The following is a 230,686-nucleotide window of genomic DNA, read 5'->3' as shown; positions in this document are numbered from 1 at the left end:
TGGTGAATGAGCGGCGGTAAGGTCGAGCCCCGTATAGGGGTTGCATTGCGGCATGTGTTTGGCTCCTTAAACAACAAACTCGGCAGTGAAGGTGGTGGCTATGGGTTTTGCAGTAGGCCGCGCTGGGCCATCGACACAATGCTTTCGGCGCTGACCACCAAGTGATCCAAGATCTGAACATCCACCAGCATCAGCGCGTTGCTCAAGCTGTGGGTCAGTTGTCGGTCGGCTTGACTGGGTTCGGCAATGCCACTGGGGTGGTTATGTACCAAGATCACCGCACCGGCATTAAAGTGCAGCGCACGTTTAACGACTTCCCGTGGGTAGACTGCCGCACAGCTTAATGAACCGAAGAACAGCTCCTCATACGCCAAAATCCGGTGTTGGCAATCCAAGAACAAAACAGCAAAAATCTCTCGTTCACGGTGTTGTAATAGGTTTTGTAAGGCATCGAATACGTGTTGTGGCTGACATACTGGCGTGCCGGTAGCGAGACGTTGCAGTGCCAGATGATTTGCCATGGCCAGTAACTCTTCGCTGGTCACCGTACCGCGAATACGATAGGTCCCAGCGATCTCCGCAGCTTTGAGTTTGGGGTGAGACATGGTGTTACTCCTTCAAGAGTTAAGCTGAAATGAAAGAGAACAGGGAGGCGATGGCCTCCCTGTTTTTTTGCCGCAAGAGAGCGGCGGGGATTACGGGGTTAAATCAGCATCAGTGGCGCAGCCAGCGGTATACACGGCAGAGCGTATCCACCACGACTGAGGCGGTCGTGAGCGGTGACGGAACCCATTGCCGTGTCGCCAGTTGAGTCAGTTGCGTGCTGGTGTTTAGCAGTGAATGCGGCAGCTCGCTACGCGGGTTTTCCCGCGCTACTTCTTGAGCCACCCAATACAGGGCGCTGGCTTGTGCAGAGAGGTCTGCCAGCTCGGTGATTTGCGGTGAGGTGTGTTCATCTTCAATACACCACATCACAAAATGCTCGCAGTTGTTAAACAGCACACTGTACTCTTGCTCACCAAGACGCGACATGGCGCGGTTGACGCTTTCCTCAGGCGTGATGCAGCGATGAGGATGTGGTGCGGCTCGGATCGGATAGCCTTGGCTGAATGTACTCAGTGAGCACACTTCAATCTGCGCCGGCAATGACTCGGGCTGGTGGTTGGCGTAATGAATCACGTCACCGTGCCCGATATACAGGCCATGGTGTTCATAACCGAACCGCTGTGTAACCAGATGATCTCCAAGATGGTACGGATGCATAGAGCCTCCAAGGGTGGCTAGGTCGAGAAAACCTCAGTGTTAGGCTGAGGCGCTCTCTGAGCCCGATGGGCCCAGTTTGGGTGTCAAACGGCATGTCCGGCGCACCACGCGAGTGGGGGCGTCGGCGGGCGTCTGAGGCGATGTGGATGGGGTTGATGGGGTAACCGATGCGGGCTCTTCCGTAAGCGGATTGAACTCGTCCAGCAGGGGCGGAATATCGTCATCAGCCTCTTCAAACTGACCATTACGCAGCAGCTCATGGGCAGCGCTTTCTAACTCGGTAATTGCTAATCCTGCCTCTTTATCTTGTTGTGCCATGACATGGGCTTGGCGCACGGCATCGAGTAGCGTAATGTCATCGCGCAAGGTCAAGTCAACGTAATACACCGGCGTGCGGTAAGACTGGGTCGTGCTCTTGGCGCGAAGGCGCAAAGTAAGGGGTAAGTAACGAGTTTGCCCACCGCTGACTGATTCAAAATAGCGTAGCCGAGCGGCTAACGTGCGCACGGAGTTATAGCCGGTGGTGCGGAAAATAAAACTGCCAAGCTCATCGCCTTGTCCTTCGACAAACACGTTGAGACGACCATACAGCTTACAGCCATGCTGCTGGGCAAACTCACAGCGATCTGGACCTCGGCATTCTGTTTCTTCAATAGCGTTGGGATGACTGCGCCTGGCGAATTCACCATTGCCCATGCACACCAAGCGCCCACTTTGACGATCAAAGGCACTGTACTCGGCACGTAAGTTGAGCTCACTGTCGTTAAATAACAGGCGTACGGGTAATGCCCTAATCTTGCTGGACTCATGACTACTGGCGTAATGCTGATGCAGTGGATGCAGTAACCAACCGGATTTTTGTTGGATCTGCGTTGTTAGGGTAAAGCTGTCATCTTTTTCCGGTAACCACTTATTCTCTTTTTGCACCAGCTTCCCGATGCAAATCCGTCCGATAACCGGCGGAGTGATAGCCAGACCTTTGATCATGATGCGCTCCTTTGTGGTTGTACGGTAAAGCGGCGAGTACCCGGCACGGTTTTTTGGTAACGGGCCAACAAGGTGGGGTGCTCTTGTTCGAGCTGCTGTAGATCGGGAACGAGACGATCTTTGCTGCATGTCCACATGATCTTGCCATGGGCAAAAATCCCCGCACTGGCGGAGCCGAGAGCGGCTTGCAGGCGTTGTTTGATGAGACTTTCTTGCTGTTCGAGACGCTCTTTATCCTGACGCAGTTGCAACAGTTCACTGAACAACGGGTTGAACTCGGCAGAATCAGACAAGTCCACCGTATCGCCATCATCACGTGGAAATAGCCACTGTAACGCCTGACCAGCATCCTCCGAGCCATCTGGGCTAGGTTGACGCTGGTGGATGACGTGTTGCCAGAACTGGGTTTCCCGTGCGATCAAATCGGCGATTTTGGCGTCATCAGGGAAAATGCGGTAAATACGAAAGTCTTGTCCGCCAATCAAGACCGCAACATCTGCCCACGCATGTCCGGTGACTGCCAGTTGATGCAGTACCTGACATTGGTAAGCAACCGGTACACCGTCTTCCCACTGCGGCGCACTGTGGTAGCTGGCGGTTTTGATTTCTAACGTGCCGGTCCCTAATGGATCGCCAATTACCTCACGGTCGAGATTAGCCAGCATAAAAGGATGACGAGGGTGTTGCAGTACCGCGTTTACCCGGCGCACCTTGTGTCCAGTTCGTTTGGCATAAACCTGTGCTAACAGCGGCTCTAGCGCGATCCCCCACTGCACGGCTGCATTCTGGCTTAAATCATCACAGGCTTTACGTCCGGTCTTTTCTAACCACAGCGTAAGCGGGCTTTTATAACGGGAAAGCCCAATGGCCGCCGCGGCGTCCGATGAACCGATCCCTTGCTGGCGGATCGCGAGCCACTGTGCGTGTGTCAGTTGTGTTGTCGATGCTAAGCGAATCGCATGACCATAATGTGTTTTCATGATGCCTCCTACAGAGCGACATAAAGAAAAACCCCACTACGGCACGAAGCCGTAGCGGGGCGATGGGCAGTAAGCAGTGTTGATAGTCATCACTGCAGCTGAACGGAGGGATTGCGGTATGAATCAGATAAAAAACAGCAGACCTTAGCGATCCGTTATCGGTGAAACAGAACGTCATTATCCGCGTGAGCCGAGGCGCGATGGGCTGTGTGCGGTATCGAGGGGGGATAGCGGGTTAGCGAGGGAATGAGTGGCCGTCGAGGATGAGTTGCAGCTGCGAGGTTAGTCCAGTAAGGCCAAGGCGTGCTGCATCGCGCGGGTTTTCATTTGTGCGCCTAAACCAAACCAGGCAGAGTCCAAGCGATTGTCCTGGCTGCGCGCGCGACGGTGATGATCAACAAACTCGGTGACCGCGTTCACTAATCCCCATGCCGTGTTCTGTGAACTGGCTAAATCAGCCCCCATGCCCTGACCTTGATACAAGGCTTGTAACCGTTGCAATGTCGTGGTCATGATGATGTTGTTATCCGCATCTAAGGGCTGGTCTAACACCATACTGAAAAAACGTTGGCTTTCTTGGCTATCTACCGGACGTGCGCTTAATGCTTTGAGCTGGCGTTTAAATTCATCCCAGCGTGATAGCCCCAATCCTAACGCTTGTTTCACCGCCGCCGGATCAAACTGTGTCGAATGTGGCACCTTAATGGCACCACTGCTCTGGTTAACGGCCATTTGCAGAGTGTTATTACAAACGACCCGTACGGAGGTGAACTGCGCCGTGGTACAGAGTGTGCCATCACAGCTGGTGGCCAGCAGCAGATACGAGTTCACATGATCACCTCCTTTCAACCGCAGACTCTGGCCTGTTTTGGCTAATGCCCATAGCTTACGGCCTCCTTTGAGTGAACCGGCAGTCTCTAACGTGAACCCTCCCACACTGACTAAATCGCGATAGAAATGCAGAACGTCTTCAGGTTGCACGACATGGTAACGCTGAGAAACCACAGATAATGGCTCTAGGGTGTCGGAGCGATACAGTACCTTACTGTCAGAAAAGGGGCGCAGGTGTAACGCAGGCGCATCGACATTAAACAACACATCGCTTTCCTCAATACGCCACGCCATACCCGCCGCCTCAATCCAGCGGTCGACAGACTGCTGTGGCGGAAGCATCGCACCCAGTCCATGCCAAGGGGTTTGGCCGGTATACGCCATTGTATCGATAAGATGAGACATAAAATTTCTCCATGAAAAAGGCTGCGAAAAGGCAGACCAGGTTGTATTCGCGTAGGTAATATCTATCTGAAAAAAAATGTATAACGCGGGTGGAGGGTAGCTAATCAGAGAAGAGCTGAGGTATTAGATGAATCACTCACTTATTACGCTATGGTGTTAGTAACGCCGTGGTCGCCCGCCATAACCTGATGGCTTGGGCAGTCCCATCTTCCCAATACTTCGATGGAGCATACCAATAACAGCGAGAAGGTTCTCATCGGGTTTAAGTTGATAATTAACAACGTAATCAATCAAATTATTTCGTTTTTCGATATCCATATAGTGAATAGCGCCAATCCCATATGTTCCCCAGTCTAAATATTTTTGTCTGTCGGCGTTGCAGTTGTAGTAAGTTCTTTGGTTTTTGCCTAGTGATACCCACAAGTCGCCCAGTTGCTTACCCAGCGATATGTCATTTTGAAGCTTTGAACCGTTGAATATGAACATGATGTGGTGATGGAATCCGCGTTCGACGCCATACTCTACTTTCCAAAAGTAGCTGATTAGGTGATTAAATCGTTTTTTTACTTCACGCAAAAATACCTCACGATCATTTTTTGCCTCTTCGATATCAATAAATTGGCTAGTTTGTTTCGTGTAGTGCGTATCAATGCGGACGAACAACAGCTTGGTATGAATATTGAACAGTGAATCAATGTGATGGCGTAGGCTTGCGGTGTTTCTTCGGTAATTCCTTTCTATGGCATTAGCTATTCTTTTTTGATGCCAATCTGATTGTACTGTTGCGATGAACTTTTCTATTGCTGCGTTGAAATCATCTGCAATCTGAGCAGTAACATGGGCATCTGTGTAACAGTTACACAGTTGAATATGCTTGAGTTGGAAAAAACACTCGATAAAAAGAGCAACTGTAGGATGACATGATCTTTGGCGATAATAAAAAACGTGATAATCATTGATGGTGAACATGGCCTTTGCTAAGTCATCAAGTAATGATGGTGGTTTAGTATAAAAGGTATAACCAGTAGTGAATACGCGTTGGTGAGGTTTCTTGGTCAGTTTTGATGTGAGATTAAGAATGTCAATAAGTCGCTGATGTATAGCCATGAATAATCCTTGATGTGATTATTGCTGTTTGGTCTGTGAATGGTGTTGGCGAGTCATCCGTGACAGATTACAGATGTAAATAAATCTTTCCTTCTGTTTAGTCATGCCAGCCATTAACAGGATGGAAGGGGGTAATATTCTGTTGCGTCAGGAGAACTTTAACTCAATAAAATAAATACCGAATCATCTCCTTTGTTTATTATTTGTGGTTTATTTACCAAAGCCTTGTGATTACGCACTCTCTTGATGAGGATGGTGAAAAATTGCGGGCTTTTGGTTGAGAAAAGTTAAGGAGTTTATTAACCACAATTATCGGCCTTGGCTTTTAACCAAGCATCAATATCTTGCTCTAACCATCCAATTGCAGATAGGCCAAGTTTAAATGGTTTTGGAAATGTAGCGTCATAGCGTTTGGATGCTGGATTAATACGCTCATAGATAGTTGAACGGCTCATGCCAAGTTTGCCGATGACATCGTTCATACGCAGTACTTGCATTCTCTTCATGTGTTATCTCCGATGATTGAATAAATGGTTCATCGGATATGTCAGTGGCGTAAAAAATGTTATTTAGGCCGCGATCCACTCATGGCAAGAGTGGGCCGCGGCTTTCTGTTTGCGTATGAATATGCACCTAACGTGACCTCGTAACGAGGTGCGTTGTGAGCTCTTACTGTGCGTGGTGGGCGTTGGACACCACTGTTTAGCCCAGTATTGAGAGGCTTGATGTGGCTAATCCACTACCTACCCCCGCACTAGAATCAGGCATTTAGTTGTGGATATAGTAAAATAGCACTGAAAAAATACTCAAAAAATTGTCGTTAAATCATCGATAAATCTCGCAAAAATACGCAATAAATCATGTTGAAATCAACCGTAAATCGACATTAAATCTACATGAAGCATTATTTTTACGGTTAAATAGTGTCGGCTAAAACGGATTTAAAAAAAGGAAGTTATTACTGTGAGAAACTATAATGAACGTGAGTTGTTAATCATTAATGCATTTATTTGTCGCGATGATACATTTAATGCTTTAGCTAATTTTATTAAATGCGGTAATAGCCAATTGAGAGCCAATGCAAATGATTATTCAAGACGACTTCTTAATGATGTCGAGCTTTACAATAGCGTTAGGTTCTGTGTATTAGGTTATGGAAATCAGGAACGGTGTCAATATGACGAAGGCGATGTTCACTTGTTATTGAAGCAGTTGTGTAAGGACAATGAATTTAAATTTAGTGATAATGTTAAAGCTCGTAAGGCTAACTTTTTATTTTCTTGCTTATCATTAGTGTCACACGTTAATCACAATATAAGGGGGATGCTTAAGATAAATGTTGGTAATGATAAGAATTTTAATCGAGATGGATTCTATTCTTTTGGTTGCGAACTGGATAAAAACAGTAAGATAATGGTTGCTAATGTATTTTTATTGTGGCTGAGTTTTCGTGGTGCTGATTTGGTTGAAATTTTATCATGTCTAGAATATACATGGGGTGAGGCTTGTCGTGATAATAGGATGCTAAATTGGCTGGATAAAAATGATGTGTTATATGGTTGGGCTTATAATTACATGGTTGAAAGATTCCTTACTAATAGATTACCTAGTTGGCTATGTGTTAGTGATATGGATGAAAATATATTACATATTAAGAAGAAAGAGGCGCTTGTTAACTTCTTTGATGTGTTATCTCCAGAGCATAAAGAAATTGTTTTGCTGAAAATGAAAAGGTCTGGAGCACAACAAAAAAATAGAATGAAGTCTAAGTTAGCTAACTCAGAAAGAAAAAAAATCCAACTTCCGATAAGTGATGAGGTAAAGGCGAAGCTTAATTATCTTTCATCTCGTGATGAAAAATGCCTTTATGAAGTTATTGAGGTGTTGATTGAGGATGCTTATGAAAAACGATTTGGTAGTCGGTAATGCATCAGCAGTAAATGAATGTTTGCTTTGATTGAATTGGATATGATTTGATTTCAATGTGACTTGTTTATTGCTTTGCATTTTGTTTTTAGGCAGTGAGGTATAGGTGGTGAGGCTCCATCTTGTATTGAATTTCGTTATTTTACCACGCTTGAATTTACTCTTATTTTTTATAGGCTTTTATCTAAATTGGCGTAGCGCTGTAAATGTTCAATAAACATCGGGATCTTTTTTGCCAAGTGTTTTCTGGAAGAGTAAAATACATATAAAACCAAATCTTCAGGCTCGTACTCCATTTTTATTATTTCCAGAGAACCTACCTCAATTTCATTACGACAAGATTCGGTTGGCAGTATAGCGAACCCCAAACCAGCTAACGCGCCTAATTTAGCTAAATGTCCACTATTGACTTTAAATGAAGACTTTACCTTTTGGGTTTTCAGCTCACCTTTAGCGTTTTTGAAGACCCACGGTGTCCCATTTAACGCGGTAAAGCTACTGATACAAGGAACATGTTTCAAATCGGTAATGTGGAAAGGTCTTCGCGTAGTCTGAAGGAGTGTCGGAGATGCCACCACCGCACTTGGCCAACATTTAACCTTCTTCGCGACCCAATTAGTGTCTTCGAGACTTCCTCGATGAAAGCTTAAAATGATGTCAAACCGATCAAACAAATCCTCTTTAGGGCTAAGACTCGTATCGCAACATAATGAAATTGATGGATGTTGAGTACAAAACGAAACCACGGCTTGGGCTAAAGCTGGTGCATCAGGCATCAAAACTCTCAGTTGACCCATGACTTCATGGGAGTGCAGTGTCACTTCCTCAAGAGCATCATTCAGTTTGTCTAGCAACGGCTGTGTGCGTAAGTAAAGATGTTCTCCTGCGTCTGTTGGACTGATTCGGCGTGTGGTTCTGTCAAATAGTCTTATATCTAGCCGCTCTTCGAGTAAAGCGATATGGCGACTGACATTTGAAGTCGGCAAAGATAGAAATTCCGCGGCTCGTTTAAAGCTTTTGTTCTCATAAACGCAGTGAAAACTTTTTAGCCACTGCTGATCAATCTTATCAAGCATCTCATTTCATCCCATTAAGTTGGATTATCAAACCCATTTAAACCACTTTATTACCAGAAGTTGGCTTATACAATGTTCCTCACCAAGTTATCTAGTGAGGCATCCCATGAGTTGGTTAGAAAGGTTAATCGATAAGAAGAAGATCATCAGTACACATAAAGCCCTGATTCCTGAGGGAATATGGATTAAATGTCCGTCCTGTGACCAGATTTTGTACCATATAGCCCTCGAGGAAAATTTAGAGGTGTGCCCAAAATGCGATCACCACATGAGGATGTCAGCTCGCCGCCGATTAGATAGCTTTTTGGATAAAGCAGAGCGAATTGAGATTGCTAGTGAATATGAGCCGAAAGATTTGCTGAATTTTAAGGATCTAAAGCGCTACAAGGAACGTCTTGTTCTAGCTCAGAAAAGTACAGGAGAAAAAGATGCGTTAATTGCAATGAAAGGAAAACTTATGGGCTTACCTATTGTGGCCTGTGCATTCGAATTCTCTTTTATGGCTGGTTCGATGGGTGCCGTGGTAGGCGCACGCTTCGTTCAGGCTGTTAATGCAGCTATTGATGCAAATTGTGGATTGGTATGTTTTTCTGCTTGTGGGGGGGCTCGAATGCAAGAATCACTCATTGCATTGATGCAGATGGCTAAAACAAGTGCTGCGTTGAATCAGTTATCAATGGCTAAGTTACCCTACATATCTGTGCTGACCGATCAAACTTATGGGGGGGTATCTGCAAGTGTCGCCATGTTGGGTGATATTAACATTGGTGAACCGAAAGCAAGGATCGGATTTGCAGGACGCCGAGTTATTGAACAAACCGTTCGAGAGAAACTACCAGAGGGCTTTCAGCAAAGTGAATTCCTCTTAGAACATGGTGCTCTAGATATGATTGTGGATAGACGTGAGATGCGCAAACGAATTGGTAGACTGGTCGCTAAAATGACCAATACTACTATTTCACTGGAGATATAGTTTATAGGTCAAGTTATGTGCAAACCTGTTACCAAAAGGAATGGTGACTGATATCATTTTCCATGCGTTTTCTCCCATGTTATTGCTGTCCTCATATTCATAAGCCAAGCGTATGTAGTCCATACAGTGGCACTGCATGCTCTTCCGGTTTGGCCTCGACGGCTCGCCTTGTAATTCGACCTTACTATTCACAATCAATGTGGATGTCCTGGGCTGTACGAAATCCGCGTTCATTAGATCGGTGTTAAAGAGTACATGTTGGCCACGATGCCGTACCCATTCGTGGTGCAATTCACTCTTAACGTTACATGGTGTTATCTGTGCTCCGAATGGTGATAAAAGATCTATCGGACACACTGTTCTGAATCTTTAGCAACCTGAGAGACACATCACTAGGATGTTTACGTTTATCTCTCTTAATTAACTGATTTAAAACTATAAAAATGACCGTCTATTCATGACAGCTTATTTTTCGGTATGTATTTATGATGATTTTGGCGTGTATTGCAGTTGACGGTGGGGAGGAGAACGCTTCTTTTTTGCCGTGTTACCGTGGTTTTGAGCGAGTTTCATTGAGATGAAATTTGGGGAGAGGTCACAATTTTTTTGCATTCCAAAATAGGAAAAAAACGCACCAAATTTGAAAGTGACTATTTTTTGTTCTGATTGACTATCGCCTTATAAAAGCGATAAAAAAATGATGACAGTTACAGGTGAGCTATACTTGGCTAAATAAGTACGCCGACAAGTACGCCAGATGAGAATTTTCGTTTCTCACCAGATAAAGGTGATTATAACTTGTTGATTTAATGGTGCTCCCGACTGGATTCGAACCAGTGGCCTTCCCCTTAGGAGAAGCGCGATATGCTGTTTTATTGAAAATCATCACGTCTCACCATGTCTCACATACCTATTTAAAAACAATTGGTTACGCGATTTCCTTGTCATATTCTGTCTCATCATATATCGTTCTATACCATGTTTTCTGTTGGGCCCCATGTTGGGCCCGAAAATGGTATCGGATTGTCAAAATGACAGAAAAAAAACCAATAAGTACAGATAGACAAATCTCTGCCTTGCGTCTCAAGGAAGGGCAAAAACGTGCTCGTTTCACTGTTACGAGTAAGCATGGAGGCGGACTGCTTGTTGAGCTTCGTGAAGGACGAGAGACGCGCGGTATTTATCGTTATCGTATTGCAGGCAAGCAACATGATTATGTTCTGGGAACCTATCCCGCATGTTCACTCGCGAAATTAAGAAAACTGCACGCGTTTGCTGTTGATCTAGTAAAAAAAGGAATTGACCCAAGGCAATATTTTGCGCAAGAGAAAAAACTCAATGAGATGGCGCTAACTATGGGTGAGTTATTGACGCGATGGCTAGATGCAAAAGCAAGCGAAAACACAGTAAAGCCTCAAACACTCGCTAGGCATTTACAGCGTTGGAATTGTTATTTGAAGAAACATCTCGATAAAGTTCGCTTGTTGGATTTAACGCGATCTCATTTATCTCAAGCATTAGAGATCTCGCGGCGTCAGGCTAAAGATGAGACTCGTAAGGCACTGGGAACGTTAAACCAGATGTTAGATTACGCCATGGTTCATGGCTTTATTGATACTAATCCCGCTCGTTTATTGCGGCCAAAAGATTTTGGTGCAAGTGCAAGTGCGCCAAGAGAGCGCTGGTTGCCTGTTTCTGAGTTGCGTGCACTTTGGAAGGCCTTAGATGATGATTTGGCTAGTGCTGGTGGAGTTAAATCGGGCGGGAAGGGTGTTTCATCAGCGGGAGTTATCTCTTTACCTGCGGCAAATGTTATCAAAATTCTTATTCTGACAGGATGTCGTCGGAGTGAAGTTACACAGATGCGTTTTAGCCAGATTTTAGGTAATCGTTGGGTGATACCTGAAACCAAAAATGGCAAATCACATACGGTCTATCTGTCTACTTTGGCCTTGTCAATTATTGGACTGCAGCGTACTTATTCTACGGGTGATGTTGTATTTCAAACTGACCGTTCCTGCATGCTAGGTGAGAATGTTGCGATACGAAGCGATAGCATAACTAAAGCATTAAACCATTTACGTGTTCGCCGGTTGCCAGAGCTAGAATCATTTACTGTGCACGATCTGCGCCGCAGTGCGGCCAGTAACTGGGCTGAACGATTGGGGACTGAAGAGCGGATCATTGAACGTTGCCTCAACCACCAGCCACAAAACAAACTGGTACGCACATATCATCGTGCTAAGCATGATGATGAAATGAAAGATACGTGGATGCGCTGGGGCGATCTTGTTGCATCAGAAATTGCCAGTGAACCTCGGCCTGACGGTGAGCTGGTGTCAGATAATGTCATCAGCGTGCAATTTGGTCGGCGCTAATGTCTTTAATGTAAAAGATCCCTCATCTGAGCTACGAACTAAGGCCTGCAATTAATCATTGTAGGAGGGGGAATCAATAAAAATACTCTGTTTTCAAACAGAATATCACTCTTTTTCTTGAGAAATAAGACGGTATGTACAAATGGGAGTGAGATTAATTCCGTTTAAGTACAGTGGGGAGTCAGAGAATTATATTTCTGATTCATTCCATTTTTCGAAGTATACACCCCGATGAGTTGTGAGGTGTATCAAGTTTTCTTGATTTTTTCACACGGTGAATTGCATCAATTCTTAGATATGGTTATCTTTCAAATCGTTGCTTTAGTATCAATGTTTATTAAGTTGGTTTCGTGAGTGGCAATGTAAGGGATTTCTGATTTTGATTTTTTATCATGGGCATGCATTTTGTGTGACTATTTTAAATCCGTAGATTTATCTTACGAACCCACGATGTATCATTCTTGCTAAAGTAATTTCATGCCTGTTTAAAATCACGCTGCGCGGCGGTATTTTTAGAGGCTGAACAATATGAATACAATTGCAAAAGCGCCCCGCATTATTCGCATTAAAGAGATGTTGTCTCTTCTGCGCTGCTCACGTGCAACGCTGCATCGTTGGGTCAAGAACGGTTTGTTCCCACAACCAAAAATGGTTGCTGGAAAAACCGTGGGGTGGTTGGAAAGTGATTATCTTACTTGGTTGCAAGATAAAGATAATTCAATGATGTTGTCATTGAAGTAAGAAAATATGGGGCAGATATGATTATCTGCCCTGTTTTTTTGCCTTCGACGTACGTGAGACAAGATGCAGCAAAAGCTTATCTTTTGTTTGCGTGTGACTCATGAGTGTAAATGATTTAACTCATTGATTTATTTTGATATGGCACTAGAAGTAGCGCAATGCAATACCTCGGATATTAATAATATACCGCAAGGCAGAACTACCCGAAAACCAGCGCTCAAGTATTCCAGAAAAGACGAAAAAGGTTTTTCGTATAGAGATATATGGTTTCCTGTATTGTCTGAGGATGGCGAGCTTGATCTGTCCATCATGAAGAAAATTTGCCAACTGATCATTGATGATGCGTTGGTTAAAAGCTCACGTGTATTTGCCGTGCGCTATGATTTCTTCACCCCAGAGTACAGCCGCAATAATCAAGTGATGAGTGACTTCTTGCGGGTATTCAAACGTGAGTTCGGCAAGTTGTACCCTGAGTCTTTTTTTGGCTATTGCTGGGTACGTGAAAAAACTGATACGTCAAGTACTCAGCATTATCATGCGATTTTCTTGTTTAACGGCCACAAGATAAAAAGTGCTTATAAGCTCAATTTGCTAGCGGGAAGTTGCTGGAAAAATGTGAGCCAAGGTCGCTACTGGTGTCCTGAAAATCAGACATATCTTGTCAAACGCGATGATTTTGAGTCTCTGAGAAAGCTAATTCGTCGCTGCAGTTATTTTGCGAAAAAAGAAACCAAAGAGGTTGATTCATCGGTACGACGTATTAATCGAGGTATGGTTAAAGCGGCTGGTCAACGTAAATCACGAGGCCGAGTGCGAAGTGCTAACAAGTCTCCGAGCCCTGCTATGTCAGAAGCCGATGTGCGTAATGCTCACCGTGAACCATTGGTATCGGAAACAAGTCCAGCTTTGCTCGACAGCGTCTTTACGCAGGGTGTGTGGCCTTCATCCATCTGTGCGGTATCTGAGCAGCAGTTACACGAGCCTGTTGCCAGTGCTGATTTGCAAGATTCTATGCCACCGATTGCTGACGCTATTTTGCAGGCAGTCACGCAAGTTCAAGTAAATGACTCTCTGAAAGAGAGCGCAAAACAGAATGCGAAACAGAACTCAGTTAAGTCAGCATCCAAAAGTAAAACTAAGCGGTCTGTCGTGGCGGAGTTGGTGAGTTCAGCAAGCCACCCAGCTTCAGCTCATGCAAAAGCGCATAGACATAATTTCCTGTTTGAAGCGTTCACCGAGGGCGTATCACCGGCAGAGTATCGCGAACGCTACGGATTAACAGCGCAACAATTTAGGGATTACACCCGCGATCTACAGGTGTCGAGCATCAGGAAACTTTTCTGGGCTAAACATCGTATGCAGTGGGCACAATCGTCATTGAGCCTTGATGAGTACATGGCTATCCACCAGCTCAAGACCACCGATGCCAAACGACAGTTGCGCCGTAAACCGATGAGTGCCGAATGGCAAACACATGCCGAGCGTTATTACAGTGACTATTGGCCGCAAGGTGTATCTGTCGCTGCTTATGCCAAGCTGCATAACGTACCGATAACCAGCTTACGTCGTTACGTGGTGAATTTTTCTCAGGGGCTGATTACCCCAAGCATCCTGTTACATTGGATGTGATCTTCATTGATACCTACAGCTGCGCGGCGGTTGGTATGCAATAGGAGATACACTGATGCATTTAAGAAAACGTAAGCGTAAACCACTGCCATCACCGCTACTGTTTTTGTGCGTGGATTACGAACCAAAGACCAAGTACGAATACTGGGTATGGTGGCGTGAACGGTATCGTTATGAGCTCATGAATACCGGAATCAGCATTACCGAGTTTGCTAGGAAGTATCAGCTCTCGCGTAATGCGCTTTATTACCAGCTCAAATGTGCGGGTGGCTATTCAGGGCTTATCCGTGAGTTTTGGGATCTGCACCGTCGCCGTTTTCAACGTTTAAACGAATCGCATGGGGTAACGGTTGATGAATACATTGCGCGTTGTCAGCTGACCCATAAAACAGCTAAACGGCAATTGCAGCAAAAGCCGATGGATGAATACTGGCAGCAGCACCATGACAATTACCATCGCAATTACAAACCCTATGGCTACAGCGTAGCGGCCTATGCCGAAGAGCAGGGGATAGCATCGAGCACAGCACGCCATTACCTGTGTCGGTTTGTAGACCGTAAAGGCAAAGCTCACCGTACTTATGACTATGTGATGAATGAGCTTGCAGAATTGCAGGGCTGGAAACCTATTCAGCAGCAAATCACCGAGAGACTTAAAAAACGCTATCCACTTACGCCATCTGCATAAGTTAAGCGTCAAAAATCATAGCGTCAGCACTGGCTAATCAAGGTGATCACAAGGCGTAAGTGATCACCTTTAAGAACATGATCACATGCAGTAAAATTTAAAAACGCTGACATATTTACGCGTAGATGATCACTTAGCTTGATGGTGGCTAAATTACGCAGTGCATAACGTAGTAATACGCTGCATTGAGCATCAAGTTTAGCGGGTTTCTCACGCAACTGAACGGGCGGTTATAAAGCATGATTGGCTGTGGTGAAATCACTAAATGCTGTAATGAGTTAGAACCGATACTATGACTGTAAATGACCAGAAGGATGGGGAAATGGTTAAGCCCGTAGAGCATAAAGAGGTAAGAGCGAAAGCCCTCGAGTCACTCGAAGCGCGTGCCGCTTATGAGGAGGCCTTGCGCGAATATGATGCCCACATGGAGCAGGAAAAGACAGAAACAAACACCATTCAGCCACCAGCTAAAACTCACACTCACATAAAAAAAACGCCTGAATAGATGGCTACTTGTTAGGCGGAACGGATCTTATTGCTTACCACATCTTTTCCACACCTTCGGCTACAAAACCCTCTGCTCCAAAACACGACATGTAAATCTGTTCAGTATCGGATGACGATACAGGTAACCGTATACTGGGTTTGTGATTTTTGTATCAGCTCTCGAGTGTGATCACTACAGTTGTGCATTCAAGTAGGATGTAGCGCAGGTGTTCAAAGTGTCATCTTTGTTAGAATGATTGTCTAATGCGCTTACTATGGATGCTTATCGTTCACATTCACTCGTTAAGGTCATTGGCCTTCGTTGCACATGATGACTTTGGAAGGTACAGCGAGGTACTTGGCGGAAGGCAAGGTGGCTTGTTTCGCGTATTATAATGGTGTTTGAGAGCCAATTGTCGATTAAAGAGAGTAGTTATGACGGCCAAAGCGTATCTGGGCGACATCATCGGTGGCAGTATCATGTTGCGTGAGAGCAGAGTGGTTGCAGCGCTGCTGTTACAGCATCCAGATGACGACCGTTGGAATGACGCCATTGTTAACGAGAATGCATTGCAAAAAACATCAGTGCATAGTGCCAAGCGAATGTCATCAACCCTGCGCAAAAGACTTGAGCCAATGGGTGAGGATTTTTGGGCAGCATTACTGCAAGTTTCTGATGTGCTAGCGAATCAGATGTTACTGTTGGCCGCAATATGTCAATCGCCTGTTCTAGGGGATTTTATGACGACCGTAGTTGCTGATGCTCGGCGTATGTATCGTGAATCACTGTGTGGTGATGATTGGCATGATTTTATTTTGTCACGGCAACGTGTCATTGATGGTCTCGAACAGTATTCAGAGAGTTCCATTCAAAAAATGGGAAATAACGTATTTAAGATTTTGGCGGATGTAGGTTACCTAGAGTCAGGGCGGTCAAGAAAGCTGAAAAATGTATACCTATTGCCGGAAATGAGAGAGTGGTCTACGCGCCTAGGGTGCTTCAAGGCTTATGACGCTATGGAGTTAGCGCGATGAGTGTACGGTGGGATAGTGAGGCTCAGCTTAAAACACGTTTGGAGCAGGTTGCTGCACGTTTGCAACGCGATAGCTTTTTGAATAACCAAGAGTTGGGTGGTGAGATTGGATTCTATATTTTTGATTATCCACCCCAGTTTGAGTTGGTTGTGCGTGAATATCTAGAATCAAGTCTTTTGCAGGTACGTAAACAAGGATTACGTTTTCTACACCTGAACTTGTTCGAAGAATTACTCGATTTGTTACAGGAGCGAAAGCTGCTGGATAAAGCCTTTGAGCTGGAGCGAAAAAAAGGTACAGAGGAGCTAGCCAAGGCGCTGAAAGGGCCGCTAGAGCAAGGACGGGTGGCGAAACATCTGATGTCTAAAATTCATCCGGCTAATCCGCAATTCGTGCTTTTGTCTGGTCTTGGCCAGTGTTGGCCACTACTTCGAGGCCATAGTTTGCTCAATGCCCTTCACGCGCATATGGGCGCAATTCCTCTGGTTCTGTTTTATCCAGGTCGCTACAACGGTCTTGAGCTGTATCCTTTTGATCTAGACCGCGCTGAAGTGGCAACTGCAAATTATTACAGAGCTTTTCAATTGGTACCTCATGGTTCGAAATACTAAGGGGCAGAATTTACCAAGCCCAAGATAAGCGAATCAGCCAGAGTAAGGTGAGGGCTGCCTACGCCCTATTTTTGTCTCTCAGTGCTGGGTGCCTTACGGCGCTATAACGCAAATTACTAAGCAGCCACGAGAAACGGTAACAGTTATCAATAAACACGGGATCATCGATGCAAATCAAAGAGCTATTTACCAAAAAACTGGATCGTCCAATCAATGGTGTGGTGAAAGCAGAACAATTGGATGAACAAATTATCTGGACTGAGCTGGATGAGTATGTGGTGACCCGTGAGCTTGACCGTCACCTGCGCCACTTTTTCGAAACTTATCTACCAGGCGTAACTCACCCCGATGATCCGAGTGTAGCAGGGAAGATTGGCATCTGGGTTTCCGGCTATTTTGGTTCAGGTAAATCACATTTTATTAAAATTCTTTCTTATCTGCTTAGTAACCAAAAAGCGGTTCATGGTGAGCAGATCAAAACAGCTATCGACTTCTTCAAAGAAAAGATCAGTGACCGCCTACTTTATAGCGATATTCACGCGGCGGTGAATCGCCAAACTGAAGTGATCCTTTTTAACATCGATAGCCGTGCCGATACTGAGGATAAAGAAGATGCCATCCTCAAAGTATTTTTGCGCGTATTTAACGAACGCCTCGGTTTTTGCTCCGATCATCCTCATATTGCTCACCTTGAGCGGGAGCTTGATGCACGCAATCAATACCAAACCTTCAAGACCAAATTTGCAGAGTTAACGAATTCTACGTGGGAAGATGAGCGAGATGCGTATGGCTTTTGCCGAGATGAAATGGCACAAGCGTGGGCTCATGCCACCGGCCAATCCGCTGACTCCTCCGTACAAAGCATGGAAAACCTCGAATCCATGTTTACTCTCGATATTAGTAACTTCTGCAAGTGGGTGCGTGAGTACTTAGATCGCACGGCTCAAGAAAATGGAGGAGAAGGTAAACACATCGTCTTTTTAGTGGATGAAGTGGGTCAGTTCATCGGCAATAACACTCAAATGATGTTAAAGCTGCAGACTATCACTGAAAACCTAGGAACTGCATGCGGTGGGCGCGCTTGGGTTATTGTGACCTCTCAAGAGGACATCGATGCGGTGCTTGGCGATCTTAGCGCGAAAAAAGGGCAAGATTTTTCCAAAATACAAGGGCGCTTTCATACCCGTATCTCTCTCTCTTCATCTAATACCAATGAAGTAATTCAAAAGCGTTTGCTTCAGAAAACAGAGCGCGCGAAAGACGAGTTAGACGAGTTATTTATTCAAAAGGGCGATATTTTACGTAACCAGTTAGCCTTTGATGCAACAACGACCGCCGAGCTAGCTAATTACCGTGATAACGTTGAGTTCGTCGATCACTATCCATTTATTCCTTACCAGTATTTGCTGGTGCAGAAAGTGTTTGAGGCAATCCGTAAAGTTGGGGCAACTGGTAAGAGCCTTTCTCGTGGTGAACGATCTTTGCTAGATGCATTCCAGAATGCAGCGCGCCAGCAAATGAATAAAGGGGTTGGTGTATTAGTACCGTTCTATGCTTTTTATCCAGCCATTGAGTCATTTTTGGATACTAACGTAAAACGTATTTTTGAGCAGGCCGCAGAGAAGCAGAGCCTTGATCCTTACGATATCAATATTCTCAAATCACTGTTTTTAATTCGTTATGTCGATTTAGTTAAATCAACGCTGGATAACCTAGTAACCCTATCAATTGATGAGATTGATACCGATAAGGTTGCCCTTAAAAAGCGGATTGAAGCTAGCTTACATCGCCTAGAAAACCAACTTCTTATTGCCAGAAATGGTGATGAATATGTCTTCTTAACCAATGAAGAGAAAGAAGTTGAGCAAGAGATTAAGCACACTCAGGTTGAGAGTACAGAGACTACGCGTGTACTGTCGAAAATCCTCTTTGACGAGGTAATGGGCGGACGCCGTCAGTATCGCTATTCGGTTAACAAGCAAGACTACCCAGTCACTCGTTTTTGTAACGGTCATCCTTATGATGGCAGCGTACAAACGGATCTGGTGCTCAAAGTGATATCGCCTCTGGATGCTAATTTTGACGGCTATAACGATCAGGGTTGCAAAGCCTTGAGCTTGGAAGGTCAAGGTAGTGTCGTGATCCGTTTACCGGATGAAAAACGGCTGTGGGATGAGTTTGATACGTGGCTTAAAACCGATAAATTCCTCGCTAACAATCGTAGCCAACGGCCAGAGCAAGAGAAGTTATTGGCTGAGAAAGCAATGGAAAATACTCAGCGCCGCAACCGCCTAAAATCACTGTTTGAGGAGTTGGTTAAGCAAGCGCAGATTTTCGCTATTGGTAATGAGCTACAAATCAAGTCAGCTAGCGTCATAAACATGCTGGATGATGCCTATAGCTATGTTATTGAGAACTCATTCCAGAAGCTCAGTTTACTCAAGAGCTGTGGTGCGAATCCGAAGCAAGAGTTGCATGCTGTGATCACGACGGATGATGTTGCACAGTTCAATATGCATCTTGGTGAAGAAGATCCGAATAGCAAAGCTAAAAAAGAAATTGAGTTTTATCTCAACATATCAGAAGAAGCTAACAAGCCGGTTTACCTTAAAGAATTACTTGAGCGCTTCAGTTCGCGTCCGTATGGCTGGAACCGTGATGAAGTGATGTTGCAAGTGGCGCATTTGGTTTTGTTGGGTAAGGCAGCTTTGTCTACGCCGAACGGTGATTTGCCGCTTAATCGTAGCTATGAGCAATTCAACTCAGTGCGAAGCCATACCAGTTTGCGTATTCGCCGAGTTCGCCAGCATAGCGAGCAGCAAATAGTGAAGGCTGCGCGTCTGGCTAAAGATATTTTTCAAAAACCGTTTGATAGCAGCGAAAAAGAGTTAGCAAACAAACTGCAAAGTGAACTCAAAGAATGGCAGCGCTTGCTCAATGAATTTGCCTTCAAAGCAAAGCAGAGTCATTGCCCAGGGCAAGCGGTGGTGGAAAATGGCAAACGGCTGGTGGCGGGTTTATTAGAGCTTGGCAATAACAGCTATGCCTTAATTGAGACACTTTGCGTACAAAGTAATGAGTGGCTTGATTTTGCAGAAGATTTTGAAGAGGTTGAAGAGTTTTATACTCGCCAGTTTGATACGTGGATGCAACTACAACGAGCGCTGAATGAGCAGTTTCGTGCTAACCGCCGTGCGCTTGAGCAAGAGCAGGATGCCGCAGCACTATTTACGCAGTTACAAGCCATCCATGATGATAAAAAGCCATATGCCAAATTGCGTAATGTTGGCTCGTTAGTAGAACAACTGAGCGCTATTAACCAACGCTTAGTCGAGCAGCAGCGTGTATCAAGCTTGCAGGCGATTGAGCAAATTCAGTTGGCAATACAGCCAACAATCAGTGATTTACCGGCTAATCTGCAAAACCAAGCTATGCGGCCTTTTGTATTGCTTAAAGAGCGGATTGCGTCCAGCGTCTCGTTGCATGAGTTGGTCAGCTTAGTTAAAGAAGCGGATGACGAAGAAGACAAAGTGATTGAGCTTATCAACCGTTTTAGTGCTGAACAGCGTGCGGAGGCTGAGCGTATAGAAGCTGAACGAGTAAAAGCGGCTAAAAATTCCGCAGCAACAACGGCAACAGCAGCGACAGAGGTTCAGGAGCCATCAGCGGGTTTGAATAGCGGTACTGCTGCGTACACGGTAGAGAAACCTCCTGTTAGCGTAAAACCCGTGCTCAAGCCGATTGAGCTGGTTTCACCGACAGAACTGCTTGGTGATAGCCATCTGTTTATTGAAACAGATCAGGATATTGAGGCCTACTTGAGCAAGCTACGTAATCGTCTGCAGCAGGCCATTAATAACGGTAAGCGAGTGCGGATTAAGTAATAACGAACATTCTCTCCTCCTGTTTATGTCGGTGACGTGGACGTGAGGAGAGGTGGTTGAACAATCAAAAAAAGGAGCAGCAGATGCTGAGCCGTTTTGAAATAGACAACTTTAAATCCCTAGTCGGTTTTAGCCTGCCGCTTGCTCGCTTTAACTGCCTAATTGGACTCAACGGGGCCGGTAAAACCACCGTTCTACAAGCGCTCGATTTTGCTGCTCATGTGATGAGTGGTGAAGTGCAACAGTGGCTCGATGCTAGAGGCTGGTCGGCCACCGATCTCACCAGCCGGTTGGCAAATGGCAAATCCAATATTGAACTGGCGCTGGAGCTGAATATTGATGGCGTGCCGCTTCGCTGGGAAGCGACCTTCAACCGCTCACGGCTGGCTTGTACTCGCGAGTCAATTGAGGCACTTGGTTACCCCGTTGAGCATTTGTTAACAAAAGAGTTGACGCTGCAGCAACCCCTGTTTGTGTTGCGGGGGGGGAAGTATCGGTTAGCCACCATTCAGCAAAACCAGCCACAGGAAAATCAATGGCAAGATATTCCCTTTACCTATCAGGGGTCACTGCTCTCTCAGCTAAAAGACAATCAGCTCTCCCCCTTGCTACGTAAACTGCGCGAACGCATTAAGGCTATTCGTTCTCTCGATTTGCTTTCGCCGGAGCAGTTGCGGCGTAAAACACGCCTTGCAGATTTAGCCGATGATATCGGTAGCGGTGGTCAGCAGCTAGGTGCTTTTATTCACAAATTGAAAGCGGATGAACGTGATCAGTTGCTTCAAAACTTGCAACGTTATTATCCACAAGTGACCAAAATTCATACCAGCATATTGCGCGGTGGCGCGGTAAAGCTAGAGCTACATGAGCGTTATAACGCTCATGCGAGTGGAACTGATGACATGATCACCGAGGCGCGCCATCTCAATGATGGTATGTTGCGCCTGCTGGCTATTTTAGCCCAGCAATTTAGCCCTTATCAGTTTGTGTTATTTGATGAAGTTGAGAATGGCGTTAATCCAGAGATCACCGAAGCATTGGTAGATGCGCTGGTTCACTCACCCAAACAATTGTTGGTCACGACTCACAGCCCGCTAGTGCTTAATTACTTGGAAGATGACATTGCACGTCAAAGTGTATTGCTGATTTACAAACGGCCAGATGGTGTCAGTCGTGCTATTCGCTTGTTTGATGTGCCAATGGCGGCAGAGCGGTTAGAGTGTCTTTCCCCTGGGGAGTCGATGCTGGATCTGTCTCTGGCTAGAGTCGCAGAGGCTGCCGAGTTGATGGCGATATCTTCCCTCGAGGAGGAATAACCATTGTTACATACATTACTCGTCTTCGGTGAAGGTCCAACAGATATGGGTTGTAGCCGGAATGCTCAAGCCTATGCGCATGGCGATAATCTTGAAGTTGGTCCTATCTTGCGCCTGGCTCATCGGCTTTTGGTGCGCCATTTACCTGAGTGGAATGCAGACCTATTCGATTTGCAGCAGGAGCATGCTATTCCATCGGTATTAGTTGCCCCTGCAGAAATGAGGCTCTTGGTAAAAAGATCCGCCATCAAATTGCCCAGTAAAAAGACCAAGCAAGGTTATCTCATTCATAGCAAGCGAGCAGCAGTATTAGGTGAGCTAGCGCAACAAACGGGTGCTGCCACAGAGGCCCAACTGGCGATCTATTTTCATGACACAGACGGCACTAATAGTGATCCTCATGATCCGTTCGACCTAGTGCAGGCTATAAACGAAGGCTTTCGAGCTGCAGGCTTTGCTGAACGCGGTATCGCGATGGTGCCGCAGCCTACATCTGAGGCTTGGTTTATTTGCTCGTGTAAACCCGATGCCTATCAGCATTGTGCTCAGCTTGAAACCCAGCTATCAGGTAATGATCGCTCACCTATGCGAGCTCCGAAAGCGGTGTTGGGGCAACATTTGGGAAATCCTGATTATCATCGCGGCGATCTCTTACCGGTTGTTAATACCATCGAACTAGACAGGTTGGATATGCCGACCTTTAACCAGTTTCGCGATGATGTAAAACAGCGGATCAGCAATTTATGCGGGGCAGTTAGCGATTAAGCTCTACTCCTGCTAGCACACGCTGCTCGAATAAAAATGATGAGAACAAGATGAACACTAACAATCTCAAAAAAGTTGCACCTCGGGCGCGTAGCGCCTTTATCAAAGCCATGGTTGCCCGTGCCGGAGAATTCGGTATCACCGCAAAGGGAGTCAGTGCCCCTAGCGTGAGTGGTGATGTACTGCAAGTCGCGGGTTTTACGCATCCGGCGCGTTTTGCTCCAGCCATTAACCGCCTGCAAGAGCGGGTAACAAGTCTGGGGTTTGCTCAGCTGATTGAGCAAATGGCTTACACGTGGTTTAACCGTTTTTGTGCTATTCGCTTTATGGAGCTTAAAAGCGAAGAGGGCTACCTTGAGCATGGTGTGCGTTTGCTTTCACATCCAACGCAGCCACTGGGTTTTGAAGTGCTCGATCGCGCCCCTGAAGTGATTGAATCATTGATCAGTGAAGGGATTAATCTGAATAAACCGGCTCTGCTTGATCTCATGCTGGCGGGTAACGAGCAAGAAGCGCTCTTCCGTGAGCTGTTGCTGGGTCAGTGCCACCGACTGCATCAGGCGATGCCTTTTCTGTTTGAAGCCATTGATGATGAAACCGAGTTATTACTGCCTACTGGCCTCACCCGTACCGATGCGTTTTGGCGTGAGCTGGTGGATGAGATTCCTGAGCAGGATTGGGCGCAGGTCGAAGTCATTGGCTGGCTATATCAGTTTTATATCAGTGAAAGGAAAGATGAGGTTATCGGCAAGGTTGTAAAATCTGAGGATATTCCGGCAGCAACTCAGCTTTTTACCCCGAACTGGATTGTGCAGTATCTGGTACAAAACTCATTGGGCCGCTATTGGCTGCAAACGTATCCTGAATCAAGCCTTGCCGCAGAGATGCCTTACTACGTGGCCACCGGTGAACAACCGGCAGAGGTATTGGCGCAGTTAGCCCAGTTAACACCAAATAGCATTGAGCCTGAGTCTATCAAGGTGCTTGATCCCGCTTGTGGCTCAGGCCACATTCTGGTAGAAGCCTATAACATTCTCTATCGTATTTACGAAGAGCGTGGCTACCGTAGCCGTGAGATTCCGCAGCTGATCCTCACCCACAACCTTTATGGCCTCGATATTGATGATCGCGCTGCTCAACTGGCAGGTTTTGCGTTGCTGATGCGCGCGCGCCAAGATGACCGTCGTCTTTTCTCTCGCGAACTAAGCCTCAACATCTATGCCCTGCAAGAGAGCCGTTCGCTCAATATACCCAAGCTGTGGCAGGCACTGAACTTGAATGCCGATTGGAATAGAGGCCAAGTGCAAGACTTATTTGCTAGCGAAGAGGTTGCCAGTTCGCCGAATACGATAGCGGCTAATGATTCGCGCTTAGGCCTGCTGAATGATTTGCATCAGCGCTTTCTATCGGCCAAAACGTTGGGCTCGTTGATTGAGGTACCTGCTGAGCAAGCAACCGCAATTGATGAGTTGGCGGCTACTTTGCACAGCTTAAGCCTTAACGGTGATACCCAACAAAAACCGGCAGCCCGAACACTGCTGCCGCTGCTCAAGCAAGCCAGCGTACTCGCCAAACGTTATGATGCCGTTATTGCCAACCCGCCTTATATGGGTAGCAAGGGGATGAATGCGGAGCTTAAAGAGTTTGCCAAAAAGCAGTTCCCCAACAGTAAATCAGACCTGTTTTCCATCTTTATCGAACGCAATCTGGATCTCACCACCGCTGCAGGTACGGTTGCCATGATCACCATGCAAAGCTGGATGTTCCTCTCCTCGTTTGAGGCATTACGCGCCCGTATTCTGGGGCAGCACACTATTCTGGGAATGGCCCACTTGGGTGCTCGCGGCTTTGACAGTATCGGTGGCGAGGTAGTATCTACTACAGCCTTTGTATTGGCGCAAACCCATTTACCAACCTATCAAGGTGCTTATTTCAGGCTGGTGGATGGGGGCTCTGAAGCGGAAAAGGCGGCGATGTTTAAGGCTGCATTGAGGTAGTTTATGAGTAAGCAACCAGTGAAATTTTTTGTCTCTTACGCCCACGCGAATCACCGTGCGAAAGAGCAATTGATGGCGCTGCTTACCGAGCAAACGGCAGTTGCCAAGCGGTTTGACTATCAATATTGGAGTGATAGCAAGTTAACCCTTGGCGACCATTGGGGCGACGAGATTGCCCGCGCTCAGGTGCAAACCGATTTTGGCATGCTGCTTATTTCCCCAGCGTTTTTAGCATCTAAGTTTATTGTGGAGCAGGAGCTGCCGACTTACCTTGCGCATGGCGGCAAGCGTTGTTTTCCGCTGATGTTGGCACCAGTGGATTTTGATCGCCACGACTTAAAAGGGCTACAAGACCAGCAAATCTATCGTCTGCATTCGACAGATTTTAACTCGCCCCGCGCCTTTACCGAATTAAAGGGCAAGCGTAAAGCTGAATTTGCCCATGGAGTGTTTGCTCAGATTGATGATTGGCTCGCGGCAAACCTGAAATAACCGAACTGAACAAATTGAATTAAGAGGTGGCTTTATGAGCCAACAACAAAATAACGACATGCAACAACACTTTTACCGCGCCTCGACAGCGGATTTTGGTAAGATCCCGGGGCGAGCGATTGCGTACTGGGCGTCTGACAAAGTTCTTATGACTTTTGCAGACAACCAACCAATATCAGACAAAATCGAAACACGAGAAGGACTTACAACAGGTAGTAACGACCTATTTCTGAGATTATGGCATGAGGTCTCTTTCGAAAAAATAGGTTTTGGAATAAAAGATTCCGAGCATGCAAAAAAAAGCGGAAATAGATATTTCCCCTATGTAAAAGGAGGTGACTTTAGACGGTGGGCAGGGAACTATGAGTATGTCGTTAATTGGTATGACGACGGTGCGGAGCTTCGAATCTTTAAAGACCCTGTGAGTGGTCGGGTTAGATCGCATAATTACAACGGCGACTATGGTTTTCGAGCAGGTTTTACTTGGTCAGGTATTTCAAGTGGGACGTTTGCTGTACGGACAGTCACAACTGGGTTCATGTTTGATGCAAAAGGCCCCATGGGATTTTCTAACGAAATTGAAAATCAGGGACTCTATGAAGCTTTTTTTAATAGCAAAGTTACGAATCATTTATTGAAAATGTTGGCCCCTACGCTCGATTTCAAGTTGGGCCATATACTTAATTTGCCCGCGCCGAATGTAAGTAATAATAAACTTGGTTTAAACAGAAATAAGTGCGTTGATCTGGCGTTGCAAGACTGGAATGCTTTGGAAACTTCTTGGAGCTTTTCTAAAGCAGATTTACTCCAATTTGATAACAGTCCATGCATTAAGGATTGCATTCAAGAGCTTCGGAGCAATATGCACGAAACCACCCTCGAAATGCAGCGGCTCGAAGAGGAAAACAACAAGATCTTTATCGACGCCTACGGCCTACAGGATGAATTGACCCCCGAAGTCCCCTTAAGTGAAATCACCCTCACCTGTAATCCGCACTATCGTTATGGCGGCAATCTGACCGACGAAGAGCGCGAGGCACACTTGCAATCGGACACCATCTGCGAGCTGATTTCCTACGCCATCGGCTGCATGATGGGCCGCTATTCACTCGACCGCGAAGGGCTAGTGTACGCCCATGCCGGTAATGAGGGCTTTAAAGCGCTGGTGGAGGAAGGGGCGTATGCCACCTTTGCCGCCGATGAAGATGGCATCTTGCCACTGAGCGCAGAGAGCTGGTTTGCTGATGATGTGGCGGCACGCTTTGAAGCCTTTGTGCGCACAGTGTGGGGTGCGGAGCAGTTTGAAGAAAACCTGCAATTTATCGCCGATAGCCTGTGCTTGAGTGCCATTAAGCCGGTGAAAAAGGGCGGTGAAACCTCCCGTGAAACTTTGCGCCGTTACCTCACTACGCAATTCTACAAAGATCACCTAAAAACCTATAAAAAACGCCCAATTTACTGGCTGTTTAGCTCTGGTAAAGAAAAGGCCTTTGAGTGTTTGGTTTACCTGCACCGCTATAACGAAGCCACCTTACCACGGATGCGTACTGAATACGTGACGCCACTGCTTGGCCAAATAGCCAGCCGTATTGAGCGCAAACGCATGGAGCAAGCAGAAGCGAGCACCAGTGATGCTAAGCGCATTAGCAAAGAGATAGATAGCCTCACCAAGCAGCTCGCCGAGCTGCGTGCGTTTGATGATCAGCTGAAACACCACGCTGATATGCGTATCAGCCTCGATTTGGATGATGGCGTTAAGGTTAACTACGGCAAATTCGGCACGTTACTGAGTGATGTAAAAGCCATCAGCGGTGATAAAGGCGAGTGATGTATTGAGGTTCAGGTGTCAGTAAATTGTCGCCTGAACACATGATGTAGTTAGAATAGTGCTTCGGATTTTGGAGAAAATAGCCTATGCATATCACTCATCTTTACCTGAATGGCGTTGGCCCTTTGGTGCAATCCCCCATCGAACTAAAAGATCACTGGCGAGGTGGGGCACATTCACAGGTGTTGTTTACCGGTCCGAATGGTTGTGGCAAATCAACGGTATTACGCGCGATCGCCATGCTGTGGGAGGCCGCAGGCTGGTGGATTGATCAGCAAAAAGCGTTACCACAAAATCATGTTGCGAGGGCTTGGTTACAGCGGTGGGAAGGCATCATCATCATTTTTGATCAACTCGCGCCTTTTACCCATCAGCCAGTGGGTTTGTTGTTTGGTAATGCAGAGTGGATAGGCAGTGTGAAAGCGGAACACCCGAATGTGGCATGGATAGGGGAAACGGTTGCCAAAACTGGAAAGCCGGGTAAACCGAAGCGAGAGTTGCAGCTTCCTGCTGACGATTGGATGCATGAGCTGACAGCAGAGCGTCGCCGAATGTTGCTGAGTTACGATAAAGTGGATGTTCCGAACATCATCTATCTTGATGCGGAAGAGCGGCGTTGGGTAAATCCAAAACGCAATGTAGGCTCACCGGAGCCAGACCTGTTGAGTCAGCGTTGGCTGACTCGTTATCTTGTCAATGATGATTGGAAAGGGCAGTTAGAGCCCTCACTGATTGCTCTTAAAACCACCCAGTTGCATAAATTTCATGAGGTGCTGCGTAATCTGAACCTGTTTTTGCAAGGCAAAGAGATTGAGTCGGATATCGCTCCCGGTGAAAATCGTCTGAGTGTCAAGATTAAGGGGCAGCGCGGCGTGCGCCACTCACTCGACGAACTGAGTGCCGGTGAGCATCAGGTATTGATTCTTGTTTATCTCATTAGCCGCTGGTTACAACCCGGTGGGATTGTGTTGATTGATGAGCCTGATCTCTATCTACATCCTTCATTGGTCAGTGGCCTGCTCGCCAATCTCGAACGACTGGTGGCTGGTAAGCAAGGCCAATTGATCCTAACTTCCCATAGTATTGATATTTGGCAGCGTTATGAACAGCAAGGGCTGCGTATTGAATTGCAGGGAGCGTGGGCATGAGCTGGCTGGATAACAAACAGAAAGATATCAAACAGCAATATGTTGGCGCTACGGGCAAGAGAGTTTTGCTGGTTGAAGGGCCTGATGATGTTCATGCTTTCAGTGCCTGGTTGGGGAAAATAGATGCAAGCTGGGAAAACCGCTGGGCCGTAGCAGAGGCAGGAAAGAAAGCAAGTGTATTGGGACTGCTGACGCGTGAGCCTAATTGGGTTGGCGTTGTAGATCGTGATGAATGGTCTGCCGAGGTGATTGCTGATAAGCAACAAGCTCTGCCAAATCTATGGGTTCTACCTCGTTTTTGTTTGGAAAATTATCTGTGTGATCCGGCGGAGCTCTGGGCCATGTTGCCAGAGGTGCAGAAGCTGAAGATTCAGGGGGGAGAGCAGGCATTACATGCCGCCATCACTGAGAATTTGCCTATGTGGCGCCAGCACGGTGCATTATGGCATGTGATCAACCCATTGTGGGAAGGGTTGCGTGCGCTGGGGTTTAAGGAGCGGCTTCTCGATATTCAGCTGGCGGACGATGAGAACGCTATCCGGCAAACGCTGAATGAATGGCATCAGTATTTATCGCCTGAACAGATCTGGACGAACTATCAAACCTGTTTAGCCGAGATGGCCGTTTGGCCAGAACCAATGCAATTGCAATGTGCTGTTCATGGCAAGCATTTCTTTCCAAATGTTGTGCATAGTGAGTTAAGTCGATTGCTCGGTGAGCACGCTAAGGCGAGTCAGCGACAAAATCTGTTATTACAGAGTGCTCCGCCTCCGGCAGATCTTGCCCCTCTTTGGCAAAAAATGGGTTTGCAGCATTAAATTCTTGAGATGTATTGATGGATATCACTCAACTACAAAACGGTCTAAATAAGAAGTTTCAGCAAAGCCGGATTGTCTTTTGGCATGATCCCGAGCAGAGCTTTATGACCCAAGTGGCAGAGCTGGCTGCGTTGCCTGCTGATGTAAATACCGGATTAAACCGAGACGGCCAGCCCGTAACAGTGCTTAACATGGCTGAACACTCTCAGTTGCAAGTAAGGCGGCGAATTGAGATTGAAGAGCCCGCTCAGCCTTTTTTGTTGTACTGGCCAACCCCTGAGCCTGCAGCAGCGAAAGATTGGCTGCTTGATATGCGCCGTTACAGCACAACGTTTTATGCCGATGCCGCTTCGATTCTGCTCAATGAGTTGGGGCTCGCCAATATGGCGTTACGGGATTACATCGCCTCGCGCAGCACTTTCTTTGCTAACAAAGAGCGTACCGCAGCGTTGAAACGTCGCTTAGATGGGCGTAGTGGCGTTGAAGATGCACTTTCGCTCGATTTGAAAATGATTAGCGTGTTGCTGGGGTGTCATGCCCAGCTGGCGGATGTGGTCAGAGAATTAGGTGCTTGCGTCGTTGATGATGATAACCAACTCGAAGAGGCATTAGCACCGTTAGCGCAATATGGGTTACTGCCAAGCCTTTGGTTACTGTTAGATAGGGATTATGGCTATCAGGTAGCAGAAGAGAATACGCCATCGTTGCGGGAGTTTATCCGTAAGCTCTTTGCCAGTGAAAGTTATGAATTGCTTGACGTGACCAAACCAGATCAGCGCCCAAACTGGCTGCAATCACAGCTATTGGTGACGCCAACCGGCCGCGCCAATGCCATGGCATTGCTGGCTGGGTGGCGTGATTCACTGCAACACCGAGGTGCATTTGCCAAGTTATCACAGGCGGTGGCAGCGCAGCTCGAATTGCCAAATCGGCTTAATGGGCTCTCTACTGAAGAGATCTTACATTGGGCGGAAGTGACCAGTTTTGAAGCTATTGAACAGGCGTTGATTCGTGAGCTGGTGGCAGGATTGGTAGACGGCGATCTTAGTTTGAGCCGCAGCGAATTTAGCTTACTGGTTTCGCGCCGTCGCCAAGCGTTTTGGTCTGGGTTTGAACCTAAATATATGCACCTCTATCAAGCGTTGATGCATGCTGAGAACTTATTAGAGCTGCGTAGAAACTATCCCGATGGTTTTCATTTTGCATCGGCACAAAGTATGTACCAAGCCTATGAGACTGAACTGTACCAGTTTGATGCGGCCTATCGCCTTTTCAATGAGGCGTTACTGCACTTACAAGGGCAGGCTGTTGAGGTATTGGCGGTGTTGGCTGATAAGATCGAAGATCTCTATGTTAACTGGTATCTCTATCAGCTGGGCTTGGCCTGGGATGGTCTGCTGGCAAAAGAGCAGGTGCTAACGCATTGGAATTTAGGCGTTCCAGCGCAAGCCAACTTTTATAACGATGTTGTACGCAAGCGATTTGTGCAAGCTGGAGTCAAACGCCAGTTTGTGATTATCAGTGATGCACTACGCTATGAAGTGGCTCATGAACTGCAGGGGCAAATTAACGAGGCTAAACGCTTTGCTGCCAAACTCGGCAGTCAGCTTGGCGTGTTACCAAGCTACACTCAATTAGGTATGGCTGCTTTATTACCCCACCAGCACATTGATTATGCACAAGGGAGTGCAACAGTATTGGTTGATGGCCAGAGCAGTGCTGGATTGGATAATCGCAGTGCTATTCTGGCTAAAGTGGGTGGTATTGCTATTTCAGCCAAATCACTACAAGGCTGGACTCGCGCTCAGGCTAATGAGGCGATTGGCGATGCTCGGGTGGTCTATGTCTATCATGATGTTATTGATGCTATCGGCGACAAACAAGCTACCGAGCTACAAACCTTCTCGGCGGTGCGTCAGGCAATTGATGAGCTCAATAATCTGGTAACTAAGATTATCAATGGATTTGGTGTTACTCAGGTGGTGGTAACGGCAGATCATGGATTCTTATTCCAGCGAGTGGCCCCTGAAAATGGGGTTAAAGCTCAGTTGCAGGTAGAGCCTTCGGGCACCCTAGAGGCAAAAAAACGCTATCTGGTTGGGCGACAATTACCTGCAAATGAAGATGTTTGGCAGGGGGATATTAGCAATACTGTAGGTGGCTCTTCTGATGTGGGCTTCTGGTTGCCAAAAGGGGTAAGCCGTTTCCACTTTGTTGGCGGTGCGCGTTTTGTACATGGCGGCGCTATGTTGCAAGAGATTTGTGTGCCGGTGCTGGAAGTTCAGGTGTTACGCGGCAAAAAACAGGCGTTAAACGAGAAGACCAAGGTTAATATCGTTCCAACTTACCAACCGATCAAACTGGTTAACGCTATCGACAAAATTCGCTTCTTACAAACGGATGTTGTGGATGAGCGCCATAAACCACGAACGGTTCGTTTTGTCGTTATGGATGCTAATGGACAAGCGGTATCCGCGATTGAAAAACTCTGTTTTGATGCCACGTCGAGTGTTCTTGAGCAGCGCCAACAGGATGTTCGTTTGAAACTGACCGGTTCTGATTTTGATCGCAAGGCACAATATCAATTGCTGCTACAAGATGATGACGATGGTATCGAACTGGCTCGATATCCGATAACCATTGATCTGGCTATTCAGAATGACTTTGGTTTTTAACGTTGCTAGATAGAATTGCTGCTTTGTCAGAGGTCTGTTTTAGTGACGTTGTTTAGTTTGCAAAACTTGATAAATGAAATAAGGCATAGTACTGAGCTATGCCTTGGAGTGACTCCTGATGCCATACGATGAAATGAGTGCTACTGAAGGTGAATATGTGGGAAAAGATAGGCCAGATGAGCCGCTAGCACCCGTGACTCATATCACCAATAACGTGCTGATACAGCAGATGGATGTGTACCCAGGTTTTAGTCAAAATGATGAAGAAAACAGTACCGAGTCCCCCCAGATTTCAGACCATTCGATGACGGCAGGACAAGATGAGTTGGCCCAGTGTGCCAGCTTAGATCTGGATGCGCGCCTCAACCGCTATTTCAAAGGCAAGGTAGTACGTAAAGACCTGACTAAACAGCTCAAGGAAGGCGCGAATGTGCCTGTTTATGTGCTGGAGTATTTGCTTGGCATGTATTGCGCTTCGGATGATGACGAGGTTGTACGTGAAGGGCTCGAAAACGTTAAGAAAATCTTGGCTGAAAACTATGTGCGCCCAGATGAAGCTGAGAAAGTTAAGTCACTGATACGTGAGCGAGGTAGCTTTAAGGTCATTGACAAGGTTGGGGTAAAGCTCAATCAGAAAAAAGATGTTTACGAGGCACAATTATCTAATCTTGGCATCAAAGATGCGGTGATCCCTGCCAATATCGTTAAGCAAAACGAGAAACTGCTCACGGGTGGGATCTGGTGCATTATTACGCTTAATTACTTCTATGAGGAAGGACAGAAGATCTCGCCTTTCTCAGTTTTTACCTTAAAACCTATCCAGATGCCCTCAATGGATATGGATGAGCTATTTGCTGCCCGTGCGAATTTCAATACAGATCAGTGGCTGGATGTGATTATTCGCTCCATCGGTATGGAGCCGACCAACCTGAAGCAGCGAGTTAAGTGGCATTTGTTGACACGGATGATCCCGTTTGTTGAAAACAACTATAACGTCTGTGAATTAGGGCCGCGAGGCACGGGTAAGAGTCATGTTTACAAGGAGTGTTCTCCGAACTCTTTGTTGGTCTCGGGTGGACAAACAACAGTAGCGAATCTGTTTTACAACATGAGCTCTCGCCAAGTAGGTTTGGTCGGCATGTGGGATGTTGTAGCCTTTGATGAGGTTGCAGGTATTACCTTTAAAGACAAAGACGGCGTGCAGATCATGAAGGATTACATGGCGTCAGGGTCTTTTTCCCGAGGCCGTGATTCAATAGAGGCGAAAGCTTCTATGGTCTTTGTCGGTAATATTAACCAGAGCGTTGAAACTTTGGTAAAAACGAGCCATTTGTTGGCACCGTTTCCTGAAGCGATGATTGATACTGCTTTCTTTGACCGCTTCCATGCTTATATCCCAGGCTGGGATATTCCTAAGATGCGGCCTGAGTTTTTTACCAACAGCTATGGCTTGATCACGGATTATTTGGCCGAGTATATGCGTGAGATGCGTAAGCGCAGTTTCTCCGATGCCATAGATCGCTACTTCAAACTGGGTAATAACTTAAACCAGCGAGATGTGATAGCTGTACGCCGTACGGTATCTGGATTACTGAAATTACTTCATCCCCATGGTGTGTTTGATAAAGAAGATGTTCGCCGTTGTCTAACTTATGCGTTGGAACTGCGTCGGCGTATCAAAGAGCAGCTCAAGAAACTTGGTGGTATGGAGTTTTTTGATGTGCACTTTAGTTATCTCGATAACCAAACGTTGGAAGAGTTCTTTGTTAATGTTCCTGAGCAAGGTGGGAGTCAGTTAATCCCTGAAGGGTTAGGTAAACCAGGCGTTGTTCATATGGTGACTAAAGGTGGTACTGGTCAGTTAGGGTTGTACCGCTTCGAAACCCAAATGACGCCAGGTAATGGCAAGCATTCAACATCAGGGCTTGGCTCTAATACGCCAGCGAAAGAGGCTATTCGGGTTGGTTTTGATTATTTCAAAGGTAATCTTAATCGGATCAGTGCGACGGCTAAGTTCTCTGAACATGAATATCATCTACATGTGGTTGAACTACACAATTCAGGGCCGAGTACTAAAACTAGCTTGGCCGCTTTAATTGCGTTTTGCTCAATCTTGATGGGAAAACCAGTTCAGGAGCAGATGGTAGTGTTGGGTGATATGACCCTAGGCGGCGTAGTCAACCCAGTTGAAGATTTAGCCGGTAGTTTGCAATTGGCGATGGACAGTGGTGGTAAACGCGTATTGTTACCGATGGCATCAGCATCAGATATACCAACAGTACCGGCAGAGATTTTTTCAAAATTTCAAATCAGCTTCTATGCTGATCCTGTTGATGCTGTATATAAAGCGCTTGGGGTGAACTAATATACCACTACATCTACAGTAACAGAGTTCGCAGGTTATTTTCCCGTATACTCGAAAGAGTGTTAGATGGCGGTGGCTTTTTGGGCTCACAATTACTGTTGTATGGTTAATGCGCGAATATTGTCTTTACCTCACCACCAAAATATCCGCCAACGACGTGGTATAGCGCGGGCTCAGATGTTCGCGCTTCATCATCCATTCCGAGGTATCGGTGCCTCTCGAAGCAAAATGAATCTTTCCTCGATGGCTGTGGTTAATGCGGTCGATGACCTGCATTAATGCTTCGCTGCGCTGGTGGCATTGTGGACTGGTAAACAGATCGCCTTGCTGGCAGTTGAGGGGGGTGAAATCCGCCAGCATGACGCCGCCTTTTACATAGCGATAGCCCTCTCGCCACATACGTTCAAGCAGGGGCGGGATAAGCGCTAGCAGCTGACGCGTATCTGTCGTGGCGGCAGACAGCTGGGTGCTGACTTTATTGCCATAGTAAGGCTCTTTACCACTAAACGGGCTGGTGCGGATAAAAAGGGTGACATGGCGACAGCACATACCTTCTTGACGCAGCTTTTCTGCGGCCCGCTCCATATAAGCCGCGAGCGCCTGATGCATGATGGCTCGCTCGGTAATGTGTTCGCCAAAGGAGCGTGAGCACACAATGTGTTGTTTGGCTGCTGGAGTTACATCTAGCTCAGTACACGGGCAGCCTTGCAGCTCTAACAGCGTTCGCTCAAGGGTTACGCTATAGGCTTGGCGTAATGATTGACGGTCTACGCGCAGCAAATCTGCTGCAGTGTGAATGTCTTTCGCGTTAAGGCTGGTACGCAATTGCCGACCAATGCCCCAGATCTCTTCCACCGGAGTGATGGCGAGCAGTTTTTGACGGCGCACCGGATCGCGCAGGTCAACAACACCACCGGTTGCAGGCCAACGCTTGGCGGCATAGTTAGCGAGCTTGGCTAAAGTTTTGGTGGGGCCAATGCCGACACCGACTTGTAGCCCAGTCCACTGAGAGACACGGTTTTTCATCTGCTTGGCGTATTCACTGAGATCGCCAGCCCACGTTTCACTGAGTTCAATGAAGGCCTCGTCAATGCTGTAGATCTCGATAGACGGCACCATGCTTTCCAGTGTACTCATCACCCGCTGCGACATATCGGCATACAAGGCATAATTGGAGCTAAACCAGACCCCGCCTTGTGCTTCGTAGGCTTTTCGTATCTTGAAAAATGGCTCCGCCATACGCACGCCCAACGCTTTAGCTTCAGGGCTACGCGCCACCACACAACCATCATTGTTGGACAGCACCACAATAGGGCGACCTTTTAAATCCGGTCGGAACAAGCGCTCGCACGAGGCATAAAAGTTGTTCACATCCACGAGGGCGATGGTACGGCTCATTGCTTACCCCAGCTTGGTTTTATGCAAAACGTAGGTCACGACACCAAACACCTCTAACTCTTGCCCTTGGTTGAGATAGATAACCGGAAAGTCAGGATTGGCAGGAACTAACGCGGGGTGAGGGTGGGCCTGTAGATATTTAACAGTGAACTCACCATCAAGGCAGGCCAGAACGATGGCACCTTGTGTCGCGGTAACGGCGCGGTCAACCACCAGCAAATCACCGGAGTGGATCCCCGCTTGCAGCATGCTATCGCCACTGGCTCGCACATAGAACGTTGCCGCAGGGTGTTCAATGCAGAGTTGGTTAAGATCGATAGTCTGTTCGACATAGTCTTGCGCGGGGCTAGGAAAACCACATGCGGCTGGCGATAAGAACAGCGGAAGCGCGAGCTCATCGGGCGTTGATTGAGGAATAGCAAACATAGCGGTACATCAATAGCTGTAAATATATACAGTATAGCTGTGTGGAGTATTTCTGGTACAGATGGAATCTGAACTTTCTGAGTGAGCAATTTATCAATGTTTGAGCTGGGGCGATTTTTGCTCAATGAGCACAATTCTCTAATGGCACATGTGTGTGAAGAGAGAGTGGTATCAAACTTTGAGCAAAATGTTGATATGAGGTCTATAGCGTGTCAGCTGTTGGGCCCTGTGTTGGGCCCCAAGCTAAAAATAGGCTTTTAGCACGATGAGGTATTGTTGTAACTTATTGATTTTAATGGTGCTCCCGACTGGATTCGAACCAGTGGCCTTCCCCTTAGGAGGGGGACGCTCTATCCATCTGAGCTACGGGAGCACGCCGGCCTGTCATTATACTGATAAATCCGGCGTTTTTAAGTTCTGTCGCGGTAATCCCGGCTGACTGCTCAGGATTTAGTCACTAGATCGCCGACCTGAATCGTCGAAGCGGTATTTAGGCTGCCGATATTGATGATCGCGTAGGTGGCGTAGACTTGCGACACCGTCAGCGACATACCGCTCGGCGTGAACATCTCGGCGACATTCCCACTTTGATCGACAAACTCGGTGGTATGCAACAGCTTAACCCGATCGCCTTTACGTACCCCGTTGCGGCTCCCGATGTTGATTTTCAGACGGTTGCCGTTGATTTCAGTGATACGCGCTTGGGTAGCCGAGCAGCCTAAGGCGGTATCCAGATCTTGGGCTATCTGATCGGTTTGCAGACGAATCGCGTAACCGTAGGCGGATTGCCAGAAGTTGGCGCTGCTGGTATCTACACGCTCGGTGCGCTCAAACGGCCATTCGGCTTCCGTGCGATACAGGCGCTCGAAAACTTGCTCACCGCTGTAGCTATCAAAGACGCTGATATTAACTGCAAAGTGGCGCTTCATCGGGCTGACGCGGAAAAACGAGTTCAGACCGGTGACAGGGGCAGGGCTTAAATCAATCAGTTGTCCGGTCAGCAGATATTGCGCTTGCTGCTGCTCACCGGCGGCGGCCAGCCAGTTGGCTGAAGCATCCGCAGGTAAGTGCTCGTTCTGATAGCTGCGTACTTGCAGACCTTGCAGGTCTTGGCGCAGTTGACGCTCTAACACCCGTGGGTAATCCGAATCGATATTGAAAATCGCGCCCAGTGAGGCTTGCGTCAAGTCATTGAGCGCAAAGCGGTAGACCGCCAGCGGCTTGCGATAACCTTGTCGGCGGCACAGGCTGCGATCAGGGATGATATCGGCACGTAACGTTAGGGTAAAGCGGCCATTCTGGGTAGCGCTACTGACCACCGTTGCTGCATGTACGGGGCTGCCGGCGGCGTAACGAATGGTCTGGCCGTCTTTATCGCCGGAGAGTAGCGATGCGACCAGCGGTTGCTGATAGTTCATCGACACCCCGGCATAACCGAGCAGCTGACCGCTGGCATCACTGAGCGCGAGCGAGCGCAATTGGCTCTCGCTACCCGCCTGCGTCGGAATACTGACGGTGGTCTGATACCAAGCGGCATAAAGGTTGCTTGTATATAAGCTGCTGGCCAGCATAAGCACGGTGGCCAGACAGGTGGCACGCGGCCGGAGTGTCAATGTCATTACGTGAACCTGAATCGTGATTGCCCGCGGCAGTGGCTGCTGCCGGTGATAACTGTACCGGTTGGCGATGTTATGAGTAATGCAATTAATGTTCCGTTTCATCCGGTTCAAGTTTTTACCGTAACGGGCGATAAGATAACAGAGAATGTGACTGGGACGCAGAACGTGAAGCACATGAAGACATTACTGCCGCTGGCGGCACTCTCCGGGCTGTTATTGACCGGCTGTGCCGGTAATCAACCCTCGGCAGATCAGCCGTATGTTATGGACAAGAATCAGGTTCAGGTGTTGCCACGCCACAGTCTGGACTTTTTTGTCGACGCGATGGCGCGTCAGTTGGTGGACTCCAATAAAACGCTGGCGGCCAGTGGGCCGATTGCAGTGGCCTCATTCGTCGATTTACAGCAGATGGATCAAACCAACTGGCTGGGCAATCTGATGGCCGACTCCTTTATCTATCAGCTGCAACAGCGTGGCATGACAGTGCTGGACTATAAAACCACCGGCCAGATCCGAGTCACGCCGCAAGGGGATTTTGCCCTGAGCCGTAACTGGCGCGATCTGCAAAAAGCCTATCAGGTGAACAGTGTGCTGACCGGTACCATGTTGCGCCAAGGCTCCGGTATTCAGATCAACGCGCGCATTATCCGCTTTAGCGATCGCGTGGTGATCGCCACGGCGCAAGGCTTCTTGCCGGCAGATCGACTGGGGCGCAGTATCGGCAACCCGAATCTGGTGCAGATGCGTAATGGGATGATCGTGCGTGGTGATAACCGCTTTACGTCGCCAAGTATTGTGGCGCCGTGAGGGTAGGGAAACCGAGCTAACGGTTAACCTGCGTCATCATGAACCTATTTGATTTATTAGTGACGTCAGCGGCGGTGACTGCGCTGGCGCAGAGGACAAACAATGCGTAAGTGGTTAGGCGTAATCGGACTGTGTGGGCTGTTATTGGGTTGCGCCTCGTCGGGTAGCCGGCAGACACTGACCGCGGTCGGTTATGCCCCCATTGCCACTCAAAGCGGCAAAACTTTGCAGGAGCGGCAAATTCAGGCCATGCGTGCCTCGCGTTTAGATGCGTATCGCGATATGGCGGAGCAGGTGTATGGTCTGCGCATCAATACCGATTCGCAAGTCGCCGCCGATGGTGCACTGCGTGATGCGGGGATCCGCTCACAGGCGGCGGGCGTGATCCGCGGGGCGGAAGTGGTACGTAGCTATCCGGTTGGCGATAACTATGTGACTGAGCTGCGTTTAGACATGAGTCAGGTCAAACAATTACCGCCACTGCCGGCACCGGCTAAACCCGCAGCGCCAGCACCGCAGCCAGTGATTTTGGTGCCAGCGCGCGGAGCGACTTACTAAACGTAAACTCAACTCAAATTAAGACAATAAAAAAGACAGATGCGCAGGACGACATCTGTCTTTTTTTGTATCTCTAGTATTCACATCAACCGGCTCTGAGCAGCAGTCTGCGCGGTTAAGTGGCAATCTCTATTGCTGGAAAGCGCAAGTTAGTGAGGGGTTACACCCGAACATTATTCCCCAACGTAGAGGTATTACGGGTACGCCCTTCGGCATCGTAGGTCATCATCTCTTTACCGCGAATTGCCATCAGCTGACTTTCCAAACGGCTGAGGCTAATCCGCGCTTCTTTCATCACTTCGCCCAGCAATGCATTGCGGGTCTGACAAGAGCTCAGACTTTGGCGAATCGCGACCAAACGCGGATCATCGGCCAATAACTGGCTGCGCTCGGGATGCGCCGCAATCGCCTGATCGCCTTGTTGCAGGGTTTGCAGCAACTGATTTTTTTGCTCGCTCAATGCCTGAATTTGTTCGGCATCGTGGGCAATCAGAGCTTGCAGCTCCTGCTCAATCAGAGGATCCAGCGCCAGCAGTGTTTGCTGCTGCTGTTCAAGTAAGTCGTTGATGCTCAGCGTCATGATGATTCCGTTTCGGGGTCAGCGCCGCGCCGGTCTTCTGATGGCCGGTCTGACGTTAGTGAGAGCCTGACTCTAACTTAAGCAAATTCGCGGCCAGCTTTTCCGGGTTAACCTGATATTCACCACTTTCAACGGCGGCTTTCAGACGCGCCACTTTAGCGCTGTCAAAGCTCATGTCACTGCTGACTTGTTTCGGGATCTGGCTCAATTCTTGTGCCTGTGAGGTTAAGGTAACACCGTCACGGGCAACGGCCGGCTGCTGTGGCGCGGCAGTCGCGTCGGCATTGACGGCTGCATTGGCGTTGGTGGATTTTTTACCCACCGGCGCAGAATTCATCTTCAGGGCGTAATTTAATTTATCGATGCTGCTCATGTTTATAGTCCTGCGGCGAATTGAATTTTAGTCATTCACTGTCTGTCGCTCTTGTTATAGCGTATCGGCGTAGCAAATGATTACTTGAATAATTATTTTCGCCTTTTTTGCTGTGCTTACCGGCAGTTAATAAGTGACAACCGCTTCACCAACACGGCTGACGACCGCATTAATCACGCGCTGCGAACGGCTATTGCGGATCTGAATAGTGTCGCCGACGGTGCCATTGCCGAGCGCGGTGCCGGAGGCCACCACACTCAAGCCCGGCTTACCGGCTTTGAGTACCACGCGATCGCCTTTGCACACCTGACAAATTTGCGCGGTGCTGATAGGGGCATTGGCATTGAGAGGTTTGATGGTTTTGGCGCCAACCAGCTCGTCAACATTGTCAAAAATCCGTGCTTGCGCTTGGCGCACATCTTTATACACCACGTTCAGATCATCGGCCTGCAACACCGTATCGCTACGCATCGCGCGGGCGCTCACCACGACTGGGCTGACCGACAAAATTTTGACCGGTACATACACTTGCCAGTTTTGGGTCGGGCAACGCACCAATACGGTGGCCCGTGAGGTAATAGTTTGCCGCCCCGGTAAGGTAGTTTCTAAATCGGTAGCACAGCGTTCAAATTTGAGACGCGGATCGAGCGGCGTAACCCGAACTTGATGCTGGAGCGTGTTTTCTGACGGTAACTGGCTGATCACAAAGGATTCTGCGGCTTGCGTAATGCTCGACGGCTCCTGATAGGCGGGTTCAGCATTGGCGGCCATGCCATTTTCGTTTAAGAAAAGGCAGAATATGCCGATAAACAAACCAATAGGGCGAGTCGCCTTGGACACTGGCGTTGAGAAAAACACAAAACGTCTCCTGTTATGCAAAATACCTCTGATATCCTAAGGGGTATACGAGTTATAAGAAACACTTTAAATACCCCTGGGAGTAGCACGTTATGGCGGGAATTCTGGATTCGGTCAATCAGCGCACACAATTAGTCGGACAGAACCGACTGGAGCTGCTGACATTTAAACTCAACGGGTCACAGCGTTACGGCATTAACGTGTTTAAAGTACGCGAAGTGCTGCAGTGCCCGCGCCTGACCATGCTACCGAATCTTAATCCGATCGTAAAAGGCATCGCGCATATCCGGGGTCAGACCATTTCGGTGATCGACATGAGCTTGGCGATTGGTGGTAAGCCGGTCGATGATCCGTCTAAGTGCTTTATCATCATCTCTGAGTATAACCGCTCGGTGCAGGGCTTTTTGGTACAGTCTGTTGAGCGCATTATCAACATGAACTGGGAGTCCATTCTGCCACCACCAAAAGGCGCGGGTAAAATTAACTACCTGACTGCGGTGACCGAGGTGGATAAAGAGCTGGTTGAGATTTTGGATGTGGAGCGCATCCTGGATGAGATTTCACCGGTGCGCACTCACATCAGCCAAGACGTGCTGGATGAGACGGTGGCGCAGGCGCAAGAAGTGGTGAATGCCGGTAAGAAAATTCTGGTTGCCGATGACTCCAGTGTGGCACGTAAGCAGATTGAACGCGCGCTGACCTCCGTGGGGCTGGAATGCGAGATGGCCAAAGATGGCCGCGAAGCGCTGAATCGCCTGCGTCAGGTGGCATCGGAAGGCCGCGTAACGGATTACTATGCGCTGGTGATTTCCGATATCGAAATGCCGGAGATGGACGGCTATACCCTGACCGCCGAGATCCGCAGTAATGAACAGCTTAAAGGTCTGCATGTGATTTTGCACACTTCGCTTAGCGGTGTGTTTAACCAAGCGATGGTAAGCAAAGTGGGCGCGAATAACTTTATCGCCAAATTTAATCCCGACGAGCTGGCCGGTGCGGTTAAGCAGGCACTTCAGCAATTAGCAACAGAGTAATCAATGAATTCAGTAAGCATCAGTGATCAGGAATATAAAGAGTTCAGCCGTTTTCTGGAGTCTCAGTGCGGGATTGTACTGGGGGATAATAAACAATATTTGGTGCGCAGCCGCCTGACTCCGCTGCTGTCGCGCTATGGTTATGCTCATCTGTCTGAACTGCTCAAGCATACCCTGACCGGCATGAACCGTGATCTGCGGATGTCGGTTGTTGATGCGATGACCACCAACGAAACCCTGTGGTTTCGCGATAACTACCCGTTCGACATTCTGGCCGAGCGTTTGTTGCCTGAGCTGGCACAGAGCAAGCGGCCACTGAAGATTTGGTCGGCAGCTTGTTCTTCTGGCCAAGAGCCGTACTCGATTGCGATGACAGTGCTGGAGATGCAAGCGCGTCGCCCGGGCATGCTGGCCGGTCCACAGCCGGTGCAGATCGTCGGTACCGATATCTCTCCGCAGATGTTGGATTTATGCCGCGAGGCGGCTTACGACAATCTGGCGCTGGGTCGCGGCCTGTCACCGGAGCGTAAGCGCATGTTCTTTGAAGCGTTGCCGGATGGCCGGATGCGCCTCAACAGCAAAGTGCGCAGCATGGTGTCATTCAAGCCGCTGAACTTGAAAGAGAGCTATGCGCTGATGGGCAAGTTCGACATCATTTTCTGTCGTAACGTGCTGATTTACTTCTCCGCCGAGATGAAGTCTAAGGTGATTAACCAGCTGGCTACGTGCCTGAATCCGGGTGGTTACCTGCTGCTGGGCGCGTCGGAATCAATGAGCGGCTTGAGTGAGCGCTTTGAGATGGTGCGTTGCAATCCGGGCATTATTTATCGCTTGAAGTAAGCGCGTAGGCCGCTGTGCCTATGCCGCATCGGTTTATTGTGTAGGGCCGGACACCACGATCAGCGCGGTTCCGCAGGCTGCGTTGATCAGCTTTCCGGTTTTCCCGGCCGTCCCCCGACCTCTGTCGGGGTTTTTTGTTTCGGTCGCGGGTGATTATCGCTACTTGCCGCGCGGCGTTGTTTTTATCCTTCTCTTATCTCTTATCTCTTATCTCTTATCTCTTATCTCTTATCTCTTATTTCTTATTTCTTATCTCTGGTCCCTTTGTTAATCGGCTTTGGGCGCTTTGGTGCCGTTCTCTTTTCTGCATGATGAATTCACGGGTATTTGCCGGCGGCAGGGCTTTGCCGTTTTTGCCGTTGGGTGGTGGGGAGATTGCCGCTAAAGATTGATACGTGGTGTTGAGCTAAGCGCGGTGTAGGCAGGCAGAGCTATGCCTAGCGTGCGGCGCGTGGGCAAATGGTCTGCAGGGAAATGACAACCGGCGGTGTCTTGGCATTAAGTTTGCTTTACCGCCAGACAGATGTATTCGGAGAATGATGATGGCAATCAGTTTCGATAAGGCGCTGGGGATCCACCAGTACACCCCGGGCCTGCGTAACCAGCGTACCGAAATGCTGGCCAGTAATATCGCCAATGCCGATACCCCAGGCTACAAAGCGCGGGATATGGACTTTTCTCAGGCGCTGGATCAAGCCATTGCGCAGGGCAGTGACCAGTTAACCGGTGGCAGTTTGGCGATGACCGATTCTCGCCACATTGCGGCGTCGGCCGATTTTTCTGGCGTGAAGGGATACCGCATTCCCAATCAGCCCGACAGTGGCGACGGTAACACCGTAGATTTGCAGGTGGAACGTAACCTGTTTATGGAAAACACCATTGAATATCAGGCTTCCCTGCAGTTTCTGGGCAGCAAGTTTTCCGGTCTGAAAAAAGCCATTCGCGGAGACTAAGTATGAGTCTGTTTAATGTATTTAACGTGGCTGGTACGGCCATGAGCGCGCAGTCAGTACGACTGAACACCACCGCCAGTAACTTGGCCAACGCCGACAGCGTGAGCAGTTCTGCGGATCAAACCTACAAAGCGCGTCATCCGGTATTCAATGCGGTGTTGGACGATGCGATGAGCGATTCGAGCAGTGTGCCGGTATCGGTCGCGGGCATCATTGAAAGCCAAAAGCCGCTGGATATGGAGTACAGCCCTGATCATCCGTTGGCGAACAAAGACGGTTATATCTTCAAGCCAAACGTGAATGTGATGGAAGAGATGGCGGACATGATTTCTGCGTCGCGCTCTTACCAGACCAACGTGCAAGTGGCCGATGCGGCTAAGCAAATGGCCATGCAAACCCTGAATCTGGGTAAGTAAGGAGTAACAGATGATTGACCCTACCTTACGTAGTAATAACTACCTAGAGCAGGTGAGCCGGCAAAGTAATGCCGCCGGTGGCAAAGCGGCAACCGACGGTACGCAAAAATCAGCGGCTGACGGCACCAATAAGACCAGCGATGCGGACAATACCCGCCCGAATGAGACCCCAACCGGTGGCGCGACGGCTTCGTTAAATCAGCAAGATTTTATGCGTCTGTTGACGCAGCAGCTGGCGTATCAAGATCCGTTCAATCCGGTCAGTAACGATCAGATGGTGTCGCAGATGGCGTCATTCGCCACCGTTGACGGCATCAACAAGATGGGCGATCAGTTTGCGGTGATGAACCAGCTGATGGGCTCTGGTCAGGCGCTGCAGGCGTCATCGCTGGTGGGCCAAGACGTGTTGTTGCCAACCTCGGATGTATGGCTGGAAAACGGTCAGGTCAGCGGGGCGATCTTCTCCAAAAATGGTGAGAAGCTCAACAACCTCTCGATTCGCGTTGAAGATGAAAATGGCCAGCTGATCAAAACCATTGATATGGGCGGCGAGAAAGATGGCGTGATCCGCTTTAACTGGGATGGTACCGATAAAGACGGTAATCCGGTTCCAGAAGGCAAATACAAGCTGAAAGCGACTGCCGAGATTGAAGGCGAGAACAAGGATATTACCGACCAGTTGGCGACGTATCACCGCGTGAGCAGTGTGGTATTGCAGTCCGATGCCGGTGCGCTGATCAACGTCAAGGGTGTCGAAGGCGGTGTTCCACTTGGCAACATTCTGGAAGTGGGCAAAGTGAATGGTTCAGATGGTGGGTCGAGCGGCTCTGATGACAAGAAGCCGTATACGCCGGTAATGCAAACTGGACTGATGAACGACAACGATAAAGAAGAAACTGACGAACAACGTTTACGGAGATTTTTATAATGTCGAGTATTTCCCTGAGTGGCCTGTTTGCTGCGCAAAAGGATCTGAGCACCACCAGTAACAACATTGCCAACGCCAATACTGTCGGCTTTAAAGAATCCCGTGCTGAGTTTTCGGATGTGTATTCTTCCTCCATTTTCTCAAACCCGAAAACCACCGTCGGCGGCGGTGTGCAGACGGCGATGATTTCTCAGCAGTTCCATGAAGGCTCGACCCGTTATACCAATAACCCACTGGATTTGCGGGTCAACGGTAAGGGCTTTTTTGCCGTCAGTAACGGCATGGATTACAAAGATGTCAGCCTGACGCGCGCCGGTGAGTTTAAGCTGAACAAAGATAACTACATTGTGAACTCAGCCGGTCAGTATCTGCGTGTGCTGCCGGTGGATGCCAAAGGTCAGGCGTCTTCCGTGAGTTTGCAAGCCTCTAGCCCGGTACAGGTACCCACCGAGGCCGGTCAGCCATCAGCGTCAACCAAACTGGATGTTGGGGTAAACCTGCCAGCTAACCAAGCAGCTGTTACTAAAACACCATTTAATTTTGACGATCCGGATACTTACAGCAAATCCACTTCAACCAGCATCTATGACTCATTGGGTAACAGCTACTCGATGACCACCTACTTTGCTAAAACAGCCGATAACACGTGGGAAGCCTATACCACGGTGACCGATAAAGACGGTAACGAAAAAGCGTTGGATATCGATGGCGGTGAAGCGAGTGGCGGTACTGGCCAAAAAGGCGTGAAGCTGGAGTTCAACAGTGATGGCTCACTGAAAACGCAAAAACCAACCAATCCGAAAACGGTCAGCATGGCGGCAGCCGGCATCAACTTGAACGGTGCCGATACCGCGCAGACCTTAGAAATTAATTTCGATAAGCCGACACAGTACGCCTCTGATTTTAACGTGAAAAAGATCAACGAAAACGGCGTGGTTGTGGGTCGTCTGACCAAGGTGGATATTAGTCCTGACGGTTTGCTGGTGGCGAACTACAGCAACGGTAAGAGCGAGTATCTGGGTAAAGTGATGCTGGTGACCGTACCGAACGAACAAGGTCTGACTCAGATTGGTGGCACCCAGTGGCGCGCGACACCTGATTCTGGTGCGATGCTGATTGGTGAGCCAGGTAAAGGCTCCAACGGTAAGATCATGAGCGGTGCGCTGGAAGAGTCCAACACCAACATGACCATCGAGCTGGTGGATCTGATCTCGGCACAGCGTAACTTCCAAGCGAACTCCCGTGCGCTGGAAATTGACCAAGGCTTGCAGCAGACCATCTTGCAGATCCGCTAATTCCATTTTGCCGTAACACATTTGCTTTCGCGCTGAGTTAGCCCACCAAGATCCACGGTATGGGCATAACTCAGCGTTTTAATAGCAGCAAAGTGTACTCGGCCGCATTATCTCACTCGTACTGACGTGAGCGAGGTATATGGCATGTTTCTTGTAAGCATTTTTCAGCAGTTAAGTTTGTAAGACGTATGCCTTATACAGATGCGGCCATACCGATGTCGGTATGCGCCTATGCCGCGATGCATAGTGTGGAGAACGCAACTGTTTTACCGATTTTCAGCAAGGGCCAGTAATCAGACATGGACAAGATGCTGTACATCGCCATGAGCGGTGCCAAGCAGAACCTGCAAGGTGTGCGGGTGCACGCCAATAATTTGGCGAATGCCAACACGCAGGGGTTCCGCAAAGATTTTGAACAGGCTCGCGCCATGCAGGCGTATGGCGAAGGGCTGCCGTCACGGGTGTTCAGCATGACTGAGCGTCCGGGCAGTGACTTTACCCACGGCGGCTTCATGAGCACTAACCGTGATCTGGACGTCGCTATTGCCGGTGACGGCTGGTTAGCGGTGCAAGCCGCTAATGGCGGTGAAGCCTATACGCGTGCCGGTCACCTGCAACTGGATGAAAATGGCCAGTTACGCAACGCTGCCAATCAGCCGATTTTGGGCGAAGACGGCAATCCCATCACGCTGCCGCAGCCACTGGCCAAGGTGCAAGTCGGCTCTGACGGCACTATCTCGTATTTGCCAAAAGGCGCGCCGCCAGACGCCATCGAACAAGGTGGCCGCATCAAGCTGGTGAATCCGTCGATTGCCTCACTGGTGAAGGGCGCTGATGGTCTATTTCGCACCCAAGATGGCCTGCCACAGGCCGCCGACCCGACGGTATCACTGGTGAGCGGTAAGCTGGAAGCCAGTAACGTCAGTGCTGTGGGTGAGATGGTTCAGATGATTGATTTGCAGCGTCAGTTCGATATGCAGGTCAAGGCCATGAAAGCGGCCGAAGAGAATGATTCGGCTCAAAGTCAGCTATTAAAAATGAGTTGAGCCCATTTTCAGCGCAGGCCTGAGCGCCTGCACTGATAAAGAAGGAGAATGCCATGGATCCCGCTCTGTGGGTCAGTAAGACCGGTCTGGATGCCCAGCAAACTAACATTCGCAATATCTCGAACAACATTTCCAACGCCAGCACCGTGGGCTTTAAAAAAGGCCGGGTGGTATTCGAGGATTTGCTGTACCAGAAAATCAACCAACCGGGTGCAACGTCAGCGCAAGATGACACCATGCCATCCGGTTTGATGCTGGGTAGTGGTACCAAAGTGGTGGCCACGCAGAAAAACTTCCAGCAAGGCGGCGTGCAAGTGACCAGCAACACCTTCGACATGATGATCGACGGTGATGGCTTCTTCCAGATCCGCATGCCAGATGGCTCGACCGCTTACACCCGTAACGGGCAGTTCCAGCGCGATGACGAAGGCAATCTGGTTACCGCGGGGGCTGGTTATCCGGTGGAGCCAAACATTTCGGTACCGGCGGATGCGACTTCCGTTACCGTCAGCGCCGATGGTCAGGTTTCTGCGCGTCTGCAAGGGCAAGCCGAAGAGCAGCAAGTCGGCCAGATCACCTTGGTCAGCTTTGTAAACCCGCAAGGTCTGGAGCCGATCGGGGAAAACCTGTATCTGCAAACCGGTGCCAGCGGTGAAGCGCAAGAAGGTACGCCAGGTTTAGATGGTCTGGGCAAAATCAAGCAGGGCGCGCTGGAATCCTCCAACGTGAACGTAACCGAAGAGCTGATCAACTTGATCGAAGCGCAGCGGGTGTTCGAGATGAACTCCAAAGTGATCTCCTCGGTAGATGAAATGCTGGGCTATGTGTCACAGCGCTTGTAATGCAGGTAAGAACTAACGTCATGCGATTGGGTTGGTTAGGGATAGTGATCGGCTGCCTGTGTTGGCAGCCGGTGCACGCGGCGCGCATCAAAGATGTGGCCGTGGTGGAAGGGGTGCGTAGTAACCAGTTAGTGGGTTACGGTCTGGTGGTGGGTTTGACCGGCACCGGTGAAAAGAGCCCGTTTACCGAGCAGAGCTTCAAGGCGATGCTGCAAAACTTTGGCATCCAGATCCCGGCCAACGTCAAGCCGAAGATCAACAACGTGGCTGCGGTAGCGGTAACCGCCGAGTTGCCGCCGTTTACCAAGCAAGGGCAGACCGTGGATGTCACGGTGTCGTCGCTGGGTGAAGCCAAAAGCCTGCGTGGCGGTATGCTGCTACAAACCATGCTGAAAGGCTTGGATGGTCAGGTGTATGCGGTGGCGCAGGGCAGTTTAGTGGTCGGCGGTTTTAGTGCCGAAGGCAATGACGGCTCCAAGGTGCAAGCCAACACCCCGACCGTAGGCCGAATTCCAAACGGTGCGACGGTGGAGCAGGAAGTGCCAACCCCGTTTGATCGCGGCGATTTCATCACCTACAACCTGCACAGTGCAGATTTTACCAGCGCCCGCCGTATGGCCGAGGCGATCAATGACACCTTAGGTGGCCAAATTGCCCAAGCGGTTGATGGCACCTCGATTCGAGTGCGCGCGCCGCGCGATGCTACCGAGCGGGTGAATTTCCTGTCGACGGTGGAAAATATCGACTTTGATCCGGCGGAAGAGGCGGCCAAGATTGTGGTCAACTCCCGTACCGGCACCATTGTAGTCGGTCAGAATGTGCGTTTGCGTCCTGCGGCCATTACCCATGGCGGCTTGACCGTGACCATCAACGAAAATCTCAACGTCAGTCAGCCAAATCCATTGTCGCAAGGGCAAACGGTGGTGACACCGCAATCTAACGTCCAAGTCGATCAAAACAAATCCAAGATGGTGAAGTTTGATCCGGGCGTGACCCTCGACGATCTGGTGCGGGCGGTGAACGATATCGGCGCGGGCCCGTCTGATGTGATGGCGATCCTCGAAGCCTTGAAACAGGCCGGGGCGATTCAAGGTGAGTTGGTGGTGATCTGATGGATAGCGGATTTGTTGATGCCAGTACTTATCATGACTTAAACAGCCTCAGCCGTATGCGTGAGGCGGCGCTGAAAAATGATAAGGATGCGCTGCGCGCAGCAGCCAATCAGTTCGAGGCCACTTTTATGCGCCAGATGCTGAAAAGCATGCGTGACGCTAACTCGGCCTTCAAATCCGAAGACTCGCCGTTTAACTCGCCGTCGGCGGACTTTTATCAGCAGATGTATGACGAAGAGCTGGCGGCGGAGCTATCGCGCAAAGGCTCATTGGGGCTGGCAGATCTGCTGGTCACGCAATTGGGCGGTAAAGATGCCAAGGGTGAGGGCAACAGCGCCGCACCGGTCGCTCAGGCCGGCGGCGATCTGCTCTCTGAGCTGCGCCTGCGTAAAAATAAATCCTCTGGCCTGCATCAACCCGATCCGGTGGCCGGCATCGCGAGTCATCGTAAAACCCGCTCGGTGGGAACCGATGACAATTTGCCCGATGCGCCAGAAGACGGATTTTCCAGCGCGCAAGAGTTTGTGGCGACCTTGTTCCCGCATGCCTTGAAAGCAGCTAAAAAGCTGGGGACGACGCCGGCCATTTTGATTGCGCAGGCTGCCTTGGAAACCGGTTGGGGCAAAAGCATTATTCAAAACGCCGCCGGCAGCAGTAATAACCTGTTTAACATCAAAGCCGGTAAGAGCTGGGATGGCGATAAGGTCACCGTGCGTACGTTGGAGTATTTCGACGGTACGGCGGTGAACGTGACTTCTCCGTTTCGGGCCTATGACAGCTTTGCCGATAGCTTTGAGGATTACGTGCGTTTCTTGCAAGAAAACGGCCGTTACGCGCAGGCGCTCAAACAGGCCGCCAATCCAGAAAACTACATCTCGCATCTGCAAAAAGCCGGTTATGCCACCGACCCGCGCTATGCCAATAAGGTCATCAGTATTCTGCGCCGTGTCCAGTCACTGCTGGAATAACGCGCCTAGACGTCATCTATTTTGTCGGAACCCGTGAACATGATGCAATTTCGCCGAATCTCATCCCTGCTGGTACTGCTGTGCGGGATCACGCTAGTTGGTTGTGCTAGCCCCAATAAACCGATTGCCGATGATCCTAACTGGGCACCGGTCGAGCCGCCGCCAGCGCCAAAGCCGCCGGTTGAACTGACTGGCTCACTGTTTATTAAACCGCAAGGCGGCGGGATGTATTCGGATATCAAGGCGCATCGGGTGGGTGACATCATCACCGTGCAGCTGATGGAAAACACCAAAGCCAAGAAAAACGCCAAGACCGACTTGAGCAAAGAGAGCAACGCCAGCCTGCCAAGCCCAACCATTGCCGGTCGTCCTGTCACCATCAACGGGGTGCCGGTTTCCTTTGGCATCACTAACAGCAATGACTTTAACGGTGGGGCGGCCGCCGATCAGAGCAACAGTTTAAGCGGCTCGATTTCGGTGGAAGTGATTCAGGTGCTGTCGAACGGTAACCTGCGTGTGCGCGGCGAGAAGTGGATCACCTTAAATAACGGTGAAGAGTTCATTCGCCTGACCGGCACGATCCGCCCAGAAGACATTAGCCCAGATAACGTGATTGCCTCGGTGAAAGTCTCCAATGCGCGTATCCAATACTCTGGTACCGGTGCGTTCTCGGATACCCAGAAGCAGGGTTGGCTGTCACGCTTCTTTAATAGCGAGTGGTTCCCGTTCTGATTCGGGTAAAGTTTTTCTGAGTACGGCAGATACATATCAGGTAGCTGCCGTCGTCTGAACTGGCTAAACGCCGGTTCAGGGCACATCAGATTGAGGAGAAGGTAATGAATGATCTACTGCAACTGGGCATGAGCGGTGTATTGGCTAACCAAGCTCAGCTTCGGGTAACCGGTAACAACATCAATAACGTCAATACCATCGGTTACAGCCGTCAGGTTGCGGTTCAGACCACCAACGGAACCCAGTATCAGGGCAACCTGCAGTTCGGTACCGGTGTGAACATCACCGAAGTGCGTCGCGTGTACAGCACTTACGCCAACAACGAACTGAACATGGCGACCACCAAATTCTCCAACGCCACTCAGCGCACCACCGGGTTGACCGAGCTGGATAACTTGCTGTCGAAAGTGGGGATTAAAATTCCTAACACCCTCAACAGCTGGTTTGATGCGGTGAATAAACTGGGCGATGCGCCGAATGATGTTGCACTGCGCCAGCAAGTTCTTGAACAGGGAAAAAACCTCTCCGCCCAGTTCAATAACCTGCACAGCACCCTCGATAACAAAGTTAATGAACTGAATGATCAGCTGACCGGCAGCGCGCAGCGGGTTAACGATATCGCCAAAGAGTTGGCCGATCTGAACAAAACCATCGTCGAACAAGGCGGTAGCTCCAACGAGATGGAAGACCGTCGTCAGGCGCTGCTGGATGAGCTGGCTGAGTACACCCAAGTCTCGACAGTGCCGAAAGACGATGGCTCGATGAACGTCCTGATTGGTGGCGGTCACACCCTCGTGTCCGGTGGCGACAGCGCCAAAATCAAGATGGTGGATGGCTCACCTGATCCTCGTCAAAGCCAAATGGCGATTAGCTGGGGTAACAGCAGCAAGCCGCTCAACGGTCAGTCACTCGGCGGTAAGCTGGGTGCGATGTTTGAAATGCGCGATGTGCATATTCCGAAGGCGATGGATCAAATCGGCCTGATGGCGATAGGCATTGCGGATGCGATTAACAAGCAGCAGCAACAAGGCTTGGATCTCAATGGCGATATCGGTCAAAACATGTTCACCGATATCAATAGCGATCAGGCCAAGCAGAGCCGAGCTATCAGCAACAATCCGGGCTTGGATCTGGGCGTCAACATTGATGATGTTAGCAAACTCAGCGCCGGTCCGTTCCAAGTCGAGTTTGACGGTAAAGATTACATTCTGCGTGACAAGAGCGGTAACGAGCTGGAAAAGCTGACGCCGAAAGGCACGCCGATGAACGGTTTAAGCTCTGATAAATACGGCTTCACGCTGGAGATCAACGGCGGCACTATCGCCAAAGGCGATAAAATTGAAATTCGTCCAACCCGCCAAGGTGCGGCGGATATCGGTATGAACATGACCGATCCATCGCAAATCGCCGCGCAAGGCATTACCAACAAAGGTGAAGCTAACAAGGGCAGCGGTAGCGTGAATGTCTCGGTGAAAGATAAAGCCGATCCGAATTATCCGATTGATGGCCGTAAGCTGAATATCGAATACTTCGATGATGGCGGCAAGTTGTCATACCGCATCACCGATGGTGGCGAGCCACCAAAAGAGCTGCAAAAAGGCGAGTATAGCGCGGGCGCTAAAGTGAACGTAGGCGGGATGGAAATTACCCTCGGCGGTAAACCGCAAGTCGGCGATTCTTTCAGCATCGATATGGATCCTGCCTCTGGTAGCAACACTAACTTGCTGGCAATGCAAGATCTGCAGAACAGCAAAATCATGGGTAACGGCACCCAGACCCTGTTCGATGTGTACGAAAAACTCAATACGGATATCGGTGCGGCGCAGTCATCGGCTATGCGTGATTACAGCCACACCAAACTGGAGTATCAGAGCGCGGCAACTCGCGCTAGCAGTGTCTCCGGTGTGGATCTGAACGAAGAGGCCGGTAATTTGATTCGCTATCAGCAGTCTTACTCAGCCAGTGCGCGGATCATTACATTAGCCGACGATATTTTTAAAACCCTGATGGGCGCGCTGGGCTGATTAAGGCTTCCGTGAGCTGTGCCCAAGAAGACCGGCCTAGACCGGTCTTTGCCAGACGTTTTACCGATTACATTACAGGACCAGCATTATGATGCGTGTATCTTCTTTTCAGGACTACCGCCTGTTTACCACTAACATGGGGCAAAAGCAGGTTGAGCTGAGCAAAGTATGGAGCCAGATTGATTCTGGCAAACGGGTTCAGACCGCCGGTGATGATGCGGTGGCCATGGTCTCCATCCATAACCTCAAACAGCAAAGCACCCTGAATCAGCAGTACACCAACATGGCGGACTTGGCGCTCAATCGCTTAGGGCAGGAAGAGACCTACCTGAAAAACGCTGACGATCTAATTCAAAACAGCAAAGAGCGTGTGCAAGGGGCATTAAATCCGTCACTGGACCAAGATGGCCGTAATGCACTGGCGCAAGACATGCAATCTAACTTAGATGCTCTGTTTGATCTGGCCAATACCCGTGATGAAGCCGGTAACTATATCTTTGGTGGTACCAAAACCGATCAACCGCCATTTTTCAAAGATGCCAGCGGTAAAATTCAGTACCGTGGCAACGATGAGCAGCGTTTCATGCAGGTGGCATCCTCAATTCAAGTTCCGGTGAATGATTCTGGGGCAAAGCTGTTCCAGCAAGTGCCGAATCCATTTGGTGATTATCGTCCAGATTACAATCTTAGCGAAGGCTCGGATTTCTTCATCAACAGCACCGAGAACCTACAAGGTTCTGATGAGCAGTATGATGTCGAGTTTGTCAAAATGGCTGACGGCTCAACTGGTTTTCTGGCTAAAAATAGCAAGGGCGAGTACGTTCCTAAGCAGGAAGAAGATCCTGCACACCCAGGCACACTGTTACCTCCTGAACCACAACCAGTAGATATGAAAAATGGTCAACTGGTGATCAATGATGGCAAGCAGGATCTCGCGCGGATCAAATTCAGCGGCGAGCCTAAAGTGTCAGATGATGGCGCAGATAAAGTCAGCATCAAGCCGGGTAAAACCATCGATGCATTCGAAGCGATGCAAGACGCAATCAAAAACGTGCAAGACGGTACTAACACCGGCAACATCAGTATGGGTCTTGCCGACCTGGATGCCATCAGTAAACACCTGAACTCGGTACGTGGTGAAGTGGGTACGCGCATGCAAGCGGCGGAAACTGCAAAAGAAGATCATGCCGATAATGATGTGGTGGTAAAAAGCGCTCTCTCTACCCAAGAGGATGTGGACTATCCGACTGCCATTTTGCAGATGACCATGCTCAGTAGCTCAATGCAGGCCAGTCAGGCCACGTTCATGAAGTTGCAGGGGTTGAGTCTGTTTAACTATATCTAAACTTAATCTGCTATCGCTAATTGTTTAATTAATGGGCTGCAGATAACAAATGGCTTCTTTGGTGAAAAACCGCGCTTAGGCGCGGTTTTTTTTACGCCTTTATCATGCCGAATACCGCAGAGAAACCGCAGAAAATGGCGTAATAATTGCTATATCAGGCATATCAGTGACGGGCAATCAGAGGAAAACATGTCTGACATACAGAACCTGCCTTCGGCAGAAGAGATCGAAGCGCATTTTCAACGTGGCGTGGAATTGTTTAATCAGGGCAACAAGGAAGACGGTTATCAGGTTGTACGCCTGATGGCGGACCTGTGTCCCGACAATTTTACCTATCAGCATACCGCCGGTCTGATTGCCTTTGAAAACAACAACCAGGAAGCTGCTCAGCGCTATTTGTGGCGCGCCGCCGAGTGTGACCCAAACAATCTTGAACTCTATTTCACGCTGGCACAATCCTATTTTCGCAGTCAGCAGTACGTAAGTTGTCTGAACTTATTGACTGAGCTGGAACAGCATATTTCCGGTAGTGTCGAGCTTTTGACGCTGAAGAAAGAAGCCTACGAGCAAATTGGCGATAAACCCAATGCCATGCGCTACCGTGCATTGCTGCGTGAAGTGCAGCAAAGTGAAGAGATTGTGGAGCTGGAAACCACGCTGCAAGAGTATTATGAGCAAGCACAAGCGCTGATCGAAAACGGGGATTTCTCTGATGCTGAGTTCTTGCTCTCAATGGCGCAAGAGCTCAAAGACGGTGATGCCGAACACGATTTTCTGTGGGCTTATCTCTATCATCGCCAAGATAAAAATGAGCAGGCCAAAACCAAAGCTGAACTTGCTTATAAAAAAGGCTTCCGTAAGCCAGGAATCTACTATGTGTACGGCTATATTCTCAATGACTTAGGCGAATATCCTGCTGCACGTGAGATCTTGCAAGAAGGCGTAAAAGCTTGCCCGCAAAGCTTTGTTATCTATGAAACTCTGGCCAAAAACTACCTCAAATCCGGTGCCTACGAGCAGGCTCTTAAAGCCTATCGGAAACTGAGTGTAGATAAACCATCTGATGAATACCGCATCCAAATGGCTATTGCTGAGTTTAAATGGTTACAAAGCAGCAATAAAAACCTTGATTACCCAACGGTACGTCAGTTCCAAGATAAGTTGTTGCCGTTATATCACCAATTTCCGGAAAATATTGAGTTGGCAGATGCTGCCGCCAAGATTTACCAGTGGTTAGGGATGGGTGAGCAAGGGGATTTGGTGTATCAGGATCTGATTGAACGCTATCCGAATGTGTTGTCGCCAAAATGGAATCGGCATTCATATTTATGGATGAGCAAGCAGTATGAAGCATTTTTAGCGTCTTATCGGTTTGGTGAGCAATGCGGCCAACGCGTAAGTTTTGGTCGTGAAGTTAACCGCTGGCAAGGCCAAGAATTAAAAGATGACGAAACACTATTGATTTATTGCGAGCAAGGGGTTGGGGATGAAATCCGCTTTGCGCATAACTACGCTATAGCTGCTCAAAAAGCGAAAAACGTAATTGCCTATACTGAACCTCGTCTTATCGAAATGTTTAGCTTAGCATTTCCAACGATTAAGTTTATTCCATGTGGATTTAATGGCTCGTCACGTACTTACCCTGATGAACTTTTACATATTAAAGATAATACGTTCATTGTGGCTGCTGGTGATTTAATGGAAATTAACTTCCGTGAGTCTGGTTCATTAATGCGGACAGAGCCCTATGTAGTATTGCCAACAGAGTTAACTGACTTCTGGAAAGAACGCATCAAGCAATTACCTAAACGCAAATATAATATTGGTATCTCATGGCGAAGTGGGATGCGAAACCAAGGGCGTAACTTGGGCTTACTGGATGTAATGGATATGCTGCCAGTGTTTGAGTTGGATGCGAATATCATCTCTTTACAATACGATGACGTGAGTAAAGAGCGTAAGCAGTTACAAAAGCGTGGAAAAGATTTGGTTGTTTTTGATGATCTTGACCAAAAAAATGACTTTATGGGCGTTGCTGCCTTGTATCAATCACTGGATTTTGTCATCTCAGTAGGTACATCCGTAGGTGATATTGCGTATGCTGCTGGTGTTCCTGCCATTATGCTATATGCCAATTATCTTGGCCAAGAGGAAGGTGTGCTGCATAAAGACTTTAGTGGTTGGGGACGTCAGTACTATTTGTTTTCACCATTAACGAAAGATAAGTCTACTGTTGTACAACAGTGCGTTAAAGATATGTTGACTCGTACTGAAGCATAATTCATTAAGTATCGCCCCAATAATTGATTATCGGGGCGATTACTTTGAGCGGTTATTTAGCTGTTAGCCATTACTGATATCGTCCCACGACAAGGCGGTCCCTTTTTTTAATGGGCGATGGGCTACTCTCCCTAGGACTTCATCATAATATCGTGGCGATAAGCCAAAGCCTGGTCGAATGCTACGAATGTTATCAGCGTTCAGTTGTTCTCCTACAGCAATATCTTTTACTACATATAATGAGCGTCGGAACTTGACGTTGCCTTTTTCAGCTTCTGTTCGTTCATAGGTCGCGCAGCCTAAAGCTGACCATGCTGTTCGGGTATCTTGGCATAAACGAGTCAGTTCATTGGGATCTAGTGAAAAGCTGTCATCCGGTCCACCGGCTGAGCGATCAAGAGTCACATGTTTTTCTATCACACAAGCGCCTAGAGCGACGGATGCAATCGCCGTGGCATTATCCAAGGTGTGATCGGATAATCCCGTGATGCTATTAAAGCGTTGTGCCATATCAGGAATTGTCCGCAAATTATATTGCTCTGCGGGGGCAGGGTAACCACTCACACAATGCAGCAATATGAGCTGTTGGCAGCCATGTGAGCGTGCAGTATTCACGGCCTCTGCTATTTCTTCAGCAGTTGCCATCCCCGTTGACATAATCATCGGCTTACCGGTTTGGGCGACGCGGCGAATAAGTGGTAAATCAACCAATTCAAATGACGCAATTTTATACGCGGGTGCGTCTAACTGTTCGAGTAAATCTACTGCAGTAAAATCAAATGGCGAACTAAATATCGTAATTCCCAGTTTTTTGGCATGTTCGAATAGCGGTTGATGCCATTCCCACGGTAGATGGGCTTTTTGATAGAGAGAATACAGAGTTTCACCATCCCACAAGCCACCATGAATTTTGAACTCATCACTGTCATGCTCAATGGTGATAGTGTCTGCGGTGTAAGTCTGCAATTTAACAGCATCTGCGCCTGCTTGTTTGGCTGCGTCTATGATCTGGATTGCACGGTTGATATCGCCATTATGGTTTGCTGACAATTCAGCAATAATATAAGGTGGGTAGTCTGCACCAATACGGCGACCATCGATTTCAATGTATTTATTCATAATGTGATTTTCAATTTTTTTGCAATAACAGTACGATATTCTTGCCAAATAGTGCGGGTTATCGCTAAATGTACGACTTGGTGTTGTCCATGATTTGAGCAAATATCCTGCGCAATAAAACCAAAACGTTGGTGTAATTTTATCACCGAGTGATTGAAGTCAAGAACTTCACAGCGTAAACGTTCTAATTGCAAATTATGGAATGCATATTCTAAAGCGTAAAACTCTAACAGGCTCCCAGCTTTAAGTGGCGCAGGCTGCGCCGCGTAAAATGCCCATGATGCGGATTTATCAGCTGGGTTAATATCTGAAAAAGCAATAACTCCCATGGGTACGATATCTGCATAGGCTATAAAATAAGCATAGGATGGGTCATGTTTAATTTTTGAGAACCATACCGAGTGCTCTTCGTATGAAATAACATGCGTTGTATACATGTTTTTTCGTACATCTGGATGATTACGCCATGCAAGTACCTGTTCGAGATGTTTATCATCCATCGGAGTTAATTTCAGCATGTGAGTATCCTGAAAAATGAATTAGCTGTAATAATTGCGCCATTACCGTCAATGGTGATTGGCGATAAAGTAGGAAGAGCAGTCCAATGTTGGATGAGCCAGGTTAATTCAGCATAATAGTCTGCAGAATTCAGGAGTTGAGCTTCTCCTAGGTAGCGTATAGCACCTAGATTCGCTAGATGTTCGGATGTATCACGCTGATTATCCGCAACACAGACCACCGAAGCTGGCGTGTTTAAGCACAGGCGTTCCCAATTACTACTGCCAGATGCACCAATCATGTAATGTGAGGTAGCTAACAGTTGTTCAAAATCATCGCGATGCGCATATAGCAACACATCCGTGTTTTCCGCGATTGCCTGTAATTGCGGATAGCGCAAATTAGCTCGACCGGCAATCAAGATAACCGTGAAGGGAAGTGCGGGCATCTCTTGTACCGCGCGTAAGAATTTTTCACACTCTCCCGTTGGATCGCTACCGCCAAAGCAGACCAATAATTGATTTTCTCTGGGTAAATGCTGTTCTCTCAGTGAGGCAAAACTTGGCCGTAATAAAGCGTATTCAGGACCGATAAGATGGGTTCCTGGACTATTTAAGTAACGTTGACTTCCGGCTGGCCAGAGATTTTGATCCAAGATTAAATCGCTCTGATGAGGACGATTCATGTCATCAATTGCCAGCAGAGGACATGCAAAATAGGTGCTAATTGCGGACTCCCATTCTTTTCCTAGCTGATAGTGATCAACTATCACCCCATCGGCGTGCGCATGTTGCGTAATGATATTCGCAACATCATCTTGCCACGTAACGGATTCTGCATTATCAGGTAATACGGTGATGCCATATCCATGAGCGGCAATATAATCATTCAGATTGCCTGGTAAATCGCGGCAAATGAAATGAACCTGACAGCCTAATACGGTGAGATGCTGTGCTAAGACCATACAGCGCATCACATGTCCCGTACCAATCAGTGCTGAGGCGTCGGCTCTAATAAGGATATGGCGTGGCTTTTCAGTTTTCATCGTGCAATAACCGAAACATGAGCTCTGCATATTCCCAGTCTTCAGGTGTATCAATATCCTGTACTCGCTGACGGGGTAAAATCATGGCGCGCGCAGCAGGGGAGAAGATAGGTTTGCCATTTAAAAAAGCATCAGCGGTTCCCCAGTAAAACTGGCCTGCATCATGAAATGCTTCAGGCAAGTCTTGTGAGCGAGTGCTTAAGTGTTCAGGTTGAAACATGCTCACTCGTTGCTGGGCATCGAGTCTAATCGCACGTTGGATCGGAAAAGCATAGCGGGTGGCACTGAATACATAGTCGGTATCGTCTTGTGCCAATAAATGATATCCCGCCAACAAATCTTCAGCACGTACAAAAGGGGCCGTGGCATACAGGCAACACAATACATCTACGGGCTGTTGCTGCTGGTGAAACCACAGCAAAGCATGTCGAATTACATCCGTAGTTGTCGCGTAATCGTTGGCAATATCCGCAGGCCGCATAAAGGGGACTTCAGCACCATATTGCTGCGCCACCTCGGCGATTGCAGGATCATCAGTCGATACAACGACAGCATCGAAGCAGCCCGCTTGCAGAGCTGCTTCGATGGAGTAAGCAATGATCGGTTTTCCAGCAAAGGGACGAATGTTTTTATGAGGGATACGCTTGCTACCACCTCGTGCTGGGATCAATGCAATTTTCACAGTTGTGCATCCTGTAAAATGGTACGCAGTACTTCGATTACGGTGTCTTGCTGCTGATCTGTCATTGCCGCAAACATAGGTAATGAAATAGCGTCTTCATAATAGGCTTCAGCTATCGGGTACTCGCCAATTTGAAAACCTAAGTTTTGATAATAAGGCTGGGTATGAACAGGGATATAGTGAATATTGACACCGATTCCGGCATTTCTCAGCGTATCAAAAATGTCTCGCCGTGTTTTGTTGAGTTTTGAACGTTGAAGCCGGATCACATACAGATGAAGAGCAGAATAAGCATCTTGTTGGCTGAACAATGGCCGCGTTAGCGGTAAATCATGTAGCGCTGCATGATAACGTTGGGCCAGTTGATGGCGGCGCGTAACAAACTCATCTAAGCGTGTCATTTGAGAAACGCCGAGCGCGGCTTGTAATTCGGTCATACGGTAGTTATAGCCAAGGTCAATTTGTTGGTAATACCAACTACCGTGACTTTCGCCCTGCATTCTTGATGGCTCTCGGGTGATGCCATGGCTGCGTAGCAGTGCCATGCGCTCGGCTAATTCTGGGCAGTTGGTCAATGCAGCGCCACCTTCGGCGGTGGTGACGATTTTTACCGGATGAAAGCTAAAAATCGTGATGTCGGAGTATCGGCAGTTACCGATGGGTTCGCCATGGTATTGCCCCCCAATTGCGTGCGAGGCATCTTCGATGATATGAAAGCCGTACTCTTGCGATAGCGCATAAATGGCTGCCATATCGCATGGATAGCCGCATAAATGTACCGGCACAACAATTTTTGGCAGGGTACCGTTTTGTTGAGCCTGCTTGAGTTTTTTCTCCAGCTGCTGTGGGCACAAGTTATAGGTCACGGGGTCAATATCGACAAAATCGACATCGGCACCACAATAGCGGGCACAGTTAGCGGATGCGACGAAGGTAATCGGTGTTGTCCATAAACGATCGCCAACACCTAATCCGAGCGCCATACAGGCAATATGTAACGCCGATGTCGCACTGTTGACAGCCAGAGCATATTGAGCGCCGGTAGCTTGCTGTAAAGCCAACTCAAAGGCCGGCACTTGTGGCCCTTGAGTTAAGAAATCCGACTGCAATACAGCAACAACGGCATCAATATCATCCTGAGAGATCTGCTGTCTACCGTAAGGGATCATGAATCAGATACTCCCAATTTTAGCTTGGTTCAGCTCAATCCATGTCTGAAGCGTATCTTTGCTCATCCATTCAGTGTTGTTATCACTGGAATAAACAAAGCCTTCAGTCACTTTCTTACCATCTTTGATACGCTCAGGAGATGCATGCCACTCATGGATTGCGGGTAGGATTTTATAATGTTCAGGGTATTCGTAGGTGTAGTAGGAGTCTTCAACACCAATCATTTGTTCATGCAGTTTCTCACCTGGACGGATACCGACAATTTCTTGTTGTGCTTCCGGTGCGATCGTTGCTGCAATATCTGTGATATTCATCGACGGGCTTTTCTTAACGTAAATCTCGCCACCCACCATATCTGCGAAGGCATGCCAAATGAGTTCAACACCTTGCTCTAGCGTGATCATAAAGCGTGTCATGCGCGGATCTGTTACTGGCAGAACGCCTTTGTCTTTGATTGACAGGAAAAATGGAATAACTGAACCGCGAGATCCCATCACATTGCCATAGCGAACAACGGCAAAGCGGGTTTTGTTAGCACCAGAGTAAGAGTTGCCCGCAACAAAGAGCTTATCTGAGGCTAACTTAGTCGCCCCATACAAGTTCGCAGGGCTGCTAGCTTTATCTGTAGACAGTGCGACAACTTTTTGAATACCTTTATCGATGCAGGCATCAATTAGGTTCATGGCACCATTGATATTGGTTTTGATGCATTCAAACGGATTGTATTCAGCGGTAGGCACAATTTTAGTTGCGGCGGCGTGCACAACAAAATCAACGCCATCCAGTGCACGCATTAAACGATCTTTATCACGCACGTCACCAATGAAAAAGCGCAGGCGTTTTTCGTTTGGATATTTCTTAGCCATATCCCATTGTTTCATTTCATCACGTGAATAAATGATGATTTTTTTAGGGTTGTATTTGGCCAGAGTCATTTCAACAAACTGGTGACCGAAAGAGCCAGTACCGCCGGTTACCAGAATCACTTTGTCATTAAACATAGATACGCCATTAATTCATTAGTGAAGGGCTGCAAAGGGAATGCATCCTCTATAGGAAGTCGATTTCTTGACATGCCGCGTTGCAAACTCGTTATGGCAAGTCTCAAGCATAACTTGTGCCAATACGATTGGTGACATATCGGTGTGTTTTTATCCGGGGTTTACATCGCGGAAAATAAATAAACTCTTTTTAATCAATGCATTGTGTGAATTGGTGAAATTTATTCTTCAAGTTTTCTAGCGTCCGCCGATTAACTATTACAAGCAGTCAGCATGCTGGCTGCAACGTTAGTTCTAGCGATGAAAATAAAAAATTGATCAATGGGCTAATGTTGTTGTCGGCAGTGCCGATAAGTAATGACGTAACACAATCAATAAGTTGCTGCGGGCAGTATGCTGGGCGGCAAGTTTAACGGAGATTACAAGCATGGCTATTACTGTAAATACCAACGTAACCGCGCTGAATGCCCAGCGTAACCTGAACAAAACCAACAACGCGCTGAACGTATCCATCCAGCGTCTGTCTACTGGTAGCCGTATCAACTCTGCAAAAGATGATGCTGCTGGCCTGCAGATCTCCAACCGTCTGACCTCTCAGATCAATGGTCTGGATGTGGCAGCAAAGAACGCTAACGACGGTATCTCCATTGCACAAACTGCTGAAGGTGCAATGCAAGAATCTACCAACATCATGCAAACTATGCGTGAAAAAGCGCTGCAATCTGCTAACGGTACTAACTCTGCGGATGACCGTGCGGCAATCCAAAAAGAAGTGTCTGCTCTGTCTACTGAACTGGATCGTATCGCGAATACTACCTCTTTCGGTGGCCAAAAACTGCTGGATGGTTCTTTCGGTAGCCGTGCACTGCAGGTAGGTTCTGAAGCTGGTGAAACCATCAACCTGAGCCTGAACAGTACTAAAGCTAGCGATCTGAAAACAAAAGTTCATTCAGTGACGATGAGTGCAAAAGAGGTTACTGTTGGCACTGCTGGTACTCCAGGAACTACTAGTTTTGCTATCAGTGGCGCTGATGGTAAAGCGATTGCAACTATCAATACTGCAACCATGAATAAATGTATGGGTGGCGATGGTAAAGTAGACCTGAGCAAAGTTGCAGAGGAAATTAATAAGCAGTCTGGTAAAAGTGGTGCAACAGCATCTGTAAATGCATCTGGCAAACTGGAGATCATCAGCGCTAGCAAAATTGGTGCTAAAGGGGCTGCTGCTGGTGCTGCTGCTTCTGCTACCATTTCTATGGCTGACATCGATATGTCTACCCAGTCCGGCTCTAACAAAGCACTGCTGGTTATCGACTCATCTCTGAAGCAAATCGACAGCCAGCGTGCTGATCTGGGTGCGCTGCAAAACCGTCTGAGCAGCACCATCAGCAACCTGGAGAACATCTCTGAAAACTCCGCTGCTGGCCGTAGCCGTATCATGGACGTAGACTTCGCGAAAGAAACGACCAACATGACCAAGCAGCAGATCCTGCAACAAGCAGGTGGCGCGATGCTGGCTCAAGCGAAAGCTCTGCCACAAGCAGCGCTGTCTCTGCTGGGTTAATTCTTTCTCAGCCAAGTATAAAAAAGGGAGCGTTGCTCCCTTTTTATTATCTGAAACATCCTGATTAAGAGGCTCCTTTATGGATATCTCTTCTCATGCAGCAAGTCTGCTGCCTTCAACTGATTCTATTAATCGTCAGGCTAAACAGCATTCTTCTTCTGTCGACGCTCATTTTGCCGAAAACACCGGCAAGATGCTGACATCTGAGCATACGTCGCCGCAAAATCACAATTTTGTTGATAAAAATCTTGAAGAGAGTGATTTAAGTGAAGTAACCGCACAGATTGAAAAATTCATGAACAGCATGCAGCGTGGGCTGGCGTTTAGTATTGATGAAAAGTCGGGCAACCAAGTGGTCTCAGTGTTGGATAAGCGCAGCGGTGAGGTGATCCGCCAGATCCCGTCAGAGGATATGCTGGTGATTGCGCGCCAAATGGCGGACAAAGCGGCAGGAATTTTGCTTAAAACCGAAGTATAACGCACCGAGATATAGATGCTGTGCTGAAACACTATTGCTCAGCGATAACGAATAAATGATGTAGGAAGGGGAAAACTATGCGTGCACCGGGAATCGGCTCAGGCTTACCGATCACTGATTGGGTTAACATGATGGTGAAAGCGGAAGCAACACCAAAAATGAAGCAGTTCCAGAGCCAGCAAACCAAACTGGACACTCAGCTCTCTTCCTATGGTCAACTTAAGTCCAGCCTGTCTGAGTTTAAAGATATGCTGGAAAAAATGCAGAAAGATGAAGCATTTGAAAAACGCAGCGTAACAATTAATGGTAAAGATCAGCCATTTAGTGCGACAGCAGATAAAAATGCTATCTCCGGAAACTTTGATATTTCTGTTCAGCAATTAGCTAGTGAACAAAAAACAACGCTGAACGGAGTGAATGCGGACGCTAAATTCTCTGGTACACTCGATTTTTCTGTGGGTAAAGATGGCTCAGAAACCTTCAGTGTTGATATCAAAGAGGGAAGTAGCCTTAAAGAGGTGGCTGATGCCATCAACAAGTCACCTGATAATAAAGGTGTAAAAGCTACTATCCTTGCCGGAAATGATGGTACAAGTCGTCTTGTCTTGGTGGGGCAAGATACCGGTGAAGAGAATCAATTTACCGTAGCAGGCTCAGGCTCTACAGAGCTGACAAATATGTTGGCCGGGCAGTCAACTCAACCGGCTAAAGATGCTGAATTTACCGTTGATGGCCAGAAGATGACGAGCAGTACCAACAAGGTGAAGAATGCTATTCAAGGCATCACCTTGGAGCTGACGGATGTGTCAGAAAAAGTGGGGGATGCTTATAAGACCAATCGTATTACCATCGACTACGATCGCGATGGAGTAAAGGATAGTCTGAAGAAGTTTGTCGATGCCTATAACAAGGTAATTGACGTTACAACTGAGCTAACGAAATACAACAAAGAGACCAAAAAAGCCGCCCCACTGACCGGCGATAGTCTGACTCGTTCGCTAAATACCGAGATGCGCGGTATCCTGACTGCTCCAGACGAAAACAACAAAGACATCAAATTCTTGGCTGACTTAGGGATCACCTCGGATCGTGACGGTAAGCTTCAGATTGATGATAAAAAGCTGGATGGCGCGTTAGAGAAGCACTTTACCCAAGCCGGTGATATGTTCGGTGGAAAAGACGGTATCATCGGGAAAATGGAATCCCTGATGAAAGACTATGTGGGGACTGGCGGCACTCTGACTGAAAAAGATAAAACCCTACAAGAGCAAAAGAGCAAGTTAGATACTCAGATTAGTGCGTTTGAAAAGCACATGAAAGAGTACGAAGCTCGGGTGACAGCGCAGTTTAGCGCCCTGGATCAGTCGATTGCTCAGATGAACCAGCAAATGAGCACCTTGATGTCCTCATTGGCCTAATTTTATGCGGAGTACACCATGCTAGTGGAAATCAGCGCGCTAGATACCCGCCTTCGTGAATTGTTTGCCCCAGATGCGGATCCGGATCCAGATGAGATCTTACAGTTGATGGGACAGCGTCAGCAGCTGTTGCAACGCCTGATACCAACATTGTCGGTCGAGAATAAGCAGCAGTTATTGCTAGAGACGCAAAGTTTGCTTTGCTTAGCGCAAACCGCGAAGCAGGAGTGTGGTGATAAGCTGGCTGTGCGCAAACGCGGCCAGCGTGGGATTAATGCGTATCGCCAAGTCAGTACGCAGTAAGTTGCATTGGAATTTATGCAGTAAAGGTGAATTTAAATAATGCGTGGCACATTACAAGCTTATAAAAAAGTATCCGTAGACAGTCAGTTAGATGCGGCATCACCACACCGGATTATTCAGATGCTGCTTGCCGGCGCTATTGAGCGTTTAATTCAAGGTAAGGCGGCGATGCAGGCCGGAAATACCGCGCAAAAGGGTGAGCGGCTAGGAAAGGCGATTGATATATTGACTAACCTAAAGGCCAGTTTGACCCGTGAAACGCCAGAGGCGGAAGCGATTGCTAATAATCTTGAAGGGTTATATGACTATATGATTCGTCAAGTTTTTGACGCTAATGTCAATAATGAGACAGCAGGTCTTGACACCGTTATCGAATTATTACGTGAGATAAAAAGCTCATGGGATCAAATACCTGCAGATTTACATCATATCGGTGCGGAATAAATTCGTTACAGAATTGGCAAAAACTTAGGGATGCTGCTAAATAAGCTAGAACAGTGATATGTATCACAATTATTTGTGATAATTTTTTTCTGATGTTATGCTTTTATGACTGAGCGATACGGGATTTTAGTTAATAACCTCACAAAATCACGAAATATTAAATAAAGCTCATGTTATAGGGTAGTCTGATATTGCTATAGTCGCTGCCATAAATACTAGAATCGTTACGTTAGACACATAATCATGCCGGGACTGCAAAAATTTTTACTGATAGAAGATGAGCCTCACCGCCGTGAGGTTCTGACGGTTATTTTTAACTTTATAGGTCAGGAAAATATCGTTGTTTCATCCAGAGATGTAGAGCTGTCTCTGGAGGAAAAGCATTCCTGGGCAGGCTGTTTGCTCGGCCGTATCACAAGTACGGATTCTCAGTATCAAGCAGTGATTGATTTTCTGCGTATCAATCATCATATCCCTGTGATTACGTTTGCTGGGCAGGGCGAGGATTTACAAGGGCTTGCTAACTATGTTGGCGAAGTGGCTGAGCCTCTCAACTACGTTCAGTTAACCGAAGCGCTGGGGCACTGTTACGAATTTCAAGGTAAGCACTCGGCTTCTTATCCGCAAATTACCCGTAAAAACAGTCTATTCCGTAGCCTGGTAGGGCGCAGCCATGCGGTGCAAAATGTGCGCCGTATGATTGAGCAAGTAGCGCCTACTGACGCTAACGTGCTGATTTTAGGTGAGTCTGGTACCGGTAAAGAGGTGGTGGCACGTAATATCCACTATTACTCTGCTCGTCGAGAAGGGCCTTTTGTTCCGTTAAACTGCGGCGCTATTCCAGCCGAATTGTTGGAAAGTGAGCTGTTTGGGCACGAAAAAGGTGCGTTTACCGGTGCCATTTCTGCGCGTAAAGGCCGTTTTGAACTGGCTGAAGGCGGTACACTGTTCTTGGATGAAATCGGCGATATGCCGATGTCCATGCAGGTGAAGCTGCTGCGTGTATTGCAAGAGCGTTGCTTTGAGCGTGTGGGGAGCAATAAGACCATCCGCGCGGATGTGCGAGTGATTGCGGCAACACACCGTAACTTGGAAGAGATGATTGCCAATGGTGAGTTTCGCCAAGACTTGTACTACCGTCTGAATGTATTCCCGATTGATGTCCCAGCACTGCGTGAGCGGGCCGAGGATATTCCTTTGCTATTGCAAGAGTTGCTATCGCGTTTAACTGCCGAAGGTGCTCGCTCCGTTCACTTTACTCCGCGAGCGCTGCACTCACTGTGCGAGTACTCTTGGTCGGGTAATGTGCGTGAGTTGGCGAATTTGGTGGAGCGCTTAGTTATTTTGTATCCGGATGAGCTGATTGATATCTGCCATTTGCCACCGAAATACCGCAGTGTTGAGGTATCGAGCTTCCAGCCGAATACCACACCAGCCGTGCAGGACTTGTCTGCATTACACGGTTATCCGCGTAGCCATGAAGATGAACAAACCGAGCTAGAGCGTGCCGCACTGTCTGAGATCTTCAACGAGGCGGTGCCAGCCACAGGGGCTAGCCAGTCAGAAGGACCGTCTACTTTGGGTGCGTTACCGCCGGAAGGAATGAACCTCAAAGAGATGCTCTCTGATTTGGAGATTGGATTGATTCGTCAAGCGCTGGATGCTCAGTTCTGGGTTGTAGCCCGTGCCGCAGACATGCTGGGTATGCGCCGTACAACATTGGTTGAAAAAATGCGTAAGTACGGATTGAACAAGGAAAGCGCTGCAGTTTGACCGTTTAAGCGTTCTGTTACACATCTTATTAGTTCTGTCTCCAATCAAACACCACTGACTTTTCGGATGCTCCGTTTAAGTAGTGGTGTTTTTTTATGCGTTTTTGATGTTTCTCTTTTTTATTTACAGCTGCCACGAATCCAGTTGCCTCGATGCATATCTCAACTCTCAACTTGATGCTGAGGATTTTTATCATGGTGGCTGCACGTAAATGACAAGTATCATAATGAGACACCTAGTTTGATGTAATTGGCGAATCGTGCTGAATTTTGGTTGTTACCTTAAATTATGAATGTTACCGGTAAAATTGAGCACGATTCGCTAAATATAAGTATGGCTATAGTGTGGTATGCAAAGTTTATTTTCCGCTGCTATGAGCTATTCGGCTCAGTTAATATATGCAGTGGGGTTTGACTGCAATTTTAGCTAAACGTGCGATTGCTAAATAATGATATAAAATAATGTTGGCTAATTATTTTATTATTTCATCATATAATTAACGAATTATATGCACGGCGGCGCACTTGTGCATCTTTGTGTTTTCCAAAATATACGCTTATTGATACATCGATATGATGTGATGAGTTTTCTGTTCTTATCTTGAAACCGCATCGGCTTTTATATGATGCTTTTACCGTACACTAAGGATAACCACACCGATTCTGCTGCTCTGGTCTGCTATTTGCTTAGTTCTCCATAAATCACTGTTTTCAGTCAGTGCGACTTAAGCAAAATGAAGGTGGAACCATGTCTGACCCTGTCGCTCCTCTCTTGCAACCGGCTGCCTATTATCAGCAAATGATTGCGGCGATGCCGGTGGCTGTGATTGTGCTGAATGGGCATGGTTATGTGGCCGAGGCCAATGCGGAAGCAGTGCGTTTGCTGGGCGAGCCTCTGTGTGGTGAGCGTTGGTTAGATATTATCCAACGCTGTTTTGCACCACAAAAAGATGATGGTCATGAAGTGTCGCTGCGTGATGGGCGACGGGTGCGGGTGGCGCTGTCTGCAACCGATGCGGGGCAACTCATCTTGATCACTGATTTGACCGATTCGCGCTTGTTACAGGCGCGAGTGAGTAAGCAGCAACAGCGTTCGTCACTGGGCCAAATCTTGGCCTCGGTCGCGCATCAACTGCATGCGCCGCTTTCATCGGCGTTGCTATACGCTGAAGAGTTACAGTCGGCGGCCTTGCAGCCTGAGCAGCGACAGCGTTTTCAGCGCAAGCTGTACGAGCGATTACAGGAGCTCAGTGCGCAAGCGCAGGATATGCGCCGTTTTTGTCGGCAAAATCCACTGTCTAGCAATAGCCCATCGTCGAACAATAGCGAACAGTACGGTACTGAGCTGACCTCTGAGTGTGCCAGTCAGCCGGTGATCCATGATGCTCGTTCGTGCCATTTGTATACCTTAGCCGAAAAAGTGGCGGCGACCGATGCGACGGTGATGATCCAAGGGCCGAGTGGGGTCGGTAAAGAGGTGCTAGCGCGTTTTATCCATCAGCACTCACCGCGAGCCGGTGCGCCATTCGTGGCGATTAACTGCGCGGCGATCCCGGATCACATGTTGGAAGCCACCTTGTTTGGCTATGAAAAGGGCGCGTTTACCGGCGCGGTGCAAGCTTGTCCAGGGAAGTTTGAGCAGGCGCAAGGCGGTACCTTACTGCTGGATGAAATCAGTGAGATGGCGCTTAGCCTGCAGGCGAAATTATTGCGGGTGCTACAAGAGCGTGAAGTGGAGCGCTTAGGGGGACGCAAGACTATCAGCCTGAACGTACGGGTGCTGGCGACCTCGAACCGGCAGCTGCTGGATGCGGTGCGTCAGGGCGAATTTCGTGAAGATCTCTACTATCGCTTGAATGTGTTTCCACTGCACTTGAGCGCCTTGCGTGAGCGACCGGATGACATTATCCCGCTGGCGCATTATCTGCTCGCGCGCCATGCTGCGCGTGATTATCAGCTGACAGGGCGCAGTACCTTACCGCGTTTGACTGCCGACGCGGCGCAGCTGCTGCGCCGTTACCGCTGGCCGGGCAACGTGCGTGAACTGGACAACGTGATGCAGCGCGCCTTGATCTTATCCGCTAGCGATGAAATCGGCGTGCATGACATTTTGCTGGAGCCTGAGCAGTGTCAAACGGCCATGACGCCATCCCTGAGCGAGTTTTCCCCTGCAGTGAGCCATGCGGAGCAAGACGCTCTGAGCGCAGCGTTACCCGAGGCAGGCTTGGATCCTGCGATAAGCGCAACCTCGGCGGCTACCCTCGATGGTGACCTGCGTTTGCAGGAAGCCAACTTGATTTTACAGGCGCTGCACGCCTGCGATGGGCGCCGCCTCGAAACTGCGGAGCGCCTCGGCATTAGCCCTCGCACCTTGCGCTACAAACTGGCTCGCATGCGCGATAGCGGGATAGCGATCCCGCAGTAATCCCGCATCGCATTTTTTTGCTACAGCAGAGGTTGGCGATTTCGGTGCGAGTGATGCCACATTTTGGTTCGCCGGATGTGGTATCTAAATTGCATGAGGGGTAATTAATCTTAATTTAAGTCGTTCTGATGACGTTTTGACGATGGAGTTTGAGGATGGAATTGTCCGCAATACAGCAAGAAATGAAGAGCATGGCTCTGGATGCTGCGGGATCCGCGCGCAGCCTGCCGGTAACGGGTACGGCGCAGAACAGTGCTTTGGACTTCTCTGCTTTATTAGGGGATGCCATCAACCATGTCAACGGTCTGCAAAAGGCCTCTAACACCATGGCGACGCGCTTTGATGCCGGCGATCACAGTGTTGGGCTGGCAGATGTGATGATCGCGGGGCAAAAATCCTCCGTGGCCTTTGAGGCGACGGTACAGGTACGTAATAAGCTGCTTGAAGCTTATAAAGAAATCATGAGTATGCCTGTCTGACGGCACGCGGTTGAATTATGGCAGACTCCAGTACAACTTTAGCAACAGCAACCGATCCGGTGGGCGCAGGTAGCGCCGGACAAAATCCGGATCTGGGTGAGCGCTCCTCGCGCTTTGAATTTCTCTCGCAGGTCGACTGGCTACGCCAGCTGATCTTGGTCGTGGCAGTCGCAATTTGTATTGCGCTGATTATCTTTGCTTTTTTCTGGGCTCAAGAGCCGGAAATGCGTCCGCTTGGCACTTACGGTAACGAAGAGTTGGTGCAGACGCTGGACTATCTTGACCAGAACAAAGTGCCCTACAAACTCGATGGCAACACCATCAAGGTCGCTCAAGACCAATATCAGAAAGTCCAACTGATGCTGACCCGTGCCGGGCTGGATAAACCGGCTGATAACGGTGATAGCATCTTGCTCAGTGATATGGGCTTTGGGGTTTCGCAGCGTCTGGAGCGGGAACGCCTGAAGCTAAGCCGTGAGCGGCAGTTGGCGTCGGCGATTGAGCAAATTCGCAACGTGATGAAGGCGCAGGTTCTGTTGGCGCTGCCGCGTGAGAGCGTGTTTATCCGCGATCAGAACAACGCCAGTGCCAGCGTGATGGTGACGCTGCGCGCCGGTAAGAGCCTGACTCAGGAAGAGGTGGACTCGATTGTGGATATGGTCGCATCGGCCGTACCGGGATTGAGCACCACGCGGGTGACGGTTTCCGATCAAACCGGTCGTTTGCTGAATTCCGGCAGCCAAGATCCAGCGTCAATGGCCCAGCGTCGGGAATTTGACTTACAGCGGCAGCAAGAAAAAGCGCTGCGCGAAAAGATTGACTCCATCCTGATCCCGGTCTTGGGCATGGGCGCCTATACCGCCGAAGTCGGCGTGCTGATGGATTTTACCCAGCGCGAACAGACGCAAAAGCAGTTTGACCAAGACAAACCGGCGATGCGCAGTGAGTTTAGCCGCGAGAACGTGAACCGTGGCCGTGGTGTGGCCGGCGTACCGGGCGCGCTGAGCAATCAGCCACCGGCGGACTCTTCAATTCCGCAGGATGTTAAAGCACTGCAAAACGGTGACAAGCTTTCCGACGGTAGCTTTAGCAAAGAGTCGACTCGTAACTACGAGGTGGATACCACCATTAAGCACACCCGTCAGGCGACCGGTCAGCTGGAGAAAATGAGCGTTTCGGTGGCGGTGGATTACAAGCCGGGTACGGCGCCGGATACCGGCAATGCGGTGCGTGTGGCGCGAAATGATGCTGAACTGGAAAACTTACGTCGCTTGCTGATTGGCGGTTTGGGTATGGACATGAAGCGCGGCGACGTGCTGGAGCTGGTCTCCGTACCTTTCGCGTCTACCGATGCCTTGGCCGATATTACCGAGCCGGCGTTCTGGGAAAGTGAGAACTTCCGTCAGAGCATTCGATATCTGTCTGCGGCGCTGGTGGTGGTGGTTCTGCTGCTGGTGCTGGTGCGTCCGGCGATGCAGCGTCTGCTCAATCCGAAGATCGACAAGCAACTGCAAGAAGATGCCGAAAACGAATTGCTGCAAGAAGACGAGCTCAAATTGCTCAGCAGCGATTTGGAAGACAGCACCCTGTCGATAGGCAGTATGTTGGAGCTGCCGAACTTGCACCGAGATGAAGATCTGGTGAAAGCCGTGCGGGCTCTGGCCGCGAACGAGCCTGAGTTGGCAACGCAAGTAATTAAGTACTGGCTGGAAAACCATGACAAATGATAATGAGCTGGCCCCTTCGGTCTCGATGTCGGGGCTGGAGATGGCCTCGATTTTGTTGCTGAGCCTGAGCGAAGAAGACGCCGGTAACATTCTCAGCAAACTCGAGCCTAAGCAGGTGCAGAAACTGGGCCGTCAGATGGCGGTCACCCTCGACCCGGGTCACGATCAGGTGTCGTATGTGCATCGCCGCTTTGTGGATGATATCCAGAAATTCACCAGCATTGGTGTCGGTAGCCATGACTTCGTGCGTAATGCCTTGGTGGCGGCACTGGGTGAAGATAAAGCCAGCAATCTGGTGGATCAGATCATCTTGTCCAGTGGCTCCAAAGGCTTGGATACCCTCAAGTGGATGGATGCGCGTCAGGTGGCCAGCATCATCCAGCACGAACACCCGCAGATCCAGACCATTGTGTTGGCCTATCTGGAGCCGGATCAGTCGGCCAGTATCTTGGCCCAGTTCCCAGAGCGGGTACGTCTGGATTTGACCATGCGTATAGCGAACTTGTCCGAGGTTCAGCCAGCCGCGCTGCAAGAGCTGAACGACATCATGGAGAAACAGTTCGCCGGTCAAGCCGGTGCCCAGTCTGCGAAGATGGGTGGACCGAAGGCGGCGGCCGAGATCATGAACTATCTGGACACCTCTATCGAATCGCCATTGATGGATTCTCTGCGCGAGCACGACGAAGAGCTGGCTCAGCAGATCCACGATCTGATGTTTGTGTTCGACAACCTGATGGACGTGGAAGATCGCGGTATTCAGATGTTGCTGCGCGAAGTGCCGAACGATGTGTTGCAGCGGGCCCTCAAAGGCGCCGACGAACACCTGCGCGAAAAGGTATACCGCAATATGTCCAAACGGGCGGTGGAAATGCTGCGCGAAGATCTGGAAGCCATGGGCCCAGTACGGGTCGCCGATGTGGAGGCCGCCCAGAAAGAGGTGCTGGCCATCATCCGTCGGATGGCCGATGCCGGCGAGATTGTGATCAACAGCCCTGGCAGTGGCGATCAGTTTATCTAAGCGGTGAGGTAACCAGATGGATGAGCGTCAAACCGGCCGCTATGTGCGCCCCGACGAGACCGCAGCCGAGCAGTTTGAAAGCTGGTCGCTGCCCGATTACAGCCACGAGGTGCTAGATGAAAGCACCTTAAATGCGCTGGGCTATAACCGCACAATCCGCTGGCCGGATCCTGAGCCGGAGCAGGAAGAGAGCGTACCGGCGCTGACCGCCGAAGAGCTGGAGCAAATTCATCAGGCCGCCCGCGATGAGGGATTTGCCGCTGGTCACGCCGAAGGCAAACAAGAAGGCTTTACCGCCGGTCACGCCGAAGGTAAGAGCGCCGGTTTCACTGAAGGGCTGGCCGAAGGCCGTGAGCAGGGCATTGCCGAAGGGCAAGCCGAAATCGCGCAGCATGTGCAGGCGTTGACGCAGGCGCTGAGTCAGTTGCATCAGCCTTTGCGCGATATCGACACCCAGCTCGAGCAGCAACTGCTGCAAATGGTGCTGACGCTGACTCGCGAAGTGACGCAAACTGAGGTCAGTCTTAATCCGGCAGTATTGCTAGATACCTTGCGCCAAGCCATTGCCGCGCTGCCGGTTGCTGCCGAGCATCCGTTAATCTGTCTGCATCCGCAGGATTTGGCGTGCGTTGAGCAGCACTATTCGCCAGAGCAAATTCGTGAGCAGGGTTGGCGTTTGCGCGCCGATCCGTCGATGGCGCGGGGCGATGTGCGGGTCAGTGAGCATGTCTCGCAAGTGCGCTGTGATATGGCGCAGCGTCTGGCGCAAGTGCTGGAGCAATTTCGCCATGTGAACCATCGCCGCTTAGAAGCGCTGGATGAAGCGGTACAGGCCGCGCATGATCGCATGCCGCCGGCACCGCCCGAGCTAGTGCCAGATGAGCCAGCTCCAGAGCCGCTAACGCCAGAGCAGGCCAATTCCCTTTCTGATACCAATGCTGAGCCACAGCGCAGCGATGCGGAGACCGCGCATGTCCCTGCGTGAGTCGCTGGCCGCTTATCAATGCCGCAATCTTGCCGATAAGCCGGTGGCGGCCGGTAAACTGGTGCGCGTGGTCGGGCTGACCTTGGAAGCCATTGGCTGTCGCGCTCCGGTCGGTAGCCTGTGCCTGATTGAAACTGTCTCTGGTGAGATGGAAGCTGAAGTGGTCGGCTTTAGCGGCGATACCCTATTTTTGATGCCCACCGAGCCGTTAACCGGCGTGTTACCGGGGGCGCGCGTGACACCGATTGTCAGCAAGCAAGGGATCCCAGTGGGGCCGGAGCTATTAGGGCGCATTATCGATGGTGTTGGCCGTCCGCTCGATGGCTTAGGGCCGCTGCGCTGTCAGCAAAGCGCCGATTTTTCTGCTGCGCCGATTAACCCGCTGCAACGTAAACCGATCCATGAAGTGCTGGATGTCGGCATCAAGGCCATCAACAGCATGCTGACGGTAGGCAAGGGTCAGCGTATTGGCCTGTTTGCCGGCTCCGGTGTTGGTAAGTCGGTAACCCTCGGCATGATGACCCGCGGTACTACCGCGCAGGTGGTGGTAGTGGGCCTGATCGGGGAGCGTGGCCGTGAGGTGCGTGAATTTATCGAAGAAATTTTAGGTGAAGAAGGACGTCGTCGTTCGGTTGTGATCGCCGCGCCGGCGGATTCTTCACCGCTGATGCGTCTGAAAGGCTGCCAGACTGCGTTGACGGTCGCCGAATATTTTCGCGATCAGGGGCAAGATGTGCTGTTGCTGATGGACTCACTGACCCGTTTTGCTCAAGCGCAGCGGGAAATCGCGCTGTCCGTCGGTGAGCCGCCAGCCACCAAAGGCTATCCGCCGTCGGTATTTGCTAAACTGCCAGCACTGGTGGAGCGCGCCGGTAATGGCGCGGAAGGAAAGGGCTCGATCACCGCATTCTTTACCGTACTGAGTGAAGGTGATGACCTGCAAGACCCGATTGCCGATGCATCGCGGGCCATTCTTGATGGTCACATCGTGTTATCGCGCCAATTGGCTGATGCCGGTCACTATCCTGCGATTGATGTTGAGCGCTCGGTGAGCCGAGTGATGCCAGCGATTACCAGCGATGAACATCAACTGATGGCACGCGCGGTGCGGCAAATTTGTGCCACCTACAACCGCAATCAGGATCTGATTGCCATCGGCGCTTATCAGCGCGGCAATGATCCGCGGGTGGATCAGGCGATTGATTTTAAACCGAAGGTCGATGAGTACCTGCAACAGGGTATGAAAGATGTCTGGCCGTTTGATCGCTGTGTCAGTGACCTGAAACAGGTTCTGCTCGGTGGTTGACGCAGAGGTTAATGCAACATGAAAGCCTTGGATTTACTGTTAGAGCAAGCCGGTAAAAAAGAGCAAGATGCCTCCGGCCATCTGTCACAAGCGCGCCAGCAATTGAGCATGCATGAAGCGCAAATGGAGCGGATCCATGAGTATCGCTATGACTACTGCCAACAGATGTCACAGCGCGGTTGTGCTGGTTTAAATGCCAGTGAATATCACCATCTGCAGCAGTTTATTGGCCATTTGGATCAGAATCTGGTCAAACAAAACTATGCCCGTCGCACCTTTGAAGAGCAAGCGGATCGGGCGCGTGAGCTGTGGCTGGATGCCAAGCAAAAACGCAAATCCCTCGAAATGCTGGTGGAGCGCCGCGAAAAACAAAAGCAGCAAAAAGCCGCGCGCGAAGAGCAAAAATTAAATGATGAGATGGCGGCGCAGTTGCTGCGCCGTTTACAAACTCAGCGTTAATCCGCATGCAGCAGATAGCTGCGTTGAGTGACGTAGGGTGCTAAAGCGCACTGGTGTGATTCGCACGGATATGATTGACGCAACTATCTTAGCTGCAAGCATCTTGGCAGGATGTCAATTTGTTGGCGTGCTTTTTGCTCGTATGGTTGAGTAATTGACGCGATTTGATCTGCGCCGCATTTTGCTTGGTCGGTCAGCCGCGCTCTGTTCCCTGCATGATTAATTATCCTAAGGAAGGTTGAGATGCCACAATCCGTTCTTCTTCCCGCCGCGCCACCCGCCGCTGGCAGTGCCGGCCCCGTGTCTCAAACTTCGACTCCAACGTCGGGCTCTGCACGCTCAGCCTCTGCGGGCGGTCGCTTTGATGAATGCCTGAACAAAGCGCAGCAGCGTGATGAGCGGCAAAAAGATGCCGCCGGTAAAAAAGCAGATAACAATACAAACACGGCGGCCAGTGATAAGGCGAGCAATACCGACAAAACGGATAAATCCCACAAAGCCGATAAAAAAGATAAAGCGGCCGCGAATAAAGACAAAAAAGATCTCGCGGTAGACGCCAATGCGGATACTGCCGGCACTGCTGCGACTAAGCCGCAAAAGGCGGCTGACGACTCAGCTAGCGGTGATAAGAGCCTGACTATCGATACTTCCGAGGCAGAGAGCGAAGCGTCCGCCAAGGCTCAGTCCAGCATGGATGCCAATAGCGCAGCTAGCAAAGCCGAGACTGTAGCCAGTGCCAGCGATGATCCGTGGCTGCAGCAAATCACCGCGAGCCGTCAGGCTTTGCAGTCAGCAAAAGGTGCCGAGGGCGGCGCAGGCAGTGCCAGCAAAGAGGCGAACCTGAACGCCTTGAGTCAGTTGACCGGCGTGTCAGGCCGCACGCAAGTGCCGAGCGCAGAGTTAGATGCCAGTGGCAAACTGAACGCCAGCGCCGAGCAAATGGCGGCGGCATTGAAAGGCGCCGGCGAGCCAAAAGTGGAGGCTTCGGCGGTATCTTCGCAGCATACCGAGAGTGCCTTAAAAATGTTGCTCGGCACCGATGAGCCAAGCGATAACGCGACCAGCAAAGCGGATAGCACTCTGCTGGCCGCGACCAAAGCCGCCACCCATCAGGCCACCGACACCCCAGCCGCCGCCGCGCATCAACAAGCGGCTACCCACGATTTTCTCGACAGCTTGCGCCAAGCGCAGGGCAATAACGGTCTGTCGGCAATGCGCCAGCCTGAACCTCAAGCGCCTACGCCGCTGCCGCTGCGTCATCCGGAACAAAGTGCACAAGCCTTACAAGAACAGGTACAGTTTTTGCTTAACCGCAAGCTGGATACGGTGGAAATCCGTCTGGACCCGCCAGAGCTGGGCAATTTGCAGATTAAATTGCACCTCAATCAGGATCAGGCGCAAGTCGGGATCGTGGTGCAAAACAGCCATGCGCGCGAGTTACTGGAACAAACCTTGCCACGGCTGCGTGAAATGCTGGCCCAGCAAGGGATCCAACTGGGACAAACGCAGGTTCAGCAGCAAAGCCAGCAACAGCAAGGCGGTGCGTCGGGCCAAGGTCAGGATCTGCGCGGCGCGCCGGGACACTCTGGCAGCAGCCTCGGCAATGGCAGCGATGTCGGTACTGACGAGGCCCTGACGGTACAGCAGCACACAGTCACCGGCAGCGCACACGCGGTCGATTACTACGCGTAAGACGGTTTCCCCGCTCCCGTCAGACATTATTAGGAAAAGAGAACAGATGGCAGAGAACCTTACGCTGGATGGCAACGCCAGCGGCAATAATAAAAAACGCTGGCTGATTATCGGCCTGATCGCGCTGCTAGTGATTGGCGCGGGCGCCGGTAGTTACTACTGGTTTGCTGCGGATAAGAGCGAATCCCTGCCGAAAAAAGGCTTCTCGCCGGTATTGGGCACCATGGCGATGTATGTGAATACCTCGCGCCCCTTCGTGTTTAACGTCTCCGGTGGTCTGCGCGATCGCTTGGTGGAGATCCGGGTGCAACTGCTGGTACGCAGTGAAACCGATCGCGCCTTGGTGCAAGCCAACTTACCGCTGATTGAAAGCATTATTTTGTCGTCCTTCTCTGCGGCTACCGTAGAGCAGTGGCGCGATCCGCGCAGCCGCGAATTGCTGCGTGATCAGGCCCTCAAAGAGGTGCGTGATTCGATGGAAAAACTGGTCAACGCACCTGCCGTTGAACAGATCCTGTTAACCAGTTATGTCATGCAGTAAGGTAGCCCGTGTCTGATATCCTCTCACAAGACGAAATTGATGCCCTGTTACACGGGGTGGACGATGTCGTTGACGATGCGCCGGAGCAGCCGAAATCACAGGGTGTGAAGGCCTTTGACTTTTCCTCGCAGGATCGGATTGTCCGTGGCCGGATGCCGACTCTGGAGCTGATTAACGAACGTTTTGCCCGTCACATGCGCATCAGTTTGTTCAACATGATGCGCCGCACTGCTGAAGTGTCGATCAACAGCGTACAAATGCTCAAGTTTGGTGAATACGTGCACACCCTGTTTGTGCCGACTAGCTTGAACATGGTGCGTTTCCGCCCACTGAAGGGCACTGCGTTGATCACGCTTGAAGCGCGCTTAGTGTTCATTTTGGTGGAAAACTTCTTCGGCGGTGATGGCCGCTTCCCGAATAAAGTGGAAGGGCGGGAATTTACCCCTGCCGAGCGCCGTATTATCCAGATGCTGCTCAAGCTGATCTTTGGTGATTACAAAGAGGCGTGGGGACCGGTGATGGATGTCGAGTTCGATTATCTCGACTCTGAAGTGAACCCAGCGATGGCCAACATCGTCAGCCCGACCGAAGTGGTAGTCGTCAGCTCGTTCCATATCGAACTCGATGGCGGCGGTGGCGATGTGCACATCACCATGCCGTATTCGATGCTGGAGCCAATTCGTGAACTGCTGGATGCCGGTGTTCAAGGTGACAAGAGCGACACCGACATGCGTTGGGGCAAGGCCCTGCGCGAAGAGATCATGGAGATCAACGTCGATCTGCGCGCCAAATTGTTGGATGTCGATCTGACGCTGCGCGATCTGATGAACATGAAAGCGGGCGACATTATTCCGGTGGATATGCCGGAAAACCTGCTGGTATATGTTGAAGACCTGCCGAGCTTCCGTGCCCAGTTAGGGCAGGCCAATGAGAATCTGGCCCTCAAGATCACCGAGCGTCTGAAACGGCCGGAGGTGATGAAAAGTGAACTGTCCCTGATCCGGGGCAGCGATAAATTACTCGATGAAATTGTGGTGTTAGACGATGAGTGATATGACAACCGATCAGGAGAAACTGGCCGCGCAGTGGGCTAGCGAAATGGGCGTGGAAGACGATGGTGTCAAGCGCGCCGAGCTCGAAGAGCTGCAGGACGAAAGCGTGCCGCTCAATCCAAACGAGCGTAAGCGTCTGGACAGCATTCTGGACATTCCGGTGACCATCTCCATGGAAGTGGGTCGCAGTCAGATCAGCATCCGTAACCTGCTGCAACTGAACCAAGGTTCGGTGGTGGAGCTGGAGCGTATTGCCGGTGAGCCGCTGGACGTGATGGTTAACGGCACCTTGATCGCGCACGGTGAAGTGGTGGTGGTGAACGATAAGTTCGGTATCCGTCTGACCGATGTGATCAGCCAAACTGAACGTATCAAGAAGCTGAAGTAAGCATGAAACGTCTTTTACCGGCAGCCGCGTTGCTGCCGTTACCGGCTTGGTCTGCCCAGCCGGACATGAATATCGGCATGGCGCTGATGTCACTGCTGCTGGTGCTGGGTCTGATTGTTGGATTGGGCTGGGTCGCCAAGCGTATGCGATTGCCGTTTAACGGGCATGGCAATATGCGCGTCGAGCAGCAACAGGCGCTCGGTCAGCGCGAGAGGTTGATGGTGGTGAATGTCGAAGGCCAGCGTTTATTGCTGGGGGTGACGCCGCAAAGTATCAGCCTGCTCAAAGAGTTGGGCGACGCGCCGGAAAATCACGCCAATCCGCCATCGGGCTTTCAGCAGCAGCTCAATGCCCTGCTGGAAAAACGCAAGTCGGCGGCCAAGTCCGCTGCGTCTGCTTCTGATAACGAGTCTGCTCACTGATGTTCCCGACCTTTTCTCGCTTGCGTAGCTTACGGGCTACGTTGCAGCGTTCGCTGTATATTGTCTTGCCGTTGTTGTTGCTGTTACCGGCCGGGGTATGGGCGGCGGGAACCGGCATTCCGGCCATCACCATGAACGATAACCCAGGTGGTGGCACCGATTATTCGGTATCGCTGCAGGTGTTGATCCTGATGACCATGCTGAGCTTCTTGCCAGCCATTGTCATCATGATGACCTCGTTTACCCGCATTATTGTGGTGCTGTCGATTTTGCGCCAAGCCATTGGTCTGCAACAAAGCCCGTCTAACCAGATTTTGATTGGCATAACCTTGTTCATGACCTTGTTTGTGATGTCGCCAGTACTGGACAAGATCAACCAAGATGCCTTGCAGCCTTATATGCGCGAAGAGGTGAGTGCCCAAGAGGCCATTACCCGCGCTCAGAAGCCCCTGCATGCCTTTATGCTGGGACAGACCCGCGAAACCGATTTAGCCACTTTTGTGCGCTTATCCGGTCACAAGGTGCAATCACCGGAGCAGGTCAGCATGACCGTGCTGATCCCAGCGTTTGTGACTAGTGAGCTGAAAACTGCGTTCCAGATTGGCTTTATGCTGTTCCTGCCGTTTTTGATTATCGACTTGGTGGTCGCCAGTGTGTTGATGGCGATGGGTATGATGATGCTGTCGCCGATGATCGTGTCGTTGCCATTTAAGCTGATGCTGTTTGTGCTGGTGGATGGCTGGAATCTGGTCTTAGGCACCTTGGCTGGCAGTTTTGGTATGTAGCGCGGTTTAGCATGTAACTTGTGCGTGCGGTTGCAGCATGTACAAGCTGCCGTGTGGCGTCTCAGTGCATCTTACTCATTAATTTCATGCGTTATCGACGTGTGGCTGCATAGAACAAGGAACCGCAGGTGTCTCCCGAAGCCTTTGTAGAAATCTTCCAGCATGCGCTCTATCAGGTACTGGTGATGGTGTCGGCCATCATGGTGCCGGGGTTGCTGATTGGTCTGGTGGTGGCGGTATTTCAGGCTGCCACCTCGATCAACGAACAGACCTTGAGCTTCTTACCGCGTCTGGTAGTGACCATTTTGGCGCTGATTTTCCTCGGCCACTGGATGACCGGTCAGCTGATGGATTTCTTTTACGCCATGATTGATGACATCCCTCGGGTGATCCGCTGATGGATTGGTTATCGGGCAATATCATGCAGTTTTGGGCCAGTTTCTTGTGGCCGTTTGCCCGTATCAGCAGCATGCTGATGACCATGACCGCCATTGGCGCGGCGTTCGTGCCTGCGCGGGTGCGTTTGCTGTTGGCGGTAGCGGTAACGCTGGCGTCATTGCCCTCCATTCCCGCCATGCCGCAAGGCATTGAGCTGTTTAGCCTACACAGTGCGCTGATCACCGCGCAACAGATCTTAATTGGCGTGGCGATTGGCATGATCTCGCAGTTTCTGACCCAGATCTTTGTGATGCTGGGGCAGGTGGTGAGTATGCAATCGAGCCTCGGTTTTGCCTCAATGGTCGATCCGGCCAGTGGTCAGAATACGCCGCTGCTGGGTCAGATTTATATGATGCTGACGCTGCTGGTGTTTTTGCTGCTCGATGGTCATTTGATCATGATTGAGATGCTGGTGCGCAGTTTTACCACCTTACCGGTGGGGGAAACCGGCATTACCGCTGGCGGCTACCATCTGCTGAGTCAGTGGTTTGGCATTTTGTTTCTCGGCTCGGTGAGTATGTCGCTGTCGGCGATTATCTCGCTGCTGACCGTCAACATCGCGATGGGGATCATGAACCGCGCCGCACCGCAGCTTAACGTTTACAGCCTCGGCTTTGGTCTGATTTTGCTGTGCGGCTTGTTCTCCCTCTGGTATCTGCTGTCTGCCTTCCCGCGTCACTATGATATTTATTGGCGCGTGGCACTGGATGATATGTGTACCTTGTTGCACATGACCTGTGGGGATGGTTTGTAATGCTGACCTGCTTGCCGCAGTACACTGCTGGTACTCGTAACCGTAAAGGAGGCGCCTGATGGCGGAGTCCGACGGCCAAGAACGCACGGAACAGGCGTCGTCTAAGCGTTTAGAAGACGCCCGGAAAAAAGGTCAGGTTGCGCGTTCGCGCGAGTTTGCCACGGTGATCGTGCTGGTGATGGGCTCGGTGGCGCTATTGTGGTTTGGTCAGAACCTCGCCATGGCGTTGGCGCGCCTGATGCACCGTTTGTTCAGCTTTACCCGCGATGAAGTGTTCGATTCTGATGCGCTGCTTACCATTGCCTGTAAAGCGCTGCTGAATATTTTACCGTCACTGGCGATGATTTTGCTGCTGCTGTTTGTCGCCTCGGTGTTGGGCGCATCGCTAATCGGCGGCTTTAACTTCTCGGTTGAGGCGATGCAGCCAAAGTTCAACAAATTGAACCCAATGTCTGGCATTAAGCGGATGTTTGGTCTGCAAAGTTGGGTTGAACTGGGTAAATCCATTCTTAAGATCTTGCTCATTGGTGTGGTGACCTGGCGCTTGCTGCTCAATACGCGCAATGATTTGGCGCAGCTTAGCTTGGAAGCCTTCCCGCGCAACATTTTCCATGCGGTGGATTCACTACTGTGGTTTGTTCTGCTGCTCAGTTGTACCCTGATTTTGGTGGCGGCGATTGATATTCCATATCAGCTGTGGAATCACAGCCAAAAGCTGATGATGACCAAGCAGGAAGTGAAGGAAGAATACAAAAACAGCGAAGGTAACCCGCACATCAAAGGGCGCATTCGTCAGTTACAACGTGAGATGGCCAGCCGCCGGATGATGGGCGAAGTGCCATCGGCAGACGTGATCATCACCAACCCTGAGCACTTTTCGGTGGCGCTGCGCTATCAGCGTGATGTCGATAAAGCGCCGGTGGTGGTAGCCAAAGGGGTCGACTTCACGGCGATGAAGATCCGAGAAATTGCTAATGCTCACGATATTCCGATAGTCCCAGCGCCCCCTCTGGCGCGGGCGTTGTACCACAGCGCCGAGTTGGAGCAGCCGATCCCCGATGGCCTGTTTATGGCCGTTGCGCAGGTGCTGGCTTACGTATTCCAGCTGCAACAATACCGCAAGGGCAAAACCTTCCGTCGGCCAATTCCGTTGCCGGACGAGCTCCCAATTCCGGACGATCTGCGCCGTTAATCTTGGCACTCATATTGCTTTAAACCAAGATATTGACGGTGTTCAGCCAATTTATCGTCGCTTCAATGAGATAGCGCACTGTTTTGTGTGATTTTTAGACGCGCCGCTGCTCGCAAAACGCGAGTTAGCGTGCGTCTGGCAGCAAGATACGGCGGCTGAACTAAAATTTAGTGCACGATCAGGTCTGCTGTTCATGAATCTCCAAGCGGTATTGGGCAAACTGCCATCGGATAAAACACAACTGCTGCGCGGACTCGGTACCCCGCTTCTGGTGCTGGCGGCGCTGGCCATGGTGGTGCTACCGATGCCAGCCATGCTGCTGGATATCGCGTTTACCTTCAACATCGCGTTGGCACTGGTGGTGCTGATGGTGTCGGTGTACTCCTTGCGACCAGTGGATTTCGCGGCGTTCCCTACGGTGCTGCTGATTGCCACGTTATTGCGCTTGGCGCTGAACGTGGCCTCGACCCGCGTGGTGTTGCTGGAAGGTCATAACGGCCCGGAAGCGGCCGGTAAGGTGATCGAAGCGTTCGGTAACGTGGTGATTGGCGGTAACTACGCGGTGGGTATTGTGGTGTTCGTCATCTTGATGATCATCAACTTCATGGTCGTTACCAAAGGTGCAGGCCGTATCTCCGAGGTGAGCGCCCGCTTTACCCTCGATGCGATGCCCGGCAAACAAATGGCGATTGACGCCGACCTGAACGCCGGTCTGATTGACCAAGAACAAGCCCGCTCCCGCCGTGAAGAAGTGACCCGCGAAGCCGACTTCTACGGCTCCATGGACGGCGCCTCCAAATTCGTTAAAGGCGATGCCATCGCGGGTATTCTGATCCTGTTTATCAACATCATCGGTGGTTTTTTCATCGGCATGATCCAGCATGGATTGTCCGCCGGTGAAGCATTGTCTATCTACACCCTGCTGACCATCGGTGATGGTCTGGTAGCGCAAATCCCGTCGCTGCTGCTGTCTATCGCGGCGGCCATCATGGTGACCCGTCAGAACCGCTCCGAGAACATGGGCGAGCAGCTGGTGCAGCAAATGACCGGCAACCCGAAATCCTTAATGATTGCCACCGGCATTCTGTTCGTGATGGGGATTGTGCCGGGCATGCCGCACATTGCGTTTTTGTCCTTGGCGTTGGCCTGTGCCGGTTTGGTGTACTGGAAACTGGAGCAGCAGAAAAAACGGGCGGTGCAGGAAAAAGAGCAAGCCGACGCGCCGACCGAAGCCTTGCCTGCGCCGTTGCGCGAGCTGTCATGGGATGACGTACAGCCGATAGACATCATCGGGCTGGAAGTGGGCTATCGCCTGATCCCACTGGTGGATCGCAGCCAAAACGGTGAGCTGTTAGAGCGGATCAAAGGGGTGCGTAAGAAGCTGTCGCAAGACTTGGGCTTTTTGCTGCCTTCTGTACACATTCGCGACAACCTTGAGCTGCAACCGAGCACCTATCGCATCGTGTTAATGGGCGTGAATTACGGTGAGGCGGAAATCCGTCACGACTGTGAGCTGGCTATCAATCCCGGTCAGGTTTTTGGCCCCATTGATGGTCAGGCAACCCGTGATCCGGCCTTTGGCCTGGAAGCGGTGTGGATAGCCCCAGAGCAGCGTGAACATGCGCAAGCCTTGGGTTACACCGTGGTGGATGCGGCCACGGTGGTGGCCACCCACATCAGTCAGGTGTTGATCAACAACGCCTCGCAGCTGATTGGTCACGAAGAAGTGCAAAATCTGCTGCAGATGCTGTCGCGCAGTGCACCGAAACTGGTGGAGAACTTCACGCCGGAGACTCTGCCGCTGGGTACCGTGGTCAAAGTGCTGCAAAACCTGCTGAGCGAAGCCATACCAGTGCGCGATATCCGCACCATCGTACAAACCCTGACCGAATATGCGCCGCGTAGCCAAGATCCGGATGTGCTGACGGCTGCGGTACGTATTGCGTTGCGCCGCATGATTGTGCAGGAGATTAACGGTAATGCGGGCGAATTGCCGGTGATTACCTTGGCCCCTGAGCTGGAACAGATGTTGCATAAAACGATGCAGGCGGCGGGCGGCGATGCCGGTGGCATTGAGCCGGGCTTGGCTGAACGTTTGCAACAATCTCTGCTGCAGGCGGCGCAAGATCAGGAACTGCAGGGTGAACCTGCGGTACTGCTGACATCCGGGGTACTGCGCTCCACCATGGCGCGTTTTGTGAAAAACGCGATACCAAGCTTACGGGTGCTTTCTTATCAGGAAGTACCGGATGATAAACAAATTCGAATCGTTAATTCAGTCGGGCGATAAAACCGTCAGGGGTCAGTGTTGAAGATCAAACGTTTTTTTGCCAAAGACATGCGCGAAGCACTGGAGCAGGTGAAAGAGCATCTGGGTCCGGATGCCGTCATCATGTCCAATAAGAAAGTGGCAGGCGGGGTTGAGATTGTAGCCGCGTTTGATGACGCCGCTTCCGCCGCGCCGGTCAGCCGGCAGGATGACAATGAAGCCATCAAGCGTGAGCTGGTTAGCCAGCTGACCGCTGCGCGCAAGCGACTGATGGAAGAGGGCAAGGGGCTTAAGCCGGTCGCAACGTCTGCGCAGCCGGGTTTTGGCTATGCGCCAGCGAATAATCGCGCGCCAGCCGCGGACAGCGCGCCGTCATCCTTGCCATCGTTTTATGCCCGTGGTCGTGAGCAAGACGACGCGCCGGCTGATTCCCTGAGCGCCTTGCTGGATCGCCAGCAGCGTTTTCGCCAAGAAGGCCGACCGGATAGCCAAAGTCAGGCGGCGGGGATGCCTAATTCGCTTGGCAGCAACGCTGGCCAAGGCGCGGTAGGCAGCGCGTCGCGCCATGATGCGAGCCGTCAGGCGAGTACTGATGCGCCGGTGAACGGTGGCGCGCGCTACGCCAACCTTGATCCACTTTCCAATACCGAATCGCGCCCGCGCTCACGCTCACAAGAAAATCAGCGCGCCCTTGAGCAGATGCGCAGTGAGATGCAGTCTATCCGCCGGTTGCTGGAGCATCAGGTCTCGAATCTGATGTGGCAGGAGATGGAGCGCAAAGAGCCGGTACGCGCCATGCTGATTGACCGTCTGCTGAAGATGGGTTTTCCCGATAATCTGGCGGAACAGCTGGTGGGTTATATCCCAGAAAAGACCGAATTAACGCAAGCGTGGTCGTTGGTGCTGGAGCTGCTGACCGATCAGCTGATGATTTCGGATGACAATTTGCTCAGCCGCGGCGGCGTGGTTGCGCTGGTTGGCCCGACTGGGGTGGGTAAAACCACCACCATCGCCAAGCTGGCAGCGCGCTATGCCATGGAGTACGGCGCGGAGCATATCGCCTTGGTGACCACCGACTCCTACCGTATTGGTGCCCATGAACAATTGGCCACCTATGGACGAATTTTAGGCTGTCCGGTGCGGGCGGCTAAAGATGCGGACGAACTGGCCGCTGTATTATATCAGCTGCGGCATAAACACTTTGTCCTGCTGGATACGGCCGGTATGGGTCAGCGCGATTTGCGCCTGACAGAACAGCTGAACACGCTGATGCAGACCCAAGGCGAACGTATCCGGAGCCTGCTGGTATTACCGGCCACCGCGCAGCGCAGTGTGCTGCAAGAAACGGTGGAACATTTTCGGCGCATCCCCCTCTCCGGCACCATTTTAACCAAGCTGGATGAGAGCTTAAGTTTGGGAGAGGTAATGAGCGTTACGATTCAAAACGCCTTACCTATCAGTTACATCACTGACGGGCAGCGGGTGCCAGAAGATATCCGTATTGCCAGTCGGGAGAACTTAGTGAAACGGGCGGCAGAATTGTTGGATAAGGACATCTCTGTACAGCATTTTTGGACGAGCGAGCGTGCTCAGCCTCAGGCAGCGGACCTCTATGAGTAATGCAGTTTTAAATGATCAAGCCAGCGGTTTACGAAGTCTGGTACAGCCGGCCAAAACCAAGGTTATCGCCGTTACTGGTGGTAAAGGTGGTGTAGGGAAAAGCAACATCACCTTAAACATGGCGGTAGCTATGGCCCGTAAAGGACTGCGGGTAATGATTTTTGATGCCGACTTAAGTCTGGCTAATGTCGATCTGCTGCTCGGGATCCGAGTGGGGCGTAACCTGTCACATGTGCTGGCAGGTTTGTGCGATCTGGAAGATATCATCGTGGAAGGGCCATACGGCCTGAAGGTGATCCCCGCATCGCCGGGTACCCAATCGATGACCGATTTGTCGGAGGCGCAGCACGCCGGTTTGATCCGCGCGTTTAGCTCGCTGCAAGATCAGGTCGATGTACTGCTGATTGATACCGCGGCAGGGATCTCTGACATGGTGATGAGCTTCTCGCGCGCGGCGCAAGACGTGCTGGTTACCGTGTGTGACGAGCCGACCTCAATTGCTGATGCATATGCCCTGATGAAGGTGCTCAACCGTCAGCATGGCCTGACCCGGTTTAAGATTGTCGCCAACATGGTGCGCAGTTACCGCGAAGGCTTAGATTTATTCAGCAAACTGAGTCGGGTCACTGACCGTTTTCTGGATGCCAGCTTAGAGCTGGTGGCCTGCATCCCGCTGGATGAACATGTCCGGTTGGCGGTGCGTAAGCAAAAAGTGGTGGTGGATGCGTACCCGCAATCGCCGGCTGCGTTGGCCTTGAACACCTTGGCCCAGCGCGCCAGCAGTTGGCCGGCACCGAACCACCCGACAGGACATCTCGAGTTTTTCGTCGAGCGCTTATTGCGCCGTCCCGTCATGATACGGGAGGAAGAGTGTCGTGAGTAAAGCCCTGGCTTACAGCCAATGTCAGGATCGCAACAGCCTGCTGATGCGCCATGTTCCGCTGGTGAAGCGTATAGCCTGCCATCTGATGGGGCGCTTGCCACCGAGTGTACTGCTCGAAGATCTGGTTCAGGCCGGCATGATTGGCCTGCTGGAAGCTCAGCAAAATTACGATGCCAGCAAAGGGGCCAGTTTTGAAACCTATGCCGGCATTCGGATCCGCGGCGCGATGTTGGATGAGATCCGACGTGGCGACTGGATCCCGCGCTCTGTTCACCGCAACAGTCGCAGCATTACGGAAGCGATCGAAAATTTAGAAAAACAGCTCGGTCGCGATCCGCGTGATCACGAAGTGGCCGCGTATATGGAGGTCTCACTGGATGAGTACCACCACATGCTGCAAGACGTGAACGGCGGTAAAGTGATTGGCTTTGATGACCTCGGCGTGCCCGAGGATGTGGCGTTTGCGCCAGAAGCCCGTCACGACGATTTACCGTTTCAAGGCGTAGAAAATGACAACTTCCAGCAGGCGCTGGCCGATGCCATTCGCAGCCTGCCGGAGCGCGAAGCCTTGGTGTTGTCACTGTATTACGATGAAGAATTGAATTTAAAAGAAATTGGCGCCGTACTTGGCGTAAGCGAATCGCGGATCAGCCAGATTCTGAGTCAGACGATGCACCGTCTGCGGGCCAAGCTGCATGCTTGGTCAGCCGTATAAGAAGCGGCACGTTTTATTCACTCAATTGAGCACTACACCTCATTGGAGGCTACTTTGGACAAAGATATCAAAATCCTTATCGTTGACGACTTCTCTACGATGAGACGCATCATTAAGAACCTGCTGCGCGATCTGGGATTTAACAATACCCATGAAGCGGATGACGGTACTACCGCCTTACCAATGCTGCGCAACGGCGATTTTGATTTTGTCGTAACCGACTGGAACATGCCGGGTATGCAGGGTATTGACCTGCTGAAAACCATCCGCGCCGATGCCGATCTCAAGCATCTGCCGGTATTGATGGTGACCGCAGAAGCCAAGCGTGAACAGATTATCGAAGCGGCGCAAGCGGGCGTTAACGGTTACATCGTTAAACCGTTCACTGCTGCGACCTTGAAAGAGAAACTAGACAAAATTTTCGTGCGGATCCAGTAATCCCCACTGAACGGAAGAGATCCCATGATCACGCTCGAACAAGCCAAAGAGCTGGTGGCACTGCTGGAAAATGGTCAGCAGGAAGAAGCCAACCAGATCGTCCAGATGTTAGCGTCGCAAAGCTATAACACCCTGTTCAATGAAGTGGGCAAAGTGACGCGGGTACTGCACAGCGGCCTGTCAGAATTCAGATTAGACCCACGCCTGTCGCAACTGACCCAGCAGGATTTGCCGGATGCGCAAGGCCGCTTGAATTACGTGGTTAGCATGACCGAAACGGCGGCCAACCGCACCATGGATGCGGTCGATGCGGCGTTCCCCATTGCGGACAGCTTGGCGGAGCGAACCGGTGCCATTTTACCGGTGTGGCAGAAGCTGTTTAACCGCGAAATGGAGCTGGGGGAATTTAAGTCTCTGTGTCTGGAGCTGGATGAATTCCTCAAGTCGACCGAACAGCAAAGCGATCAGTTGCGTAGCCAGCTGACCGAAATCTTGATGTCGCAAGACTTCCAGGATCTGACCGGCCAGATTATCCGTCGAGTGACTGGGCTGGTGGGGGAGGTGGAAGAGCACCTGATCAACATCATGAAGTCGTTCGGGATGACTGAGGTCGAGAATCCGTTGCAAGAGCAAGATCTGCGCGCGCAGGCCATTTGTGCTGAAGGCCCGATCCATGATCGCGAAAAACGCGCAGATGTGGTTCAAAGTCAGGATGACGTGGACGATCTGCTCTCTAGCTTAGGCTTTTAAGCCCGGCGTCAATCCGTCGCTTATTAGATATTCAGAATCATTTTCAGGGGCAAGTGATGAGTTTTGAACTAGACGAAGACATTCTGCAGGATTTTCTGATTGAAGCCGGTGAGATCATCGAGCGTCTGTCAGAGCAGCTGGTAGAGCTGGAACAACAGCCGAATGACAAAGACCTGCTGAATGCCATCTTCCGCGGCTTTCATACGGTCAAAGGGGGTGCAGGTTTCCTGTCCCTGACATCACTGGTTGACACCTGTCACGGCGCTGAAAATGTGTTTGACGTTCTGCGTAACGGTAAGCGACAGATTGACTCGGCGCTGATGGATGTCATTTTACAAGCACTGGATACCGTGGTGGCGCAGTTCCAGCAAGTGCAAAACGGCGAAGAGCCGGTACCGGCGGCACCTGAGCTGCTGGAAGCGTTGCACCAACTGTGTGAAGAGCCGACTGCCGCGCCGCAAGTGGTGCCAGAGCCTGTCGCTGCACCGGTGGCTCCGGCTGCCGATGCCGAAGCGCTGCTGATGGCCGAAATGAATGCACTGGCCCAAATGCAAGCGGCTAGCGAGCCACCGGCTGCGCCACAGACCTTCGGTATCGACGACATTTCCGACGATGAGTTTGAACGCCTGCTCGACGCCCTGCACGGCGAAGGCAAAGGCCCGAGCGCGTCAGCGGAAGTAGCGTTAGCACCAGCCACTGCGGCACCGGCCGCAGTAACAACCGAGAGCGCGCCTGCTGCGAGCAGCGACGCCATCTCTGATGACGAATTTGAACGCCTGCTGGATGACCTGCACGGTGTTGGCAAAGGCCCTGCGGCTACCGCCACCCGCGCACCGGCCACGGCCAGCAGTGACGAAATCTCCGATGACGAATTCGAGCGTCTGCTCGATGATTTGCACGGTGCCGGTAAAGGCCCTGCGGTCACCCGTTTACCAGCTGCATCCGCCAGTGCTGCACCGGTAGCGCCAGCTGCGCCGGCCGCTGTTGCAACAGCACCGACCCCAGCACCAGCCTCAGTGCCGAATGTGGCTCGGGAAGAAAGTGCGCCAGCAGCCCCTGTGGCTGCGGCGGCCAGTAAAGCGCCAGCGTCTAACGCCGTGCAACCGGAAACCACTTTGCGCGTGGATACCAAGACCCTCGACGACATCATGAACATGGTGGGCGAGCTGGTACTGGTGCGTAACCGCCTGATCAGCCTTGGCATCAATAGCGATGACGAAGAGATGTCCAAAGCGTGCGCCAACCTCGATGTGGTGACCGCTGATCTGCAAGGCGCCGTGATGAAAACCCGCATGCAGCCAATCCGTAAGGTATTTGGCCGCTTCCCGCGCGTGGTACGCGACTTGGCCCGTAGCCTGAAAAAAGAGGTGGTACTGGAGCTGAGTGGGGAAGACACCGATCTGGATAAAAACTTGGTCGAAGCGCTGGCCGATCCGTTGGTGCACTTGGTGCGTAACGCGGTGGACCACGGCATCGAAATGCCGGATGTCCGCGTACAAGCGGGTAAACCGGCGCAAGGTAAAGTGCGTCTGGCCGCTTCCCAAGAAGGTGACCATATCCTGCTGATCATCGAAGATGATGGCGCGGGGATGGATCCCGAAAAACTGCGTGGGATCGCCGTTAATCGCGGCATGATGGACGCCGATGCCGCCGCTCGCCTGAGTGACAATGAAGCCTACGCGCTGATTTTTGCGCCGGGCTTCTCGACCAAAAAAGAAATTTCCGACATCTCCGGCCGTGGCGTGGGGATGGACGTGGTGAAAACCAGTATCACCAAACTTAACGGTGCCATTCACATTGATTCCAGCAAAGGGCGCGGTACCCGCTTGGAAATCAAAGTGCCGTTGACGCTGGCTATCCTGCCAACTCTGATGGTTGGCGTATCGAATCAAACCTTCGCGCTGCCGCTGGCGAGCGTGAATGAAATTTTCCATCTGGATCTGAGCAAAACCAATTGTGTGGATGGTCAGTTGACCGTGATCGTGCGTAACAAAGCCATCCCACTGTTTTACTTACAGGACTGGCTGGCGAAAACCCGCGGCGAATGCCAGCAGGAGCGTCCGCAGTTCGGCCATGTGGTGATTGTTCAGATTGCCCATCAGCGTATCGGTTTTGTGGTCGATACCCTGATCGGACAGGAAGAAGTGGTGATTAAGGCGCTGGATAAATTCCTGCAAGGAACGCCGGGCATGGCCGGTGCCACCATCACCAGTGACGGCGGAATCGCTTTGATTCTGGATGTACCGGGTCTGCTTAAACATTACACCCATCGCTGAGGACTTGGGGCCAGCGCGCGCTGGCCTTCATCCCTGCCGTCATAACGACCCGAAAAAAGAGATAAAAAAGTAGAGGGATAATGGGAATCAAAGTATTAGTTGTTGATGACTCGGTATTTTTCCGTCGCCGTGTCAGTGAGATCCTGAACAGTCATCCACAGCTGGAAGTGATTGATACCGCTAACAACGGCAAAGAAGCGCTCGAAAAAGTGCAGCAGTTGCGCCCTGATGTCGTCACCATGGACATCGAAATGCCGGTGATGAACGGCATTGATGCGGCACGGGAAATTATGCGGGTGCGGCCAACGCCGATCCTGATGTTCTCTTCTTTGACCCATGAGGGTGCCAAAGCCACGCTGGATGCGTTGGACGCCGGTGCCGTCGATTTCCTGCCGAAGAAATTTGAAGATATCGCCCGCGATCGGGAAGAGGCGATTACCTTGCTGCAACAGCGGGTGATCTCTATCTCTCGTCATCGGGTGCGTCCTCTGCTCAGTCAGCGTCCAGCGACCAGCAGTTTGAGCGCGAGCCGCACGCCAGCGACCAGCAACAGCGCGACACCGCTGCGTGCCGCGGCGCCTGCTGCGGAGAACCGTCCGGTGCGTCCGGCGGCGCTGAATACCCGCCGTAGTGGCAAGGTGTATCAGTTGGTGGCGATCGGCACTTCAACCGGTGGTCCGGTTGCGCTGCAAAATATCCTGACTAAATTGCCGGGTAATTTCCCGCATCCAATTTTGCTGATCCAGCACATGCCCGCGACCTTTACCGCGGCGTTTGCCAGCCGTCTGAACAACTTGTGTCAGATTAACGTCAAAGAAGCGGCAGACGGTGATGTGGTGCAACCGGGTACCGCTTATCTGGCGCCGGGTGGCAAGCAGATGGTGCTGGATGGCCGTCCGGGGGCGATGCGCATTCGGATCCTCGATGGCGGTGAGCGCATGAACTACAAGCCGTGCGTGGATATCACCTTTGCCTCGTGTGCCCGTCAATATCGTGACAAAGTTCTGGCGGTTGTGCTGACCGGTATGGGCGCCGATGGTCGCGATGGCGCCAAACTGCTGCATGAGCAGGGCGCAACTATCTGGGCACAGGATGAAGAGAGCTGCGTGGTATACGGTATGCCACAGGCCATTGTTAAAGCCGGTATTGCCGCGGAAATCCTGCCACTGGAGCGGGTTGCCCAGCGGATCATGATTGAAGTCGGTTGTGAATAATCATTAAGGAATCAGCAATGAATAGCAGCAGTGCTGTCGATACCGGCGAAAGCCGCGACAAAGTATTACAGTGGGTAACCTTCAATCTGGGCGAAGAAACCTACGGGGTTAACGTAATGCAGGTGCGTGAAGTGCTGCGTTACAGCGAAATCGCTCCGGTGCCGGGCGCGCCCTCTTACGTGCTGGGGATCATCAACCTGCGCGGTAACGTGGTGACCGTGATTGATACACGCTCCCGTTTTGGCCTGTATCCAAGTGATGTAACCGACAATACCCGTATTGTGATCATCGAAACCGAACAGCAAGTGATCGGTATTCTGGTCGACAGCGTGGCAGAAGTGGTTTACCTGCGTGCATCAGAAATCGACAAAACGCCAAATGTGGGCACCGATGAGAGCTCGCGCTTCATTCAGGGCGTCTCCAACCGCGATGGAGAGTTGTTAATTCTGGTAGATTTGAATAAATTACTGACCAACGATGAGTGGGATGAGTTGAGTGGTCTGTAATGATTGGATTAATGGTTGCCGTAGCGGTACTGAGTGTGGTCTGTGCCGGTTTGGCGTGGAGCCTGATTTCTCTGTGGCGGCAACATAAAACCATTCTGCGTCGGGTTGAGGCCAGCGAAGTATTGCTGAAGGCCGCCCGACGTCAGTTTGATACGACCGGAAAAAGTATAGAAGAGCTGCGTGGCGGCTTTATCGGTCTGGGAAATGAACTGCATCAGCTGGTGGATAAGCAGGAGCAGTTTAGTGTCAAACTGAATGAAGTGACCTATATCGATCCTGAGCATCGCCTGTATAGCCGCGCCACCAAGTTGGCGGAAATGGGCGCCGGTCTGGATGAGCTGATGCAAGAGTGCGAGCTGCCTAAGGCCGAAGCGGAATTGCTGCTGAACTTACAGCGGCAGATGAAAAATCGCCGCACCTAATCGGCTCGTCAGCCTCTTTGAGCAATCGGCTATTGCTGGTGTGAACAGAGAGTATGAACAGAGAACGTGAACAACGAGTACGCTCAGCAAGCGGTAAGAAACCCGATTGATAAAAAAAGCCGGCATTGCCGGCTTTTTTGTGGGTGTTAGAGCGGGTGTTCATCCCGCTACTTGCGCATGGCTCTGACTTGCCGGCGCTCTGGCACGTGATCGAGCCTATATCACTCGAGGGTAGGCATGGTGAAAGTGCCGCTATGTTGCTCCAAACGCACCCCCGCTGGCCAACGGCTGGTGATGGTTTTCATGCGGGTGTAGAAACGCACGCCGTCACTGCCATGCACATTCAATGGCCCAAACACTGAACGCTTCCAGCCGCCAAAGCTGTGGAATGCCATCGGTACTGGAATGGGCACGTTAATCCCGACCATCCCCGCTTGCACTTGCTCACCAAACTGACGTGCGGTTTCGCCATCACGGGTGAAAATGGCGGTGCCGTTACCGTATTGGTGACGATTAATCAGCTCCAGCGCGGTGTGATAATCGGGGGCGCGCACTACGCACAGCACCGGCCCGAAGATCTCTTCTTGATAGATCCGCATCTCTGGCGTGACCCGATCAAACAAGGTTGGGCCGACAAAAAAGCCCTGCTCATGACCGGCGACCTGAAAAGCTCGGCCATCGACACACAAGGTCGCCCCTTGTTCTACACCCGAATCGATATAGTGCAGGATAGATGCGCGGTGCTGGGCGGAGATCACCGGTCCCATATCATTTTCGGGCTCACCAGCCGGTAAAATGCCTGGGCCGACGCGCATCGTGGCAATGTGCGCTTTGACGCCGGCGATCAGGGCATCGGCCACATCATCTCCAACCGCTACCGCCACCGACAGCGCCATGCAGCGTTCACCCGCCGCGCCAAATGCTGCGCCCATAATGGCGTTCACCGTCATATCCAGATCGGCATCTGGCATCACGATACAGTGGTTTTTCGCGCCGCCCAGTGCCTGACAGCGTTTACCGTGCGCCGAGGCTACCGAGTAAATGTACTCGGCAATCGGTGTTGAACCGACAAAACTCACCGCTTGAATGCGCGGATCAGTCAGCAGAACATCCACCGCTTCTTTATCGCCGTTCACTACGTTGAATACGCCATCGGGCAGACCGGCTTCTTTTAGCAGTTCGGCCAGTGCCAGCGCCAGTGACGGATCTTTTTCCGAGGGCTTGAGAATAAAGGTATTGCCGGTAGCCAGCGCAATCGGGAACATCCACATTGGCACCATGGCAGGGAAGTTAAACGGCGTGATCCCGGCACATACTCCGAGCGGTTGCATCAGTGAATGGCTATCGACCCCGGTTCCCACATTGGCGGAGTGTTCGCCTTTTTGCAGATGCGGAATACCGCAGGCAAATTCGACCACTTCTAAGCCGCGCACCAACTCGCCATGGGCGTCGGACAGGATCTTACCGTGCTCTTCTGAGATCAGGCGTGCCAGCCGGTCTTTGTGCTGCTCGAGCAAGGCTTTAAAGCGGAACATCACGCGGGCACGGCGCAGTGGTGGCGTGCGTGACCACGTAGGGAAGGCGGCATCGGCGACACTGATCGCGTGTTCGACTTCAGCCACGGTACTGAGGGCGACCTGCCGCACCGGCTCACCGAGTGCCGGATTAAACACAGGGGCCAAACGTTCGCTGCGGCTCGCGGTCAGTTGGCCGCCGATAAAGTTGTGTACGATATCCATTCGGTTTCTCTCTCTGTCAGCAGGATCAAAGATGTCATGCAAAAAGCATAGTGAAATATTTATTTCATTTAAACATAAAGTGATTTCATTATTCTGTTTTGTGATCCCGATGCCGTTCGGCAGACAGTAGGGTAGGCGGCGGCTTTTTTTTGTGTCTTAATTTATTCAAATCTTTCATAGATATAGAATAACAGAACAGATATTCTATTCTTTATTACCAGCGTCCGCGCTTTTTCTGCGGTATCAGGGTGTTTCGCCATCGGTAAACATCGCTGCAGAGCTAAGGATATAACGGGGGAGACTCGCGTGAGCAGTGCCAAGAATTTTGCCGAATTGCAAGACCAAATCCGCGCCCGCTATGCAGAGCTGAGTAAGCGTCTGCAGCAGGTTGCCAAGTATGTGATTGATAATAAAAACACCGTGGCCATGCAGACGGTGGCGGTGATTGCTAAAGAAGCCGATGTGCCGCCTTCTACCTTGATCCGGTTTGCCAATACCTTTGGCTTTAGCGGTTTCAATGAAATGAAACAGATATTTCGCCTAGATCTGGTCAAGGAAACCGCCAATTACACCGAGCGGGCACGTCTGTTCCGGGAAATGGAAGGGGCTAGCGCCGCCGATCAGCCACACGATATTTTGCAAGAGTTCGCTCGTGCTAATGCGCAGGCATTGCAGCAGCTGGTGGTGCATACTCCCGCAGAGGAAATGCAGCGGGCAGTTGATCTGCTGGAGCAAGCACAGACCATTTATGTCATCGGTTTGCGCCGCTCGTTCAGCGCGGCGGCCTATTTGCGCTATGCCTTGAGCCATCTGGAGCGTCGGGTGGTGTTGCTTGATGGCCTCGGTGGCATGCTGGCGGAGCAGCTTAATCTGATGGGCCGTGAGGATGTGGTGCTGTCGATCAGCTTCACGCCGTATGCCGAGGAGACGGTGATGGTCAGTGAAAAGGCCTCCCAAACCGGCGCGCGCCAAATTGTGATCACCGATAGTCAAATCAGTCCGTTAGCCTCACTGAGCGATGTGTGTTTCGTGGTTAAAGAAGCGCAAGTCGGCGCGTTTCGCTCGCAATCTGCCACCTTATGTCTGCTGCAATCACTGGCCGTGGGGTTGGCGTTTCAAACGTCCGGCCAAGATGTGGCCGCCTCGCTGTAAGTGAGCGTATCGCATGTTACCTCGCCGGTGGTGTTCACCATCGGTGGGGGTCTGATCTTCTTCGATTTATTAGCACCGCGGGCATTGTTTTGTTTGTCTTGAGCTAGCGAGTGCTGTTTGCGCTGGGCGTGGTTTGGGCTCGGGGTTACTCTTCTGTCTTCTGTCTTCTGTCTTCTGTCTTCTGTCTTCTGTCTTCTGTCTTCTGTCTTCTGTCTTCTGTCTTCTGTCTTCTGTCTTCTGTCTTCTGTCTTTTTCGATTTCGTGCGTGGATGGCTGTGTGCTGCTTAACCGCATGCGGATCACACTCCGGCAATTTCATTTCGAATAAATCTTTAAATGAAATAAATATTCTATAAAGTAATCGTTATGGAAATAATGCGAACAGCAAAGGCACCGGCTTGGCCGGAAAGCAGGCGCGCCGCCGTTATGCGGGCAGCGTGACGGTAGCAGGGAATCTGGAGTTGTGGCTATGCGCACAGAGAGAATGACAACCGCACAGGCGCTGGTGAAATTTTTGAACCAGCAATATATCGACGTGGACGGCGTGGAGGAGAAGTTCGTACACGGGATCTTCACCATTTTCGGGCACGGTAACGTGCTGGGATTGGGGCAGGCGTTGGAGCAAGATGCTGGTGACTTGCAGGTGTATCAAGGCTGCAATGAGCAAGGGATGGCGCACATCGCGCTCGGTTTTGCCAAACAGCACAAACGCCGCCGGATCTGTGCGGTCACCTCATCAGTAGGGCCGGGCGCGGCCAATATGGTGACGGCCGCCGCGACAGCCACCGCCAACCGCTTGCCGATTTTGTTACTGCCTGGCGATCTGTTTGCGACCCGCCAGCCTGATCCGGTGTTGCAGCAGGTTGAGCAGTATCATGATGCCTCGATCAGCACCAACGATTGTTTCCGTCCGGTATCGCGCTATTGGGATCGCGTTTCGCGCCCAGAGCAGCTGATGAGTGCGATGCTCAATGCCATGCGCGTGCTGACCGATCCGGCCGATACGGGCGCGGTTACGGTGTGTTTGCCGCAAGATGTGCAAGCCGAAGCCTATGATTTCCCCGATTCTTTCTTTCGCAAGCGCGTGCACCGTTTGGAGCGCCGCCCGCCAACCGCGGCCATGTTGGATGATGCCCTGACTTTACTGCTATCAAAGAAAAAGCCGCTGTTGGTGTGCGGTGGAGGGGTGCGTTACTCGCAGGCGCATGAGGCGTTTCGCCGTTTCGCCGAGTGCTTTGGCATTCCGTTTGCCGAAACGCAAGCGGGTAAAGGGGCGATCCCTGCCGATCACCCGCTCAATTGTGGCGGGCTGGGCACCACCGGTTGTTTGGCGGCCAATACCTTGGCGGCAGAAGCGGATTTGATTATCGGGGTCGGAACCCGTTTCACTGATTTCACTACGGCATCAAAAAGCTTGTTTCGCCATCCACAGGTGGATTTTCTGACCATCAATATCGCGGCTTTTGATGCCATGAAGCTCGATGCGGTGCCGGTGGTGGCCGATGCGCGCGCTGCGTTGCAAGCGCTGCATGGCGTGTTAGCGCCAACCGGCTATCAGGCCGCTTATGGCAACGAGATTGCCCAAGCGAGAGCGGCGTGGGAGCAAGAGTGGCAACGCTTGGCCGCCATTGAGGTGGATGAGCAGTTTGTGCCGGAAGTGGCCGGTCAGCTCGATGATCGCCTGCCGGAGTATATGGATACCCTGCAAACCCATTTGACACAAACCCGCGTGCTGGGGCTGTTAGACCAAGTCTTAGCGCCGGATGCGATTGTGGTCGGCGCGGCTGGCTCGCTTCCAGGAGATTTGCAGCGCATGTGGCGACCGAAAGTGGCTGACACTTACCACATGGAGTACGGCTATTCGTGTATGGGCTATGAGATTGCCGCTGCGGTGGGCGCCAAAATCGCCGCTCCACAGCAGCCGGTGTATGCCTTTGTCGGCGATGGCTCTTACCTAATGCTGCACTCTGAGCTGCAAACGGCGGTGCAAGAGGGGATCAAAATTACCGTGCTGCTGTTTGATAACGCTGGTTTTGGTTGCATCAATAACCTGCAAATGGGGCAGGGCATGGGCAGTTTCGGGACCGAAAACCGGCATCGCGATCCTCGTACTGGCCAGATGAGCGGGCCGCTCGTGAAGGTGGACTTTGCGGCCAATGCCGCCAGTTATGGCTGCGTGAGTTATCGAGTGCACAATGAAGCCGAATTGTTTGCTGCGTTGGCCGATGCCGCGCAGCAAACCGCGCCAGTGCTGATAGATATCAAAGTGCTGCCCAAAACCATGACCCACGGTTACGCTGCGTGGTGGCGCACCGGTACGGCGCAGGTGGCGGATAATCCGGCCATTGTGGCGGCGGCTGAGGATATTCAACAGGTGCTGCGTACGGTAGCGCGTCAATATTAATGCTTAAGTCATGGATTAATGCTTAAGTCATGGGTATAGGCCGGGCGCTGGGGCGACCGGCCATGGTGAGTGAGCCTGCGGAGTTAATCGCTCTGCTTTAGCTGTTCAGACGGCGTGCTGATTCGTGTGCGCTGGCCTGTTTCTGCTGTTCGGGGGCGTAGGCCCCCTTTTTTCGTTCCCTGCGCCTTGTTGTTCTTTGCGTTATTTTCTTTCTTTTATCTTATTCAATTGCCTTTATCGTCTTTTTCTATTCTCTTTGCTCCCTTTTTCTTGCCGCTACGCTTCGCGTGTCATTTGCTGCACTTGTATTTCGCATTCAGTAAAAATGGAACTTTCATTTCTTCAATTTTATGGTTGTATGGCTTAGCAGTTTCATCATGGTGGCGTGATCTTGCGCAGGGCGATGCTGCGGGACTCGAGCCGAATAGCGTCCAATCAGACTCGTAACACAATGTTTTTTATTGAATTAATTACGTTATGCGACCGCGCTGACATCGGTTCAGCGTGAATTGATGCAAACTGTTACCTCGCCAGCAAAAATAAAATATCCAATATAAATTAAATTGAAATAAACGTTTCGCGTGCTATGTTTTTAGCATACCAGCATGGATGCCGACACGAAGGGCTTGCGAGCAGGCCGATAGGGTGACCGGCGCTGGGACATAACAACAGAACAACAGCAGATGCCGCGCCCATGCGCTGACCTCTGCCTCTCTACCTTACGGATACACAGTATCAAGGAGTTGCTATGTACAATATCGCGTTATTCGGAGCTGGCCGCATCGGACAGGTCCATGCCGTGAACATTGCCGGACACAAGGAAACTTGCCTGTACTCGGTGATTGACCCGCACCAGGCCGGTGCTGAAGCGTTGGCGCACAAGTATGGCGCCAAAGTGCAGAGTGCCGAAGAGGCCATGGCCGATCCGAATGTGCAGGCAGTGATGATTGCCTCGGCCACCGATACCCATGCCGATTTGATTGAGCAAGCGGCGCGCGCCGGCAAGGCTATCTTCTGCGAAAAACCGGTGCATCTGGACTTGGCGCGGGTGCGCGATTGTCTGGCTACCGTACGTGAGTGCAATGTCCCGCTATTTATCGGCTTTAACCGCCGTTATGACCCGCAATTTCGTAAAGTGCGCGAAATGCTGAGCGCAGGCGCGATTGGCAAGGCGGAGTCTTTGGTGATCACCTCCCGTGACCCGTCGCCGCCGCCAGCCACCTATGTCAAAGTCTCCGGTGGGATGTTCCGCGATATGACCATCCATGACTTTGATATGGCGCGTTTCATCATGGGCGAAGACCCGGTTGCCGTGTACGCCAAAGGCAGCAATCTGGTGGATCCGGCCATCGGCGCTGCCGGTGATATTGATACTGCGTTTGTGGTGCTGACCTTCCCATCGGGCGCTATGGCGACGATCTCCAACAGCCGTCGCTCCGGTTATGGCTATGATCAGCGCATTGAGCTGCACGGTTCACAAGGCTTGCTGACGGCGAAAAATATCCACGAAAACGCCGTTGAGCAGTGGAGCGAAGCGGGCTGCGTAGCCGCTAAACCTGAACACTTCTTCTTGCAGCGTTATGCCGCCGCCTATCAGGCCGAGTGGGAGCATTTTGCCGATGTGTTGGCCGGTCGCGCCGAGCCACAATGCAGCGGCTATGATGGCGAACAAGCCCTGTATCTGGCGGACAAAGCGCTGGAATCCCTACGCAGCGGCAAAGAAGTTCAGCTGTAATTCCCTTATCTGTCAGGGGCGGCAACGCCCCTGCTGTCTGATCCGATTGTACCCCTCTTAGAGAGTGTCCGTGCCGCCTGTGGAAGGGGCGGTAACGTAAAACAGAAACGAAAGACACGGAGAAGCACACAATGTTAGCTTTTATTTCGTTTGTCGGTTTTACCCTGTTCGTGGCCGGATTTGCGTATTACAAAACCCATAATGCTCATCTGACCGATTCCGCCGAAGGCTATTTTCTGGGCGGACGTTCGCTGACCGGCATCTATATCGGCGGCTCTATGCTGCTGATGAACCTCTCCACCGAGCACTTGGTCGGCTTAAATGGCCTGTCATTTCGCACCGGTTTTATCGTTATGGCGTGGGAAGTGATGGCGGCGATGACCATTGTGTTATTCGCTATCGTATTCTTGCCGAAATACTTAAAACTGGGGATCTCAACCATTCCCGAATACCTTGAACGGCGCTTTGATAAGCAAACGCTGACCATCACTTCGATTTTATTCTTGGGGATGTACGTGATTTCGCTGCTGCCGATCGTGCTGTATACCGGGGCGATTGCGCTGGAAAGCCTGTTTCAAGTCTCGCATGTGTTCAGCGTGGATAAAACCACCGCGCTGTGGATCATGGTGTGGGGCGTGGGCGGTTTGGGCGCGATTTACGCGGTATTTGGCGGGATCAAAGCCATCGCGGTGGCCGATACCATCAACGGGGTGGGCTTGATCACCGGTGGCTTGATGGTAACGCTGTTTGCGCTGGCCTATGTTGGCGACGGCAACGTGTGGACCGGCATGGTTGAGGTGTACACCAATAACCCTGCCAAGTTTAACTCCATCGGCGCGGAAGATTCGCTGGTGCCGTTCTCCACCTTGTTCACCGGTCTTATCATCTCCAACATGTTTTTCTGGTGTACGAACCAGTCGATTGTGCAAAAAGCGCTGGGAGCCAAGAATCTGGCAGAAGGACAAAAAGGGGTTCTGCTGTGCGCCTTTTTCAAACTGATGATCCCATCCATCATCATTTTGCCGGGCATTATCGCCTTCCATATTTTCCAAGGGCAGATTGATAATCCTGATAACGCGTACCCAAATCTGGTGCAACTGGTGTTGCCGGAAGTGTTGGTGGGGTTCTTCGCCGCCGTGGTGGTGGGGGCGGTATTCTCAACCTTCAGCGGCGGTTTGAACTCCTCGGTGACATTGTTTACCGTCAATATCTTCAAAAAATCCCTCAAACCGGATGCGACCGAAGCGCAAACCGTTGCCGTGGGTAAATATCTGGGCTTAGGACTGGCGTTGATTTCCATGATCGTGGCACCGCTGGTGGCGAATGCGCCAGATGGCCTGTTCTACCTGATCCAACAGCTGCAAGGTATTTTCAACGCGCCAATTTTGAGCGTGGTGTTGGTCGGTTTGCTGACCAAACGCGTACCGGCAATTGCTGCCAAGCTGGGGCTGCTGTTCGGCATGTCGGCCTATATCCTGTTTAATTTCGTGTTCAAGGTCGATATCCACTTCTTCCATCTGCTCGGCATTTTGTTTTTGCTGAACGTGGTATTCATGCTGCTGATTGGTCACTTCTTCCCGCAAGAGGCCTATCAAGAGGTGTACACCAAGCAGGTGGATATTCAGCCGTGGTCGCTGGTGCGTCCGGTGGCGGTGCTGATCACCTTGGGTTCGGTGTCTATGTACGTGTTCTTGGCGCAAAACGTACCGGGCTGGTTGATGGCGGTGTATTACACCTTCGCGGTGGCTGCGCTGGGTTACGTGTTCTGGGGCATTGGTCGTGAGCTGTTTGGTATGCAGCGTAATCAGCCGATGGTGCCAGAGTTGGAGGATGAGGCTTAATTGCGTACCACAATTTGGGGATGCCGAGTATTGGCCAACCTAAGTTGAGTGTCATAACGCCCCTGCGCTAACGCTTTGACGTCGTGCGGGGGCGTTGCTATTTGGCGTGCCTTGGCTAGCGAGAGTCAGGGGATGTTCAGAGAACAAGATAAAAAATGACAAGATCAAAAGGAGCATTCCGGTGATGGATGAGTCGTTGCTGCCCAATATCTGCCTGTTTTTATCGCAAATCGACCCGTTTGATGCTTTGCCAGATGCGGTGCGCGCCGAGTTGGCGGCGCAGATTGATATTTCGTACTGGGTGCAGGGGGAAACGCTACCGGCCACATTATTGGTGGGACAAGGGCTGTATCTGGTGCGAAGCGGCGCGGTCGAGCAGCGCCATCCTGATCGCACCTTGCGCGCCCGTCTGGGCAGTGGCGATTTGTTCGGATTTAGTCAGCTAGAGCGCGAGGGCGACAGTGCCTACAGCGTGACCGCATTGGAAAATACCTTGCTGTACCGCATCCCCAAAGCGGTGCTGTATCAGGTGATGACCGACAATCCGGCGTTGCAGCACCATTTTGCCACCGCCGAGCATCAGCGTCTGGCCGGCGGCCAGACACGTACCAGCCTTACCGACGATGATTTGCTGTACCTCAAGCCGGTGGCCGAGATGGTCAATCGCGATATGGCCGTAGTGACGCCGCACACCTCGATCAGCGCCGCTGCGCGCGAGATGGTGCGCTGTCATCGCTCCTCGGCGTTGGTGATGGACGATGAACGGCTGCTTGGCATTATCACCGATCGCGACTTGACCAAGCGGGTGGTCGCCGAGGGACGCGACCTCAACGGCCCAGTGGCCGAGGTGATGACGGTGTCGCCGTGCACCATTGATGCCCGTGAACCGCTGCTGCGCGCCGTGGAGCTGATGATGCAGCATAACGTGCGCAGCTTGCCGGTGGTGGAGCTGGGCAAGGTGTGCGGCGTACTGACCGCCACCAGTTTGGTCAGCAAAAGTCGGGTGCAGGCGGTGTTTCTGATCAGCCGTATTTATCGGCAAGAGTCCGTCACCGCGCTACGGGCGCTGGGCGTGCAGCGCCAAGCGATTTTTGAAGCGCTGGTGGAAAATGGCGCTCATGTGCGCACCATTCAACAGATGATGACCCTGATTGCTGATGCCTTTAATAAGCGTTTACTGCAATTGGCCGAGCGCGAGCTGGGCGCGCCGCCGTGCGACTATGCGTGGATGGTGGCCGGCTCTCAGGCGCGCCAAGAGATGCACCCACTCTCGGATCAAGACAACGCCATTATCACCGGTCGGCCGGTCAGCGGCGAAGAGAAAGAGTATTTTCGCCGACTGGCGGAGTGGGTTTGCTATGCGCTGGCCGAGTGCGGTTATCCACTGTGCCCAGGGCATATGATGGCGTCAAATCCGCAGTGGTGTACCGATATTCGTACTTGGGAAGGCTATTACCGGCACTGGGTGCGAGAGCCTGAGGCCGAGGCGCTATTGAATGTCAGCGTATTTCTCGATTTGCGGGCGCTGTATGGCTCAACGGCGCTGGTCGAGCGTTTGCAACGCTATCTGTATGCCGAAACGGCGGCCAATCGACGCTTTATTGCGGTGCTAGTGGCCAATTCGCTGAGGATCACTCCGCCGCTCGGCATGTTTCGCCAGTTTGTGTTGGCGCGCGATGGCGAAAATCGCAGTGTGTTGCACATTAAAAAGCAGGCGGTGAACCTGATTGTCGAATTAGCCCGCATTTATGCTTTAGCCGGTGCTTGCCGAGCCACCGATACTGACAGTCGCCTCAGTGGCGCGGTGCAGGCCGGTATTATTAGCGAAGGCAGTCGGCGTGAGCTGTGTGAGGCGTTCTATTTTATCAATCAGGTACGTTTTACCCATCAGCGACAAGCTATGTTGCAAGGTCGCCGCCCTGCTAACAGCGTATCGCCTGCGGATTTAACCCAATTTGAGCGCAACCATTTGAAAGACGCCTTTCGGATCATTGCACGTACCCAAGAAGCGGCGTTGCAGCGTTTTCATGCGCAGGGGATCTTGCGATGAGCATATTTAGCGCCTTGCGCCATTTTCGCCGCGCCCCCCTGTCGCGCTTGGCCTTACGACGTGAGCACTTCCTTACATTGCAAGCTGCGCAGCCTTTAGTTCATCAGTTTTTATTGCCGCCATTGCCCGCCAGCGAGGCCGACCCGTGGTCGTTGGATATGCTGGTGTTGGATATGGAAACCACGGGGCTAGATGCGCAGCAAGACAGCGTATTATCGCTCGGGATGGTGCCGATCCGTGCTGGCATGGTGCAGCTGGGCCAATCACAACACCTGTATTTGGATGCTTGTGCGCAGGTGCGCGCCGATACGGCAGTGATTAACCACATCTTGCCGCAAACCCTGCAACAAGGGATGAGCGCCTCACAGGCGTTGATGCACCTGTTCACTGCGCTGGCCGGTCAGAATAGTGCTTGCGCTATGGCCGATGTTGAGTGCAGCGTTAGGGGCGAGGGTCAACCGCATGGCGCAACGCGTACAGAGCCTGCGCATGCTGGTTTTCCCATTTTAGTTGCGCATGGTGCGGCCATTGAACGGCAGTTTTTGCAGCAGTGGGTGAGCGCCTGCTTCGGCCTACAGGCGGAGCTACCGCTACTGTGGCTCGATACCTTGGCTTTGGAGCGTTCACTGGCGGGTAATCGACATTCAGCACGGCGAGATTATCGGCTCAGTGAGATTCGCCGCAGTTACGGATTGCCCGCTTATCTGGCGCACAATGCCCTAGCCGATGCCGTCGCGACGGGGGAATTGCTGTTGGTACAGATGAAACACATCTTTGCCGGTCGGCGTCCACAATTGAGTGAGCTGTACCGGCGTAGTCTGTCGTGACGCGTTAAGGTAAGCGGGTACTCACGTACCCAGTTTGAGCAGCAAGATCCCCGCTAAGATAGTCAGGCCAGCTAACAGTCGCCGCCGCTGTAGCGGCTCGCCGAGCCACACAACCGAAAGCAGTAGCGCGAACAGCACGCTGCTTTCACGTAGGGCCGCGACTAAGCCAATCGGAGCCTGACTCATCGCCCAAATTACGATTCCGTAAGCGATAAGTGACAGCGCACCGCCAATGGCACTGCGCACCAACACCCGACGCCCCGGTCGCCACCAATGCACACCGGCATAGTGGCGTAGCAAGAATGGCGTGAGCAACGCGGTTAAGGAAAACAGCCACAGCGCATAGCGGATCGGCATATCACCGGCTCGAGCCCCCATGCCATCAGCCAGCGAGTAGCCGGTGGTGCACAAGGCGGTCGCGCCGATGGTGGCCATTAAGCGCACTCGGCTTACTGTTGGGGTTGGCGTAGCTGTGGTTTGCGGCGTTCCCGCTATCGGTGACGCAGCGCGCACCGCGCTGGCTCGCGCCATCAATAAAATGCCGCCAATCAGCACTACCGCGCCTAGCGCCGCCGTTTCGGGGGGCCATTCACCGAGCAGCACTGCACCGGCCAGCAGGGTAAGTAACGGTGCGCTGCCGCGTGCGAGAGGATAAATCTGGCCGAAATCCCCCAATTGGTAGGCTTTGCCTAAAAATAAGAGATAACCGGTGTGCATCAGGAGTGACAGCATCAGCCAAGGTAATTCGGCCGCTTGTGGCAAGCCGAACCACGGCAGTGGCAACAGGGCAAATACCCCCGAAAACAGGGCGACCCACTGTACCCCGGTTTGTCCTTGTGGATGACGTTTGGCCAGCGCGTTCCATAGCGCATGTAAAAAAGCGGCCAGCAAAATTGCGGCAAATACGCTACCGGTCACGTCATTCTATCCCTATGAATTAAAAATTTATTTTACTGATTTCGTGCTAGGCAGAATGCGAACTATCTCATGTCCTGTTGTCTCGTGTTCCGCGGTGTTGTTATCTGCTGTTTTGCATTGACCCGCCGACCGCTTGACCTGCCGTTTCATGCATTTCATTTCACCCCGCAGGGTTCTCTCTTTTCCTTCTTTCTCTCTATTTTCCTTTTTCTCTTACGTTGGCTCTGCGTGTTACGCGAGCTGTCTATTGGGTTTGTGGCGCAGTGAATTGACGTGGTGCGATGGGGGATGAGTGCGGTGTTGTGACTTCTGGCGAAACAAAAGTTCCTGTCTGATCACATGTTGAAATTTTAAGTTCAAAAATCATTGTTAGTGAAATAAATATTCCGTATCGTGATTGCTATGAAATGCCGGAGCGGGGAGATCGCTTGGGTGAGCACCAAGGATCATCCGGCGAAAATCATCCGGCAAAAGTAAGCGCAGCCTGCACTTTTGCTGTTTACCCAGCGGGTAATGGAGAATGGAGTCAGTCATGAACAGTGAAAAAAAGTTTGATCTGATTTGTATGGGGCGAGTGGCGGTAGATTTGTACGGCCGGCAGATTGGCTCTCGTCTGGAAGATATGGGGAGCTTCGCCAAATATCTCGGCGGTTCATCTGGCAACGTTGCTTTTGGCACCGCGCGCTTGGGGTTGCGCTCTTCCATGCTGGCGCGGGTGGGAGATGAACATATGGGCCGTTTCCTGCGTGAAGAGCTAAATCGCGCAGGATGTGATACCAGCCATCTGATCACTGACCATGAACACCTGACCGCCTTGGTGCTGCTGGGCATTAAAGACCAAGAGACTTTCCCGCTGATTTTCTACCGTGAAAATTGTGCCGATATGGCGATTACCCGTGCCGATGTGGATGAAAACTACATCGCTTCTGCACGTTGTTTGGCGATCACCGGCACCCACCTGTCACACCCGAAAACTCGCGATGCGGTACTGACTGCGCTGCACTATGCCCGCCGTCACGGCGTACAAACCGCCATTGATCTGGATTACCGCCCGGTACTGTGGGGGCTGACATCCTTAGGGGACGGTGAAACCCGGTTCATCGCCGATGAGCAAGTTACCGCGCAGCTGCAAGAGGTGTTGGGGCTGTTTGACTTAATCGTTGGCACCGAAGAGGAGTTCCACATTGCCGGTGGCTCAACCGATACCATCGCTGCCTTGCGTAAGGTGCGTGAGTTGACCGGCGCGGTACTGGTGTGCAAGCGCGGTCCGCTCGGCTGTTCGGTCTTTACCGATGCTATTCCGGCGACGTTGGATGAGGGGATCACCGTACAGGGTGTGCGCGTGGCGGTACTGAATGTGTTGGGCGCGGGCGATGCCTTTATGTCAGGTTTGCTGCGCGGTTATTTGCGTGGAGAAAGCTGGGAGCAAGCGTGCGCCTATGCCAATGCTTGTGGCGCATTGGTGGTATCACGCCACGGCTGTGCGCCAGCGATGCCGACCGCCGAAGAGTTGGACGACTATCTAAGCCGCGCCGCAGAAGTGCCGCGTCCGGATCTGGATGAGCGTCTTAATCACTTGCACCGCGTGACCACGCGTTCTCAGCGCTGGGATGAGCTGTGCGTGATGGCCTTCGATCATCGCAGTCAGTTTGTCGATATGGCGCGTGAGACCGGCGCGCCGCTCAGCCGTATTTCGCAGCTGAAATCGCTGATCTATGCCGCCAGCCGTCGCAGTGCTGAGATGGCGGGGCTACAAGGGCAAGCAGGGTTATTGTGCGATAGCACCTACGGTCAGGATGTGCTCAATGATGTTACCGGTCGCGGCTGGTGGATTGGCCGACCGATTGAGCTGCCAGGGTCACGTCCGCTGGCGTTGGAGCACGGCGATATTGGCTCTCAGCTGGTGAGCTGGCCGCTAGAGCACGTGGTGAAGTGTCTGGTGTTCTTCCATCCCGAAGACCAACCACAATTGCGCCGCGAACAAGAGTGTATGGTCAGCGAAGTGTATAACGCCTGTTGCCAAAGCGGCCATGAGCTGCTGTTGGAAGTGATTTTACCGGCCAACATGCCGCGCACCGATGATCTGTATCTGCGCGCCGTACAGCGCTTTTATAACCTTGGCATCAAACCAGATTGGTGGAAGTTACCGCCGCTGCAGGCTGAAAGTTGGCAGACGTTGGATGCCTTGATTGCCGAGCGCGATCCACATTGTCGCGGTGTGGTGCTGCTTGGCTTGGATGCGCCAGAAAGTGAGCTGGCCGCCGGATTTGCCGCCTCGGCAGCGTCCAGCCGCGTGAAAGGATTTGCCGTGGGCCGCACCTTGTTTGGACAGCCGTCACGGGATTGGCTGGCCGGCAACATTGATGATGACACCCTAATTGCGCGGATCAGTGATAACTATTTGCGTCTGATTGCCTTGTGGCGGCAGCGCAAAGCGCAGTGATTTGCCTCTGAAGAGCTCATCACTTGGGCTTTTCAGAAGATTGGATCAGAAAACCATTATTGAGCTTGTTACGGAAATCAGGATTTAAAACATCAAACCTACATTGATTTGATACCGGGATTCGATACCGGAACCGTCTTATCTCAAGGAGCACGATCATGACCGTACAACTGGGCATTAACCCGCTGACCTGGACCAATGACGACCTGCCTTCTCTGGGGGCGGAAACCCCGCTAGAAACCTGCCTGAGCGAAGGTAAACTGGCTGGTTTCGAAGGCTTTGAACTCGGCAACAAGTTCCCGCGCCAAGCCAGTTTGCTGGGCCCGATTTTGGCGCGTCACCAACTGAAACTGGTGTCTGGCTGGTACTCCGGTGAACTGCTGACGCGCAGTGTGGAGGAGGAAATTGCCGCAGTGCAAGATCACCTGACTTTACTGCGCGAGCTCGGTGCCAACGTGATGGTGTTCTGTGAAGTGACGGATTGTATTCACGGTAAGCAGCAAGTGCCGGTCAATCAGCGTCCGCATTTCCCTGCCGAGCGCTGGGCGGAATATGGTGCCAAACTGACCGAGTTTGCCCGCTATACCCAAAGTCAGGGGGTGCAGATTGCCTATCACCATCACATGGGCACCATGATTGAAACTGAGCAGGATATCGATCTGCTGATGCAGCATACCGGTGAGGAAGTGGGATTGCTGCTGGATACCGGTCACCTGACTTTTGCTGGGGTTGATCCGGTAGCCGTGGCGGCGCGCTGGGCAAAACGCATCAACCACGTGCACTGTAAAGATGTGCGCCCAGCGGTCTTGGCCGAAGTGAAGAACAAAAAAATGAGCTTCCTCAATGCGGTACTGGCCGGTGTTTATACCGTACCGGGTGATGGTTGTGTGGACTATCCGGCGGTATTCCGTGAGCTTAAGCGGGTAAATTACCAAGGCTGGTTGGTGGTGGAAGCGGAGCAAGATCCAGCGATTGCCCATCCGCTGACTTACGCGCGCCTTGGCTATAACAATTTACATCGCTTTGCCGAGGATGCCGGCTTGCTGTAAGGGTCACCTAAGCGCTCATCGGGTTTAGGTGAGCGCGCATTGTTCTAACCGCGATTGTTCTAACCACGATTGCTGTCACCCTTATTGTGGTCACCACTCAGCCGGTATGCTCGCCATACTGGCTGTGATTGCATCTAAACCGCACTTTTTAAGTCTCAAATTTAACCGCGATATTTACATGCTAAGGTTTAAGGAGCTGAACATGCCAAGCCTGTTATCCCGTTACCAGCAGCCTGATGCCACCGGGCAAACTCAAAATATCACGCCGGCGCGGGCGGGCTGGCAGCATGTCGGATTTACTGTGTATGAATTGCAAGCGGGCCAGCAGCTGTCGTTTGCTGCCGATAGCGATGAGCGCTGTCTGGTATTACTCGGAGGGATGGCGAGGGTCACCACGCCACATGTTGAATATTCTGCAATCGGTGAGCGAGATAACCCATTTGCCTGTGAATCGGCGCAGTCTGGCGGGCAGCATAAAAAGCCCTATGCCGTATATGTAACGCAAGGCGATAGCTGCCAGATCACCGCCTTATCGCCGTTGGAGTTGGCGGTATGCCGTGCACCGGGCAAAGGCACCTATCCCTCGCGTCTGATTACACCGGTGGATATCGGCGCGGAAGCGCGAGGCCGTGGTCACAATCGGCGCTATGTGCACAATATTTTGCCTGACACCGCGCAGGCCGATAGTTTGCTGGTGGTGGAAGTGTTCACCGAAGAGGGCTGTACCAGCTCTTATCCTAGTCATAAGCATGACACCGCCAATCCACCACACGAAACTTATCTGGAAGAAACCTATTACCACCGTATCAACCCGCCACAGGGTTTTTGTTTCCAGCGCGTGTACACCGATGATCGTTCGTTGGATGAGTCGATGGCGGTGTATGACAAAGATGTGGTGATGGCGCCGCGCGGTTATCATCCGGTCGCGACGTTGGCCGGTTACGATAACTATTATCTGAATGTGATGGCTGGTCCTGTGCGCCAATGGCGTTTTACGTGGGAGCCCGAGCATGCGTGGATCAACACCGAGGCGTATGCATAACGCGCTACTGACTCTCATCCATACAGCAAGGAGGCATACCGCCTCCTTTTTTGTGTCTATGATTTTGTGTCTGCGATTTTAATCCTTGTCATTAACCTTAACTGGCCGAGGTCGGTGCGGTAGCCGATTGACCGAAAGAAAGCAGAGTATAAATGTGACATCTCGCCGTGCCTGAGTAACAAAAAACACCGTATTCCTGTTATAAATAAAAAAGCCATAAATCGGGCGGGAAAGAGTTTTTATTTTTTGTACTCGACATCTCACTTTCATGCATTAGCAGATGACGATTTATTATTCCCTCTCCATAATGAGTTTGTTCACTGAAATAGATATATTTTAGGGTGAAAATAAAATGGCTAACTCAAATCAGTCTAAAAGTTGGGTTACACTAGACCACAAAATCGCTTTCTTTGTTCCTGCTGCATAATCTCTTTGCCAGATATGCGTCATGCATCTCTGCGCCTGCATACAGTCAATTATAACTATAGTGCTCCGAAAATAATTATTTCGGCGGTTAGTGATTTATTGATTGTTAATTAACACCAGATTCGTTGTGAGTCCAATTTATCTCGAGCTAGTGGCTCGGCGGGATATTATTCGCCTATAACATTAACTTTTCGTTGCGATTAAATATTCCGTTTAATTTATCAAATTAAATAAAATAAGGTCATACCATGGAAAACTTCAAACACTTACCAGAGCCTTTCCGTATTCGTGTTATTGAGCCAGTAAAACGTACTACCCGTGCCTATCGTGAAAAAGCGATTGTTGATGCAGGGATGAACCCGTTCCTGCTCGACAGTGAAGATGTGTTTATTGACCTGCTGACAGATAGCGGCACCGGTGCGATTACCCAAGACATGCAGGCGGCGATGTTACGCGGTGATGAAGCTTACAGCGGTAGCCGCAGTTACTATGCGCTGGCCAATGCAGTGAAAGATATTTTCGGGTATGAGCTGACTATTCCAACCCACCAAGGGCGCGGTGCTGAGCAGATTTATATCCCGGTATTGATTAAAAAGCGTGAAAAAGAAAAAGGGCTGGATCGCAGCAAGATGGTGGCGCTGTCTAACTACTTCTTTGATACCACGCAAGGCCACACGCAAGTGAATTGCTGTGTAGCGAAAAACGTCTACACCAAAGAAGCGTTCGACACCTCGGTGACGGCAGATTTTAAAGGTAACTTCGATCTGGAGAAACTGGAAGCGGCGATTCTGGAAGCCGGTCCAGCTAACGTCCCTTATATTGTCAGCACCATTACCTGTAACTCCGCCGGTGGTCAGCCAGTATCTATTGCTAACCTCAAAGCAGTGTATGAAATCGCGCGTAAATACGATATCCCCGTGATCATGGACTCCGCGCGCTTTGCCGAAAACGCCTACTTTATTCAGCAGCGCGAGCCGGGCTATCAAGACTGGACCATCGAAGAGATCACCCGCGAAACTTATAAGTACGCTGATGGTCTGGCGATGTCTGCCAAGAAAGATGCCATGGTACAGATGGGCGGTTTGCTGTGCTTTAAAGATGAATCCATGATGGATGTGTACACCGACTGCCGCACCCTGTGCGTGGTGCAAGAAGGCTTCCCGACCTACGGTGGTCTGGAAGGCGGCGCGATGGAGCGTCTGGCTGTGGGTCTGTACGACGGTATGCGTCAGGAGTGGTTGGCCTATCGGATCCAGCAGGTACAGTATCTGGTGGATGGTCTGGAAGCGATCGGCGTGGTCTGTCAGCAAGCCGGTGGTCACGCGGCATTCGTGGATGCAGGCAAACTGCTGCCGCACATCCCAGCCGATCAGTTCCCAGCACATGCACTGGCTTGTGAGCTGTACAAAGTGGCGGGGATCCGCGCGGTGGAAATCGGCTCTCTGCTGCTGGGTCGTGACCCTGCAACGGGCAAACAGCATCCATGCCCGGCTGAGTTGTTGCGCCTGACCATTCCACGCGCAACCTATACCCAGTCGCACATGGACTTCATCATCGAAGCGTTCCAAGAGGTGAAGAAAAATGCCCATCATGTGAAAGGGTTGGAATTTACTTATGAGCCAGCCGTATTACGCCACTTTACGGCACGCTTGAAAGAAATTGCCCCTGCTAACGTGAAAGCGGGCGCTGAATTAGAAGCAGCACTGTAAATCTCTCTGAGCGCAACAGCAATGTTGCGCTCTTTTTTTGCGTAAAAATAATAAATCCCCCCGATAATCTGAATAATGAGAGAGCACAATATGGAACGGAGTCCCTCTTTAATAGGTGGTTCTTGTATTATTGCCAGTGTGTGTGTCGGTGCAGGTATGCTGGGATTACCCAGTTCCGGGGCCGGAGCATGGACGCTGTGGTCAATTTTGGCAATCGCTATTACCATGGTGGTGATGACGATATCTGGCTGGATGCTGCTAGAAGCCTTTAAACATTACGATCTGAAAGTCTCTTTTAACTCCGTTACCAAAGAACTCCTCGGCGAGAAAGTTAATTTCTTCAATAATCTGACCGTCTATTTTGTCGGCGGAATATTACTGTATGCCTATATCACTTCCTCTGGGTTAATTATTCAAGATTTGATGGGGATAAACAGTAAAATTGCCTCCGTTTTATTTGTGCTCTGTTTCTCATTATTCGTTTGGCATTCCACCCGCGCCGTAGACCGTATTTCGGTTATTTTGATTGCCTTCATGGTATTAAGTTTCGTGTTCGGCGTTTCGGGTTTAGCCAGCAAAGTGAATTTGTCTATCTTGTTCGACTCGGTGAGCCAAGAACATCAGTATGCGCCGTATGCGATGGCGATGTTGCCGGTAGCCCTGACCTCGTTCGGTTATCACCATTCGGTGTCCTCTATGCGCGCCTATTACGGCTGCGAGCATAAAGCCAAGCGCGCCATTTTGGGCGGTACGGTGATTGCGCTGGCGCTGTATTGCCTGTGGTTGGTGAGTATTTTTGGCAACTTACCACGCGATCAGTTTGGTCCGGTGATCCAACAAGGTGGGAACGTTGATGTGCTGTTAAAGCAGCTGGGCAGTGTGATTGAATCGGCTAGCATTGCTAAAGCTATTCATGCGTTCTCTATGGCTGCGATTCTCTCATCGTTCATTGGTGTGGGTCTTGGGGTGTTCGATTTTCTGGCGGATTTCTTCAAGTTTGATGACACCAAAGTGGGCCGAACCAAGTCTTGGGCCGTCACTTTCTTCCCACCGCTGTTGATGTCATTGCTGTTTCCTTTTGGTTTCGTGGTGGCAATCGGTTACGCAGGTGCGGCCGCCACCGTATGGGCTTGTATTATCCCCGCGTTGCTGGCGTATAAATCACGTGCTATGAAAGGTGGAAAAGAGGGCTTCATCGCACCAGGTGGCCAGCCGATGATCATTATGGTGATTCTGTTTGGTCTGCTGACGGCCGTGTTCCATTTTCTGTCTATGCTGGGGCATCTGCCGGTCTTTAATGGCTGATGGTCTACGGTGTTAGGTCATGTCACCGATGAGGTCTGGCCTAACACTGCGTTTTGTTCCGCTGTATTTGCCGTATGCGTCCCGGTATGCGGCTTTTTTGTCTCTCTCTTTCCCTCTCTGTTTTCCTCATAAGTTTTCCCTGTCTGACTTTTACTCCGAGTGTTGATGAGCTGTTTAATCGTCCGCCGTTAGGGTGCTCGGTTTTCTGGGGGGGATGGCGTGTTCTGAAAACTAAGCGCTGAGTCATTGCAGAAGGGCTAGCTTCATTCCTGTCAGTATGTCGCACTACACATCAGAAGCAGTAAAGTTATGCTAAAATTGTTACCATTAAGCAATACCCTCGTTTCTTGCGAACTCAAGAGCGTCGTAATGGAAAGAGGGGGACGGACACGCAGGCAAGGCGAAAACAGCCTTCGCTGACCAATATCAGGACGATGACGCAGAGACAGTTATTCTGCACTGGCGTGAGCAGTACGTGATCAGAGTGCGCATGATCAACGCGGTGTACTCGCTTTACGCTTTTATAATCAAAACCTTAATACAGCCGGACTTGCACTGTTGTCCGGTTTTCGCAGATGGAACAACATGGATAAAAAAACTGCAGTCAGTTTACTGGTGGCCGCATCGTTATTAGCCGGTTGCGCGGCAAAACCTGATCAAGCGCAAGCGAGCAGTGCGGTCGATAGCCAGATTAATGACCCGTTTGAAGGGTTTAACCGTACGATGTGGAAATTCAACTACGACGTACTGGACCCGTATATTCTGCGTCCATTAGCGGTCGGTTGGAGTAACACCCCTAAGCCGATTACTTCCGGCATTCGTAATGTGCTGAGTAATCTGGATGAGCCTGCTTCAGCAGTGAACTACTTGCTGCAAGGGCAGCCCAAAGAAGCCATTGTCCATTTCAACCGCTTCTGGATTAACAGCACCTTTGGTCTGTTAGGTCTGGTCGATGTGGCTGGCGCTGCCGGTATGCAAAAAGAAAACCAGCGTGAGTTTGGCCATGTGCTGGGCCATTATGGCGTCGGTTTTGGTCCATACGTGATGGTGCCGGGTTATGGCTCATTTACACCACGACAGGACATCGGCGGCTTGGTGGACTCCACCTATGTACCGTTGGCGCTGATCACACCATGGGGTAGCGTGGCTAAGTGGGCGTTGGAAGGCATTGATAGCCGTGCGGATGCGCTGGATAAAGATGCTCTGCTGCGTAATTCGCCAGACTCGTATATCTTGTTCCGTGACGCTTATTTCCAAAATCAGAACTTCATTGTCAGCGGTGGCCGCGCGCCGACCACTGAAAATCCGAATGCCAAAGAGCTCAACGACGTCATTGATGAAATTGATTGATGCGATGACATTGTGCTGAGAGGTTTGATGTTATGACAACATGGTCGACAGGCCAGAAACGGTCAGCCATCATTGACGCTAAAGCAAAAAATAAAGGCACCGTTAGGTGCCTTTATTTTTTTTATCCTGCAATGGCGACTGATGCGTGGATCAGAAGCGGTAAGTCACTTGCACACCGGTCAACCAGATATCACCGCTGGCTTGTCCGGTGAATGTCCCCATCATGCCCGCTTGTGCATCGTTCGCGATGTGTGGACGTGGCTCAGAGACATCCGCTTTTTTACCGGCAATGTAAGTCAATGCGGCATCAACAGTCAGGTTCGGGGTGAAATCATGGCCAATACCGGCGCTGAACCAGTAGCGATCCATTTCTGGAATACTTAAGGTACGGTTTGCACTATCAACCGCTGAGCGATCGTAAGCAACACCACCGCGCAGGCGAGTGCTATCGTCCAGTGTATAAGTGGTACCTAACGCTAAGCGGTAGCTATTACGCCAGTTTTCAACTTTCACCGTGTCATTACCCAGACCTTGGATATCAGCAACCAGTTCTTTGAATTTGCTCCACTCGGTCCAGTTCAGGCTACCGTGCACCGCCCATTGTGGGGTGATCTGATGGAATGCCGCCAATTCAGCGCTGGCAGGCAAGGTCAGTGGCAATACACCAGGATATTGACCATTGCGTTGCTGCATCGCCATATCATAAACCAGTCCTTCAGCGTGTCCGCTCAGGTCCAGTTTAATTTGTGAATGGTAAGCGGCACCGATGCGGGTATCTTTTGTTGGTTGCCAAACAGCACCGGCTTGCCAACCCCAGGCATGGTCATCGCCTTCCATGTATTTGAGGGTTTTACCGGCAAATGGTCTAGTTTGTGGCAAGGCGTTCAGATAGTAAGGCGCGCTAGCACCAATTGAGCCTTCACCTTGTACGTAGCGAACACCGGCGCCCAGTTGCCATTCGTCACTCAGTTTGTAAGCAATGTTCGGATTAAATTCAACCGTGCGAACTTTGGTGTGGTTACCAAACTGGGTGCCAGCAAAGGAGCTTTCCAGATCGGTCGACATACCAAAGTTAGAATTGATGGCTAAACCTGCAAACCAACGCTCGTTGATTGGCATTGCTGCATAGGCATTCGGGATCCACGCATCACCGGCTACATCACGAGCCTGGGTTGCGATTTTGGTATGCAGTGGCGTGGTAGTGGTGCCTTTCAGGTCGATATTCGGGTTAACGTAAATCGCGCCAGCAGACACATTCAGCGAATCGAATTGCGCCAACAGCGCTGGGTTACGGGCTTGAGCGGAAGCATTGTCAGCGATGGCGGCTTCACCTGCAAAGGCGCGGCCAAGGCCAGTAGCTGAGTATTCAGCTAATTGAAACCCTGCGGCATGGGCTTGCATTAACAGTCCACCGGAAAGCGCACCGGTAATCAAACGCGCAATATTCTTCTTGTTCATTATAAGTAGATGTCGTTGGAATGGAGAAAATGTGTATCGGCATGGTAGTGCGCTCAATCCCTAATACAAATCTTCTTCAGTAATGGGTATAAAAACAGAGTTTAAAACTATAATTTTTTAATTAAATGAAGTTTTATATCGAATGTCAGCGAATGCTTGTACGCTCAAATTGAATTTCAGCGTACAGCTGTTTTTCACGGTGTACGCTGAAATTGGTTGATTTTAAAGCGATTTTTAAGCGCGATGATGCTTATTACATGCCGATTTATAGAATCGCTGAAGTATTTTAGTTCGCTCAATAAGCTATCGATATATCAAAATGAATGGGAATATTTTGTTGCCGCTGTGCGCCATTACGATGAGTTGATAGTAATGTTAGGCAGGAGTAACAGGTACAAAAAAGCCGGTCATGATGACCGGCTTTTTGCATTCAGAAAACATCCCCGAGAATGCATGGATGTATCCGATACGCGATATTAGAAGGTGTAGTTCAGACCCACGCTGTACAGGTACGCATCACCCTTGGAGTCAAACTCGGAAGGAATGGTGACTGGACCAACAGCTTGGTTCTCTTTGAAGTTAGCACCGCGGCCGTTCAGGTACGCAAAGCCAGCATCTACACTCAGGTTCTTATCGAAGGCATAGGTCGCACCCAAGGTGTACCATACACGATCCTGATCTGGGATAGAGATGGATGGATGCTCTTTAGACGCTTTCTGGTCGTAGGCGAAACCTGCACGGAAAGTCCACTCTGGGCTGTAGTAGTAAGTACCACCCAGCGCATAACGGTAAGCGGTTTCAAACTTCTCGTCTTTTTGCAGACATTCTTCCGGACGGCACTGGCTGCTGGTGGCTTTCAACTCTTTGAAAGAGTCCCAACCGGTGCGCATGATACCGTAGCTCAGAGCAAACTGTTGATTCAGACGGCTGTAGCCAGAGATTTCCCAGATATCAGGCAGATCTACTTTCAGGTTTGCTGGAACAGTGTTAAAGCCGCTTGGTGTTACTGAAGAAGTACCACGGTAGTCACCGTCGAAATCCAGCTTCACTTTAGAGCGGTAGGTCAACGCCAAGCGGTTGGCTTCGTTGATTTCCCACATCGCACCAATGTTCCAGCCAAATGCCCAAGTATCACCCTTCAGATAGGAGATCTCAGTCGATGGGGAAGGCAGTTTGGAGATGGAGCCCAGTACTGGATCGGAGCTCAGGATCCCTGCGTGACGAACCAGTTCCGCATCAGCGTATACTGCGTTCAGACCTAAACCTAAGCTGAACTGTTGGTTAACGCGGTAGGCCGCACTTAAGTTAGCGTTAACGGTAGTCAGGTCAGTTTTACCACCCAAGAAACCGGCGTTGAAATTGCTTGGGAAGTCAGTGGCCAGACCGTAGTTTGAGAACAGCGCGCCACCTAAGGCCCATTGTTCATTGATTGGATAAATAACCGCACCAAACGGCACTACGGCAGAAGGAGCGATATCGCTAGCGTTAGCGCTGTATGTTTTTCCTGGGATTTTGCCCAGAGGTGGACGAGATGTCGTGCCGTTAACATCCACTTCTGGATCGATATAGGTTAAACCACCAGAGATAGACGGCGCATCGAACATCATCATGGCGGCTGGGTTGCGGATCACGACTGCGGCGTTGTCGGCCACGGCACCTTCACCGGCGAAAGCACGACCCAGACCGGAAGCGGAGTGCTCACCAATCTGATAGCCGGCGGCGCTGGCATTGGCGGATAATAAGGCCACTGCGGTAGCCAGAGCTGATTTGGTTAACAGGTTCTTCTTGTTCATATACAGATTCTCTGTCTGTGATTATTATTTGCGGTCCCCCCTTCATGGAGGGTTGCGCGGATTGTAGGGGCTTAGCCGGTCTGCTGAAATCAGACCAGTGGTCAATATAAGCGCAAAATAACCTTTTGTTAACACTTTTTCAGGCTGTTTTGGTCGAAAAACAGACTCATATTGACCATGAGTAACGTTATCATTTTTAATTGGATAAAGATGATAATTAAAAGTTTATTGCAAACAGGTATTTATAAATATTTCAACTGAAACGTAGATATTACGCGGAATGTGAGCTGAAACGTGGATTTTTTCACGCTGATTCATTCAGATAATACATAATTCAATCTTTTGTTAACACTTGAGCAATCAAATCCAGTGCTAAAAATGAAGCACATAATTCCTGTTGGGTCAGACTGATGAGCCGTGTATGATAATCCCATACCTTATTTGAGGTTTTGGCTGTTTGATTTTATTCGGCTCACGAGAGGACCTATTTATGTCTAATGATATCTGCCGCGCACAAGAAACCGCTGCTTGCTGCTGTATGGATGTTGGCACCATTCTGGATAACACCGATTGCACTGCTAGCCTTGAGAAAGTTTTTGCGACCAAAGACGAGGCGGAAGCATTTTTGGCCAAATGGACTCAAAAAGCTCGTGATATCGAATCTGAACCGTGTGATATCACCAGCGATATCACTGAGATTGCTGATGGTTTCAAGCTGAGTGCAGATTTCTCTTTCTCCTGCCAAGCTGAAACGATGATTTTCCAGCTGGCGCTGCGTTAATCACGCGATAAACCTGCATGCGTTGCGGGTGTTGGTCGCACCGTGTAGGGCGAGACTCTAATGCTTGTCTGCCGATACGGTAAAATAGCGAACAAAATAAAAGGCCGTATCCTTGGATACGGCCTTTTTTCATGCATCTTTTCTCTGGCGCCTTTTCTCATGTAGCGCATTGTTAATGCACTCGGAGAATCGGATTAATCCTTGTCATCCAGCTTGAGGCTGATTTTCGGAAAATCATCATCTCGGCGTAAATCAGTGACCGGCGTACTGACTGTCGGTGCACTATTGCTGTTATAGCTGCGGATCCCACGGATTCGATGCAGTAACTGGCGCAGTGTCTGCGGATTCCAGCTGCTCTTATTATCTTTGCTACGGCGCAAACGGGTTAGCTCGCGATCGATAGCATCGCCACTTGGCAATTCGGCAAAGTGAGTGAACTTGCGCCCCGGCCAACGTTGACGCGCCCATTGGCTGAGCGCGCGGGTGATCTGCGCCGGCTCATGGCTGTTGAGAGCTTGCTCTAACTCCAACCAGGCTTTTTCTTCCGGCTCCGGCTCACTTGGCATCATCAATGACAGGCGGCTCAGCTCGTTACGCAAGCTGCGTTTTTGACTGAAATGCCAGTACAGGCCACCGGCCAGTAAGAAACCACCGAAGATCGCAATGTAGCCAAAGAGGTTGGCGTAGTTCTCTTTCGGTTTCACCATCGGCACAACCGGCTGACTGAGCGCTGGATTACTGCTGATCACCAGCGGCTGAGCTGCCAGTACGGCAGTTTCGGCTTTTTCGGTCTGGGTATTCCACCAGGTCAGGCTGATTTCAGGCAGCATCACATTATTGGCGGTGCGTTTCGGCATCAGAATATGGCGAATTTCCAGCTCGGTTTCCCCATTGACGGTGCGGCGTTGTTCCACCGGTTGGGCATGTAAACTGAGTTCGGCAGGGTAGACAATCTCTGGCATCACCAGTGGCTTATCACCCAACCCACGAGCGCGCAGACGGATGGTACGGGTCAGTGGCTCCCCGACTTTCGCGGCAGTAGGCTGTGGGAACCAAGTCTCTTCTAACGAAACTTTCTCCGCTGGCAGCCAGTTGGCGGCTAAATCTTTTGGCAGTGGGCGGACGTTCAGCGTAACCGGCATGGCTTCCGCGTAGGCATTCAGCGGTGGCTGCAATTGGCTGCTACCACGCACAGTACCGCGAAAACGAATATTGCTGATGGTGATGTTACCCGGCTCATGCGCCATGATTTGATAGCGGCGGCTGACAATCTGGTAGCGGTTACCATCGCGCATTAAGCTCCAAGAGCGGTCTTGGCCAACTTGGCGCAAGGTGCCGTTGCTGAGCTCAGGCGTAGAGAGCACGCCATCGAGCAATTCGCTGGCCAGTTCCAAATCGATATCCAGATATACCGCTTCATCTGGATAGGCGACCGGCTTAGACAGGCGCGTATTCAGTACCGCTTGATCCAAGGTGATCACCGGTTTTGCTGGCTCGGCAGGTACTTCTTCTTTTTTCTCTTCCACTTTTGCCGGCACCACATTAAAGGCCAGTGGCTGGCTGGCGATGTTATCGATAGTCAGTGCCGGAATTTGGTAATTACCGGTTTGATCCTGCATCAGCGTGGTTTTCCAGCGGGTTGCCGCCGGTTGCTTTTTATCGGCAGGGATCTGGTTATATTCGGTGTTACCGACCACAAATGACTGCCCAAACAGCGGGGAGAGATCCAGCGCCTCATTGGGCAGCAGATCATCGGCGGTGATGGTCAGGGTAAAAGGTTGCCCTTGTTCCACCGGCTCTTTATCAATACTGATATCCAGTTTGGTCAGGGCCTGTGCCAGCGGGCTGAGGCTCAGGCAGAGCAAGGCTATCCCTGTTTTCCAGAGTGTTATTGAGCGCAAGGTATCGCGTACCATCAGCATAATGGTGACTATGTCCGAATCGAGTGAAATAACACGCATCCTGTAACCGGTCGATAACCGGCCACGTATCAGCACAAACAGAGCGGCGTATTGGCGACGCTGTAATGGAAACTTTTCCTAGAAAAAAGTAAGCAAAAAATATGCCTTATCTTAGAAAGGTCAGGCAAGGTAAGGGAAGTAAGGAACAAGGTGGAGGAGGTGAGTCCGCCTTATCAACTCGCGAATGCAGGCCACGGTGAGAGTTAGTCACGGCCATCGGTGGCCGTAGTCATTGTGGCTCGTGGTGCGGGTAACAATTGACACCGCGCAGTCAAAAAAATGACAGCGTCATTGCGTCTTCATTGTCGGTGTGGTTGGCCTTGTGGCGAAACACGAGGGAAAGATCTTCAACTCACCGACTAAGCCATTTCTGCCTCAAACAGTTGTTTGAATATTGTGAACAAGAGGTTACACTCAAAGTGTTCAGGTCTGACCAGCACGGCAGACTGGCGCGCCTATTTCTGAAAGGAGTTCACATGAAAGCGGTACAAAACCTTACCACGCGTAGCGGTGAGCGTATTGCGGTGGTGGCAGGATTACGCACCCCGTTTGCCCGTCAGGCGACGGCATTTCACGGCGTACCGGCGTTGGATCTGGGAAAAATGGTGGTCAATGAGCTGCTGCTGCGTAGCGGCCTCGATCCACAACTGATCGATCAAGTGGTGTTCGGCCAAGTGGTGCAGATGCCCGAAGCGCCCAATATCGCCCGGGAAATCGTGTTAGGCACCGGAATGAGCGTTCATACCGATGCATATAGCGTTTCGCGCGCCTGCGCGACCAGTTTTCAAGCCGTCGCCAACATTTGTGACAGCATTGTCAGCGGCACGGTCGAAACCGGCATCGCCGGTGGCGCCGATTCCTCTTCCGTACTGCCGATTGGCGTGTCGAAAAAATTAGCGCGTGCATTGGTGGATTTAAATAAAGCGCGCAGTCTCAGCCAGCGATTGAAGATTTTCTCCAGCCTGCGTTTGCGCGATTTACTGCCGGTTCCTCCGGCGGTGGCAGAGTATTCCACCGGCTTATCGATGGGGCAAACCGCCGAGCAGATGGCCAAAACCTATCACATTAGCCGCGCCGAGCAAGATGAGTTGGCGCTGCGCTCGCACCATCTGGCTGCGCGTGCTTGGGCCGATGGCTTGCTGGCCGATGAAGTGATGACAGCGTATTCGGCTCCGTACAAAGCGCCGCTAGAAAAAGATAACAATATCCGCAGCGACTCCACACTTGCCGATTATGCTCGTCTCAAGCCGGCCTTTGATCGCCGCCACGGTACGGTGACGGCAGCAAACAGTACGCCGTTGACCGATGGCGCCGCTGCCGTCATGTTGATGAGCGAAGGGCGCGCCAAGGCGCTTGGCCTGACCCCGCTCGGCTTTATTCGTAGCTATGCTTTTGCGGCTATCGATGTGTGGCAAGACATGCTGATGGGGCCGTCTTATGCCACGCCACTGGCGCTTGAGCGTGCTGGCGTCACCTTATCCGATTTGACCTTGATTGACATGCACGAAGCCTTTGCCGCGCAAACCTTGGCTAATTTGCGGATGTTTGCCAGTACGGATTTTGCACGCGATAAATTAGGCCGTAGCCAAGCCATAGGCGAAGTGGATATGGACAAATTCAACGTGCTGGGCGGCTCTTTAGCCTATGGTCACCCGTTTGCGGCCACCGGCGCGCGGATGATCACCCAGACATTGCGTGAGCTGAAGCGCCGTGGCGGCGGATTAGCATTGAACACCGCGTGTGCCGCCGGCGGATTGGGCGCCGCCATGGTATTGGAGAGCGAATAATGACTACACAAAGCGCATTTTCCTTAACGGTCAGGGATGACGGGGTCGGCGTGCTGACCATGGATGTCCCTGGCGATAGTGTTAACACCTTGAAAGCTGAGTTTGGCGAACAGATCCGCGCGATCTTATCCGATCTGAAAAATCGTAATGATGTTCGCGGTTTGGTGCTGATTTCCGGCAAAACAGACTCTTTTGTCGCTGGTGCGGATATCAGCATGTTGGCCGCCTGCCGTAGCGCTGATGAAGCGGCGACCTTATCGCGTCAAGGGCATGCGGTGATGGCCGAGTTGGAAGCACTGCCGTTTACTGTGGTGGCGGCGATTCATGGCGCTTGCTTAGGCGGTGGGCTAGAGCTGGCGCTGGCTTGCCACGCTCGCGTGTGTACCGAGCATGATAAAACCCAACTGGGGTTACCAGAAGTGCAGCTCGGTCTGCTGCCTGGATCTGGCGGAACGCAGCGTCTGCCGCGTCTGATTGGCGTTGCCAAGGCCTTAGATCTGATGCTGACCGGGCGCAGTGTACGGGCAAAATCAGCGCGTAAAATGGGGCTGGTGGATGATGTGGTTCCGCCGAGTATTTTACTGCAGGCCGCTGCGGAGCTGGCGCTACAACCGAAACCGAAACGCAGTAAACCGGGCGGTGCGATGGGCTGGTTGCTGGAAGGCAACAGCGCGGGGCGTAATCTGGTGTTCAATCAGGCGACTAAGCAAACCTTAAGTAAAACCCGTGGCAATTATCCCGCGCCTGAGAAGATTTTGGATGTGGTGCGCTGTGGCTTAGAAAAGGGCATGGCCGCCGGTTTAGAGGCCGAAGCGCGTGAGTTCGGTGAGCTGGTAATGACCCCAGAGTCTGCTGCACTGCGCTCGATTTTCTTTGCCACCACCGAGATGAAAAAAGAGCGTGAAGCGGGCGCAACACCGCTGCCGCTCAAGAGTATTGGCGTATTAGGTGGCGGCTTGATGGGCGGCGGGATTGCCTTTGTAACCGCCAGTAAAGCCGGGTTACCGGTGCGCATTAAAGATGTGGCCAGTGCGGGGATTAACCACGCGCTGCGTTACAGCTACGATATCTTGAACAAACGGGTGAAGAAGAAAATCCTGCTGCCTGCGCAGATGCAAAAACAGATGCTGATGCTTTCCGGCGGGCTGGACTACACCGCGTTTGCCGAGCGCGACCTGGTGGTCGAAGCGGTGTTTGAGGATTTGAAACTCAAACAAAAGATGGTGGCGGATGTTGAACAATATTGCCGAGTCGATACCGTGTTTGCCTCCAATACCTCCTCATTGCCGATCGGTCAGATTGCGGCGCAGGCGCAGCGACCTGAAAATGTGATCGGGCTGCATTATTTCAGTCCAGTTGACAAAATGCCGTTGGTGGAAGTGATCCCGCATGCCGGTACGTCGGCGCAGACCATCGCGACCACGGTCGAATTTGCGCGTAAGCAGGGCAAAACCCCCATTGTGGTGGCGGATCAGGCCGGTTTTTATGTTAACCGGATTCTGGCTCCGTACATGAATGAGGCGGCGCGCTGCCTGTTGGCCGGTGACAGTATCGAGCATATTGATGCCGCGCTGATGGATTTTGGCTTCCCTGTAGGCCCGATTACGTTGCTGGATGAAGTGGGCATTGATGTCGGCGCTAAGATTTCGCCTATTTTGCAAGAAGCGCTCGGTGAGCGTTTTGCTGCGCCTGACGCCTTTAGTGCCCTGCTCAAAGATGATCGTAAAGGGCGTAAAAATGGGCGCGGTTTTTACCTGTACGGCAAAAAAATGCGTAAAGGGAAGAAGCAGCCGGATACCTCCGTGTACAAGGTCCTGGGTGTACAGCCGAGCACCAACCAAGATCCACAAGAATTGGCCGAACGCTGTGTGCTAATGATGCTCAATGAAGCGGCACGCTGTTTAGATGAAGGGATTATCCGCAGCCCACGCGATGGGGATATTGGGGCGATTTTCGGGATTGGTTTCCCTCCGTTCTTAGGCGGCCCGTTCCGTTACATGGATCGCATCGGCGCTGCACAGCTGACAACCCGTCTGCAGGAACATGCGAAACGGTTTGGTCAACGCTTTGAACCTTGTGATCGCTTGTTGCAGATGGCGCAGGGGAATGAGAAATTCTATTCAGAATAATAAGATAACCTCCTTTAAAATCACTCCTTTTGTTAACCAGCCGTAAGGCTGGTTTTTTTATGTCGCCGCCACTGTTATGCTGCCGTTTTTCCCTAGCGGGTTGAGTCAAGCTATGCAAATTTGGGTGGATGCCGATGCGTGTCCAAAAGTGATCAAAGAGATTTTGTTTCGTGCCGCTGAGCGCGTGGGTGTTGCGGTGACCTTAGTGGCCAACCAGCCGTTGGCGGTGCCGCCGTCACGTTATATTCAAAGTATTCAGGTGGCGGCCGGATTTGATGTGGCCGATAACGAAATTGTGCGCCGTGCACAGGCGGGGGATTTGGTGATCACCGCCGATATTCCGTTAGCCTCGGAAGTGCTGGAGAAAAAAGCGATTGCCTTGAACCCACGCGGCGAGCTGTATACCAGTGAAAATATCCGTCAGCGCCTAAACATGCGTGATTTTATGGATACCCTGCGCGCCAGTGGGATCCAAACCGGCGGGCCGGCAGCCTTTAGTCAACGTGATCGCCAAGCGTTTGCCGGTGAGCTCGATCGTTGGTTAGTCAGCTATCAGCGCAGTTGTTGTTAATACTTTAAGCCGTTAAATCTTTATGCGTCGCGATACCCATAAAGATGTCAAAAGAATGACCGCGCGGTTAACGCGGTCAGCGTCTGTGTTGGCGAGCTTGGCGATATTAGTGTTGATATCCGCTACGGCGTTTCCAGCTTGCGGCTTTGGCGCTGGAAGGCGCCCGCATCGGTAATCACATGCTCAACACGCAGTCGCTCTTGGTTTAAGTGCGCTTCGCCGTGGCTGCTCAAGATTAAACGGTCTGCCGTGCGCGGTTTGAGCTGGGTGACGATAAAGCGGATCACCTCGGCACGGGTGAGCGACGCCACCGCATGGGCAATGCGGCGGCGTTGATCGAACGTCCAATCTTTGTTGCCGATACTGACCCAATAACGCTGAGCGCGGGTGCGCAAATTGGTATCTGGCTCGTTAATTTGTGCCAGCAGCCCTTGTTTACTGGCTTGCCATTGCTGTTCGGTCAGCTCCAGCAACACCAGCGGGAAGGCATTGATAAAATCATCAATCGATTCCAGCAAGTGCGTCGGGCCAGCGACCGGTGATTGCACATAAAAAATCAGCCCCGGAAAGCGGTTGAGCGGCAGATTACCTGAGCCGAGCATGTAACCCAATTGCTGGCGAGTGCGCAGCTCATGGAAGAACGTGGCAGACATCAGGTGATTGGTGAAGATAGATAGCGCAATATCTCGCGGCGCGTAGTGTGCAGACTGGTAATACACAAGCAGCGCCGAGTCATGGTGCGCGCAATCATATTGACGCAGCAGGCTACCGCGACCTTGAATACTGACCAATTGACGCCGAGTTTCATGGCCCGGATTGCTGTCGGTCAACAAATGGGTGGTCAGCATCTCGCCCAGTAACCGCGCTTGCGATTCCGGCCAATCGCCAAACATCAGCATTTCGATGTGCACATGCGAGAACATCTGCTCAACAAAGGGCGGTAACTCCGCCAGCGTCACTTTTTCCAGTTCGGGTAACAGCTTATTGTACGGCGGATTGTTCGGTTGCAGTAAACCTGTTAGCTGATTGAACAGCTGGGAAATCGGCTTTTCTTCCGTCACATTCCGCCAGTTACGCAGCAGTTGCTGGCGGATGGTATCGAAACGTTCTTGCCGGAACTCGCGGTGGCGAAAGCGATGCAAAATGGTTTGCAGCAGCAGTGGCTGTTTGGCGCTAAAGCCGGATAACTGTAATGTCACGCCGCCTTGGTGGGCGTAAATGTTATAGCCAATTCCCGCCAATTCTGCCGGATAGGTCGCTTCAGTCAGCGAATCAATCAGCATCTCAACACACAAACGGGTCAGCGCCACATGACGTGGCGAGCTGACGGCGTTTAGGCTGTCGATCGCAATATAAATATGCCCTTTAGGCAGTCGAAATTCTGGCTCTTGATAGTGCCATAAGCGAAAACCGGGCTGGTCTTGCAGCAAAGTTGGGTAGGGCTTGTCATCGTGCAACGGTTGCGGTTGCAGATTATCCACCAAATACGGGTTTTCTGGCGGTAAATACAGCGCCGGATTGCTCTGCGGTTGTTGCCACTGAGCCAGCCATTCGGCAGGCAGTGGGCGCACACTGTACGGCGTGAAATACCACTGCGCTTGGCGATCGGTAGGCAGATCGGGAGCGATCAACGTCAGGCGGCAACGATCGGGCTGCATTTGACTGAGAAAGTGCTGGATCTGCGCTTCATCGAAAGCCTGCATCAGGTAATCGCCACACAGCAGATCTTCTGGCGGATACAAAAACAGATTCATCACCAGATGGCTGACCAAATCCAGCGGTTTACTCGGCTCTTGGAAGTGGAATGCCGTATCCAGCACGCTGCGCTTTTCCGCGTAGCGCCAAGCCTGCAAACCTTGTTGGCGGATCAGATCTAGATACGCAAAAATCTGGCTGACGATCTCTGGCACATGCGCCATCCCTTCTGGAGTGAGCAGCAGACTAACGCTGAAATCTTTAAAATTGCTGCCGCTGATCCCGCCTCCGGCGGATAAGGTGTTCGCCCACCCCTGGCGTTTGAGCCATGACAGCAGGCTGCCTTGGCCTTCATAGCCGAGCAAATGAGCTATAAAAGAGAGCGGTTTTTGCCGATAAAACTGATCGCAATTGGGAAAACCAAAGGTCAGGGTTAATTTGCGGGTCTCTTTTTTTGGTTTGGCGTGGATCAAAATGCCTAAATCTTGCTCGCGATACAGCGGTGGCAAGGTTTCTGGTGCCGATGCGGGTTGACACGGAATGACGCTAAAGCAGTGCTCGGCCAGCTGCTCTAGGCTGTCCAGATCGTGGGCGCTTAAAATGGTTAAGCACATGCGATCGGCGGAGTAATAGCGCTGATAAAAGCGCAGCAGATCATCGCGCACCGACGCGTGCTCGCGGTCGGCTAGCGTATCGAGAGAGCCGACTGAGAATTTGGCAAATGGGTGCGCGGGATTGACGGTTTCCTTATGCACTTGATACAAGCGCCGCGTGTCATCATTGAGTTTGAGTTTGTACTCGGCATCAATGGCTTGGCGCTCTTTATCCACTAATTCTGGATTGAATAAAGGTTCGGTAAAGAAACCGGCAAAACGCTGCAGTCCTTCTGGCAGATAATCTGGCACTATCTCGAAAAAGTAGTTGGTATGCTCGGTGCCGGTCCACGCATTGTTGCTGCCGCCGTGGCGGTTGATAAATTGCTGGAACTCCCCCGGATGCGGGTAGCTTTGAGTGCCGAGAAACAGCATATGTTCAAGGAAATGCGCCATTCCCTGACGGTCGACCGGATCATCAAAGTGACCGGCGCGCACCGACAGCGCCGCTGCCGCCCGTGCTGTGGACGGGTCATGGATCAGCAACACACGCAGTTGATTGGCTAATACCAGATGACGGTACTGTTTATGATCGTTCGGGCTTTGATACACGGCGGTGCCTCGTTGTTATCAGATGTATGGACGGCGCTCGTGACAGAGAATGGTCTTTCTGACTCCCATTATGGAGCGGGAATCAGTGCGGTGCAATTTTCTTTAGTCATACCTATATCCGCTCGCCGCAGGCCGCACTTTCAGCGGTGAAACGTTTAGTTATTGAACGGATTAAGGCACAATGAGCGGGCAATGACAGGATCCGGTTGGGTTAAATAAGTAAAATAGACCGGATAATGCGATAAAAAACATAACATTACGGTTATTTATGTACATATTTATTATGCGCCACGGTGAGGCGGAATCCCATGCGGCCAGTGATGCTCAGCGTGCGCTGACCCCGCGTGGCCGTCAGGAGTCCCGTCTGATGGCGGAATGGCTGAGCGGACAAACCGAAGGTGGCGTGGCAAAGGCATTGGTGAGTCCGTATCTGCGGGCGCAGCAAACCTGGCATACCGTCCGTGCGGTGTTACCGGTGGCTCAGCCAGAAGAGGTGTGGGATTCATTGATCCCGGAAGGTAATCCACAGCCGGCGGCAGATTATCTGACCGCGCTGGCCGCTGATGGGGTGCCAAGCGTGCTGATTGTGTCCCACCTGCCGCTGGTGGGGTATTTGGTGGCCGATTTGTGCCCAGGCACCGTGCCGCCAATGTTTGCAACCTCCGGTGTGGCCTGCATTGAGCTGGATGCCGACACCGGTCATGGCAAGTTGCTGCAAATTATCCAACCGGCAAACTTACTGTAACGCGCACACCACAGCGTCGGGCTTACTTCATGTAAGCCCGTTATTCCTGCGTATTCTTTGGTTTTTCTCGCATGCCAGCGCCAGTTATTCCACTACATCTAATAGAACCAGCAGCGCGGCATCACCACCCCATTCTTTAGGCGCTTGATAAAAAGCGCGCACTTGTGGATGTTGCGCCAGCCACAGCGGCGTTTGCCGTTTCAGCACATGGCGACCATAGCCGTGCATCACGCAGGCGCAGGCTACGTGCTCGCGGCGACAGGCAGCCAGCAGCGCGCCGAGCTCTTGCTTGGCTTGTTCTTGCGTTAATCCGTGCAAGTCCAAAAACAGCTCCGGCGTAAAATCGCCACGGCGTAACTGTTTGAGTTCATAATGGCTGACATCCTCGCGCACATAGCGCATTGGGCCTTCTTCGCTCAGACGGGGCTGAAACTCGTCAGAAAAATAGAAGCTGGCATCACGCTGTTCCTGCTGTTCGCGCACCTCTACCCGCTCAGGGCGCTGGATGCGTGGCCGGATTATGGTATCCTGCTTTATCTTTTTCGCCCCCTGAATCGCGTCGCGAAACAGGGTGGTATCGTCTTCGGACAGTGTGTGTTTTTTCTTCATGTGATTGTCTGTGTCTGAACTCATTACGCTAATTATATGGAAATCAGCGGCAGATTATCGCGTTTCGGAGGGTAAATTGGATAAGATTTTTGTCGACGAGGCGGTCAACGAGCTGCATACCATTCAGGATATGCTGCGTTGGACAGTCAGCCGTTTTAATGCTGCCGGATTGTACTACGGTCATGGCACCGATAATCCGTGGGATGAAGCGGTAGCACTGGTGCTGCCGACCCTCTTTTTGCCACTGGATTTCCCTGCAGATATGCGTAACTGCCGTTTGACGCCGAGCGAGCGTCATCGCATCGTCGAGCGCGTGCTGCGCCGCATTAACGATCGCGTGCCGGTGGCATACCTGACCAACAGCGCCTGGTTCTGTGGCATGGAATTTTATGTGGATGAGCGCGTACTGGTCCCACGCTCTCCGATTGGCGAGCTGATTCAAAACCATTTTGATGGCCTGCTGCCACGCGAACCGCTGCGTATTTTGGACATGTGCACCGGTAGCGGCTGTATCGCCATTGCGTGTGCCGCCGAGTTCCCTGATGCAGAAGTGGATGCGGTCGACATCTCTACCGATGCCCTGACAGTGGCCGAGCAAAACATCTATGCGCATGCGCTGGAGCAGCGCGTGATCCCGATCCGCTCTGATGTATTCCGCGATCTGCCGCAGGACAAATATGACCTGATCGTCACTAACCCGCCGTATGTTGACGCAGAAGATATCGCCGACATGCCGGATGAATATCACCACGAGCCAGCCATCGGTTTGGCTTCGGGTATGGATGGTCTGAAGCTGACCAAGCGCATTTTGGCCGGCGCACCAGATTATCTGGCTGAAGATGGCGTGCTAATTTGCGAAGTGGGCAACAGCATGGTGCATCTGGAAGCGCAATATCCAGAGATCCCATTCACATGGCTGGAGTTCGAGCACGGTGGTTTGGGCGTATTCATGCTGACGCGTCAGCAAATTGTGGATCATTACCACCACTTTGCGCCGTTTCGTGACTGATTGTTCACGCGATAGCCGCAGCTGATGCGGCAGAAAATGTGCAATTTCCCCTCGGGCAGCCTTGAGCTGCCCGAATTATTTGCGCATTATCAAGGATACTTTTCTTTCCGTCAGCCGAGCAGGCTGCCGGAGCACCGATGAACCAGATAAACACGGATTAACAGATGGCAGGGAACAGTATCGGACAACTTTTCCGCGTGACCACCTTTGGTGAATCGCATGGGCCGGCGCTCGGTTGTATTGTGGACGGCGTACCGCCGGGCATGCAGCTCGACGAGGCGGATTTACAGCATGATTTGGACCGTCGTCGTCCCGGTACGTCGCGCTATACCACCCAGCGTCGCGAGCCGGATCAGGTGCGGATTTTATCCGGCGTGTTTGAAGGGCAAACCACCGGCACCAGCATTGGGCTGCTGATTGAAAACACCGATCAGCGCTCGCAAGATTATTCGGCGATTAAAGAGCAGTTCCGTCCAGGGCATGCCGATTACACCTACCATCACAAATATGGCCTGCGCGATTACCGTGGCGGTGGTCGCTCTTCGGCTCGCGAAACCGCCATGCGCGTAGCGGCGGGCGCGATTGCTAAAAAATACCTGTATGAGCAATTTGGCATTACCGTGCGTGGTTACCTGGCGCAAATGGGCGATGTCAAAGCCGAGAAAATTGATTGGCAAGCCATCGAAGAGAACCCGTTTTTTTGCCCTGATCCAGACAAAATCGAGGCGCTGGATGCACTGATCCGCGATCTGAAAAAAGACGGCGATTCGATTGGTGCCAAAGTCACGGTCGTGGCTGAGCATGTGCCTGTAGGATTAGGGGAGCCGGTGTTTGATCGCTTAGATGCTGATCTGGCGCATGCGCTGATGAGCATCAATGCGGTGAAAGGGGTGGAGATTGGTGATGGCTTTGCGGTGGTGAATCAGCGCGGCAGCGAGCACCGTGATGAAATCACGCCGGAAGGTTTTCTGAGCAATCACGCTGGCGGCATTCTGGGCGGTATCAGCTCCGGTCAGCCGCTGGTGGCGCATCTGGCCTTGAAACCGACCTCCAGTATCACCATTCCGGGGCGTTCGGTGAACACCCGTGGCGAGCCTGTTGAAGTGGTAACCAAAGGTCGCCATGACCCGTGCGTCGGCATTCGGGCGGTGCCAATTGCCGAGGCGATGATGGCGATTGTGCTGCTTGATCACCTGTTGCGCCATCGCGCCCAGTGTGGTGGCGCGCGTACGCCCGCCCCGAGCTGGGATGGCTTACTGGCATGAGTGCGTTCTCCCGCTTGGCTGATTATTTAACCCGCGGTCATTTAACCCATAGTTATTTGAAGCACAGGTATTTAACGGGCAGCGCAGTGCTGGTGGCGCTTTGCATGGCCAGCAGCGTACAGGCATCGCCATGGAGTGAATTCAGCGCGCCGGTGGCGGGTACCCCGCAAGCGGTGGGCGGCTACAGCAATGGTTGCGTGATTGGCGCGCAGCCGCTGCCACTGCAGGGCAAAGGCTATGAGCTGATCCGCAGCCAGCGGATGCGCTATTTTGGCCATCCGGAGCTGATTGCCTTTGTACAGCGTCTGGCTAAGCACAGCCGTCAGGCTGGACTACCGAATTTCTGGGTGGGCGATATGGCAATGCCTGCGGGCGGGCGTTTTAGCTCTGGGCATGCCAGCCATCAAAACGGGCTGGATGTGGATATCTGGCTGCGTTTTAGCCGTAGCAAACTTAGCGAGCAAGAAAAGCAGTCGCCGCAAGCGGTCAGTCTGGTCGATTTTCCGCGGATGCAGGTAAAAAGTGACTTGTGGCAGCCGGAATATACCGAGCTGATTAAGCTGGCGGCCAGCGATCCGAAAGTGGCGCGGATTTTTGTCAATCCTGCCATCAAGCAGCAGCTGTGCGTGAGTACCGCCGGGCATGAGCGCAGCTGGCTGCGCAAAGTCCGGCCATGGGGTGGGCATGATTATCACATGCATGTGCGCTTAGCGTGTCCGCCTGGTTCGCAAGATTGCCAAGCGCAAACTCCGCCGCCGGCCGGTGATGGCTGTGGCGATGAGTTAGCATCTTGGCTGCAACCGCCGGTAGTCACGGCGCAAACCGGTAAACCGAAGCTTAGCAAGCCAAAACTGCCGAGCTTACCGCCACCGTTACCTGCAGTTTGTCAGAGTGTCTTACTCAGTCACCAGCCGCTGAAAAATAACGTCAATGATGCAGGTATTGCGGGTAAGAGCGTAATGGGTACGGGAAATAGCGTAACGGTACGTAATACGCAGTAATCGCTCTGTTTATACTCAAGGCGTCGGCCTGCTGTGTGCGCAGAAAATCCAAGCATGAAGCCTTTGCATGACGTGAAGATGCGAAGGGAAAAAGGAAAAATAGGAACAGAAAAAGCCCCGCACTCTTATCGAGAACGGGGCTTTTTTATGGCAGAGACGTGTTGCTTAGGTGCTCAGTGCTTATACGTAGAACACCAGTGAGTACACGGTAGAAACCAGCAGCGCGCCCAGCATTGGGATAGCGGTACGCTTAACCAGATCAAACGGTGACACACCCGCGGCACCGGCAACCGCTACGATCACCCCAGTGATTGGGGAGATGGTACGGCCCAGACCTGCAGCCAGCTGCATTGGCAGCAGCATAGAGGCGGAAGAGATCCCCACTTTGGCCGCGATATCCGGCACCATTGCCGCGAAGGAGAAGAACGGCGCGTTACCGGAGCCCATCAGGAAGGCCGCCACAGTAATGATGATCACCATCAACACCACCAGATACACTGGAGAGATGTTGGACGCGATAGCGCCGTGGATCACCATATCCAGAATGCCGATAGCTTTCAGACCGTGCGCCAGTGTTTGACCAGCGATGATCAGGCTGACCACGCGAGCAAAGGCTTTACCCATCGCATCGAAGAACACCAGAATGTCTTTAAAGACTTTCTTGCCACCAAAGCGGATGCTTTCGACCGCCATCGCAACAGCGAAGCTGATTAGCATCGCGGTAACCACGTCGATTTTAACGGTGGTGATCACCATCTTGCTGAAGGTAAAGATCAGTACCAGAGGGATCATTGGGAACAGGGCATACCACAGCGGTGGAGTAACCAGTTCTTTGGTGTCTTCCTCAGTAGCTTCATACGCGACAGGATTTTTCGCTTCACGCAGGTCGAACCAACGCTGTACTACCATGTGCAGCACGGCAATGGTGATCATCGAAGCGATAGCCACTGGGCCTTGGTAAGACAGGAAGTACTCGGTGACTGGCATGTCGGCAATCTTGGCCGCTAGGTTTACGTTACCAGAGGCTGGACCCAGATCCAGACACGCGGTGGTGGCGATAATCGCCGCCGCTGACATGCGGCTCACACCCAGGCTGGTCATGATTGGGTACATGGTCACCATCAGCAACAGACCCAGACCCGCAGCACTTGGAATGAAGATATTCAGCAGCTGACCGAGGATATAGCCCATCGCCATAACCAGATACGGGTTACGGATCACAGACAGTGGGCGAGTTGAAATGGCCACCAAGGCGCGCGATGCACCGATGTGATCCATATACTTAGCGAAACCGCCAACCGCCATAATGATCAGGCCCAGATCGGCAACGGTGCTGCCCATCATGCCTTTGATGTAGGTGAAAATATCCAGCCACACAGAACCACTGGATTTAGCTTCTGGCAACGGGGTACCGACACCCAACAAAATTGCCGAAGCGAGTAAAACGATACCTGCGATAAATAAAACCATTTGCGGGTTGTATTTTTTTACGATCAGGTAACCGGTCACTAAAATAACGACTAAACTAATTAGTGCTACCATTGAGACGATGTCCTTGTAACGATAATGATATATTATCGACTATTGATGACCATTTTGTTTTGATAAACAGAGCGATCATTAATAGTCATATATATAACAAGTTATAGAGGGCACTTAATATAAGATGAACAGCACGGCAACGAGACATGGCTTAGCGATGAATCTAAGCGATGAATCACTTCAATAATTAATATTTCTTGTGCTTGTTTGTATTCAAATGCTTGTTTGCTGCGCTTTTGCGCTGCGCGACTTTCTCATAAAGCACTAAATAGCGTCAATCCGCAAACCTAGAGTAACGTGACATTGATCCAATCAACATGGATTAAAAAAGGCACTGCTCACAAAATAGTATTTTTACGCTATGCAAAGATGTGCATTTGTGTCGGCGCATTTAATTTGTGTGATATTAATAGTGATTGATTCATATATTAAACTTAAAAATAATATCTATTCACTGCGTGAGTTAAATAGTGTGTGAAGCCTCTATTTATATATTAAGACATAATGTCTTTATGTAAATGCATCATTATTTTTATGCGAATAATAATAACAAAATAATTATAATTTTATATCTTACAGTAATGCACTAAATTCCGGGTCTTGTGCCAGACGCGCCAATCCTTGCCAGACTTTTTCCCCTGCCGGATGTAAACGGCTTTCAAAACGATACGCATACAGCCACAGCGGTACCGAACAGTGAGTTGGGTGTAATACCTGCAACTGCCCCTGACGCTGCTCTTGGTGCAGCGCATATTGCGGCAACCACGCCACGCCAGCACCTTGTAAGACCAACTGTTTAATCAAATCTGACATCGAGGAAGAAAAAACCGGTTGCAGCTCAACATGCCGCTGTACCGGCGCAATTGCGCGCGCCATATAGCTGCTTGGTGAATAGGCCAACCAAGGCATTGGTATCGGCATGGGCGATGCCGGCAGCTCGCTCTTGCCATCATTCTCTGGCGCGGTGTTGATGGGCGAGCTCCACGGCGCAGGCTGGCGACAAACCAAATGCAAGTGGCTGCGACCCAAACACAGAGATTGATATGGCGCGCTGGACAGATGATCGGCGGCAAAGGCCAGCAGGATATCGCACGCCCCTTCGCGCAAGGTTTCCACTGCATCATCCGCATCTACCGCTTCCACATTGAGCGTTACATTCGGGTGTTCGGCCGCCAGTTTGGGCTGAATATACGGCAGCAGGTGTGTCGCCAGCGAATGCGCCGCCGCGATGCGTACCGTTTGGCCACCCAGCAATGACAGACCGGCTAAACGCCCGATCTCTTCTTCCATCTGATTGAGCAGTGAGCGGGCGGTGGCGTGAAATTGCTTGCCACTGGCGGTCAGCGTCAGCGGGTGGGTATCGCGGTTCACCAGCTCGGTATTCAGTGCGTGCTCCAAGGCACGAATGCGGCGACTGAACGCCGGTTGCGTCACGTTACGCAGTGCTGCGGCGGCGGAAAAATTACGCTTTTCGGCTAACACCAGAAAATCATGCAACCACTTGGTTTCAATGTTGGGCAGATGTTCGGCAGACATAGCGCGGGCTCCTGAGTCGGTATTGTCGGGTTCTGTTGCGTGCTGGCACTAATGAGTGCGGCGCATTCTGTGCAGCATTGCGTTCAGGATGTATCGCGCATCTCACGGCATGTCATTATCGCGCATCGCGTTATGCTTTTCTTGCATAGCGGCAACAGAATCAGCATTTCATCCCCACTGACGAAACGACTAAGGTGAAAGCCAAGAGCCAGTACGGTTATGTCACAAAAGATAGATATAACACACTGATTAAAATGGAATTAGATAAGTTACAGGGGGTTGTTATGCAACAGCAGCGTGCGCGCCGGTTAGGAATTTTAGGTGGCATGGGGCCATTAGCGACCGTCGACTTTATGCGCAAAATTATTCAAAGCACGCCGGCGGGACAGGATCAAGCGCATATCCCAATGGTGGTAGCGAATGTGCCGCAGATCCCCGATCGCACCCAAGCGATCCTCGATGCCGCGGAAGATCCGTTTCCAGCGCTGTTACAACTGCTGCGACAGTTGGAGCAGGCCGGCGCCACGTTATTCGTGATCCCGTGTAATACCGCACATTTTTGGTTTAAGCGATTAACGTACTACTCACGCATCGAGGCGATCAGCATCATTGATTGCGTGGTGGGCGCTATTCGCCGCCGCGGTTTACGTCGTGTCGGATTGCTGGCCACCACCGCTACGGTACGCGGCGGATTGTACCAACAGGAATTGCGTCCACTCGGCATTGAGTGCGTGCTACCCGATGCGTTAATGCAGCAAAAAGTGATGCGCGGGATTGCTGCCGTGAAAGCCGGTGACGTGGCGCTCGGTCAGCGTTGCTTGTTTGAGGCTTATCAAGCGCTGCGCGAGCAGGGGGCGGAGTCTGTTATCTTGGGCTGCACTGAGATCCCACTGGCGCTGGAAGCGCATGCCAACGCCCACCCTGAAACAGTGATTGATTCGTTAGCGGAATTAGCGCAAGCCTGCGTGCAGTGGTATCAAGCGCCGCAATTGAGTGAGCTAGCACCGGCACAAGCGTGCGTGGCCTGATGACGTCAGGCTTGCACGTGCCGATGGCTGCAAATACCAATCAATAGCTAACTCAATAATAGCTAAAACAAGAAATGTAAGGATACGACTTTTGATGAACGCTCTGACCCTGATTAAAAATGCTACCTTGTATGCACCTGAATTCCTTGGCCAGCAGGACATTTTACTGGCTGGTGGCAAAGTGGTGCAGATTGCTGCGCACATTGAAACTGGCAGTGTGCCTTGCACCGTGATTGATGCGCAGGGAAAAATCGCTACGCCAGGATTGATTGACCAGCACATTCACCTGATTGGCGGCGGCGGGGAAGGCGGCTTTGCCACGCGCACTCCGGCGGTCACCTTTGGCAAATTGGTGCAAGCGGGTCTGACTACCGTGGTCGGGGTGATGGGTACCGATGGCTCAACGCGATCACCGCGCGATCTGTACGCTAAAGCGATGGGGCTGCGTGCAGAAGGTTTGTCGGTTTACATGCACTCCGGCTCCTATCAACTGCCGACCGTCACGGTAACCGGCTCGGTGCGCGACGATCTGATTTTGTTGGCGCCGGTGTTGGGCGTGAAATTAGCAGTTGCCGATCACCGCGGCTCTTTCCCTACTCCACAAGAGATGCTGCGGTTGGTTTCCGATGTGCGTATGGGCGGCATGTTGGCCGGTAAGCGCGGCGTTTTGCATATGCACATGGGCGGATTGGATGCACCATTTGCCGAAATTAACGCGGCACTAGCCGCCGGCATCCCCGCACATCACTTCTCGCCAACGCACGTTGCACGTACCCGCGAGTTGATGGATGACGCAATTGCGTTTTGCGCGCAAGGTGGCTACATCGATATCACCAGTGCCGGTTCGTGTGCGTTTGCTTCTCCTGCCGATGCGGTGCTCTATGCGCTGGAAGCGGGCGCTGCGCCAGAGCGCCTCACCGTCAGCTCTGATGGTAATGGCAGTTTGCCGGTCTTTAATGCGCAAGGCGAGATGGAGCGTATTACCGCCGCCGATGTGTCCGGCAACCTCGATTTGCTGGTCGAGCTGGTGCGCCGCGATGTGCCGATCACTACTGCACTACGCCTGATGACCAGTAATGTGGCTGATTCACTGGGGCTACGCAAAGGTCGCCTTGCAACAGGGGAAGATGCTGATGTTTGCCTGTTTAACCCTGATTTTTCTCTGGATACCTTGATTGCCGGTGGACAGGTTTTACTGCAGCACGGTGAGATGCAAGTTACCGCCAATTTTGAATAAATCCTTCGTAACTGCCTGTTTATGCGGCGTCATCGTTTGCGGTGACGCCGTTGTTGCATTGCTGCTCAGCACATAACCCGTTACCATACGACACTCTCATCCTCTGTCGCAGATTAAGGAAAATACCGTGGAATTGGCTCTGTCGTGGGAAATGCTGCTGCTGTTGCTAGCGGCGGCATCGTTGGCCGGATTTATTGATGCCATTGCCGGCGGCGGAGGATTGCTAACCGTACCGGCATTGTTGGCGGCCGGATTACCGCCCGCGATGGCCTTGGGGACTAACAAGCTGCAAGGCACCGCCGGTTCGTTTTCTGCGACTTGGTATTTTGTCCGGCGTGGCGCGGTGAATCTGTCAGATATCACCTTTATGATCATTTGTACCTTTATTGGCTCGGTCGTGGGCACGATTTTGGTGCAGATGATAGATGCTTCGGTATTGCGCCAAGTCCTGCCGTTTTTGATTTTGGCCGTCGGCGGTTATTTCCTGTTTTCACCGCGCGTTGGTGAAACCGATCGCCACAGCCGCATCTCTGCGCGCCTGTTTGCGCTCACCGCCGGTGCGGGGATTGGTTTTTATGATGGCTTTTTTGGGCCGGGCACCGGGTCATTTTTTGCCATCGCGTTTGTCACGTTGCTGGGCTTTAATCTGGCCAAAGCCACCGCGCACACTAAGGTGCTGAACTTCACCTCGAACGTAGCCTCACTGCTGTTCTTTGCTCTGGGGGGCAAAGTGGTGTGGAGTGTCGGTTTGCTGATGATGGTTGGCCAATTTATCGGAGCGCGTCTCGGAGCGCGCATGGTGTTGACCAAAGGCCAGTCCTTTATCCGGCCGATGATTGTGACGGTTTCCCTGCTGATGACCTGTAAAATGGTGTACGACAGTCACGGCACGGAGATTTATCAGTGGTTGTCGGCGCTGGTTGCGTGAGTTTGACGGGCGAAAAGAGATAGCGCTGCAAACGAAGCCGTACAAACGAAACGTTATAAACAAAGAGTGCCCTCATCAAGCCGCCTAAAAAAATGGCCGGAAGCAGTGTTGCTCCGGCCATTTTTTGTGTGTGCTGTTTATAGCTGTGTTGCGGTGTGTTGTTGAAGGCGCGATGGGCAGACAATTACGACTCTTCGCTTTGGGTGTAATTAAACACCGGTAAGCCTAATTCAAAGTGCATCGCCAGCAAACGGGCCACAAAGCCGCTGCACAGGGTAATCATGGTCACCGCATTGTGATCTAATCCGGTATGTTGCAAGCCGACATACAGCAAACCGGCGGCAAATGAGATCCCCGCATACAACTCTTTTTGGAATACCAGCGGGATCTGATTACACAACAGATCACGCAATACCCCGCCAAATGCGCCGGTGATCACTGCGGCAATCACCGCCACTACCGGGCCGTGGTGCATATCCAGCGCCACTTGCGCACCAATGATCGAAAAGACGATCAAACCCAGAGCATCGAGCACCAAAAACACTTTGCGCAGGTGCTTCATGACCGGTGAGATCCACGTCGTGATCACCGCGGCACAGGCCACAATCACAATGTAGTGCGGGTGTTTGACCCAGCCGAGCGGGTAATGGCCGAGCAACATATCACGGATCGAGCCGCCCCCGATGGCAGTCACACTGGCGATGATAATCACACCGAACAGATCCATTTTACGACGACCTGCGGCCAGCGCACCGGTCATGGCTTCAGCGGTGATCCCGATAAGATATAAGATAGTCAGTAACATGGGGAAAGTGGCTCAGTCCATCAATGAAAACGCGAGTGAGACAACACAGGCCAGCACACGGTATGACGCTTCTGTATGAAGCGGCTAACGTTGGCTGCTGGTTGGCGAATGCGCGCTATTTTACTGCTGATTTTTCTTTTGTCGCATTACAAATACTAATCATTTGTTGATTGTATTTTAAATGTGACATTGTGATATCACATAGTAAATAAAGTTGCATACAGCAATAAATAAGCGCTAATAGACGATTTATAGAGTTCGTTGCGCGTGATTAGGATTGAGGCTGGGTGTAAATTTTAAAAAATAGTGATTTATAAAAATAATCTATTCTTCTTATCGCTCCCATCTGTTGCTCTGGCTGCGTCAGATGTTATCTATGCATTAGTTTATTTCATTTATTTATGCTGGGTGCGTTTAGCAAAATGAGAGTTGGATCACGCTGCGCAAATGGCTGCAGTAGGTGGAGTGTGTACGGCGCCAAGATGATGCGTGGCGGTTTCTCTTTAGAAAGAGATAAAAATGCTCTGAGCTGAGTCGTATAGTCGAGCTATAGATTGCCCTAACGGCGCATCAGTAATAGCTCGGCGCTCTCTGGAGAGCATACGCAGTTACTGTTATAGTCTGCGGCAGAATTTTTCGGTAACACTCTGGCAACGAGAATAAATCTGATGATGACGCAATTTGAACAGCGGGTACTGGCCCTGATTGATGAGATGGTTGAGCACGGTACCGATGATGAACTGTTTGCCGGTGGCTATCTGCGTGGACACCTGACGCTGGCGGTTGCCGATGCTGAAGCCGATGGTGTGAGCTCCCTGAGCGAATTGGCGCAGCGCGTGAATGCCAGTTTGGATGCGGCGATTGCCAAGGGCGAGTTATCGCCACCGGATCAGGTGTTGGTACGTAATCTGTGGCAGCAGCTGTATCAGCAAGCGGCGGTTTAATCGCATTTGTATCGTCGATATAAACGGCGATACCGAACTCTAGACATACAAACGCTAGACATACAAAAGGCGCTACACCCACTTCGAGATGAAGTGTGTGTAGCGCCTTTTTTGTTGAGGCTAGCGGTATTGGTGAATTAAGCCGCTATTGCTTGCTTTGCCACCTACCACACGCGTTTTTATCTGTGGTTAACCACGTGGCTAATTTTGTACCGGCTTGCCTTTGAGCAGTTTACGCACCCAATAACGGTTAGGGTTGAGTGCATTTAAGATGTCTCGCTCCAAAGGCAGTGGCTCACCGTTCATCTGTGCGGCTAACACTTCGGCCAGCAAGGGCGCAGAGGTTAAGCCACGTGAGCCGAGCGCGCCGAGCACAAACAGATCGGGGTAATAAGGCGCATCCTCGACCGGCACCGCACTGCTTAATTGCGTGGCTAGCTCGGTGTACTGCGCCAGCGTAGCGGCATAATCAGGCAGAGCACCCATCAGTGGCAAGTGATCGCGCGTGGCACAGCGCACGGCGGCGCGCGCATCAGGGATTTCTGGTTGTGGCTCTTGGCTTACGCGTACCTGCTGCGCCCATGCCACATCAGGCAGACTACGCTGTAATTTGGCCAGATTTTCTTGCTGGTCGCTGTCGCGCAGGTCTGTGCTGGTATCTCCGCGGCCATAGGTCGCACCTAAGCAGTGCTGATCGCCGCGGATATTTACCGGCGTCAGATACCCTTCGGCGCACAATACAGTGTTGAGCTGGCTTAAATTAGTGTCGGTGGGGATATGGGAAACCTGCCCGCGTACTGGATACACAGGTAAGTGTTCACTTTCGCCAAACTCACTGATGCGATAGCCATTGGCTAGCACAACTACCGCATGGTTGGCCGTGATATTAGTGCGTTGTTCATGAGCATCTACTATTTCCAGCTGTAAATCCCAGCCAGTGGCGGTATGTGCCAGATGACGTAGGGTGTGTTGATAGTGAATGCTTAGTCCTTGTTGCTGCAGATGTTGCAACAAGTTGGCGGTTAACTGCGCTGGACACAGCCAGCCTCCCTGCGGATATTCCACCGCCGCAAAGCCCAGCGGCACTCCGGCGCGCGTTTCAGCACTTTCAGGTGAGTGAATGCTGACCATCGCCTCAGGCCACTCGGCTTGTTGCAAGTTAGCTTGTTTGTTGGCAGCAGCCTCATTGTGCGCCAGTTGCAACACGCCGCACCAGCGGTGATCAAAGGCAATACCTTGCGCGTCCAGTGCATCGTAACGTTGACGCGCAAATTGGAAGGCGTGGGCAAAAAAGCGCGCGAGTGGATCTTTAGCGCCGTTTAACAGCGGATACAGCGCACCTTGCCGATTACCGGACGCGCCTTGCGCCGCCTGCGCATCAGCGCAGTACAAGGTGACTTTCGCGCCGCGCTGTAACAAGGCTTGCGCCAGCAGCGCCGAGGCGATGCCACCACCAATGATTGCCACGTCTTGCAGTGAAGAGGCCGCAGGGCGTGCATACCACGGAGCAGGTTCGTTCGGTGTCAGGCTCTGTGCTGGGCGACGGCCACACAGCATTTCGCGCTTGTGGCGAAAACCTTTTAAGCGAGTGATCTCAAACCCAGCCGCTTGCAGGCCGCGGCGCACAAAACCGGCGGCGGTGAAGGTGGCAAATGTACCGCTCCCCGGCTTTGCCATGCGCACCATATGGGCAAACAGCTGCTCATTCCACATGTCTGGGTTTTTAGATGGGGCAAAACCATCGAGGAACCAAGCATCAATTTGCCCTTCATAGTCACGGCCCCAATCGCCAAAGGTCTCATTGACATCACCAAACCACACATCAAGAATGACTCGGCCTTGATCGAGAAGTAAGCGCTGACATCCACTAATCGGCAGTGGCCAGTTTTGTCGCAATTCGGCCGCCATTTCGGCAAGCTCTGGCCAGCTTTGATGCGCGAGCGCCAAGTCAGCCGCCGACAGCGGGAATTTCTCGGTGCTGATAAAATGCAGACGTTTTAGCTGGGAATCTGGGTGATTTCGCTGAAATTCACGAAAAGATTGCCACAAGGTAAGAAAATTCAGCCCCGTACCGAAGCCGGTTTCTGCTACGATAAAGCGATCTGCAGGATGGTGCAGCCAGCGCTCGGGTAACTGATTGCCGCTTAGAAAGACATAGCGGGTCTCTTCCAGTCCGTTTTGATTGGAGAAATAAACGTCATCAAACTCGGCGGACACGGGCGTTCCTTGTTCGTTAAAGCGCAGCGTGGCCTGTTGAATAGAAGATGTATTCACGGCAGGAAATACTCAAAAATGGAACTTGACGGTATTGTAACAGCACCGACCACTTGGCAAAACGCGGAAAGCTGACCACTTGCAGACAACAAAACCGTTAAACTTTGGCCAAATGCAAAGCGTTAAGGATGTTTTAGGCATGAAAAGAGCCGTAATTACAGGATTCGGAATCGTTTCCAGCATTGGTAACAACAAAACAGAAGTTCTGGAATCACTCAAAGCCGGACGCTCCGGGATCACCTTCTCTGAAACGCTGCGCGATATGAATATGCGCAGTCAGGTCTGGGGGGACATCAAACTCGATCTGACCGGGCTGATTGACCGTAAAGTTTTTCGTTTTATGAGCGATGCGTCGGCGTTTGCCTACCTGTCGATGCAAGAAGCGATTGCGGATGCGGGTCTGACTGACGAGATGGTCTCCAATGACCGTACTGGTCTGGTTGTGGGTACCGGTGGTGGTTCACCACGTAACCAAATCGCCGCTGCCGATGCAATGCGCTCGCGTGGCCTGCGCGGTGTGGGTCCGTACATGGTGCCAAAAACCATGACTTCCGGTGTGTCTGCTTGTCTGGCGACCCCGTTTAAGATCCGTGGTATCAACTACTCTATCAGCTCTGCCTGTGCGACTTCCGCGCACTGTATTGGCCACGCGCTGGAACAAATCCAGCTGGGCAAGCAAGACATCGTGTTTGCCGGTGGTGGCGAAGAGCTGGACTGGTCAATGGCGATGGAATTCGACGCCATGGGCGCACTGTCTACCAAGTACAACGAAACGCCAGAAAAAGCGTCCCGTACTTATGATGCGGCCCGTGATGGTTTCGTGATTTCTGGCGGCGGCGGTATGGTCGTAGTGGAAGAGCTGGAGCACGCACTGGCGCGTGGTGCGAAGATTTATGCTGAAATCGTTGGCTATGGCGCAACTTCTGATGGTTACGACATGGTAGCACCGTCAGGTGAAGGCGCAGTGCGCTGCATGAAGATGGCGATGCAAGGCATTGATACCCCAATCGATTACATCAACACCCACGGTACGTCTACGCCGGTCGGTGATGTGAAAGAGCTGGGTGCTATCCAAGAAATGTTTGCTGAAAACTGCCCTGCAATTTCGGCGACCAAGTCGATGACCGGTCACGCACTGGGTGCGGCAGGGGTACACGAGGCTATCTACAGCCTGCTGATGATGGAGCATGGCTTTATTGCGCCAAGCATCAACATTGAGCAGCTGGATGAACAAGCCGCGGGCCTGAATATCATTACCGAAACCACCGAGCGTGAACTGACTACCGTCATGTCCAACAGCTTTGGCTTCGGTGGCACTAACGCCACCTTGGTAATGCGTAAATTCAAGCAATAAGCAAAGTTGGTTAACAGGAGCTGAAGTGTTAGCTCCTCTTTAATTTTCCTTGACGGGTGGCCCGATAATTTCGGGCCTTTTTTATGCCGCTTTTCTGCCCATTTTTTCGCCTGCTGGCCGCTAGCACTGGATGAGGGATCATTTTTTCTTTAGACTGCCTGCCGGTTTTCCCCTTCGCTTGTCAGGATATTCGCATGTTCAGCGCCTTTAGTTACCAGTGTCCTTTATGTCATCAGCCTTTGCAGCTGCGCCGTGGTGAGCCACGTCGCTGGCAGTGTGCCGCACGTCACCAGTTTGACTGCGCAAAAGAAGGCTATGTCAACTTGATGCCGGTACAGCACAAACATTCGAAAAATCCGGGCGATAACAAAGAGATGATGCAGGCGCGACGCGCGTTTTTGGAAGCCGGCCACTATCAACCGCTGCGCGATAAAGTGGCGGCGTTGTTGCAAGAATCTCTGATTGCGGTGTCAGCATCAGACGTGCATCGAATTCAAGTGTTGGATATCGGCTGTGGTGAAGGTTACTACACGGCGGCATTGGCCCGTGTGTTGGCCGAGCACGCAATGATTTCCAATGGCGAAACCTTCGCTGGCAGCGCTTCTAATGGCGAAGCGCAGGTCGCCAGTCAGGTATTCGGGTTAGATATTTCCAAAGTGGCGGTACGCTATGCGGCCAAGCGCTATCCGAATGTGGAGTTTTGTGTGGCGTCTAGCCACCGCTTGCCGTTTGCTGATGCGTCGTTGGATGCAGTGGTGCGCATTTATGCACCATGCAAGGCGCAAGAGCTGGCGCGCTGTGTGCGACCGGGTGGGGTGGTGATCACGGTGTCGCCTGCGCCGCGGCATCTGTATCAGCTAAAAGAGCAGGTGTATGGGGATGTGGTGTTGCACCCATGTCCAGTTGAGACTTTAGACGGTTTTACACTCGAGCAGGATTTGCGTTTGGCCTATCCGATGCGTCTTAGCGCACAGGCGGCGGTGCAACTGCTGCAGATGACGCCGTTCGCTTGGCGCGCGTCGGCGCAGGTGTGGGAGCACTTGGCGGCGCAAAGTGAGTTTGCGTGTGAAACGGACTTTGCGATTCGCATTCATCATCGCGATCCTGTCATTTGTGATTAATCTCACACCAATCCCATTCCTCTGTTACAATCGCCGTTCACGGTACGCTTCGGTCTGTACCTGATGTCGGTGTCGGCCGCTTGTTGCGGCCGCCCTCTGATTAATGAGTTCAGCCTGACCGACCCTTTTACTGACGGGCGCTGGGCTCAGGAGCATATGTTGTATGTCTGTTGAAAATCTAGAATCGTTTGATTCTCTTGGCCTGTGTGATGAACTGCTGCGCGCGGTAGCCGAGCAGGGTTACACACAACCGACGCCGATTCAGCGTCAGGCCATTCCGGTGGTGCTGCAGGGCCGCGATTTGATGGCCAGTGCCCAAACGGGAACAGGCAAAACCGCAGGTTTTACCCTGCCTCTTTTACAGCGCTTGAGCCAACAGGCTCAGCCTAATGGCCGTCGTCCAGTTAAGGCGTTGATCTTGACGCCTACCCGTGAGCTGGCCGCTCAAGTATGGGAAAACGTACGCGAATATAGCAAATACTTGCCTCTACGCTCGCTGGTGGTATTCGGTGGCGTGAGCATTAACCCGCAGATGATTAAGCTGCGTGGTGGGGTTGATATTCTGGTAGCCACGCCAGGCCGTCTGTTGGATCTGGTCCAGCAAAACGCCGTTTCTTTGGCAAAAGTGGAAACACTGGTGCTGGATGAAGCTGACCGTATGCTGGATATGGGCTTTATCCACGATATCCGTAAAGTGTTGGCGCTGCTGCCGGCCAAGCGTCAGAACCTGCTGTTCTCCGCGACCTTCTCGGATGAGATCAAAGGTCTGGCAGACAAACTGCTGAAAAACCCACAACTGATTGAAGTCGCTCGCCGTAACACCGCTTCCGAGCAGGTTGAGCAGCGTGTGCACTTTGTCGATCGTAAGCGTAAGCGCGAACTGCTGTCGTTTTTGATTGGCCGCGATCAGTGGCGTCAGGTGCTGGTGTTTACCCGTACCAAGCACGGTGCCAACCATCTGGCCGAGCAGCTGGGTAAAGATGGCATCACCGCCGCAGCGATTCACGGTAACAAGAGTCAAGGTGCGCGTACCCGTGCGCTGGATGACTTTAAAAATGGCCGTGTGCGCGTGCTGGTGGCCACCGATATCGCCGCGCGTGGTCTGGACATTGACCAGCTGCCGTACGTGGTGAACTACGAGCTGCCAAACGTGGCGGAAGACTATGTGCACCGCATTGGCCGTACTGGCCGTGCTGGCTGTGAAGGTCTGGCGTTGTCACTGGTGTGTGTGGATGAACACAAACTGTTGCGTGATATCGAACGTCTGCTGAAAAAAGAGATCCCACGTGAAGCGCTGGACGGTTTTGCGCCGGATCCATCCATCAAAGCCGAGCCGATTGCCAATGGCCGTCAGCGCAATGATCGCCGTAATGGCAATCAGGGCGGTAATGGTCGTCGTCAAGGCGGCAATGGCGGTAACGGTGGCAATCGCGGACAAGGTGCTCGTGCTGCGGCTGACGGCGCGTCAGAGCGCAGCGGCGAAGGCCGTCCACGTCGTCAGGGTAACCCGAATGCCCGCCGTAACGACAGCGCCCGTACTGGCGAAGGTCGCAGTGAAGGTCGCAGCGAGAACCGTGGCGGCGAAAACCGTGCCCCACGCGCGCCACGTCAGCGTGCGCCGCGTCGTATCGCGGAATAGTCGTCTCGCAGAATAAGTGTTGAATAAGTCGTCTTGTTCAGGCGCGTGATCAACAATTAGTGCCGAACAGACAACAAAAAAGCCCGTCTCTGAAAAGAGGCGGGCTTTTTTTATGCGCGTCAATGTGAGGTCGATAAGTCAATCCGCTATTGGCGTGGCGCTATCTCGTACGGTTGTCCCAGCATTTTTAGCATCGCCATTGCCTGTTTTTGGTGCTCACCGGCAGCGACAAAGCCGCATCGCTTCTGCTCGGCATCCAATTGCCACAAGGTCATCCCTTTGGGATCATTGAGCACGATTTGCTGTGTCCCCACCTCTTCGCTGGCGAGATGACCGGCAAGTGTACCGGCAATTTGCAGCGGTAATAGCGGCGTCTTGACCCGCACCGACTGGGTTGGAATGCGCACTGCGGTTGGCTGACCGAGTAAGGTTTTCGCCAACGCCGCGGCACACAGCAAAATCGGCTGTAAGTAAGCGTAGACTTCCCCTACAATCTGCGCGCAGTCGCCGAGTGCGAATATGTCTTCCTCCGAGGTCGCCAAATACGCATCAGTGACTATACCGCGGTCGGTCTGCAAACCAGCGCGTTGCGCGAGGGTGATCTCTGGGCGCAGCCCTGCGGTGCACAGAATTTCGGCTGCCTGATAACGGCTACCATCACTGAAGGTGATTGCCCACTCGCCGCTGTCGCTACGTTGTAGTGCGGTCAGCGTGCAGCCGAGTTTGAAGCGCACCCCGTGCTCTTGCATTTGCTGCTGCAAGGCTTGGCTTATTAGCGCCGGCAGTTGGCGCGCCAGCAAGCGCGGCGCAAGATCCGTCATAATCACCTGTTTACCGGCTAAGACCGCATCCATACCCAGCTCGGTGCCAATCAAGCCGCCGCCCACAATCAAGACTGACGGCATCTGTTGCAGACGTGCCGCATGCTGGCGGTAATCCTGCAAGCTGTTGAGGGTCATACAATGTTGAGCGGCATCATCAGGTAGCGGCGGGATAACACTGCGCGCACCAACGGCCAATACCAGCTTACTGTAGCGTAAGGTGGCGCTCGCCGTGTGCAGCAGATGCTGTTTTGGCTCCAGCGCCGTAACCCGCGTCTGGGTCAGGATCTCGATATTCAGCTCGGCAGCCAGTGTGGCCGCATCCGCGCGTACCATGCTGTCCGCTTCAGTCTGACGCGTGAATATATGGCTCAGATCTGGCTTATTGTAGTCACAGCCATCATCGGCAGTGATCAGCAGTATCGGTTGTTGGGCGTTTTGTCGGTGCATCGCTTTCACCAATTGCCACGCTGCAAAACCACTCCCGACGATGATGATAGGGGCATCAACCAAGGTAGTGGTGGCCTGTGCCGGTGGCGTAGTCATGTGTAAAGTCGGCATGCAGGTATCTCCTCAGTCTTGCAGCGGATCGAAGACGTCTTTACCCAACCCACAATCAGGGCAGAGGAAATCATCCGGTACCGCATCCCATTCGGTGCCGGGGGCGATGTCTTGGTTTGGCTCACCAACGGTGGGATCGTACACCCACTGACACACAGTACAGATCATCTTGCAGCCACTGAGAACACCGTTTGCGCTGCTCTGACAGGCAGGGCGCAGGGCACTGATCTGCGGTGAGGCTGCGTCTGCGATGGTGGATACTGCTTCGCCCTCGACTTGGACCATAGCCGTGGTTGTCTGCACATTAATCGCAGCAGGTTCAGCAAGGGGGGTTAAGGCCCATTCTTCCGCCAGTTTGCGGCCATAATCGCGGCACAGTTGTAAGGTGTAGCTGTCCGGTTTCCATTTGGCTTTCATGCTTTCGCAAGTCATGAAACCGGCATCGGTCAAACGCGCATGAATGCGATCGACGGCGCCGCCGTTCCAGCCATACGAGCCAAAGGCGGCTGCTTTTTTGCTACGAAAACGCAGGCCTGTGATCTCTTCCAGCATGCCGGCAATTTTCGGCATCATCACATTATTCATGGTCGAGGAGCCGACCAAAATGCCTATGGAGCAAAAGACTTGCGCCAGAATTTCGTTTTTGTCATGGCGTGAGACATTAAAGATCTTCACGGCGACTCGCGGATCACGCTCGGAGATCCCTTGCGCGATCGCATCGGCCATCATGCGGGTATTGTTAGACATCGAGTCATAGAACAACGTGATCTTATCTTCTTGGTATTGATCCGCCCAGCGCAGGTATTGTTCGATGATCTGCACCGGATTGTCACGCCATACGATCCCGTGCGAGGTGGCGATCATGGCGACTGGCAAATTAAAGCTCAGCACTTCTTGAATTTTGGCTGTGACCAGTTGGCTAAACGGGGTCAGAATATTGGCGTAGTAGCGCAGGCACTGCTCCATCAACTCAGTTTGGTCGACTTCATCGTTAAATAGCCGCTCATCACAGTAGTGTTGACCGAAAGCATCGTTACTGAACAGCACCGCATCACCGGTCAGGTAGGTCATCATGCTGTCAGGCCAGTGCAGCATCGGGGCCTCCACAAATACCAGCGCTTTCCCATTCCCAATATCCAGCGTATCGCCGGTTTTTACGGTGCGAAAATTCCATTCGGGATGGTGGTGATGACCAGTAATCGAATCGATCGCCGAGCGGGTACAGTAGATCGGGGTATTGGGGATCTCGGCCATCAGCGCAGACAGTGCGCCGGCATGATCTTCTTCCGCGTGGTTGATCACGATGTAATCAATGCTGCGCAGATCGATCTCTTGCTTCAGATTGGCGACAAAAGCATGGCTGAATTTATGATCAACCGTGTCGATCAGGACTGTTTTTTCTTCACGAATGAGGTAGCTGTTGTAGCTCGTCCCTTTGGTGGTTTTGTATTCGGTGCCGTGAAAATCACGCACTTCCCAGTCACGCTGACCAACCCAATGAATATTGTTCTTTACCTGAATGTGCATTGTAGACGGCCTCATTATAAAGTTGTATTTAAAGTGCATCTTATGAGGTGCATAATATTAAAGGTGTATTTATAATGCAACTTATAATCTTGGCCGGACTTTTGATTTGGCAGGGGATTAGGCGGTTCTTGCGCGAGTAATCAATCTGTTAATTATTGATTTTAAAGAAATATGGCGAGGGTGACGTGCTTTGTCACAGGATGAAGCAATTATGCATGAACATCTGCGTTATGCTACACGCAGCAAAGGAGATAAGACGATGGTAACGATTCCTGACTATTTTACCTGTCACAAGCAGACCCCATTTTTTAAGCGCGATAGCGTACCGGCGGCATTGCTTAGTTGGCATAACACTCGTGCTGGGGTGTATGCGCGATTATCGGTGATGCGCGGCGGGATCTGTTTTACCGGCTTTCGCGGTGAAACGCAGGAGATTGAGCGGGAAGTGATTGTGGCAGCAGGGCAGTTTTTGGTCGCGCCGCCGCAGTACTGGCACAAAATTGCCTTACTGACCGACGATACCTGTTTTAATCTGGATTTCTTTTCCGATCCACAACTGCATGACACCGCCGAGTAAATCTAAGCGTTACTCTCAGTGTTAAGTGCATATTGGTAAGCGCATCACGTTGGCCTGTCTACGTATCTTGCGGGCAGGCCAATGGCATCATTCCGACGCTTAATCCAAAATGATATGCGGGATGTAGCGCGACAAGTCTTGCGTTACTAAGCTGGCATCTTCACGGATCGCGATCCCCGCCGGCTCATCATCAATCAACCAACTGCCAATTAAGGTGTAGTTATCACCAAATTTAGGAAGCGGGTGATAGGCTTGCCAAATCATCCCTTCCTCACCATACGGCCCATCCACCTCGTATACGGTTTTTTGATCCTGCACGATGCTGATGTTGGCGCCTTCACGGGAGAACAGCGGTTTCACCACATAATCTTTCAGCGCACTGCGCGCCGGATCATCGGCAAAATAAGCCGGTAGCAGATTCGGGTGATTCGGGAAACGTTGCCACAGCAGCGGCAATAGCGCCTTGTTGGAGATGATCGATTTCCACATCGGCTCCAGCCATTGCACCTGCGCGCTGGCCAGATGTTCAGCATAGGCTTCGCGGAACATGAACTCCCACGGATAGAGCTTGAACATCCACTCGATAATGTGATCATCGGTATCAGTAAAGCGGCCATCGGCGCTTAAGCCAATCTCTTCGATGAAGACAAATTTGGTGTTCAGCCCCGCTTCTTTGGCACAATCTTCCAGATATTGCACCGTACCGCGATCTTCCTCAGTATCCTGACAGCAGGCAAAGTGCAGCGTGTGTGGGCTGTGCTGGTTTAACTGATGCAAACGGCGGATCAGTGCTTCTTGCACCAGATTGAACTGATCGGTATCGCGGCGCAGCTGACCGCTGTCGACGTTATCTTCCAGCCATAACCACTGCCAAAATGCCGTTTCAAACAGGGAAGTCGGCGTATCAGCGTTGTTCTCATACAGCTTGGCCGGTGATTTACCGTCATAGGCCAGATCTAAACGCGAATACAGACTCGGATCGCGCCGTTTCCACGAGTCGGCCACTTGTTGCCATAACGGCTCGGGGATCTGGCAGCGACGCAGCAGCACTTCATCGCGCACCACCTGATCGACAATTTCCAGACACATCTGGTGCAACTCTTGGGTCGGCTGCTCCAGATCTTGCTCGATCTGTTTGAGACTGAACTGGTAATAGGCGGTTTCATCCCAATACGGCTCGCCGTACATGGTATGAAAACCAAACCCGAACTCGGCGGCTAACGCGCGCCAGTTCGGGCGTTCTTTACAAGGAACGCGGAACATCAGCCACCCCAGCTGCGACTGCTACTGCCGCTGTAAGAGCTTTTACGGGAAGACGACGATGACCAGCCGCTGCCACCGGAGCTGCTGCTGGAGCGATCATCACGCTTATCCCAGCTGGATTTGGCTTCTACGGTGGAGCCAAAACCGCCGCGCGACAAGGTGCGCGTTGCGGCCGGTTTTTCCTTCAGCGCATTGTTATCCAGCGTGACATTACGGTTGCTGGTGCCGGCGTTGCCGTAGCTATAACCGGTGGAGGTGGTCCATTTACCGTAGTTGGGATTACGTTGATCTTTGGGGATAAACACCGGCACGTTGCTGTAACTTGAGCGGCCACTGTTCATCAATTTACCGAACATATAACCGGCCATCATCGGCATAAACCAGCCGGTGCCCGGTGATTGCACGCACTGTCCGGCACCAAACTCGGCCACACAGTCCGATTCACTGTTATAGCGCGGCGCAGTTTTCGCTGCTTCGGCCAGTGCGTTCTGGTAAGCGGTTTGACACTCGGCGGCCAAGGTCGGGTTCTGATTAATACATTCCGACAAGTTCTTGAACACTTCGGCGGATACCTGTGGTTGGGCTTCATCGCCACAACCGGCCAGCACCATGCTGCTGACCGCCACGGTCAACGGTGCCAGTTTAAAAGGACGCCAAGTTTTACGTAACTTTTCGCGCAGAATGTTCTGACTGCGTTTCATTCTGCTCTCCTTTAGTAGGTCATACAGGCGGCGTTCAGCAAACCGACGGACACGGACATACCGGCCATCACGATGCCTGCGCCAATTTCATTGTTGTTGATCCGCTCGACAAAGCTTGGCATCAAGCCAAAGCGGACAATCAGGAAGGCGATGATCTGGGCAAACAGCGCCACAATGCCCCAGACAATAAAATCAAATAGGCTGACGGAATTACTGGCGGCACTGGCAATGGCCAAGCTGTAACCGATAAAGGCACCGGCCAGCGTCACCGCCGCTGCAACATTCTTCTGTTCTTTAACCAACGCCCACTCATCGTAAGGGGTGACGCGCACATAAGCCCACTTAAACACCATCAACATGATGAGTGCGGTAAAAAAGTACAGAGCAAAAGATCCGAGTCCGGCCAGTAACGCCACAGTCATTCTCCTTGGCAGCAGCTGCCTATATGGTAAATCGCACGTCATTTTACGCGGTGAAATGCCGTGCGTGATGTAAACACGTCTTTTCCATCACGCAGGTTTAGGCTGCGTTAATGTACGTCGCGGTAGTGTTAGATTACTTTAAAGTCGGTCGGGGTCAGGTTAATCCCGGTGCTGATCACCAATGCGCGCTCCTGATCGTTGAAGATCAGTTTTTCTTCGGCAGAGATCATCACGAACTCATCCAGCGAATCATTCACATGCCGTTGATACAGCATAATGAATTGATCGGTTTCCGACGGGTACAGGGTACCGGCATTCCAGGTTTTCTCGGTCATGGCGACCGGCCGCTCGTTATGCCACACCTTCTCGAAGGTTTCCCCTTCCAGTGACCATTCGCTGCGCACAATGCCGTTTTGCAGCAAATCATCCCAACTGGCCTGAGTATCGACCGCTTGCGTCTGATAAAAATACCACAATTTGACATCAATGACGTGGCTGTCTTCGGTTCCACCTTGCTGTAAAACCTGAATAAAGCCTTCATCATCGGTGTAAAAACGCAGCAGGCGGCTGTTATCGTCCAGCTTCACTTCACCTACCGCTTGAATAATCTGGCTGCGCGCCGCACCTTCAAAAATCACATGCGGCTCAATTAAGCGCAGTGCCAGATCATCGAATTCCACCACGCCGCCTAAGCGCAGACCGAGCACTTCTGGTGTGCTGGGCGTAGTCGGTGCTGGCGCGGTTTTCTTTTTGAACCAGTCAAACATAGTCAGTCCTACCTTGATGCTGACAGCTATGGAGTGTTGTTATGCCACAGATGGTGAGCTTGTTGTGTTAGCGTCTATTTTTTGCGCTAACGGTTCATGCTAACTACCGCGCTATTCTAGTCTAGGTGCGGCATCACACGTTGCGCTGTGTTAAGACGTTATTAACGCTATTTAACCGTCAATAAGACAAAACCCCGGCGCACCTGATAGGGATGCCCGGAGTCATAGGAACGTCTCGGCGCAGCCGGTGGCTGCGATTACTGTTTGCGGGCCAGAATGCGGGCCAGTTCATCTTTGGCCGAATTATTGGCACTGCCGGTGATCCCTGCTTGCTTCAGTTTCGCTTGCAGAGCATCGCCACTTTCTTCGGCGTATTGCTCAGCTGCCGCTTCCAGCTTGGCTTGTTGTTCGGCTTGTTTTTGCTTGATGCGATCTAATGATTCTACGGCCGTGCGCATTTTGGAGTTCGCGCCCACGTTACGCGCAGAGACCGCCGCTTGTGCTTTTTGCACGGTTTCGGTGGCTTTGACCACATCCACTTGCTGCTCTAACTGGCGCAGTTTCTCTTTCGCCTGCGTGATGTTATTACGCAGGGTATCTGCCGAGTGGCTGAACTGATCCAGATAACGCTGCTCGCCTTCTTGCTCATCGCGCAGCTTGCTGACACGCTCGGCGCACTCTAACGCCAGCGCTTCTTCGCCTTTTTCCATTGCGCTGATGGCATGTTGCTCATACTCGCTGATGCTTTGTGCCAGCGCTTGCACTTTCTGCTCAGACAGTTTGCGCTTGGCGATGATGCTGGCCAGTGCTCTGTCAGATTGACGCAGCTCTTCTTTGGCTTCACGAATTTCTTGATCCAAAATGCGCAGCGCCTGACTGTCGGCAATGGTTTCAGCCGCTTCGTTCACGCCACCTTTTACGGCGGTAAATAACTTTTTCCAAATACTCATAATGGATAACTCACTGTAAATAATCGTCGTAAAGGTCAATAAATGCGGCGATATTACGGAATAATGTCGCGATTTCCGCATCAATAGCCTCGAATGAGGAGTGGGAGGAGAGCGCCCCGAATGCCGTGTAGTATTCGGTATCGTCAATCCGGTTAATCCCGATACTGGTTAGCGGAAACAGTTTATGTGTACGCAGGATGTAAGCATCCAGCGCGGCGCAATCTTTGACTTGCGCTGCACTGAACAGCAGGCTTTCCACCAGAATTTGTTCACCGGCAATGGCCAGATAGGCTTCCAGACCTTCATCGTTACGGATCACTAACGTATCGCCCTGCGGCTCGGTATGCCAACCGGCATGCGCTTGCAGGTGCTGAAGTAAATCAGAGAGTTGCCATTGCATCATTAAATCTCCCGTTATTGATGCGGCGAAGGCAGATATCAGGCTGCCTTCCGGTAACCATCACATGATCGTAGCGTCTATCCCACGCAGCTTTTGGTGTTGCCGTTTGACGGCGCAAAACGATCACAGTCTGGTAGGTATGACACCGATATGGGGGCCAGGTTGCAAATTATCAATGACTTGTAATGCACAATTTCGCATAAGTTGGTCGCAATGATAGGCAACAAGATGCAAGCCTTTGGCCTCTGTCACATTTATTGACATTTAGCACACTGCCAAGTGTGGGCTGGCGCCGGCGCAATCGCTGTCGTGCATGGTATCATTTATCACAGAAAATCGATGCCGATGGAGTCAGGTCGTGAAAATTGTTGTAGATGAAAACATGCCGTACGCCCGTGAGTTATTCAGTCAGGTTGGACAGGTATTTCCTGTTTCCGGCCGGCCTATGCCGCAGGCTGAATTAGCCGATGCGGATGCGCTGATGGTGCGTTCGGTGACCAAGGTCAATGCTGACTTGCTGCGTGATACCTCGGTTCAGTTTGTGGGCACGGCTACAGCCGGTACTGATCATGTCGATCTGGAGTGGCTGGCTCAGGCCGGAATTGGGTTTTCCTCGGCACCGGGCTGTAACGCCATTGGCGTGGTGGAGTACGTGATTTCGGCATTGCTGATTAAAGCTGAGCAAGATGGCTTTCAGCTGCGCGATAAAACGGTCGGGATTGTTGGGGTAGGGAATGTGGGCTCGCGCCTGAACCAGCGCCTGCGCGCGCTGGGTATCCGTACCTTACTGTGTGACCCGCCACGTGCCGAGCGAGAAGGGCTGGATGGATTTGTGACTTTGCCGGAATTGTTGGCACAGTCCGACATCATCACGCTGCACACCCCGCTGATTAAGCGCGGCGCACACCCAACCTTCCACATGATTGACGCTGATGTCTTGGCAGCGCTGCCAGATGATCGCATTTTAGTTAACGCCGGTCGTGGCGGGATCATCGACAATCAAGCATTGTTGAACGCACTGCAAAATGGGCGTCGTTGGCATCTGATTATGGATACTTGGGAAAACGAGCCGCAGATTATGCTGCCTTTGCTGCCCTATGTGGCGGTCGCTACCCCGCACATTGCCGGTTATAGCTTAGAAGGTAAAGCGCGCGGTACTGCGCAGGTGTTTGATGCGCTGTGCGAATCGTTAGGTCGCAGTCCACGCGCCGATATTCGTACCTTGTTACCGGTGCCGGATGTGGCGGAAATCCGTCTGCACGGCGCGCTGGATCAAGCCATGCTGACGCGCTTGGTACATCTGGTGTATGACGTGCGCCGCGACGATGCGCCACTGCGCCGTGGCGCGGCCATTGACGGCGAATTTGACCGTCTGCGTAAGTTTTACCCCGAGCGACGCGAGTGGGCATCCCTCACTGTCGTTTGCGATGATGCACAAACCGCAAATTTGCTGCAGAATATCGGGTTTTCCAGCCGGGTGGCCTGATTTGTCACTGACAGAGCAGTACCATGCCGGCATATCGCAATAGAGAATAAAACAGGGCGGAGAGAGTCAGTATGACTGAAGGTTGGAATATCGCAGTATTGGGTGCAACAGGTGCCGTTGGTGAGGCCCTGCTGACGCTGCTGAGTGAGCGCGAGTTTCCGGTGGGTCAGCTGTTTCCTCTGGCCAGCCAGCCGGATGAAGCGGACACCGTTTTGTTCAACGGTAAAAACGTCGCGGTACAGGCAGCCGAGGAGTTTGATTGGGCGCAAGTACAACTGGCATTTTTCGTCGCGTCGCAAGAAGCCAGTGCCCGTTATGCTGATCTGGCGGCAGAGTCTGGCTGTCTGGTAATTGATAGCAGCGGCCTGTTTGCGATGGATCCGTCTGTGCCATTGGTGGTACCGACCGTTAACCCGCACATGCTGAGCGAATACCGCAACCGCAATATTATTGCTGTGGCCGGTGCCGCGGTATGCCAAGCGCTGACCGCCGTGAAACCACTGCTGGAGCAAGCGGTGTTGCAGCGTCTGAATCTGACTAACTTGCAACCGGCTTCCGCGCTCGGTAAGCGCGGTGTTACCGAACTGGCCGGTCAGGCGACTCGTCTGCTGAATGGCTATCCGGTCGAGCCGGTCTTATTCCCAGCGCAACTGGCGTTTAACCTGTTGCCATGTGCTGCGCGTATGGACAGCGAAGGCGTGGTCAGCGAAGAGCGCCGGGTTGTTGATGAAGTGCGTAAAGTTCTGCAGGATGAAACTCTGCCAGTAGCGGTGCAGTGCGTGCAAGCGCCGGTCTTCTACGGCAACGCGCAAGCGGTGATGCTGGAAACCGATCAAATGCTGAGCCAGCTCGAATGCATCGAGATGCTGCGTGACGTAGAAGGTATCGAGCTGCAAGAAGGCGACGCCTTCCCGACGCCAGTGGGCGATGCCACGCAAAATCCACATTTGACCATCGGCTGCGTGCGCAATGACTATGGTCTGCCGCAAGCGGTGCAGTTCTGGTCAGTGGCAGACAACGTTCAGTTTGGCGGCGCATTAATGGCCGTGCACAGCGCTGAGTTGCTGATCCGCGACTATCTCTGATTTGTCGCTGTAACGCTAAATGTAATCTGCGCTGCATAAATACCACGCGCGGCTGTATTGGCCGGGGTGATTTATGCTAATTATCATGCCGGAGCTGGTGATCTCCGGCATATTTTTTGCTTTAAACTGGGGTCAGTCTGTTACTGACGACGCCAAAGCGTCAAAAAAATACACGGCAATGGCCGCGATATGTGCAAAGCATGTCGAAAACCCAATTTCAGTGCCGGATGGCGTCAAGCTGCCGTCCGGTGATAAGAGCTCCTGAATCTGTTGTTATTGAAGATTGCAGTCAGATATTGCCTGAATAATCTGGCCGGTAACCTCGGTGATTTCAATAAGGACTGGCTTTCGTCTCAGAGGGTATGAGTTGTGACCATGACGAAAATTGCGCGTCTGATAGCGCTGTGGGCAGTGGCCGGTTGCGCCCTGCCGGTGTCAGCGTATCAGATGGAGGTAGTAGGGCCGGACGGAACACCTTCCGCGGCTCAGGGACGCACGGCCATCACCCAGCCGGCACCAGTACGTTCAGCGACCAGCGGCCACACTGCGTCGCGGGGTCGTGTGTACGGCCCGACCAAAGCATCGGAAACATTATGGTCGATCGCCAGTCGTGTCCGCCCGTCGAATCGAGTGTCGGTGCAGCAAACCATCGGGGCGCTGTATCGCCTCAATCCATCGGCTTTTGAATTAGATAATCTGCACGGTCTTAAGCCGGGTAGCCGTTTGCGTTTACCTACGTTGAGCCAAGTTCGGGCGGAAAATACCGCAGCCGTGAATGTGCGCTTAGAGCGAGAAAAGCCAGCGTGGGAGCGTTATAGCCGAGAAAAACAGGCGCGTGAACGTGCGCAAGCACAAGCACAAAAAACGCAAGATAAAAAGACTGCGGCACGTAGTAACCTAGTAGCGCCATCGGTCAGCAAACCGCTCGCGACTACCCATGTGGCGGGGAGCAACTCGCCTGAAAATCGTGCATCAACAATTAGTGCGGCCAATACACCGTCAGCGGCAAGCAGCGCCAAGAAAATCGCTGCTGTAGCGGCAACGGCCGGTGTGGCCACTGCTGCCGTGCAAGCTGCAACGGCTGAGCCTGATCTGATCACGCCGTTGCCGGCTAATAGCCCCGTTGCGCCAGCCGCACCTGCGGTGACGCCAAGTGTTGCGGCGTCAACCAGCCCAGCCTCAACTAACACTGCACCGGTCAGTAATGTGGCGGAGCGATACGCGGCATTAGAAAATGTGCCGGTGCCTGCTGATACTCCAGCGTCGGTACCTGCCGCTGTCACTAGCGGCACTTCGCTGGCTAGCAGCGCGCCACTGGCGCAGCAAGCGCAGCCGATTGTGCCACTGGCAGTCTCCGCCGGTATGCTGGCCAATACTGAGCAAAAAGAAGCGCAAGCGTTGCCTCTGACTGCCGAGGAGGCCAAGCAGTTACGGCAACAGCTGGTGGATTCGGCCACTGAAATCAGCCGCCTGACCGAAAACAATGTCAGCCTGACTAATCAAGTGAGCGAGCTGCAAATTCGCGTTAAACAGCTGCAAGTTGAGCTGGATAATGAAGCCGCGTTTCGTAAAGAAGCCAGTCAGGCGATGGCCCATGCCGAAGAGCAAGCCAAGGCACTAGAACTGGAGCGGATGAAGAACAAAATGCTGGAAGAGTCATCCGGCTCGCTGATCCAGCAGATGTCACGCAGCTGGCCGCTAGCCATTGGCGTGGGCGTGATCCCGCCGGTGTTGCTGGGTGCATTGCTGTGGTTGCTGTATCGCGTGCGTCAGCGTCGACAAAATGCGCTGCTGTCTCAGGCATTTGAAGAGCATCAGCCTAAAGACTTTGGTGGCGCAGCCGCCTTTGCGCTGGGCAATGATACTCCTGATCTAAGCCGTCCAGATGACATGGAGATGCCATGGGAAGACACGGATACCTCCGAGCATCCGGCGGAAAATAGCGCGCCTGCGGCCATTGAGTTGCCGGAGCCGCCATCGCTGTTTGCATCGCTACCGGGTCTGGATGATGACGATACGCCGGAAGATGATGATGAGGCCCTGCTCAATAGCCGTCGTCGCGACGCCAAGAGCGAGCAAATCAATGAGGATGATTTTGACTTAGCGCATCCAACGGGCAGCACGTCAAGCGCGCCAGAAAGCGCCGAGTTGGCCTCGCTGGTGGACTTGGATCTGGCTCATGACGAAATGCTGGGCGGTGATGAGATTGTTGATGTGATCCTGTCAACGCCATCACTGGTTAACGGTTCACCACTGGATCAGGATGACGATATTCGTCTGCTGGCCGATATGGATGATGAAGACCCAATATTGTCGCTGAGCGATGAGGATTTGTTTGAATCGTTAAGTCCTGCGGCGAAAGCGGCGCCTGTGGCTACGGCAGAAAAATCGCAGAGCGCTGTTGCGCCTGAGCCGGAACAGACAAAAAAGCCTGAGCCGGAGACTGAGCCTGCGGTAGCGGCTCCGGCGCCAACTGCACCGGACAACACCGCACCTGCTCAGCCTAACGGAGCGGATAAACCACCGGTGTCTGCGCAAGCGATCGCCGCCAGTGCATTGGCCGCATCTGTCGCAGCCTCTGCTGCTGCAAAACCGGTCAAGGCACAATCGGTCGAGGCTAAATCGGTCGAGACGATACCGTCAGCGCCAGTACCATCCGCGGTAGATGATGAGATTGCCAACGCGGATAAGGCTGATGTTGCCGCGCAGTCGAAGCCACAAGCCGCTGCGCAGACGCCAGAGCAAGCTGCAGCGCCTGCCGGTGCACCGCGTGAGCCTGAGCCGGTCGCGCCAGTCGCTGCCGCAATGCAGCCGGAGGTAGCCGCAGAGCTGAACCTGCCGGAAACCGATACGGCGGCAGACCACGCGCTAGAGATACCGGCCGCGCCGACAGCCACGGCCGATGACCTTGCTGTTACCGAGATTGCGTCAGATGAGCACAGTACGGAACATAGTGCTGAGTATTGTACCGAATATAATACCGAGCAAAGCGCCGAGCCTGAGCTGTTGCCTGTCGCCGCTAAGTCCTCCGCCGCCGAGATTGCAGACATGTTTGATCTGGCCGATGACAATGACCTGCAATTAGCATCGCCCGTGGCGGCGCCGGATGAGCCTGCGCCAACATTAGCGCAGACCCGCTTGCCTGAGCCGCAGCTGCTGGCGACAGAGATGCTAGAGACTGATCTGTTGGGCACGGAACTGCTGGCCGATGAAAGCGCGGCAGGAGGGATGGATACTCAACCAGACGCTCAGTCGGCAACGTCAACATTGAGCGAGCCCGTCGCCGATGACACCGAGCTGCCGACAGAGATGTCTTCTGCCAAGGCAGCCGCTGAACCGGTTGAAGTGGCGGATATGCAAGATATGCCCGATATGGCATCAGAGCCTGATTCTGAATCAGAACCGTTTCGTTCGGAAACGGAACGCGCCTTGGCCGCAGCGTTAGCCGGAGCGCGTCAGCGTGCACCGCAGACGTCAGAGCCACAGACTCCAGAAGTATCAGAAACAGTGCCAGCCGATGCGAGCGCGGTTTCTGTGCCGATGGGGGACACGACGGCTTCTGCGCACTCAGCGAGCCTGAACCCGTTGCATGATGAGCTTGACGCTGCCGCGCAGACAGCGCGTTTAAGCGATTACCGCGCGCACGACAGTTTGCTGACACCGGAAGAGCAAAAACAGCTGTTTGCTGAGCAGTTGCTGGATTTGCCGGAGATGACCGAGGCCGATTTTGATTTGTCCGCACCGATGTCCGCGCCAGCCGATGAGTGGCGGATGCCCTTACCGCCAGAGCCTGCCTCTGCTGATGAGGATTGGGCGGCGCAGGATAACCTGATGGATGCTGCGGTACAGGTGACGCCAGAAGAGCGCGATGCCTTTACCCAAAGCTTTGTCGAAGCCGAAGCGCAAGAGACTGAAGCGGACGATGATTTGGTCGGCAAACTGATCTTGGCGCGTGCGTATCTGGATATCGATGATCCTGAAGGCGCACAACCGCTGCTAGAATCGGTGCTTAAGCAAGGCAGTGCTGAGCAACAAGCGCAAGCGCGTAAAATGCTGCAGGAAATGGCCTGAAAATCGCCGGATAACGGTGATATCAAGGTAAGAGCCTAAAATACGGTGCTGAGAGGCACCGTATTTTTGTTTATAATATCGCGTTTCTTTTACTGTAAATTTTCGCAGTAAATGCTTGCAGTAGACTCAGTTAATGAAGGTAAGTGGACTATGCGTATAGCGCTGGGCATTGAATATGATGGCAGCCGGTATTTCGGTTGGCAGCGTCAGCAGGAAGTGGACAGCGTACAAGGCCGTCTGGAAAAGGCATTGTCGAAAGTCGCCAATCATCCGGTGGATGTGTTTTGTGCTGGGCGTACCGATGCGGGTGTGCATGGCACCGGTCAGGTGGTTCACTTTGATACCGATGCCGTGCGTAAAGATGTCGCGTGGACGATGGGCGTCAATGCCAACTTACCGGATGACATTGCCGTGCGTTGGGTGCAGCCGGTCTCTGATGAGTTCCACGCTCGCTTTAGTGCAACGGCGCGCCGTTACCGCTATATCATCTATAACCATCGCTACCGTCCGGCGATTTTGCGTCGCGGTCTGACTCATTACCATTTGCCGCTCGACGAGCAAAAAATGCAGCGTGCTGGGCAATATCTGCTGGGAGAGAATGACTTTACCTCTTTCCGTGCGGTACAGTGCCAGTCGCGTACCCCGTGGCGCAATGTGCACCACCTGAAAGTCACGCGCCAAGGCAACTATGTGATTGTCGATATCAAAGCGAACGCCTTTGTGCATCACATGGTGCGTAATATCGTCGGCAGTTTGCTGGAAGTGGGCGCCGGTAATCAGCCGGAAGAGTGGATTGCATGGCTGCTGGCGGTAAAAGATCGTAATTTGGCGGCAGCAACAGCCAAAGCTGAAGGCCTGTATCTGGTGGAAGTGGATTACCCTGAACACTTTAATCTGCCAAAACCGGCGCCGGGCCCTCTGTTTGTTCTGGATTAGTCTCGTCTTCGGCGCTGCTTCGGTAGCACTGAAACCTATGCTAATCAGCACGACATAGAAGCAGTAACAATAGATAATTCATAAGCATAGCTAAGTAACAATATAGCTAAGTAATAAAAAAGAGACGCGCAGCGTCATTAGCGCTGCGCTTATTAGCACGGAAGACCAGCAAGGATGTGAGCTATGGGTCTGCTGCAGACCATGTTTGATTTTATACTGCACATTGATGTGCATTTGGCCGCCATGGTAGCCACTTATGGGATTTGGATTTACGCCATTTTATTTCTGATCGTCTTTTGCGAGACCGGATTAGTGGTGACCCCATTTTTGCCGGGCGACTCCTTGCTGTTTGTCGCCGGTACGCTGGCCGCGACCGGACAGATGAATCCCCATACCTTGGTGGCGTTGCTGATTGTGGCGGCCATTTTGGGTGATGCGGTAAATTACAGCATTGGCCGTTTATTCGGGCAGCGTTTATTTAGCAATCCACAGTCACGGATTTTCCGGCAGGCGTACTTAGAGCGCACCCATGCCTTTTATGAACGTCATGGCGGTAAAACGATTATTCTGGCGCGATTTGTACCGATAGTGCGGACATTTGCGCCGTTTGTCGCCGGAATGGGCAAAATGAGTTATCGCCATTTTGCGCTGTTTAATGTGACCGGCGGCATCGTCTGGGTCACCGCATTTGTCTATGCCGGTTACTGGTTTGGCAACATGCCGGTGGTGAAACAAAATTTAGAATTACTGATCCTCGGTATTATTTTTGTATCGGTGCTACCGGGGCTGATTGAGTATTGGCGTCAGCGCCGCCGCAAAAATACGGCAAGCTGAAATCGGGTTGGTCGGGTATGACCAGTTTTTTGTCCACAGTGTTAATCTGTTGTGGTTTAATGTGCGGCATTTCCTGAGCTTACAGTGCGCCAGGCGGTGCCGTTAACACACAAGGTTGAAAGGTCGTCCATGAGCTGGATTGAGCGTATTATCAACAAAACCAATATTGTCTCCTCACGCAAGGCCAGTATTCCTGAAGGCGTGTGGACCAAATGCGACGGTTGTGAACAAGTTCTGTATCGTGCGGAGTTAGAACGCAATCTGGAAGTCTGCCCGAAATGCGGACACCACATGCGTATTACCGCGCGTCGTCGTTTACTGACTCTGCTGGATGAAGGCTCTACCGTTGAATTCGGTGAAGAGCTAGAGCCAAAGGACATCCTGAAGTTCAAGGATTCCAAGCGCTATAAAGATCGTCTGAGCAGCGCACAGAAAGAGACCGGGGAAAAAGATGCACTGGTGGTCATGCAGGGTACCCTGATGGGCATGCCAGTGGTTTGTGCCGCGTTCGAATTCTCCTTTATGGGCGGCTCCATGGCCTCCGTCGTGGGTGCGCGTTTTGTGCGTGCGGTGGAAAAAGCCATTGAGCTGCAAACCCCCCTGATCTGCTTCTCTGCCAGTGGCGGTGCGCGCATGCAAGAAGCACTGTTCTCACTGATGCAAATGGCGAAAACCAGTGCTGCACTGGCGCGCCTGAGCGAGCTGGGCTTGCCATATATTTCAGTACTGACTGACCCAACCATGGGTGGGGTTTCCGCCAGTCTGGCTATGCTGGGCGACATCAATATCGGTGAGCCAAAAGCGCTGATCGGTTTTGCCGGCCCGCGCGTTATCGAACAGACCGTGCGTGAAACGCTGCCTGCGGGCTTCCAGCGTAGTGAATTCCTGCTGGAAAAAGGGGCGATCGACATGATCATCCCTCGCTTGGAAATGCGTCAGCGTTTGGCCGGTTTGCTGGCGAAGATGACCGGGCAGACATCGCCTCTGGTTGTCCCAGCCGAGCGTCCGCAACCGGTGGAGGCTGAGCCAACCGAAACTGCGGCCGAACCAGCAGCCGACGACGAATAAAACGGACTTCATCATTTTCTAACGCGCGGCCTGTGGGCCGCGCCGGATAACAGGCTAATGAACAGCATGAACCGTCCTCAAGCCACGTCGCCTCTGGCCACGTGGCTTTCTTATCTGGAAAGTTTGCACTCCACCACTATCGATCTGGGTTTGGATCGGATCCGTCAGGTCGCTCAGCAACTGGCCCTGCAAAAACCGGCGCCACTGGTGATCACGGTCGCCGGTACCAACGGTAAAGGCACCACTTGCCGTACCTTGGAAATTATCTTGCTGCAAGCCGGCTATCGTGTGGGCGTTTATTCTTCGCCTCACTTGCTGCGCTATACCGAGCGGGTACGCGTTCAAGGCCAAGAGTTGGATGAAGCTTTGCACAGCGCAGCCTTTGACTGGATTGAGTCTGGCCGCGGTGACGTTTCCCTGACCTATTTTGAGTACAGCACACTGTCGGCGTTGAAACTGTTCCGTGATGCTGCGCTGGATGTGGTGATCTTGGAAGTCGGCTTAGGCGGACGTTTAGATGCCACTAACTTGGTGGACTGCGATGTGGCGGTGATCACCAGTATCGATCTGGATCATACCGATTGGCTGGGCCATGACCGTGAAACCATTGGCCGTGAAAAGGCCGGGATCTTACGAGGCGCAAAGCCTGCGATCGTCGGTGAACCCGATATGCCAGCCTCGATTGCTACTGTGGCTGCCGAGGTTGGTGCGCAGCTGCTGCGTGTCGGTCATGAATGGAATTACGCTCGCCAGCCAAGTGCCGATGACGCGAGCAGTGCGCTAAATCACAGCACGCAAAGCGAGTGGCAGTGGCAGTGGCAGTGTGGCACACATCAGTTGACGCATTTACCTATGCCACAAGTGCCACTGGCTAATGCGGCCACCGCGCTGACAGCATTGCACATGACTGGTTTAGCGGTAAGCGAAGAGGCTATTCGCGCCGGTTTGCAACAAGCCGCCTTGCCGGGACGTTTCCAGCAAATTCAGGATAAACCGCGCGTGATCTTGGATGTGGCGCATAACCCACATGCAGCGCGCTATTTGGCCGCTCGTCTGCAAGAGCAGCCGAAAACTGGCCGTGTTTATGGCGTGGTTGGCATGTTGGCCGATAAAGACGTGGCAGGCGCGCTCAGCGTGTTGGTGCCGCATATCGACCAGTGGCTGTGCGCAACATTAGAAGGCCCACGTGGTCAAGCGGGTGAGGCGCTGTTAGCCCATTTACCGGCGGATCACGCGCACGCTTACGACTCGGTGGTTGAGGCGTGGGACAGTGCAATGGCGCAAGCGGATGAACAGGATTTGGTGATTGTGTTTGGCTCGTTTTACACTGTAGCCCATGTCATGGAGGCGCTGGACGCCCGCAATAACCAACCGAGGGACTAACGTGGCCAGTCAGTTTCAAAATCGTTTAGTCGGAGCCATTGTTCTGGTGGCAATCGGAGTCATCGTTCTGCCGGATATTCTGGATACCCAGAAAAAGCATCAGCAGGATTTTGCCGCGATCCCGTTAAAGCCATCTTTGCAGGAGCCGGAGAACTCGCCGGACTTACCGCCTGCGATGAACCAACCGCTGCATCCGCTGCCATCAGGACAGCCGGACTTGCCGGCCACGGTGGATCCGATGCAGGGGAATAATTTGGCGCATACCGCTAATAACGGCGCCACTGATGTTGCGCCGCCACCGGTCGCGCCAACCACTACTGCGTCAACAAACACTGCGCCAGCTAAACCGGTGAATCCGCCGGTGGTCAGTAAGCCGCAACCTGTGAAGCCGGCCAAGCCGGTGGAAGTGGCCAAAGTGCCGGATAAGGTGGTGGAAAAGGCGCCGGAGAAACCAAAACCGGAGCCGGCACCATCGGGTAAAGCTTACGTGGTACAGCTGGGCGCGCTGAAAAACGCGGACAAGGTGAATGAAATCATCGCCAAGTTACGTTCGTCGGGTTACAAGGCGTATAGCCAACCGTCGCCAGCGGCTGCCGGTCAGTTGAACCGCATCTATGTCGGACCGGATACCTCGAAAGAGAAATTGGTCTTCGCTTTGGATGATATGCAGCGAATTACCGGCTTGCGCGGCCAGGTTCGTAGCTTCGATCCGGTGCGGCCATAAAAGCCGGTTTTACCGTCAAATTCACATACGCAAACGTTTTCTTTTTCTGTTAGAATGCGCGCGACAGACGCGCCGGGATAAATATGGACTGGGTTGATTACGCAATTTTGGGTGTTATTGGTTTTTCTGCGCTGGTAAGTCTGATCCGCGGGTTTGTGCGGGAAGCACTCTCGTTGGTGACTTGGGTGGTCGCATTTTTTGTCGCCAGTAATTTTTATACCGAACTTGCTCTGTATTTCACCCAGTTCCAAGACCCGATGCTGCGCAACGGGCTGGCTATTGCGGCGCTGTTTGTTGCTACCTTGATTGTGGGTTCAGTTGTGAACTATGTGATTGGTCAGCTAGTGGAAAAGACCGGATTATCCGGTACTGATCGGGTGCTAGGAATTTGTTTCGGGGCGCTGCGCGGGGTGTTGATTATTGCCGCCTTGCTGTTCTTCCTCGACTCCTTTACCGACTTTTCCAAGGCTGAGTGGTGGCAGAAGTCCAGACTGATCCCGCAGTTCGGGATTGTCATTCAGTGGTTTTTTGAATACCTGAAAAACTCATCCAGTTTCCTGCCTAAACTTCCTATGTAGTAATTCCTATGTAGTGATACGGCAGGGGACACCTGTAGAGGAAATGAGGAAACATGTGCGGTATTGTCGGTATGGTCGGTTTCACCCCGGTCAATCAGTCCATCTATGATGCGTTAACACTGCTTCAGCACCGGGGTCAGGATGCCGCAGGCATCGTGACCATCGATAGCCAGAATGCCTTTCGCTTGCGAAAGGCCAATGGACTGGTCAAGGATGTATTTGAGGCGCGGCATATGCAGCGGCTGCAAGGCAATGTAGGGATTGGCCACGTGCGCTATCCTACCGCCGGCAGCTCCAGCGCCTCCGAAGCACAACCCTTCTACGTAAACTCCCCTTTTGGTATCACTCTGGCGCACAATGGCAACCTCACCAATGCCATTGAACTTAAGCAAAAATTGTTTGAAGTGGCGCGTCGCCACGTCAACACTACCTCAGACTCCGAAGTGCTGCTCAACGTACTGGCTAACGAGCTGGATCGCTTTGAGCATTACCCGCTGACTAACCAAGATGTGTTCGCGGCGGTACGCGCGCTGCACCGTCATGTGCGTGGCGCTTACGCCTGTGTGGCGATGATCATTGGTCACGGGATGTTGGCGTTTCGTGACCCGAACGGTATTCGTCCGTTGGTATTGGGCAAACGATTGCTGGATGATGGCCGCACCGAATACATGGTGGCCTCAGAGAGCGTGGCACTGGATGCGGTCGGCTTTGAGTTCGTGCGCGATGTGGCGCCGGGCGAAGCGATTTACATCACCTTTGATGGCGCGCTGTACACTGAACAGTGTGCGGAGAATCCGCAGATTTGCCCGTGCATTTTCGAGTTTGTCTATTTTGCGCGCCCTGATTCTTTTATCGACAAAATTTCGGTCTATAGCGCCCGGGTGCGCATGGGTCAGCGTCTGGGTGAGAAGATCGCTCGGGAGTGGGAGGATCTGGATATCGATGTGGTGATCCCGATCCCTGAGACATCATGTGATATCGCGCTGGAGATCGCGCGGATCTTAGACAAGCCGTACCGTCAGGGCTATGTGAAAAACCGCTATGTTGGCCGTACCTTTATCATGCCCGGACAGCAAATTCGTCGTCAGTCCGTACGGCGTAAGCTGAACGCGATTAAATCCGAGTTTCGCGGTAAAAACGTGTTGTTGGTGGATGACTCCATCGTACGCGGAACCACCTCGGAGCAAATCGTCGAGATGGCGCGCGAAGCCGGGGCTAAGCGGGTGTACTTTGCCTCCGCAGCGCCGGAAATTCGCTTCCCGAACGTGTACGGCATCGATATGCCAAGCCCACACGAGCTGATTGCCTATGGCCGTGAAGTGCCGGAAATCGCGCGGATGATTGGCGCCGATGCGTTGATTTTCCAAGATTTGAGCGATTTGGTAGCCGCAGTGCGCGAAGAGAATCCAGAAATTCAGCGCTTTGAAACCTCGGTCTTTAACGGCGTGTATATCACGCAGGATGTTGACCAAGGCTATTTGGAATACCTTGATTCCTTACGTAACGATGATGCCAAGGCGCAGTTGCAAAATACCTCCAGTTTGGAGCTGCATAACGAGCGCTAATATCCGCACGGATTAAGCTGAATATCGCGCCTCACGCCGCATCTCTGACGTTGAGCCTGTTTCCCGTACGGGGAAGCAGGCTTTTTTTATGGCTAGCGCCAAGCCGGGTGAGTTAGCTTGACGCTAACCAGCGCAGAGCGATCGCTGCTGGTCGGCGCTTTGGCTGCTGTGGTATAACAGCCAAGATTGTTAAGGGGGATGCATGCAATTAAGCACGGTAGCCGCTTATCTGGCGGATCATCAAGTGATGGCGCTGGCGGTACAAGATCATGAAGGTGCATGGAGCGCTCCGGTTTACTACGCCGTGTTGGATGGCGATAAATTAATTTTCCTCTCGCGCCTCGATAGCCGACATGGGCAGGCGTTGCTGCATCATCCACAGGCGGCTTTTAGTATCTATTCCGATGCCTGCCAGTGGACTGAAATCCGCGGCTTGCAGGGGGAAGGGCAAGTACGTTTGTTGCAAGGCGACGCGCGCGATCGCGCCAAGCAGGGCTATCTAGAGCGTTTTGCATTCATCGCCCAAGATCCGCAGCTGCTGCAGTCAATGAACAAAGTCAGCTGGTTTGAGCTAGAGATCAGTACGCTGTTGTGGCTGGATAATCAGAATGGGCTGGGGCAGCGAGTGGCCATTGACGTTAAATCAGAGAGATTCAAACAGGTATGGAACGCACGCGTTTAATCGTCGGAATTTCAGGAGCCAGTGGTGCTCAGTACGGCATCCGTTTATTGCAGGTGTTGCAGCCACTCGCGCAGATTGAAACGCACTTGATCATCAGTCAGGCCGCGCGGCGCACGATCGCGCTGGAAACCGATTTTTCGCTGCGTGAGGTGACGGCGCTGGCGGATGTGTACCATGATGTGCGCGATATTGCCGCTTCGGTCTCTTCTGGCTCATTTCGTACCGCAGGAATGGTCATTTTGCCGTGCTCGGTAAAAACCTTATCGGGCATAGTGCATAGCTACGCCGATGATTTATTGGTGCGTGCCGCCGATGTGGTGTTAAAAGAGCGTCGTACCTTGGTGTTAGGGGTGCGCGAGACACCGCTGCATCTGGGGCATTTGCGCTTGATGACACAAGCGGCAGAGTTAGGCGCGGTGATCATGCCGCCAGTGCCGGCCTTTTACCACCGTCCACAAACCTTGGATGACATTATTGACCAGACCGTTAACCGAGTGCTGGATCAGTTTGCTATTGAGTTACCGCAAGATCTGTTTCGCCGTTGGCAAACGCCGGAATAACCGCACGCTTATCGGGCAGCAGCAAGGTACTCTCTCGCTGCTGTCTTCAGGTTTTTCTCTACGTTTGTCTTCAGCGCTTCCTCACTGACCCCACTTGACTGAACCCACGTGACTCACCACTCTTGGCGATTAATGGGTCTTTCCCCACTCTTTAGACTGACTGTTCACTTTTTCTGCGCGGCAGTGGCGTGGATACATCCAGAGTGAGCGGTACTTCTCACAGTGATTTAAAGCGTAAGAAAACGTTTGCGGTGAATTTTTGTTCAGTTAATCTGCAATGGCTATACATATTTTCTGTACATGATATTGTGATGCCGCTTTTAGTTTGTCTCTCTAAATTTTTGCGCAATCGTTTACCTAAGGAACTGGTTCATGGCAACGAACCCTTCGTCATCCTCCTCGCGTGAGGACGCAACCCGTAGTGCAATGGATAACTATTTTCTGATTTCCGAGCGTGGTAGTTCGGTTCGTCAGGAGATCATTGCCGGCTTAACCACCTTTCTGGCGATGGTGTACTCCATCATCGTTGTACCAAACATGCTGGGCGCAGCTGGCTTTAATCAGGGCGCGGTATTTATTGCTACCTGTTTGGTTGCGGCTTTCGGCTCTTTGCTGATGGGGCTGTGGGCCAAATTGCCGATGGCGATTGGCTGTGCTATCTCGCTTACTGCATTTACCGCGTTTAGCTTGGTATTGGGACAAAAAATTAGCATCCCTGTAGTGCTGGGGGCGATTTTCTGGATGGGGGTTCTGTTTACCCTGATCAGCGTCACCGGTATTCGTCAGTGGATTTTACGTAACCTGCCGACCGGGATTGCGCACGGTGCGGGCATTGGTATCGGTCTGTTCCTGCTGCTGATTGCGGCGGACAGCGTGCATCTGGTGGTGAAAAACCCTAATGCCGGTCTGCCAGTGCAGTTTGGTGAGTTTACCTCTTTCCCTGTGATCATGAGTCTGCTGGGTCTGTCTGCGATTTTTGGTTTGGAGCGTCGCCGCGTACCGGGCGGGATCCTGATGGTGATTATCGCTATCTCCATTCTGGGGCTGATTTTCGATCCGAACGTGAAGTTCAACGGTTTCTTCGCCATGCCAAACCTGTCTAGCGAAGGTGGTGCGTTGATTGGCCAGTTTGATTTGATGGGCGCATTGAGCCCGCTGGTGATCCCAAGTGTGCTGGCATTGGTGATGACGGCGGTATTTGATGCTACCGGTACGATTCGTGCGGTAGCCGGTCAAGCTAATCTGCTGAACGAGCGTGGCCATATCATCAATGGCGGTAAAGCACTGACGGCTGACTCTGTCAGCAGCATTTTCTCCAGCTTTGTGGGCGCGGCACCGGCTGCGGTTTATATCGAATCTGCCGCTGGTACGGCTGCGGGCGGTAAAACCGGTCTGACGGCGACAGTGGTCGGCGTGCTGTTCCTGCTGATGATTTTCTTGTCACCGCTGAGCTACTTAGTGCCATCCTACGCCACGGCGCCGGCGCTGATGTACGTGGGTCTGCTGATGTTGAGCAATGTGGCTAAGCTGGATTTCAGTGACTATGTGGATGCGCTGTCTGGTCTGCTGTGCGCGGTATTTATCGTACTGACCTGTAACATCGTGACCGGTATCATGCTGGGCTTTGCGTCACTGGTGATTGGCCGTATTTTTGCTGGTGAGTTTAAGAAGCTTAACCTTGGCACTGTCATCATCGCCATCGCGTTAGTGGTGTTCTACGCAGGTGGCTGGGCTATCTAAGTCAGTGCTGTTAGTGGGTGGCCGCATTAAGTTCGCGGCCACTACGTACTGAGTGTGACGACGGCAATAAGCCGATAAAGCCACACCGTGGCAGTGCGATAGAGCGCCATGCACTTTACCAAGCACAGTCTTTCCAAGCCTTGTCTTAACAAACTTTGTCTTACAAAGTGCCGCGAGTCGAACAATAGATAGCAAAAAGGGGCGTACACATCGTGTGCGCCCCTTTTTTACGTCATTCACGCACGGCATGAAGACTTAAGATAATATCGCGTTAGGCTGAGTGGATGATGGTCGTTATTCACTGACTTCGTTGGTGACGTCTTTATACAGTTTGGATAACAAATCTTTGCTGATAAAGAAAACCAACAGCGGCAGGAGCACCAATAATACCAGTACACTGATCCGCGCTAGCCAAAATGGCATTTGGAAATTAAAGACCAGTGCAAAAGTCAGCCATTTGACAGTGTCCCAGATATCAATGAGCAGTGTTTCACTGCTTGTCTGCTTAATCAGGCCCAGCATAAGTACAATCAGAACAAATGCTGCAATGCTTGATACCACAGGAATCCAATACTTTTTCACAAGATGTCCTTGGCCTGTCGAATGTAACACGAGCCGAATTTTAACCCGATTGGCGCACGTAATGCTAAAGTTTTTTTGCAAAATGTTTCCATCGGTTTTGAGATGCGTATCAAACAATAGCTTCATCTGTCAGCGAAGCATGAAAAAAACAATGCAAATTAATGCGTTACGATTGTCTTTTTTATGCTGCATAAAAGAGCTATTTCTATTTATCATACAAATAAAATCGGTTAGCTGTTACGTTTTTAGCCTGCTATGGGGTGTCGTCCCGATGTCAAACTGCACGTATTGAGTGCATTACTTTCTTTTTTTCTCGAGTGGGTTTGGAATTACGTTGAGGTTAGAGTGTGGCAATAATTCCATCCTGAAATAATTACTTTTTTTTGTTATCTCCTTATCCTTGAGATTATTTGTTGTGGTTTGTTTTTCGAACCATGCGCATTTCAGTATTACTGGATAATACCCACAGTGATGCTTTTAGTTTTTTACTCATATACGTCGAGTGTTTATTCATAGAATCTGAGAAATTGTCGATGTATTGGCGACCATGGGAAATTAGCTGCTAATACCATGGTTCTCTCAACAAGAAAGATCAGGAAGTCAGTGGTAAACGATGCAGCAGAGTACGAGTGATATGTATTGTCGAGGTATCCATCTTATCGTTGCGAGAAAGATGATATTTTTTGCGCGTTACAGACACAGAACAAAAATGATTCATGGCTAACATCATCGTTGAAGTTTCAAGTATTTAACCACCATTGGCTATGAATGTGTGCGCATAACTGTTTCAGAAATTCAATGAGTGTTTCTATCGGCAAGTCGGTGTGGAAACCGCGCTCCTGTCTGGATGAAAAATGTACCCACGGGTGTGCTAAACCTAGCGAATCAGCTAAAAAACGCTTATGATTTCGCCGTTTGATGCACAAAGAAACTGTGCACAAAGAGTTATGTACACATAAGTATGTACAAAAAACGAGGAACAAAGAGCTATGCGCAAAATGCGCAGTTTTTTACGAGGTTATTGTTATGACGAATAAAGTGGAAACCGGTAGAGGTAAAATTCAAGACAACGCGCTCAAAGCACTGGTAACAGGTCCTGTGTTTCAGCAGCGAGTAGAGCGTAATCGTAAAGGGAAAGGCGCTTATCAGCGCAAAGAGAAGCATGCGCGTGGTTGGGAGGCCAGCCGTAAATTACACTGAGATGGCAGTGTATTTACGCCTGACCTCCCGATAACACGAATTATGCGCGGGTCATGATAAATTCAGGATGGCCGGTATACATGTTCACTTGTTCACCTTGAATGGTGAAGCCATGCTTTTTGTATAAACGCACGGCATCGAAATTTTGTGCGTAGACGGTCAAATGCAGGTCGTCTTGCTGGGCGATCGCATGTTGCAGCAGCTCAGAGCCGATCCCGTTTTGCTGATGTTTGGGATCGACAAACAGCGCCGCCAGTTTATTTTCCAGCAGGCTGTAAAAGCCTTTCACCTCATCGTCCTCACAATAGACCCATGTTGAGGATGCAGGCAGATAGTCATTGCGTACGGTATCAATCTTACTGTGCCAGTAATCCGGCTCGACAAAATCGTGTGCATCAATCGATGCGGCCAGCCACAGATTAATGACGGTATTCATATCGTCGGCAGTAAACGCTCTAATCATCTCGGTCAGGTCCTTTGCTGTGATGGGCATGTTGGCAGTGTAACAAGCTCGCTACGCGTTTTGCTGTGATGGATATCTCGCAACTTAATCGATTCAGCGGCTTTTTATACCAATTCGGAGTAAGAATGCCGGTCAGGTCACAGGATAAAGTGATAGACCGCCGAATGGCGGTCTAGATAGTGTGAGGAATAGGCAAATCTGTGCTTATTCGGTCACATATCATCGCCGGCAACATACGCGGTTATGCTACGCCGGCAGTGGCGCGATTAGCGCAATTGCTGCTGCGCCCAAGCCAGTCCGCTTTGGTATTCCTCTGGCAAAAGAGGTTGTAACGCTTGCAACGCCGCACACAGCTGCTGTGGCTCAGGGTGGGTCAAATTGATGTGACCCAGTTTGCGTCCGGCGCGCACCTCTTTGCCGTACCAGTGCAAACGCGCCAGCGGCACGCTCAGCCAGTCAGTATTGAGCGCTGTGCCAATCAGATTGATCATCACGGCTGGGGCACTGACGACCGGCGTCGGCAGCGGTAAGTCTTGCAGGGCGCGGATATGCAGCTCGAACTGGCTGGCGGATGCGCCTGCTTGTGTCCAGTGGCCACTGTTGTGTACGCGCGGCGCCAACTCATTGATCAACAACTGATCGCCCAGCACAAAGCACTCCATCGCCATCACGCCAACATACTCTAGCGCATGCATCAGGCTGCCCAACATCTGCTCGGCTTGGCGCTGCAAATGCGCATAGGTGTGCTCAGGGCACGCGACGCTAGCGCGCAAGATCCCGTCTTGGTGCAGGTTGCGCGTCAGTGGATAGAACACGCACTGACCATCGCGACTGCGCGCACCGACTAACGACACTTCCGACTCAAACGGGATCATCTGCTCGACAATGCAAGCGCCGTACATCTCGGTTGGGAAGCTGTCGATATTCTGGGCATGGATCCGCCACTGACCACGGCCGTCATAACCACCGGTGCGGCGTTTGACCATCACGGTGTCGCCCAAACGGGCAAACAGCGCAGGCCAATCGTGTGGCGTGTCGAGGGGTTGCCACGGGGAAGTGGCTAATTGCAGACTATCGATCAGCTGCTTTTGGGTTTGTCGATCAGCTAGACGCGGGAAGGTGTGTGGATTGACAAAGCCAGGGTGCTGGCTCAGCGCACGGGTCAGTGGGGTATCTGGCCACTGTTCAATCTCGGCGGAGATCACCGCGTTGCCTGGCAAATGTGGCGGAGTGTCATTAAAACCGCACGGAGTGACCGAGATGGCAAGCGGCGCGGCCGCTTGCTGTAGCATGTTGCCGAGTTGGCCGTTACCTAAAACCCAAACCGGTTTCATGCCTCCTCCCGCGGATCGGGGTTATTGAGTACCGCGTCAGTTTGCGCGTCGCGCCAGGCTTGCAGGCGCGCGCGCAGCGCTTGATCGTGCAGTGCCAGAATTTGTGCCGCCAGCAAACCGGCATTGGCGGCACCCGCAGTGCCGATGGCGAGCGTGGCAACTGGAATACCTTTGGGCATTTGTACAATCGACAGCAAGCTGTCTAACCCGTTCAAGCTGGCGCTTTTGACCGGCACACCCAGCACCGGTAACACGGTTTTTGATGCCAGCATACCCGGCAAGTGCGCAGCACCACCGGCACCAGCAATGATCACCTGAAAACCCGCGGCAGCAGCGTTACCGGCAAAATCCATCAGTTTATCGGGGGTGCGGTGGGCGGAGATGACTTCGGTGTGAAATGGAATGTCCAGTGCAGTTAAGATATCAGCGGCGGCTTGCATGGTAGCCCAGTCGCTTTTAGAACCCATAACAACAGCAACGTTAGGTTGCATGGTTGAAAACTCCTGTAATCCGGTACTCATTGGGATGCTGACCAGGGTTGTCGCTGGTGTGCGAGGACAACCGCTGCGGGTGGCAAGAATAACATGAACTGCAGATGAGGAAAACGTTTGCGTCACTGCGTGCGCAAAGCGAAAATTTGTGACGGAGGTCGGATCAGATCGGCAGAAACGGCGTCAACAGTGGGTTTTAAGGGGATTAGCCGTATAATGTGCGTCAGTATGATGGATAACAATAACGAACATAAACAATAATGAGCCAGACCAACAATGAACTTTTTGCCGACATCCGCCCGTATCATGATGCGGAAGTCGCGCCGGTCTTAGCCGGCATCCTCAGTGATGATGAATTTATTCATGCTATCTGCCGTTTTCGCTATCCGCGGTTGTCGCGTTGGGCCGGCTGGTTGCTGAAACCGGTAGTGCGTTATGTATTGCAGCAGCGTGCGCGTAGCATCACCAGCGTGCGGGCGTTCCAGCAAATCGTTGAACGCTATATGCAGCACATGATTGATACCACCACCGATGGTGTGACGTACAGCGGCTTGGAAAATCTCACTCCCGGTGAGTCGTATCTGTTTATCTCCAACCACCGCGACATTGCCATGGATCCAGCGCTGGTAAACTGGGGCTTGTACCACAATGGCCATGACACGGTGCGCATTGCAATCGGCGATAACTTGCTGCGTAAACCGTATGCCTCCGACATTATGCGTCTGAATAAGAGCTTTATCGTGAAGCGTTCGGCCAAAGGCGTGCGTGAGATGCTGGCCGCGTTTACCGAGTTGTCCGCTTATATTCGCCACTCTTTGGATGAGAAGCAGTCGATTTGGATTGCACAAAAAGAAGGGCGCGCGAAAGACGGTAATGATCAGACGGATCCTGCGATTTTGAAAATGTTCTATATGAACGGCAAAAAGCAGCAGATCCCGATGGCAGACTATTTTCGCAGTCTGAATATCGTGCCGGTGGCCATTTCTTATGAATATGATGCCGGCGAAGTGGATAAGGCGGCGGAGCTGGCGCAAAAGGCGCGCGGTGAGACCTATGTTAAAGCCGAATTCGAAGACTTAGACAGCATTGTGAAAGGGATTGTCGGCTATAAAGGTCGGGTGCAGGTGTCATTTGGCCCGGTGATGCGCGAAGAGATGAACTCACCGGAAGAGCTGGCGGCGTGGATAGACCAGCATATTACCGAGCAATATCACTTGTTCCCGTCCAATTTATTGGCGGCCGGGATCAGCGATGAGATCAGCGTAGAAAAGCAGCAAGAATTTGCGATGCGCATGAGTCAGGTGCCAGCTGAATTGCGTGAGCGAGTAGAGCGTTGTTATGCCTTGCCCGCCTGCAAGCAGCGCGGTTTGCCATTGCCACCGGAGCCACATGACGAAAGCGCCGCATGAAAAAAGCGCCGTGTGAAGGTGAAGAGTCGCGAAATGTAGAACTCGCTTGGCGCAACATCGGAATACGTAGGTAGACATAAAACGGGCTCAATGAGCCCGTTTTGCTTTTCTACTGTTTGGCAGAGATTCGGTGTGCGGACATCACGCTTAGGGCAACGACCGAGTAGTGCAGGCGTGAGCGATAAAACGAGGGGCGGCGCGGGTTATTAGTTGCGCGGCGCAAAAGGCAGCACGTCGAGGCGCACCCCATCAGGGCTGACACGCAGCATCGAGCCTTGCTGATACCAATCACCCAGCACAATACGTTCGGCGGGCTCGCCATCTAATTGCCAGTGATGGATATGTGGGCGATGCGTGTGGCCGTGGATCAACCGGCGCACGCCGGCGCTGCGTAGCGCGTTATCCACGCTACTGGCATTCACATCCATAATGGACGCACTTTTTTGCTGGTTGTGACGGCTGCTTTGTTGGCGCATTTTCGCGCCGATCCGCTGCCGCCAGCTAAGCGGTAAGCGGCGGAACAGCCATTGTAACCACGGCAGATGGACACGCTGACGAAAGCGTTGATAGGCTTCATCGTCGGTGCAGAATGTATCGCCATGGGCAATCAGTGTCGGGGTGCCGTACAGGTCAATCACGGCAGTTTCCGGCAGCAGGATCATGCGGCAGCGGCGCGCGTAGGCCTCACCGAGCAGAAAGTCTCGGTTGCCATGAATAAAGTACACCGGGATCCCCTGCTGGTGCAGGTGCAAAAAGGCCTCAGCCACTTGCTGCTGCAATGGGGTCTCTTCGTCGTCGCCGATCCAATATTCGAACAGATCGCCTAGCACATACAAGGCATCGGCAGCCGGCGCCTTATGTTGCAGGAAATCTAGCAGGGCCGCCGTGATCTCGGGCTGGGCCTCGCTTAGGTGTAAATCAGCAATAAACAACGTCGTACGCATAATCCGGTTTCATCAACCTGTCTTCACAGGGGAGTTATCAGGTAAAGCTCGAAAGTAACAGGGGGCATTACGCCCCCTGTTTATAATATCGGCAACAGTAACAGAAAAATTACTCGCTGACAGTCACGCTGTTGATGATCACTTCATCACGTGGCACGTCTTGGTGGTAGCCGTAAGAGCCGGTAGAAACGCCTTTGATCTTGTCAACCACGTCCATACCTTCAACCACTTCACCGAACACGCAGTAACCCCAACCGTCACGGTTTTCCGCGCGGAAGTTCAGGAAATCGTTGTCAGCAACGTTGATGAAGAACTGGGAAGAGGCTGAGTGCGGATCCATAGTACGTGCCATGGCGATGGTGCCACGCTTGTTCTTCAGGCCGTTGTTAGCTTCGTTTTTGATGCTGGCTTTGGTCTCTTTCTCAACCATCCCAGGCTCCATGCCGCCGCCTTGGATCATGAAACCGTCGATCACGCGGTGGAAAATGGTGTTGTTGTAGAAACCTTCACGGCAGTAGTCTTCAAAGTTCTTGGCAGTGATCGGTGCCTTTTCGTGGTTCAGTTGCAGAACGATGTCGCCGTGGTTGGTGTGCAAAGTGATCATCTGATGCTGTCCTTTGGAGTTATCAGTTTGGCTGTAGCTGGCGTGCTGAGCAGACGATATATCTGGATGACACACCGGCCTAGTCCGGTTACGGGCCGCAAATGGCCCGATCAGGCTCGGGATTGTACCCAAATGGCGCGGCCGGGGAAACCGGCATACCGGCTGTACGCTCTAAATGACAGCAGCGAAACGGACCGATCCCACTTTCCAGTATAAGTCAGCTTGCATTGGGGCTGTTTTCTGGGTTCAATACCCTGATTATGCTCATCATCCCACAAGCAAACGGGTATTTATACGATGCTGAAAATTTACAACACGCTGACACGACAAAAAGAAGAATTTAAGCCGATCCATGCAGGAAAGGTTGGCATGTATGTGTGTGGGGTGACCATTTATGATCTCTGTCATATCGGCCATGGCCGCACCTTTGTGGCGTTTGATGTGGTGGCGCGTTACTTGCGCTATCTGGGTTACGACCTGACTTTCGTGCGTAACATCACGGATGTGGACGACAAGATCATCAAGCGAGCGGCAGAAAACGGTGAAACCTGCGATCAGCTGACCGAGCGTCTGATTGCCGATATGCATGCCGATTTTGATGCGCTGAACATGCAGCGTCCGGATATCGAGCCGCGTGCGACCAAGCACATTGCCGAAATCATCGAAATGGTACAGCGTCTGCTGGATCGTGGTCATGCTTACGTGGCCAGCAACGGCGATGTGATGTTCTCGGTTGATACTTTTAAAGATTACGGCAAGTTATCACGCCAAGATCTGGAGCAGTTGCAAGCCGGTGCACGCGTTGATGTGGATGAAGCCAAACGTAATCCAGTGGATTTCGTGCTGTGGAAGATGTCTAAGCCGGGTGAGCCGAGCTGGACTTCGCCGTGGGGCGCGGGTCGTCCGGGTTGGCACATTGAGTGTTCGGCGATGAACAGCAAGCAGCTGGGCGAGCACTTCGACATTCACGGCGGCGGCTCCGATCTGATGTTCCCGCACCATGAAAACGAAATCGCGCAATCTTGCTGTGCCCATGACACGCCGTATGTGAACTACTGGATGCACTCGGGCATGGTGATGGTAGACCGCGAGAAGATGTCCAAATCGCTGGGTAACTTCTTTACCATCCGTGATGTGCTGAGCCACTACGATGCGGAGACCGTGCGTTATTTCCTGATGTCCGGTCATTATCGTAGTCAGCTGAACTACAGCGAAGAGAACTTGAAGCAAGCGCGTACTGCACTGGAGCGTCTGTACACTGCGCTGCGTGGTCTGGATCTGAGCGCGGCACCAGCTGGTGGTGAAGCGTTTGAAGAGCGTTTCCGTACGGCGATGGATGACGATTTCAACACCCCAGAAGCTTATTCCGTGCTGTTTGACATGGCGCGTGAAGTGAACCGTCTGAAAGCCGATGATCTGGCAGCTGCTAACGCTCTGGGCGCGGCACTGCGTCAGTTAGCCGGTGTATTGGGTCTGCTGCAACAAGATCCAGAAGTGTTCTTGCAAGGCGGCGCTAGCGCCGATGATAGCGAAACGGCAGAAATCGAAGCGCTGATCAAAGCGCGTAACGATGCGCGTGCGGCGAAAGATTGGCCGGCGGCAGATGCGGCACGTAACCGTCTGACTGAGATGGGCATTGTGCTGGAAGATGGTCCGCAAGGAACAACATGGCGTCGCGCTTAATCTCAGCTGATGCGTTATCTGCATGAGAAAATAAAAAACCGCCGTAAGGCGGTTTTTTTATGCGCGTAAAACACAATGGGATAACGGCATTTATACTGAGCGCGGTGTGTTTTGTGCGGCAAGTTCGGTTTCCGCGGCCTCATGCGCTCAATGATGATGGCCATGCGGCAGCTTATCGCCACAGAATTTGCAGTGCAGCGCGTCAGCATCATGGCCGGTGCGATGACAGCTGTTACAGCGGATCCGGTCTTTGTTCTTTTGCAGCTCTTCGGTTAGCTGTGCGGTCAAGATGCCGGTAGGAACAGCAATGATCGAGTAACCAATTAAGATCACCAGTGAGGCTATCACTCGTCCGGCGGGGGTGTGTGGCACCAGATCGCCATAACCCACGGTGGTCAGGGTTACGATAGCCCAGTAAATCCCCATCGGAATACTGGTAAAGCCGTTAGTCGGCCCTTCGACCACAAACATCAAGCTACCGAACAGGCACACCATCAGGCCGACCGCGCCAAAGAACACCATCACTTTACGGTGCGTTTGGATCAAGCAGCGCCACAGCAGATTGGCCTCTGACATGTAGCGCACCAGTTTGAGAATGCGGAACAAGCGGAAAATGCGCAGCACTCGCAGCATCAAGGTGTACTGTGCGCCCGGTAAGAACAGCGACAGATAGACCGGTAGGATAGAGATGAGATCGACCAGCCCATAAAAGCTCTTGGCATAGCGCAGCGGCTTAGGCGAGCAGTACAGACGCAGCAAATACTCCAGACTAAACAGGATACTGAAGACAATCTCACAAAAGATAAAAGGGCGGTACCACGGCGAGCCGGCCTCCAGTGTAGAGCCGATAATCAGTACGGCGACACTGAATAGCACAGCAAAGAACAACAGTATTTCAATGGCGCGGCCAGAAGGGCGCGAAGCATCGAATAAAAAGCGGTACAGGCGGTGGCGAAATTTACGTGGTTCAGACATAAAACATCCGTCAGCGGTTGCAAGGGCTTCTTGATGCCGCAAAGCGCGGGTTAATGCAAATTAACCCGCACGAAATGTTAATTATGACCGATTTTTTTGCGCGTCAGTGCAATGCTGTTACTGGTCGTGGTATTTCTCGCAGGCCAGCAGGGTATTTTGCATCAACGTCGCCACCGTCATTGGACCGACACCACCCGGTACTGGGGTGATCCATGCGGCGCGCTCTTTGGCAGTGGCAAAATCGATATCACCCACCACTTTGCCATCTGGCTGGCGGTTGATGCCTACATCAATCACGACTGCGCCCGGCTTGATCCAATCACCCGGAATAAAGTGTGGTTTACCCACCGCCACGACTAACAGGTCGGCACGACGCACGTGGCTTTCCAGATCGCGGGTAAAGCGGTGAGTGGTGGTGACGGTGCAACCAGCCAGCAGCAGCTCCAGTGACATAGGGCGACCGACAATATTCGATGCACCAACGACCACTGCTTCCATGCCGTAGGTGTCGATACCGGTTTTTTCAATCAGGGTCATGATGCCGCCAGGGGTGCAAGGGCGCAGCGTCGGAATGCGCTGGCACAGACGGCCGATGGTGTACGGGTGGAAGCCGTCCACATCTTTGTTGGGATGGATACGCTCGATGACCTTGGTGGTATCGATGCTTTCAGGCAGGGGCAGCTGTACTAAGATGCCGTCGATATCAGGCGCGGCGTTCAGCTCGTCAATCAAGGTCAGCAGTTGGCTTTCGGTAGTGTCAGCCGGTAAATCGTAGGAGCGGGACACAAAACCGACTTCTTCGCAGGCCTTGCGTTTAGAGCCGACGTAGATTTGGGAGGCGGGGTCCTGACCGACCAGAACTACTGCCAATCCGGGGGCACGTTTACCTTGTGCAATCCGCTGTTGTACTTGTTGGGCAACTGTCGCTCTGACTTGTTGCGCAATCGTTTTCCCGTCAATAATCATACCAGCCATCAGACCTGCGATCTCCCACACATTTAAGGAAGCCGTATTGTGTCAGAAACAGGCAAAAGAGTCAGCAGACTTCATAGTTTAAAACCAGACTGCACAAAAAATCATATTCTTGCTGGAGTTTTAAGCATTTAGTCGCTTTCGGGGCGAAAACATTTTGACTCGCCACCGCATCTCAGTATAATCCCGTCCCTATCAAGTCAGGTATTCGATTATTGATGCGTGGCGAGAGTCGGTGAGTAGCGCAGTCCGGTAGCGCAACTGGTTTGGGACCAGTGGGTCGGAGGTTCGAATCCTCTCTCACCGACCACTATTCAATAGTGAGTGCACCCTTAGCTCAGTTGGATAGAGCAACGGCCTTCTAAGCCGTGGGTCACAGGTTCGAATCCTGTAGGGTGCGCCATTTTACCGCGCCAGTGGTAAAGGTAGTACCAAAAAACACCTTCAGTGGTGGCTGTAGCTCAGTTGGTAGAGTCCTGGATTGTGATTCCAGTTGTCGTGGGTTCGAGCCCCATCAGCCACCCCATTCTTCTCGCTTCCTTGCGATTCTCTTCTTTTTTTCCCCTCTATATATTTACGATTCCTTGTGTTTCTTCACGTTGTTTTTCTATCTCTGACATATCCCCCTGATAATTCTGTCTTCTGTCTTTAGCTGTGATCTGGCTAACGTTTTGCCGTTTTCACCGGCAGATAACGGCGTTTGCCACGGAAAAGCATCAGCGATCAGGCTGTTACCACGATAAAATATTGTCTGACAAAAAACAAAAGCAGTGGGATCTCATGAAAAAACGAGTGCTTTCGGTGTTACTCAGTGCGCTAACGCTGGGGCAGGCTAATGTGGCGCATGCCGAACAAGAGGCGCAGATTAACCCGTGGTGGCCAAAGCCCGTTGCGGTGGCGCTGGCGGCGGCTAAGCAAGGGAATGTGGAGGCGCAGTTTGCGATAGCGGTGCGTTATGACGATGGTGTCGGCGTGGAGCAAGATGATGCGCAGGCGTTGTACTGGTATCAGCAAGCGGCGAACCAAGGCGAGCCGGTAGCGCAGTACAATGTGGGGATTTTCTACAGTGTGGGGCGCGCGGTGGCGCAAGATCCAGCGCAAGCCGTGCTGTGGTATCAGAAGGCGGCGCAGCAGAATTTTGCGCTGGCACAGTACAATCTGGGCAGTGCCTACGAAAACGGTTTGGGCGTTGCGCAAGATGATGATTTGGCGCGCAATTGGTACCAAAAAGCCGCCGAGCAAGGCAACGCGAAGGCACAGAATAATTTAGCGCGCCTGTTCCAACAGGGGCGCGGGGTGCCGGTGAATGCCAAAAAAGCCCTGTATTGGTATGAGAAAGCGGCGCAGCAGGGTGATGTGGTGGCGCAATGTAATGCGGGCGCGATGTATGCTAATGGGCAAGGGATCCGGCGCGACGATAAAAAGGCATTTGATTGGTATCGCCAAGCAGCTGAGCAAGGCGATGTGCAGGCGCAATATAACGTGGCGCTGTGGTATGCCGCCGGTCAGGGCGTTGCACAGGATAATGCGCAAGCTGTGTACTGGTATCAGCAAGCTGCATTGCAAAATGATGCCGATGCGCAGTATAGCTTGGCATTGATGTATGCCAACGGTGAAGGCACGTCGACCGATTTTGTGCAGGCGTATGCGTGGTTATCGGTGGCGGGTGCTAATGGTTTGCAAGGGGCGCTGGCGACCCGCGAAGATGTGGAGTTAGAGATGACGCCAAGCCAGTTGGTGGATGCGCGCCGTCTGACGCAGCAATATTTGCTGCGCTTTGAAGCCAAAGCTTCGTAAGGGGCTAGGTTGGATCAGTATTGATTCGGCCTTTGCCGCGCTGGCTCATGGCGTTTTTAGCGGCAGACGCGATTTCTGCCGCTGTGTTTAGCCTGATACAGCAGACGGTCCGCTGCTGAGTACACTTTTTCAAAGCTATCATGTTTGCTGGTGGCGCGGGCAATTCCAAAGGACAAGGTTAGCTGGATTGGGGTGCCGTTATAGTCAAATTGGCGCTGTTCGGCGCTATTACGAATCTGTTCGGCTAATGCAAAGGCTTGATCGACAGTATGTTTTTTGAATAAAAAAGCAAACTCTTCTCCACCGACGCGGGCTATAACGCCTTGCTCGCCAATAATTTGCTGAAATAGCAAGGCAACCTCACGCAAAATAAAGTCTCCGCCATCATGGCCATAGGTGTCATTGATCTTTTTGAAAAAATCGATATCGGTCAGTACTACAATGGCGCTGTTGTGGATGTTGATTTTATCCCAGGTCCGCGCAATTTTGCGGCGGTTATACAAACCGGTTAGTGGGTCAACTTCAGCGGATAAGATGGCGTCATTTTTACTGATATACAGCCGATACAGCAGGGTGACGGCAATCGCTTGGAAGATGAGATTAAAAATAAATCCATAGCCAAACAGTTGTGCGGCTTTTAAATGCGATTGGTTTTCGTGGGAGCGGATCTCGCCAATATAGTCATTATTTTTCTGCACTAGGGCGTAACTGAGATTATCGATTTTGCGCAGGTAATCGATACTGCGGAGAAAGTCGGTTTCGCTTTGCACCTCCTCGTTCAGGCCATCGAGATACAGGAGCCAGTTATCTTGCAGGCGGCGATAAATCTGGTGCTCTTCGGTGGATTCAATCAGCGGATAATAGTCAGTAATGGCGGTGCTGACGGCTTGTTGCTCTTTGCTGTTGCGGATCTGGGCAGACGGTTTTCCTTGCAGACGAAGATCTAACAAGGCGTAGCGTAATTCGTCGGTCGACATCATTAACGAGCCGGATAAATTTAAGGCGGGGATGGTTTTTTGCAACAGTGAGTCAATTTTAATTTTTAGGCTGTCGTTATCATTGAGCAGGGTGTGGCCAATAAGAAAATAAATCGTATTGGCCAGCAATACGATGGCGAATGCGCTGAGAAGAAATGATCTCTTTTTTCTTTTCACGGTAACCTCTCTGATATACCGCTGAGATCAGCGTTTATTTATATAATTATGCAACATTGTGTTTTTATAATGCGCAGCGTTAGACATTAACCAGTATCTGCTAATAACTATTAACCATAGTTAAACTAGCATAAGAATAATGCGGTATGTTGTTTATAAAACGGGCTTTACAATGGAATAAGCCAAGGTGTTTTAACCGCAGTGGTGTAATGCCAAATGATGGCGCATGATAAATGCCGCTAGAGGGTATTTTAGGAGTATGCAGATGATTAATTCGACCACCCCTTCATTGGAAGGGCGCACTATTCGCTCTTATCACGGCGTTGTCACCGGAGAGGCGATTTTGGGGGCCAATTTCTTCAAGGATTTTTTAGCAGGGATCCGTGACATTGTCGGTGGCCGTTCTGGTGCGTATGAAGATGAACTGCGTAAAGCGCGCGAAATGGCGTTTGCCGATATGAATGCGCAGGCGGCAGAGTTAGGCGCCAATGCGGTGGTGGGCATCGATGTGGATTATGAAACCGTCGGTAAAGATGGTGGGATGTTGATGGTCAGTGTTACGGGAACCGCGGTACGGGTCGAGTGATCTCTTTTGTCAGGCGTGCTTAGGTGTGCTTATGCTGCGGGTTTGCCCCTAGGCGCGCGAAGCTGACAGGGGCGTTATTGTGATTCTGCGCGGTGTGTGGGTTTGGTGGTCAGCTGTTGTGCGCTAATTTTTCCCTTTCCCTTTCCCTTTCCCTTTCCCTTTCCCTTTTTCTGGCTTTTACGTCTTTTAGGTTTGTGCTGTTGCTGGCGGTATTACACGGTAAATCGCGGTGGCCTGTCATAAATGGAAATATCAGTAACGAATATGTATGCAATTTGTGTGAGTGCGGTTAGTATGCTGCTTGTGAGTATGCATGGCTAAAAATAGCATTTAAATTCATTTTTATTGCGTGACTATATGTCTATTACCGTGGTTTCTTTTATTGGGTAGAAAATAGCACAGATTGCTCATTCAGCTTTAATTAATTGATTTTCAATTATATTTAATTTTAACCACCCTTTGTTTTGTGAACTTTATCACGCCATAAAATCCAGGGAAACATTTTGTTACATTAAGTTACTTGATGTCTTATACCTCATAAATAAATATGTATTCATAAATTGAGCGTAATTATTCAATTTATAATATGTTTCTCGACACCATTTGCGTTATTGGCCATAGCGGTCTGACTGTGGTGTAGAACCTGTAATGAAGACATTAATTGATGAGGATATGTGACATGACGATGAATATGAGTGTATTGGCTGCGGCAACGACCATGCTGCTGGCTGCGGCGGCTCCGGCCAGTGCGCAAAACGTTGAAGTGGTTCAACAGCAAGTTCAGTACAGCTGTGGGGTGTTTAATCCAAACCCAGTGAATGCGACTTATCACTATGCCGGTGATCAAGTGACTCAGGTGACTCTGCAGTATGCGGATCAAGAGCTGGTGCTGCCGGTAAATCAAGCACAAGGCAAGACGCTGGTCTTTAGCAGTGGTGAGCATCAGTGGACTGTGTCCAAGCCACACCCAGATCATCAGCAAACCCATCCGCTGAATGATGGTGAACTGGCACAGTTAAAGCCGCATGCCGCGAAAGGTCAGGTGTTTGCTGTGGCTAAGAAAATGGAATCTAACTGCTTTGCCGAGGTAATGTGATTGGTGACCGACGACCATCCCGACGAGCACTCTCCGCAACGGTGAGACGGATGGTGGTAACAGTGTCTGACACTGTGCTCAACAAAGCCGATTTCTCCCAATAAAAGCCGTCCTGTTTAGGGCGGCTTTCGTTTTTCTCTCTTCTGCTGCTTTTTCTATTCATCCCTTTTCTTTTTCGTTGTGCTTTGCGTTTCTGTTGCCTAGGGTCTGGATCTGCGCCTTGCTGTGGCGAGAGAGCTGCCTGCCGTTGCCATGAATTTATGCGTATAATTTTCTTTTCTTTTTATGAGTACGTGAGCGATGGCTGAGGATTGCCGCGATCAAACCCGCTGGACGCGATGGACGTATGCCCGCGCACGCTATACGTTGCCCAATATGTTTTGGGCGTCGGCTCTGTTGGGAATGTTAGGTCTGCTTTGGGCGCTCAGCTTGCCAAGCAGCGCGTTAGCCGCATCAGCCGTGTATCTCGGTGAGGGGGATAATCTGGCGCAACGCTTGTTGCCCCCATGGCAACAGTTTAGTCAGCGCGCCGAGAGCCACGCGGCCACGGTGGTGACGCAGCAGACGTTGAATCAGTTTCCGCAGGGGCTGCTGCTAAGTGGTGGCCGGTATCCGATGACGTCAGAGTATGGTTGGTCGGCCTTGCGTGCGCTCTACCGTTTTAGTCGTGATTGTCCGCTGACAATGGATAATACCTCGCTGGCGACGTTGCCCGCTGGGCTGGATAAGGCGTATCGCTTTGAGGCGGCGCTGTGTCAGAGCCAGCCTTTATCGACAGCGCAATTACGCCCCTTTTTGACTCAAGCGCCGCTACGTTATCCTGCCGGTGGCAGCTATGCGGATCGTTATCTGCGCTGGTTACAGGCGCGGGGGCTTGCGGCTCACATGGCAACACTGCGGTCAGAGTACGCCAATTGGCTGAGTGTCGACGACAGTGCGCATCCGTTGCATCAGACGTTGGCGGCATTAGCGCCAGCGCAGCGCGATCTGCTACTCAGTGGCGATAGCTGGGCGCTGGATAGTGCTGAGCGTTTGTGGCTGAGCAGCCCGGTTGGGCTTAAGCGACTTGAGCGCGCGCAGTGGCAGGCGTTGGCGCATCAAGCGGGGATTACGCTGGTGGCGCGCGATAGCGTGGCGCAGTGTCCGCTGCCGGTGGGGGCGCTGTGTGTGCAGCCTGCTCCCGCGCGCTTTAATCGGGGTTGGTTACTGTGGGGCGCGTTGGCGCTGTGTGCCTTGTGGGTGGCGCGTTTATTGTGGTTACGGCGGCGGGCCGCGCAGGAGCGCCGCTTTGTGCTGCAATTATTGACGCACGAACTGCGCACTCCGGTGGCGAGTTTAGCGCTCGCATTCGAGACGTTACGCGATGAGTATGCCGCGTTGTCTCCGGCGGGCCAGCTGGCGTTGGGGCGTGCGTTAGGTGATGGGGCGCGCTTGGCGCGTTTGACGCAAACCAGTCGCGAGTTTTTAAGCTTATCCGGCCGGGCGCGTTGGCCAACGCAGACCGTGCTGCTGGACGAGTGGCTGGAAGGCGTGACCGAGAAATACACCGATTTGCTGACTGTCGATGTCGACTCGGCGGCGATTGAGTCACAGCCGGTGACAGTGCCTGTCTATTGGCTGGCCTTGTGTCTGGATAACCTGATCCGCAATGCTCTGCAGCATGGCCGCGCACCGATTACCTTGCGGGTGCAATTATCAGCGCAGCGTTTGTCGTTGACGGTGGAAGATGCGGGTGAGGGAGCGTCGCGTGCTATTTCGAGTGCAACCACATCGCACGAATCAGGCATGGGGATTGGCCTATTTTTGGTGCGGCGCATGATGCAACGTGCCGGCGGACGATTGCGCGTACAGCGCCGTCCAACCCGCTATACCTTGGAGTTACCACGATGAGTCGGATATTGCTGGTGGAAGATGATGTTCCGCTGGGCGAAGGGGTGGCTGCCTGTTTGCAACAAGATGGGTTGGAGGTGAGCTGGGTGCGTCGCTGCGCAGATGTGGCGGAGTGCTGGATGCGTGCCGACTTGGTGGTGCTGGATCGCCAATTGCCCGAAGGCGATAGTTTGCAGTGGTTGCCGGATTGGCTGTCGCTCAAGGCGCTGCCGGTGATCGTGCTTACTGCGCGCACCGAGGTGGAAGACAGGATCGCGGGTTTGCAAGCCGGGGCGCGCGATTATGTGCTCAAACCGTTTGTCGCTGCTGAACTGCTGGCGCGCGTTCGTGCGCAGTTGCGTCCGGTCGGTGAAGTGTTGCTGCAATATCGGGTTGGCCCGCAGCAGCTGACGGTGAGTTTAGCTCGTCAGCAAGCGTGGCTTGATGGCGAGGAAGTGGCATTAAAACCCAAAGAGTTCAGCTTGTTGGCGCTGCTGCTGCGTGGGTGCGGGCGCGTGTTTCATCGCGATGAACTGCTGAATCAAGTGTGGGGGTATGAGGCATTTCCGTCGACCCGCACGGTCGATAACCATATTTTGAATTTACGCCGCAAGTTGCCGCTATTGCACATTGATACCGTCCGCGGCATGGGCTATCGCCTGAATCCCGCAGATGCACAGGAGAGATGATGAGAATCCGACAGACTTTTCGGTCACCAGTGATGACTGGGCTGCTGTTGGCTGGCGTGCTCGGCAGCAGCTTGAATGCCCGTGCCGACAGTGGCTTTGCCGGTAGCTGGTTTGCTGCGAGCGCTTTGACGCCGGCCTATCAAGCCTTGGCCGCTGGCGACAGTGCGCTGGCGTGGCAGTATTTGCTGTCGGCGGTGCGTGCGCAGTCGGTTCCGGTCAGCGCTTGGCAGCCGTTGTATCAGGCGATTTTGGAAGAAAGTGAGTGTGGCCGTTTGTTGCCGTCGGTGACGGAAAGTCCGGCCAGCTTATCGTTACAGCAGCGTAGCAGCGGGGAGCATCAAGCATTTCAGGTGCGTTGGAGCAGTGCTGCGGATCAGGCGATGCGGCTGGAAGGGGCATCGACAACCGTTCGTTTGATGCCGGACGCGGCAGCGGTGAGCGTGGCTAATCACGCCAAGCAAGAGGCCGAGGACATCGAGTTAGAAAGCACTGAGCTTTCCGCACCACTGCCTTCTGGCGTATATCAGATCACGCGCTCTGCACAGTCATCGAACCCATCGGAGCAGCAAGTCGTCGCGGCGCCAAGTGCGGGGCCAAGCGCGGGGACGGCGTCGATTTTGCTAACTCCGTGGCCGCAGCAGCACTGGGTGCAGTTGGACGGGCAGGGTAATCGACTGCAACTGACGCCGCCAGTGACGGTACGCAGCTGTCCGGCGGTCTCGTTGCAGTGGCAGTGGTTTGATGCAGAATATCGTCTGCTCGGTGCGCCGTGGCCGATCCGGTTAAATGCGCAGGGCGCGGCGCAATTGCCAGAGACGATCCCCGCCAAGGCGGTGTGGCTGAGTGCGGTGGTGACGCAGACCCGCTATCAAGGGCAATTGCGCATTGCCGAACAGCAGCGGCTGACCTTACCGCTACGCTGGGTGCGCAGCGCGCAAGGGGAGCAGTAAGACAGCAACATGCAGCACGTGATGAGTAACGCGAGTGTGCATTGATGACATTGCGATGACAATTGGCCGGTTGGCATGCGCTGTAATACGGTGGTATCGCCTATTACAAGGAATATCGTCATGTTGTCTATCTCTTTGCGCTGCTTGCTTGGTGCCGGCTCACTGTTGGTACCGGCCAGAAAAATACCGTCGCGCTTAGTTTTGCGACTTTTATTTTTGCGTCCTTCAGCTTGGCGTACTGCCGCGTTGCTGATAAGTGGCGTGTTAGCAGCGCAGCCGCTGTATGCGCAGCCTATCCAACCCGCTATCAGTTTGCCGGCAACCGGTGGTCAGTATCTGATTGAACCTCAGACCTTGGCGATTAGCTGGCTACCAGATGCGGCAGGGCAAGATGCGCCTGTCGCATATCCGGTGAGTGATGGGGGTGAAAAGCGCGCGGTCAGCGCGTTGCAGGTACAAGCGACACGGGCGCAGTGGCAGTGGCCACAGGCGGTAGTCGAAGCACGCAGTGAAGATGGTGATGTGCGATTGACGGTGCGCGCGCGTTCGCTAGAGGCTGCACCCATAACACTGCGCTGGTTTAGCCTTGCACCGCAGGTCAGTGAGCTGGCGTTGCCGTTTAGTGAAGGGATGCGGGTGCCGGTTGCCGATCGGCGCTGGGCGACATTTTTGCAGCAATCTTACGATGGCAGCAATACCACTCAAGATTTGAAACTCCCGTTTTGGACGCTGCGCTTAAGTTTGGCTAATTTAGGGGCTGCCAATATAGGTGTGGCGAATACGGCCGCTACGGCAACCACTACAACTCACGCTACCACAACGAGTGCAAACGCTGCGCTCTATACCAGTCTGATTTTACTGACGCCGTTTGATAATCAGTTGGCATTTGCCGCCCGTCAAAATGGCAACGTGGCGATGCAAGCTGAGCATCGTTTTGACCCGCTCAGTCCGGCTCCCGAGCTGACGGTTTTGCTGCATACCGGCAATGATTGGCTGTCTGGTGCGCGCCGTTATCGGCAGTGGCGGCAAGAGGTTGGTCTGCGCGAGCCGCTAAGTGCCAAGATTGCTGCTAACCCCGAGGTGGCCAAATTAATCGGTGCCTCGCACGTCTACCTGTTTGGACGCGATCTGATTGATGTGGATGATGTGACCAACTGGCCCGCGTTAGCCACCTTTTTGCTCAATGATCCGCAATTAGCCCGTCATCTTGATGCCGCGACACGACGTGAGCTGACGCCGCTAGCTAGCGCAAAAGAGCCGGCCAATCGCTATACGCGCCGGGTGTTGGTCGAGGCGCTTAATCAAGCATTGAATGCGCAGTTTCCGGTGTCATTACCGCGCGCGGAAGGCGCGCAGAGTATCGCGGCACAATTTCAGGCGGCGCAGCAACGGCGTGCCTATCTGCGCCAGCACGCCAGTGCTTGGTTGCTGGCTGATAATTTGTGGGGCAGCGGATTGAGTCAGGGCATGCTGACCGCGTTGCAACAAGCAGGATTAACTCATCTGTGGTTAGGTCTGGATAACTGGATGCCGGCGTTTTATCAGCCGCAGGTGGTTGAGGCGGGGCGGGCGGCAGGATATTTGCTGGCCAGTTATGACTCGTATGGTACGGCCATTCCGGCGGGCGTTAATGACAGTTGGTTGAGCGCGCAGATCCCCGATGCGTGGCGCCAACGCTGCGGTATTATCCAAGCCGACGGTCAGCCGTTACCGGGGTTTCGTGGTAAGGGCAGTTATTTGAATCCGGGCTGTATCCGTCCGTATGCCGAGGCGCGGGTGAAGGCGCTGATGCAGACTGGCAAGTTTAATAGCCTGTTTATGGATGTCGATGCCGCTGGCATGGCGCTGAATGATTACCGTTCACGCAGCGCTCTCGCGTCAAAACAGAAGACAAAAGACAAGTCACAAGGGCAGTCAAAATCAAACGCGCAGCCGCCGTTGGATCAGCATGCCAGTGTGATGGCGGCAGATTTTAACGCGCGTCTACAATGGCTCGCGGCGCAAGGCTGGGTGACTGGCTCGGAAGACGGCAATGCGGTGACGGCACGTGGCTTGGCCTTTGCTCATGGTCTGGAGACGGTCGGGTTTGGCTGGGGCGATCCGGAGATGACCAAAAATCGTCAGTCGCCGTATTTTCTCGGTGCGTGGTATCCGGATAATCAGCCAGACTTTTTCTTTCGTCCGGCACAGGTTAAAGCGCCGTATCAGCAGCTGTTGTTTGCGCCGCAATACCGATTACCGCTGTATCAAGCGGTGTTTCATGACGAGATCATCAGCAGCCACCACTGGCACAGCGACAGCCTGAAGTTCAGTGATGTGCAAGGCTGGCGTGATATCACCGCGATGCTCTACAACACGCCGCCGATGGTGCACTTAAATCGCAATACGGCGAAAGCCGGCAGTGTTCGGATTAAGGCGCTGCAACATTACCAGCAAGCCTTTTTACCGTTGCACCGCCAGCTGTGGGATAAGCAACTGGAGCAGTTGCGCTGGTTGACCGCCAATGGGCTAGTTCAGCAAACGCGTTTCAGTGATGGTTCGTTGATTACCGCCAATTTTAGTCAGCAAGCGCAGCAGGTAGCGGGCAACACCTTGCCGCCACTCAGTGTACTGGCGCAGTTGGCTTCCGGTGAGCAAATTCGCTGGCAGTCGCAGGCGGTAAAGGGAAAATCGCAGTAACGCCGCATTATCGTGCGCAGAATGAATTGCCGTTAGAAAAACGGCATTGGTGTTGCCTATCTGTGCCCACGATAAAAACGCAATAGCCGCCCAAACACAGGCCAATACATACCTGTTTGGCGGCTATTTATCGAGCAATATGCTAGTTATCTAATTTTTAGTAGGGTTAGCGCTGGTTTATCGTCCTGTTTATATTGTTTTTTATTGTGACTATGTGAAACAAGAGGAATAAACTACCGGCGTGTATTTCTGCCTTACCGCGATGTTATTCGTATACAGCAGCGAGAGATAAATGCGTTTTTTCTCGGGTTTGCCAATTTCGACTTCGCTATTTCGTCTTTCGACAAGTAGGGCAGAAAGCCGCCTGCGCGATTAGCGCGGCGGTAAGCACAGGTAGTGCCGTCTGTTGAACACGGTACTCTCATGGTAATGAATAATTTGCAGTATTGACCTGCAAGGCTATTTCGAGTGTAACATGCCCTGGTTAACCCTTTCTGTTTGTATCCTTTTCCTATTGTGCTGCTGGCTGTTAATCAAACTGCAGGCCGCAGAGTGTAAATTATCCCGTCTGGTATTAATCGGTTTGGTATTGGGTGTCGCCATTGGTGCTGGCATGCAGTATTTCTTTGGCGCCGATGATCCGCAGGTCGTGCTGGCGTTGAGCTGGCTGAAAATTGTCGGTGGCGGCTACATCAGCTTGCTGAAGTTGGTGATGATGCCGCTGATCGCCATTTCCATCTTGTCGGCCATCAATAAGCTGGAAAATGCCCGTTCGCTGGGGCGGATCAGCGCGGTGGTGATTGCGGCAATGCTGGTGTTGGTGATGATCGCCGGTTTTGTCGGTGTGCTGACGACCTCGCTTGGCGGTTTGACTGCGCAAGGGCTGCTCAGCCATGGCGTGCTAAATAGCGCTGAGCTGCAAAGCAGCGCCGCAGAAGTGCAGAATTTGAGTCTGCCTCAATTGTTGTTATCGCTGATCCCCACCAATGTGTTTGCCGATCTGGCCGGTAGCCGTTCATTGTCAGTGATTGGGGTGGTGATTTTCTCGGTAGTGGCTGGGGTGGCGTTGTTGCAACTGCGTCATGATAAGCCGGAGGCAGGCGCGCTGATCGGTAAAGGTATTGATGCCGTGCAGCTGTGGGTGATGAAGATGGTGCGCACCGTGATTGCCCTGACTCCGTATGGGGTGATGGCGCTGATGATCAATGTGGTGGCGCATTACCGTCTGCAAGATATTTTGAGTCTGCTGAGTTTTATCGGTTTGTGTTACGCCGCGATGCTGCTGATGTTTGTGGTACACATGCTGATTTTGTTGCTGTTGGGGAAAAATCCGCTGCATTATCTGCAAAATGTTTGGTCAGTGCTGACTTTTGCTTTTATCTCCCGCAGTAGCGCCGCGTCGATTCCGCTCAGTATCGAAGCGCAAAAACGTATGGGGATCCCAGACAGTATCGCTAACTTTGCCGCGTCGTTTGGCGCTAACATGGGGCAAAACGGCTGCGCGGGGATTTATCCGGCGATGATGGTAGCGATGATTGCACCAACCTTGGGGATTAACCCGCTCGATCCGGCGTTTTTAGCCACGTTGTTACCGGCGATTGCGCTAGGCTCGATTGGTGTGGCCGGCGTTGGTGGCGGCGGTACCTTTGCGGCCTTGATTGTGCTGTCGGCGCTGAACTTCCCGATTGCGCTGGTGGGGGTGTTAATGGCGATCGAGCCGCTGGTGGATATGGGGCGGACGGCGCTCAATGTGAATGGGTCGATCATGGCGGCAACCATTGCCAATCGGGTGCTGAATATCGAGCCATCCACGCCGCAGCAGTCCGAATCCTTGTCGCAATAACTCTTGTCGTAATAACCTTTGTGGCAATAATCCTGGTGGCCAAAAGGTATGCTGAATCGCATGGCTAAATACATGCGCTAAAGATAAAAAAACGCCGCAGTCGGGAGTTCTGACTGCGGCGTGGTTGTTTTTGGCTGAGCTATTTATTCATCTGTAATTCATATGCGCTTGATTGATACTCGCTGAGGGCCGCGGCCAATCTTCTCGTCAGCGCACGAGATAGCGCTCTGCCAGTACTGGCGTTCATCTCACCCGCTGGTGGCAACTTGGGTATGTGCCATGCATTCGCGCTCTAATGGCTGTTCGATAGCCAAGAGCCAGCCTTTGACTTGATGTGGCTGGCGCTGTGATAGGCGGCCATTATCCAGTGGGCCGGGGACAGCAGGATGCGGGTAGTCGACTTCCCACTTGTGTCCTTCGCTGATAAAAGTCAGTACGCGTCCATTGCGCTCGACATAGGGCAATATCAACTCTTCACCCTGATAATGTAACACCACGTGCTGTGGGCCGCTTTCACTGTACTGATAGGTAGCCTCTACCGCTTGTGGGGTAAATACGCCGCACTCATAGTGCACTTGCTCTTGTCTGGCATCGCTTTGCGTTGCGGCATACGTCGGTAACGCGCATGCCAGCAAGGCTAGCCCCAGAGTGGTACACCGCGCCAAGCCGCGTGCGCTTGCATGCCGGATATGTTGTGTTGTCGCGCTCAGGCTAAGAGCTTGCGACATAACGGAGAAAGATACTGTCTGCATCGTCACACCGCCTATCGAAGAGGAAAATTCGTCCGTGAATGGGCTTACGCTATCCATCACCGATTACGCTGCTGGCTGTCGGTTTGCCTAGCGTTAAGTATGGTTGATACGTGGCCCCTCTGCATGAGATTTGCGCATTTCGCTTATTTTTGCAACAGAATGTTGTTATCTGTGAAAGTGGCGAGATTGTGCTTCAGCAGATAGCGTGGCGTTGCAAATAAAAGCCGCTTTTTTCTTTTCATCCCTTTGATTTTATTTTCTTTTGCTTTGGTTTTTCCTCGGCGGCCAGACACAGTTTGTGTGTCTGCTTACATTCGTACATGGTGCGGCACAGGATTTCCTGCCGGTTATGCGCGCATAGTCATGCGCAGTAGCGTGATATTCAGATCTCGCCCCGTCTTTCCACGCAATGTGCTGTGCTTGTGGGCACGCAGAGGGAGTTATTGAACATGAATGCAAATCACCGAATTTCTCGGTTGGCCGGATCAGTGGCGGCAGCGCTGAGCATGGCCGGCCTGATGCTGGCCACTCCGGCCTTGGCTACGCCGACATTAGCTACGCCGAGATTAGCTGCGCAGGCAGCGCCTGAGGTTAACCAACAACAAGAGAACTATATTCCGCCTGAATCGGCGGCTGAAATTAATCAGCCGGTGGCCGGTGAGCTGTATCAAAAGGCGTTGACCGAGCAGCAGAAGAAATGGCTGGCGGGTGGCAAGTTAGAGAAAAAAGCCGGTTGGTGGCATGTGGGGATTAAAGGCGAACCCTATGCCCGTGGCTTTCAATATGGCTATCTGATTGCGCCCGATTTTAAATCGGCGTGGAAAGGGTTATGGAGCATGACCTACTTAACCTCCGGTGTGCCTTATCACGCGTGGAAAAAAGCGGCGATAGAGCAGACCGAAGGGAAGATCCCCGCCGAGTTGTTGCAAGAGATGCAAGGGGTGGCCGATGGCCTGAGCGCTGCGGGGCTGCAGGTTTCGCTGGATGACATTGTTACTTGGAACGATTTGATTGAGCTGACCGGTTATTGGTGGCCTTCAGTGGGGATGCAAGAGTACAGCAAGTGGGTGGAGCCGGGGCTGATTAATGCTTCGAAATTTCCGTCGCCTTATCCAAGTGTGAACAAGCAAGATCTGGGGCAGTTGGCTGCGCCCGCACTGCGCGCTGAGGCGCACGGTAATTGCAGCGCCTTTGTGGCGACCGGTAAGGCCACTGCCGGCAAGGGGATCGTGATTGGGCATGAAACGTTCGATGATTTCTGGTCAGGGCAATTTGATAATGTAATTTTGAATATCACGCCAGATAAAGGCTACAAGATGGCCTTCCAGACTGTGCCGGGCATGATTGAGTCTGGTACCGATTTTTGGGAAACCGGTGCTGGGCTGGCGTTTGTCGAAACCACCATTGCCAATGTGTCAGATTGGAGTGCGGGCGGGATCCCTGAATTTATTCGGGTACGGCAAGCTGCACAGTATGCGCCCAACATTGATAAGTGGGTGCAGCTGATGCAAGAGGGCAATAACGGCGGTTATGCTAATACTTGGTTGATTGGCGATATTAATAACAACCGGATTGCTAAGTTTGGCCAAGGTCGGGTGTACCAGTATTTTAACGAGACAGCGTCAGGCTATTACACCGGTGAAAACGTCTCGGCAGATCCACGGATCCGTTATATCGAAGGCACGGATTCCGATTACAACGATATCCGTCAGCAAGAGGGCGCGCGCCGTTTGCGCTGGATCCAGCTGATGGAAAAATATGATGGCAAGATCAATACCGAGGTCGGTAAAGCGATGTTGGCCGACACCTACGATGTCTACCTGAATAAAGCCGATCATCCGTCATCACGTGATATTTGTGCTGAGTACGATAAAGATCCACAACCGTATGTCTCTGACCCGAATGCGGTGTGGAATGTGCCGTATCAACCGGCGGGCTCTGTCGACGGTAAAGTGGCCGATGCTCAGGATATTAAGCAGCTGACGATTATCGCGCGCTTTGGCCGAGCGAATGGGCATGCCTTTGATGCACCGGCTTTTTTGCGGGCACATCAGCAGTGGGCATGGGAAAGTGACTTCCTGAAAAGTCGTCCATCAGAGCCGTGGGTGAGCATGCCGTTTATAGAATGAGCAACTGATGCGGTATGTGAGCAAAATGTTGCTATGCCCAGTTGCAGATAAAATAGGGTCTGACGTAAGGTAATACGAATAAAGCTCTGCGCCGCTGATCGCGGAGGCTTATTTAACAAGAGTGATGTTCAAATACAAGGATGAGTCTGTCCGTAGCGGGAAACTGCGCTGCGGACAGGAGTGCCGGTAACGCAAAGGCGGATCAGGCCGACATCGTTACCGCTGATGCCTACAGGAGCAGGGGCCGTTATGAGTGCCAGTGTAGCCCGCATTCTGGGTGGATTGTTGTATTACGCGCCGGACTCGGCGGCAGCGGAGCCATTTTTGGCGGCGTTGACCCGCTTGCCGGAGTTGGCCGATTGGCCCGAGGAAGATGAAGTTCCGTATTGGTGTCGCGTGTTGCACCTGACCACGGAAGATAAAGCCTATTCGTTTCGGGTGCTGTTTACCGCACCGGAGCAGGGTTTGGCACCGGTTCCGCCGTGGGGCTCGGTCTATCAGGATGCGGAAAACCGTCTGGATGCGGCCTCGACGCGGCGTTATCGCGCTTTTTTGCAGACCCAGCAACTGTTATTGCACCACACTGCTGGTGAGCCGGAAGACCACATCGGTCTGATGCTGCTGACGCTGGCCTATCTGTTGGAGCAAGAGCGCGAAGAGGCGGTCATTGAGCTGTTACGTGAGCATCTGTTGCCGTGGAGTTGGCGCTTTGTGCAGCTGTTGCAGCAGGCCACCGAAGGGGATTTTTACCCCGCGCTGTCGCGGATATTAGGCGGTTTTTTAGCGGAGCTGGAGTATCAGTTGGAGATCTGTCTGCCGATGATCCGCTTGTACCGTTAAGGGGCGCGGGAGGTAACCGGTCGACCGGCGCTGGTAGACCTGAATGATGCACTGGGATAAAAAAGCGGCACGTCGAGATACGAAGGCCGCTTTTTTTGTGCGATGTAGCGCAAGTTATCGCTGATTTTTAGGGCGCGTTTATGTGCACTGCCCGTTTATTGGCTGACGGGAGCCTCTGCTGAGTTTGCTGTCTCTGCTGGGTTTGTTGTCAATGGGGGGATCCCGTCACATTTGTTGTTGCTATTCTCGATGCTGCCGTCTTTGGCGTAACGCCGCCAGCAGTGGTGGTCGGTGCCGTTGAAGATGGACTCATCGAGTAGACGACCATCGGTATAGTATTTTTTATAGCCAATCCCATCGCTATCGGAGTTGACCGGTATGCTAAAGGTGCGACCTTTCTCGGTACGGGTCTTGGGGCTGGTCAGTTTGGTAATCCATATAGACTCGCTCTTACTGCCCGTCATATAGCGGTTTTTAAAAAAGACATTATTGCCCGCATAGCGCAGTTCGAATCCGAGGTCACCGCTTTCACCGTAGACCACTTCGGTGATATCCCAGCCACTGTCTTTCCACGTGATCCGCTCTACCTGTCCGTTCGGATGGAAAGTAAATTGTGAGCCACAGCTGGCGCCGGCGTTATCCCAGAGATAAGGCTGGCCGGCATAGGTTTCATCCGGTTGTTGGCAGGCTTGGCCGATGTAGCGCAGGCTGTTTTTATTGCTATCAAAGCCGTAACTCACGCCGGAGATCCGGTTGTTCCATTGCGACATGACTCGCACCAAACGGGGCTCTTTTTTGTCGACGTCATAGCCTGAGCTGAGGCCTTGCTGTTTGCCGTGATAATACGCCGACACATCGTATAATTGGCCGCGATCATTAAAGCGGTAGGCATTGCCTTCCTTGGTTTCCCCCGCTTGATAAGACAAAGATGTCAGGCGGCCGTTTTCCGCATATTCGCGCTGTTCGCCGAAGAGAATACTGACGGGGCGTGGCTTGCCAGCCGGAGTACAATCTTCTTCGTCTTGCGCATCGCAGTGGGCATTGGGGTCAGCCGGTTTGATCAGTTTCCAGTTTTGCCAAGACCGTAATGGGCCGGTTTTGACTTGGCCATCATAGAAATAAAACTCTTCGCCCACCGGTTGACCCTGCTGGTAATTGGTTATTTGCAATAATTGCCCTGATGAATAAAAACGTCGCGTTTCACCTTGCAGCTGGCCATGCTGGTAGGTACTTTGCTGGATCAGTACATTGTCCGCGTTATACTTTTTCTGGACGCCGTGCAGGACGTCATCCTGATAGTCTGACTCTTGGCGTTTGCCATCGACCATTTCTATCCAATGACCGACTTTCTTCTCATCGCGGTATTCGCCTTTATAGATCAACCGCAGCGCATTGGCGCTGTTCGCCGAACTTGGCGCGTCATCCTCGGCGAGCTGTGTATAGCGTTCGGCAGGGCCGTTACGCAGGCCATGACGGTAATTTTCCCGTGCCAGCACCACCGGCGGTTGGCTATCGGTGGTGAGCAGCCATAATCCCTCCTTGAAATTATCTTTATATTGGCCGTGCCAATTGTTGTTGCTGGCACTATCCCATTCGGTCCAAGTGCCTTGGCGTTGGCCGTCAACATAGTTGCCGCCGGATTGCAAAATGCCTTCGTCGGGATAGACAGATTCCCAGCGCCCTTGCTGTTTACCTTGCACGTAGTTGCCGTATTCCTGTGGCATGGCATAGCAGTTAGTGACACTAAATTGCAGATACGGGCCGTCGTATTCTGGTTTGGGCGACGGAGGATGGTTGATTAATGACGCTTCGTCGTCGTAGTCAAATATGGCGGGCGGGAGGTCAGCGCGCATATAGCCGATTTTCAAGGTGTTAAAGCTGTAATCCTCACCTTGGCATCCGCCGTTACGGGCTAAGACTTGGGTTAACATATAGGTCAGTACTCGGCCATCGGCGGTGGTGACGGAGCGCGTCAGTGCTGGATAACGGGTAATCGCAAATGTGGCGATCGCGGCCTTATCAACAGGGTAGCCTTGCTCATCCAGATAGCCGGCCGGTTGCGCGGGGCTTTGCAGTTCGCCACGTAACAGCGCTTTGATATCCGATGGGCTATCAGCCGGTAAGTCATAGCTGACGCGGTAATCTTGCGGTTGTAAGGTGCGCAAGGCTTTGCGGCTGGCGGCAACCGTAAAGGGCTGGATGCTGGGCGATAGCGCATTGAGCTTGGATTGCATGGCGTTGAGCGGGATATAGCTGCCATCCATCATGGCATAGGCGCGCAGGTGTTGACCTTGCTTATCTTTGTACATCACCACCACTTCATTATTGTCGCCGCCATCGAGATCTTGGAAAAATACCGCGCTGATGTGCGCATCGGTAAAGCTATCAATCAGATCGTGATAGGTCTGGCTTTCATCTTGATAATCGGGGCGGCTGTACAGGGCGTAGACCTGATTGCCTTGCTGATAAAAGCCCAGCGTCGCTTGCTCATCGCTATTGGGTAGCGTTAACGGCCCATGCACCGGCTTGCTTTGCAGCAAACTGTCGACCGATGGTGGCTCTGACTTGGTTGCTGGGTGGTTGGCCGGCGCGGTTAGCGCACGCGTGCCGGTGGCGTTCACTGTGCTGTCAGCCACGCTCTCTTGCGCCGCGTGCGCCGACCACGGGGCGATGCAGCTAAGCAGACCACTGACAAACAGCAAACGGGCATGAGCGCGCGGGCGACTGCGCGCTAATCGGGTATCCATCATTCTTTTCCCTGTCTTAAAAACGGACATGCGTAAAATTGGTGCGCGTGATGACATCTCACTGTGCTTGTGCTTGTGCTTGTGCTTGTGCCGGTAGCAGCGTGATCGTGCTGTTGATGGTGCTGACGGTGATTTTGGTCTCGGCAGCGCCGCGTTGCAGCGTCAGAGCTTTGTCCGGCAATGGCAGATGGATAGGTTGCGCTTGTTCGGTGGTCAGCTGGTTGACGATGTCGCCACCGGCGCCGCCATTGAGCTGTATCGTACCGGCAAATTCTGGCGCGACTTGTATCGACAGCGCGGCGTTGACGGTCTGAATATCGCCCTGTTGCAGGCTGGCGGGCAGCAGTAACGTGGCCTGACCGGTTTGCAGGTTATCGCTCAAGCGGGTGGCTTGTGTCGCTTGGATTTTTTGCGTGCCGTCAATTTGTTCGATGCTGATCTCGTTGGCTTGGCTATCCACCGTTAGCTGACCGCGGATAACCTTATAAGCGACCTTGCCTTGACTGGCGGTGTCGGTAAGTGCGCCTACGGCTTGTTGCAGACGCAGGGTGCCGTTCAGATTGTGGGTTTGCAGGCTACCGAGCTGATTGTACAGATGGATAATGCCGTGCAAATCGCGGGCGGTAGTTTTACCGCTCAACGTGCTGGCCGATACGGTACCGGAGAACGAGTGCAGATCCAGATCCACCAGCTTGCCTCGGATATTCAGCACGCCAGTAAAGTGCTTAGGAACGCTCAAGTTAGCGTGAACGCCGCTGACTTGCATCAGATCCAGTGAGGGCGGCGTCGGTAAAATCACGCGCTGGCCTTTGCCTTCGGGCTGGATGCGTACCTCGCGCACCAGTGGTGGTAGCTCTGACAATTTGCGCGCCGCATCGTTTTCTGGGCGCGTAAGCTCCATGGAATCGATGGTCAGGGTGACAGTAGGCTTATCGTCATCGCGGCCAATCACACTTAAGCGGCCTTTTTCCAGCGCGATGGTCAGTGGGGTACCGGCTGGCCAGCTGATGTCTTGACTGGCGGGAAGCGAAGCACTGGCGGCTGTTGGTGTGCTGGTGGCCGGCTCGGCGCTCCAGACGGGCATGCTGCTGACGGCGAGGGCAATGCCAAGCCATGCGCGGCGCACCGGATAAAACAAACGAGGCAAACTGAGTGACCGGCACGACCGGTGACCAACGAAAGATGGCAACATCCTGATTATCCTTAACTGATACTGCGGCACCGATCAGAGCCAAAAACAAAGTGGCCTGCTAGGGTATAACGCGTGTATGTACTGTGATGATGTCCGTGACAGTGTGTGAATCGCGGCGCTATATCGGCAGCCTAGCCCTATTGGGTTGGTGGGCCTCATGTGCGATACAGGGCATGTTGGGCGGGGTAACAGGCGGCAGCCGCAGCAGAAAAATCCATCGGCACTCATCTTCCCTTACAACAGAACTCTTCAACAGCGCTATCTCTGCGAACGCCTAATCTTTTATTATACAAATTATTATTTTCAGCCAGAAGAACAATGGGGCGATAACGTGATGAATAACCTGCTAAAAGAATCCCATTTTATCGGTGGGCAGTGGATTGCTTCCGAAAATACCTATCCGGTGTTTAATCCTGCAACTGAAGAGGTGCGCGCACGGGTTGCGTTTGCGGGCGCAGCCGAAGCCGCCCAAGCGCTGACCGCCGCGGAGCAGGCGTTACCGGCGTGGAAAAAGTTGCCTGCTGCTCAGCGTAGCGAGATTTTGTATCGTTGGTATCAGCTGATGCTGGATAACAGCGAAGCACTGGCGGTGTTGATGAGTGAAGAGCAGGGCAAGAGCCTGCAAGAAGCTAGGGGCGAAGTGCGTTATGCGGCCAGTTTCCTGCAGTGGTTTGCCGAAGAAGCCAAGCGAGTGTACGGGGATATTATTCCTTCGGTGCAGGCCGATACCCGTATCTGTGTGGTCAAACAGCCGATTGGTGTTGTCGCCGCTATTACGCCGTGGAATTTCCCGCTGGCGATGATCACCCGTAAAGCCGGTGCTGCGCTGGCCGCCGGTTGTACTTTGCTGGTTAAGCCGTCTGAAGAAACGCCGCAGTGTGCGCTGGCGCTGGCCGTACTGGCGCAGCAAGCTGGCGTGCCCGATGGCGTGCTGAATATGATCTCCGGCGATGCGCGCGCCATTGGCGAGGTGTGGTTGTCATCCTCACAAGTGCGGAAGATTTCCTTCACTGGCTCCACCGCAGTGGGCAAGATGCTGATGCAAAAATCCGCGCCGACCTTGAAAAAATGTTCGCTGGAGCTGGGCGGTAACGCGCCGTTTATCGTATTTGACGATGCGGATATTGATGCGGCAGTGGAAGGGGCGGTGGCCGCCAAGTTTCGTAATGCCGGCCAGACTTGCGTGTGCGTGAACCGCTTTTTTGTCCACGATACGGTGTATGAGGCGTTTACCTCACGTTTGGCGGAAGCGGTGAGCCGCTTGCGGGTAGGTAATGGTTTAGACCCGCACACCGAGATTGGCCCGTTGATTAATGCCGATGCGGTAGCCAAAGTCAGCGCGCACGTAACTGATGCGCTGGCGCAGGGCGCGGTGCTGCGCTGTGGCGGCAAAGCGCTGGGCGGCAATTTCTTTGCTCCTACCGTATTAAGTGAGATGCAAGACAGTATGCTGATTGCGCAAGAAGAGACGTTTGGGCCGATTGCCGCCTGTTTCCGCTTCCATCATGACGATGAAGTGATTGTGCGTGCCAATAACACCCTGAGCGGTTTGGCCGGTTACGCCTACACCCAGAATATGAAGCGGATCTGGCGTTTGGTTGACGAGCTGGAAGTGGGCATGCTGGGCATTAATCGTGGCATCATCTCAACGGAAGTGGCGCCGTTTGGTGGGGTGAAAGAGTCCGGACAAGGCCGCGAAGGCTCGAAATACGGTTTAGGGGATTATCTGGAAACCAAATACGTGCTGCTGGGAATGTGAGCGGAAAATCTGATTGCACAAAAGAACCGATTGCACAAAAAACGGGGAGCTTAAGCTCCCCGTTCGTGTTTTAAGCGATATGCTCGCGCAGGCTTATGACTGCGCTTTACCTTCGGTAATGGAGGAATGAGTTACGCTATCAGTGGGTTGATATTGACCGGAAACGGGCAGTTTTTCTTTTGATTCACTGTCTTTGCCCCCGAACAGACGACGCAGGCTGTTGGCGATATCCGCTTTCCAGCTGGCTTCGTCTTTGTGGCCTTGGTTATCGGTCAGCACGGCGGCACTGCCGGTTTGTTTAACCTGACCTTGCTCGCTGTGAATTTGCGCTGCGTGCAGGCGCGTTTCGCCGCCGGTTTGCAATGTCACATCATCGCGTGCGTCAATTTGGCTGCTCTGGGTCACTTCATGGCTACGCAGGGCGTGGCCTTCGCTATCTAAAGTGCCATTTTTCAGGATGGATTGACCGAGGGTCGCGCTATTGCCTTTGTCATCCTTGGCATCGGTATGGGTTGCACCGGCGTTCAGTTTAGCGCTCAGATCCAGCACGCTATCTTCACGGCTATCGAGTTGCAGGTTACCGCCACTGGTGATAGCGACTTGCTCGCCTTTTACGCTGCTATTTTGCAAGCGAGTGTCTTGCGCGCTGTCGATGGTTACGTTAGCCGCTTGCACGCTGCTGTTGTGCTGGCGGGTTTCGCGGTGCAGATTGCCATCGAGTTTAACTGAGCCGCTGCCAGTCTTGACCACCTTGCTGACGGCGCTGGCTGTGCTAGGTGCTGTTTCGGTTACAGCATTATCAGAAGCTGGAGTTTGTTTGCGGTTGGCATTCAGTGCCAGTTCGATATTGCCGCCTTGCGCGTTTTGCTGCGACTGGCTGCCACTGAGGCTGACACTGCCCTGATCGCTACGCAGCGCCGCGTTGTGGCCAGCTTGCAAGTCTGTTCCCTGTACGCTGAGGCCTTGACCGCTATGCAGATTCAGGTTGTTACCGGCGGTAATCTGCGTGCTTTGTCCACCATCTTGACTGTTGCTGGCATAACCCAGATTGAGTGAGCCGCCGCCACTGACGTCGGTAGGAACAGGCAATACCGTGCCTTTCGCATTCAGGCTGCCGCCCGCATGGTAGCTGTTACCTTGCGCGTGGCTTTCACCGCCTTGGATAGTCAGCTTTTGGCCTGCTTGCAGGTTAGCGTCGTGTCCGGCGTTGATTGCGACGCCTTGCAGTGTGCTATCGCCGTGGCTGGTGATATTCACGTTGTGCGCGGCTTGCAAAGAGCCTTGATGGCTATTCTGCTGGGATTGGTTTTCACCTTGATGGTTGATGCCAAGTTCACCGCTTAAACGCAGATCTTCACCGGTGGTAGTGGCTGCTGTCACCGACAGATTGCCGGTGGTGTGGCTTTGGTGAGTCCGGGTTTCATCTTGCGCGGCGCGGTGTTCATAGCTACCGCTATTGATATCGATATTACCGGCGGTGGCCTGATATTGGCTGCTTTGGTCGGTCAGTTTTCCTTGCGTATTCACAGCAATGTTACCGGCTTGAATTTGGGTTCCCTGCTGGGTAGTTTGCTCTTGGCTGTTGGTCTTGTGATCGACATTCACTTGCAGCGTACCTTGCAGCTCTGGAATGCCTTGTTTCGCTTCATTGAAGGAGGCTTTGCCGCCGTCGACATCCGCATGGGTGATCTTTTTCACCGCCTCTACGGCTGGACGTGTGATAGCGCTGTAATCGACCGCAGCTCCCAGATCGGTGGTCACGCTGGTGTGCGATGTGCTGCTCTGGCTATGGTTGGCACTGGCCAGATGCGAGCTTTGCGCGGCATTTTCCTGATAGTTGCCTTGCACGCTATGTTGCGCGCCTTGTTGGGTTAAGGTGTCGCTGGCGTTCAGGGTGAGGTTACCGCCGGTGTGGGTACGGGTGCCTTGTTCGGTTTGCGACGCACTTTGCTCACTGCTGTGAGTGGTGCTGCTTTCTAAGCCTAAGCCCGCTTGATCCAGTCCTCCGCGTACATAAATTCCGGCACCGGTTTGCAGATGGGAATCTTGCTGGCTGTGACTTTCTTTCGCTCCGGTCAGTTCAATATTTTTGCCTCTCAGCGTGGCGTCTTGTTTGCTGCTCAGCTCACCGCCTTGTACGCTTACGTTTTCACCGGCTTTCAAGGTCAGGTCTTGGCCGCTGAGCTGGCTGTGCGCGGCGGTTTGCGCGCTTTCGCTGTGGCTGTCACGGGTGAACTCTAAACCTGCGCCGGCGCGGTATTCGCTGTCACCGGATTTGTGCGCATAGGTGGTGCCGTGCACGTCGGCGGTTTCTTTGCTGCTTTGATGAGTGTTGGAGCCTTGCTCAATGTGCAGGTTTTTGCCTGCGTTGATCTCGGTGGTGCCTTGGCTTTGCAGGCGGCTGCCAGTTAAGGTGACGTCTTGCCCGCCACTGACTTTCAGGTCTTGCTCTGCTCGCAGATCGCTGCCTTGATTGCGGGTATCCTGCGCAGCAGTGGTTTCAGCGTGCTTGGTGATGTTAAATGCAGTGCCGGTACGGCTGTGATCCCGCTCTTGTGTGCTGCTGTTAGCGCTTCGAATGTGAATATCACCGTTGCTGCTGACATAAGCCCCTTGGCGAGCGTTCGCATCGGCAGACACCAATTCGACACCTTGTTGACCGTTCAGGGTCAGCGTTTGTCCGCTTTGCAGGTGTGTCCCTTGTACCTGTGTGCTACGACGGCTTTTCTCTGCTTCGTTTGCGCCACCAATGCCACCCCAGTAGCGATGGTTATTTTCGTTGGCATTCAGGGTTTGGACTTCTTGAATGCCCAGTTGCAGCTGTTTTGCACTGCTGAGATTCAGATTTCCGGCGGCTTTCAAATCGGCGGCATCCGCGCGCAGATTATCTCCCGCTTGTAAGGTTAAATGCCCACCACTGTGCAGAGCTGCCTGCTGCAGTTTATCGTCTTGCGTTTCTTGGCGTTCGGTGCCGCTACGCAGGGCCGCCGTTTCATTTTTCACATACAGGGTGTGTTGGCTACGGTGTTGCTCCTGCGCGCCTTGTAAGGTCAGTTTACCGCCGGCTTTAACGCTCAGATCGTTGCCGCTATCAATGCGGCTACCGGTGAGGGTCACATCTTGGTCAGCAATCACGTGCGCTTGTTTGGCGGCGCGGATTTGGGTGCCGTGCTGGGTTTCATTCAGTGATGAGGATGACTCGTTATGCTCCCACGAATAGAACCACTGGTTATCGTGTTTTTCCTGACTGTTGCGGGTGACTTGGCTGTCGAGAGTGACATTGCGCCCTTGTAGGGTGACTTGCTGGCCGTCCACATCAGTAGCGGAGAGGTGCTGATTGTCACGGCTGACTAATTTAATGTCATTACCGTGCAGGCTGCTGCGGGTCAGGCTCTCTTCTTGCTGATGGCTACCGCGATCGATACCGCCGCGGTAATTTTGGTAGTTATCCGCACCTTGTGATGATTGTTCGTGGTGCTGCACTTCGCCGCGCAGTGTCAGATTCTGGGCAGTGAGGTTGATGTCGCCGCCATGCAAGTTGGCGGCAGTTAGGGTCATATCGCCACGGCTGTCCGCATCAATGCCTTGCGCGGCTTTGAGTGCGCCGCTGATGTTGACGCCGCTGCCCGCAGCGGTGCTAACCAGTCGAATACGGCCGGCTTGCATCCCGCCTAAGTAATAGCTGTCGAGGCCATTACCGCCGACAGGGGCGCTGTAGGTGATCTTGGCGTCAAGGCTGACCTCATTCAGGCCGCTGATGGCGTGAATGGCTTGTCCGGCAGTAATTGGGCCACGGGCATCGATTTTCGGTGCGATCAGATCCAGCACATCGGCACCGTGCACCCCGCCTTGACCAATTTGCAGGGCGTTGCGGTTATTCAATGTGGTGTAGCCGTGCAAATTGCCATCGCTGACGTTGGGGCTACCGACCACCAGAGAAGAGCGCGGTGTATTGATAAAGCCGCAGCCATTACAGGTAATGCCATTTGGGTTAGCCAGCACAAAGTCGGCGGCCATACCGAACACCTCTTGCTGACCGAGCAGCAACGATGGATTACGGGTTACCACTTCGTTCAGGATGATTTTAGCGGCTTGTCCGTGCAAATTGCTGTTGGCTTGCAGTTGACCGGCTAGTTGCGATTGACCGGCTTGCAGGGCGTTGTTCAGGACTGCGCCTGAACCATCCACCGAATAGTTCTGATACTGGTTATGTGATAGCCCGGATGCGGAAGGCGCAACGATATTAACGATATCGGTTCCCTGCGCATTGGTGCTGACCTGTGGCTGATTAGTACCACCCGCAATGATCCCCGCGGCACTGGCCGGCGTGGTAACGGTAAGGGCAATGGCTAACGCCACGGTGAGTTTGCCGGCAGCTGAAAGTTTAAAGTGAGTCATACACTGTTCTCCTTGATCCGCACGTCAGAAGCTGACACTAAAACGGGCGAGTACCCGCAGCGGTTCGGTCGTGTGCCGGCCTGCTGACCACATACGGCCACGGCTGACACGGATTCCGGCCTGTACGGCCTGATATTGGTAATCGGAGCCAACGGTCAGGCCGCCGGCATAGTAAGTCGGGTTATGAGTCGCGCCGCGTAAGGTCTGGCCGATATCGGCACCGGTTAGCAGGCGCAGCTCGCCGCCCAGCAGCGGGCGTCGGTAGGTGAGATCGTTACGCCAGAATGCGCCGCTGTCGGCGGCCACATTGCTCGATGAAAAGCCACGGACGGCATAGGTGTCTGAAACGGTAAACCACTCGATCCCCGGCAGGGGATCGGCGCTGTATTGCGCCGCCAGCTGGCTGTGCCATTGCAGGTTCAAACCGGCAGGCTGGAAGTAGCGGTACAGGTCGGCATTTACCGTGAATTTGGTAAAGTGGCTGTCGGGCAGACCAGACAGGCCACTCGGTGGCGGCGCATCAGCGCCAAGCCACGGCGTACCTTGATCGACCGAGGCACTCAGGCTGACTAAGCCGCGATCGAGAATTTGCATTCGCGCGGCACTGAGTGACAGCACGCTCAGGGTTGGACTGCTGATCCCCAGTAAAGCATCGGCGAAGTAATTACGGCTTTGTTTGCGCGTCAGTTGCACTGACAGGGTATTGATGCTGCGTTGATCTCGCGCCACCACATAATCGGCGCGCAGTCCGGCTTGATCGGTGTGGCCACTGAGCTGCACGGAGTAAATCTGCAGCGGCTGCGTGTTGAGATAATCACTGTGGCTGGCAAATGCGCTGAAAGTGGCGTAGCCATAAGGCACGCTGTAGAGCAGGGTATAGCTGCGATTATAGCGTTCGGTATCATCGGTTAGCGTGGTGGCCGCGCTCATATTCAGGCTGTCTGACAGGCCGAGGGGGCTGTCCAACGCAGCGCTCAGGCGAGTTTGCCAACGGCCGGTACTCTTTTGGCCTTCGTTGTCGGTGCTGGCGGTTAGGTGCCAGCGTTTGTCGGGGGTATTCAGCAAATGGATCACCGAGCCACCAGGGGTGCGTCCTGGCAGGATATCGGCTTGCACGTGGTTCGCTGCGAGTCGGTTGGCTTGATCCAGCGCTTGATCCAGATCGTGGATATTCAGCGGCTGCCCCGTTTTCCCCGGTAGCAAGGTGGCGCTGTTGACCAGTGTGCTATCGCCTTCAATTGCCTCCAGATGCCCTTCAATCACCTGCAAGGTGAGGGCGCCTTTTGCATCTACTGGCAGCAAAATCACGCGCGCAGCGATGTAACCGCGTTGCAAGTAAGCCTCGGTGAGTTGGCGGATCAACGCATTGAGCGCTGCGGTAGTGATGCACTGCGGCGATACTTGTGGCAAAGCGTGAAGGCTCTGTTTATCCAGTAACGTTACGCCGCGCAAATAGACGGCGGATAGCGGCAGGCACTGTTCTGATTCGGGCAGCACGGCGGCGGGCGCGGATAGCGGCGCACTGCTGCCTTGTTCTAACTGGCGATAGCGCTGCTCTTCCAACCAGCGATTGAGCTGGCGGCTGCTGTCTTGAATCGCTTGCCGCGGCACATCCGCGCCCAGTAGCCCTTGCGCATGTAATCCTTGGCAGAATAATCCGCTACTGACTAACAGTGTGGCTGCGACAAAATACCGGCATGCTGTCATGAATTACATCCTGTTTTCGGCGGCAAATGAGAATAAGAGTTATTTATTTGTCACTTTTCGTCATAACGTCGTGTTTTTAGGTTTTATTAAACTGTTTTGTATGACTTTTAATGAGTTAAGCAAAATGTATGCCTAAATATGAATATACCGAAGAAGAAGGGAAGGTGGCGGTGGTAGATAACCTGTTGATCGCAGTCTACCTTTTACGGTGATGGCCTATACGGGAATAATCTTTGCGCTAATGGCTGTATGCGGTGAAAACGGGCATGCATAAAAAGAATCAGAAATGGGCGACAGGAATATTAGGGAAGAGATCAAGCGGGAAAAGAGAATGCACGCTTACTTGTACTTACTTGCGCGTACGGAAAAGAAAAGGGCCGCGTTAGCGCAGCCCTTTGTTATCAGTCATACAGCATGTCGATACTGAGCGATTTTATCTCAACCAACCACGTGGGGCTGCGCAGAGATTAGTGGCATACACCGTTAGATAAACAGCTTAGCGACTGCTTCTGGCTCCAGCTCATCACCTTCCAGATCGGCATTCCAGTTCAGACCCAGCAGCACGCCATCTTCGGTCAGGGTCAGCAGCCATTCGTTCATGAACAGGTTCAGAGGGATCGGCGTTGGCACGAAATCCGCCCACTCTTCATCACAATGGACACGGGCATCCGCCTCGTTAGACCAAAACGGCATCACTTCGCCGTCTTCAAACTGGGTCGACTCCATTGACAGCCAGTCCACTTCATCCTGACACAGGCCCCAGACCACGCCGGTCTGCTGGGTTTCAGCGGCAAACAGGGCCAGATTGGCCTGCAGATCATTTCCTAATTGGCTCATGGCGTCACTCTCTCTTAAACGCGCGTGTTAACGCGGAACATATTGTGTCGCATGGTATCAGAAAATCGGTCACTCCGTCTGCCGCTTTGCTGTGTGTGATAACGGGTTGCCTGCGTTTATTGCTGCGCAGTTTTGTTGGCCGCCGCTTCCGGTGCAGAAGGCGCGGCGGAAGGTTCACTGATTTGGTATAAGCGGTGTTTGGCGCAGGTTTCTTCGCAGTCACATACTCGCTCAATACCGGCTTGGCTTAAGCCCCCGCAGCTTCCTTGAATCTGGCGTTTGGTCAGCAGCTGACCAATCATCATCAGTAAAATCATAATGCCGAAGATCCCGAAGGCGATCAGATAAATCATGATGTTTTCTCCTCAGCGACCAAAACGCGTCATGCCAATTTTCGGCTGTGCACGCTTGGCATGACCACAACAACCACTATCACTATGCGCTTCACCTTTTGCAGCATGGCTGTGGTTATTGTTATGGTTATGACAAGCACCACCGCTGCAGTGACCGCCGTGCGATTTTGACGTACGCTGATTCGCGCCAACACTCCCTTGTTCCGCCGAAGTCAGCTCGGTGAGCTCGGCATTTAGCAGAGCTTCTGGCATGGCGCGGCGATTGGCTTGATAGACGCGTAGACCCGCCGCGAGCAGCTTACCCAGCATTTTCTGGCCAATGCGGCGCACCACCACACGGCTTACCCCTTGCTGTTTTAATTGTAGCAGCACCGCGTGGTTACGCTGGCAATGCCCTTCATTACTCAGGGGGGGCAATGCCAAATCGGATAGATACTCGCCCTGTGGGCTATACAGCGCAAAGCGCAGCGCGCGGGCAAAGTGTCCGCTTAAACTGCCGTCATTCAGCAGCGGGATCGCAGTGATCGTCATCGGGAATTCTCTCCAGTTGTAAGCCTTGTCCGTGTACCAGACAGGCGGCGACCTTGCGCCGGGCTTCTTTCACCAAATTGGCAAAAGTCTGTCTGGACACGCCCATCAGGGCGGCCGCCTGGATTTGTTGCAGGCCCATCAGATCAGCCAAACGCAGAGCTTCGAACTCGTCGGCTTTTAATTGCTGTAAGGTCAGCTGACTGGCCGGAATACCGTTGGGTTTAAACAAGGTAAACGGGGCATGGGAACAGATACAGCGCGGTTTTTTGGGTCTGACCATAAAGAAGGCGGCTCCTGATATATCACTGTGTCATTATGCGATCATTATTGGCATATGCCAATAACTTGATTGGAACTATTGTGATCTGGCGTATGTAATCTGGTGCATAGTGACGAGATTTTATTCTTGGGCAAGAACTCCGCCACCGCAATCACGGTATAACAAGCACCGTCCCTAACAGAACAAGACAAGAGCCGCTGTTAGAGCGCAAAGCATCACAAAAGCACGGAAAAATAGAGGGATAAAAAAAGCGATTACCGTTTGGGAAGACCGGTAACAGCTAAAGGAAAGAAGAAAGGAAAGAACGAGCCAACCGGCCGCTAGCGACCGGTTTTGGGCAAAGAAAGTTGAGTGATAATAATTACTGCCAGCCGTATCGGCGCACAAACCAGCCTTTGACTAACTGAGTCAGGCACATATAGCCGCTGAGGATCAGCAGCAGCCACGGGAAGTAACTCAGCGGCAGCGCCTCAAGCTGCAAGTGGGGGGCTAGCGGCGAGTAGATCAGCCCAATCCCTACACTCACCACTACCAACGTCATCGCCAGCAGAGGCGACGAGGCGCGGCTTTGCAAGAACGGGATTTTGCGGGTACGGATCATGTGCACAATCAAGGTCTGTGACAGTAACCCTTCCACAAACCAGCCGGACTGGAATAGGGTCTGACTATCAATACTGTTGGCTTGGAACACATACCACATCAGACAGTAAGTCAGAATGTCAAAGACCGAACTGATGGGGCCAAAAAACACCATGAAACGCCCCAAATCGCCGGCATTCCAACGTTGTGGCTTTTGCAGTTGCTCGTCATCCACATTATCAAATGGGATCGCCACCTGTGAGATGTCATACATCAGGTTTTGGATCAGCAAATGAATCGGCAGCATCGGTAAAAAGGGCAAAAATGCACTGGCGATCAGCACACTGAAAACGTTACCGAAGTTGGAGCTGGCGGTCATTTTGATGTACTTGAGCATATTGACGAAGGTCTTACGCCCCTCCAGCACGCCTTGCTCCAGCACCATCAGGCTTTTTTCCAGCAAGATGATATCGGCGGCTTCCTTGGCGATATCCACCGCCGAGTCAACGGAGATGCCAATATCGGCGGCACGCAGGGCGGGCGCATCATTGATACCATCGCCCATAAAACCGACGATATGCTGTTGCGCGCGCAGCGATTGCACGATGCGCTCTTTATGCAGTGGCGTCAGCTTAGCAAACACTTGCGTCTGACGTGCCGCTTGCTCAAGCGCAGCATCATCCATTGCCTCAATCTCTTCGCCCAGCAAGATGTTCTGCACATCCAGCCCGACATCGCGACACACTTTTGCGGCCACGCGTGGGTTATCGCCGGTCAGGATTTTGACCGTGATCCCGCTGGCTTGTAGCGCCGCCAAGGCTGGTGCGGTGGTCTCTTTCGGTGGATCTAAAAAGGCAATGTAGCCTTCTAAAATCAGCTCATATTCATCGTCGACGCTGTACTGGCTGCGTGTCGATGGCAAGGTTTTGCTGGCCACGGCCACCACGCGTAAACCTTGCTGATTGAGATCATCTGTGTGGCGACGAATTTGCGCCAGTCGGTTTTCATCCAGCGCAATCACTTCGCCTTCCACACGGGTATAACGGCACAGGCTCAGCATCTCTTCCAGTGCGCCTTTGCAGATCAGTAGATGCGTTTGCGCCGTTGTCGCCAAGACCACTGACATCCGCCGCCGGACAAAATCAAACGGGATCTCATCCACTTTATGAAGCCCCGGTAGGGTAAAGTGCAGACCTTGCTCGGCGACACGTTCTTGTACGGCTACATCGAGCAGGTTTTTCAGCCCAGTCTGGTAATGGCTGTTCAACCAAGCATAGCGCAGTACTTGCTCACAAGGCTGGCCGGTAATATCGGTGTGGCGCTCCAGAACGATTTTATCTTGCGTCAGGGTGCCGGTTTTATCGGTGCACAGAATATCCATCGCCCCGAAGTTTTGGATGGCATCGAGGCGCTTGACGATCACTTTTTGCCGCGACAAGCGCACCGCGCCTTTAGCCAGCGTTGAGGTGACAATCATCGGTAACATTTCGGGCGTCAGCCCCACGGCGACCGAGAGCGCGAACAGGGCGGCTTCCCACCAGTCCCCTTTGGTAAAGCCATTGAGCAGCAGCACAATCGGCGTCATCACCAACATGAAGCGAATTAGCAGCCAACTGACTTTGCTGATCCCTGTTTGAAATGCATTCGGCGTGTCGTCTTGGCGAATAACACGTTCGGCCAGCGAGCCAAAGTAAGTCTGTTGGCCGATCGCAATCACCATGGCGATGGCTGTGCCGCTCACTACATTGGTTCCCATAAAACACAGGTTGGGCTGTTGCAGCGGGTCGCGCTCTGCGCTATCGAATCGATCGGCGTGTTTTTCTACCGGAAGCGACTCCCCAGTTAGCGCAGCTTGGCTGACGAACAGATCTTTGGCACTGAGCAAGCGAACATCGGCGGGGATCATATCTCCCGCTGACAGCGTGAGAATATCGCCCGGTACCAGCTCGCTAATCGGTAACTCAAACTGACGGGTTTCACCGGTGCGCACATGGCTACGGCGCACGGTGGCCGTGTTCGACACCATCGCTTTAAGCTTGTCGGCGGCGCGGTTAGAGCGTGACTCCTGAATAAAGTGCATGAAAGTGGAAATCAGCACCATCAAGCCAATTACGATGGCCGCTTGCAGGTCTTCGGTGGCATAGGAGATGATCGCCAGCACGGTCAGCAGCAAGTTGAACGGGTTGCGATAGCAATGCCACAAATGTTGCCACTGTGAGGGCGCTTGTTGGGCATCCACACTGTTCTCACCGTATTGGGCGCGCGCCGCTTCCACCTCTTTTTCATTTAACCCTTCGGGGTGGCTGGTGAAATGCCGGTAGAGGTCGGTTTCACTGCGCGCAGCTTGTTGCAGATAAAAGGCGGATAGGCCACTTGGTATTGGCGCAGAGCCCGTCGCGGGGCCTTTGGTGGGCAGTTGGTCACGTTGGAACAGCCGGCGAGGCAGGCTGCGGGTCAGCAGTGCAAATAGCTGCTGCGAGATACGAGTAAATTGCATTGGGCGGTACCTTTGTTACGTCCGACAGCGTACGGACTTGGCGAAAGGGTGCACAAGCAGATCGCGTATTGTGGGTTACACGATACGCGGACCGCCTGATCGGGTGTTGTCCGGTCAGGCCGCCTGTCAATCAGTCAGCCAGACCGGTGATTTCGCTTTGCGAAACCGGGTACGGGTTCTGGGTCCATATTGGGTTGGTTAACCTCCGGGCTGACATGTCATTGACGCAGAAAATGGCACAAAAAGGGGGTAGAAAAATACGGGCAATGAAGCGATGCCGCACACTTATCTCAAGTGGCACTTATCTCATGTAGCATTCATCTCAGTGCATAAGCAAAGAGTACGCTTTGCTAGGTAAACGGAAAATAAACTGCGAGCAATCTGCATGCTTTAAATCAGGCGTTTATACTGGGAAGGGATATAAACCGAGACGGTTGACCGTGCGTGTGCTTCCCATTGTTGGGGGGATGCTATCTCACTGAGTTAAATGATATTTCGTTAATAAAAACAGTGAGCCGATGCTCGAACTTCCGGCATGAAATCTATCGCACCATCTATCACATAATAAACTGTGCAATCTGACCGCAATCAGACAAAAGCCTCTTGATTCATCGGGTTGATACTTATAGGGTGGGCGGCAGTTGGCAGGTTATCCGATAGTAAAAACACACTGTCAAAACCTGCGATAACAGTGAAGGAATGGATAAGATGAAAACGAATAACGTTGTGGCGCTGAGCCTGCTTGCTGTGCTGTTAAGTGGCTGTAATGATGCGGCGAAACAAGAGCCAGTCAATCCGGTTTCGCAAACTGAAACCGCGGCACCGTCCACCCAAGCACCGGAGCCGGTGGTGGATCCTGCCCACAACGCGCGCAATGCGTTGGACTGGAGTGGCGTCTACCAAGGCGTGGTTCCTTGCGCTGATTGTGAAGGCATCAAAACCACTCTGCAGCTGAATACTGATGATACCTATGTGCTGAGTGAACAGTATTTGGGTAAAGGTGACGGTAACCGTTTCGAAAACCGCGGTTCTTTTAGCTGGAATGCTGCCGGTAATACCGTACAGCTGTCCGGCCAGAATGAGACACGCCAGTTCTTTGTCGGCGAAAACGTGCTGTTTATGCTGGATATGTCTGGTCAGCGCATTACCGGTGCGCTGGCGGATCACTACCGCTTGGCAAAATTGACACCGGAGCAGGCTGCGGCGCAAATGGGCGCGAAACCTGCTGCGGATAGCCAAGCTGAAAAACCTGTTCTGATGGGGCGTCGCTGGGAATTGACCGAGCTGATGGGTAAAAAAGTACCAGATACGCTGGATGCGAAGCAGCGTCCGTTCATCGAGCTGGTGGCCGAAGGCGATCGTATCCACGGCTTTAGCGGCTGTAACAACTTCAACGGCGGTTATACCCTGAACGCTGATGCTGCGCGGATCAGCTTTACCCAGATGGCGATGACCCGTATGGCCTGTATGGATGCGGAGTTTGAACAACCGCTGATGCAGGTGTTGGAGCAGACTGACAATTACAGCCTGTCAGGTGATACTCTGACCCTGAACAAGGCGCGCATGGCACCGCTGGCGGTATTTAAAGCGGTACCGGCGGCGCAGTAAATGCCGATAAACGTCACATATATAAATTAGGGGAATACGGTGTCTAAAATCATCCTACTGATTGCGGTGCTGGTGGTTGTGCTGTTTTTTATCAAAAACATGTCCGGCAATACCAAACAAGCCGAAGCGCAGCGCCAGCAAGGGGCTGCCTTTTTGGAGCAGAACAAAACCAAGCCGGGAGTGATCACCACCGCGTCCGGTCTGCAATATGAAGTGCTGCAACCGGGTACCGGAACCGTACATCCGAAAGCCACCGATACCGTGAGTGTGCATTACCATGGCACGTTGATTGACGGTACGGTGTTCGACAGCTCAGTGCAGCGTGGCGAACCCATTTCCTTCCCGCTAAACCGCGTGATTGCCGGTTGGACCGAAGGCGTGCCATTAATGGTGGAAGGTGAAAAGGTACGCTTTTTCATCCCGAGCAATCTGGCTTACGGCAACCGTGCCATGGGGAAAATTCCGGCTGGCTCAACCCTGATTTTTGATGTTGAACTGCTGAAAATTAACCCGTAATACGCCCTAAGCTTGTTTTATCACTCCGAGATGGCCGATACAGCGTGACTGTGTCGGCCATTTTTTTATCGCCATCTTTTTGTGGCGATCCCTCATTTGTCTGCTATCGGCGCTCTGAGAATGTTGGCTATAATAGCCCGTTTTTTTCACCACCTATTTTTATTTCATGCAGTTTTAGTGCGTGCCGTTTAGCGGGCGTAATCGGTGGCTATTTTTACCCGTATTGGCAAGGCTATCGGTTTGCGGCGCGGATGATTTTTATAAAGGCGATGTCACGCGATGTGGCCTTATGGGAATGCACTGCGGGCAGCGGGGCGTGTGAAAAAAATTCTATCTGGCAGGCTTACCCAAGGAGTATGGATTTTAATGGCGCTTTCCTCTGTTTTTTTGTCTCGACAACGTATCGGGCAGTGTATGGCACTGCTCATCACCGGTGCATGTGCATGGTCTGCGCAGGCACAAACGGCACCTACTGCGGCTACGGCGCCGAATATCACGGTCAGTGACGCATTGCAGCAGCATATCCCTCTGCTAGATACCCGTAGCAGCGCCGCATTTAATGGTTGGCCGCAAGAAGGTGAAACTACCGGCGGTCACGAGCGCGGTGCGCGTAACTTGTCGGCCTCGTGGCTGAGCCTGTTGGATGATGCGCAGCTAACGCATCTGCTACAGCAAAAGAAACTGGATAAGAGCCTGCCGGTTGCTCTGTATGGCACCGCGCCGGAAGTGAACGCTGTTCGCCAGCGTCTGCAAGCGCTGGGATTTAGCACGATTTATACCCTGAGCGATGCCTTACAAGAGCCGAGCCGCCGTGAATCATTAGCGCATTATCAAGCGCTGGTGCCAGCATCGTGGTTGGCCGATTTGCAAGCCGGTAAGCCGGTGGCCAATGCGCCAGCTAAAGGGTGGAAAGTGATTGAAGTGGAGTGGGGCGCACCGAAAGCCTATCTGCTGGGGCATATCCCGAAAGCCGGTTATATGGATACCAACACGCTGGAATCGGAGCCTTTGTGGAACAAGGTGGATAATGCCAGCTTAGAAAAAATGCTGCTTGCGCAGGGGATCACCACCGATACGCCGGTGATCCTGTATGGCCGCCAGACCATGTCGGCCGCGCGCGCGGCCAATATTCTGATGTATGCCGGTGTGAAAGACGTGCGCATTCTCGATGGTGGCTGGGATGCATGGCAAGCAGGCAAATACCCGACCGAAATGGGCTTGCCAGCCAGCGTGACTCCGGCTAAGGCCTTTGGCGCGAAAATTCCGGTGCATCCTGAATATATGACGTCATTGTCACAGGCAAAAGCCTTGCTGAAAAAGCCGGAAAACTCATTGGTCAGTATTCGTAGCTGGCCGGAGTTTATCGGTGAAACCAGCGGCTATAACTACATCAAAGCTAAAGGCGAGATCCCTGGCGCTAAATGGGGCGGCGGCGGCAGCGATGCCTATCATGTTGAAGATTTGCACAATCCTGATGGCACTATGCTGTCAGAGCCGGATCTGCGTGATCTGTGGCAAAAATGGCAGATCGAGCCGACTGGCGAAGTGGCATTTTACTGCGGCACTGGCTGGCGAGCCTCGGAAGCGTTCTTCTACGCGTGGGCCATGGGCTGGCCGCAGGTGAGCGTGTATGACGGCGGTTGGTATGAATGGAGTTTAGATCCTGCCAATCCCATCGTGACCGGTGAGCGTAAGCCAGGAAAATCCTGATCACGAGCGCGGGTTCGATAACTTGTGGATTAAAAAGCGGCGCTAATGGCGATAAGTTCATTAAGCGCCGCTTTTTTGTTTGTACTTGAAGTGAATGTCCGCGGTTAATGCCCGGGGTTAATACGGGCTAGCTTCATGCATCATCGTTCGGCGGGTTACTGCTGGTTTGATGATTGCTCTGGTCAGTCGGAGCAAAGCTGTGCCAGCCACTGTAAATGCGGGTGGCGGTGGTCAGTGCGCATAGCGCGGCAAACAGCAACGCTAGCGGAACAAACCAAGCTGGGAACAGGCACATCAACACAAAGAACAGCACGGTTTCGCCTGCTTCTGTCAGCCCCCCCAGATAGTAAAAGCTTTTATGCGGATAGCGCTGGCTGGTCAGCTGCCGTTTGGCGGCAATAATCGCAAAGGCCAAAAAGCTGCAGCCAGTACCGATAAAGGCATAGATAAGCACGGCGGCGGCCAGTGCATTGTGCGCTGGGTCATACAGTGCAAAGCCGAGCGGCACCGCTGAGTAAAACAGAAAATCCAGCACAATATCCAGAAATCCACCGCGATCGGTCGGCGTAGTGAGGCGCGCCAAGGTGCCATCTAAACCATCTAACAGCCGATTCAGCAAAATAGCGCCCAGTGCCCACAAGGGCTGCTGCCAGGCCAGCAGCGGGATCACGGTTATCCCAATAACAAAACCGCTGATGGTCAGCTGATCGGGATGGATCCCCCTGCTCAGTAAAGTGCGCGCGATGCGTTGTTGTAGCGGCTTGGTCAGGCGGGTGATGTGCTGGTCAAACATCGCGCGGCTCCGTGTGGTGATGAGCGCGATTATCGCGCGTGATGGTGTCGAACGTCTCTTCGTCTACTGGCTCACCGAACATGATCACTCGCCCATTCGGCGGAATATCATCGGCATCATGGGTGACTAACAGCGTTGGCAGACCGGCTTGCTGGATTTGGCCGTAGACAAATTCGCGAAAGTTGCGGCGTAGTGGGCGATCTAGTCGGCTGAACGGCTCATCTAGCAGCAGAGCCTGCGGTTTGGCGAGCAATGCGCGCAGCAGGCTGACGCGAGCGCGTTGTCCACCCGAGAGCGTTGCCGGATCGCGGTGCGCAAACCCAGACAGACCCGCGTCCGTTAAGGCTTGCTCAATGATGGCCTGCCGCGTGCGTTTATCCGCAGGGGGTAAGGCAAACGCCAAATTAGCGCCAACGCTCAAATGGGGAAACAGCAAGTCATCTTGAAATAAGATCCCAATATGGCGCTGCTCAACCGGCAAGTGGGACAGTTCGCGGCTATTTAGCCACAGTTGCCCATGGCACGTGAATGCTGACGGCAGAGCGCCGATCAGCGCATGCAACAAGGTCGACTTACCGCAGCCAGAAGGCCCCATCAAGGTCACAATTTCACCCGGCGCAATGTGTAAGTTCAGGGGAGCATGGCATGCCAAGGCTTGCTGCCCGTTGATTTTTGGCGTATTGGCAGATTGCGCCAAGCGCAATTGCACCTGATCCAAGGTCAGCCCGAGTGAAGGCTTACTCGCTGTCATGAAGTATGGCGATCCGTAGCAGAGAAAACAGGATAAGAGCCTGATAATACGCGGCCTTGGCCAAGGCGACTAGTCAGCGCGGCGATGCTAAATGCCAGCCACGGCAGTAGGCATTGTAAGAGCGCCTGTACTGCCAACACCCGTCGATTACCGCCACTGCTTAGGGTTACTGCTTCGGTGGTGACGGTAGCAATTCGCCCTGCACCGGCAAACAGTGTGGGTAAATATTGCGCCACGCTGACAGAAATACCCACTGCGCAGGCCAATACAATCGGCCGCCACAATGAGGGCCAGAGTAGGCGTAAACAGGCTTGATAGCGGTGATAACCCAAGGTGCGCGCGGTCAGTAACAGACGCGGGTCTAGCGTTCGATAGGGGCCACTTAAGATAAGTAACATGTAGGGAAAGACCCACAACAGGTGGCTCCAAATCACGGCACTGATACTGCCATCGGCGTTGGCCAGCAGCAAAGCATGATACTGGATGGTCACCAGTGGCAGGGCGGGAAAAATCAGCGGCAAATACAGCAGCGGTTGCAGACGGCGCGCGCCCCATTCCAGCCAAATCAGTGTCAGTGGCAGTGCCACGATAACGCTGCTGACTGCCAGCAGTACCGTGCTGAAGAAGGGCTGCCAATCCAGCTGTTGCCAGCTTTGCAACGTCAGCTCCGCGGGCCAACGCGCCGGATAAAACCAGCGCCCAGCCACTGACCATAACGCGATTAAGGCCAGCGCCAGCCAACTGAGGATCGCCAGTAGGCCAAACAGTAAAGAAGCTGGCCTCGAGCCGCGATGGGGGCGTGGCCGGCCTGTCATGGTTAGGTTAGGGTGAGCTGTCTGGCTGAGGCCATGCTGTCTCGCGGCGCGGCGCCCGGTAGGCGCTTGCCAGAATGATTGCAGTCCGCGCCACAGCAGCGCGGCGGATAGACCAAGCATGCAGAGCAGCAAGGGAAGCAGTAATGACGCGGCTAATCCCATTTGACGCTGCAACGGATCGGCATCGCTCAACCATTGCCAGATCAGGACGGCCAGCGTAGGCGGAGTCGATGGGCCGAGGATCAGCGCCATATCCACCACTGATAAGCTGTAGGCCGCGACAGCGACCAAAGGCCAGCGTAGGCGCGGCAGCAGCTGAGGCCACAGGACTTGTAACCAGATTTGCCATGTAGGGTAGCCGAGTGTGCGCGCTAGCGTCAGTTGTTGCTCGATAGACTGCCGCTGCAGCAACGCCGCCACAGCCCACAGCAAAAACCAGCACTCTTTAATTGCCAGAGTGATGGTGAGCGTCAACGCGTAGCGGTCATGCACTAACGCATTTGGAAAGGTGAGGGGAGCCCAACTCACCAGTTCGGCAAGACTGCTTGAGAGCAGCGCCACGCTACGCGCTAGCCAGCCGGACGGCGCCAGTAAAAAGGCTACCCCGATGGCAAATGCCACATGGGGTAACGCGAGAAAACTGGGTAGCCGTTGTTGTAACTGTAGCCAACGGCGATGCGGGTAAAGCCCCGCCGTGATGAGCATGCACAGCAACAACGCCAGCACGGTGGAGCCGGCTGCTGAGCCGAGGCTTAGCCACAACGCGGGCCACAGGCGCGGTGCATCCAGCAGCGCTAACCAAGGCGCGCTGTGCAGTAACGGTGTTACCAGCGCCGGTAACCCGGCAGCCAGCGGTGCGAAAATGATGACAATAGGCAGTAGCGCAATGGGATGTACTGTGTTGGTACTGAATAAAGTTCTGTTACCAAGCTCGTTGCACTGAACTCGCTCATCTGTATCGCGAACACGGCGTATGCCGAGCCGAGCGCGCGCATTGAGCCAAGCCGTTTTCAGCTTGTTGGCTAATTTATGTCGCTGGCGGGTCACTGGCATGGGCGTTATTGCGCGCCGTAACGTTGCAACCACGCTTTTTCCAGCGGCTCTACCCAACTGACATGGGGTTCGGGTAACACCGGCACTGCCGCCGATTTGGCCGTGGTTTGACTCTCAGCGGCTGCGCTCTTGGCTGTTGCATCAGATGCCGTGTTGGCCAGCGCGTGCGATGTTAATACAGATGGATCGCCCCACACCGCTAAATCTGCTTTGTGACGCTGGGCGGCCGGTGACAGTAAAAAGTTAGCGACCACTAGGGCGGCGGCTTTCGCGCTAGCATTAAACGGAATTGCTAGATAGTGCACATTACCGATGGTGCCGGCACGAAAACCGAAACCATAGGCGCTTGGCGGAAGTTGTTGCTGTCGAACTAAGCTGGCCGCTTCGTTAGGATTAAAGGTGAGAGACAGCAGTAATTCGCCATCCGCCAACATGTTATTCATCGCCGCCGCGCTAGCAGGAAAACTGCGTCCTTGTCGCCATGCCAGCGGATGCAACTGATCCAGATATGCCCACAGCGGCGCGGTCGCTACCGCAAATTGTTCCGGCGTTACTGGCTGTTGTAATACTGCTGGGTTGGGCGCTAGCTCTAGCAATAACTGTTTGAGGAACGTGACGCCGTGAAAATCTGGCGGTAAGGGGTAGGTGACTTGCCCTGGATGACGACGCGCAAACTCCAGCAATTCAGCGGCAGATAGCGGCGGCGTTGGGGTTGTTGCGCGATCAGCAATAAAAGTCAGCTGTGCCAGCCCCCACGGAGCTTCTAATCCCTCAGTGGGAACGGAAAAATCGGTGGTAACCGGTTTACTTTTATCCACTAATGCCCAATTGGGTAAATGTTCAGCCCACGGGCCATACAGCAAGCCTTCTTGCTTTAAGTGGTGAAAATTCTCGCCATTCACCCAGAGTAAATCCACCGAGCCATGATGCTTTTTCCCTGCCTGCTTTTCCGCGCGGATCCGTTGCACAACATCGGCGGCATCTGTAATTTTGACCTGCTTTAAGGTGATCCCGTATTGGCGTTGCACTTGCTCTGCGGCCCACTGTAAATAGCGATTCACGCTGTCGCTGCCGCCCCACGCATTAAAGTAGACGGTTTGCCCACGCGCTTGTTGCTCGGTCTGCGCCCAATCAGCGTGCGCAGCAGAGGCGCTAAAACAGACGATCAACAGACTTAGCAACCAATTTCGCATAAGCAGCATCCTTTTTGTGGGAGTAGGGAACTCCTGTGGTGTTGTACGTTTAGCGGCGTGTACCACGGCGGTAGGCGTGATAACGCGCTAACCAAGGCAGTAACCGTACGGGCAGACGTGCGCGTTTCCAATCTCCGGCCGCCGCTTTCATCCCTTCAGCATACGCGGGATAGGGAAACAGGGTTTTGAGCAAAAAATGCAGGCCGTGCTTGCCACGCATCGCCATGATGGCCGTCGCGAGTAAGCTTTCGCTATTTTCACCCACGATAGTGACACCCAGAATACGGTCTTTACCTTGTGCTGTCAGGATCTTAACAAAGCCCTGCGTATCATGTTCGGTAATGGCCCGATCAAGCTCATGCAGCGGATAGTGGGTGATATCGTAGGCCACGCCTGTACGTTCGGCGTCATCTTGCGTTAATCCCACCTGAGCGATTTGTGGTTGGGTAAATGTCAGGCGAGGGATCAGCGAATAGTCCACGTTCAGCTGTTTCCATTGACCAAACAGTGCATTGAGTACCGCATAGCCAGCCTGATGCGCGGCGAGGTGCGTAAACTGCGCCTGACCACTGACATCACCCGCAACCAAGATATTCGGGAGCACAGTGTGTAGCCCCGCATCGGTCATGAGTGCGGCCGATGAATCAGGAATCAGTCCGAGAGCATCGAGGCCGTAACCGTGCAGGCGCGGTTTACGTCCGGTCGCCACCAACAGCAGATCGCCACACAGAGTATGTTGCTCTCCATTAGCTCCTTGGATTTGCAGGATCCGCCGCTTCCCTTCTCGCTGACAAGAGAGAACCTGACTATGGGTATACAGATGAACGCCACTATCACGCAGTGCTTGCGCGACCAGCGCGGATGCCTGCGGGTCTTCTTTCATCAGCAACCGTTCAGATTGCTGTACTAGGCTGACGTGGCTGCCTAATTCGCTAAGTGCTTGGCCTATTTCACAGGCGATAGGGCCACCACCGATGATCAGCACCTGCGCAGGGGGGGCAGAGTACGCGCTTAATGTCTGCCATAAGGTTTCGGTTGTTTCAAAATCATTATTGTGTAGATCACTGCTCGGTAAATCATTGCCAATTAAACCGGGAATCGGTGGGATAACCGGCTCCGCACCCGTACACAGCAGGATATGGCGGCTGGTTAGCGCGTAAGGAGGGTGGCCGTCTTTAGGCGTGATCTTGACTGTCCAAGGGTCTTGCAGTGCGGCATGACCGGCCACCACATCCACGCCGAGTGATTGATAGCGCTCGACGCTATCGTGGGGCGCAATCTCAGTAATGGCACGATTAACCGCATGCATCACGGCAGCAAAATCCGGTTGTGGCGCACAAGTCATAACCCCGGCTTGATGTGCTTGCCGGTTTTGTCTGGCCAAGCGGGCATAATGCAGTAGGGTCTTACTCGGTACACAGCCGGTATTTAGGCAATCGCCGCCCATTTGTTTGGCTTCAACCAATGTCACCTTGGCTTGCAACGCGGAGCCGAGATAAGCCGAAACCAACCCCGCAGCTCCTCCACCAATCACAATCAGATTGCGATCAAAATGAGAGGGAGCGTGCCATGGTTGATAACGGCGGCGTACACGCAGCCATTGCAGTAAATGGCGAGTGAGCAAAGGAAACAGACCCAACAGAATCAGTGAACCCAACATGGCAGGCGACAGAATATCTTGTGGGCTATGTAGCTGGGCGAGTTGGGTGCCAGCGTTGGTGTAGACCACGGTCGCCGGTAACATGCCCAGTTGGCTGATCCAATAGTAGGTCCGCGTTTTCATGCGCGTTAGGCCGAGCAAAATGTTGACCAAGAAAAACGGAAATAGCGGGACTAACCGTAAGGTCAGCAGATAGAACGCGCCTTCTTTTTCCAGCCCGTCATTGATGGCAGCCAAGCGCTGTGGGAAGCGTGACTCCAAAGGTGCTTTAAACAGATAACGGGCGACTAAAAAGGCCAGAGTGGCACCGATAGTGGAGGCAAACGAGACCAATAGTAGCCCTGAGCCGAGGCCGAACAAGGCGCCCGCCGCTAAGGTCATGATGGTCGCGCCAGGTAGCGAGAGCGCCACCACAACAATATAGAGCACAAAGACACTGACCCAAGCCTGTAGCGGTGCATGGGTCTGCCAGTTGAGCAGGTATTGCTGACTGGCTTTCAGCTGGTCAAAGGTCAGGTACTGTGGCAGATCGGAGGTCAGATAGAGCGCAATCAGCGCAACCAGCACTAGAGTGAGTAGCAGTTTACGCATCATGAGCAGCTAACGTCCCGTGTCTTGGTCTGGTGAGCACGAAGAGATATCTCTGGCTTTTGGGCTAAAGCATGGGCCCAAACCTAAAAAAGGTCATCTGACGGTTTATTCAGATGACCTCAGTATACCAAAGATTACAGAGCGTTACGGCATTGATGGAACAAATCGAGCTCCGGTTGATAGACCGATGTCTTGATATCCATCAGACCGAGCACCGAGTGGAACAGATTCCCTTGCGAAAACTGACCGGTGGCGGCCTCTTTTTGCAAACAAGACAGATTCAACTCTTTGCTTTTCACCAGTCCTGGAGAGAACCAGGTGATCAGCGGTACGGAGGTCTGCTCGGCAGGCGCTAAGTCGTAAGGCGTACCATGCAAATACAGGCCACTTTCGCCTAACGATTCACCGTGATCGGAAAGGTAAATTAATCCTGTATTGTACTTGACGCTGAGCGCTTGTAATTTTTTAATGATCTGCGCAATGACATAATCTGTATACAAAATTGTATTGTCATAGGTATTACGCAAGGCGGCATTGTCACAATTTTCAATATCGCTACGTGGGCAGTCAGGCACAAATACACGATGTGAAGGTGGATAACGTAAATAGTAGGTTGGCCCGTGGCTGCCGATTAAATGTAACGTTAATACCCGATCACCTTTCATGTTTTTGATGTCGTTATCAAAATTTTCTAATAGCGCTTCATCGTAACAGGTCGAGCCATTACACAGCGGATTGGATTTATCGGGGCTTAGGCTTTCGTGTGGAATTCGATCGCACACCCCTTTACATCCACCATCATTATCTTTCCACAATAACGATACGCCAGCATGTTTTAAAATATCCAGCAATCCATCCTGATTATGAGCCAAGGCTGCATCATAATTATCATGTGTCATGACCGAGAACATACAAGGCACGGAAACCGCAGTGGCAGTACCACAAGAGCGGACATGTCGGAATGAAATCACACCTAAATCTTGGGTGTATTGATTCGTTGGTCGTGGGTAACCATTTAACTGGTAGTTCTGACTGCGGGCCGTTTCGCCCACCACCAGTACCAGCAGTGTGGGTTTGTCCTCGGCACCGCGTGCGCTGTCTTGTGCATCCATCCCCAGATGCTGAAATGGAATAGCTTTGGTGAAATAGCGGTCGTGAATATATTTATAGGTATTATTCACAAAATAGGTCGGGATAATGTATTTCTTAAGGTCAGAATTGTTTCGTCCTACTGAAGCATAATCCTTATAAAGGAAAAACCCAATAATCAAGATAATGACGGCGGAGACTAAGATAGAGCACGCTCGCCACAATAATGATTTGAATGCATTGCGTGGGTAAATAATTTTTATTTTCGCAAGCAGTAGTGAAGGTAATACACCTAAAAATAAAAACCACAGAGCAAATGACATATTAAGATAAGAGTCTGCCTCATGAATATTGGTTTCGAAAATATTCTGAATCATCTCTTTATCAAAAATAACGCCATATTTCGTTGTGGCATAAGACACAACGGCTGATGTTAAAGTCAGCAGGATAAAAAATGGCTTAATAAAATAGCGCCAATTAAATAGGCTGAAAATAATATTAAGCGCAGAAATTAAAAATACGGGAATAGAAATAGCAAAAGGAATACTGACTACGGGTGATGCTGAAAAAATAGCATAGAACCGCAGATATATTGGATAGTTAAGGATCAGTGCGTAATACACACTGATCAGCAACGTCAGTGTTGTGACACTAAGTTGCCACTGAGTACGGAGCATATTTTTAGTCATTTGGCTCACAGTAAAGCTAGCTGGAAAAGGGAATGTGCGATAACGCAAAGAAGGACAACGCGCTCATGCTAAAGCAAATCAGTGTAAAACCGAATCGTCCG

General features: G+C 52.2%; 191 protein-coding genes, 4 tRNA genes and 1 pseudogene (1 of these 196 running past the window's edge). 130 read left to right on the top strand and 66 right to left on the bottom strand.

What is annotated here, in order from left to right; all coding sequences use genetic code 11:
• The 8 genes from LQ901_RS09690 to LQ901_RS09655 form a co-directional block, all read right to left on the bottom strand.
• On the bottom strand, positions 1–54 hold the start of the coding sequence (locus LQ901_RS09690) for a hypothetical protein (protein ID WP_233672209.1). Its footprint begins 165 nt before the window's first position; the window shows 54 of its 219 coding nt (coding positions 1–54); its start codon is at positions 52–54; the stop codon falls past the left edge of the window.
• 44 nt (positions 55–98) lie between these two features.
• The gene (gene radC / locus LQ901_RS09685) at positions 99–605 is read right to left on the bottom strand and encodes a DNA repair protein RadC (protein WP_233672208.1); all 507 of its coding nucleotides are present in this window, start codon (positions 603–605) and stop codon (positions 99–101) included.
• Between the two features lie 109 nt (positions 606–714).
• Positions 715–1,263 carry a lecithin retinol acyltransferase family protein gene (locus LQ901_RS09680; RefSeq protein ID WP_233672207.1) on the bottom strand — a complete coding sequence of 183 codons (549 nt, stop codon included), beginning with the start codon at positions 1,261–1,263 and terminating at the stop codon, positions 715–717.
• Between the two features lie 39 nt (positions 1,264–1,302).
• Entirely contained in the window at positions 1,303–2,250 is a 948-nt protein-coding gene (locus LQ901_RS09675; protein WP_233672206.1) for a hypothetical protein, read from the bottom strand.
• A complete protein-coding gene (locus LQ901_RS09670) occupies positions 2,247–3,230 on the bottom strand; it encodes a YqaJ viral recombinase family protein (RefSeq protein WP_233672205.1) in 984 nt (327 codons plus the stop codon). Before LQ901_RS09670 ends, LQ901_RS09675 begins: the two co-directional genes overlap by 4 nt.
• Before the next feature lie 282 nt (positions 3,231–3,512).
• Positions 3,513–4,466, bottom strand: a complete 954-nt coding sequence (locus LQ901_RS09665) for a DUF932 domain-containing protein (protein ID WP_233672204.1) — start codon at positions 4,464–4,466, stop codon at positions 3,513–3,515.
• A 156-nt stretch (positions 4,467–4,622) separates the two neighbouring features.
• Positions 4,623–5,573, bottom strand: coding sequence for an inovirus-type Gp2 protein (locus tag LQ901_RS09660; protein ID WP_233672203.1), 951 nt, complete (start codon positions 5,571–5,573; stop codon positions 4,623–4,625).
• A 299-nt stretch (positions 5,574–5,872) separates the two neighbouring features.
• Entirely contained in the window at positions 5,873–6,079 is a 207-nt protein-coding gene (locus tag LQ901_RS09655) for an AlpA family transcriptional regulator (protein ID WP_152128950.1), read from the bottom strand.
• Between the two features lie 457 nt (positions 6,080–6,536).
• Between LQ901_RS09655 and LQ901_RS09650 the strand changes: the two genes are divergently transcribed.
• The gene (locus tag LQ901_RS09650; protein WP_233672202.1) at positions 6,537–7,499 is read left to right on the top strand and encodes a hypothetical protein; all 963 of its coding nucleotides are present in this window, start codon (positions 6,537–6,539) and stop codon (positions 7,497–7,499) included.
• A gap of 170 nt (positions 7,500–7,669) precedes the next feature.
• Here the strand turns inward: LQ901_RS09650 and LQ901_RS09645 are convergent, their stop codons facing one another.
• On the bottom strand, positions 7,670–8,575 hold the full coding sequence (locus LQ901_RS09645) for a LysR family transcriptional regulator (RefSeq protein ID WP_233672201.1): 906 nt from the start codon (positions 8,573–8,575) through the stop codon (positions 7,670–7,672).
• A gap of 106 nt (positions 8,576–8,681) precedes the next feature.
• Between LQ901_RS09645 and accD (LQ901_RS09640) the strand changes: the two are divergent.
• The 18 genes and pseudogenes from accD (LQ901_RS09640) to brxL form a co-directional block, all read left to right on the top strand.
• Positions 8,682–9,524: pseudogene (accD, locus tag LQ901_RS09640) on the top strand (acetyl-CoA carboxylase, carboxyltransferase subunit beta); the annotation flags it as partial.
• A 1,055-nt stretch (positions 9,525–10,579) separates the two neighbouring features.
• On the top strand, positions 10,580–11,926 hold the full coding sequence (locus LQ901_RS09635) for a site-specific integrase (protein WP_233672200.1): 1,347 nt from the start codon (positions 10,580–10,582) through the stop codon (positions 11,924–11,926).
• 528 nt (positions 11,927–12,454) lie between these two features.
• A complete protein-coding gene (locus LQ901_RS09630; protein ID WP_233672199.1) occupies positions 12,455–12,667 on the top strand; it encodes an AlpA family transcriptional regulator in 213 nt (70 codons plus the stop codon).
• A 123-nt stretch (positions 12,668–12,790) separates the two neighbouring features.
• Positions 12,791–14,296 carry an inovirus-type Gp2 protein gene (locus tag LQ901_RS09625; RefSeq protein WP_233672198.1) on the top strand — a complete coding sequence of 502 codons (1,506 nt, stop codon included), beginning with the start codon at positions 12,791–12,793 and terminating at the stop codon, positions 14,294–14,296.
• Between the two features lie 55 nt (positions 14,297–14,351).
• Positions 14,352–14,984: a hypothetical protein gene (locus LQ901_RS09620; protein ID WP_233672197.1), complete on the top strand. Its 633-nt coding sequence runs from the start codon at positions 14,352–14,354 to the stop codon at positions 14,982–14,984.
• A 322-nt stretch (positions 14,985–15,306) separates the two neighbouring features.
• The gene (locus LQ901_RS09615) at positions 15,307–15,489 is read left to right on the top strand and encodes a hypothetical protein (RefSeq protein ID WP_233672196.1); all 183 of its coding nucleotides are present in this window, start codon (positions 15,307–15,309) and stop codon (positions 15,487–15,489) included.
• Between the two features lie 416 nt (positions 15,490–15,905).
• Positions 15,906–16,505, top strand: a complete 600-nt coding sequence (locus LQ901_RS09610) for a DUF1819 family protein (RefSeq protein WP_233672195.1) — start codon at positions 15,906–15,908, stop codon at positions 16,503–16,505.
• Positions 16,502–17,116: a DUF1788 domain-containing protein gene (locus LQ901_RS09605; RefSeq protein ID WP_233672194.1), complete on the top strand. Its 615-nt coding sequence runs from the start codon at positions 16,502–16,504 to the stop codon at positions 17,114–17,116. Before LQ901_RS09610 ends, LQ901_RS09605 begins: the two co-directional genes overlap by 4 nt.
• 167 nt (positions 17,117–17,283) lie before the next feature.
• Positions 17,284–21,000, top strand: a complete 3,717-nt coding sequence (brxC, locus tag LQ901_RS09600; RefSeq protein WP_233672193.1) for a BREX system P-loop protein BrxC — start codon at positions 17,284–17,286, stop codon at positions 20,998–21,000.
• A gap of 56 nt (positions 21,001–21,056) precedes the next feature.
• Positions 21,057–22,316: an AAA family ATPase gene (locus LQ901_RS09595; protein WP_233672192.1), complete on the top strand. Its 1,260-nt coding sequence runs from the start codon at positions 21,057–21,059 to the stop codon at positions 22,314–22,316.
• 3 nt (positions 22,317–22,319) lie between these two features.
• Positions 22,320–23,081, top strand: a complete 762-nt coding sequence (locus LQ901_RS09590) for a hypothetical protein (RefSeq protein WP_233672191.1) — start codon at positions 22,320–22,322, stop codon at positions 23,079–23,081.
• Between the two features lie 50 nt (positions 23,082–23,131).
• Positions 23,132–25,078, top strand: a complete 1,947-nt coding sequence (gene pglX / locus LQ901_RS09585; protein ID WP_233672190.1) for a BREX-1 system adenine-specific DNA-methyltransferase PglX — start codon at positions 23,132–23,134, stop codon at positions 25,076–25,078.
• Positions 25,079–25,081: 3 nt separating this feature from the next.
• Positions 25,082–25,570, top strand: coding sequence for a toll/interleukin-1 receptor domain-containing protein (locus tag LQ901_RS09580; protein WP_233672189.1), 489 nt, complete (start codon positions 25,082–25,084; stop codon positions 25,568–25,570).
• Positions 25,571–25,604: 34 nt separating this feature from the next.
• Positions 25,605–27,398 carry a BREX-1 system adenine-specific DNA-methyltransferase PglX gene (gene pglX / locus LQ901_RS09575; protein ID WP_233672188.1) on the top strand — a complete coding sequence of 598 codons (1,794 nt, stop codon included), beginning with the start codon at positions 25,605–25,607 and terminating at the stop codon, positions 27,396–27,398.
• 86 nt (positions 27,399–27,484) lie between these two features.
• Positions 27,485–28,546, top strand: a complete 1,062-nt coding sequence (locus LQ901_RS09570; RefSeq protein ID WP_233672187.1) for an AAA family ATPase — start codon at positions 27,485–27,487, stop codon at positions 28,544–28,546.
• Positions 28,543–29,364: a DUF4435 domain-containing protein gene (locus LQ901_RS09565; RefSeq protein ID WP_233672186.1), complete on the top strand. Its 822-nt coding sequence runs from the start codon at positions 28,543–28,545 to the stop codon at positions 29,362–29,364. The genes LQ901_RS09570 and LQ901_RS09565 overlap by 4 nt, the downstream gene beginning before the upstream one ends.
• A gap of 17 nt (positions 29,365–29,381) precedes the next feature.
• A complete protein-coding gene (gene pglZ / locus LQ901_RS09560) occupies positions 29,382–32,039 on the top strand; it encodes a BREX-1 system phosphatase PglZ type A (RefSeq protein ID WP_233672185.1) in 2,658 nt (885 codons plus the stop codon).
• A gap of 304 nt (positions 32,040–32,343) precedes the next feature.
• The gene (gene brxL / locus LQ901_RS09555; protein ID WP_233672392.1) at positions 32,344–34,404 is read left to right on the top strand and encodes a protease Lon-related BREX system protein BrxL; all 2,061 of its coding nucleotides are present in this window, start codon (positions 32,344–32,346) and stop codon (positions 34,402–34,404) included.
• 126 nt (positions 34,405–34,530) lie between these two features.
• Here the strand turns inward: brxL and umuC are convergent, their stop codons facing one another.
• From umuC to LQ901_RS09535, 4 genes are all read right to left on the bottom strand, one after another.
• Entirely contained in the window at positions 34,531–35,802 is a 1,272-nt protein-coding gene (gene umuC, locus LQ901_RS09550; protein WP_233672184.1) for a translesion error-prone DNA polymerase V subunit UmuC, read from the bottom strand.
• Positions 35,803–35,805: 3 nt separating this feature from the next.
• Positions 35,806–36,228, bottom strand: a complete 423-nt coding sequence (gene umuD / locus LQ901_RS09545) for a translesion error-prone DNA polymerase V autoproteolytic subunit (protein WP_233672183.1) — start codon at positions 36,226–36,228, stop codon at positions 35,806–35,808.
• Between the two features lie 296 nt (positions 36,229–36,524).
• Positions 36,525–36,601 (bottom strand) — tRNA-Arg (locus tag LQ901_RS09540).
• Between the two features lie 70 nt (positions 36,602–36,671).
• Entirely contained in the window at positions 36,672–37,847 is a 1,176-nt protein-coding gene (locus tag LQ901_RS09535; protein ID WP_064977383.1) for a flagella assembly protein FlgT middle domain-containing protein, read from the bottom strand.
• Between the two features lie 174 nt (positions 37,848–38,021).
• Here LQ901_RS09535 and LQ901_RS09530 point away from each other — a divergent pair, with 174 nt between their 5' ends.
• Entirely contained in the window at positions 38,022–38,654 is a 633-nt protein-coding gene (locus tag LQ901_RS09530; RefSeq protein ID WP_039045479.1) for a FlgO family outer membrane protein, read from the top strand.
• A 102-nt stretch (positions 38,655–38,756) separates the two neighbouring features.
• Entirely contained in the window at positions 38,757–39,212 is a 456-nt protein-coding gene (locus LQ901_RS09525; protein WP_010862233.1) for an LPP20 family lipoprotein, read from the top strand.
• A 160-nt stretch (positions 39,213–39,372) separates the two neighbouring features.
• On the opposite strand, the gene flgN is transcribed toward LQ901_RS09525, so the two are convergent.
• The 3 genes from flgN to flgA form a co-directional block, all read right to left on the bottom strand.
• Positions 39,373–39,792 (bottom strand): flagellar export chaperone FlgN, encoded by a 420-nt coding sequence (flgN, locus tag LQ901_RS09520; protein ID WP_010862232.1) that lies wholly within the window; start codon positions 39,790–39,792, stop codon positions 39,373–39,375.
• 55 nt (positions 39,793–39,847) lie between these two features.
• Positions 39,848–40,165: a flagellar biosynthesis anti-sigma factor FlgM gene (flgM, locus tag LQ901_RS09515; protein WP_010862231.1), complete on the bottom strand. Its 318-nt coding sequence runs from the start codon at positions 40,163–40,165 to the stop codon at positions 39,848–39,850.
• A 126-nt stretch (positions 40,166–40,291) separates the two neighbouring features.
• Complete coding sequence (flgA, locus tag LQ901_RS09510) at positions 40,292–41,023, bottom strand: flagellar basal body P-ring formation chaperone FlgA (protein ID WP_133240562.1); 732 nt, start codon at positions 41,021–41,023, stop codon at positions 40,292–40,294.
• A 92-nt stretch (positions 41,024–41,115) separates the two neighbouring features.
• On the opposite strand from flgA, the gene LQ901_RS09505 reads away from it, so the two are divergent.
• The 14 genes from LQ901_RS09505 (at position 41,116) to LQ901_RS09440 (ending at position 56,838) form a co-directional block, all read left to right on the top strand.
• Positions 41,116–42,057: a chemotaxis protein CheV gene (locus LQ901_RS09505; protein ID WP_010862229.1), complete on the top strand. Its 942-nt coding sequence runs from the start codon at positions 41,116–41,118 to the stop codon at positions 42,055–42,057.
• A gap of 3 nt (positions 42,058–42,060) precedes the next feature.
• A complete protein-coding gene (locus tag LQ901_RS09500; RefSeq protein WP_064977384.1) occupies positions 42,061–42,897 on the top strand; it encodes a protein-glutamate O-methyltransferase CheR in 837 nt (278 codons plus the stop codon).
• Positions 42,898–43,439: 542 nt separating this feature from the next.
• The gene (gene flgB / locus LQ901_RS09495) at positions 43,440–43,850 is read left to right on the top strand and encodes a flagellar basal body rod protein FlgB (RefSeq protein ID WP_064977385.1); all 411 of its coding nucleotides are present in this window, start codon (positions 43,440–43,442) and stop codon (positions 43,848–43,850) included.
• Between the two features lie 2 nt (positions 43,851–43,852).
• Positions 43,853–44,266, top strand: a complete 414-nt coding sequence (gene flgC / locus LQ901_RS09490; protein WP_010862226.1) for a flagellar basal body rod protein FlgC — start codon at positions 43,853–43,855, stop codon at positions 44,264–44,266.
• Between the two features lie 10 nt (positions 44,267–44,276).
• Positions 44,277–45,194 carry a flagellar hook assembly protein FlgD gene (locus LQ901_RS09485; RefSeq protein ID WP_064977386.1) on the top strand — a complete coding sequence of 306 codons (918 nt, stop codon included), beginning with the start codon at positions 44,277–44,279 and terminating at the stop codon, positions 45,192–45,194.
• Positions 45,194–46,489 (top strand): flagellar hook protein FlgE, encoded by a 1,296-nt coding sequence (flgE, locus tag LQ901_RS09480; protein ID WP_039045250.1) that lies wholly within the window; start codon positions 45,194–45,196, stop codon positions 46,487–46,489. Before LQ901_RS09485 ends, flgE begins: the two co-directional genes overlap by 1 nt.
• A gap of 299 nt (positions 46,490–46,788) precedes the next feature.
• A complete protein-coding gene (gene flgF, locus LQ901_RS09475; RefSeq protein WP_047709179.1) occupies positions 46,789–47,535 on the top strand; it encodes a flagellar basal-body rod protein FlgF in 747 nt (248 codons plus the stop codon).
• Positions 47,536–47,588: 53 nt separating this feature from the next.
• Complete coding sequence (gene flgG / locus LQ901_RS09470) at positions 47,589–48,377, top strand: flagellar basal-body rod protein FlgG (protein WP_010862222.1); 789 nt, start codon at positions 47,589–47,591, stop codon at positions 48,375–48,377.
• A gap of 20 nt (positions 48,378–48,397) precedes the next feature.
• Positions 48,398–49,489: a flagellar basal body P-ring protein FlgI gene (locus LQ901_RS09465; RefSeq protein ID WP_039045252.1), complete on the top strand. Its 1,092-nt coding sequence runs from the start codon at positions 48,398–48,400 to the stop codon at positions 49,487–49,489.
• Positions 49,489–50,457 (top strand): flagellar assembly peptidoglycan hydrolase FlgJ, encoded by a 969-nt coding sequence (gene flgJ / locus LQ901_RS09460; protein ID WP_233672182.1) that lies wholly within the window; start codon positions 49,489–49,491, stop codon positions 50,455–50,457. The genes LQ901_RS09465 and flgJ overlap by 1 nt, the downstream gene beginning before the upstream one ends.
• A gap of 39 nt (positions 50,458–50,496) precedes the next feature.
• On the top strand, positions 50,497–51,189 hold the full coding sequence (flgH, locus tag LQ901_RS09455; protein WP_010862219.1) for a flagellar basal body L-ring protein FlgH: 693 nt from the start codon (positions 50,497–50,499) through the stop codon (positions 51,187–51,189).
• A gap of 104 nt (positions 51,190–51,293) precedes the next feature.
• Positions 51,294–53,213: a flagellar hook-associated protein FlgK gene (gene flgK / locus LQ901_RS09450; RefSeq protein WP_152128945.1), complete on the top strand. Its 1,920-nt coding sequence runs from the start codon at positions 51,294–51,296 to the stop codon at positions 53,211–53,213.
• Between the two features lie 88 nt (positions 53,214–53,301).
• Positions 53,302–54,558 (top strand): flagellar hook-associated protein FlgL, encoded by a 1,257-nt coding sequence (gene flgL / locus LQ901_RS09445; RefSeq protein WP_084977181.1) that lies wholly within the window; start codon positions 53,302–53,304, stop codon positions 54,556–54,558.
• Positions 54,559–54,747: 189 nt separating this feature from the next.
• On the top strand, positions 54,748–56,838 hold the full coding sequence (locus tag LQ901_RS09440) for a tetratricopeptide repeat protein (RefSeq protein WP_064977391.1): 2,091 nt from the start codon (positions 54,748–54,750) through the stop codon (positions 56,836–56,838).
• Between the two features lie 63 nt (positions 56,839–56,901).
• Here LQ901_RS09440 and pseI read toward each other — a convergent pair whose 3' ends face one another.
• Genes pseI through pseB form a run of 6 tightly spaced genes read right to left on the bottom strand, consistent with a single transcriptional unit; the run spans position 56,902 to position 62,353 of the window.
• On the bottom strand, positions 56,902–57,957 hold the full coding sequence (gene pseI / locus LQ901_RS09435; protein ID WP_064977392.1) for a pseudaminic acid synthase: 1,056 nt from the start codon (positions 57,955–57,957) through the stop codon (positions 56,902–56,904).
• Positions 57,954–58,475, bottom strand: a complete 522-nt coding sequence (gene pseH, locus LQ901_RS09430) for a UDP-4-amino-4,6-dideoxy-N-acetyl-beta-L-altrosamine N-acetyltransferase (protein ID WP_064977393.1) — start codon at positions 58,473–58,475, stop codon at positions 57,954–57,956. Before pseH ends, pseI begins: the two co-directional genes overlap by 4 nt.
• Positions 58,469–59,500, bottom strand: a complete 1,032-nt coding sequence (pseG, locus tag LQ901_RS09425; protein WP_233672181.1) for a UDP-2,4-diacetamido-2,4,6-trideoxy-beta-L-altropyranose hydrolase — start codon at positions 59,498–59,500, stop codon at positions 58,469–58,471. The genes pseH and pseG overlap by 7 nt, the downstream gene beginning before the upstream one ends.
• Positions 59,490–60,182 (bottom strand): pseudaminic acid cytidylyltransferase, encoded by a 693-nt coding sequence (gene pseF / locus LQ901_RS09420; protein ID WP_064977395.1) that lies wholly within the window; start codon positions 60,180–60,182, stop codon positions 59,490–59,492. The genes pseG and pseF overlap by 11 nt, the downstream gene beginning before the upstream one ends.
• A complete protein-coding gene (gene pseC / locus LQ901_RS09415) occupies positions 60,179–61,351 on the bottom strand; it encodes a UDP-4-amino-4,6-dideoxy-N-acetyl-beta-L-altrosamine transaminase (protein ID WP_064977396.1) in 1,173 nt (390 codons plus the stop codon). Before pseC ends, pseF begins: the two co-directional genes overlap by 4 nt.
• A 3-nt stretch (positions 61,352–61,354) precedes the next feature.
• Positions 61,355–62,353 carry a UDP-N-acetylglucosamine 4,6-dehydratase (inverting) gene (gene pseB / locus LQ901_RS09410; protein ID WP_064977397.1) on the bottom strand — a complete coding sequence of 333 codons (999 nt, stop codon included), beginning with the start codon at positions 62,351–62,353 and terminating at the stop codon, positions 61,355–61,357.
• Positions 62,354–62,780: 427 nt separating this feature from the next.
• On the opposite strand from pseB, the gene LQ901_RS09405 reads away from it, so the two are divergent.
• From LQ901_RS09405 to LQ901_RS09240, 32 genes are all read left to right on the top strand, one after another.
• Positions 62,781–63,917 (top strand): flagellin, encoded by a 1,137-nt coding sequence (locus LQ901_RS09405; protein WP_064977398.1) that lies wholly within the window; start codon positions 62,781–62,783, stop codon positions 63,915–63,917.
• Between the two features lie 79 nt (positions 63,918–63,996).
• Positions 63,997–64,395, top strand: coding sequence for a flagellar protein FlaG (locus LQ901_RS09400; RefSeq protein ID WP_064977399.1), 399 nt, complete (start codon positions 63,997–63,999; stop codon positions 64,393–64,395).
• A gap of 77 nt (positions 64,396–64,472) precedes the next feature.
• A complete protein-coding gene (gene fliD, locus LQ901_RS09395; RefSeq protein WP_064977400.1) occupies positions 64,473–65,813 on the top strand; it encodes a flagellar filament capping protein FliD in 1,341 nt (446 codons plus the stop codon).
• 18 nt (positions 65,814–65,831) lie between these two features.
• Positions 65,832–66,116, top strand: coding sequence for a hypothetical protein (locus LQ901_RS09390; protein WP_039045264.1), 285 nt, complete (start codon positions 65,832–65,834; stop codon positions 66,114–66,116).
• Positions 66,117–66,155: 39 nt separating this feature from the next.
• Positions 66,156–66,560, top strand: a complete 405-nt coding sequence (gene fliS / locus LQ901_RS09385) for a flagellar export chaperone FliS (protein ID WP_039045265.1) — start codon at positions 66,156–66,158, stop codon at positions 66,558–66,560.
• Between the two features lie 243 nt (positions 66,561–66,803).
• A complete protein-coding gene (locus LQ901_RS09380; RefSeq protein ID WP_039045266.1) occupies positions 66,804–68,333 on the top strand; it encodes a sigma-54 dependent transcriptional regulator in 1,530 nt (509 codons plus the stop codon).
• Between the two features lie 747 nt (positions 68,334–69,080).
• Positions 69,081–70,757: a sigma 54-interacting transcriptional regulator gene (locus LQ901_RS16835; RefSeq protein ID WP_064977401.1), complete on the top strand. Its 1,677-nt coding sequence runs from the start codon at positions 69,081–69,083 to the stop codon at positions 70,755–70,757.
• 155 nt (positions 70,758–70,912) lie between these two features.
• Positions 70,913–71,236, top strand: a complete 324-nt coding sequence (fliE, locus tag LQ901_RS09360; protein ID WP_010862198.1) for a flagellar hook-basal body complex protein FliE — start codon at positions 70,913–70,915, stop codon at positions 71,234–71,236.
• 17 nt (positions 71,237–71,253) lie between these two features.
• On the top strand, positions 71,254–72,963 hold the full coding sequence (gene fliF, locus LQ901_RS09355) for a flagellar basal-body MS-ring/collar protein FliF (RefSeq protein ID WP_010862197.1): 1,710 nt from the start codon (positions 71,254–71,256) through the stop codon (positions 72,961–72,963).
• Positions 72,953–73,981: a flagellar motor switch protein FliG gene (gene fliG, locus LQ901_RS09350; protein WP_010862196.1), complete on the top strand. Its 1,029-nt coding sequence runs from the start codon at positions 72,953–72,955 to the stop codon at positions 73,979–73,981. The genes fliF and fliG overlap by 11 nt, the downstream gene beginning before the upstream one ends.
• 16 nt (positions 73,982–73,997) lie before the next feature.
• On the top strand, positions 73,998–74,966 hold the full coding sequence (gene fliH, locus LQ901_RS09345; protein ID WP_233672180.1) for a flagellar assembly protein FliH: 969 nt from the start codon (positions 73,998–74,000) through the stop codon (positions 74,964–74,966).
• The gene (gene fliI, locus LQ901_RS09340; RefSeq protein ID WP_010862194.1) at positions 74,953–76,272 is read left to right on the top strand and encodes a flagellar protein export ATPase FliI; all 1,320 of its coding nucleotides are present in this window, start codon (positions 74,953–74,955) and stop codon (positions 76,270–76,272) included. Before fliH ends, fliI begins: the two co-directional genes overlap by 14 nt.
• Before the next feature lie 18 nt (positions 76,273–76,290).
• Positions 76,291–76,731, top strand: coding sequence for a flagellar export protein FliJ (fliJ, locus tag LQ901_RS09335; protein WP_010862193.1), 441 nt, complete (start codon positions 76,291–76,293; stop codon positions 76,729–76,731).
• A gap of 243 nt (positions 76,732–76,974) precedes the next feature.
• Positions 76,975–78,423 (top strand): flagellar hook-length control protein FliK, encoded by a 1,449-nt coding sequence (locus tag LQ901_RS09330; RefSeq protein ID WP_152137127.1) that lies wholly within the window; start codon positions 76,975–76,977, stop codon positions 78,421–78,423.
• A 46-nt stretch (positions 78,424–78,469) separates the two neighbouring features.
• Positions 78,470–78,964 carry a flagellar basal body-associated FliL family protein gene (locus LQ901_RS09325; protein WP_010862191.1) on the top strand — a complete coding sequence of 165 codons (495 nt, stop codon included), beginning with the start codon at positions 78,470–78,472 and terminating at the stop codon, positions 78,962–78,964.
• 8 nt (positions 78,965–78,972) lie between these two features.
• Positions 78,973–80,016: a flagellar motor switch protein FliM gene (gene fliM, locus LQ901_RS09320; protein WP_010862190.1), complete on the top strand. Its 1,044-nt coding sequence runs from the start codon at positions 78,973–78,975 to the stop codon at positions 80,014–80,016.
• Positions 80,009–80,404 carry a flagellar motor switch protein FliN gene (gene fliN / locus LQ901_RS09315; protein WP_036768569.1) on the top strand — a complete coding sequence of 132 codons (396 nt, stop codon included), beginning with the start codon at positions 80,009–80,011 and terminating at the stop codon, positions 80,402–80,404. The genes fliM and fliN overlap by 8 nt, the downstream gene beginning before the upstream one ends.
• A gap of 2 nt (positions 80,405–80,406) precedes the next feature.
• Entirely contained in the window at positions 80,407–80,826 is a 420-nt protein-coding gene (fliO, locus tag LQ901_RS09310) for a flagellar biosynthetic protein FliO (RefSeq protein WP_010862188.1), read from the top strand.
• Positions 80,826–81,611, top strand: coding sequence for a flagellar type III secretion system pore protein FliP (fliP, locus tag LQ901_RS09305; protein ID WP_152105654.1), 786 nt, complete (start codon positions 80,826–80,828; stop codon positions 81,609–81,611). Before fliO ends, fliP begins: the two co-directional genes overlap by 1 nt.
• A 128-nt stretch (positions 81,612–81,739) precedes the next feature.
• Complete coding sequence (gene fliQ, locus LQ901_RS09300; RefSeq protein ID WP_047708894.1) at positions 81,740–82,009, top strand: flagellar biosynthesis protein FliQ; 270 nt, start codon at positions 81,740–81,742, stop codon at positions 82,007–82,009.
• Entirely contained in the window at positions 82,009–82,803 is a 795-nt protein-coding gene (gene fliR, locus LQ901_RS09295; protein ID WP_039045268.1) for a flagellar biosynthetic protein FliR, read from the top strand. The genes fliQ and fliR overlap by 1 nt, the downstream gene beginning before the upstream one ends.
• A 58-nt stretch (positions 82,804–82,861) precedes the next feature.
• Complete coding sequence (gene flhB, locus LQ901_RS09290) at positions 82,862–83,995, top strand: flagellar biosynthesis protein FlhB (protein WP_010862184.1); 1,134 nt, start codon at positions 82,862–82,864, stop codon at positions 83,993–83,995.
• A 193-nt stretch (positions 83,996–84,188) separates the two neighbouring features.
• Positions 84,189–86,285: a flagellar biosynthesis protein FlhA gene (flhA, locus tag LQ901_RS09285; protein ID WP_039045269.1), complete on the top strand. Its 2,097-nt coding sequence runs from the start codon at positions 84,189–84,191 to the stop codon at positions 86,283–86,285.
• 18 nt (positions 86,286–86,303) lie between these two features.
• Entirely contained in the window at positions 86,304–87,884 is a 1,581-nt protein-coding gene (flhF, locus tag LQ901_RS09280) for a flagellar biosynthesis protein FlhF (RefSeq protein WP_047708900.1), read from the top strand.
• Entirely contained in the window at positions 87,877–88,767 is an 891-nt protein-coding gene (locus tag LQ901_RS09275; protein WP_010862181.1) for a MinD/ParA family protein, read from the top strand. The genes flhF and LQ901_RS09275 overlap by 8 nt, the downstream gene beginning before the upstream one ends.
• Positions 88,760–89,482, top strand: a complete 723-nt coding sequence (locus LQ901_RS09270) for an RNA polymerase sigma factor FliA (RefSeq protein WP_010862180.1) — start codon at positions 88,760–88,762, stop codon at positions 89,480–89,482. The genes LQ901_RS09275 and LQ901_RS09270 overlap by 8 nt, the downstream gene beginning before the upstream one ends.
• A 54-nt stretch (positions 89,483–89,536) precedes the next feature.
• A complete protein-coding gene (gene cheY, locus LQ901_RS09265; protein WP_010862179.1) occupies positions 89,537–89,920 on the top strand; it encodes a chemotaxis response regulator CheY in 384 nt (127 codons plus the stop codon).
• Between the two features lie 24 nt (positions 89,921–89,944).
• A complete protein-coding gene (locus LQ901_RS09260; RefSeq protein WP_010862178.1) occupies positions 89,945–90,670 on the top strand; it encodes a protein phosphatase CheZ in 726 nt (241 codons plus the stop codon).
• Between the two features lie 56 nt (positions 90,671–90,726).
• Positions 90,727–92,946 carry a chemotaxis protein CheA gene (locus tag LQ901_RS09255; protein WP_064977405.1) on the top strand — a complete coding sequence of 740 codons (2,220 nt, stop codon included), beginning with the start codon at positions 90,727–90,729 and terminating at the stop codon, positions 92,944–92,946.
• An 80-nt stretch (positions 92,947–93,026) separates the two neighbouring features.
• A complete protein-coding gene (locus tag LQ901_RS09250; RefSeq protein WP_010862175.1) occupies positions 93,027–94,160 on the top strand; it encodes a chemotaxis response regulator protein-glutamate methylesterase in 1,134 nt (377 codons plus the stop codon).
• Positions 94,161–94,177: 17 nt separating this feature from the next.
• Positions 94,178–94,666, top strand: coding sequence for a chemotaxis protein CheW (locus tag LQ901_RS09245; protein WP_010862174.1), 489 nt, complete (start codon positions 94,178–94,180; stop codon positions 94,664–94,666).
• Positions 94,666–95,088, top strand: coding sequence for a DUF2802 domain-containing protein (locus LQ901_RS09240; protein WP_081632795.1), 423 nt, complete (start codon positions 94,666–94,668; stop codon positions 95,086–95,088). Before LQ901_RS09245 ends, LQ901_RS09240 begins: the two co-directional genes overlap by 1 nt.
• Before the next feature lie 221 nt (positions 95,089–95,309).
• Here LQ901_RS09240 and LQ901_RS09235 read toward each other — a convergent pair whose 3' ends face one another.
• Positions 95,310–96,827: a CoA-acylating methylmalonate-semialdehyde dehydrogenase gene (locus LQ901_RS09235; protein WP_152136008.1), complete on the bottom strand. Its 1,518-nt coding sequence runs from the start codon at positions 96,825–96,827 to the stop codon at positions 95,310–95,312.
• A gap of 306 nt (positions 96,828–97,133) precedes the next feature.
• Between LQ901_RS09235 and LQ901_RS09230 the strand changes: the two genes are divergently transcribed.
• The 6 genes from LQ901_RS09230 to LQ901_RS09205 all read left to right on the top strand — a co-directional run bounded on the left by LQ901_RS09230 (position 97,134) and on the right by LQ901_RS09205 (position 106,836).
• Positions 97,134–97,979, top strand: a complete 846-nt coding sequence (locus LQ901_RS09230) for a MurR/RpiR family transcriptional regulator (protein ID WP_010862171.1) — start codon at positions 97,134–97,136, stop codon at positions 97,977–97,979.
• A 469-nt stretch (positions 97,980–98,448) separates the two neighbouring features.
• Positions 98,449–100,383 carry a 3D-(3,5/4)-trihydroxycyclohexane-1,2-dione acylhydrolase (decyclizing) gene (gene iolD / locus LQ901_RS09225; protein WP_152136007.1) on the top strand — a complete coding sequence of 645 codons (1,935 nt, stop codon included), beginning with the start codon at positions 98,449–98,451 and terminating at the stop codon, positions 100,381–100,383.
• Between the two features lie 748 nt (positions 100,384–101,131).
• Positions 101,132–102,118, top strand: coding sequence for an inositol 2-dehydrogenase (gene iolG, locus LQ901_RS09220; protein ID WP_010862169.1), 987 nt, complete (start codon positions 101,132–101,134; stop codon positions 102,116–102,118).
• 131 nt (positions 102,119–102,249) lie between these two features.
• Positions 102,250–103,959: a solute:sodium symporter family transporter gene (locus LQ901_RS09215; RefSeq protein WP_010862168.1), complete on the top strand. Its 1,710-nt coding sequence runs from the start codon at positions 102,250–102,252 to the stop codon at positions 103,957–103,959.
• 184 nt (positions 103,960–104,143) lie between these two features.
• The gene (locus tag LQ901_RS09210; RefSeq protein ID WP_233672179.1) at positions 104,144–106,009 is read left to right on the top strand and encodes a DUF294 nucleotidyltransferase-like domain-containing protein; all 1,866 of its coding nucleotides are present in this window, start codon (positions 104,144–104,146) and stop codon (positions 106,007–106,009) included.
• Positions 106,006–106,836 (top strand): exonuclease domain-containing protein, encoded by an 831-nt coding sequence (locus LQ901_RS09205; RefSeq protein ID WP_233672178.1) that lies wholly within the window; start codon positions 106,006–106,008, stop codon positions 106,834–106,836. Before LQ901_RS09210 ends, LQ901_RS09205 begins: the two co-directional genes overlap by 4 nt.
• A 21-nt stretch (positions 106,837–106,857) precedes the next feature.
• On the opposite strand, the gene LQ901_RS09200 is transcribed toward LQ901_RS09205, so the two are convergent.
• Positions 106,858–107,754 (bottom strand): DMT family transporter, encoded by an 897-nt coding sequence (locus LQ901_RS09200; protein ID WP_152117386.1) that lies wholly within the window; start codon positions 107,752–107,754, stop codon positions 106,858–106,860.
• Positions 107,755–108,286: 532 nt separating this feature from the next.
• Here LQ901_RS09200 and iolC point away from each other — a divergent pair.
• The 7 genes from iolC (at position 108,287) to LQ901_RS09170 (ending at position 117,078) form a co-directional block, all read left to right on the top strand.
• Entirely contained in the window at positions 108,287–110,197 is a 1,911-nt protein-coding gene (gene iolC / locus LQ901_RS09195) for a 5-dehydro-2-deoxygluconokinase (RefSeq protein WP_233672177.1), read from the top strand.
• A gap of 158 nt (positions 110,198–110,355) precedes the next feature.
• Positions 110,356–111,246, top strand: coding sequence for a myo-inosose-2 dehydratase (gene iolE, locus LQ901_RS09190; RefSeq protein ID WP_064977412.1), 891 nt, complete (start codon positions 110,356–110,358; stop codon positions 111,244–111,246).
• A 202-nt stretch (positions 111,247–111,448) separates the two neighbouring features.
• A complete protein-coding gene (gene iolB / locus LQ901_RS09185; protein WP_064977413.1) occupies positions 111,449–112,288 on the top strand; it encodes a 5-deoxy-glucuronate isomerase in 840 nt (279 codons plus the stop codon).
• Between the two features lie 352 nt (positions 112,289–112,640).
• Entirely contained in the window at positions 112,641–112,715 is a 75-nt protein-coding gene (tnaC, locus tag LQ901_RS16900) for a tryptophanase leader peptide (RefSeq protein ID WP_370635680.1), read from the top strand.
• Positions 112,716–112,962: 247 nt separating this feature from the next.
• Complete coding sequence (gene tnaA, locus LQ901_RS09180) at positions 112,963–114,423, top strand: tryptophanase (protein WP_152136002.1); 1,461 nt, start codon at positions 112,963–112,965, stop codon at positions 114,421–114,423.
• A 90-nt stretch (positions 114,424–114,513) separates the two neighbouring features.
• Positions 114,514–115,728: an aromatic amino acid transporter gene (locus tag LQ901_RS09175; protein ID WP_064977415.1), complete on the top strand. Its 1,215-nt coding sequence runs from the start codon at positions 114,514–114,516 to the stop codon at positions 115,726–115,728.
• A 585-nt stretch (positions 115,729–116,313) separates the two neighbouring features.
• Positions 116,314–117,078: an MlaA family lipoprotein gene (locus tag LQ901_RS09170; RefSeq protein WP_010862159.1), complete on the top strand. Its 765-nt coding sequence runs from the start codon at positions 116,314–116,316 to the stop codon at positions 117,076–117,078.
• A 150-nt stretch (positions 117,079–117,228) separates the two neighbouring features.
• On the opposite strand, the gene LQ901_RS09165 is transcribed toward LQ901_RS09170, so the two are convergent.
• Positions 117,229–118,536 carry an outer membrane protein transport protein gene (locus LQ901_RS09165; protein ID WP_064977416.1) on the bottom strand — a complete coding sequence of 436 codons (1,308 nt, stop codon included), beginning with the start codon at positions 118,534–118,536 and terminating at the stop codon, positions 117,229–117,231.
• Between the two features lie 476 nt (positions 118,537–119,012).
• On the bottom strand, positions 119,013–120,329 hold the full coding sequence (locus LQ901_RS09160) for a porin (protein WP_064977417.1): 1,317 nt from the start codon (positions 120,327–120,329) through the stop codon (positions 119,013–119,015).
• A gap of 490 nt (positions 120,330–120,819) precedes the next feature.
• On the opposite strand from LQ901_RS09160, the gene LQ901_RS09155 reads away from it, so the two are divergent.
• Positions 120,820–121,110: a YfcZ/YiiS family protein gene (locus tag LQ901_RS09155; RefSeq protein WP_010862156.1), complete on the top strand. Its 291-nt coding sequence runs from the start codon at positions 120,820–120,822 to the stop codon at positions 121,108–121,110.
• Between the two features lie 194 nt (positions 121,111–121,304).
• Here LQ901_RS09155 and LQ901_RS09150 read toward each other — a convergent pair whose 3' ends face one another.
• The gene (locus LQ901_RS09150) at positions 121,305–123,071 is read right to left on the bottom strand and encodes a BatD family protein (protein WP_081632794.1); all 1,767 of its coding nucleotides are present in this window, start codon (positions 123,069–123,071) and stop codon (positions 121,305–121,307) included.
• A gap of 476 nt (positions 123,072–123,547) precedes the next feature.
• Here LQ901_RS09150 and fadI point away from each other — a divergent pair, with 476 nt between their 5' ends.
• The 3 genes from fadI to LQ901_RS09135 all read left to right on the top strand — a co-directional run bounded on the left by fadI (position 123,548) and on the right by LQ901_RS09135 (position 127,558).
• Positions 123,548–124,858: an acetyl-CoA C-acyltransferase FadI gene (fadI, locus tag LQ901_RS09145; RefSeq protein WP_152136001.1), complete on the top strand. Its 1,311-nt coding sequence runs from the start codon at positions 123,548–123,550 to the stop codon at positions 124,856–124,858.
• Positions 124,858–126,987: a fatty acid oxidation complex subunit alpha FadJ gene (fadJ, locus tag LQ901_RS09140; protein WP_233672176.1), complete on the top strand. Its 2,130-nt coding sequence runs from the start codon at positions 124,858–124,860 to the stop codon at positions 126,985–126,987. The genes fadI and fadJ overlap by 1 nt, the downstream gene beginning before the upstream one ends.
• A gap of 112 nt (positions 126,988–127,099) precedes the next feature.
• Positions 127,100–127,558, top strand: a complete 459-nt coding sequence (locus LQ901_RS09135) for a YaiI/YqxD family protein (RefSeq protein WP_152117378.1) — start codon at positions 127,100–127,102, stop codon at positions 127,556–127,558.
• 122 nt (positions 127,559–127,680) lie between these two features.
• On the opposite strand, the gene LQ901_RS09130 is transcribed toward LQ901_RS09135, so the two are convergent.
• Positions 127,681–130,458 carry an insulinase family protein gene (locus LQ901_RS09130; protein WP_152117377.1) on the bottom strand — a complete coding sequence of 926 codons (2,778 nt, stop codon included), beginning with the start codon at positions 130,456–130,458 and terminating at the stop codon, positions 127,681–127,683.
• A gap of 268 nt (positions 130,459–130,726) precedes the next feature.
• Between LQ901_RS09130 and sixA the strand changes: the two genes are divergently transcribed.
• Complete coding sequence (gene sixA / locus LQ901_RS09125) at positions 130,727–131,203, top strand: phosphohistidine phosphatase SixA (RefSeq protein WP_152117376.1); 477 nt, start codon at positions 130,727–130,729, stop codon at positions 131,201–131,203.
• Between the two features lie 84 nt (positions 131,204–131,287).
• Here the strand turns inward: sixA and smrB are convergent, their stop codons facing one another.
• Entirely contained in the window at positions 131,288–131,812 is a 525-nt protein-coding gene (smrB, locus tag LQ901_RS09120) for an endonuclease SmrB (RefSeq protein ID WP_039046022.1), read from the bottom strand.
• Between the two features lie 76 nt (positions 131,813–131,888).
• Here smrB and prmB point away from each other — a divergent pair, with 76 nt between their 5' ends.
• The 3 genes from prmB (at position 131,889) to mepA (ending at position 135,087) form a co-directional block, all read left to right on the top strand.
• Positions 131,889–132,821 carry a 50S ribosomal protein L3 N(5)-glutamine methyltransferase gene (prmB, locus tag LQ901_RS09115; protein WP_039046023.1) on the top strand — a complete coding sequence of 311 codons (933 nt, stop codon included), beginning with the start codon at positions 131,889–131,891 and terminating at the stop codon, positions 132,819–132,821.
• Positions 132,822–132,985: 164 nt separating this feature from the next.
• Positions 132,986–134,086, top strand: coding sequence for a chorismate synthase (gene aroC, locus LQ901_RS09110; RefSeq protein ID WP_039046024.1), 1,101 nt, complete (start codon positions 132,986–132,988; stop codon positions 134,084–134,086).
• Positions 134,087–134,190: 104 nt separating this feature from the next.
• On the top strand, positions 134,191–135,087 hold the full coding sequence (gene mepA, locus LQ901_RS09105; RefSeq protein WP_233672175.1) for a penicillin-insensitive murein endopeptidase: 897 nt from the start codon (positions 134,191–134,193) through the stop codon (positions 135,085–135,087).
• 180 nt (positions 135,088–135,267) lie between these two features.
• Here mepA and dcuC read toward each other — a convergent pair whose 3' ends face one another.
• Positions 135,268–136,629 (bottom strand): C4-dicarboxylate transporter DcuC, encoded by a 1,362-nt coding sequence (gene dcuC, locus LQ901_RS09100; RefSeq protein ID WP_010862145.1) that lies wholly within the window; start codon positions 136,627–136,629, stop codon positions 135,268–135,270.
• A gap of 573 nt (positions 136,630–137,202) precedes the next feature.
• Positions 137,203–138,165, bottom strand: coding sequence for a LysR substrate-binding domain-containing protein (locus LQ901_RS09095; RefSeq protein ID WP_152117374.1), 963 nt, complete (start codon positions 138,163–138,165; stop codon positions 137,203–137,205).
• 284 nt (positions 138,166–138,449) lie between these two features.
• On the opposite strand from LQ901_RS09095, the gene LQ901_RS09090 reads away from it, so the two are divergent.
• The 3 genes from LQ901_RS09090 (at position 138,450) to LQ901_RS09080 (ending at position 141,358) form a co-directional block, all read left to right on the top strand.
• Positions 138,450–139,193 (top strand): aspartate/glutamate racemase family protein, encoded by a 744-nt coding sequence (locus tag LQ901_RS09090; RefSeq protein ID WP_047708140.1) that lies wholly within the window; start codon positions 138,450–138,452, stop codon positions 139,191–139,193.
• Positions 139,194–139,287: 94 nt separating this feature from the next.
• The gene (gene iadA, locus LQ901_RS09085; RefSeq protein WP_152117484.1) at positions 139,288–140,430 is read left to right on the top strand and encodes a beta-aspartyl-peptidase; all 1,143 of its coding nucleotides are present in this window, start codon (positions 139,288–139,290) and stop codon (positions 140,428–140,430) included.
• Positions 140,431–140,557: 127 nt separating this feature from the next.
• Positions 140,558–141,358, top strand: coding sequence for a TSUP family transporter (locus LQ901_RS09080; protein WP_255359265.1), 801 nt, complete (start codon positions 140,558–140,560; stop codon positions 141,356–141,358).
• Between the two features lie 184 nt (positions 141,359–141,542).
• On the opposite strand, the gene LQ901_RS09075 is transcribed toward LQ901_RS09080, so the two are convergent.
• Positions 141,543–142,163, bottom strand: a complete 621-nt coding sequence (locus LQ901_RS09075) for a trimeric intracellular cation channel family protein (protein ID WP_010862140.1) — start codon at positions 142,161–142,163, stop codon at positions 141,543–141,545.
• Positions 142,164–142,831: 668 nt separating this feature from the next.
• On the opposite strand from LQ901_RS09075, the gene LQ901_RS09070 reads away from it, so the two are divergent.
• Entirely contained in the window at positions 142,832–143,107 is a 276-nt protein-coding gene (locus LQ901_RS09070; RefSeq protein WP_010862139.1) for a YfcL family protein, read from the top strand.
• A 201-nt stretch (positions 143,108–143,308) separates the two neighbouring features.
• Here the strand turns inward: LQ901_RS09070 and mnmC are convergent, their stop codons facing one another.
• A complete protein-coding gene (gene mnmC / locus LQ901_RS09065; RefSeq protein ID WP_152117373.1) occupies positions 143,309–145,381 on the bottom strand; it encodes a bifunctional tRNA (5-methylaminomethyl-2-thiouridine)(34)-methyltransferase MnmD/FAD-dependent 5-carboxymethylaminomethyl-2-thiouridine(34) oxidoreductase MnmC in 2,073 nt (690 codons plus the stop codon).
• A gap of 139 nt (positions 145,382–145,520) precedes the next feature.
• Between mnmC and fabB the strand changes: the two genes are divergently transcribed.
• The 3 genes from fabB (at position 145,521) to rhlE (ending at position 149,495) form a co-directional block, all read left to right on the top strand.
• Positions 145,521–146,735 (top strand): beta-ketoacyl-ACP synthase I, encoded by a 1,215-nt coding sequence (gene fabB, locus LQ901_RS09060; RefSeq protein ID WP_010862137.1) that lies wholly within the window; start codon positions 145,521–145,523, stop codon positions 146,733–146,735.
• Positions 146,736–146,929: 194 nt separating this feature from the next.
• Complete coding sequence (gene rlmA / locus LQ901_RS09055; protein ID WP_233672174.1) at positions 146,930–147,856, top strand: 23S rRNA (guanine(745)-N(1))-methyltransferase; 927 nt, start codon at positions 146,930–146,932, stop codon at positions 147,854–147,856.
• Positions 147,857–148,019: 163 nt separating this feature from the next.
• Positions 148,020–149,495 carry an ATP-dependent RNA helicase RhlE gene (gene rhlE, locus LQ901_RS09050; protein ID WP_106911145.1) on the top strand — a complete coding sequence of 492 codons (1,476 nt, stop codon included), beginning with the start codon at positions 148,020–148,022 and terminating at the stop codon, positions 149,493–149,495.
• Between the two features lie 146 nt (positions 149,496–149,641).
• Here rhlE and norW read toward each other — a convergent pair whose 3' ends face one another.
• Positions 149,642–150,877: an NADH:flavorubredoxin reductase NorW gene (gene norW / locus LQ901_RS09045; RefSeq protein WP_233672173.1), complete on the bottom strand. Its 1,236-nt coding sequence runs from the start codon at positions 150,875–150,877 to the stop codon at positions 149,642–149,644.
• A gap of 12 nt (positions 150,878–150,889) precedes the next feature.
• On the bottom strand, positions 150,890–152,404 hold the full coding sequence (gene norV, locus LQ901_RS09040) for an anaerobic nitric oxide reductase flavorubredoxin (RefSeq protein ID WP_233672172.1): 1,515 nt from the start codon (positions 152,402–152,404) through the stop codon (positions 150,890–150,892).
• A 259-nt stretch (positions 152,405–152,663) separates the two neighbouring features.
• On the opposite strand from norV, the gene LQ901_RS09035 reads away from it, so the two are divergent.
• Positions 152,664–152,981 (top strand): DUF1971 domain-containing protein, encoded by a 318-nt coding sequence (locus LQ901_RS09035; RefSeq protein ID WP_036768979.1) that lies wholly within the window; start codon positions 152,664–152,666, stop codon positions 152,979–152,981.
• 99 nt (positions 152,982–153,080) lie between these two features.
• On the opposite strand, the gene LQ901_RS09030 is transcribed toward LQ901_RS09035, so the two are convergent.
• The 6 genes from LQ901_RS09030 to LQ901_RS09005 all read right to left on the bottom strand — a co-directional run bounded on the left by LQ901_RS09030 (position 153,081) and on the right by LQ901_RS09005 (position 157,487).
• Positions 153,081–154,244, bottom strand: a complete 1,164-nt coding sequence (locus LQ901_RS09030) for a glutathionylspermidine synthase family protein (RefSeq protein ID WP_152135990.1) — start codon at positions 154,242–154,244, stop codon at positions 153,081–153,083.
• Positions 154,244–154,945 (bottom strand): DUF1190 domain-containing protein, encoded by a 702-nt coding sequence (locus LQ901_RS09025; RefSeq protein ID WP_233672171.1) that lies wholly within the window; start codon positions 154,943–154,945, stop codon positions 154,244–154,246. Before LQ901_RS09025 ends, LQ901_RS09030 begins: the two co-directional genes overlap by 1 nt.
• A gap of 11 nt (positions 154,946–154,956) precedes the next feature.
• Positions 154,957–155,367 carry a DUF350 domain-containing protein gene (locus LQ901_RS09020; RefSeq protein ID WP_010862129.1) on the bottom strand — a complete coding sequence of 137 codons (411 nt, stop codon included), beginning with the start codon at positions 155,365–155,367 and terminating at the stop codon, positions 154,957–154,959.
• A 128-nt stretch (positions 155,368–155,495) separates the two neighbouring features.
• Positions 155,496–156,134, bottom strand: a complete 639-nt coding sequence (locus LQ901_RS09015; RefSeq protein WP_010862128.1) for a YjfK family protein — start codon at positions 156,132–156,134, stop codon at positions 155,496–155,498.
• A 257-nt stretch (positions 156,135–156,391) separates the two neighbouring features.
• Positions 156,392–157,084, bottom strand: coding sequence for a PspA/IM30 family protein (locus LQ901_RS09010; protein ID WP_064977430.1), 693 nt, complete (start codon positions 157,082–157,084; stop codon positions 156,392–156,394).
• A 10-nt stretch (positions 157,085–157,094) separates the two neighbouring features.
• The gene (locus LQ901_RS09005; protein ID WP_197665242.1) at positions 157,095–157,487 is read right to left on the bottom strand and encodes a DUF2170 family protein; all 393 of its coding nucleotides are present in this window, start codon (positions 157,485–157,487) and stop codon (positions 157,095–157,097) included.
• Positions 157,488–157,842: 355 nt separating this feature from the next.
• Between LQ901_RS09005 and pdxB the strand changes: the two genes are divergently transcribed.
• The 14 genes from pdxB (at position 157,843) to LQ901_RS08935 (ending at position 174,196) form a co-directional block, all read left to right on the top strand.
• On the top strand, positions 157,843–158,970 hold the full coding sequence (gene pdxB / locus LQ901_RS09000) for a 4-phosphoerythronate dehydrogenase PdxB (protein WP_064977431.1): 1,128 nt from the start codon (positions 157,843–157,845) through the stop codon (positions 158,968–158,970).
• 71 nt (positions 158,971–159,041) lie between these two features.
• Entirely contained in the window at positions 159,042–160,055 is a 1,014-nt protein-coding gene (locus tag LQ901_RS08995; RefSeq protein WP_010862124.1) for an aspartate-semialdehyde dehydrogenase, read from the top strand.
• A gap of 73 nt (positions 160,056–160,128) precedes the next feature.
• Positions 160,129–160,320 (top strand): hypothetical protein, encoded by a 192-nt coding sequence (locus LQ901_RS08990; protein ID WP_064977432.1) that lies wholly within the window; start codon positions 160,129–160,131, stop codon positions 160,318–160,320.
• 110 nt (positions 160,321–160,430) lie between these two features.
• A complete protein-coding gene (locus LQ901_RS08985; RefSeq protein ID WP_233672170.1) occupies positions 160,431–164,126 on the top strand; it encodes a FimV/HubP family polar landmark protein in 3,696 nt (1,231 codons plus the stop codon).
• Between the two features lie 150 nt (positions 164,127–164,276).
• Entirely contained in the window at positions 164,277–165,062 is a 786-nt protein-coding gene (truA, locus tag LQ901_RS08980) for a tRNA pseudouridine(38-40) synthase TruA (protein WP_010862122.1), read from the top strand.
• A 183-nt stretch (positions 165,063–165,245) separates the two neighbouring features.
• On the top strand, positions 165,246–165,896 hold the full coding sequence (locus LQ901_RS08975) for a DedA family protein (RefSeq protein WP_039046036.1): 651 nt from the start codon (positions 165,246–165,248) through the stop codon (positions 165,894–165,896).
• Positions 165,897–166,025: 129 nt separating this feature from the next.
• Positions 166,026–166,964, top strand: coding sequence for an acetyl-CoA carboxylase, carboxyltransferase subunit beta (gene accD, locus LQ901_RS08970; RefSeq protein WP_039046037.1), 939 nt, complete (start codon positions 166,026–166,028; stop codon positions 166,962–166,964).
• Positions 166,965–167,021: 57 nt separating this feature from the next.
• On the top strand, positions 167,022–168,347 hold the full coding sequence (gene folC, locus LQ901_RS08965) for a bifunctional tetrahydrofolate synthase/dihydrofolate synthase (RefSeq protein ID WP_112866096.1): 1,326 nt from the start codon (positions 167,022–167,024) through the stop codon (positions 168,345–168,347).
• A gap of 1 nt (position 168,348) precedes the next feature.
• Entirely contained in the window at positions 168,349–169,071 is a 723-nt protein-coding gene (dedD, locus tag LQ901_RS08960; RefSeq protein ID WP_233672169.1) for a cell division protein DedD, read from the top strand.
• Between the two features lie 83 nt (positions 169,072–169,154).
• Complete coding sequence (cvpA, locus tag LQ901_RS08955) at positions 169,155–169,649, top strand: colicin V production protein (protein WP_010862117.1); 495 nt, start codon at positions 169,155–169,157, stop codon at positions 169,647–169,649.
• A gap of 53 nt (positions 169,650–169,702) precedes the next feature.
• On the top strand, positions 169,703–171,214 hold the full coding sequence (gene purF / locus LQ901_RS08950; protein ID WP_010862116.1) for an amidophosphoribosyltransferase: 1,512 nt from the start codon (positions 169,703–169,705) through the stop codon (positions 171,212–171,214).
• Positions 171,215–171,416: 202 nt separating this feature from the next.
• Positions 171,417–171,896 (top strand): pyridoxamine 5'-phosphate oxidase family protein, encoded by a 480-nt coding sequence (locus LQ901_RS08945; protein WP_010862115.1) that lies wholly within the window; start codon positions 171,417–171,419, stop codon positions 171,894–171,896.
• Positions 171,878–172,456 (top strand): UbiX family flavin prenyltransferase, encoded by a 579-nt coding sequence (locus tag LQ901_RS08940; RefSeq protein WP_010862114.1) that lies wholly within the window; start codon positions 171,878–171,880, stop codon positions 172,454–172,456. The genes LQ901_RS08945 and LQ901_RS08940 overlap by 19 nt, the downstream gene beginning before the upstream one ends.
• Positions 172,457–172,882: 426 nt before the next feature.
• On the top strand, positions 172,883–174,196 hold the full coding sequence (locus LQ901_RS08935) for an NCS2 family permease (protein WP_010862113.1): 1,314 nt from the start codon (positions 172,883–172,885) through the stop codon (positions 174,194–174,196).
• Between the two features lie 294 nt (positions 174,197–174,490).
• On the opposite strand, the gene LQ901_RS08930 is transcribed toward LQ901_RS08935, so the two are convergent.
• Entirely contained in the window at positions 174,491–174,778 is a 288-nt protein-coding gene (locus LQ901_RS08930) for a hypothetical protein (RefSeq protein WP_233672168.1), read from the bottom strand.
• A 1,026-nt stretch (positions 174,779–175,804) separates the two neighbouring features.
• Here LQ901_RS08930 and LQ901_RS08925 point away from each other — a divergent pair.
• Positions 175,805–175,978 (top strand): alternative ribosome-rescue factor A, encoded by a 174-nt coding sequence (locus tag LQ901_RS08925; RefSeq protein WP_010862111.1) that lies wholly within the window; start codon positions 175,805–175,807, stop codon positions 175,976–175,978.
• A 40-nt stretch (positions 175,979–176,018) separates the two neighbouring features.
• Here the strand turns inward: LQ901_RS08925 and LQ901_RS08920 are convergent, their stop codons facing one another.
• From LQ901_RS08920 to purE, 3 genes are all read right to left on the bottom strand, one after another.
• Positions 176,019–176,441 (bottom strand): N-acetyltransferase, encoded by a 423-nt coding sequence (locus tag LQ901_RS08920; protein ID WP_010862110.1) that lies wholly within the window; start codon positions 176,439–176,441, stop codon positions 176,019–176,021.
• A 266-nt stretch (positions 176,442–176,707) separates the two neighbouring features.
• Positions 176,708–177,775, bottom strand: a complete 1,068-nt coding sequence (purK, locus tag LQ901_RS08915) for a 5-(carboxyamino)imidazole ribonucleotide synthase (RefSeq protein WP_233672167.1) — start codon at positions 177,773–177,775, stop codon at positions 176,708–176,710.
• Positions 177,772–178,266 carry a 5-(carboxyamino)imidazole ribonucleotide mutase gene (gene purE, locus LQ901_RS08910; protein WP_115149249.1) on the bottom strand — a complete coding sequence of 165 codons (495 nt, stop codon included), beginning with the start codon at positions 178,264–178,266 and terminating at the stop codon, positions 177,772–177,774. Before purE ends, purK begins: the two co-directional genes overlap by 4 nt.
• Before the next feature lie 260 nt (positions 178,267–178,526).
• Here purE and LQ901_RS08905 point away from each other — a divergent pair, with 260 nt between their 5' ends.
• Complete coding sequence (locus LQ901_RS08905) at positions 178,527–179,675, top strand: 1-acyl-sn-glycerol-3-phosphate acyltransferase (protein ID WP_152145788.1); 1,149 nt, start codon at positions 178,527–178,529, stop codon at positions 179,673–179,675.
• A gap of 206 nt (positions 179,676–179,881) precedes the next feature.
• On the opposite strand, the gene lpxH is transcribed toward LQ901_RS08905, so the two are convergent.
• The gene (gene lpxH, locus LQ901_RS08900; protein ID WP_010862105.1) at positions 179,882–180,619 is read right to left on the bottom strand and encodes a UDP-2,3-diacylglucosamine diphosphatase; all 738 of its coding nucleotides are present in this window, start codon (positions 180,617–180,619) and stop codon (positions 179,882–179,884) included.
• A 109-nt stretch (positions 180,620–180,728) separates the two neighbouring features.
• Entirely contained in the window at positions 180,729–181,223 is a 495-nt protein-coding gene (gene ppiB / locus LQ901_RS08895; RefSeq protein WP_010862104.1) for a peptidylprolyl isomerase B, read from the bottom strand.
• A gap of 297 nt (positions 181,224–181,520) precedes the next feature.
• Here ppiB and cysS point away from each other — a divergent pair, with 297 nt between their 5' ends.
• Complete coding sequence (gene cysS, locus LQ901_RS08890; RefSeq protein ID WP_106911131.1) at positions 181,521–182,906, top strand: cysteine--tRNA ligase; 1,386 nt, start codon at positions 181,521–181,523, stop codon at positions 182,904–182,906.
• Between the two features lie 147 nt (positions 182,907–183,053).
• Here cysS and LQ901_RS08885 read toward each other — a convergent pair whose 3' ends face one another.
• Positions 183,054–183,881, bottom strand: coding sequence for an ion transporter (locus LQ901_RS08885; RefSeq protein ID WP_233672166.1), 828 nt, complete (start codon positions 183,879–183,881; stop codon positions 183,054–183,056).
• A 117-nt stretch (positions 183,882–183,998) separates the two neighbouring features.
• A complete protein-coding gene (gene folD / locus LQ901_RS08880; RefSeq protein ID WP_010862101.1) occupies positions 183,999–184,856 on the bottom strand; it encodes a bifunctional methylenetetrahydrofolate dehydrogenase/methenyltetrahydrofolate cyclohydrolase FolD in 858 nt (285 codons plus the stop codon).
• A gap of 230 nt (positions 184,857–185,086) precedes the next feature.
• Between folD and LQ901_RS08875 the strand changes: the two genes are divergently transcribed.
• The 4 genes from LQ901_RS08875 to LQ901_RS08860 all read left to right on the top strand — a co-directional run bounded on the left by LQ901_RS08875 (position 185,087) and on the right by LQ901_RS08860 (position 186,650).
• A tRNA-Pro gene (locus LQ901_RS08875) sits at positions 185,087–185,163 on the top strand.
• 16 nt (positions 185,164–185,179) lie between these two features.
• Positions 185,180–185,256: transfer RNA gene (locus LQ901_RS08870), tRNA-Arg, on the top strand.
• Between the two features lie 47 nt (positions 185,257–185,303).
• A tRNA-His gene (locus LQ901_RS08865) sits at positions 185,304–185,379 on the top strand.
• A gap of 254 nt (positions 185,380–185,633) precedes the next feature.
• Complete coding sequence (locus LQ901_RS08860) at positions 185,634–186,650, top strand: tetratricopeptide repeat protein (protein WP_233672165.1); 1,017 nt, start codon at positions 185,634–185,636, stop codon at positions 186,648–186,650.
• Between the two features lie 56 nt (positions 186,651–186,706).
• Here the strand turns inward: LQ901_RS08860 and LQ901_RS08855 are convergent, their stop codons facing one another.
• On the bottom strand, positions 186,707–187,804 hold the full coding sequence (locus tag LQ901_RS08855) for a GGDEF domain-containing protein (RefSeq protein WP_233672164.1): 1,098 nt from the start codon (positions 187,802–187,804) through the stop codon (positions 186,707–186,709).
• 265 nt (positions 187,805–188,069) lie between these two features.
• Here LQ901_RS08855 and LQ901_RS08850 point away from each other — a divergent pair, with 265 nt between their 5' ends.
• The 7 genes from LQ901_RS08850 to LQ901_RS08820 all read left to right on the top strand — a co-directional run bounded on the left by LQ901_RS08850 (position 188,070) and on the right by LQ901_RS08820 (position 197,516).
• Positions 188,070–188,390: a heavy metal-binding domain-containing protein gene (locus LQ901_RS08850; protein ID WP_010862098.1), complete on the top strand. Its 321-nt coding sequence runs from the start codon at positions 188,070–188,072 to the stop codon at positions 188,388–188,390.
• A gap of 679 nt (positions 188,391–189,069) precedes the next feature.
• Positions 189,070–189,486, top strand: coding sequence for a hypothetical protein (locus LQ901_RS08845; protein ID WP_039046319.1), 417 nt, complete (start codon positions 189,070–189,072; stop codon positions 189,484–189,486).
• 300 nt (positions 189,487–189,786) lie between these two features.
• Complete coding sequence (locus LQ901_RS08840; RefSeq protein ID WP_233672163.1) at positions 189,787–191,376, top strand: DUF3404 domain-containing protein; 1,590 nt, start codon at positions 189,787–189,789, stop codon at positions 191,374–191,376.
• The gene (locus tag LQ901_RS08835; protein WP_010862095.1) at positions 191,373–192,044 is read left to right on the top strand and encodes a response regulator transcription factor; all 672 of its coding nucleotides are present in this window, start codon (positions 191,373–191,375) and stop codon (positions 192,042–192,044) included. The genes LQ901_RS08840 and LQ901_RS08835 overlap by 4 nt, the downstream gene beginning before the upstream one ends.
• Entirely contained in the window at positions 192,041–192,994 is a 954-nt protein-coding gene (locus LQ901_RS08830; protein ID WP_082935474.1) for a DUF2861 family protein, read from the top strand. The genes LQ901_RS08835 and LQ901_RS08830 overlap by 4 nt, the downstream gene beginning before the upstream one ends.
• Positions 192,995–193,114: 120 nt before the next feature.
• Positions 193,115–195,673 (top strand): glycoside hydrolase, encoded by a 2,559-nt coding sequence (locus tag LQ901_RS08825; protein ID WP_082935475.1) that lies wholly within the window; start codon positions 193,115–193,117, stop codon positions 195,671–195,673.
• A 475-nt stretch (positions 195,674–196,148) separates the two neighbouring features.
• Complete coding sequence (locus LQ901_RS08820; RefSeq protein WP_152135982.1) at positions 196,149–197,516, top strand: cation:dicarboxylate symporter family transporter; 1,368 nt, start codon at positions 196,149–196,151, stop codon at positions 197,514–197,516.
• Between the two features lie 248 nt (positions 197,517–197,764).
• Here LQ901_RS08820 and LQ901_RS08815 read toward each other — a convergent pair whose 3' ends face one another.
• Complete coding sequence (locus LQ901_RS08815; protein ID WP_146752660.1) at positions 197,765–198,268, bottom strand: hypothetical protein; 504 nt, start codon at positions 198,266–198,268, stop codon at positions 197,765–197,767.
• Positions 198,269–198,717: 449 nt separating this feature from the next.
• Between LQ901_RS08815 and LQ901_RS08810 the strand changes: the two genes are divergently transcribed.
• Positions 198,718–200,397, top strand: coding sequence for a C45 family autoproteolytic acyltransferase/hydolase (locus LQ901_RS08810; protein WP_218563770.1), 1,680 nt, complete (start codon positions 198,718–198,720; stop codon positions 200,395–200,397).
• A gap of 249 nt (positions 200,398–200,646) precedes the next feature.
• On the top strand, positions 200,647–201,237 hold the full coding sequence (locus LQ901_RS08805; protein ID WP_010862089.1) for a molecular chaperone TorD family protein: 591 nt from the start codon (positions 200,647–200,649) through the stop codon (positions 201,235–201,237).
• Between the two features lie 155 nt (positions 201,238–201,392).
• On the opposite strand, the gene LQ901_RS08800 is transcribed toward LQ901_RS08805, so the two are convergent.
• Together LQ901_RS08800 and LQ901_RS08795 are read right to left on the bottom strand one after the other, a co-directional pair.
• Positions 201,393–203,984: a toxin-antitoxin system YwqK family antitoxin gene (locus LQ901_RS08800; protein WP_233672162.1), complete on the bottom strand. Its 2,592-nt coding sequence runs from the start codon at positions 203,982–203,984 to the stop codon at positions 201,393–201,395.
• Positions 203,985–204,042: 58 nt separating this feature from the next.
• Positions 204,043–205,131, bottom strand: a complete 1,089-nt coding sequence (locus LQ901_RS08795; RefSeq protein ID WP_233672161.1) for a hypothetical protein — start codon at positions 205,129–205,131, stop codon at positions 204,043–204,045.
• Between the two features lie 379 nt (positions 205,132–205,510).
• Here LQ901_RS08795 and LQ901_RS08790 point away from each other — a divergent pair, with 379 nt between their 5' ends.
• Complete coding sequence (locus LQ901_RS08790) at positions 205,511–206,935, top strand: NAD-dependent succinate-semialdehyde dehydrogenase (protein ID WP_233672160.1); 1,425 nt, start codon at positions 205,511–205,513, stop codon at positions 206,933–206,935.
• Positions 206,936–207,028: 93 nt separating this feature from the next.
• Here the strand turns inward: LQ901_RS08790 and LQ901_RS08785 are convergent, their stop codons facing one another.
• The 7 genes from LQ901_RS08785 to mgtA form a co-directional block, all read right to left on the bottom strand.
• Positions 207,029–211,333, bottom strand: a complete 4,305-nt coding sequence (locus LQ901_RS08785; protein ID WP_233672159.1) for a hemagglutinin repeat-containing protein — start codon at positions 211,331–211,333, stop codon at positions 207,029–207,031.
• Between the two features lie 24 nt (positions 211,334–211,357).
• Positions 211,358–213,040: a ShlB/FhaC/HecB family hemolysin secretion/activation protein gene (locus tag LQ901_RS08780; protein ID WP_064977452.1), complete on the bottom strand. Its 1,683-nt coding sequence runs from the start codon at positions 213,038–213,040 to the stop codon at positions 211,358–211,360.
• Positions 213,041–213,523: 483 nt separating this feature from the next.
• Positions 213,524–213,877, bottom strand: a complete 354-nt coding sequence (locus LQ901_RS08775) for a DUF2750 domain-containing protein (protein WP_039046309.1) — start codon at positions 213,875–213,877, stop codon at positions 213,524–213,526.
• A 116-nt stretch (positions 213,878–213,993) separates the two neighbouring features.
• Positions 213,994–214,230: a (Na+)-NQR maturation NqrM gene (nqrM, locus tag LQ901_RS08770; RefSeq protein WP_152137152.1), complete on the bottom strand. Its 237-nt coding sequence runs from the start codon at positions 214,228–214,230 to the stop codon at positions 213,994–213,996.
• A gap of 12 nt (positions 214,231–214,242) precedes the next feature.
• A complete protein-coding gene (locus tag LQ901_RS08765) occupies positions 214,243–214,761 on the bottom strand; it encodes a NifB/NifX family molybdenum-iron cluster-binding protein (RefSeq protein ID WP_152137153.1) in 519 nt (172 codons plus the stop codon).
• On the bottom strand, positions 214,730–215,041 hold the full coding sequence (locus LQ901_RS08760; RefSeq protein WP_010862080.1) for a DUF134 domain-containing protein: 312 nt from the start codon (positions 215,039–215,041) through the stop codon (positions 214,730–214,732). The genes LQ901_RS08765 and LQ901_RS08760 overlap by 32 nt, the downstream gene beginning before the upstream one ends.
• 361 nt (positions 215,042–215,402) lie before the next feature.
• Positions 215,403–218,117: a magnesium-translocating P-type ATPase gene (gene mgtA / locus LQ901_RS08755; RefSeq protein WP_233672158.1), complete on the bottom strand. Its 2,715-nt coding sequence runs from the start codon at positions 218,115–218,117 to the stop codon at positions 215,403–215,405.
• Between the two features lie 708 nt (positions 218,118–218,825).
• Here mgtA and LQ901_RS08750 point away from each other — a divergent pair.
• The 3 genes from LQ901_RS08750 to LQ901_RS08740 all read left to right on the top strand — a co-directional run bounded on the left by LQ901_RS08750 (position 218,826) and on the right by LQ901_RS08740 (position 221,951).
• Positions 218,826–219,725, top strand: a complete 900-nt coding sequence (locus tag LQ901_RS08750; protein ID WP_115149267.1) for a copper resistance protein NlpE N-terminal domain-containing protein — start codon at positions 218,826–218,828, stop codon at positions 219,723–219,725.
• 39 nt (positions 219,726–219,764) lie between these two features.
• Positions 219,765–220,241, top strand: a complete 477-nt coding sequence (locus tag LQ901_RS08745) for an FKBP-type peptidyl-prolyl cis-trans isomerase (protein ID WP_039046305.1) — start codon at positions 219,765–219,767, stop codon at positions 220,239–220,241.
• A gap of 414 nt (positions 220,242–220,655) precedes the next feature.
• On the top strand, positions 220,656–221,951 hold the full coding sequence (locus LQ901_RS08740) for a rhodanese-like domain-containing protein (RefSeq protein ID WP_152135974.1): 1,296 nt from the start codon (positions 220,656–220,658) through the stop codon (positions 221,949–221,951).
• Positions 221,952–222,084: 133 nt separating this feature from the next.
• Here LQ901_RS08740 and LQ901_RS08735 read toward each other — a convergent pair whose 3' ends face one another.
• From LQ901_RS08735 to LQ901_RS08710, 6 genes are all read right to left on the bottom strand, one after another.
• Positions 222,085–222,744 (bottom strand): CDP-alcohol phosphatidyltransferase family protein, encoded by a 660-nt coding sequence (locus tag LQ901_RS08735; RefSeq protein ID WP_112866073.1) that lies wholly within the window; start codon positions 222,742–222,744, stop codon positions 222,085–222,087.
• A complete protein-coding gene (locus tag LQ901_RS08730; protein ID WP_152135973.1) occupies positions 222,737–223,495 on the bottom strand; it encodes an ATP-binding cassette domain-containing protein in 759 nt (252 codons plus the stop codon). The genes LQ901_RS08735 and LQ901_RS08730 overlap by 8 nt, the downstream gene beginning before the upstream one ends.
• The gene (locus LQ901_RS08725) at positions 223,492–225,363 is read right to left on the bottom strand and encodes an ABC transporter permease (RefSeq protein ID WP_152137155.1); all 1,872 of its coding nucleotides are present in this window, start codon (positions 225,361–225,363) and stop codon (positions 223,492–223,494) included. The genes LQ901_RS08730 and LQ901_RS08725 overlap by 4 nt, the downstream gene beginning before the upstream one ends.
• Positions 225,364–225,368: 5 nt before the next feature.
• Positions 225,369–226,565 carry an ABC transporter substrate-binding protein gene (locus LQ901_RS08720; protein WP_152137156.1) on the bottom strand — a complete coding sequence of 399 codons (1,197 nt, stop codon included), beginning with the start codon at positions 226,563–226,565 and terminating at the stop codon, positions 225,369–225,371.
• A 40-nt stretch (positions 226,566–226,605) separates the two neighbouring features.
• Positions 226,606–228,810, bottom strand: a complete 2,205-nt coding sequence (locus tag LQ901_RS08715) for an FAD-dependent oxidoreductase (RefSeq protein WP_233672157.1) — start codon at positions 228,808–228,810, stop codon at positions 226,606–226,608.
• Positions 228,811–228,941: 131 nt separating this feature from the next.
• Positions 228,942–230,585, bottom strand: a complete 1,644-nt coding sequence (locus tag LQ901_RS08710; RefSeq protein WP_152135970.1) for a phosphoethanolamine transferase — start codon at positions 230,583–230,585, stop codon at positions 228,942–228,944.
• Positions 230,586–230,686 lie beyond the last annotated feature (101 nt).

The organism is Plesiomonas sp. PI-19 (genome assembly GCF_021368255.1).
GTDB lineage: Bacteria > Pseudomonadota > Gammaproteobacteria > Enterobacterales > CAMTGL01 > Plesiomonas > Plesiomonas shigelloides.
The sequence above is the reverse complement of the archived record's forward strand: the minus strand, read 5'-3'. Positions and strand labels throughout refer to the sequence as shown.

Excerpts from the sequence above, each read along its gene's own strand:
- flhA (WP_039045269.1), top strand. The coding sequence starts at position 84,189 with ATGAATCTCCAAGCGGTATTGGGCAAACTGCCATCGGATAAAACACAA.
- fliF (WP_010862197.1), top strand. The coding sequence starts at position 71,254 with ATGGCAGACTCCAGTACAACTTTAGCAACAGCAACCGATCCGGTGGGC.
- smrB (WP_039046022.1), bottom strand. The coding sequence starts at position 131,812 with ATGAAGAAAAAACACACACTGTCCGAAGACGATACCACCCTGTTTCGC.
- LQ901_RS08785 (WP_233672159.1), bottom strand. The coding sequence starts at position 211,333 with ATGACTCACTTTAAACTTTCAGCTGCCGGCAAACTCACCGTGGCGTTA.
- LQ901_RS08715 (WP_233672157.1), bottom strand. The coding sequence starts at position 228,810 with ATGATGCGTAAACTGCTACTCACTCTAGTGCTGGTTGCGCTGATTGCG.
- LQ901_RS08810 (WP_218563770.1), top strand. The coding sequence starts at position 198,718 with ATGAATGCAAATCACCGAATTTCTCGGTTGGCCGGATCAGTGGCGGCA.
- cvpA (WP_010862117.1), top strand. The coding sequence starts at position 169,155 with ATGGACTGGGTTGATTACGCAATTTTGGGTGTTATTGGTTTTTCTGCG.
- LQ901_RS08925 (WP_010862111.1), top strand. The coding sequence starts at position 175,805 with ATGACGAATAAAGTGGAAACCGGTAGAGGTAAAATTCAAGACAACGCG.
- LQ901_RS09135 (WP_152117378.1), top strand. The coding sequence starts at position 127,100 with ATGCAAATTTGGGTGGATGCCGATGCGTGTCCAAAAGTGATCAAAGAG.
- LQ901_RS09020 (WP_010862129.1), bottom strand. The coding sequence starts at position 155,367 with ATGACTGTGGCGTTACTGGCCGGACTCGGATCTTTTGCTCTGTACTTT.
- LQ901_RS09260 (WP_010862178.1), top strand. The coding sequence starts at position 89,945 with ATGATCACGCTCGAACAAGCCAAAGAGCTGGTGGCACTGCTGGAAAAT.
- flgM (WP_010862231.1), bottom strand. The coding sequence starts at position 40,165 with ATGAGCAGCATCGATAAATTAAATTACGCCCTGAAGATGAATTCTGCG.
- pseC (WP_064977396.1), bottom strand. The coding sequence starts at position 61,351 with ATGATCCCTTACGGTAGACAGCAGATCTCTCAGGATGATATTGATGCC.
- iolD (WP_152136007.1), top strand. The coding sequence starts at position 98,449 with ATGCGCACAGAGAGAATGACAACCGCACAGGCGCTGGTGAAATTTTTG.
- iolE (WP_064977412.1), top strand. The coding sequence starts at position 110,356 with ATGACCGTACAACTGGGCATTAACCCGCTGACCTGGACCAATGACGAC.
- LQ901_RS09075 (WP_010862140.1), bottom strand. The coding sequence starts at position 142,163 with ATGTTACTGACTATCTTATATCTTATCGGGATCACCGCTGAAGCCATG.
- LQ901_RS08945 (WP_010862115.1), top strand. The coding sequence starts at position 171,417 with ATGCAATTAAGCACGGTAGCCGCTTATCTGGCGGATCATCAAGTGATG.
- flgC (WP_010862226.1), top strand. The coding sequence starts at position 43,853 with ATGAGTCTGTTTAATGTATTTAACGTGGCTGGTACGGCCATGAGCGCG.
- umuC (WP_233672184.1), bottom strand. The coding sequence starts at position 35,802 with ATGAGCCGTACCATCGCCCTCGTGGATGTGAACAACTTTTATGCCTCG.
- fadJ (WP_233672176.1), top strand. The coding sequence starts at position 124,858 with ATGACTACACAAAGCGCATTTTCCTTAACGGTCAGGGATGACGGGGTC.
- dcuC (WP_010862145.1), bottom strand. The coding sequence starts at position 136,629 with ATGGTAGCACTAATTAGTTTAGTCGTTATTTTAGTGACCGGTTACCTG.
- brxC (WP_233672193.1), top strand. The coding sequence starts at position 17,284 with ATGCAAATCAAAGAGCTATTTACCAAAAAACTGGATCGTCCAATCAAT.
- LQ901_RS09010 (WP_064977430.1), bottom strand. The coding sequence starts at position 157,084 with ATGAGTATTTGGAAAAAGTTATTTACCGCCGTAAAAGGTGGCGTGAAC.
- LQ901_RS09240 (WP_081632795.1), top strand. The coding sequence starts at position 94,666 with ATGATTGGATTAATGGTTGCCGTAGCGGTACTGAGTGTGGTCTGTGCC.
- LQ901_RS09645 (WP_233672201.1), bottom strand. The coding sequence starts at position 8,575 with ATGCTTGATAAGATTGATCAGCAGTGGCTAAAAAGTTTTCACTGCGTT.
- LQ901_RS09025 (WP_233672171.1), bottom strand. The coding sequence starts at position 154,945 with ATGAAACGCAGTCAGAACATTCTGCGCGAAAAGTTACGTAAAACTTGG.
- LQ901_RS09250 (WP_010862175.1), top strand. The coding sequence starts at position 93,027 with ATGGGAATCAAAGTATTAGTTGTTGATGACTCGGTATTTTTCCGTCGC.
- LQ901_RS08710 (WP_152135970.1), bottom strand. The coding sequence starts at position 230,585 with ATGACTAAAAATATGCTCCGTACTCAGTGGCAACTTAGTGTCACAACA.
- LQ901_RS08775 (WP_039046309.1), bottom strand. The coding sequence starts at position 213,877 with ATGAGCCAATTAGGAAATGATCTGCAGGCCAATCTGGCCCTGTTTGCC.
- LQ901_RS08750 (WP_115149267.1), top strand. The coding sequence starts at position 218,826 with ATGAAAACGAATAACGTTGTGGCGCTGAGCCTGCTTGCTGTGCTGTTA.
- LQ901_RS08845 (WP_039046319.1), top strand. The coding sequence starts at position 189,070 with ATGACGATGAATATGAGTGTATTGGCTGCGGCAACGACCATGCTGCTG.
- LQ901_RS09090 (WP_047708140.1), top strand. The coding sequence starts at position 138,450 with ATGCAACAGCAGCGTGCGCGCCGGTTAGGAATTTTAGGTGGCATGGGG.
- LQ901_RS09380 (WP_039045266.1), top strand. The coding sequence starts at position 66,804 with ATGCCGGGACTGCAAAAATTTTTACTGATAGAAGATGAGCCTCACCGC.
- LQ901_RS08815 (WP_146752660.1), bottom strand. The coding sequence starts at position 198,268 with ATGCAGACAGTATCTTTCTCCGTTATGTCGCAAGCTCTTAGCCTGAGC.
- LQ901_RS16835 (WP_064977401.1), top strand. The coding sequence starts at position 69,081 with ATGTCTGACCCTGTCGCTCCTCTCTTGCAACCGGCTGCCTATTATCAG.
- accD (WP_039046037.1), top strand. The coding sequence starts at position 166,026 with ATGAGCTGGATTGAGCGTATTATCAACAAAACCAATATTGTCTCCTCA.
- fabB (WP_010862137.1), top strand. The coding sequence starts at position 145,521 with ATGAAAAGAGCCGTAATTACAGGATTCGGAATCGTTTCCAGCATTGGT.
- flgE (WP_039045250.1), top strand. The coding sequence starts at position 45,194 with ATGTCGAGTATTTCCCTGAGTGGCCTGTTTGCTGCGCAAAAGGATCTG.
- LQ901_RS09530 (WP_039045479.1), top strand. The coding sequence starts at position 38,022 with ATGAAGACATTACTGCCGCTGGCGGCACTCTCCGGGCTGTTATTGACC.
- folC (WP_112866096.1), top strand. The coding sequence starts at position 167,022 with ATGAACAGCATGAACCGTCCTCAAGCCACGTCGCCTCTGGCCACGTGG.
- LQ901_RS09160 (WP_064977417.1), bottom strand. The coding sequence starts at position 120,329 with ATGAACAAGAAGAACCTGTTAACCAAATCAGCTCTGGCTACCGCAGTG.
- LQ901_RS09655 (WP_152128950.1), bottom strand. The coding sequence starts at position 6,079 with ATGAAGAGAATGCAAGTACTGCGTATGAACGATGTCATCGGCAAACTT.
- LQ901_RS09405 (WP_064977398.1), top strand. The coding sequence starts at position 62,781 with ATGGCTATTACTGTAAATACCAACGTAACCGCGCTGAATGCCCAGCGT.
- flgB (WP_064977385.1), top strand. The coding sequence starts at position 43,440 with ATGGCAATCAGTTTCGATAAGGCGCTGGGGATCCACCAGTACACCCCG.
- umuD (WP_233672183.1), bottom strand. The coding sequence starts at position 36,228 with ATGTTTGCTATTCCTCAATCAACGCCCGATGAGCTCGCGCTTCCGCTG.
- fliP (WP_152105654.1), top strand. The coding sequence starts at position 80,826 with ATGTTCCCGACCTTTTCTCGCTTGCGTAGCTTACGGGCTACGTTGCAG.
- flgK (WP_152128945.1), top strand. The coding sequence starts at position 51,294 with ATGAATGATCTACTGCAACTGGGCATGAGCGGTGTATTGGCTAACCAA.
- brxL (WP_233672392.1), top strand. The coding sequence starts at position 32,344 with ATGACGGCAGGACAAGATGAGTTGGCCCAGTGTGCCAGCTTAGATCTG.
- iadA (WP_152117484.1), top strand. The coding sequence starts at position 139,288 with ATGAACGCTCTGACCCTGATTAAAAATGCTACCTTGTATGCACCTGAA.
- LQ901_RS08805 (WP_010862089.1), top strand. The coding sequence starts at position 200,647 with ATGAGTGCCAGTGTAGCCCGCATTCTGGGTGGATTGTTGTATTACGCG.
- LQ901_RS08725 (WP_152137155.1), bottom strand. The coding sequence starts at position 225,363 with ATGCCAGTGACCCGCCAGCGACATAAATTAGCCAACAAGCTGAAAACG.
- fliD (WP_064977400.1), top strand. The coding sequence starts at position 64,473 with ATGCGTGCACCGGGAATCGGCTCAGGCTTACCGATCACTGATTGGGTT.
- truA (WP_010862122.1), top strand. The coding sequence starts at position 164,277 with ATGCGTATAGCGCTGGGCATTGAATATGATGGCAGCCGGTATTTCGGT.
- ppiB (WP_010862104.1), bottom strand. The coding sequence starts at position 181,223 with ATGATCACTTTGCACACCAACCACGGCGACATCGTTCTGCAACTGAAC.
- LQ901_RS09095 (WP_152117374.1), bottom strand. The coding sequence starts at position 138,165 with ATGTCTGCCGAACATCTGCCCAACATTGAAACCAAGTGGTTGCATGAT.
- radC (WP_233672208.1), bottom strand. The coding sequence starts at position 605 with ATGTCTCACCCCAAACTCAAAGCTGCGGAGATCGCTGGGACCTATCGT.
- LQ901_RS08800 (WP_233672162.1), bottom strand. The coding sequence starts at position 203,984 with ATGGATACCCGATTAGCGCGCAGTCGCCCGCGCGCTCATGCCCGTTTG.
- LQ901_RS09015 (WP_010862128.1), bottom strand. The coding sequence starts at position 156,134 with ATGTTTGACTGGTTCAAAAAGAAAACCGCGCCAGCACCGACTACGCCC.
- LQ901_RS09525 (WP_010862233.1), top strand. The coding sequence starts at position 38,757 with ATGCGTAAGTGGTTAGGCGTAATCGGACTGTGTGGGCTGTTATTGGGT.
- LQ901_RS09205 (WP_233672178.1), top strand. The coding sequence starts at position 106,006 with ATGAGCATATTTAGCGCCTTGCGCCATTTTCGCCGCGCCCCCCTGTCG.
- flgJ (WP_233672182.1), top strand. The coding sequence starts at position 49,489 with ATGGATAGCGGATTTGTTGATGCCAGTACTTATCATGACTTAAACAGC.
- LQ901_RS09465 (WP_039045252.1), top strand. The coding sequence starts at position 48,398 with ATGCGATTGGGTTGGTTAGGGATAGTGATCGGCTGCCTGTGTTGGCAG.
- LQ901_RS09580 (WP_233672189.1), top strand. The coding sequence starts at position 25,082 with ATGAGTAAGCAACCAGTGAAATTTTTTGTCTCTTACGCCCACGCGAAT.
- LQ901_RS08940 (WP_010862114.1), top strand. The coding sequence starts at position 171,878 with ATGGAACGCACGCGTTTAATCGTCGGAATTTCAGGAGCCAGTGGTGCT.
- LQ901_RS08920 (WP_010862110.1), bottom strand. The coding sequence starts at position 176,441 with ATGATTAGAGCGTTTACTGCCGACGATATGAATACCGTCATTAATCTG.
- LQ901_RS09245 (WP_010862174.1), top strand. The coding sequence starts at position 94,178 with ATGAATAGCAGCAGTGCTGTCGATACCGGCGAAAGCCGCGACAAAGTA.
- sixA (WP_152117376.1), top strand. The coding sequence starts at position 130,727 with ATGTACATATTTATTATGCGCCACGGTGAGGCGGAATCCCATGCGGCC.
- flgH (WP_010862219.1), top strand. The coding sequence starts at position 50,497 with ATGATGCAATTTCGCCGAATCTCATCCCTGCTGGTACTGCTGTGCGGG.
- fliE (WP_010862198.1), top strand. The coding sequence starts at position 70,913 with ATGGAATTGTCCGCAATACAGCAAGAAATGAAGAGCATGGCTCTGGAT.
- LQ901_RS08995 (WP_010862124.1), top strand. The coding sequence starts at position 159,042 with ATGACTGAAGGTTGGAATATCGCAGTATTGGGTGCAACAGGTGCCGTT.
- flgG (WP_010862222.1), top strand. The coding sequence starts at position 47,589 with ATGGATCCCGCTCTGTGGGTCAGTAAGACCGGTCTGGATGCCCAGCAA.
- pseI (WP_064977392.1), bottom strand. The coding sequence starts at position 57,957 with ATGAATAAATACATTGAAATCGATGGTCGCCGTATTGGTGCAGACTAC.
- LQ901_RS08985 (WP_233672170.1), top strand. The coding sequence starts at position 160,431 with ATGACGAAAATTGCGCGTCTGATAGCGCTGTGGGCAGTGGCCGGTTGC.
- LQ901_RS09325 (WP_010862191.1), top strand. The coding sequence starts at position 78,470 with ATGGCAGAGAACCTTACGCTGGATGGCAACGCCAGCGGCAATAATAAA.
- folD (WP_010862101.1), bottom strand. The coding sequence starts at position 184,856 with ATGGCTGGTATGATTATTGACGGGAAAACGATTGCGCAACAAGTCAGA.
- LQ901_RS09330 (WP_152137127.1), top strand. The coding sequence starts at position 76,975 with ATGCCACAATCCGTTCTTCTTCCCGCCGCGCCACCCGCCGCTGGCAGT.
- lpxH (WP_010862105.1), bottom strand. The coding sequence starts at position 180,619 with ATGCGTACGACGTTGTTTATTGCTGATTTACACCTAAGCGAGGCCCAG.
- purE (WP_115149249.1), bottom strand. The coding sequence starts at position 178,266 with ATGCAACCTAACGTTGCTGTTGTTATGGGTTCTAAAAGCGACTGGGCT.
- LQ901_RS09670 (WP_233672205.1), bottom strand. The coding sequence starts at position 3,230 with ATGAAAACACATTATGGTCATGCGATTCGCTTAGCATCGACAACACAA.
- rlmA (WP_233672174.1), top strand. The coding sequence starts at position 146,930 with ATGTTCAGCGCCTTTAGTTACCAGTGTCCTTTATGTCATCAGCCTTTG.
- LQ901_RS08975 (WP_039046036.1), top strand. The coding sequence starts at position 165,246 with ATGGGTCTGCTGCAGACCATGTTTGATTTTATACTGCACATTGATGTG.
- LQ901_RS09565 (WP_233672186.1), top strand. The coding sequence starts at position 28,543 with ATGAGCTGGCTGGATAACAAACAGAAAGATATCAAACAGCAATATGTT.
- LQ901_RS09150 (WP_081632794.1), bottom strand. The coding sequence starts at position 123,071 with ATGCGTGTTATTTCACTCGATTCGGACATAGTCACCATTATGCTGATG.
- LQ901_RS09660 (WP_233672203.1), bottom strand. The coding sequence starts at position 5,573 with ATGGCTATACATCAGCGACTTATTGACATTCTTAATCTCACATCAAAA.
- LQ901_RS08830 (WP_082935474.1), top strand. The coding sequence starts at position 192,041 with ATGATGAGAATCCGACAGACTTTTCGGTCACCAGTGATGACTGGGCTG.
- cysS (WP_106911131.1), top strand. The coding sequence starts at position 181,521 with ATGCTGAAAATTTACAACACGCTGACACGACAAAAAGAAGAATTTAAG.
- LQ901_RS08860 (WP_233672165.1), top strand. The coding sequence starts at position 185,634 with ATGAAAAAACGAGTGCTTTCGGTGTTACTCAGTGCGCTAACGCTGGGG.
- pglX (WP_233672188.1), top strand. The coding sequence starts at position 25,605 with ATGAGCCAACAACAAAATAACGACATGCAACAACACTTTTACCGCGCC.
- LQ901_RS09440 (WP_064977391.1), top strand. The coding sequence starts at position 54,748 with ATGTCTGACATACAGAACCTGCCTTCGGCAGAAGAGATCGAAGCGCAT.
- LQ901_RS09505 (WP_010862229.1), top strand. The coding sequence starts at position 41,116 with ATGGCGGGAATTCTGGATTCGGTCAATCAGCGCACACAATTAGTCGGA.
- LQ901_RS08760 (WP_010862080.1), bottom strand. The coding sequence starts at position 215,041 with ATGGTCAGACCCAAAAAACCGCGCTGTATCTGTTCCCATGCCCCGTTT.
- LQ901_RS08825 (WP_082935475.1), top strand. The coding sequence starts at position 193,115 with ATGTTGTCTATCTCTTTGCGCTGCTTGCTTGGTGCCGGCTCACTGTTG.
- LQ901_RS08765 (WP_152137153.1), bottom strand. The coding sequence starts at position 214,761 with ATGACGATCACTGCGATCCCGCTGCTGAATGACGGCAGTTTAAGCGGA.
- LQ901_RS09235 (WP_152136008.1), bottom strand. The coding sequence starts at position 96,827 with ATGGATATCGTACACAACTTTATCGGCGGCCAACTGACCGCGAGCCGC.
- LQ901_RS08835 (WP_010862095.1), top strand. The coding sequence starts at position 191,373 with ATGAGTCGGATATTGCTGGTGGAAGATGATGTTCCGCTGGGCGAAGGG.
- LQ901_RS09500 (WP_064977384.1), top strand. The coding sequence starts at position 42,061 with ATGAATTCAGTAAGCATCAGTGATCAGGAATATAAAGAGTTCAGCCGT.
- LQ901_RS08740 (WP_152135974.1), top strand. The coding sequence starts at position 220,656 with ATGGCACTGCTCATCACCGGTGCATGTGCATGGTCTGCGCAGGCACAA.
- rhlE (WP_106911145.1), top strand. The coding sequence starts at position 148,020 with ATGTCTGTTGAAAATCTAGAATCGTTTGATTCTCTTGGCCTGTGTGAT.
- pseG (WP_233672181.1), bottom strand. The coding sequence starts at position 59,500 with ATGAAAACTGAAAAGCCACGCCATATCCTTATTAGAGCCGACGCCTCA.
- LQ901_RS09155 (WP_010862156.1), top strand. The coding sequence starts at position 120,820 with ATGTCTAATGATATCTGCCGCGCACAAGAAACCGCTGCTTGCTGCTGT.
- LQ901_RS09610 (WP_233672195.1), top strand. The coding sequence starts at position 15,906 with ATGACGGCCAAAGCGTATCTGGGCGACATCATCGGTGGCAGTATCATG.
- iolC (WP_233672177.1), top strand. The coding sequence starts at position 108,287 with ATGAACAGTGAAAAAAAGTTTGATCTGATTTGTATGGGGCGAGTGGCG.
- LQ901_RS08735 (WP_112866073.1), bottom strand. The coding sequence starts at position 222,744 with ATGTTTGACCAGCACATCACCCGCCTGACCAAGCCGCTACAACAACGC.
- LQ901_RS08820 (WP_152135982.1), top strand. The coding sequence starts at position 196,149 with ATGCCCTGGTTAACCCTTTCTGTTTGTATCCTTTTCCTATTGTGCTGC.
- LQ901_RS09005 (WP_197665242.1), bottom strand. The coding sequence starts at position 157,487 with ATGATGCAATGGCAACTCTCTGATTTACTTCAGCACCTGCAAGCGCAT.
- fliI (WP_010862194.1), top strand. The coding sequence starts at position 74,953 with ATGTCCCTGCGTGAGTCGCTGGCCGCTTATCAATGCCGCAATCTTGCC.
- LQ901_RS09675 (WP_233672206.1), bottom strand. The coding sequence starts at position 2,250 with ATGATCAAAGGTCTGGCTATCACTCCGCCGGTTATCGGACGGATTTGC.
- iolG (WP_010862169.1), top strand. The coding sequence starts at position 101,132 with ATGTACAATATCGCGTTATTCGGAGCTGGCCGCATCGGACAGGTCCAT.
- LQ901_RS08850 (WP_010862098.1), top strand. The coding sequence starts at position 188,070 with ATGATTAATTCGACCACCCCTTCATTGGAAGGGCGCACTATTCGCTCT.
- LQ901_RS09400 (WP_064977399.1), top strand. The coding sequence starts at position 63,997 with ATGGATATCTCTTCTCATGCAGCAAGTCTGCTGCCTTCAACTGATTCT.
- LQ901_RS09030 (WP_152135990.1), bottom strand. The coding sequence starts at position 154,244 with ATGTTCCGCGTTCCTTGTAAAGAACGCCCGAACTGGCGCGCGTTAGCC.
- LQ901_RS08730 (WP_152135973.1), bottom strand. The coding sequence starts at position 223,495 with ATGACAGCGAGTAAGCCTTCACTCGGGCTGACCTTGGATCAGGTGCAA.
- LQ901_RS09605 (WP_233672194.1), top strand. The coding sequence starts at position 16,502 with ATGAGTGTACGGTGGGATAGTGAGGCTCAGCTTAAAACACGTTTGGAG.
- flgL (WP_084977181.1), top strand. The coding sequence starts at position 53,302 with ATGATGCGTGTATCTTCTTTTCAGGACTACCGCCTGTTTACCACTAAC.
- fliJ (WP_010862193.1), top strand. The coding sequence starts at position 76,291 with ATGAAAGCCTTGGATTTACTGTTAGAGCAAGCCGGTAAAAAAGAGCAA.
- aroC (WP_039046024.1), top strand. The coding sequence starts at position 132,986 with ATGGCAGGGAACAGTATCGGACAACTTTTCCGCGTGACCACCTTTGGT.
- LQ901_RS09210 (WP_233672179.1), top strand. The coding sequence starts at position 104,144 with ATGGATGAGTCGTTGCTGCCCAATATCTGCCTGTTTTTATCGCAAATC.
- LQ901_RS09070 (WP_010862139.1), top strand. The coding sequence starts at position 142,832 with ATGATGACGCAATTTGAACAGCGGGTACTGGCCCTGATTGATGAGATG.
- LQ901_RS08885 (WP_233672166.1), bottom strand. The coding sequence starts at position 183,881 with ATGTCTGAACCACGTAAATTTCGCCACCGCCTGTACCGCTTTTTATTC.
- LQ901_RS09620 (WP_233672197.1), top strand. The coding sequence starts at position 14,352 with ATGCATTTAAGAAAACGTAAGCGTAAACCACTGCCATCACCGCTACTG.
- norV (WP_233672172.1), bottom strand. The coding sequence starts at position 152,404 with ATGCACATTCAGGTAAAGAACAATATTCATTGGGTTGGTCAGCGTGAC.
- LQ901_RS09255 (WP_064977405.1), top strand. The coding sequence starts at position 90,727 with ATGAGTTTTGAACTAGACGAAGACATTCTGCAGGATTTTCTGATTGAA.
- LQ901_RS09275 (WP_010862181.1), top strand. The coding sequence starts at position 87,877 with ATGAGTAATGCAGTTTTAAATGATCAAGCCAGCGGTTTACGAAGTCTG.
- LQ901_RS08905 (WP_152145788.1), top strand. The coding sequence starts at position 178,527 with ATGAGCCAGACCAACAATGAACTTTTTGCCGACATCCGCCCGTATCAT.
- LQ901_RS09615 (WP_233672196.1), top strand. The coding sequence starts at position 15,307 with ATGGTTAAGCCCGTAGAGCATAAAGAGGTAAGAGCGAAAGCCCTCGAG.
- LQ901_RS09485 (WP_064977386.1), top strand. The coding sequence starts at position 44,277 with ATGATTGACCCTACCTTACGTAGTAATAACTACCTAGAGCAGGTGAGC.
- fliR (WP_039045268.1), top strand. The coding sequence starts at position 82,009 with ATGGATTGGTTATCGGGCAATATCATGCAGTTTTGGGCCAGTTTCTTG.
- flgN (WP_010862232.1), bottom strand. The coding sequence starts at position 39,792 with ATGACGCTGAGCATCAACGACTTACTTGAACAGCAGCAGCAAACACTG.
- iolB (WP_064977413.1), top strand. The coding sequence starts at position 111,449 with ATGCCAAGCCTGTTATCCCGTTACCAGCAGCCTGATGCCACCGGGCAA.
- LQ901_RS09535 (WP_064977383.1), bottom strand. The coding sequence starts at position 37,847 with ATGACATTGACACTCCGGCCGCGTGCCACCTGTCTGGCCACCGTGCTT.
- pseH (WP_064977393.1), bottom strand. The coding sequence starts at position 58,475 with ATGCTGAAATTAACTCCGATGGATGATAAACATCTCGAACAGGTACTT.
- purF (WP_010862116.1), top strand. The coding sequence starts at position 169,703 with ATGTGCGGTATTGTCGGTATGGTCGGTTTCACCCCGGTCAATCAGTCC.
- LQ901_RS09665 (WP_233672204.1), bottom strand. The coding sequence starts at position 4,466 with ATGTCTCATCTTATCGATACAATGGCGTATACCGGCCAAACCCCTTGG.
- LQ901_RS09630 (WP_233672199.1), top strand. The coding sequence starts at position 12,455 with ATGAATACAATTGCAAAAGCGCCCCGCATTATTCGCATTAAAGAGATG.
- LQ901_RS09680 (WP_233672207.1), bottom strand. The coding sequence starts at position 1,263 with ATGCATCCGTACCATCTTGGAGATCATCTGGTTACACAGCGGTTCGGT.
- LQ901_RS09215 (WP_010862168.1), top strand. The coding sequence starts at position 102,250 with ATGTTAGCTTTTATTTCGTTTGTCGGTTTTACCCTGTTCGTGGCCGGA.
- tnaA (WP_152136002.1), top strand. The coding sequence starts at position 112,963 with ATGGAAAACTTCAAACACTTACCAGAGCCTTTCCGTATTCGTGTTATT.
- fliN (WP_036768569.1), top strand. The coding sequence starts at position 80,009 with ATGAGTGATATGACAACCGATCAGGAGAAACTGGCCGCGCAGTGGGCT.
- pglZ (WP_233672185.1), top strand. The coding sequence starts at position 29,382 with ATGGATATCACTCAACTACAAAACGGTCTAAATAAGAAGTTTCAGCAA.
- pglX (WP_233672190.1), top strand. The coding sequence starts at position 23,132 with ATGAACACTAACAATCTCAAAAAAGTTGCACCTCGGGCGCGTAGCGCC.
- flgF (WP_047709179.1), top strand. The coding sequence starts at position 46,789 with ATGGACAAGATGCTGTACATCGCCATGAGCGGTGCCAAGCAGAACCTG.
- LQ901_RS09170 (WP_010862159.1), top strand. The coding sequence starts at position 116,314 with ATGGATAAAAAAACTGCAGTCAGTTTACTGGTGGCCGCATCGTTATTA.
- LQ901_RS08720 (WP_152137156.1), bottom strand. The coding sequence starts at position 226,565 with ATGCTGCTTATGCGAAATTGGTTGCTAAGTCTGTTGATCGTCTGTTTT.
- pseB (WP_064977397.1), bottom strand. The coding sequence starts at position 62,353 with ATGTTTAATGACAAAGTGATTCTGGTAACCGGCGGTACTGGCTCTTTC.
- fliH (WP_233672180.1), top strand. The coding sequence starts at position 73,998 with ATGGATGAGCGTCAAACCGGCCGCTATGTGCGCCCCGACGAGACCGCA.
- fadI (WP_152136001.1), top strand. The coding sequence starts at position 123,548 with ATGAAAGCGGTACAAAACCTTACCACGCGTAGCGGTGAGCGTATTGCG.
- LQ901_RS08990 (WP_064977432.1), top strand. The coding sequence starts at position 160,129 with ATGCTAATTATCATGCCGGAGCTGGTGATCTCCGGCATATTTTTTGCT.
- fliO (WP_010862188.1), top strand. The coding sequence starts at position 80,407 with ATGAAACGTCTTTTACCGGCAGCCGCGTTGCTGCCGTTACCGGCTTGG.
- LQ901_RS09035 (WP_036768979.1), top strand. The coding sequence starts at position 152,664 with ATGGTAACGATTCCTGACTATTTTACCTGTCACAAGCAGACCCCATTT.
- LQ901_RS09175 (WP_064977415.1), top strand. The coding sequence starts at position 114,514 with ATGGAACGGAGTCCCTCTTTAATAGGTGGTTCTTGTATTATTGCCAGT.
- LQ901_RS09635 (WP_233672200.1), top strand. The coding sequence starts at position 10,580 with ATGACAGAAAAAAAACCAATAAGTACAGATAGACAAATCTCTGCCTTG.
- LQ901_RS09570 (WP_233672187.1), top strand. The coding sequence starts at position 27,485 with ATGCATATCACTCATCTTTACCTGAATGGCGTTGGCCCTTTGGTGCAA.
- LQ901_RS09165 (WP_064977416.1), bottom strand. The coding sequence starts at position 118,536 with ATGAACAAGAAGAATATTGCGCGTTTGATTACCGGTGCGCTTTCCGGT.
- LQ901_RS09390 (WP_039045264.1), top strand. The coding sequence starts at position 65,832 with ATGCTAGTGGAAATCAGCGCGCTAGATACCCGCCTTCGTGAATTGTTT.
- LQ901_RS08790 (WP_233672160.1), top strand. The coding sequence starts at position 205,511 with ATGAATAACCTGCTAAAAGAATCCCATTTTATCGGTGGGCAGTGGATT.
- fliG (WP_010862196.1), top strand. The coding sequence starts at position 72,953 with ATGACAAATGATAATGAGCTGGCCCCTTCGGTCTCGATGTCGGGGCTG.
- mgtA (WP_233672158.1), bottom strand. The coding sequence starts at position 218,117 with ATGCAATTTACTCGTATCTCGCAGCAGCTATTTGCACTGCTGACCCGC.
- LQ901_RS08935 (WP_010862113.1), top strand. The coding sequence starts at position 172,883 with ATGGATAACTATTTTCTGATTTCCGAGCGTGGTAGTTCGGTTCGTCAG.
- nqrM (WP_152137152.1), bottom strand. The coding sequence starts at position 214,230 with ATGATTTATCTGATCGCCTTCGGGATCTTCGGCATTATGATTTTACTG.
- flhB (WP_010862184.1), top strand. The coding sequence starts at position 82,862 with ATGGCGGAGTCCGACGGCCAAGAACGCACGGAACAGGCGTCGTCTAAG.
- fliS (WP_039045265.1), top strand. The coding sequence starts at position 66,156 with ATGCGTGGCACATTACAAGCTTATAAAAAAGTATCCGTAGACAGTCAG.
- LQ901_RS08780 (WP_064977452.1), bottom strand. The coding sequence starts at position 213,040 with ATGACAGCATGCCGGTATTTTGTCGCAGCCACACTGTTAGTCAGTAGC.
- mepA (WP_233672175.1), top strand. The coding sequence starts at position 134,191 with ATGGCCAGCAGCGTACAGGCATCGCCATGGAGTGAATTCAGCGCGCCG.
- norW (WP_233672173.1), bottom strand. The coding sequence starts at position 150,877 with ATGCCGACTTTACACATGACTACGCCACCGGCACAGGCCACCACTACC.
- purK (WP_233672167.1), bottom strand. The coding sequence starts at position 177,775 with ATGAAACCGGTTTGGGTTTTAGGTAACGGCCAACTCGGCAACATGCTA.
- LQ901_RS08840 (WP_233672163.1), top strand. The coding sequence starts at position 189,787 with ATGGCTGAGGATTGCCGCGATCAAACCCGCTGGACGCGATGGACGTAT.